Annotated in this window: 208 protein-coding genes (2 of these 208 running past the window's edge); 95 read left to right on the top strand and 113 right to left on the bottom strand. The window is 62.8% G+C overall.

Annotated features, from left to right (window positions below):
- The 17 genes from narH to araD all read right to left on the bottom strand — a co-directional run.
- Window positions 1-1483, bottom strand: partial view of a nitrate reductase subunit beta gene (gene narH, locus CUJ91_RS20740; protein ID WP_114157002.1) — the 5' portion only. Its footprint begins 41 nt before the window's first position; the window shows 1483 of its 1524 coding nt (coding positions 1-1483); its start codon is at window positions 1481-1483; its stop codon lies off the left edge, out of view.
- Window positions 1480-5262: a nitrate reductase subunit alpha gene (locus CUJ91_RS20735; RefSeq protein WP_114157001.1), complete on the bottom strand. Its 3783-nt coding sequence runs from the start codon at window positions 5260-5262 to the stop codon at window positions 1480-1482. Before CUJ91_RS20735 ends, narH begins: the two co-directional genes overlap by 4 nt.
- Window positions 5263-5281: 19 nt before the next feature.
- Window positions 5282-6721 carry a NarK family nitrate/nitrite MFS transporter gene (locus tag CUJ91_RS20730; protein ID WP_114157000.1) on the bottom strand — a complete coding sequence of 480 codons (1440 nt, stop codon included), beginning with the start codon at window positions 6719-6721 and terminating at the stop codon, window positions 5282-5284.
- Window positions 6718-8040 carry an MFS transporter gene (locus CUJ91_RS20725; RefSeq protein ID WP_114158013.1) on the bottom strand — a complete coding sequence of 441 codons (1323 nt, stop codon included), beginning with the start codon at window positions 8038-8040 and terminating at the stop codon, window positions 6718-6720. The genes CUJ91_RS20730 and CUJ91_RS20725 overlap by 4 nt, the downstream gene beginning before the upstream one ends.
- Window positions 8041-8210: 170 nt before the next feature.
- Window positions 8211-8933 carry a response regulator gene (locus CUJ91_RS20720; protein WP_114156999.1) on the bottom strand — a complete coding sequence of 241 codons (723 nt, stop codon included), beginning with the start codon at window positions 8931-8933 and terminating at the stop codon, window positions 8211-8213.
- Window positions 8930-10864, bottom strand: a complete 1935-nt coding sequence (locus CUJ91_RS20715; protein ID WP_114156998.1) for a type IV pili methyl-accepting chemotaxis transducer N-terminal domain-containing protein — start codon at window positions 10862-10864, stop codon at window positions 8930-8932. Before CUJ91_RS20715 ends, CUJ91_RS20720 begins: the two co-directional genes overlap by 4 nt.
- A 19-nt stretch (window positions 10865-10883) precedes the next feature.
- A complete protein-coding gene (cyoD, locus tag CUJ91_RS20710) occupies window positions 10884-11216 on the bottom strand; it encodes a cytochrome o ubiquinol oxidase subunit IV (RefSeq protein ID WP_053859429.1) in 333 nt (110 codons plus the stop codon).
- Window positions 11217-11825, bottom strand: a complete 609-nt coding sequence (gene cyoC / locus CUJ91_RS20705; protein ID WP_114156997.1) for a cytochrome o ubiquinol oxidase subunit III — start codon at window positions 11823-11825, stop codon at window positions 11217-11219.
- A 3-nt stretch (window positions 11826-11828) separates the two neighbouring features.
- Window positions 11829-13835, bottom strand: coding sequence for a cytochrome o ubiquinol oxidase subunit I (gene cyoB, locus CUJ91_RS20700; protein WP_114156996.1), 2007 nt, complete (start codon window positions 13833-13835; stop codon window positions 11829-11831).
- 3 nt (window positions 13836-13838) lie between these two features.
- Window positions 13839-14732: a ubiquinol oxidase subunit II gene (cyoA, locus tag CUJ91_RS20695; protein WP_053859432.1), complete on the bottom strand. Its 894-nt coding sequence runs from the start codon at window positions 14730-14732 to the stop codon at window positions 13839-13841.
- Window positions 14733-15029: 297 nt separating this feature from the next.
- Window positions 15030-15515, bottom strand: coding sequence for a hypothetical protein (locus CUJ91_RS20690; protein WP_244231066.1), 486 nt, complete (start codon window positions 15513-15515; stop codon window positions 15030-15032).
- Window positions 15516-15587: 72 nt separating this feature from the next.
- On the bottom strand, window positions 15588-16073 hold the full coding sequence (locus tag CUJ91_RS20685; protein WP_114158011.1) for a hypothetical protein: 486 nt from the start codon (window positions 16071-16073) through the stop codon (window positions 15588-15590).
- A gap of 5 nt (window positions 16074-16078) precedes the next feature.
- Entirely contained in the window at window positions 16079-16927 is an 849-nt protein-coding gene (locus CUJ91_RS20680; protein WP_114156995.1) for a hypothetical protein, read from the bottom strand.
- Between the two features lie 144 nt (window positions 16928-17071).
- Window positions 17072-18139, bottom strand: coding sequence for a LacI family DNA-binding transcriptional regulator (locus CUJ91_RS20675; protein ID WP_114156994.1), 1068 nt, complete (start codon window positions 18137-18139; stop codon window positions 17072-17074).
- A gap of 105 nt (window positions 18140-18244) precedes the next feature.
- The gene (locus tag CUJ91_RS20670) at window positions 18245-19573 is read right to left on the bottom strand and encodes an MFS transporter (protein WP_114156993.1); all 1329 of its coding nucleotides are present in this window, start codon (window positions 19571-19573) and stop codon (window positions 18245-18247) included.
- 106 nt (window positions 19574-19679) lie between these two features.
- Window positions 19680-20414, bottom strand: coding sequence for a ribonuclease activity regulator RraA (locus CUJ91_RS20665; protein WP_029966172.1), 735 nt, complete (start codon window positions 20412-20414; stop codon window positions 19680-19682).
- A 17-nt stretch (window positions 20415-20431) separates the two neighbouring features.
- On the bottom strand, window positions 20432-22216 hold the full coding sequence (gene araD / locus CUJ91_RS20660; protein WP_114156992.1) for an L-arabinonate dehydratase: 1785 nt from the start codon (window positions 22214-22216) through the stop codon (window positions 20432-20434).
- A gap of 210 nt (window positions 22217-22426) precedes the next feature.
- On the opposite strand from araD, the gene CUJ91_RS20655 reads away from it, so the two are divergent.
- The 3 genes from CUJ91_RS20655 to ligK are packed head-to-tail and all read left to right on the top strand — an operon-like array spanning window position 22427 to window position 24946.
- Window positions 22427-23197: an IclR family transcriptional regulator gene (locus CUJ91_RS20655; RefSeq protein WP_114156991.1), complete on the top strand. Its 771-nt coding sequence runs from the start codon at window positions 22427-22429 to the stop codon at window positions 23195-23197.
- 37 nt (window positions 23198-23234) lie between these two features.
- Window positions 23235-24260: an amidohydrolase family protein gene (locus tag CUJ91_RS20650; RefSeq protein ID WP_053859437.1), complete on the top strand. Its 1026-nt coding sequence runs from the start codon at window positions 23235-23237 to the stop codon at window positions 24258-24260.
- A 2-nt stretch (window positions 24261-24262) separates the two neighbouring features.
- Complete coding sequence (ligK, locus tag CUJ91_RS20645) at window positions 24263-24946, top strand: 4-carboxy-4-hydroxy-2-oxoadipate aldolase/oxaloacetate decarboxylase (RefSeq protein ID WP_029966178.1); 684 nt, start codon at window positions 24263-24265, stop codon at window positions 24944-24946.
- A gap of 46 nt (window positions 24947-24992) precedes the next feature.
- Here ligK and CUJ91_RS20640 read toward each other — a convergent pair whose 3' ends face one another.
- The 7 genes from CUJ91_RS20640 to CUJ91_RS20610 all read right to left on the bottom strand — a co-directional run bounded on the left by CUJ91_RS20640 (window position 24993) and on the right by CUJ91_RS20610 (window position 31869).
- Window positions 24993-26723: a hypothetical protein gene (locus CUJ91_RS20640; protein WP_114156990.1), complete on the bottom strand. Its 1731-nt coding sequence runs from the start codon at window positions 26721-26723 to the stop codon at window positions 24993-24995.
- Window positions 26724-27075: 352 nt separating this feature from the next.
- The gene (locus CUJ91_RS20635) at window positions 27076-28224 is read right to left on the bottom strand and encodes a DUF1501 domain-containing protein (protein WP_114158010.1); all 1149 of its coding nucleotides are present in this window, start codon (window positions 28222-28224) and stop codon (window positions 27076-27078) included.
- Between the two features lie 5 nt (window positions 28225-28229).
- Window positions 28230-29738, bottom strand: a complete 1509-nt coding sequence (locus CUJ91_RS20630; RefSeq protein WP_114156989.1) for a DUF1800 domain-containing protein — start codon at window positions 29736-29738, stop codon at window positions 28230-28232.
- Between the two features lie 73 nt (window positions 29739-29811).
- A complete protein-coding gene (locus CUJ91_RS20625; RefSeq protein ID WP_107708800.1) occupies window positions 29812-30333 on the bottom strand; it encodes a periplasmic heavy metal sensor in 522 nt (173 codons plus the stop codon).
- Window positions 30330-30755 (bottom strand): hypothetical protein, encoded by a 426-nt coding sequence (locus CUJ91_RS20620; protein WP_114156988.1) that lies wholly within the window; start codon window positions 30753-30755, stop codon window positions 30330-30332. Before CUJ91_RS20620 ends, CUJ91_RS20625 begins: the two co-directional genes overlap by 4 nt.
- Complete coding sequence (locus tag CUJ91_RS20615) at window positions 30752-31345, bottom strand: RNA polymerase sigma factor (RefSeq protein WP_279635440.1); 594 nt, start codon at window positions 31343-31345, stop codon at window positions 30752-30754. The genes CUJ91_RS20620 and CUJ91_RS20615 overlap by 4 nt, the downstream gene beginning before the upstream one ends.
- A gap of 209 nt (window positions 31346-31554) precedes the next feature.
- Window positions 31555-31869 carry a YXWGXW repeat-containing protein gene (locus CUJ91_RS20610; RefSeq protein ID WP_006049409.1) on the bottom strand — a complete coding sequence of 105 codons (315 nt, stop codon included), beginning with the start codon at window positions 31867-31869 and terminating at the stop codon, window positions 31555-31557.
- 384 nt (window positions 31870-32253) lie between these two features.
- On the opposite strand from CUJ91_RS20610, the gene CUJ91_RS20605 reads away from it, so the two are divergent.
- Window positions 32254-34725, top strand: a complete 2472-nt coding sequence (locus CUJ91_RS20605) for a two-partner secretion domain-containing protein (RefSeq protein WP_114156986.1) — start codon at window positions 32254-32256, stop codon at window positions 34723-34725.
- 20 nt (window positions 34726-34745) lie between these two features.
- Here CUJ91_RS20605 and CUJ91_RS20600 read toward each other — a convergent pair whose 3' ends face one another.
- The 4 genes from CUJ91_RS20600 to CUJ91_RS20585 form a co-directional block, all read right to left on the bottom strand.
- Window positions 34746-36014: an alpha-hydroxy acid oxidase gene (locus CUJ91_RS20600; RefSeq protein WP_244231065.1), complete on the bottom strand. Its 1269-nt coding sequence runs from the start codon at window positions 36012-36014 to the stop codon at window positions 34746-34748.
- Window positions 36015-36092: 78 nt separating this feature from the next.
- The gene (locus CUJ91_RS20595) at window positions 36093-37640 is read right to left on the bottom strand and encodes a UxaA family hydrolase (RefSeq protein ID WP_006049404.1); all 1548 of its coding nucleotides are present in this window, start codon (window positions 37638-37640) and stop codon (window positions 36093-36095) included.
- A 33-nt stretch (window positions 37641-37673) separates the two neighbouring features.
- Window positions 37674-38957, bottom strand: coding sequence for an MFS transporter (locus tag CUJ91_RS20590; protein ID WP_114156985.1), 1284 nt, complete (start codon window positions 38955-38957; stop codon window positions 37674-37676).
- 26 nt (window positions 38958-38983) lie between these two features.
- Window positions 38984-40123, bottom strand: a complete 1140-nt coding sequence (locus CUJ91_RS20585; protein ID WP_114156984.1) for a mannitol dehydrogenase family protein — start codon at window positions 40121-40123, stop codon at window positions 38984-38986.
- Between the two features lie 311 nt (window positions 40124-40434).
- Between CUJ91_RS20585 and CUJ91_RS20580 the strand changes: the two genes are divergently transcribed.
- The 3 genes from CUJ91_RS20580 to CUJ91_RS20570 all read left to right on the top strand — a co-directional run bounded on the left by CUJ91_RS20580 (window position 40435) and on the right by CUJ91_RS20570 (window position 42108).
- Window positions 40435-41145: a FadR/GntR family transcriptional regulator gene (locus tag CUJ91_RS20580; protein WP_006049401.1), complete on the top strand. Its 711-nt coding sequence runs from the start codon at window positions 40435-40437 to the stop codon at window positions 41143-41145.
- A gap of 95 nt (window positions 41146-41240) precedes the next feature.
- Window positions 41241-41480, top strand: coding sequence for a hypothetical protein (locus CUJ91_RS34465; RefSeq protein WP_107708814.1), 240 nt, complete (start codon window positions 41241-41243; stop codon window positions 41478-41480).
- A gap of 58 nt (window positions 41481-41538) precedes the next feature.
- The gene (locus tag CUJ91_RS20570) at window positions 41539-42108 is read left to right on the top strand and encodes a YdeI/OmpD-associated family protein (RefSeq protein WP_114156983.1); all 570 of its coding nucleotides are present in this window, start codon (window positions 41539-41541) and stop codon (window positions 42106-42108) included.
- Between the two features lie 50 nt (window positions 42109-42158).
- On the opposite strand, the gene CUJ91_RS20565 is transcribed toward CUJ91_RS20570, so the two are convergent.
- The 5 genes from CUJ91_RS20565 to CUJ91_RS20545 all read right to left on the bottom strand — a co-directional run bounded on the left by CUJ91_RS20565 (window position 42159) and on the right by CUJ91_RS20545 (window position 48448).
- Window positions 42159-43550 carry a four-carbon acid sugar kinase family protein gene (locus CUJ91_RS20565; RefSeq protein WP_114156982.1) on the bottom strand — a complete coding sequence of 464 codons (1392 nt, stop codon included), beginning with the start codon at window positions 43548-43550 and terminating at the stop codon, window positions 42159-42161.
- Window positions 43547-44845: a ribulose-bisphosphate carboxylase large subunit family protein gene (locus tag CUJ91_RS20560; RefSeq protein WP_114156981.1), complete on the bottom strand. Its 1299-nt coding sequence runs from the start codon at window positions 44843-44845 to the stop codon at window positions 43547-43549. Before CUJ91_RS20560 ends, CUJ91_RS20565 begins: the two co-directional genes overlap by 4 nt.
- A complete protein-coding gene (locus CUJ91_RS20555) occupies window positions 44842-45381 on the bottom strand; it encodes a VOC family protein (protein ID WP_029966205.1) in 540 nt (179 codons plus the stop codon). The genes CUJ91_RS20560 and CUJ91_RS20555 overlap by 4 nt, the downstream gene beginning before the upstream one ends.
- A 92-nt stretch (window positions 45382-45473) precedes the next feature.
- Window positions 45474-47360, bottom strand: a complete 1887-nt coding sequence (locus CUJ91_RS20550; protein WP_114158009.1) for a TRAP transporter large permease — start codon at window positions 47358-47360, stop codon at window positions 45474-45476.
- Between the two features lie 62 nt (window positions 47361-47422).
- Window positions 47423-48448 carry a TRAP transporter substrate-binding protein gene (locus CUJ91_RS20545; protein WP_006049393.1) on the bottom strand — a complete coding sequence of 342 codons (1026 nt, stop codon included), beginning with the start codon at window positions 48446-48448 and terminating at the stop codon, window positions 47423-47425.
- 198 nt (window positions 48449-48646) lie between these two features.
- Between CUJ91_RS20545 and CUJ91_RS20540 the strand changes: the two genes are divergently transcribed.
- The 3 genes from CUJ91_RS20540 (at window position 48647) to CUJ91_RS20530 (ending at window position 51333) form a co-directional block, all read left to right on the top strand.
- Window positions 48647-49702, top strand: a complete 1056-nt coding sequence (locus CUJ91_RS20540; RefSeq protein WP_053859449.1) for a LacI family DNA-binding transcriptional regulator — start codon at window positions 48647-48649, stop codon at window positions 49700-49702.
- 160 nt (window positions 49703-49862) lie between these two features.
- The gene (locus tag CUJ91_RS20535; RefSeq protein WP_053859450.1) at window positions 49863-50180 is read left to right on the top strand and encodes an ArsR/SmtB family transcription factor; all 318 of its coding nucleotides are present in this window, start codon (window positions 49863-49865) and stop codon (window positions 50178-50180) included.
- Between the two features lie 91 nt (window positions 50181-50271).
- Complete coding sequence (locus CUJ91_RS20530; RefSeq protein ID WP_114156980.1) at window positions 50272-51333, top strand: alkene reductase; 1062 nt, start codon at window positions 50272-50274, stop codon at window positions 51331-51333.
- A 150-nt stretch (window positions 51334-51483) separates the two neighbouring features.
- On the opposite strand, the gene CUJ91_RS20525 is transcribed toward CUJ91_RS20530, so the two are convergent.
- The 3 genes from CUJ91_RS20525 to CUJ91_RS20515 all read right to left on the bottom strand — a co-directional run bounded on the left by CUJ91_RS20525 (window position 51484) and on the right by CUJ91_RS20515 (window position 52851).
- Window positions 51484-52011, bottom strand: coding sequence for a GNAT family N-acetyltransferase (locus CUJ91_RS20525; protein ID WP_114158008.1), 528 nt, complete (start codon window positions 52009-52011; stop codon window positions 51484-51486).
- Between the two features lie 54 nt (window positions 52012-52065).
- The gene (locus CUJ91_RS20520) at window positions 52066-52527 is read right to left on the bottom strand and encodes a VOC family protein (protein ID WP_006049388.1); all 462 of its coding nucleotides are present in this window, start codon (window positions 52525-52527) and stop codon (window positions 52066-52068) included.
- 66 nt (window positions 52528-52593) lie between these two features.
- Entirely contained in the window at window positions 52594-52851 is a 258-nt protein-coding gene (locus CUJ91_RS20515) for a hypothetical protein (RefSeq protein ID WP_006049387.1), read from the bottom strand.
- 182 nt (window positions 52852-53033) lie between these two features.
- Here CUJ91_RS20515 and CUJ91_RS20510 point away from each other — a divergent pair, with 182 nt between their 5' ends.
- Window positions 53034-53447 (top strand): hypothetical protein, encoded by a 414-nt coding sequence (locus CUJ91_RS20510; protein WP_006049386.1) that lies wholly within the window; start codon window positions 53034-53036, stop codon window positions 53445-53447.
- An 89-nt stretch (window positions 53448-53536) separates the two neighbouring features.
- Here the strand turns inward: CUJ91_RS20510 and CUJ91_RS20505 are convergent, their stop codons facing one another.
- Window positions 53537-53764, bottom strand: a complete 228-nt coding sequence (locus tag CUJ91_RS20505) for a DUF2795 domain-containing protein (protein ID WP_006049385.1) — start codon at window positions 53762-53764, stop codon at window positions 53537-53539.
- 208 nt (window positions 53765-53972) lie between these two features.
- Between CUJ91_RS20505 and CUJ91_RS20500 the strand changes: the two genes are divergently transcribed.
- From CUJ91_RS20500 to CUJ91_RS20490, 3 genes are all read left to right on the top strand, one after another.
- Window positions 53973-56138, top strand: coding sequence for a response regulator (locus tag CUJ91_RS20500; RefSeq protein WP_029966218.1), 2166 nt, complete (start codon window positions 53973-53975; stop codon window positions 56136-56138).
- A gap of 62 nt (window positions 56139-56200) precedes the next feature.
- Window positions 56201-56416 (top strand): FmdB family zinc ribbon protein, encoded by a 216-nt coding sequence (locus CUJ91_RS20495; RefSeq protein ID WP_114156979.1) that lies wholly within the window; start codon window positions 56201-56203, stop codon window positions 56414-56416.
- 89 nt (window positions 56417-56505) lie between these two features.
- Window positions 56506-57081: a low affinity iron permease family protein gene (locus CUJ91_RS20490; protein ID WP_006049382.1), complete on the top strand. Its 576-nt coding sequence runs from the start codon at window positions 56506-56508 to the stop codon at window positions 57079-57081.
- A gap of 69 nt (window positions 57082-57150) precedes the next feature.
- On the opposite strand, the gene CUJ91_RS20485 is transcribed toward CUJ91_RS20490, so the two are convergent.
- The 5 genes from CUJ91_RS20485 to CUJ91_RS20475 form a co-directional block, all read right to left on the bottom strand.
- The gene (locus CUJ91_RS20485) at window positions 57151-57444 is read right to left on the bottom strand and encodes a DUF6723 family protein (RefSeq protein ID WP_029966222.1); all 294 of its coding nucleotides are present in this window, start codon (window positions 57442-57444) and stop codon (window positions 57151-57153) included.
- Between the two features lie 166 nt (window positions 57445-57610).
- On the bottom strand, window positions 57611-57736 hold the full coding sequence (locus CUJ91_RS35130; RefSeq protein WP_006049380.1) for a hypothetical protein: 126 nt from the start codon (window positions 57734-57736) through the stop codon (window positions 57611-57613).
- Window positions 57737-57804: 68 nt separating this feature from the next.
- Complete coding sequence (locus tag CUJ91_RS20480) at window positions 57805-58233, bottom strand: GFA family protein (RefSeq protein ID WP_114158007.1); 429 nt, start codon at window positions 58231-58233, stop codon at window positions 57805-57807.
- 67 nt (window positions 58234-58300) lie between these two features.
- Window positions 58301-58453 (bottom strand): DUF6496 domain-containing protein, encoded by a 153-nt coding sequence (locus tag CUJ91_RS34460; RefSeq protein ID WP_006049378.1) that lies wholly within the window; start codon window positions 58451-58453, stop codon window positions 58301-58303.
- Between the two features lie 195 nt (window positions 58454-58648).
- Window positions 58649-59194: a DUF4142 domain-containing protein gene (locus CUJ91_RS20475; RefSeq protein WP_029966227.1), complete on the bottom strand. Its 546-nt coding sequence runs from the start codon at window positions 59192-59194 to the stop codon at window positions 58649-58651.
- Window positions 59195-59400: 206 nt separating this feature from the next.
- On the opposite strand from CUJ91_RS20475, the gene CUJ91_RS34455 reads away from it, so the two are divergent.
- Window positions 59401-59571, top strand: a complete 171-nt coding sequence (locus CUJ91_RS34455) for a hypothetical protein (protein WP_167450662.1) — start codon at window positions 59401-59403, stop codon at window positions 59569-59571.
- 72 nt (window positions 59572-59643) lie between these two features.
- On the top strand, window positions 59644-60732 hold the full coding sequence (locus CUJ91_RS20470) for a glycosyltransferase family 4 protein (RefSeq protein ID WP_053860752.1): 1089 nt from the start codon (window positions 59644-59646) through the stop codon (window positions 60730-60732).
- A 52-nt stretch (window positions 60733-60784) separates the two neighbouring features.
- Here CUJ91_RS20470 and CUJ91_RS20465 read toward each other — a convergent pair whose 3' ends face one another.
- Together CUJ91_RS20465 and CUJ91_RS20460 are read right to left on the bottom strand one after the other, a co-directional pair.
- Window positions 60785-61192, bottom strand: a complete 408-nt coding sequence (locus CUJ91_RS20465; protein ID WP_053859453.1) for an Hsp20/alpha crystallin family protein — start codon at window positions 61190-61192, stop codon at window positions 60785-60787.
- Between the two features lie 29 nt (window positions 61193-61221).
- Window positions 61222-61662 carry an Hsp20/alpha crystallin family protein gene (locus CUJ91_RS20460; RefSeq protein WP_006049373.1) on the bottom strand — a complete coding sequence of 147 codons (441 nt, stop codon included), beginning with the start codon at window positions 61660-61662 and terminating at the stop codon, window positions 61222-61224.
- A 263-nt stretch (window positions 61663-61925) separates the two neighbouring features.
- Here CUJ91_RS20460 and CUJ91_RS20455 point away from each other — a divergent pair, with 263 nt between their 5' ends.
- Both CUJ91_RS20455 and CUJ91_RS20450 read left to right on the top strand, forming a co-directional pair.
- The gene (locus CUJ91_RS20455; protein WP_051153846.1) at window positions 61926-62381 is read left to right on the top strand and encodes a hypothetical protein; all 456 of its coding nucleotides are present in this window, start codon (window positions 61926-61928) and stop codon (window positions 62379-62381) included.
- 145 nt (window positions 62382-62526) lie between these two features.
- Window positions 62527-62808 carry a hypothetical protein gene (locus tag CUJ91_RS20450; RefSeq protein WP_053859455.1) on the top strand — a complete coding sequence of 94 codons (282 nt, stop codon included), beginning with the start codon at window positions 62527-62529 and terminating at the stop codon, window positions 62806-62808.
- A 19-nt stretch (window positions 62809-62827) separates the two neighbouring features.
- Here CUJ91_RS20450 and CUJ91_RS20445 read toward each other — a convergent pair whose 3' ends face one another.
- Window positions 62828-65239 carry a hybrid sensor histidine kinase/response regulator gene (locus CUJ91_RS20445; protein WP_114156978.1) on the bottom strand — a complete coding sequence of 804 codons (2412 nt, stop codon included), beginning with the start codon at window positions 65237-65239 and terminating at the stop codon, window positions 62828-62830.
- Window positions 65240-65555: 316 nt separating this feature from the next.
- Between CUJ91_RS20445 and coxB the strand changes: the two genes are divergently transcribed.
- The 6 genes from coxB to CUJ91_RS20415 are packed head-to-tail and all read left to right on the top strand — an operon-like array spanning window position 65556 to window position 71829.
- Entirely contained in the window at window positions 65556-66641 is a 1086-nt protein-coding gene (coxB, locus tag CUJ91_RS20440; protein WP_114156977.1) for a cytochrome c oxidase subunit II, read from the top strand.
- Entirely contained in the window at window positions 66638-68587 is a 1950-nt protein-coding gene (ctaD, locus tag CUJ91_RS20435) for a cytochrome c oxidase subunit I (protein WP_114156976.1), read from the top strand. The genes coxB and ctaD overlap by 4 nt, the downstream gene beginning before the upstream one ends.
- Window positions 68584-69234, top strand: coding sequence for a cytochrome c oxidase subunit 3 (locus CUJ91_RS20430; RefSeq protein WP_114156975.1), 651 nt, complete (start codon window positions 68584-68586; stop codon window positions 69232-69234). Before ctaD ends, CUJ91_RS20430 begins: the two co-directional genes overlap by 4 nt.
- A gap of 11 nt (window positions 69235-69245) precedes the next feature.
- Window positions 69246-69578 carry a hypothetical protein gene (locus CUJ91_RS20425; RefSeq protein ID WP_114156974.1) on the top strand — a complete coding sequence of 111 codons (333 nt, stop codon included), beginning with the start codon at window positions 69246-69248 and terminating at the stop codon, window positions 69576-69578.
- The gene (locus CUJ91_RS20420; protein WP_114156973.1) at window positions 69551-70519 is read left to right on the top strand and encodes a cytochrome c oxidase assembly protein; all 969 of its coding nucleotides are present in this window, start codon (window positions 69551-69553) and stop codon (window positions 70517-70519) included. The genes CUJ91_RS20425 and CUJ91_RS20420 overlap by 28 nt, the downstream gene beginning before the upstream one ends.
- Window positions 70516-71829: a c-type cytochrome gene (locus CUJ91_RS20415; RefSeq protein ID WP_114156972.1), complete on the top strand. Its 1314-nt coding sequence runs from the start codon at window positions 70516-70518 to the stop codon at window positions 71827-71829. The genes CUJ91_RS20420 and CUJ91_RS20415 overlap by 4 nt, the downstream gene beginning before the upstream one ends.
- A 45-nt stretch (window positions 71830-71874) precedes the next feature.
- On the opposite strand, the gene CUJ91_RS20410 is transcribed toward CUJ91_RS20415, so the two are convergent.
- Window positions 71875-72384, bottom strand: coding sequence for a GNAT family N-acetyltransferase (locus tag CUJ91_RS20410; RefSeq protein WP_006049363.1), 510 nt, complete (start codon window positions 72382-72384; stop codon window positions 71875-71877).
- A gap of 279 nt (window positions 72385-72663) precedes the next feature.
- Here CUJ91_RS20410 and CUJ91_RS20405 point away from each other — a divergent pair, with 279 nt between their 5' ends.
- From CUJ91_RS20405 to CUJ91_RS20395, 3 genes are all read left to right on the top strand, one after another.
- Window positions 72664-73179, top strand: coding sequence for a CinA family protein (locus CUJ91_RS20405; RefSeq protein WP_107708847.1), 516 nt, complete (start codon window positions 72664-72666; stop codon window positions 73177-73179).
- Window positions 73176-75224, top strand: a complete 2049-nt coding sequence (locus tag CUJ91_RS20400; RefSeq protein ID WP_114156971.1) for an NAD(+) synthase — start codon at window positions 73176-73178, stop codon at window positions 75222-75224. The genes CUJ91_RS20405 and CUJ91_RS20400 overlap by 4 nt, the downstream gene beginning before the upstream one ends.
- A gap of 142 nt (window positions 75225-75366) precedes the next feature.
- Complete coding sequence (locus tag CUJ91_RS20395) at window positions 75367-75954, top strand: hemerythrin domain-containing protein (protein ID WP_006049360.1); 588 nt, start codon at window positions 75367-75369, stop codon at window positions 75952-75954.
- Window positions 75955-76018: 64 nt separating this feature from the next.
- On the opposite strand, the gene CUJ91_RS20390 is transcribed toward CUJ91_RS20395, so the two are convergent.
- On the bottom strand, window positions 76019-78325 hold the full coding sequence (locus CUJ91_RS20390; RefSeq protein WP_029966249.1) for an FdhF/YdeP family oxidoreductase: 2307 nt from the start codon (window positions 78323-78325) through the stop codon (window positions 76019-76021).
- Window positions 78326-78615: 290 nt separating this feature from the next.
- On the opposite strand from CUJ91_RS20390, the gene CUJ91_RS20385 reads away from it, so the two are divergent.
- Together CUJ91_RS20385 and cydB are read left to right on the top strand one after the other, a co-directional pair.
- Window positions 78616-80067 carry a cytochrome ubiquinol oxidase subunit I gene (locus CUJ91_RS20385; RefSeq protein ID WP_114156970.1) on the top strand — a complete coding sequence of 484 codons (1452 nt, stop codon included), beginning with the start codon at window positions 78616-78618 and terminating at the stop codon, window positions 80065-80067.
- Window positions 80048-81064 (top strand): cytochrome d ubiquinol oxidase subunit II, encoded by a 1017-nt coding sequence (cydB, locus tag CUJ91_RS20380; protein ID WP_029966253.1) that lies wholly within the window; start codon window positions 80048-80050, stop codon window positions 81062-81064. The genes CUJ91_RS20385 and cydB overlap by 20 nt, the downstream gene beginning before the upstream one ends.
- A 291-nt stretch (window positions 81065-81355) precedes the next feature.
- Here the strand turns inward: cydB and CUJ91_RS20375 are convergent, their stop codons facing one another.
- Window positions 81356-84043: a glucose/quinate/shikimate family membrane-bound PQQ-dependent dehydrogenase gene (locus CUJ91_RS20375; protein WP_114156969.1), complete on the bottom strand. Its 2688-nt coding sequence runs from the start codon at window positions 84041-84043 to the stop codon at window positions 81356-81358.
- 164 nt (window positions 84044-84207) lie between these two features.
- Here CUJ91_RS20375 and CUJ91_RS20370 point away from each other — a divergent pair, with 164 nt between their 5' ends.
- The 4 genes from CUJ91_RS20370 (at window position 84208) to CUJ91_RS20355 (ending at window position 86101) form a co-directional block, all read left to right on the top strand.
- Window positions 84208-84615 (top strand): NUDIX hydrolase, encoded by a 408-nt coding sequence (locus CUJ91_RS20370; RefSeq protein ID WP_114156968.1) that lies wholly within the window; start codon window positions 84208-84210, stop codon window positions 84613-84615.
- Window positions 84616-84688: 73 nt separating this feature from the next.
- Window positions 84689-84916, top strand: a complete 228-nt coding sequence (locus tag CUJ91_RS20365; protein ID WP_107708859.1) for a hypothetical protein — start codon at window positions 84689-84691, stop codon at window positions 84914-84916.
- Between the two features lie 53 nt (window positions 84917-84969).
- Entirely contained in the window at window positions 84970-85494 is a 525-nt protein-coding gene (locus tag CUJ91_RS20360; protein WP_114156967.1) for a hypothetical protein, read from the top strand.
- A 94-nt stretch (window positions 85495-85588) separates the two neighbouring features.
- A complete protein-coding gene (locus CUJ91_RS20355) occupies window positions 85589-86101 on the top strand; it encodes a hemerythrin domain-containing protein (protein WP_006049353.1) in 513 nt (170 codons plus the stop codon).
- Between the two features lie 107 nt (window positions 86102-86208).
- Here CUJ91_RS20355 and CUJ91_RS20350 read toward each other — a convergent pair whose 3' ends face one another.
- Window positions 86209-86709 (bottom strand): YciE/YciF ferroxidase family protein, encoded by a 501-nt coding sequence (locus tag CUJ91_RS20350; RefSeq protein WP_006049352.1) that lies wholly within the window; start codon window positions 86707-86709, stop codon window positions 86209-86211.
- A 170-nt stretch (window positions 86710-86879) separates the two neighbouring features.
- Here CUJ91_RS20350 and CUJ91_RS20345 point away from each other — a divergent pair, with 170 nt between their 5' ends.
- Window positions 86880-87755 (top strand): manganese catalase family protein, encoded by an 876-nt coding sequence (locus CUJ91_RS20345; RefSeq protein ID WP_006049351.1) that lies wholly within the window; start codon window positions 86880-86882, stop codon window positions 87753-87755.
- Window positions 87756-87860: 105 nt separating this feature from the next.
- Here the strand turns inward: CUJ91_RS20345 and CUJ91_RS20340 are convergent, their stop codons facing one another.
- Together CUJ91_RS20340 and CUJ91_RS20335 are read right to left on the bottom strand one after the other, a co-directional pair.
- Window positions 87861-89099, bottom strand: a complete 1239-nt coding sequence (locus CUJ91_RS20340) for a phosphatidylserine decarboxylase family protein (RefSeq protein WP_006049350.1) — start codon at window positions 89097-89099, stop codon at window positions 87861-87863.
- A 54-nt stretch (window positions 89100-89153) separates the two neighbouring features.
- Window positions 89154-90185: a flavodoxin family protein gene (locus tag CUJ91_RS20335; RefSeq protein ID WP_029966266.1), complete on the bottom strand. Its 1032-nt coding sequence runs from the start codon at window positions 90183-90185 to the stop codon at window positions 89154-89156.
- A gap of 213 nt (window positions 90186-90398) precedes the next feature.
- Here CUJ91_RS20335 and CUJ91_RS20330 point away from each other — a divergent pair, with 213 nt between their 5' ends.
- Window positions 90399-91088, top strand: coding sequence for a PIG-L deacetylase family protein (locus CUJ91_RS20330; RefSeq protein ID WP_114156966.1), 690 nt, complete (start codon window positions 90399-90401; stop codon window positions 91086-91088).
- A 94-nt stretch (window positions 91089-91182) separates the two neighbouring features.
- Window positions 91183-92127, top strand: coding sequence for a glycosyltransferase family 2 protein (locus tag CUJ91_RS20325; protein ID WP_114156965.1), 945 nt, complete (start codon window positions 91183-91185; stop codon window positions 92125-92127).
- 39 nt (window positions 92128-92166) lie between these two features.
- Here the strand turns inward: CUJ91_RS20325 and CUJ91_RS20320 are convergent, their stop codons facing one another.
- Window positions 92167-94848, bottom strand: coding sequence for an ATP-binding cassette domain-containing protein (locus CUJ91_RS20320; RefSeq protein WP_114156964.1), 2682 nt, complete (start codon window positions 94846-94848; stop codon window positions 92167-92169).
- A 484-nt stretch (window positions 94849-95332) separates the two neighbouring features.
- Here CUJ91_RS20320 and CUJ91_RS20315 point away from each other — a divergent pair, with 484 nt between their 5' ends.
- The 8 genes from CUJ91_RS20315 (at window position 95333) to CUJ91_RS20280 (ending at window position 104641) form a co-directional block, all read left to right on the top strand.
- On the top strand, window positions 95333-96631 hold the full coding sequence (locus CUJ91_RS20315) for a glycosyltransferase family 4 protein (protein WP_114156963.1): 1299 nt from the start codon (window positions 95333-95335) through the stop codon (window positions 96629-96631).
- A 109-nt stretch (window positions 96632-96740) separates the two neighbouring features.
- Complete coding sequence (locus tag CUJ91_RS20310; RefSeq protein WP_053859471.1) at window positions 96741-97346, top strand: D-glycero-alpha-D-manno-heptose-1,7-bisphosphate 7-phosphatase; 606 nt, start codon at window positions 96741-96743, stop codon at window positions 97344-97346.
- Window positions 97343-98632: a lipopolysaccharide heptosyltransferase II gene (waaF, locus tag CUJ91_RS20305; RefSeq protein WP_114156962.1), complete on the top strand. Its 1290-nt coding sequence runs from the start codon at window positions 97343-97345 to the stop codon at window positions 98630-98632. The genes CUJ91_RS20310 and waaF overlap by 4 nt, the downstream gene beginning before the upstream one ends.
- A 25-nt stretch (window positions 98633-98657) precedes the next feature.
- Window positions 98658-100403: a carbamoyltransferase family protein gene (locus CUJ91_RS20300; RefSeq protein WP_029966275.1), complete on the top strand. Its 1746-nt coding sequence runs from the start codon at window positions 98658-98660 to the stop codon at window positions 100401-100403.
- Window positions 100400-101479, top strand: coding sequence for a glycosyltransferase family 2 protein (locus tag CUJ91_RS20295; protein ID WP_114156961.1), 1080 nt, complete (start codon window positions 100400-100402; stop codon window positions 101477-101479). The genes CUJ91_RS20300 and CUJ91_RS20295 overlap by 4 nt, the downstream gene beginning before the upstream one ends.
- Window positions 101476-102615, top strand: coding sequence for a glycosyltransferase family 9 protein (locus tag CUJ91_RS20290; RefSeq protein WP_114156960.1), 1140 nt, complete (start codon window positions 101476-101478; stop codon window positions 102613-102615). The genes CUJ91_RS20295 and CUJ91_RS20290 overlap by 4 nt, the downstream gene beginning before the upstream one ends.
- A complete protein-coding gene (locus tag CUJ91_RS20285; protein ID WP_114156959.1) occupies window positions 102605-103561 on the top strand; it encodes a glycosyltransferase family 4 protein in 957 nt (318 codons plus the stop codon). The genes CUJ91_RS20290 and CUJ91_RS20285 overlap by 11 nt, the downstream gene beginning before the upstream one ends.
- Before the next feature lie 48 nt (window positions 103562-103609).
- Window positions 103610-104641: a UDP-glucuronic acid decarboxylase family protein gene (locus CUJ91_RS20280; protein ID WP_114156958.1), complete on the top strand. Its 1032-nt coding sequence runs from the start codon at window positions 103610-103612 to the stop codon at window positions 104639-104641.
- Here the strand turns inward: CUJ91_RS20280 and CUJ91_RS20275 are convergent.
- A complete protein-coding gene (locus CUJ91_RS20275) occupies window positions 104620-106380 on the bottom strand; it encodes a RecQ family ATP-dependent DNA helicase (RefSeq protein ID WP_114156957.1) in 1761 nt (586 codons plus the stop codon). The genes CUJ91_RS20280 and CUJ91_RS20275 overlap by 22 nt on opposite strands.
- A 233-nt stretch (window positions 106381-106613) precedes the next feature.
- Between CUJ91_RS20275 and CUJ91_RS20270 the strand changes: the two genes are divergently transcribed.
- On the top strand, window positions 106614-106871 hold the full coding sequence (locus CUJ91_RS20270; RefSeq protein ID WP_114156956.1) for a hypothetical protein: 258 nt from the start codon (window positions 106614-106616) through the stop codon (window positions 106869-106871).
- A gap of 168 nt (window positions 106872-107039) precedes the next feature.
- Here CUJ91_RS20270 and CUJ91_RS20265 read toward each other — a convergent pair whose 3' ends face one another.
- The 6 genes from CUJ91_RS20265 to CUJ91_RS20240 form a co-directional block, all read right to left on the bottom strand.
- On the bottom strand, window positions 107040-107651 hold the full coding sequence (locus CUJ91_RS20265) for a hypothetical protein (RefSeq protein WP_114156955.1): 612 nt from the start codon (window positions 107649-107651) through the stop codon (window positions 107040-107042).
- Between the two features lie 103 nt (window positions 107652-107754).
- Complete coding sequence (locus CUJ91_RS20260; RefSeq protein WP_006049334.1) at window positions 107755-108924, bottom strand: zinc-dependent alcohol dehydrogenase; 1170 nt, start codon at window positions 108922-108924, stop codon at window positions 107755-107757.
- 170 nt (window positions 108925-109094) lie between these two features.
- Window positions 109095-109400: a hypothetical protein gene (locus CUJ91_RS20255; protein ID WP_006049333.1), complete on the bottom strand. Its 306-nt coding sequence runs from the start codon at window positions 109398-109400 to the stop codon at window positions 109095-109097.
- Window positions 109397-109771 carry a phage holin family protein gene (locus CUJ91_RS20250; protein ID WP_006049332.1) on the bottom strand — a complete coding sequence of 125 codons (375 nt, stop codon included), beginning with the start codon at window positions 109769-109771 and terminating at the stop codon, window positions 109397-109399. Before CUJ91_RS20250 ends, CUJ91_RS20255 begins: the two co-directional genes overlap by 4 nt.
- 116 nt (window positions 109772-109887) lie before the next feature.
- Window positions 109888-110172 (bottom strand): CsbD family protein, encoded by a 285-nt coding sequence (locus CUJ91_RS20245; protein ID WP_006049331.1) that lies wholly within the window; start codon window positions 110170-110172, stop codon window positions 109888-109890.
- A gap of 449 nt (window positions 110173-110621) precedes the next feature.
- Entirely contained in the window at window positions 110622-110834 is a 213-nt protein-coding gene (locus CUJ91_RS20240) for a hypothetical protein (protein WP_114156954.1), read from the bottom strand.
- A gap of 370 nt (window positions 110835-111204) precedes the next feature.
- Between CUJ91_RS20240 and CUJ91_RS20235 the strand changes: the two genes are divergently transcribed.
- The 6 genes from CUJ91_RS20235 (at window position 111205) to CUJ91_RS20210 (ending at window position 118266) form a co-directional block, all read left to right on the top strand.
- Entirely contained in the window at window positions 111205-113259 is a 2055-nt protein-coding gene (locus CUJ91_RS20235) for a TonB-dependent receptor plug domain-containing protein (protein WP_114156953.1), read from the top strand.
- Between the two features lies 1 nt (window position 113260).
- Complete coding sequence (locus tag CUJ91_RS20230; RefSeq protein ID WP_107708881.1) at window positions 113261-113791, top strand: YfiR family protein; 531 nt, start codon at window positions 113261-113263, stop codon at window positions 113789-113791.
- A complete protein-coding gene (locus CUJ91_RS20225; protein ID WP_053859481.1) occupies window positions 113788-115731 on the top strand; it encodes a putative bifunctional diguanylate cyclase/phosphodiesterase in 1944 nt (647 codons plus the stop codon). The genes CUJ91_RS20230 and CUJ91_RS20225 overlap by 4 nt, the downstream gene beginning before the upstream one ends.
- Before the next feature lie 83 nt (window positions 115732-115814).
- A complete protein-coding gene (locus tag CUJ91_RS20220) occupies window positions 115815-116267 on the top strand; it encodes a MarR family winged helix-turn-helix transcriptional regulator (RefSeq protein ID WP_006049326.1) in 453 nt (150 codons plus the stop codon).
- 30 nt (window positions 116268-116297) lie between these two features.
- On the top strand, window positions 116298-116861 hold the full coding sequence (locus tag CUJ91_RS20215; RefSeq protein ID WP_006049325.1) for an isochorismatase family protein: 564 nt from the start codon (window positions 116298-116300) through the stop codon (window positions 116859-116861).
- 64 nt (window positions 116862-116925) lie between these two features.
- On the top strand, window positions 116926-118266 hold the full coding sequence (locus tag CUJ91_RS20210) for an MFS transporter (RefSeq protein ID WP_029966291.1): 1341 nt from the start codon (window positions 116926-116928) through the stop codon (window positions 118264-118266).
- Window positions 118267-118402: 136 nt separating this feature from the next.
- On the opposite strand, the gene CUJ91_RS20205 is transcribed toward CUJ91_RS20210, so the two are convergent.
- Window positions 118403-119926 carry a CoA-acylating methylmalonate-semialdehyde dehydrogenase gene (locus CUJ91_RS20205; RefSeq protein WP_114156952.1) on the bottom strand — a complete coding sequence of 508 codons (1524 nt, stop codon included), beginning with the start codon at window positions 119924-119926 and terminating at the stop codon, window positions 118403-118405.
- Between the two features lie 322 nt (window positions 119927-120248).
- Here CUJ91_RS20205 and CUJ91_RS20200 point away from each other — a divergent pair, with 322 nt between their 5' ends.
- Window positions 120249-121658, top strand: coding sequence for an MFS transporter (locus CUJ91_RS20200; RefSeq protein WP_006049322.1), 1410 nt, complete (start codon window positions 120249-120251; stop codon window positions 121656-121658).
- Between the two features lie 27 nt (window positions 121659-121685).
- On the opposite strand, the gene CUJ91_RS20195 is transcribed toward CUJ91_RS20200, so the two are convergent.
- Together CUJ91_RS20195 and hpaR are read right to left on the bottom strand one after the other, a co-directional pair.
- Window positions 121686-122711, bottom strand: coding sequence for a hypothetical protein (locus CUJ91_RS20195; protein ID WP_114156951.1), 1026 nt, complete (start codon window positions 122709-122711; stop codon window positions 121686-121688).
- Window positions 122708-123115 carry a homoprotocatechuate degradation operon regulator HpaR gene (hpaR, locus tag CUJ91_RS20190; protein WP_006049320.1) on the bottom strand — a complete coding sequence of 136 codons (408 nt, stop codon included), beginning with the start codon at window positions 123113-123115 and terminating at the stop codon, window positions 122708-122710. Before hpaR ends, CUJ91_RS20195 begins: the two co-directional genes overlap by 4 nt.
- 192 nt (window positions 123116-123307) lie before the next feature.
- Here hpaR and CUJ91_RS20185 point away from each other — a divergent pair, with 192 nt between their 5' ends.
- The 7 genes from CUJ91_RS20185 to hpaI are packed head-to-tail and all read left to right on the top strand — an operon-like array spanning window position 123308 to window position 129334.
- Window positions 123308-124093 (top strand): fumarylacetoacetate hydrolase family protein, encoded by a 786-nt coding sequence (locus tag CUJ91_RS20185; RefSeq protein ID WP_114156950.1) that lies wholly within the window; start codon window positions 123308-123310, stop codon window positions 124091-124093.
- Complete coding sequence (locus CUJ91_RS20180; protein WP_114156949.1) at window positions 124090-124848, top strand: fumarylacetoacetate hydrolase family protein; 759 nt, start codon at window positions 124090-124092, stop codon at window positions 124846-124848. Before CUJ91_RS20185 ends, CUJ91_RS20180 begins: the two co-directional genes overlap by 4 nt.
- A gap of 28 nt (window positions 124849-124876) precedes the next feature.
- Window positions 124877-126334: a 5-carboxymethyl-2-hydroxymuconate semialdehyde dehydrogenase gene (hpaE, locus tag CUJ91_RS20175; protein ID WP_053859487.1), complete on the top strand. Its 1458-nt coding sequence runs from the start codon at window positions 124877-124879 to the stop codon at window positions 126332-126334.
- 60 nt (window positions 126335-126394) lie between these two features.
- Window positions 126395-127258, top strand: coding sequence for a 3,4-dihydroxyphenylacetate 2,3-dioxygenase (hpaD, locus tag CUJ91_RS20170; protein ID WP_114156948.1), 864 nt, complete (start codon window positions 126395-126397; stop codon window positions 127256-127258).
- Between the two features lie 20 nt (window positions 127259-127278).
- Window positions 127279-127680: a 5-carboxymethyl-2-hydroxymuconate Delta-isomerase gene (locus CUJ91_RS20165; RefSeq protein ID WP_107708897.1), complete on the top strand. Its 402-nt coding sequence runs from the start codon at window positions 127279-127281 to the stop codon at window positions 127678-127680.
- A 41-nt stretch (window positions 127681-127721) separates the two neighbouring features.
- Entirely contained in the window at window positions 127722-128525 is an 804-nt protein-coding gene (hpaH, locus tag CUJ91_RS20160; protein ID WP_107708899.1) for a 2-oxo-hept-4-ene-1,7-dioate hydratase, read from the top strand.
- Between the two features lie 8 nt (window positions 128526-128533).
- Entirely contained in the window at window positions 128534-129334 is an 801-nt protein-coding gene (gene hpaI, locus CUJ91_RS20155; RefSeq protein ID WP_114156947.1) for a 4-hydroxy-2-oxoheptanedioate aldolase, read from the top strand.
- A 33-nt stretch (window positions 129335-129367) separates the two neighbouring features.
- Here the strand turns inward: hpaI and CUJ91_RS20150 are convergent, their stop codons facing one another.
- Together CUJ91_RS20150 and CUJ91_RS20145 are read right to left on the bottom strand one after the other, a co-directional pair.
- Window positions 129368-131701, bottom strand: coding sequence for a bifunctional diguanylate cyclase/phosphodiesterase (locus tag CUJ91_RS20150; RefSeq protein WP_114156946.1), 2334 nt, complete (start codon window positions 131699-131701; stop codon window positions 129368-129370).
- Between the two features lie 92 nt (window positions 131702-131793).
- Window positions 131794-133062: a DUF2252 domain-containing protein gene (locus CUJ91_RS20145; RefSeq protein ID WP_114156945.1), complete on the bottom strand. Its 1269-nt coding sequence runs from the start codon at window positions 133060-133062 to the stop codon at window positions 131794-131796.
- A gap of 394 nt (window positions 133063-133456) precedes the next feature.
- On the opposite strand from CUJ91_RS20145, the gene CUJ91_RS20140 reads away from it, so the two are divergent.
- From CUJ91_RS20140 to CUJ91_RS20125, 4 genes are all read left to right on the top strand, one after another.
- The gene (locus tag CUJ91_RS20140; RefSeq protein WP_114156944.1) at window positions 133457-136174 is read left to right on the top strand and encodes a response regulator; all 2718 of its coding nucleotides are present in this window, start codon (window positions 133457-133459) and stop codon (window positions 136172-136174) included.
- 209 nt (window positions 136175-136383) lie between these two features.
- Window positions 136384-136644: a hypothetical protein gene (locus CUJ91_RS20135; protein WP_029966318.1), complete on the top strand. Its 261-nt coding sequence runs from the start codon at window positions 136384-136386 to the stop codon at window positions 136642-136644.
- Window positions 136645-136937: 293 nt separating this feature from the next.
- Window positions 136938-137180, top strand: a complete 243-nt coding sequence (locus CUJ91_RS20130; protein WP_006049308.1) for a hypothetical protein — start codon at window positions 136938-136940, stop codon at window positions 137178-137180.
- Window positions 137180-138097 (top strand): formate/nitrite transporter family protein, encoded by a 918-nt coding sequence (locus CUJ91_RS20125; RefSeq protein WP_114156943.1) that lies wholly within the window; start codon window positions 137180-137182, stop codon window positions 138095-138097. Before CUJ91_RS20130 ends, CUJ91_RS20125 begins: the two co-directional genes overlap by 1 nt.
- A gap of 35 nt (window positions 138098-138132) precedes the next feature.
- Here the strand turns inward: CUJ91_RS20125 and CUJ91_RS20120 are convergent, their stop codons facing one another.
- Window positions 138133-139383: an arsenic transporter gene (locus CUJ91_RS20120; protein ID WP_053859494.1), complete on the bottom strand. Its 1251-nt coding sequence runs from the start codon at window positions 139381-139383 to the stop codon at window positions 138133-138135.
- Window positions 139384-139681: 298 nt separating this feature from the next.
- Between CUJ91_RS20120 and CUJ91_RS20115 the strand changes: the two genes are divergently transcribed.
- The 4 genes from CUJ91_RS20115 to dinB all read left to right on the top strand — a co-directional run bounded on the left by CUJ91_RS20115 (window position 139682) and on the right by dinB (window position 142986).
- The gene (locus CUJ91_RS20115) at window positions 139682-140245 is read left to right on the top strand and encodes a YceI family protein (RefSeq protein ID WP_107709079.1); all 564 of its coding nucleotides are present in this window, start codon (window positions 139682-139684) and stop codon (window positions 140243-140245) included.
- A 60-nt stretch (window positions 140246-140305) separates the two neighbouring features.
- The gene (locus tag CUJ91_RS20110; RefSeq protein WP_114156942.1) at window positions 140306-140884 is read left to right on the top strand and encodes a YceI family protein; all 579 of its coding nucleotides are present in this window, start codon (window positions 140306-140308) and stop codon (window positions 140882-140884) included.
- 159 nt (window positions 140885-141043) lie between these two features.
- On the top strand, window positions 141044-141751 hold the full coding sequence (locus tag CUJ91_RS20105) for a hypothetical protein (RefSeq protein ID WP_408279754.1): 708 nt from the start codon (window positions 141044-141046) through the stop codon (window positions 141749-141751).
- A gap of 68 nt (window positions 141752-141819) precedes the next feature.
- On the top strand, window positions 141820-142986 hold the full coding sequence (dinB, locus tag CUJ91_RS20100; RefSeq protein WP_044021003.1) for a DNA polymerase IV: 1167 nt from the start codon (window positions 141820-141822) through the stop codon (window positions 142984-142986).
- Here dinB and CUJ91_RS20095 read toward each other — a convergent pair.
- The 6 genes from CUJ91_RS20095 to CUJ91_RS20070 all read right to left on the bottom strand — a co-directional run bounded on the left by CUJ91_RS20095 (window position 142953) and on the right by CUJ91_RS20070 (window position 151961).
- On the bottom strand, window positions 142953-144443 hold the full coding sequence (locus CUJ91_RS20095; RefSeq protein ID WP_029966329.1) for a heavy metal sensor histidine kinase: 1491 nt from the start codon (window positions 144441-144443) through the stop codon (window positions 142953-142955). The two genes, dinB and CUJ91_RS20095, sit on opposite strands and share 34 nt — an antisense overlap.
- Complete coding sequence (locus CUJ91_RS20090) at window positions 144440-145144, bottom strand: heavy metal response regulator transcription factor (RefSeq protein ID WP_006049300.1); 705 nt, start codon at window positions 145142-145144, stop codon at window positions 144440-144442. The genes CUJ91_RS20095 and CUJ91_RS20090 overlap by 4 nt, the downstream gene beginning before the upstream one ends.
- A 90-nt stretch (window positions 145145-145234) precedes the next feature.
- Window positions 145235-146725 (bottom strand): efflux transporter outer membrane subunit, encoded by a 1491-nt coding sequence (locus CUJ91_RS20085; RefSeq protein WP_114158005.1) that lies wholly within the window; start codon window positions 146723-146725, stop codon window positions 145235-145237.
- Window positions 146726-146775: 50 nt separating this feature from the next.
- Window positions 146776-147999 (bottom strand): efflux RND transporter periplasmic adaptor subunit, encoded by a 1224-nt coding sequence (locus tag CUJ91_RS20080; RefSeq protein ID WP_006049298.1) that lies wholly within the window; start codon window positions 147997-147999, stop codon window positions 146776-146778.
- Between the two features lie 88 nt (window positions 148000-148087).
- Window positions 148088-151291 (bottom strand): efflux RND transporter permease subunit, encoded by a 3204-nt coding sequence (locus CUJ91_RS20075; RefSeq protein WP_006049297.1) that lies wholly within the window; start codon window positions 151289-151291, stop codon window positions 148088-148090.
- 235 nt (window positions 151292-151526) lie between these two features.
- The gene (locus CUJ91_RS20070) at window positions 151527-151961 is read right to left on the bottom strand and encodes a VOC family protein (RefSeq protein WP_029966336.1); all 435 of its coding nucleotides are present in this window, start codon (window positions 151959-151961) and stop codon (window positions 151527-151529) included.
- A 128-nt stretch (window positions 151962-152089) separates the two neighbouring features.
- Between CUJ91_RS20070 and CUJ91_RS20065 the strand changes: the two genes are divergently transcribed.
- Together CUJ91_RS20065 and CUJ91_RS20060 are read left to right on the top strand one after the other, a co-directional pair.
- Window positions 152090-152965: a LysR family transcriptional regulator gene (locus tag CUJ91_RS20065; RefSeq protein WP_114156941.1), complete on the top strand. Its 876-nt coding sequence runs from the start codon at window positions 152090-152092 to the stop codon at window positions 152963-152965.
- Window positions 152966-153083: 118 nt separating this feature from the next.
- Window positions 153084-153719 (top strand): LysE family translocator, encoded by a 636-nt coding sequence (locus CUJ91_RS20060; RefSeq protein ID WP_053859498.1) that lies wholly within the window; start codon window positions 153084-153086, stop codon window positions 153717-153719.
- A gap of 6 nt (window positions 153720-153725) precedes the next feature.
- Here the strand turns inward: CUJ91_RS20060 and CUJ91_RS20055 are convergent, their stop codons facing one another.
- The 4 genes from CUJ91_RS20055 to CUJ91_RS20040 form a co-directional block, all read right to left on the bottom strand.
- Entirely contained in the window at window positions 153726-155423 is a 1698-nt protein-coding gene (locus CUJ91_RS20055; RefSeq protein WP_114156940.1) for a SulP family inorganic anion transporter, read from the bottom strand.
- A gap of 495 nt (window positions 155424-155918) precedes the next feature.
- Entirely contained in the window at window positions 155919-157121 is a 1203-nt protein-coding gene (locus tag CUJ91_RS20050; RefSeq protein WP_114156939.1) for a DUF2252 domain-containing protein, read from the bottom strand.
- A 42-nt stretch (window positions 157122-157163) separates the two neighbouring features.
- On the bottom strand, window positions 157164-158126 hold the full coding sequence (gene ftrA / locus CUJ91_RS20045; RefSeq protein ID WP_006049291.1) for a transcriptional regulator FtrA: 963 nt from the start codon (window positions 158124-158126) through the stop codon (window positions 157164-157166).
- A 51-nt stretch (window positions 158127-158177) separates the two neighbouring features.
- The gene (locus CUJ91_RS20040) at window positions 158178-158585 is read right to left on the bottom strand and encodes a rhodanese-like domain-containing protein (protein WP_114156938.1); all 408 of its coding nucleotides are present in this window, start codon (window positions 158583-158585) and stop codon (window positions 158178-158180) included.
- 356 nt (window positions 158586-158941) lie between these two features.
- Here CUJ91_RS20040 and ald point away from each other — a divergent pair, with 356 nt between their 5' ends.
- Window positions 158942-160060, top strand: coding sequence for an alanine dehydrogenase (ald, locus tag CUJ91_RS20035; protein WP_114156937.1), 1119 nt, complete (start codon window positions 158942-158944; stop codon window positions 160058-160060).
- Window positions 160061-160255: 195 nt separating this feature from the next.
- On the opposite strand, the gene CUJ91_RS20030 is transcribed toward ald, so the two are convergent.
- Entirely contained in the window at window positions 160256-161566 is a 1311-nt protein-coding gene (locus CUJ91_RS20030; RefSeq protein WP_044020996.1) for an MFS transporter, read from the bottom strand.
- Window positions 161567-161806: 240 nt separating this feature from the next.
- Between CUJ91_RS20030 and CUJ91_RS20025 the strand changes: the two genes are divergently transcribed.
- Window positions 161807-163885, top strand: coding sequence for a putative bifunctional diguanylate cyclase/phosphodiesterase (locus CUJ91_RS20025; RefSeq protein ID WP_114156936.1), 2079 nt, complete (start codon window positions 161807-161809; stop codon window positions 163883-163885).
- A 102-nt stretch (window positions 163886-163987) separates the two neighbouring features.
- A complete protein-coding gene (locus CUJ91_RS20020) occupies window positions 163988-164794 on the top strand; it encodes a hypothetical protein (RefSeq protein ID WP_114156935.1) in 807 nt (268 codons plus the stop codon).
- A 27-nt stretch (window positions 164795-164821) separates the two neighbouring features.
- Here CUJ91_RS20020 and CUJ91_RS20015 read toward each other — a convergent pair whose 3' ends face one another.
- The 5 genes from CUJ91_RS20015 to CUJ91_RS19995 form a co-directional block, all read right to left on the bottom strand.
- A complete protein-coding gene (locus CUJ91_RS20015; RefSeq protein ID WP_006049285.1) occupies window positions 164822-165265 on the bottom strand; it encodes a bactofilin family protein in 444 nt (147 codons plus the stop codon).
- A gap of 49 nt (window positions 165266-165314) precedes the next feature.
- Window positions 165315-165692 carry a hypothetical protein gene (locus CUJ91_RS20010; RefSeq protein ID WP_006049284.1) on the bottom strand — a complete coding sequence of 126 codons (378 nt, stop codon included), beginning with the start codon at window positions 165690-165692 and terminating at the stop codon, window positions 165315-165317.
- Window positions 165685-166695, bottom strand: a complete 1011-nt coding sequence (locus CUJ91_RS20005; protein WP_114158004.1) for a M23 family metallopeptidase — start codon at window positions 166693-166695, stop codon at window positions 165685-165687. The genes CUJ91_RS20010 and CUJ91_RS20005 overlap by 8 nt, the downstream gene beginning before the upstream one ends.
- A 248-nt stretch (window positions 166696-166943) precedes the next feature.
- Window positions 166944-167807, bottom strand: a complete 864-nt coding sequence (gene dapA, locus CUJ91_RS20000) for a 4-hydroxy-tetrahydrodipicolinate synthase (RefSeq protein WP_114156934.1) — start codon at window positions 167805-167807, stop codon at window positions 166944-166946.
- Between the two features lie 126 nt (window positions 167808-167933).
- Complete coding sequence (locus tag CUJ91_RS19995) at window positions 167934-168212, bottom strand: hypothetical protein (protein ID WP_053859507.1); 279 nt, start codon at window positions 168210-168212, stop codon at window positions 167934-167936.
- Window positions 168213-168232: 20 nt separating this feature from the next.
- On the opposite strand from CUJ91_RS19995, the gene CUJ91_RS19990 reads away from it, so the two are divergent.
- On the top strand, window positions 168233-169525 hold the full coding sequence (locus tag CUJ91_RS19990; RefSeq protein ID WP_006049281.1) for an aspartate carbamoyltransferase: 1293 nt from the start codon (window positions 168233-168235) through the stop codon (window positions 169523-169525).
- A 62-nt stretch (window positions 169526-169587) separates the two neighbouring features.
- On the opposite strand, the gene CUJ91_RS19985 is transcribed toward CUJ91_RS19990, so the two are convergent.
- Both CUJ91_RS19985 and CUJ91_RS19980 read right to left on the bottom strand, forming a co-directional pair.
- A complete protein-coding gene (locus CUJ91_RS19985; protein ID WP_114156933.1) occupies window positions 169588-170430 on the bottom strand; it encodes an alpha/beta hydrolase in 843 nt (280 codons plus the stop codon).
- A 186-nt stretch (window positions 170431-170616) separates the two neighbouring features.
- A complete protein-coding gene (locus CUJ91_RS19980) occupies window positions 170617-171393 on the bottom strand; it encodes an NAD(P)H-dependent oxidoreductase (RefSeq protein ID WP_114156932.1) in 777 nt (258 codons plus the stop codon).
- A gap of 75 nt (window positions 171394-171468) precedes the next feature.
- Between CUJ91_RS19980 and CUJ91_RS19975 the strand changes: the two genes are divergently transcribed.
- A complete protein-coding gene (locus CUJ91_RS19975; protein ID WP_114156931.1) occupies window positions 171469-172377 on the top strand; it encodes a LysR family transcriptional regulator in 909 nt (302 codons plus the stop codon).
- 18 nt (window positions 172378-172395) lie between these two features.
- Here CUJ91_RS19975 and CUJ91_RS19970 read toward each other — a convergent pair whose 3' ends face one another.
- Window positions 172396-173289 (bottom strand): aldo/keto reductase family oxidoreductase, encoded by an 894-nt coding sequence (locus tag CUJ91_RS19970; RefSeq protein ID WP_114156930.1) that lies wholly within the window; start codon window positions 173287-173289, stop codon window positions 172396-172398.
- Window positions 173290-173406: 117 nt separating this feature from the next.
- On the opposite strand from CUJ91_RS19970, the gene CUJ91_RS19965 reads away from it, so the two are divergent.
- From CUJ91_RS19965 to CUJ91_RS19955, 3 genes are all read left to right on the top strand, one after another.
- Window positions 173407-174303: a LysR family transcriptional regulator gene (locus tag CUJ91_RS19965; protein WP_029966363.1), complete on the top strand. Its 897-nt coding sequence runs from the start codon at window positions 173407-173409 to the stop codon at window positions 174301-174303.
- Window positions 174304-174407: 104 nt separating this feature from the next.
- Window positions 174408-175634 carry a sensor histidine kinase gene (locus CUJ91_RS19960; RefSeq protein ID WP_006049275.1) on the top strand — a complete coding sequence of 409 codons (1227 nt, stop codon included), beginning with the start codon at window positions 174408-174410 and terminating at the stop codon, window positions 175632-175634.
- 270 nt (window positions 175635-175904) lie between these two features.
- The gene (locus CUJ91_RS19955; RefSeq protein ID WP_053859512.1) at window positions 175905-176282 is read left to right on the top strand and encodes a DUF2917 domain-containing protein; all 378 of its coding nucleotides are present in this window, start codon (window positions 175905-175907) and stop codon (window positions 176280-176282) included.
- Window positions 176283-176386: 104 nt separating this feature from the next.
- On the opposite strand, the gene CUJ91_RS19950 is transcribed toward CUJ91_RS19955, so the two are convergent.
- The 9 genes from CUJ91_RS19950 to CUJ91_RS19910 all read right to left on the bottom strand — a co-directional run bounded on the left by CUJ91_RS19950 (window position 176387) and on the right by CUJ91_RS19910 (window position 185766).
- Entirely contained in the window at window positions 176387-176968 is a 582-nt protein-coding gene (locus CUJ91_RS19950; RefSeq protein WP_029966366.1) for a hypothetical protein, read from the bottom strand.
- A gap of 232 nt (window positions 176969-177200) precedes the next feature.
- Window positions 177201-178403, bottom strand: coding sequence for a 3-oxoadipyl-CoA thiolase (gene pcaF / locus CUJ91_RS19945; RefSeq protein WP_053859514.1), 1203 nt, complete (start codon window positions 178401-178403; stop codon window positions 177201-177203).
- Between the two features lie 371 nt (window positions 178404-178774).
- The gene (gene denD / locus CUJ91_RS19940) at window positions 178775-179755 is read right to left on the bottom strand and encodes a D-erythronate dehydrogenase (protein ID WP_114156929.1); all 981 of its coding nucleotides are present in this window, start codon (window positions 179753-179755) and stop codon (window positions 178775-178777) included.
- 50 nt (window positions 179756-179805) lie between these two features.
- Window positions 179806-180591 carry a 2-oxo-tetronate isomerase gene (otnI, locus tag CUJ91_RS19935; protein ID WP_006049270.1) on the bottom strand — a complete coding sequence of 262 codons (786 nt, stop codon included), beginning with the start codon at window positions 180589-180591 and terminating at the stop codon, window positions 179806-179808.
- Between the two features lie 76 nt (window positions 180592-180667).
- The gene (locus CUJ91_RS19930; RefSeq protein ID WP_107708939.1) at window positions 180668-182002 is read right to left on the bottom strand and encodes an MFS transporter; all 1335 of its coding nucleotides are present in this window, start codon (window positions 182000-182002) and stop codon (window positions 180668-180670) included.
- Between the two features lie 73 nt (window positions 182003-182075).
- Window positions 182076-182774 (bottom strand): 3-oxo-tetronate 4-phosphate decarboxylase, encoded by a 699-nt coding sequence (gene otnC / locus CUJ91_RS19925; RefSeq protein ID WP_114156928.1) that lies wholly within the window; start codon window positions 182772-182774, stop codon window positions 182076-182078.
- Window positions 182774-184081 (bottom strand): 3-oxo-tetronate kinase, encoded by a 1308-nt coding sequence (gene otnK, locus CUJ91_RS19920; RefSeq protein WP_114156927.1) that lies wholly within the window; start codon window positions 184079-184081, stop codon window positions 182774-182776. The genes otnC and otnK overlap by 1 nt, the downstream gene beginning before the upstream one ends.
- 15 nt (window positions 184082-184096) lie before the next feature.
- Window positions 184097-184987, bottom strand: a complete 891-nt coding sequence (gene ltnD, locus CUJ91_RS19915) for an L-threonate dehydrogenase (protein WP_107708945.1) — start codon at window positions 184985-184987, stop codon at window positions 184097-184099.
- Window positions 184988-185061: 74 nt separating this feature from the next.
- Window positions 185062-185766 (bottom strand): FadR/GntR family transcriptional regulator, encoded by a 705-nt coding sequence (locus CUJ91_RS19910; RefSeq protein WP_107708947.1) that lies wholly within the window; start codon window positions 185764-185766, stop codon window positions 185062-185064.
- 236 nt (window positions 185767-186002) lie between these two features.
- Between CUJ91_RS19910 and CUJ91_RS19905 the strand changes: the two genes are divergently transcribed.
- The gene (locus CUJ91_RS19905; protein WP_006049264.1) at window positions 186003-186827 is read left to right on the top strand and encodes an IclR family transcriptional regulator; all 825 of its coding nucleotides are present in this window, start codon (window positions 186003-186005) and stop codon (window positions 186825-186827) included.
- A 75-nt stretch (window positions 186828-186902) separates the two neighbouring features.
- Here CUJ91_RS19905 and CUJ91_RS19900 read toward each other — a convergent pair whose 3' ends face one another.
- The 6 genes from CUJ91_RS19900 to manD form a co-directional block, all read right to left on the bottom strand.
- The gene (locus CUJ91_RS19900) at window positions 186903-188093 is read right to left on the bottom strand and encodes a M20 aminoacylase family protein (RefSeq protein WP_114156926.1); all 1191 of its coding nucleotides are present in this window, start codon (window positions 188091-188093) and stop codon (window positions 186903-186905) included.
- 95 nt (window positions 188094-188188) lie between these two features.
- Window positions 188189-188740 (bottom strand): phosphonate metabolism protein/1,5-bisphosphokinase (PRPP-forming) PhnN, encoded by a 552-nt coding sequence (gene phnN / locus CUJ91_RS19895; protein WP_006049262.1) that lies wholly within the window; start codon window positions 188738-188740, stop codon window positions 188189-188191.
- An 80-nt stretch (window positions 188741-188820) separates the two neighbouring features.
- Window positions 188821-189654 carry a GntR family transcriptional regulator gene (locus tag CUJ91_RS19890; protein WP_114156925.1) on the bottom strand — a complete coding sequence of 278 codons (834 nt, stop codon included), beginning with the start codon at window positions 189652-189654 and terminating at the stop codon, window positions 188821-188823.
- A gap of 66 nt (window positions 189655-189720) precedes the next feature.
- Entirely contained in the window at window positions 189721-191013 is a 1293-nt protein-coding gene (locus CUJ91_RS19885; protein ID WP_114156924.1) for an MFS transporter, read from the bottom strand.
- An 84-nt stretch (window positions 191014-191097) separates the two neighbouring features.
- On the bottom strand, window positions 191098-192144 hold the full coding sequence (locus tag CUJ91_RS19880; RefSeq protein WP_006049259.1) for an L-idonate 5-dehydrogenase: 1047 nt from the start codon (window positions 192142-192144) through the stop codon (window positions 191098-191100).
- Window positions 192145-192198: 54 nt separating this feature from the next.
- Complete coding sequence (gene manD / locus CUJ91_RS19875) at window positions 192199-193407, bottom strand: D-mannonate dehydratase ManD (protein ID WP_114156923.1); 1209 nt, start codon at window positions 193405-193407, stop codon at window positions 192199-192201.
- Window positions 193408-193618: 211 nt separating this feature from the next.
- Here manD and CUJ91_RS19870 point away from each other — a divergent pair, with 211 nt between their 5' ends.
- Window positions 193619-195112, top strand: a complete 1494-nt coding sequence (locus tag CUJ91_RS19870; protein WP_114156922.1) for a mannitol dehydrogenase family protein — start codon at window positions 193619-193621, stop codon at window positions 195110-195112.
- Window positions 195113-195136: 24 nt separating this feature from the next.
- On the opposite strand, the gene CUJ91_RS19865 is transcribed toward CUJ91_RS19870, so the two are convergent.
- Window positions 195137-196960 carry a diguanylate cyclase domain-containing protein gene (locus tag CUJ91_RS19865; RefSeq protein WP_114156921.1) on the bottom strand — a complete coding sequence of 608 codons (1824 nt, stop codon included), beginning with the start codon at window positions 196958-196960 and terminating at the stop codon, window positions 195137-195139.
- Window positions 196960-198108: an extracellular solute-binding protein gene (locus tag CUJ91_RS19860; RefSeq protein ID WP_053859527.1), complete on the bottom strand. Its 1149-nt coding sequence runs from the start codon at window positions 198106-198108 to the stop codon at window positions 196960-196962. Before CUJ91_RS19860 ends, CUJ91_RS19865 begins: the two co-directional genes overlap by 1 nt.
- A gap of 627 nt (window positions 198109-198735) precedes the next feature.
- Here CUJ91_RS19860 and CUJ91_RS19855 point away from each other — a divergent pair.
- Both CUJ91_RS19855 and CUJ91_RS19850 read left to right on the top strand, forming a co-directional pair.
- Window positions 198736-199518, top strand: coding sequence for an ABC transporter substrate-binding protein (locus tag CUJ91_RS19855; RefSeq protein WP_006049253.1), 783 nt, complete (start codon window positions 198736-198738; stop codon window positions 199516-199518).
- Window positions 199519-199796: 278 nt separating this feature from the next.
- Window positions 199797-200912, top strand: coding sequence for a succinylglutamate desuccinylase/aspartoacylase family protein (locus CUJ91_RS19850; protein ID WP_053859528.1), 1116 nt, complete (start codon window positions 199797-199799; stop codon window positions 200910-200912).
- An 83-nt stretch (window positions 200913-200995) separates the two neighbouring features.
- On the opposite strand, the gene CUJ91_RS19845 is transcribed toward CUJ91_RS19850, so the two are convergent.
- Window positions 200996-201811 (bottom strand): MetQ/NlpA family ABC transporter substrate-binding protein, encoded by an 816-nt coding sequence (locus CUJ91_RS19845; protein ID WP_006049251.1) that lies wholly within the window; start codon window positions 201809-201811, stop codon window positions 200996-200998.
- Window positions 201812-202114: 303 nt separating this feature from the next.
- On the opposite strand from CUJ91_RS19845, the gene CUJ91_RS19840 reads away from it, so the two are divergent.
- Window positions 202115-203278: a porin gene (locus CUJ91_RS19840; RefSeq protein WP_006049250.1), complete on the top strand. Its 1164-nt coding sequence runs from the start codon at window positions 202115-202117 to the stop codon at window positions 203276-203278.
- Between the two features lie 115 nt (window positions 203279-203393).
- Here the strand turns inward: CUJ91_RS19840 and CUJ91_RS19835 are convergent, their stop codons facing one another.
- Window positions 203394-204182 (bottom strand): COG4705 family protein, encoded by a 789-nt coding sequence (locus tag CUJ91_RS19835; protein ID WP_006049249.1) that lies wholly within the window; start codon window positions 204180-204182, stop codon window positions 203394-203396.
- Window positions 204183-204291: 109 nt separating this feature from the next.
- On the bottom strand, window positions 204292-204906 hold the full coding sequence (locus CUJ91_RS19830) for a pyridoxamine 5'-phosphate oxidase family protein (RefSeq protein WP_053859529.1): 615 nt from the start codon (window positions 204904-204906) through the stop codon (window positions 204292-204294).
- 200 nt (window positions 204907-205106) lie between these two features.
- Here CUJ91_RS19830 and CUJ91_RS19825 point away from each other — a divergent pair, with 200 nt between their 5' ends.
- The gene (locus CUJ91_RS19825; RefSeq protein ID WP_114156920.1) at window positions 205107-205424 is read left to right on the top strand and encodes a DUF4148 domain-containing protein; all 318 of its coding nucleotides are present in this window, start codon (window positions 205107-205109) and stop codon (window positions 205422-205424) included.
- Window positions 205425-205472: 48 nt separating this feature from the next.
- Here CUJ91_RS19825 and CUJ91_RS19820 read toward each other — a convergent pair whose 3' ends face one another.
- Entirely contained in the window at window positions 205473-206381 is a 909-nt protein-coding gene (locus tag CUJ91_RS19820; RefSeq protein WP_006049246.1) for a LysR substrate-binding domain-containing protein, read from the bottom strand.
- A 117-nt stretch (window positions 206382-206498) separates the two neighbouring features.
- On the opposite strand from CUJ91_RS19820, the gene CUJ91_RS19815 reads away from it, so the two are divergent.
- The 7 genes from CUJ91_RS19815 to CUJ91_RS19785 all read left to right on the top strand — a co-directional run bounded on the left by CUJ91_RS19815 (window position 206499) and on the right by CUJ91_RS19785 (window position 213867).
- A complete protein-coding gene (locus CUJ91_RS19815; protein ID WP_053859531.1) occupies window positions 206499-207593 on the top strand; it encodes a tartrate dehydrogenase in 1095 nt (364 codons plus the stop codon).
- Window positions 207594-207744: 151 nt separating this feature from the next.
- Window positions 207745-209055 (top strand): MFS transporter, encoded by a 1311-nt coding sequence (locus tag CUJ91_RS19810; RefSeq protein WP_006049244.1) that lies wholly within the window; start codon window positions 207745-207747, stop codon window positions 209053-209055.
- Between the two features lie 95 nt (window positions 209056-209150).
- Complete coding sequence (locus CUJ91_RS19805; protein ID WP_006049243.1) at window positions 209151-209684, top strand: DUF4142 domain-containing protein; 534 nt, start codon at window positions 209151-209153, stop codon at window positions 209682-209684.
- Complete coding sequence (locus tag CUJ91_RS19800; protein WP_006049242.1) at window positions 209677-210036, top strand: cupredoxin domain-containing protein; 360 nt, start codon at window positions 209677-209679, stop codon at window positions 210034-210036. Before CUJ91_RS19805 ends, CUJ91_RS19800 begins: the two co-directional genes overlap by 8 nt.
- A 13-nt stretch (window positions 210037-210049) precedes the next feature.
- Window positions 210050-210778 (top strand): RNA polymerase sigma factor, encoded by a 729-nt coding sequence (locus CUJ91_RS19795; RefSeq protein ID WP_114156919.1) that lies wholly within the window; start codon window positions 210050-210052, stop codon window positions 210776-210778.
- A 256-nt stretch (window positions 210779-211034) separates the two neighbouring features.
- Window positions 211035-212045 (top strand): ABC transporter substrate-binding protein, encoded by a 1011-nt coding sequence (locus CUJ91_RS19790; RefSeq protein ID WP_044021052.1) that lies wholly within the window; start codon window positions 211035-211037, stop codon window positions 212043-212045.
- A 124-nt stretch (window positions 212046-212169) separates the two neighbouring features.
- Entirely contained in the window at window positions 212170-213867 is a 1698-nt protein-coding gene (locus tag CUJ91_RS19785; protein WP_114158002.1) for a GMC family oxidoreductase, read from the top strand.
- A gap of 18 nt (window positions 213868-213885) precedes the next feature.
- On the opposite strand, the gene CUJ91_RS19780 is transcribed toward CUJ91_RS19785, so the two are convergent.
- The 6 genes from CUJ91_RS19780 to CUJ91_RS19755 all read right to left on the bottom strand — a co-directional run bounded on the left by CUJ91_RS19780 (window position 213886) and on the right by CUJ91_RS19755 (window position 220255).
- Window positions 213886-215313 (bottom strand): aldehyde dehydrogenase family protein, encoded by a 1428-nt coding sequence (locus CUJ91_RS19780; RefSeq protein ID WP_114156918.1) that lies wholly within the window; start codon window positions 215311-215313, stop codon window positions 213886-213888.
- A 31-nt stretch (window positions 215314-215344) separates the two neighbouring features.
- Window positions 215345-216139: an ABC transporter permease gene (locus CUJ91_RS19775; RefSeq protein WP_006049237.1), complete on the bottom strand. Its 795-nt coding sequence runs from the start codon at window positions 216137-216139 to the stop codon at window positions 215345-215347.
- On the bottom strand, window positions 216136-217047 hold the full coding sequence (locus CUJ91_RS19770; protein WP_035569473.1) for an ABC transporter permease: 912 nt from the start codon (window positions 217045-217047) through the stop codon (window positions 216136-216138). The genes CUJ91_RS19775 and CUJ91_RS19770 overlap by 4 nt, the downstream gene beginning before the upstream one ends.
- Window positions 217044-218393: an NAD(P)/FAD-dependent oxidoreductase gene (locus CUJ91_RS19765; RefSeq protein ID WP_029966424.1), complete on the bottom strand. Its 1350-nt coding sequence runs from the start codon at window positions 218391-218393 to the stop codon at window positions 217044-217046. Before CUJ91_RS19765 ends, CUJ91_RS19770 begins: the two co-directional genes overlap by 4 nt.
- Window positions 218394-218397: 4 nt before the next feature.
- A complete protein-coding gene (locus CUJ91_RS19760) occupies window positions 218398-219108 on the bottom strand; it encodes an HAD-IA family hydrolase (RefSeq protein WP_114156917.1) in 711 nt (236 codons plus the stop codon).
- Window positions 219109-219181: 73 nt separating this feature from the next.
- Window positions 219182-220255, bottom strand: a complete 1074-nt coding sequence (locus CUJ91_RS19755; protein WP_029966427.1) for an ABC transporter ATP-binding protein — start codon at window positions 220253-220255, stop codon at window positions 219182-219184.
- Between the two features lie 100 nt (window positions 220256-220355).
- Here CUJ91_RS19755 and CUJ91_RS19750 point away from each other — a divergent pair, with 100 nt between their 5' ends.
- Window positions 220356-221327: a LysR family transcriptional regulator gene (locus CUJ91_RS19750; protein ID WP_029966428.1), complete on the top strand. Its 972-nt coding sequence runs from the start codon at window positions 220356-220358 to the stop codon at window positions 221325-221327.
- Window positions 221328-221338: 11 nt separating this feature from the next.
- Here the strand turns inward: CUJ91_RS19750 and CUJ91_RS19745 are convergent, their stop codons facing one another.
- Window positions 221339-221653, bottom strand: coding sequence for a hypothetical protein (locus CUJ91_RS19745; protein WP_114156916.1), 315 nt, complete (start codon window positions 221651-221653; stop codon window positions 221339-221341).
- Between the two features lie 173 nt (window positions 221654-221826).
- Here CUJ91_RS19745 and CUJ91_RS19740 point away from each other — a divergent pair, with 173 nt between their 5' ends.
- The 4 genes from CUJ91_RS19740 to CUJ91_RS19725 all read left to right on the top strand — a co-directional run bounded on the left by CUJ91_RS19740 (window position 221827) and on the right by CUJ91_RS19725 (window position 225247).
- Window positions 221827-222228, top strand: coding sequence for a DUF6232 family protein (locus CUJ91_RS19740; protein ID WP_006049230.1), 402 nt, complete (start codon window positions 221827-221829; stop codon window positions 222226-222228).
- Window positions 222229-222502: 274 nt separating this feature from the next.
- The gene (locus tag CUJ91_RS19735) at window positions 222503-223618 is read left to right on the top strand and encodes a hypothetical protein (protein WP_114156915.1); all 1116 of its coding nucleotides are present in this window, start codon (window positions 222503-222505) and stop codon (window positions 223616-223618) included.
- A 125-nt stretch (window positions 223619-223743) separates the two neighbouring features.
- Entirely contained in the window at window positions 223744-224448 is a 705-nt protein-coding gene (locus tag CUJ91_RS19730) for a M35 family metalloendopeptidase (RefSeq protein WP_114158001.1), read from the top strand.
- A 10-nt stretch (window positions 224449-224458) separates the two neighbouring features.
- The gene (locus tag CUJ91_RS19725; RefSeq protein WP_114156914.1) at window positions 224459-225247 is read left to right on the top strand and encodes a hypothetical protein; all 789 of its coding nucleotides are present in this window, start codon (window positions 224459-224461) and stop codon (window positions 225245-225247) included.
- Window positions 225248-225536: 289 nt separating this feature from the next.
- Here the strand turns inward: CUJ91_RS19725 and CUJ91_RS19720 are convergent, their stop codons facing one another.
- On the bottom strand, window positions 225537-227250 hold the 3' portion of the coding sequence (locus CUJ91_RS19720; protein WP_029966441.1) for a glycogen/starch/alpha-glucan phosphorylase. It continues 740 nt past the right edge of the window; the window shows 1714 of its 2454 coding nt (coding positions 741-2454); its start codon lies off the right edge, out of view; it ends in the stop codon at window positions 225537-225539.

The following is a 227250-nucleotide window of genomic DNA, read 5'->3' as shown; positions in this document are numbered from 1 at the left end:
CGCCGAACAGGCTTGTCTCGCCAACGCCATCCGAACATCCGTTGCCGAATGAGAAGCCGCAACTACCCTTCAGGTCATAAAGGTTCTCCGCGTATTCACGATGCGTGCCCGGCACCATAAAGCGGTCCTCATAACTTGCGAGCGCCATGACGCGGTACATGTCTTCCACTTCGTCGCGGCTCAAGCCGACCTGCTCGAGCACGGCCAGATTCTCGCAGCCGTCGACATGCTTGCCGCGCTGATACGTGCGCATTGCCAGCATTCGTTCGAGTGCGCGGATCACCGGCGCTTCGTCTCCGGCAGTCAGCAGATTGGCAAGGTACTTGACCGGAATACGCAGTTGCGTGACGTCGGGTATTTCGCCGTTCGCGCTTATATGTCCTTCGCTTGCCGCGGTGGTGATCGGCGACAGAGGCGGCACGTACCAGACCATCGGCAGCGTGCGGTACTCCGGGTGCAAGGGTAATGCGACTTTCCACTCCATCGCCATCTTGTAGACGGGGCTTTTCTTCGCCGCTTCGAGCCACGCGTCCGGAATGCTATCGGCGCGCGCCTGAGCAATTACGCGCGGATCGTGTGGATCGAGAAACACGTCGAGTTGCGCCTGATACAGGTCAGTCTCATGTTCTACCGACGCCGCCTTTTCAATTTCGTCCGCGTCGTATAACAGCACGCCGAGATAACGAATGCGCCCGACGCAGGTTTCCGAACACACCGTTGGCTGACCGCTTTCAATTCGCGGATAGCAGAAGATGCACTTCTCCGCCTTGCCGGACTTCCAGTTGTAATAGATCTTCTTATACGGACATCCCGACACGCACATGCGCCATCCGCGGCATTTGTCCTGGTCGATCAATACAATGCCGTCTTCTTCGCGCTTATAAATTGAACCCGAAGGACAACTCGCGACGCACGCCGGATTCAGGCAATGCTCGCACAAGCGCGGCAAGTACATCATGAAGGTGTTCTCGAACTGACCGTAGATGTCCTTCTGCACGTCGTCAAAGTTCTTGTCCTTACTGCGCTTCTCGAACTCGCCGCCGAGAATCTCCTCCCAGTTCGGCCCCCACTCGATCTTCTGCATCCGCTTGCCTGTGAGCAGGCTGCGCGCTCGCGCAACAGGCGGCGCCTTGCTTTCCGGCGCGGCCTGCAAGTGCTCGTAGTCGAACGTGAACGGCTCGTAATAGTCGTCGATTTGCGGCAGATTCGGATTCGCAAAGAGCCGCGACAGCACCTTGAGCCGGCTCCCTTGGCGCGGTTCAATCGAACCGTCCGCATTGCGTTTCCAGCCGCCGTTCCATTTGTCCTGGTTCTCCCACTGCTTCGGATAGCCAATGCCCGGCTTCGTCTCCACATTATTGAACCACGCGTATTCGACGCCCTCGCGGCTCGTCCAGACGTTCTTGCACGTCACCGAACACGTATGGCAGCCGATGCACTTGTCGAGGTTGAGCACCATGCCGATCTGTGCGCGAATTTTCATGTGCGATCTCCGTGTGTCGCGATAACCGGTTCGTCGTCGAGCCAGTCGACTTTCGCCATCTTGCGCACGACAACGAATTCGTCGCGATTCGTGCCGATGGTCCCGTAGTAGTTAAAGCCGTAGCTAAGCTGCGCATAGCCGCCGATCATATGCGTGGGCTTAAGCACAATGCGCGTGACCGAGTTGTGAATGCCGCCGCGTGTTCCGGTTATTTCAGAACCGGGTACATTCACGATCTTCTCCTGCGCGTGATACATCATCACCATGCCGGGATTCACGCGTTGACTCACTACCGCACGCGCGGCAATCGCGCCATTGATGTTGAACAGTTCAACCCAGTCGTTATCTTCGATGCCGGCCCTTTTAGCGTCGTCTTCGCTGAGCCAGATCACCGGGCCGCCGCGATTGAGCGTGAGCATGAGAAGGTTGTCGGCATACGTGCTGTGAATGCCCCATTTCTGATGCGGTGTAATGAAATTGAGCGCGATCTCCGTGTGCCCATTCGGCTTGCGGCCACGCATCGGCGATGCGGCTTTCAGATCCACCGGCGGACGATAACTCACGAAGCTCTCGCCAAATTCGCGCATCCACGAATGATCCTGATAGAACTGCTGGCGGCCCGTCAGCGTGCGCCACGGAATCAATTCATGCACGTTGGTATAGCCGGCCGTGTACGACACTTTCTCGCTTTCCACACCGCTCCAGGTCGGCGAAGAAATGATCTTGCGCGGCTGCGCCTGAACATCGCGATAACGAATCTTCTCGTCCTCGCGATGCAGCGCGAGATGCGCGTGATGGCGGCCCGTGATTTTCGAAAGCGCGTCCCACGCTTTTACCGCGACATGGCCGTTCGTTTCGGGCGCGAGCATCAGCACGACTTCGCATGCGTCAATATCGCTGTCGATCTTCACGAGTCCGCGCGTCGCGCCTTCTTCATTGACGATGCCGTTCAGTTCGGCGAGTTGCGCGGTCTCCGTACCGGTCTGCCACGCAATGCCCTTGCCGCCGTTGCCGAGCTTGTCCATCAGCGGGCCAAGAGCCGTGAAGCGGCGGTATACGTTCGGATAATCGCGTTCGACCACGCTCACCTGCGGCGCGGTCTTGCCGGGTACGAGTTCACACTCGCCGCGTTTCCAGTCGCGCACATCGTACGGTTGCGCGAGTTCGGCGGGCGTGTCGTGCATTAGCGGCGTGAGCACGACTTCTTTCTCGACGCCGAGATGACCGATGCAGACTTCGCTAAAAGCCTTCGCAAAGCCTTTATAGATCTCCCAGTCGCTGCGCGCCTGCCATGCCGGATCGACTGCGCTCGACAGCGGATGAATGAACGGATGCATGTCGCTCGTATTCAAATCGTTCTTTTCGTACCACGTCGCGGTCGGCAGCACGATGTCCGAATAGAGACACGTCGTGCTCATCCGGAAGTCGAGCGTGACGAGCAGATCGAGTTTGCCTTCCGGCGCCGTGTCGTGCCATGTGACTTCGCGCGGCTTTGCGTCGTCGTCGCCGAGATCTCGGCCTTGCACGCCGTGAGTCGTGCCGAGCAGATGCTTGAGGAAGTACTCGTGCCCCTTGCCCGACGAGCCAAGCAAATTGGAACGCCAGACGAACATGTTGCGTGGCCAGTTGTCCGGATGATCCGGATCCTCGCAACTCATCTTCAGCGTGCCGTCTTTCAGCCTTCGCGCGACATAGGCTTTTGCATCGATGCCCGCTGCCTGTGCGTCGCGCGCCACCTGCAATGGATTGGTCTGCAATTGCGGCGCCGACGGCAACCAGCCCATGCGTTCGGCGCGCACGTTATAGTCGATTAACGAGCCGCCGTCGTGCGCGCGATCCGCGAGGGGCGAACGAATTTCTTCTACGCGGAGTTTTTCATAGCGCCATTGATCCGTATGCGCGTAGAAGAAGCTGGTGGAATTCATCTGCCGCGGCGGCCGAATCCAGTCGAGTGCAAAAGCGAGCGGCGTCCAGCCCGTTTGTGGACGCAGCTTCTCCTGACCGACGTAGTGCGCCCAGCCGCCGCCGCTTTGACCGATGCAGCCGCACAGCATCAGCATGTTGATCACGCCGCGATAATTCATATCGCTGTGATACCAGTGATTCATTGCGGCGCCGATAATCACCATCGACTTACCCTGCGTCCGGTCCGCATTGTCCGCAAATTCGCGCGCCACTAAAATGGCCTGCTCGCGCGGCACGCCGGTTATGCGCTCCTGCCACGCAGGCGTATACGGCACGTCGTCGTTGTAATCGCGCGCGCCGCCGAAGCCGCGATTCACGCCGTAGTTAGCGGCCAACAGATCGAACACGGTGGCGACGAGTACTTCGCGGCGCTCGCCGTTCTTGCCGAGTGCAATGCGCGCGACCGGCACCTCGCGCACGAGTACATCGGCGTGTTTGCTTGCGGTGAAATGCGGCGTGTCGATGCCGCCGAAGTACGGAAAGCCGACCGTGACAACCTCATGCGCTTGCGCGCCGTCTTCCGCGACGGAGAGCTTCAGCTTCACTTCTGCGCCATGCCGCGCTTCTTTTGCTTGGAGATTCCAGCGCCCTGCGTCGCCGCGGCCTTCCGCGCCCCAGCGAAAGCCGATCGAACCATTCGGCAACACGAGCTTGCCGTCGACGTTGAACGCGACCGTCTTCCACTCGGGGTTATTGTCCTGGCCGAGCACGCCGTTGAAATCGTCGGCGCGGAGATAGCGGTCCGGCACCATGATGCGGCGGCCGTCGGCCAGCGTCTGCTCTTTTAGTTGCACGAGCAACGGTAGATCGGTATAGCGGCGCGCATAGTCGTCGAAGTACGCGCTGCGCCGCTCGAAATAGAACTCGCGCAGAATTACGTGGCCCATCGCCATCGCGAGCGCGGCGTCGGTGCCCTGGCGCGGGTGCATCCACAGGTCCGCCAGTTTGCTGACTTCCGCATAGTCGGGCGTGACCGCGACGGTCTTCGTGCCGCGATAGCGAACCTCGGTGAAGAAATGCGCGTCGGGCGTGCGCGTCTGCGGCACATTCGAGCCCCACGCAATGATGTAACTCGAGTTGTACCAGTCAGCCGATTCCGGCACATCGGTCTGCTCGCCCCACGTTTGCGGACTCGAAGGCGGCAGATCGCAATACCAGTCGTAGAAACTCATGCAGACGCCGCCGATCAGACTCAAATAGCGGCTGCCCGCTGCATAGCTGACCATCGACATCGCCGGAATCGGCGAGAAGCCGATAATGCGATCCGCCCCATGCTTCCTGATCGTATAGACGTTGGCCGCGGCGACGATCTCATTGACTTCGTCCCAGCTCGCACGCACAAACCCACCGAGGCCGCGCTGACGCTGATAGTCGCGACGTTGCGCGTCGTTCTCCACCACCGCCGCCCATGCATCGACGGCACTCATCGCCACCGCACGCGCGGCGCGCCAATGCTTGAGCAGCCGCGCTCGCACGAGCGGATACTTGACGCGGTTCGCGCTATACAGATACCAGCTATAGCTCGCACCACGCGCGCAGCCGCGCGGCTCGTGATTCGGCAGCTCGGCGCGCGTACGCGGATAATCGGTCTGCTGCGTTTCCCACGCGACGATGCCGCCTTTCACGTGAATCTTCCACGAGCATGAGCCTGTGCAATTCACGCCATGTGTCGAGCGCACCACCTTATCGTGCTGCCAGCGTGCGCGGTACGCGTCTTCCCAAGTGCGGTCCTCTCCGGTCGTCACGCCGTGGCCTTGCGCGAAGCGTTGCTTGCGCTGCGAGAAGTATTTAAGTCTGTCGAGAAAGTGGCTCATTGTGTAGGTCCGTTTTCGATTAACACGACATGCCCGCATTGCGGCGCGCGTAGAACCACCACGTGAGCCCAATGCACAGCAAATAGAAAACAATGAAGCAGTACAACGCGAGTTCCGGGCCGCCGGTCATCAGAATGGAACTGCCATAACTCTTCGGAATAAAGAACCCGCCGTACGCGCCGATTGCGCCTGCAAAACCAATTGCGGCCGCGCCTTCGGTACTGCCTTCACGTGTCGCATCGGCGAGCGCATTCGCATCGCCCGCGGGCACGCCACACAGGCGCAGATTCGAAAAGATCACCGGAATCATGCGGAACGTCGAACCGTTGCCGATGCCGGTCGTGAAAAAGAGCAGCAGGAACATCGCAAAGAAGCCTGTGAAGCTGCCATCGCGCGGACCCCAGGCGAGCGAGAACGACGAGCCGCCCGTCTTTGGCAGAAAGTACAGAACGCCGACGACCGCGAGCGCCATCACGACGAAATTCCACAGCGTCACGCGCGCGCCGCCGAGCCGGTCCGCGAGCCATCCGCCGAACGGCCTGATGAGTGCACCGACGAACGGCCCAAGCCATGCATACGTCAGCGGATTCACGCCGGGAAACTGGCTCTTGATAAGCAATGGAAAGCCGGCTGCATAGCCGATAAACGAGCCGAAGGTGCCGAGATACAGCGTGCACATCAGCCAGTTATGACGGCTCCTAAAGATGGTTGCCTGCGCAGCGAACGACGCCTTCACATCGGCGAGATCGTTCATTCCGAACCATGCTGCAAGCGTTGAAATGGCGATACACGGCACCCAGATAAACGCCGCGTTCTGCATCCACACTTGCGACGTGTGCCCGGCCTTGACGAGCGTCTGCGGCTCGCCGCCGAAGATGCCGAGCATGCCCGCCGTTACCACGAGCGGCGACAGAAATTGCACCGCCGACACGCCGAGATTGCCAAGCCCGCCATTCACGCCGAGCGCAGAACCTTTGCGTTCCTTCGGGAAAAAGAAACTGATGTTGGCCATGCTCGAACTGAAGTTGGCGCCGCCGAGGCCGCATAACAGCGCAAGCAGCAGCATCGTCGGATAGCTCGTCGTGTTGTCCTGCACGGCGAAGCCGATACCGATTGCGGGAATCAACAGCGACGCGGTGGAGATCGTGGTCCAGCGTCGCCCGCCGAATATCGGCACCATGAACGAATAGAAGATGCGCAACGTCGCGCCGGACAATGCGGGCGCGGCAGCCAGCCAGAACAGTTGATTGGTCGAATAATTAAATCCAAGCGACGGCAAGCTCACCGCCACCACGCTCCACATTTGCCAGATGACGAAGGCGAAAAAGAGCGCCGGCACCGATATCCATAGATTGAGCTTCGCGACGGCCTCGCCTTCGCGCCGCCAGAATGCTTTATCTTCGGGTGTCCAGATCTTCAGCGTGCGGCCGGCCCGCGCGCGTGCTGTCGAGATATTCATGATTCCGTTTCCGCAGGTTGAGAGCCGACAGTTCGCACAGGCTGTTCCGACGAGACGGGCGGAATTGCCGCGAGTACGTCTTTCGTGCGAACTTCGGTGAAGTACATCCAGATGAGCGAGACCCACACCACGCCGTAAAGCAGCATGAAGGCGCTCGAACGAATGCCGGTGAAGTCGACCAGCAGGCCGAAGAGAATCGGCAGCAGAAAGCCGCCCAGGCCGCCCGCGAGCCCGACGATGCCGGAAATCGTGCCGATGTTGTCCGGGTACTCGTCGCCGATGTACTTGAAGACGCTGGCCTTGCCGAAAGCGAATGCGATGCCGAGTACGAACATCAGCACCGTGAAACCGATCACGTTGAGGCCGATGTCGAAGCCTTTAGCGCCGGTCACCGTGGTAATGATCAAATGCGTGCGCGGATAGCTGAGCAGGAACAGGCACACCCAGCTCACCCACATCACCCACCACGTCACGCGGTGCGCGCCATAACGGTCGGAGAGCCAGCCGCCCACCGCGCGCAGCACGCCGCCCGGCAGCGAGAAGCACGCGGCGAGCAGCGCCGCGACGCGCAGGTCGAGACCATATTCGCCGACGTAGTACTGCACCATCCACAGAGACAGCGCGACGTAACCGCCGAATACGATGCTGTAGTACTGGCAGTACTTGAGCACCGTCGGGTCTTTCAACGCGCGCAACTGGTCGACGAAACGCACGTTCTGCGAGACCAGATGCGACGGGTCGCTGCTGCTGAGAATCCAGAACACCACAGCCGTAACCAGCATGATTACCGCGTAGACCTGAGGGACCATCGCCCAGCCGAATGCGACGACGATTGCGGGCGCAACGAACTTGTTCACCGCCGCGCCGGAATTGCCCGCGCCGAAAACACCCATCGCGAGGCCGCGCTTTTCTGGCGGAAACCAGCGCGCCACGTAGGGCGTGCCGACCGAAAACGAGCCGCCTGCAAGGCCGACGAAGAGACCGATCACGAGTAGCTGCCAATAGGCGGTGGCATAGCTCATCAGCCAGATCGCGGGCGCCGTGGCGAGCATCAACGCGGTCATGACAATGCGGCCGCCATAGCGGTCGGTCCAGATGCCGAGCGGCACGCGCACCAGCGAACCGGTGAGCACCGGCAATGCGGCGAGCACGCCGAACTCGGTCTCGTTCAGATGCAGCGAACGGCGCAGCGGAATGCCCCCGACGGCGAACATCATCCACACCATGAAGCACACCGTGAATGCGAGCGTGCTGGCGATCAGCACGGACAAGGCGCGCCGGCGAGATGGGCCGTCGGTTGCTGTCGATGTCTGTGTCATGAAACGAACTCCGCTTTTCATGACATCGACTTTGGACTCTCACCGCATTCGCGAACATCCTTCGAATGGAGGGTCTCAGCGCGGCAAAAGAACTACCGCGGACTAACTACTTTTAGGCAAGACGTAGTTCTTTCGAACTATGGGTGGAAGTTGATAGCGTTGAGTTGATGCTATGCAGCCGTAGGCCGACCGATTGCATTGACCGTTGCATACACCGCGGCCTGCACTCGCGAAGTCAGCTTCAGTTTGCGCAGAATGTGCTGGACGTGGATCTTGACCGTCGTTTCCGAAATGGCAAGCGCGCGAGCAATTTCCTTATTGCTCGCGCCGCGCGCGATGTAGGTGAGGATTTCCTGCTCGCGTATCGACAGCGCGGGCTCAGGCTCGGAGCCATGTTGCGCTTCGGGCTTGAGCGTTGCAGGATCATCATCGGTGATTGAACTGGCGTCGCCCTCGCCTGCGTTCGCCATCGCGCGATAGGCTTGCACCAGCTTGCCCGTCATCTCCGGGCTCACGACGGACTCGTCGCGCATGGTACGCACGATCGAATCCGCGAGCGCCTCGGCATCGACCGTTTTCAGCAGATAGCCGCGCGCGCCCGCGCGCAGCGCGGCGCCCAAGTCGCGCTCGTCCTCGCTAACAGTGAGCATCAGAATACGCGCGTGAGGCGCTGCTTCGCGCAGATCGTTCAGTGCGTCCACGCCGTTCACGCCCGGCAGATGATTGTCGAGCAGGATCACGTCGGGTTGCAATTCGCTCGCGCGGCGTTGCGCTTCGCCTGCGTCGGCAGCTTCGCCGGCCACGCTAAAACGCGCGTCGTGGGCGAGCAGCGCGATCAGGCCACGCCGGAACAACGTGTGATCGTCGACGACGAGCAAGCGGATTGCAGTCATATCGTTCTGCCCTTGTAAACCGGTTGGTTAGTCCGCGTACACGTGTCTCCGCGATGCTGCGGCAACGTCAACGTCACACAAGTGCCCTCGCCCGGCACCGATTCGACCACCACCCGCGCGCCGATACGCGCGGCCCGCTCGCGCATGATGCGCATACCGACATGCGTCTCGCCGAGCGTATCGCGTGCGGCATCGAAGCCCTGACCGTCGTCGCGCACCTCGAAGCTCCACGCCGGAGTCTGCTGCACCTCAAGCCACACTTCACGCGCGCGAGCATGTTTGCGCACGTTCGACAGCGCTTCCTGCAGCACATGCAGGACTTGCACCTTGACATCGGCGTCGAGCGGCAAGCCATGACCTTGCATCGATAAATGCGTGGTCAGCCCCGTTTGATGTTCGAACTTGCGCAGCGTCGTTCGTAATGCGGGCTCCATGTCCTCTGCATTTCCGCGAGTGCGAAAGTGAACCAGCAGTTCGCGCACGTCGCCGGTACTTTCGCGCACGCCTGCATCGAGTTCTTCGACGATCCGTGCAACCGACGCATCCGTATGCGCGGGCAACGCATCGCGCAGCAATTGCACCTGGATTTTTAGGAACGCGAGCGACTGCGCGATCGAGTCGTGCAGTTCGCTCGCGAGCAACGCACGTTCGCCGGAAACCGCCGCTTCGCGCTCGAGCGCCGTGACGCGCAGGTTTTCCATTTCGGTTGCAAGGTGACTCGAGAGCGCGTCGAACAGATCGCGGTCTTGCGCGGACAACGCTATTTCGTCGCTGAAGAAGAGATCGATTTCGCCGAGCGGACGCTGATGCAAGATCACGGGCACCGACACGAGCGTCGCGTAACCGGCGCGCGCGCAGTGGCCGAGAATCGCCGCACCTTCGGCGAGAACCGGAATCACGCGCGCGCCAGGTTCGGTGCGCGGCTCGCCGCATAGACAGCTACGCGAGGTCAGGCACTGCTCGTCTTCGATCATGAAGCGCGGCAAGCCGTCGCTTCCCAATAGCAGATACCGTTCGTTGCCCTCGTCGGACCAGCGGATCGCGACCGAATCGGCTCCGGCAATGCCCCGCATGCGTCGCGCGAAACCGTGCGCCAATACGTCGAGCGTGCTGGCCTCAGCCGCGAACGCGCTGATTTCGTAGAGCGCCGCAAGCCGCGCGCGCTCGGTTTCGAGGCTTGCAGTCTTCTCGCTGACTTTTTGTTCAAGCTCCGCATAAAACTGCTGAAGATTGCGGGCCATGCGGTTAAAGCCGGCCGACAACTGACCGAACTCGTCGTGTGACGCGACTTGCACGCGCATCGAGAAATCGCCCTCCTCGATGCGAGCGAGGCCGCCGGTCAAACGCGACACGGGCTCGAGTACAAGCAGATGGCCGATGTACAGCAGCGCCCATGCACTGCCGATAGCCAGCACGAGCAGCGCAATCTGCACAACGTTGAGAATCGACGTCCAGCGCGCGAGTTGCGCTTCTATCGACGTGTCGAACGCGTCGATCATCTCGACGAAGGTGTTCGCTTCGCGCAGTATGTCGGTGGATGCGGACGATGGCGCGTCGCGCGCCTTCGCCGCATCGATCCAGATGGGCCGCAATGCCTGCCACTGCCGTTGCACGTTAGCAAAACGCGCGCGAGCTTCGTCGTTCCAAGGCACCGACAGCGGACGCGCCGGATCGCCGACGCGTAGTAGTTCAAGGCTCTTATCGAATTGCGTAGCCAATGCGTCGACGCGCTCGGGCGCTTCGCGCAACATCAGCGCCGCGCGATAAGTCTGCATGCGCATGCGGCCCGCTTCGTTGATGGCGGCCGCGCCGCCGTCCAGTTGCAACGTGATCCACAACGTCACGCCGATGGATGCCAGCGCAAGCGCAAGCAAGGTCGCGACGACGACCGCAAGCTTGGTGGTGAGCGGCCACGAAGAGACGGGGCGCACAAGGCTTCCGACGTCTACCCTATCGGGACATCATATTCATACTGACGTTATGCATGACCCACACCGTCCCGCCGATCAGGAACAACGCAGCCAATGCCGTATAGGCCAATGCCATGACATTCCAGCGCTGCCCGGCTGACATGTCGATATGCAGAAAGAACACGAGATGCACGACAATCTGCACGAAGGCGAGAACGGAGAGCGCGATCATCGCGGTCTGCGCCGGGAAAGCGCCGTGCATGACAAGCCAGAAAGCAGCCGCGGTCAACACAACCGACAGTACGAAGCCGGCGAGATAACCGCGCAGACTGCCGTGACCCTGGTCGCCCGAAAGTGATTGCATGTGAGCCATTTACAGCACGCTCCCCAGATAGACGAACGAAAAGACGCAGATCCACACAATGTCGAGGAAGTGCCAGAAGAGACTTAAACACGCGAGACGTGTGAGCTGGCGCTCCGACAATCCAGGGCCGCGTACGATCTGTACCGCGAGCACCGCCATCCATACGAGACCCACGGTGACGTGCAAGCCGTGCGTGCCCACCAGTGTGAAGAACGCCGACAGGAACGCACTGCGGGTCGGCCCGGCGCCCTCGGCGATCAGATGCGAGAACTCGCGCATTTCCAGAGCGAGAAACGCGAGACCGAGCATGAACGTCACCGCGAGCCAGGCGAGTACCGCAGCGGATTTGCCGCGCCGCGCGGCAAGCATCGCGAAGCCGTATGTGATGCTGCTCAACAGCAGCGCGGCGGTCTCGACCGCGACGCCGCCGATGTCGAACAGATCCTTGCCCGATGGGCCGCCCGCGAACTGATTCGACATCACGGCGAATACCGCGAAGAGCGACGCGAACAGCACGCAATCGGTCATCAGATACAGCCAGAAGCCGAAGACCGTGTCCGATGAACCGTGATTGCCGTGTCCGCCATCGAGCGAAACGGAGAGTGTATTGTTCGACATGAATCAGGCCTCCACAGCTTCCAGTTCGCGGTTATTCACCGCTGCGGCCGCGGGGCCACGCTTGCTTTCTATTTCCCGCACTTTTTCCGCGGGAATGTAATAGCCGTCGTTATCGCCGAAGCTGCGCACGATCAGCGTCGCGACGATTGCGAGCAGCGCGGCGACCGCCAGCCACGTGATATGCCAGACGCCGGCAAACCCGAGCACGAGGCTGAACATACCGATCAACAAACCGGCACTCGTATTCGACGGCATATGGATGTCGCGATACACCGGCGCTTTCGCGTGGCCGCTCGCGGTTTCCTTCATGTGTGTATAAGCGTCGAGCTCGTGCACCGTCGGAATGATCGCGAAGTTATAGACCGGCGGCGGCGATGATGTCGCCCATTCGAGCGTGCGGCCGTCCCACGGATCGCCCGTCATGTCGCGATACTCGGGCTTGTTGCGGTTCGCCACACTGACCCACACTTGCGCCACCTGAAACACGACGCCGATAGCGATCAACACGACGCCGCACGCGGCGGCAATCAGCCACGGATGCCACGCCGGATTGTCATAGTGATTCAGGCGCCGCGTCATGCCCATGAAACCGAGTACATAGAGCGGCATGAACGAAGCGTAGAACCCCACGAACCAGAACCAGAACGCGCACTTGCCGAGCTTTTCATTGAGCTTGAAACCGAACGCTTTCGGGAACCAGTAGTGGAAACCGGCCAGGTACCCGAACACCACGCCGCCGATGATCGCGTTATGAAAGTGCGCAATCAGAAAGAGGCTGTTATGCAATACGAAGTCCACGCCGGGAATCGCCATCATGACGCCGGTCATGCCGCCGATCGTGAATGTAATCATGAAGCCGATCGTCCACAGAACCGGCGCGGAGAACTCCAGCCGTCCACGATAAATCGTGAACAGCCAGTTGAATATTTTCACGCCAGTTGGAATGGCAATCACCATTGTCATGATGCCGAAAAACGCATTGACGTCCGCGCCGGAACCCATCGTGAAGAAGTGATGCAGCCACACGAGGAATGCGAGCACCATGATCGCGCAGGTTGCATAGACCATCGTCCGGTAACCGAATAGCGGCTTCTTGGAGAACGTCGCAATCACTTCCGAATAGATGCCGAATGCCGGCAGCACGAGGATATAGACCTCGGGATGTCCCCATGCCCAGATCAGATTCAGGTAGAGCATGGCGTTGCCGCCCGCTTCATTCGTGAAGAAGTGCATGCCCATGTAACGGTCGAGGCCGAGTAGCGCGAGCGCCACCGTCAAGATCGGGAACGTGGCCATGATCAGCACATTCGAGCAGAGCGCCGTCCACGTGAACACCGGCATTTTCATCAGCGTCATGCCGGGCGCGCGCATCCGCACGATCGTCACGAAGAAGTTGATTGCGGTAATCAACGTGCCGACGCCGGACAGTTGCAGACTCCATATGTAGTAGTCGACGCCCACGCCCGGACTGAACTGCAACTCCGAGAGCGGCGGATACGCGAGCCAACCCACCTGCGCGAATTCGCCGACCACGAGCGACAGATTCATCAGAATCGCGCTGATCGCAGTCATCCAGAAACTGAGCGAATTGAGGAACGGGAACGCGACGTCGCGCGCGCCGATTTGCAACGGCACGACGAGATTGAACAGGCCGACCATTAACGCCATCGCCATGAAGAAGATCATGATGACGCCGTGCGCGGTGAAGATCTGATCGTAGTGATGCGGCGGCAGGTAGCCTGGCGAATGATAGGCGAGTGCAAGCTGCAGGCGCATCATGACTGCATCGACGAAACCGCGCACGAGCATCAGCACGGCAACGACGATGTACATCACGCCGATCTTCTTATGGTCGACGCTGGTCAGCCACTCGTGCCAGAGCCATTTCCATTTGTGAAGGCGGGTCAGTGTCGCGACTACCGCAAGCACCATGACGAGCATCAGTGCGCCCGCCCCCATGATGATGGGCTGATCGAACGGGATCGCGGAGAGTGTCAGATTTCCGAGCATGTGCTAACCCTTTGTGCGGCAATTGCTGTTTTGCGGATCAAGAACATTACCGTTGTTGTACTTCGCAATGATGTTGTTGAAGAGTCTCGAATCGACCGACGAGAAATAGCCGACCGGCTCCTTCTCGCTGGGTTTCGACACCGAGTTGTACTCGTTCATATCGAGCCGGCGCGGCGACGCTTTCACTTTGTCGACCCATGCGTCGAACTGCGCGGGCGTGACAGCAAGCGTGCGGAACTTCATATCCGAAAAGCCCTTGCCGCTGAAATTGGCGGAAATGCCGGCGTAGTCGCCCGCGTGGTCGGCGATCAGATGCAGTCGCGTTTGCATGCCCGCCATTGCGTAAATCTGGCTTCCGAGTTGCGGAATGAAGAATGAATTCATCACCGAATCGGACGTGATTCTAAAATCGATCGGCGTACCCACGGGTACTGCAAGCTGATTGACCGACGCAACGCCGAGTTCGGGATAGATGAAGAGCCACTTCCAGTCGAGCGCGACGACTTCGACTTTGATCGGCTTGACCGCCGATTCGATCGGCCGGTAAGGGTCCAGTTCGTGCGTCGTGTTCCAGGTCAGAATGCCGAGGAACAGAATGATGAGCGTGGGTACGGTCCACACCACTGTTTCGATCGCGGTGGAGTGCGCCCACTTCGGTGCGTACGTCGCGTTGTGATTGCTCGCGCGATAACGCCAGGCAAACACGATGATCATGACGATCACCGGCACGACGACTAGCAGCATGGCCATTGTCGCCGTACTGATCAGCGACTTCTCCGCCATGCCGATACTGCCTTTCGGATCGAGCAGCTCGAGATTGCTGCACCCCGAAAGGCACGCGGAGAGCCCAGCCCCCAAGGGTATCAATACCCGTTCAAAGGTCTTTTTATTCACCATATCTGCTGATTTCCGTGGACCGATCTGAAACGCTACACAATGTTCTCGCCATGAAGACCAGACCACTACTTCATGCGCTGTGGAATTCTAAGAGTGCGGCGGGATCGGGAACATGATCCTGGACAAGCTACGTGCAGAGGTGGGGTGGGCGGGCGAGTTGGGCGGTGCTGGGGAGGGGGAAGGGAGTGGCCGCGACGATTTCAATGCGGTCGTGGTAGGGACGAGGTGGAGTCTGCGAGAAGGCCGGATGCCTTCTTTATTGTCGAACTGATGCCGTCGAGTGGCGCAGCCGCGAAATCAAGAAAATGAATATGGATCGATCTTGCCGCCTTCGATCACAAAGTGCTGTGCATCAAACGCGGGCGCGAAGAATCGCCAGTCTTCCTCTTCCGGGGTACAGGCCGGCGTAATGGTGACGCGCAGCCCTTCAGGCATTGAAAGAATTACTCCGCCCGATTTGTTGGCCAAAACGTCTTCGACAATCGTCAGCCCATGCTTCACCAGCAACTCGTCAAGTTGCTTCGCCGCGCGGTGGGCTTCCTCGTCAGTCCCTGAAAGAGCGTTCTGTGTGGCTATGATTTCGCCCGTCCGCTCAACCTGCCAGTTGCATTGGATGTGAAGCGCCCATTCACCAACCTGTTTAACCGCGCCTTTGAAATTCGTGACCTGTCTCAGCGAACCAAACTGCATTGTCAGCATGTTTGCGGCGTGGCTTATACCGCTCACGTTTAGCCCTCGGAGCGCAGACAGGTGACGTTCAATCTCTTTTCGCGTATCGATCATAAGGGAATCGGTTTATATTCCGGCCTCGCTACCGGAAATCGAACATGTCTTTAGCGCGCTCCATTATCCCAGTCACGATAGGGACCAAGGATCCACCTTCCCACCTGTAATCACAAAGTGCTTGGCATCCGATCCCGAAGCAAAGAACCGCCAGTCCTCCTCGTCCGATATTCCGTCAGTGGTGATCGAAATCCGGACATCTCCGGACAAGCCGATGCGCACCATGCCGTTATCCCCGACCTCAATCGTTTGAACTTCGGTCGGCCCCTTGTCTACAACCAGGTCGCGGATGCGGTGCGTCATCTCCCGCATGCTCGTTTCAGAAGCCGCAAAATCACGATAGGCTGCCAGGACTGTCGCTCCTTGTTCGATTGTCCAGTCGCATTGAATATGTAGTGACCATGCGCCGACACGTTTTATAGTTTGGCGCTTTGTCGTTATTTCCCGGATCGGCCCGAACTGCAGGGTAAGCATGTCCGCTGCGTGTCCCACGCCGCTGACGTTCAACCCGACGAGGACCAAAAGGCGCTGTTTGATCTGTTCACGCGTATCAATCATTTCAGTCATCCTCCAAACAGGTCTCTAGCGTGATCCATTAATCCGTGATAGTTCATTTCGTCGTCGTCCTGTATGTCATCGTGAAGTTGTCGAGCCTGGTCCTGGTTCAAGCCAAGAGCCTTCACGACCGCTTTGAACTGCTTGTTTTGCGCCTGATTGTTTCCCGGACGGCCATCGCCCGCCGCCAGTTCCTCAACGTCGCCATCCTGTACATCGGGCTGATAGTCAAACGGCTGCGCGTCGCCGAGTGGCGTCGATCCGTCGAGGCCAGTGTCATCCGGCCCGACCACCCCCGCAGTGTCATCGCCGTTGTCTATCGCCCCGGCCACCGGTTCGACCTCACAAACCAGGTAACCAGCACCGCTACTTACCGCAGCACGCGCGGCTCGGGCCGCATTAATCCGATCAACGGAGGCGTTATACCTTTCGATGTAAGCCGTCGCGGCAGCGTAGGACATTCCGCAATCGTTCATTAACGAGCTGCGGAAGCTGGGAAGCCCCTGGGGCTTAGGTGGTGGATTGCCACCCGCGCCTGTCCGCGATTGTTCGCCAATCAGAACAACACTCTCGCCGCGAATCATGGACTGCAATGTCTCTATGACCTCAACGTCAGCGCCATTCTTTGCCAGCCGCTCGTGCCAATAGAAATTCGTCCCGAGAAAGGACCGGACCCGCCCAACGAGCGCGGCGTCTTTAGCCCACACATCGGCGTATGCGCGTTGGGAGAACTTCTTGCCTTCTTCAACCGCCTGTTTCTGCTCGGTCGAAAGAAAGATGCGACCGTTTCCGTAGGCATCCTTACTGTACATCACCCAGCGTTGAAACGAATCCGTCTTCAGTTCAGTCCCAGCCATCGCCCGCCCCGTCGCTTATGACGGCGTAACGCTAGCAGATTGCCGAACACCCATGTTTTTGGGATATTCCTTTTTTGTTGGAATGTTGCCCTGCGGACACACGTGCATCAACGAAAACGCCGCCCCCTCATAGAAAAACCCACTTCAACTACTACCACGCCGCACGACCTCAAACCCCACATCGGTCACCTTGCCCTGCCCCGACCCACTAAGCCGATCGAGCAGACACCGCGCGGCCGTGACTCCAATGCGCGTGCCATCGACATGCACCGAAGTAAGTTGCGGCGTCGTCTCCGTCGCGAACTCGAGATCGCCGAATCCGCAGATCGCCAATCGCGACGGCACGCTCAACCCCATTTGCCTCGCCGCGCTCAACGTGCCGATCGCGAGCAGATCCGAGCCGCAAAACACGGCGTCGATATCCGGCGCCTGCTCGATCAAACGAGGCAGCGCCGCCTTGCCGAGCGCCACCGAACTCGGCGGCGCGACGAGTACTTCGGCAATCCCGGATATGCCCGCCTGCGCGAGCCGCTCACGAAAACCGCGGCGACGGGCGAGCGCGCGTTCGTCGTTAGCGGACACGAGCCCTGGCTTGCGCACATTCCTTTGCAGAAAATGCTCGGCGACCGCGACGCCGATCTGGTAATGCGAAAAGCCGACCAGCATGTCGATCGGTCGATCGGTCATGTCCCACGTCTCGACAATCGGAATGCCGACGTTCGCAAGCCGCTCGCGCAGCGAATCGGTATGCGCGACGCCCGTCAGCAGCACGCCTTCGGGACGACGGCTCAGCACTGCGTCGAGCAAAACCTCTTCGCTCGAATCGTCGTAGCCGCTCAGCGCGAGCAGCACCTGGTAGCCGGCGCGTGACATGGTTTCGCTGAACACCTGAATGGTTTCGGAAAACAGCGAGTGCGCGATGGTCGGCACGATCGCCGCGATGAGCCGCGAGCGCGACGACGACAAGCCGCCCGCGAGCCGGTTCGGCACATAACCGAGTTTTTGCACGACCTGCCGCACGCGTTCCAGCGTCTCCGGCGCGACCGTCTCGGGGCTGTTGAACACGCGCGACACCGTGATCGGTGCGACGCCCGCTTGCGCGGCGACATCGGTGATGCGCAAGCCCTTGGGACCGCCGCGCATGCGCCGGACGGGCGCCGCCGCGTCGGGCAACTCGGCGCCGGCGGCAGCGGGCGGTTCTTTATTCGGCATGGTGGCTGACAGGAGAAGATGGATCGCGCGCGTATTCTAAACCGCGCCATATCGCGCACGGCTCGGGCACTCGCGCGACATGCATCGAGCGCTGCGCGTCGTGGCTTACTCAGTCACCGCGACCCCGCTTTGCGCGACACGGGCGCCTCGGTCGCGGCGCAAGATGAAAACCGTGACGATAGCGAATACGAGCAGACAGGTCGCGGGAATCATCATCGGCGCCTTCACGCTGCCCGTCGTCTGACGAACCCACGGCACGAGGTTCTGCGCGATGAAGCCGCCGATGTTGCCGAGCGAATTGATCGCGGCAATGCCGGCCGCGGCACGCGCGCCGAACAGGAATTTCGGCGGCAAGGTCCAGAAGCACGGAATCAGCAGATACATGCACGGCGCGCCGAAACACAGCGCGATAAAGCGCAGCGTGTTGGTCGGCAGAAACACGGCGCTCGCGAAACACATCACGCCGAGCAGTGCCGAAACCAGCATTGCGATCAGCGCGCGATTACCGGTGCCGCGCAGTTTCGAAGGCAACCATGCGAGTACGATCGTCGCCATCAGCCACGGAATGATGTTGAGCAAACCGTTGGTCGTGTTGCTCACGCCGAAGCCCTTCACGAGCGTCGGCAACCAGTAGCTCACGCCGTAGACTGAAATGGACAGCATCATGTAGTAGAGCGCCATGCCGATCACGCGCGGCTCGGTCAACACGCTCAGCAGCGAACCGTGCGTCGCAACGCTCGCCTTGATCTGCGCGCGCTCGGCATCGAGCGTGTTCGTGAGCCACTGCTTCTCGTCGGCGGAAAGAAACTTGGCCTCTTTCGGCGACGACGGCAACAGGAACAGCACCACCACGGTCAACAGCACCGACGGCAGTCCGGTGACGATGAACACGAGTTGCCAGCCGTCCAGCCCCGCGAGCCCGCCCTTGTCGAGCAGCCAGCCGCAAATCGGCGCCCCGACCATATTGCCGAGACTGCTGCCCACCGTGAAATAGCCGAGCATGCGCACGCGATGCCGCGACGGGAACCACAGCGTCAGATAATAGATCACGCCAGGATATAAACCGGCTTCCGATGCGCCGAGCAGAAAACGCAGCACGTAAAACATCGTCGCGTTCTGCGTGAAGGCGAGCAATATCGTCACCACGCCCCACGTCAACATGATGCGCGCCATCCAGCGCGGCGCGCCGTACTTGTGCAGCATCACATTGCTCGGCACTTCGAAAATCAGATAGCCGATGAAGAACAGCGACGCGCCCAGACCATACGCGACCTCGGAAAGTCCGAGGCTGCCGAGCATTTGCAGCTTCGCAAAGCTGATATTGGAGCGGTCGATATAGGCAACCAGATAAAGCAGCCCCAGCAGCGGCATCAAACGCAGGGCAAGGCGGTTGATCAGGCGCGATTCGGCGATGGCCGGTGTCATGGTGCTCACAACGTCTCCTACGGCCGCGTGTTTTGCGCGAGCCTGTTTCCTGCGATGGATCAATCAAGCGTCGTTCGATTCGGCGATGCAGATGCAGATGCAGATGCCACGCCGCTTATGGCCGTTGCGCACGCCATTGCGCGTATGCGGCCAGCGTTTCCTCGTTCGGCGGATAAGTGCCGCGCAATGGCCGCCCTTCTTCGATCCGCGCGGCGATGAATACTTCGAGCTGCTCCTGCTCGGCGGCATCGCGCGCGACATCGGCGGCCATTTCACGCGGCACGATCACCACGCCGTCCACGTCCGCGACGACGATGTCGCCCGGATACACCGCCACGCCGCCGCACGCGATCGGCACGTTCATATCGACCGCATGATGTTTCGCGAGATTGAGCGGCGCGCTCGCGCCCGCGCACCAGATCGGCAAGCCCAGCGCCGCGATGGTGCCGCTGTCGCGCACGGGTCCGTCCGACACCATGCCCGCGACGCCGCGCTTCGCAAGACGCAGCGCGAGAATCGAACCGACCGATGCCACCGATCGCTCGCCGCGGCAGTCCTGCACGAGCACGCTGCCGGCAGGCGCCGTTTCGACGGCCTTGCGCTGAGGATGATCCGGGTCCTGAAACACGCCGACGTGATCGAGGTCTTCGCGCGCCGGGATATTGCGCAGCGTGAACGCGGGACCCACGACATTCGGCGCGCCGGGCGCGGGCTTCACGAGCGGCGCGACGCCTTGCAAGAACACGTTGCGCAAGCCGCGCTTGAAGAGCTGCGTGGTCAAGGTGGCCGTGCTGACGTGCCTCAACTGTTCGAGCGTCGCTTCGCTCACGACGATTTCGGATGCGGTCATGAAGGACTCCGTTTGAATTAGTGGATCTCGGGTTCGCCGCGTTTCGCGTCCGGCGCGCTTTGTGCCGTGTCGTGCGAAGCCGCCGCCTTCAGCGGCTCTTCGAGAAAGTCGAAGTCGCAGCCTTTATTCGCCTGCAACACATGCAACTGATGCATCACGCCGAAGCCGCGCTCGAATGGCAGTTTCGGCGGCTGCCACGCTGCTTCGCGCGCGGCGAGTTCTTCGTCGGTGACGTCGAGATGCAAACGCCGCGCGGCCACGTCGAGCTCGATCATGTCGCCGTCCTTCACGAGCGCAAGCGGGCCGCCGACGAACGACTCGGGCGCCACATGCAGCACGCACGCGCCGTAGCTCGTGCCGCTCATGCGCGCGTCCGAAATGCGCACCATGTCGCGCACGCCCTGCTTCAGGAGTTTTTGCGGAATCGGCAGTTGGCCCCATTCGGGCATGCCCGGCGCGCCGACCGGCCCCGCGTGCTGAAGGACGATCACCGAATCGGCGCTCACGTCGAGCTCTTCCATGTCGATGCGCGCCGCCATGTCCGTATAGTCCTTGAACACCACGGCGGGACCGCGATGCTTGAGCAGATGCACTTCCATCGCGGCCGGTTTGATCACCGCTCCGTCGGGGGCGAGATTGCCGGTCAGCACGGCGAGGCCGTCGCTTGCCACGACGGGATTGCTGCGTCGGCGGATCACGTCGTCGTTGAATATTTCGGCACCCGAAATGTTTTCTCCGAGCGTCGCGCCGTTGACCGTCAGTTGCGAGCCGTCTATCAGATCGCCCAGTTCCACCAGCAGCGCGCGCAAGCCGCCCGCGTAAAAGAAGTCTTCCATCAGGTACTGACCCGACGGCCGCAGATTGCCGATCACAGGCGTGATACGCGACAGTTCGTCGAAGCGCGCGGTCGTCAGGTCGATGCCGGCGCGACGCGCCACGGCCACCAGATGCACAATCGCATTGGTCGACCCCGACATCGCGAGCACGGTGGTGACGGCGTTATCGAATGATTTCGCGGTGAGAATGTCCGACGGCTTGAGGTCGGTCCACACCATCTCGACGATGCGCTGCCCGGTCAGCGACGCGAACTGCGCATGCCGCGAGTCGACGGCGGGAATCGACGAAAAGCCCGGCAGCGTGAGGCCGAGCGCTTCGGCCGCGCTCGTCATCGTCGAAGCAGTGCCCATCGTCATGCAATGGCCAGGCGAGCGCGCGATGCCGCTCTCGATGCCCTTCCACTCGTCCTCGGTGATGTTGCCCGCGCGCAGTTCGGCCCAGTATTTCCAGGTGTCCGAACCGCTGCCGAGCGTGCGGCCGTTCCAGTTGCCGCGCAGCATCGGACCGGCCGGCAGAAAGATCGCCGGCAGGTTCATGCTGATCGCGCCCATCAGCAGGCCAGGCGTGGTCTTGTCGCAGCCGCCCATCAGCACGCAGCCGTCGAACGGATACGACTTCAGGATTTCCTCCGTCTCCATCGCGAGGAAATTGCGGTACAGCATCGTGGTCGGCTTCTGGAACGGCTCGGCCAAAGTCATTACCGGCATCTCGACCGGAAAGCCGCCGGCTTGCCAGATGCCGCGCTTCACTTCCTCGACGCGCTGCTTGAAATGCGTATGGCACGAGTTGATCTCGCTCCACGTATTGACGACGGCGATCACCGGCTTGCCCATGTAATCGGACGCGTGATAGCCCATTTGCGCCGTGCGCGACCGATGACCGAACGAGCGAAGGTCGTTCACGCCATACCAGCGATAACTGCGCAACTGCTCGGATGTTTTGCGGTTCGCCACTGATGTCTCCATGGTATCGCTACCATCCCGTCACAAGGCTTTATCGCGGGACGGCGCTGTCGTGATAGACGCGATGGTAGCGATACCATCCGGCGCTGTCGCTCAGGGATATTACCGACGAGGCTCCTGCGTCCGCGATTGACGGCACGAGGCGATCGGACTAGCATTGTTCCATCCAACGATTATTGGTTCTATCCAATAGAACAAACACCGGAGCGAATCATGGCCCGCAGTAGCGAGACGGCGCGCACGCCGCAAGGCGTCACCTCGAGCGGCATCGACGTGCTGGACCGCGCGGCGTCGATCCTTTTCGCGTTTCGCCGCAATGACGAACCGCTCACGCTGACGCAGCTTTCCGAGCGCACGGGGCTTTACAAGAGCACGCTGTCGCGGCTCGCGCAGGCGCTGTGTCATCACCAGCTTCTGATTCGCCGCGACGACGGGCGCTACTGGATCGGCTCGGCCGCGATGCACCTGAGCGCGGTCTATGAAGCCGGCTTCGATCTGCGCGACATCCTGCTGCCCGCGATGAAGGAATTGAGCGAGGAAACCGGCGAGGCCGTTTCGTTTCATGTGCGCGAGCGCGATCACCGCGTGTGCCTGTATCGCATCGCGTCGCGCCACTCGATCCGCGCCGAAGTGCAGCAAGGCGACACGCAACCGCTCGAACGTGGCGCGGGCGGCCGCGTGCTACTGGCGTTCGCGGGCGAACCCGGCGAGCCGTACGAGACCGTGCGCTCGCGCTACGTGTATCTGTCGATGGGCGAACGCGACCGCGAAACCTCGGGAATTTCAGCGCCGGTGTTCCGCGTCGGCCAGGAACTCGTCGGCGCGCTCGGCATCGTCGGACCCTCCGCGCGCATGGGCATGGAGGAGATGGAGCGCTATCGCCCGCGCCTGCTGGAATTCGCCGCGCGCGTGACGAAGGCGTTGGGCGGCGACGCGGAGCCTTTGTTCGCGGCGGCGTCGGCTACAGAAACCGCGTCGCGCTGACGCCACATCACACCGCATTTCAATTCGGACTACTTGCATGATCATCGACATTCACGGTCACTACACGACCGCACCGAAAGCGCTTGAAACATGGCGCAATCGCCAGATCGCCGCGCTCGGCAATCCCACTGACGCGCCCAGGCCGTCCGAACTGCAAATCAGCGACGACGAACTGCGCGAGTCAATCGAAACCAACCAGTTGCGTCTGATGCGCGAACGCGGCCTCGACCTCACAGTATTCAGCCCGCGCGCGAGCTTCATGGCGCATCACATCGGCGACTTCAACGTGTCGAGCACATGGGCCGCGATCTGCAACGAACTGTGTTATCGCGTGAGCCAGTTGTTTCCCGAGAACTTCGTTCCGGCTGCGATGCTGCCGCAAAGCCCCGGCGTGGACGTCGCCACCTGCATTCCCGAACTCGTGAAGTGCGTCGAGCAGTACGGCAATGTCGCGATCAATCTGAACCCCGATCCATCGGGCGGACACTGGACGAGTCCGCCGCTCTCCGACCGCTACTGGTATCCGATCTACGAGAAGATGGTCGAGTACGACATTCCCGCGATGGTCCATGTCAGCACGAGTTGCAACGCGTGCTTTCACACCACCGGCGCACATTACCTGAACGCGGACACGACTGCGTTCATGCAGTGCCTCACGTCCGATCTGTTCCGCGACTTCCCCACGCTCAGGTTCGTGATTCCTCACGGCGGCGGCGCAGTGCCCTATCACTGGGGACGCTTCCGCGGCCTTGCACAGGAAATGAAAAAGCCGCTGCTCGAAGAGCATTTGTTGAAGAACATTTTCTTCGACACCTGCGTCTATCACCAGCCGGGCATCGACCTGCTGACGAAAGTGATTCCCGTCGACAACATTCTCTTTGCCAGCGAAATGATCGGCGCGGTGCGCGGCATCGATCCGCAAACCGGCCACTACTTTGACGATACGAAGCGCTATGTCGAAGCAGCGGAGATGAATCCGCAACAGCGCGACAAGATCTATGAAGGCAACGCGCGGCGCGTCTATCCGCGCCTCGATGCCGCACTCAAAGCACAAGGACGTTGAACATGTTTGAACTCGGCGTGGTTTATCGCAACATCGCGCGCGCGGATAGCCGCGTCGCGGAAGGACTCGGCGCGCTCGGCAGCGCAACCGTTCACGAAGCCATGGGGCGCGTCGGCCTGATGAAGCCGTACATGCGGCCGATCTACACCGGCGCGCACGCATCGGGGACCGCGGTCACGGTGCTGCTGCATCCCGGCGACAACTGGATGCTGCACGTCGCGGCCGAACAGATTCAACCGGGCGATGTGGTCGTGGCCGCCGTCACCGCCGACTGCACCGACGGCTATTTCGGCGACCTGCTCGCAACGAGTTTCCAGGCGCGCGGCGCGCGGGCGCTCATCATCGATGCAGGCGTGCGCGACGTGACCGTGCTCACCGACATGGGCTTCCCTGTCTGGAGCAAGGCGATCTCGGCGAAGGGCACGATCAAGGCGACGCTCGGCTCGGTGAATATTCCGGTGGTCTGCGCGGGCGCACTGGTGACGCCGGGCGATGTGATCGTCGCCGATCACGACGGCGTGGCCGTGGTGCCGTCGGCGCAAGCGCAAGAGACGCTCGACAAGGCCAGCGCGCGCGAAGCAAACGAAGCGCAAAAGCGCGCGAAGCTCGCCTCCGGCGTGCTGGGCCTCGACATGTATCAGATGCGCGAGCCGTTGCGGCAACTGGGGCTGCGCTACATCGACTGAGTGTGAAGCGTGATGCCGATCGGTCAGGCATCGTTCGGCATCGCGCTCAATTGTCCGGATGGCTCGCGACGGCGCTCACGAACGCGCTATACGTCTGATTGACCACCACGCCGTCGATCATCACGCCATACGTGGTGTTGCCGCTATCGAGCTCGTAGTACATCGTCGACTGGATGTTCTTTGTCTTTCTCGCCTGATAGTAGCTCGCGTAGCGTGCGCTGATGTAATCCGCGCGATAGGCCACCGTCTTTTCGGGTCCGGTATTCCACTCGGTCAGCAAAAACGGCTTGCCGTAACGCGCTTTGCAGTAAGTCGGCAGATCGAAGCCGGGACCCGAACCGTCCGAACCGATGTCGAAGATGTCGCCGTAGATCTCGTAGTTGTGCCACGTCGTCATGTCCCAGCGCACGGTCGGGTAGCCGCTCGTGCCGTCCGGTTGCGTGCCGTCCCACAATGCGTCGGCGGCGCCGACGTCCGCGACGCAGAAGTTGATCCCGCATTTCGCCGCGGGCTGCGCGGACTTCACGCCATCCATCATGCCGCGCATCAGGCCGCGCATGACCGGCCAGTTCGCGTTGCTGAAGTCGACGGCCTTCGTCCCGGCATTGGTGGAGTCGAGAATGATCGCGGGATCGCGAGTCAGTTCGTTGCCGCACTCGTACATGACCACGCCGTATGGCGCGAGCGCGCCGGCGACTGTCACGCCGCACGAATGCCCCCGCGCATACGCCGCCGATTCGCTCGCGAGCAGCGCGCCGTTGGCGTCGCGCATGCCGATCTGGATCACCACGAACAGCGTGAGCCCCGCCGCCTGGAAAGCCTGCGCGAGTCTGACGACGGCCGTGAGTTCGGTGGGGTCGTCGGTGACGCCGACGCGATATGTCGAGCAGCCCATGTTCTGCATGATCGACACGACCTGCGCGGGCGTGTAGCGATAGTCGTAGTGTCCGTTGATGCCATGGAACATGCCGCTAGCGGCCGCCACCGGAATACGCGGATCGGCGCACGGCAGCCATTGGTCGATGTCGTTGCACACGTAGAACTGCGCGCCCGCCGCGCGGCACCACAGCTTGCCGCCGTACCACAGCAGCAGCGACACGTTGGAGCTCACGCCGACCGCGGCGTTGTTGCGCAGAACGACGCCGTTCGCGACGGTCCAGATTGCGCCTACTCTATCGATGATGCGCGACGCGCCAGGAATCGTCGTGCCGTCGAGCGACGTGCCGCCGAGGCGCGGATCGGCGCACGCGTACCACGCCGAGCCGCTCCAGCCGTAGAACTGCCCGCCCGTGCCCTGGTGATAGATCACGCCGCCGGACCACAGCAGCAAGGACACGCTGAACGTGTTGCCGGCCTTCGCGCCGTTGCGGTAGACCGATCCGCCGACGACGGTCCACACCGCCGCCTGATTGTCGATGACCGATGCCGCGGGCGGAATCGCCGTGCCATCCGCCGACGCGAGCGCGGACCCGGATGCGTCGTTATTCGACGTATTCGACGCTCCGTTGTTGCCCTTCGATCCGCTCGACGTTGCGTTGCTCTGCGTGGCCCCGGTGCTGCCAGTCGCCGAGGTCGTGCCTGTGGTCCCTGTGGTCCCTGTAGTGCCTGTAGTGCTTGTGGTTCCCGACGCCGCGCTCGTTGAACTGGACGTCGCGCTGGTCGTCACGCCCGCGCTCGTCCCCTTGCCGTCGCCGCCGCCACCGCCGCCGCATGCGCTCAGCACATAACTGCCGCTGACAGCCGTCAGCAAGCCGAGAAACTCACGTCGTTTAACCATGGCAAGACAATCCAACGCCGGGGAGGCCCGGACAAAAATCGGTGAAATCAGAGGTGGTTGCGGATGGGGAAAGCAGCGCTGCCTTTATTCGTTCGCCATCCTGATCAATCGGCGTTGGGCGCCGACGAGGCGATCGTCACGAATAATGGGGCGCGGTCAATTTTCCCGCCGGCTGCTCACTGCAACCCATGCCTGGATGTCGGCAGGAAACGGCCGCTTGCGTAGGGCTCACGCGAAAAAAATTTGAATCTCGCGTGAGCGCCCGCTGCGTGGGAACGATCTGCTTGCCGCAGATGTGAGGAGGAAGGAGAGAGGGAGGCGCTCCGGCTGGCACGCAGCCGGAGCGTATCGACTACGCGCGAACGATACCGCTGAACGGCTTCACCGCAGCCGCGCGGCCGAACAGCACGCGCGCCGTGTGCTTCGGATCGAGACCGAGTGCTTCGCTCGCGGCACCGGCGATCAGCGCATCGAGCGAAGCGGTCGGCTTGAGGTCGCGAGCCTCATAGAGATCGCGAGGCGCGAGGCCGGGCCAGTCCGCGACGACACGGCCGCCCGCCACCGCGCCGCCCAGCACCATCGCCACCGAGCCCGTGCCGTGGTCGGTGCCTTCGGTGCCGTTCGCGGCCGCGGTCCTGCCGAACTCGGTCGCCACCAGCACGGTGGTTTTGCTCCACGCAGGACCCATGCCGTCGCGCAATGCCGCGAGCATCGTGTCGAGCGCTTTCAACTGATTGCCAAGACGCGCGTTCTGCGCGCTATGCGTGTCCCAGCCGCCGGTCTCGATCATCGCGATGCGCGGACCGTCGTCGCGTGCGAGAAATCCGGCCGCCAGTTTGCCGAGGCTCGCGGGGTCCTGGCGCGCGCCGGCGTCGCCAGCGAGACCGCGTGCCGTCATCGCGGATTCCCACAAGGGGCGCAACTGCGCGTCGTCGTCGTAGAGTTGCGAGACGCGCATCAGCAGATCGTCGGGCGCTGGCGGCAACGCGGACGGCGCGTACGATGTGACGGCCGCCGTGCCACGCAGCGCCATTGGCACGGTGGGCGCAAAGGCGATTGCCGTCTCGCGCGCGGCGGGCAGCAGCGCGGCGAGCCGGTTCAGCCAGCCGTCCTTCACCTGATACGGCGACGCGCTGCCGGTTTCGAGCACGTTCTGTCCGTCGAAATGCGAGCGATCGCGATACGGCGACGCCACCGCGTGCACGAACAGCGCCTGACGGTCCGCGTACATCGTGGCCATCTGCGTGAGCGCGGGATGCAGCGCAAAGCTGCCGTCGAGCCGGTGAGCGCTCGACGGATCGATTGCGAGCGCGCCGCGCAACTTCGCATAGGCAGGTTCCGCGTACGGCACGACGATGTTCAGGCCATCGGCCGCGCCGCGCTGAATCACGAACACGAAACGGCGCTCGCTGACCACATTCGCAAACGCGATGCGCGGCGACACGAGAATCGCGCCCGCGCCCGCAGCGGCGACTCGCAGAAATTGACGGCGTGAGGACATGGCGTTCATCTCCGTTGAAAGTCCGGTGAGACCAGCAAAAGCGCAATTGCCGTGGATGCGCTTTCGGCGCGCGCGATCGCCACCGCGCTCGGCGCGCCCAGCGATCCGGCGAGCAGCACCTGGCCGAGCGAGCGAGCGTCGAGACGGTCGCCGACGCGCGCCGCGAAGCGCTGTGCGACCTCGACGCGGCGCACGAGCGCATCGGGCGCGGCCCAGCTTGCGGCGACGTCGTCGTAACCGGCGGGCGAACCGGGACGCCATACGGGTTGACCAAGCTGCGTCAACAGAGGCGCGGCCTGCAGATTGCCGAGGTCTTGCCAGCCGAGCCCGCGCATCGACGAAATCGCCCATTCCCACGGCGTCTTGAACTTCACCGCGACGGGCGACCAGGCTTCGTGCATGTCGATCAATGTGCGGTACAGCGTCGGCAGATCGCCGCCGCTCGTCATGAACGCGCTCGCCAGCTTGCCGCTCGCAGCCGCGGGCGGAGTATCGGCGATGAAATGACGGGCCAGCTTGGCGCCGATGTGTTGCGCGGTCGCAGGCGCAGTCGCGAGGTCATGCAGGATCGCGAGCGCCTGGTCCTCGCCGCGCTGATCGTAGCGGCGCCCCATGACGGTTCGCGCGCCGGGCTCATGCAGCGCTTCGCGAAACACGAAGGTGCCGGGCGCGGCGGCAGTCGGCATGGACTGCGCGGGCGGTTTGCCCTGCATGCCGGCGTTGGCAGGATCGGTCGCCACGCTCCAACCCGTCAACGCGCGAGCAAATTCAGTAACGTCGTCCTGGCTATAGCCGCTGCGCGCGCCGAGCGTATGCAACTCCATGATTTCGCGCGCAAGGTTTTCATTGAGGCCACGCTTGCGCTCGGGATTGCGCGCCGCCGCACGCAGCGCCGCCGTGCTGTCGGGCCCGACCGAACGCGTCTGGTCGAGGAACACCTGCATCGCCGGATGACGCTCCACCGCCACCAGCATGTCCTCGAAACGGCCCAATACGTGCGGGCGAATCGCCTCCGCTTCGAACGAACCGGCGAGCGCGGCCACAGCGGGTTTTTCCGTCGATACCGCGAAATGGTTCGCCCAGAAATTAACCAGCCGCTCGATGAAAGGCGTCTGCGTGGTCAATGCGCTAAGCACGCGCGCATTCACCGAAGCGCGATACGTGTCCCGTATTTCGACATGCATCGCTTTCCGTTCGGCTTCCTTATCTTTCTTCACCGAGCTTTCCGATGCCGCTTGCTGGCCGCCTTGCGCGTTGCTTTGTTGCGGCGTGTTCGCATCGCCGGGCTTGCGCTGCCGTTGCTGACGCAACTGCATGCGCTGCTGTTCCAGTTCGCTCGACAAGTCAATCGAATCCGGCTGATCGGCCCAGGCAGCACGCCTCGGCTCATAGTGCTCGAATTGCGCAAGCAGCCACGCCTTCGGGTCGGCGGGCGCTGGGTCGTCGGGGCGCGCGCCGAGGCCGAAACGGTTCAGCGCGATCGCAGCAGTCGTCAGGTTGGAAGAGGCAGTCATACCGCCCTCTCAGGCATTGGATAGTGCTTGAACGTTGCCGACGCACACAATCCGTCGCCGCTCGCAAACATTTTTATTCGCTCGACGCGGCAGCCGACGATGCAGCGCTCGCCGGACCGGCGCCCTTCGCGCTTGTTTGCGGCTCGCGCCACTGTCCGCGCAAGCGCAGGCTGTCGGCGAACTCGACGCGCTCTTGCGGCGACAACGTCGCGGCGAAATCCGCGACACTGCTTTCCACTTTCGCGCGCAGGCCGCTGTCGGCCTCGCGCGTGCGAGCCAACGCGGCGTCGAGCGCCGCACGATCCAGTTGCGGCGCGGCGAGCAGACGCAATACCTCGCGACGCGCTTCGCGCGCCTCGCGCGCAAGCTGCCGGCCGTCGCGGCGTCCATTCCTCAGGCTCTCGGCGAACGCCTTCTGCCGCTCCGCCGACAGCGTCTGTGCGGCAAAACGCAACGCCCGCTGCTGCGCGGCGAGCGGCGCCGCGGCATCGCGCGCCGCATACCATCGATAAGCGCCGCCCGCGATCGCGCCAAGCAAAAACACATTGAGGACGAGCGACACTACGAGGACGACTTTCCATGACCGGCTGTTCATTCGCCGCTCCAGTCGGCGGACGATCCACCGAAACTCGACGTGAGATAAGAGGATTCATGCACAGGCGGCACCGCTTCCGTCAGCACGAAAAACGACACCGCCAACGCGCCGGCCACGCCACCGAGCAGGCCGACACCGACCGCAGCGCCCGACCACCACCACGCGCGCCGCTGTGGTGTCGCCCGCCGCGCGGGCCGCGCGGGCGCGCTTGCAACGATGCGCTGCTGCAATGAAGTGTCCGGCGGCGCGAGCCGATCCGTCGCGAGCCACGCATCAAGCCCGGCGGCTTCGTCAAGCCATGCTTGCGCCTGCTGACGATGCACACTCGCCCACGCCTGCGCCGCGGCGCGCTCCTGCGGCGGCCAACGCTGTGGATCGGCGCCATAGGCTTGGACGATCTGATGAAATCTTTCGGGCGTCATGACTTGTCCTTGCTAAGGCCGCTGCCGGCCAGTTGAGCGCGCAAATTGCGGCGTGCGCGAGCGAGCAGGCTTTCCAGCGCATCGACGGTGATGCCCATCAACGCGGCCGCGTCGATGTTCGACATCTCCTGGTAATAGCAGAGCACCAGCGCCTCGCGTTGCCGCACCGGCAGTGCGGCGAGTGCTTCGCGCACGCGCTCGTCGCGAGCCCGCGCTTCGAGCCGCACGTCGGGCAGCGCGGCGGGATCGATGTCGTCGGGCAGTTCGTCGCGTACTTCTTCGCGCCGGCCGCGCAGCCGGTCATAGCAAAGGTTCAGCGCCACGCGATGAATCCACGTGTCGAATTTCGCCTCGCCTTCGCGCCAACGCGTCGCGTGTTTCCAGATTCGCACGAACACTTCCTGCGCGACGTCTTCCGCTTCCATGCGGTCGCCCAGCATGCGCATGGCCAACGCGAGCAGACGCGGCAGCTTGCGTGCGACGAGCGTGCGCACGGCGGCCGCATCGTGGCGGCCGACCTGCTCGAGCAACTCCGCGTCGGGGTCGCGTTCACTCAAGACGCGGCGCTCCCGGCATACATGCGATGCAATTCACGTCGGCTTCAACTCTCATGTTCGTTGCGCGTGCAACGGTGATCGATACGCACGGCAGCCGGGACCGCCACTGTTAATACACGACGACTGCCGGACGATAGTAGACCGGCCGCGCCGGATACACCACGCAGCCGGCCAGCGACGCGGCCAGCAGTATTATCACAAGCGTTTTCATGGCGATTGCCTCACTGGTTACGCGAAGCCGTTCAGGCCCAATGACCTTCGACCCAGCGCCAGTTCGGCCCGCGCTGCACCCAATGTCCCGGCACCCAGTGATAGCCGACGCGCACCGCCTGCCAGTGACCGGGCACCCACACGTAGCGGCCGTGATGCCAACGCCAGCGGCCCTGATCCCACACGTAGCCCGCACGAGGCGCCGGCACGACCTCGACGCGCGGAGGCGGCGGCGCGACCGGCGCGATGATCACGGCCTGCGCGAACGCGGGCGCGGAGCCGACGAAGGCGCCACCGGCCAAAGCGGCGGCAAGCATGAAAGTCCCAAGGCTTTTTCTCGATGTCATGCTGGTTTCTCCCGTTCGATGTCGAAACATGCCGAAGCATGTCGAAGCATGTCGAAGCACAATGCGGCTTCGTTTCTTCTTGAACGCACCAGCACCGAAAAATCCGTCGCTGCGCTCGCACAAAAAAACGCGTCAGCGAAATGACAGATGACGTCAAGAAAACGTAGGGATTTAGCGCGCGGCAAACGCCTGCGCTCCGTTGCGTTCAGGCCCAATGATCTGCAAAAAGCGACACCATCACGGCACAAAGTGCTGTGATTATTACAGCGTGTCATCAAAGCGCACTGCTAAGCTGATTCAGCAGACTTCATCCGACGACGCGGATCGTGCAACGGCATCCGCGTTCCGCCGCGCGCGTATCGGACTGACACCGAGGAGGCACACATGTCATTTCGGTTAATACCCCGACCGGTTCAAGGCACTCTTCGGACAGGCATCGCCGCGCGGCATCGTTCAATTGCGCTCGCACTGTCGCTCGCCGGATTGATTCCGGCTTCCGTGGCGATAGCGGCGGGCGTGTTGCCGCAAGGCGGTCAGTATGTCGGCGGCCAGGGTTCGATCAACACCAGCGGCAACAACCTGATCGTCACCCAACCGGGCTCGACGCGCGGCGTGATCGACTGGAACAGCTTCTCGATCGGCAAGGGCAATGCCGTGATGTTTCAGAACGGCTCGGGCGCGACGCTCAATCGCGTGACTGGCGGTTCGCTCTCCGCGATCCTCGGCAAGCTGAGTGCAACGGGCGACGTTTATCTGATCAACCCGCAAGGTATCGTCGTCGGGCCGTCGGGTGTCGTCAGCACCGGCGGACGTTTCCTGGCCTCCACACTCGACGTCTGCAATTGCGCGTTCATGAACGGCGGCGCATTAACGTTCACAGGCGATTCGAATGCGAGCGTCGTGAATTTCGGCAAGATCAGCTCGACGGGCGGCGACGTATTTCTCATTGCGCGCAACGCAGTAGTCAACGCGGGCACCGTCGAAGCGCCCAACGGAACCGCCGAACTCGGCGTCGGCGCGAACGTGTTGTTGCAGGATTCGTCGAGTGGCAAGCAGCTTTTCGTGCAAACCGGCAGCAAGGGTACGGTTGCGAACGCCGGGGCCTTGCGCGCCGCGCAGATTAATTTGCAAGCCGCGGACGGCAACATCTACGCGCTCGCGGGCGGCGGCACGCGCGTACGCGCAACGGGCACGGCGACGCGCGACGGCCACGTGTGGCTCGTCGCCGATACGGGCAGCGTCGCGCAGCGCGGCACGATCGCCGCGTCCAACGCAGACGGCAGCGGCGGCACGGTCGACACGCACGCGCTCAATCTCTCGTTCGGCCGCGACGCACGCGTGCTCGCATCGCAGTGGAACGTGACGTCCCCCGTATTCACGATCGACACCGCCGCCGCGGGAGCGCTTCGCCGCAGTCTCGACGCGGGCACTTCGGTCAACGTGACGACAACGGGCGCAAACGGCGTATCCGGCGATCTGAGCGTCGCCTCGGGTCTAAACTGGAACGGGCCCGCCGCGCTATCGCTTGCGGCCTATCACGATGTCTCGATCGCATCGGGCGTCGCGCTGAAGAACTCGGGCTCCGGCAATCTGACGTTGCGCGCGGACGCGTCGGGTATCGACAACGGCGGCAGCATCGCGAACCACGGCACGCTCGACTGGTCCGCGAGCACCGGCATCGTCAGCGCGCTTTACGACATGACGGGCACCTACAGCCCCGGCACGGTGCTCACCAACAGCGCGTGGACCGCCGCGCCGTTCAGCGGACTGCTGACGCAGGCGACGGCCTACAAGCTCGTCAATTCGCTGAACGACTTGCAGCAGGTATCGGCGGATCTCGCCGCCAACTACGCGCTAGGCAAGGACATTGACGCGAGCGCCACGTCGGGCTTTCCGCCGGCGTTCGCCTTCACTTCCATCGGCGACGGCGCCACGCCGTTCTCCGGTCAGTTCGACGGCATGGGTCACGCCATCAGCGGCCTGACCTTGTCGCGCACGGTGCTCGTTACGCCGGGTTCGATCACCGGCGGTCCTGACCAGCGCGCAGCAGGACTCTTCGGCGTGATCGGCACGACGGGTGTCGTGCGCAATGTCAACGTGAACGGAAACATTAGCGATCCGAACGATTATGGATCGTACGGGATACTGGCGGGATTCAACTACGGACTCGTCACCTACGTTCGCACGAGCGGATCGGCATCCGACTTTGGAGGCTACAGCTACGCGTCGAGTACCGGTGGCCTCGTCGGCTATAACTACGGCACGATCACGCGCTCGGGCAGCAGCGTCAATGTATTGGCCGAAGGCACACCGGGCGGTCTCGTGGGCATCAACGCGGGGACGATCAGGCAATCGTATGCGACCGGCGCGGTGACGGCGGAGGCGCATACCGGCGGCGGAGGCGGACTCGCAGGAAGCAACTCGGGCCTCATCTCGCAGTCGTATGCGACGGGTCAGGTATCGTTTCAGCCGAACTATTGCGGCGGCGGCAACGGCACGGCCTGCACAGACGGCAGCGCCGCCCTGGTTCAACGAAACGACGGCACGATCGAGCAGTCGTTTGCGACCGGCCAGGTCATCCAGAGCATTCAGCCCGCGCTAGGTCCGCCCGCGCTCGGCGTCGCGAGCACCAACAACGGCACGATTGCGAGCGACGTCTACTGGGATACGCAGACCACTCACGCGACGCGCGACGTGTATAGCGGCACTGGCACATCGGCGGCGAAGGGATTGACCACTGCGGAAATGAGCGTGCCGTCGAGCTTCGGTCCCACTTACGACTTCAGCTCAACGGGCGTGTGGGCGATGCCGGCAGGCGCCAGGCATCCGGTATTGCGCTGGCAGCTTGCGCAGTGAACAGAGCGCGGCCTTGCATCTCACGCCTGCAGGTAAGGCTCGCCTGTCACCGGAGCGTCATGATCGATGAGGGGCACGCGTCGTTCCTGCAGCGGCCGCGATAGCGCCTCGTCGTGCCCCACACGGCGCAGATAGCTTCGGTCGAGTTCCGCGATATCGCGGCAACCGAGTAGTCCGAGCGCACGATCGATCTCCGTTTTGAGAATATCGATGGCGCGTTCGACGCCCGGCTGACCGCCCGCGCTCAAGCCATAAGTCGTCGCGCGTCCGAGCAGCACCGCGTCGGCACCCAACGCGACCGCTTTCAGAATGTCGGTGCCGCGACGGAATCCGCCGTCGAGCATCACGCACAGCCTGCCGCCTGCCTGCTCGACGACCTCGGGCAATACATCCATCGCCGAGACCGCTCCGTCGAGTTGCCGGCCGCCGTGATTCGACAGCACGATACCGTCGACACCCGCCTTCACCGCTTCGAGTGCATCGGCCGCGCCGAGCACGCCTTTCACGATCAGCCGATGCGGCCACAAATCGCGCAACCAGCGGATGTCGTCCCACGACAGCGACGGGTCCAGTTGCTGACCAAGCGTGATCGTCGCGCCCTTCACGCTGTTTTGCCCAGGCGGCAACAAGTCGCCGAGATTCGCGAAGCGCGGCATGCCGCTCGGCCACAATACGTTCGCCATCCAGCGCGGATGCCGCAGCACATCGAACTTGTTGCGCCAGTCGAGCTTCAGCGGCTCGACGTAATTGCGCAGATCCCATTCGCGTTTGCCGAACACCGCGCTGTCGGTCGTCACGACGAGCGCTTCGATGCCGGCGGCCTCCGAACGCTGCGCGAGCTTCGCAAGCGATTCGCGCGTGCGGTACATATAGACCTGCATCCATATGCGGCCGCCCGCACGCCGCACGACGTCTTCGAGCGCGACGGTCGACACGTTGCTCAGCACGAACGGAATGCCGGCCGCCGCCGCCGCGCTCGCCATCTTGACGTCGCCTTCGCGATACATCAGTCCGCTATAGCCGGTTGGGCCGATCATGAACGGCGCGGCGCTGCGCTCGCCGAACAGCGTCACGCTCTGATTGCGCTTTTCGACGTTCACGAGCGTGCGCGGCAGAAAAGCGAGTTCGCGGAACACATCGCGATTGCGGCGCAGCGTCGCCTCGTCTTCGGAACCGCCCTCCACATACTCGAAACAGAAATTCGGCAAGCGCCGGCGCGCCATCGCGCGCAGATCGTCGATGCCATGCGCACGCTTCACGTCGCGGCCTGCATAAAGGCGGCGTTCCAATTCAGTGTCTCCTATCAGCGATTCATGCGGCTATCGCGTTTCAATCGGGTTTGAGTTTGCGTAACGTGCGGGTTCGCGTCACGTCACCACGCCGACTTGCCACGGCACGAATTCACTTTGCCCGTAGCCATGCAATTCGCTTTTCGTGCGCGTGCCGGACGCGCAATCGAGCATCATCTGGAAGATCGCTTCACCCAGTTCGTCGATGCTCGCGCTGCCGTCGATCACGCCGCCGCAGTTGAGGTCGATGTCGTCCGCCTGACGCTCCCACAGCGTGTTATTCGTCGCGAACTTCAGCGACGGCGACGGCGCGCAGCCATACGCGGAGCCGCGCCCCGTCGTGAAGCAGATCACGTTCGCACCTGAGGCAACCTGGCCCGTCGCGGACACCGGGTCGTAGCCCGGCGAATCCATGAACACGAGGCCTTTTGCGGCGACCGGCTGCGCGTATTCGTAGACGTCGACGAGATTCGTCGTGCCGCCCTTCGCGACCGCGCCGAGCGATTTTTCGAGGATCGTCGTGAGGCCGCCCGCCTTGTTGCCGGCCGACGGATTGTTGTCGAGCGCGCCGCCGTTGCGCGCGCAGTAGTCCTGCCACCATGCGATTCGCGCGAGCAGTTTCTCGCCCACAGCGGGGCTCACCGCGCGGCGCGTGAGCAGATGCTCGGCGCCATAAATCTCCGGCGTCTCCGAGAGAATCGCGGTGCCGCCATGCCGCACGACGCGATCGACCGCGGCGCCCAGCGCGGGATTCGCGGAGATGCCCGAGTAACCGTCCGAGCCGCCGCACTGCAAGCCGATGCTGAGATGCGAAGCCGGCACGGGCACACGCTGGATGCGGTTCGCGTCGGCGAGCATTTCCTGCACCATCGCGATGCCGCGCTCGATCGTCTTGCGCGTGCCGCCGCTGTCCTGGATCGTAAAGCTGCGCAGCTTGAGGTCGCTGCTGCCGAGACCGCCGGCCTCGAGCACGCCGTCGATCTGGTTCGTTTCGCAGCCGAGCCCGACGAACAGCACCGACGCGAAGTTCGGATGCACCGCATAGCCCGCGAGCGTGCGGCGCAGAATGCGGATGCCTTCGCCCTGCGTGTCGATGCCGCAGCCGAGGCCGTGCGTCAGCGCGATCACGCCGTCGACGTTCGGATAATCGGCGAGTGCGTCGGGATGCACGTCGCGGCGGAAGTGATCGGCGATCGCGCGCGCGACCGTCGCCGAGCAATTCACACTCGTCAGGATGCCGATGTAATTCCGCGTCGCAATGCGCCCGTCGCCGCGACGGATGCCCATGAAGTGCGCGGGTTCTTTCACATAAGCGGTCGGTTGTGCATCGACGCCGAACACATGCTCGCGCGCGAACTCGGACATGCCGAGGTTCTGCACATGAACGTGCTGGCCGCGCGCAATCGCTTCGCGCGCGACGCCGATGATCTGGTTATAGCGCTTGACCGGCTCGCCTTTCGCGATGTCGCGCGTCGCGATCTTGTGGCCGGGTGGTATCAAACCGGTGACCACCAGTTGCTCCGCGTCGATGCGCGTGCCCGGCAGTAGCTGGCGAGTCGCGATGATGACGTCGTCGCCCGGATGCAGACGGATGATCGCGGATGCGACGCTGGCTTGAGTCGACATGAGAAGCCTCGAAAGCAGAATGAATCGGATGGGTCAGACAGTGGAGCTCACGCGCTCGCGCTCGTCGTCGCGAGCCGGTTCGATCGACAACGGCTCGATGCGGCCCACGATGACGAGATAGCTGAACGCACCGAGAAAACAGAAACCGCCTGCCACCACGAGCGGAATCGTGAACGAGCCCTTGGTGAGCGCGACCATCGCGCCGGTGAACGTGGTGATGACGATGCCCGCCAGGTTCGACGCGAAGTTCTGAATGCCGCCGATCGACGCGACATGGCCCGGCGTCGGCGCAACGTCGCCTGGCAGCGACCAGATGCTCGCCGCGGCGAACGCGAGGCTGCCGTACGCGATGCCGAAGAACGCGAGCATCAGATACACGTTCTCCGTGAACGCCGACAGCGTGATCACCGACGACAACAGCATGCCGCCGACCATGCACGTCTTGCGCGCCGCGGTCAGGCTCCAGCCGCGCCGGAACAGCGCGTCGGACACATAGCCGCCGAGCCAGCCGCCGGGAATCGCGATCAACGCCGGAATCATGCCGAGCGTGCCGAGCGATTTCAGCGAAAAGCCGCGCGTCTGCACGAGATAGCTCGGAAACCACGTGATGAAAAAATAGATCACGAAGTTCAGGCAGAAGAAGCCGAGCATCATGCCCCACAGCGTGCGGTGGCGAAACAGCGACGCCCACGTGACCTTTTGCTGGTTGCTTGTTTGCGCTGCGCGCGTGGCGTCGTGCGCGCCGTCCAGATCGTCTTGCGACGGATTGCGATAAATCACGAACCAGCCGGCGATCCACACCGCGCCGAGCAGGCCGGTTAGCACGAAGGCCGCTTTCCAGCCGAGCGCGCTGATGATGAGCGCGACGACCGGTATCGACAGCGCGGAGCCGACGCGCGAACCGCTGTCGAAGATGCTCGTCGCGATGGCGCGCTCACGCGGATGAAACCATTGGCTGACGAGCTTCGCGCACGACGGATACGCACCCGCCTCGCCCACGCCGAGCAGCAGCCGGCAGCCGAACATGCCCGCGACGCTGGTGGTCACCGCGGTCGCGGCGGTAAACAACGACCACCAGCCGACTGCGAGCGGCAACGCAATGCGCGCGCCGACGCGATCGACGAACCAGCCGAACGGCATCTGCATCAATGCATAGGTCCAGAAAAAGCCGCTCAGAATGAAGCCCATTTCGGCGGGGCCGATGCCCAGCGCCTTTTCGATTTGCGGCGCGGCGACCGCGAGATTCGCACGGTCGATGTAGTTAACCGCAATCGCGAGAAAGCATAGAAAGATCACAACCCAACGCATTTTTTTCATGAAACTGTCTCCTCCTGGGCTGATAGTCAGGTGTTCAGATGATCGGGCGACGTTGCGAGCGCCGCGCGCAGACGCGGCTGCTTCAACTGCAAACGCAGTTCATGCGCCAGATCGATCACCGGTTGAAAGCGGCGTTGCTTCTTCTGCTCGTGATTGCGGGCGATGTCCGCGAGACGATGATCGAGGAACGGATTTTCGAAGCGCTCGCGCACGTCGTCGAGATATGCGCGTGCGTCGTCGCCCTGGCCGAGCGCGTCGAAAACGGGCAGCACCTCGTCACGCCATAGCGATTCGAGGTCCGCACGCAGCGCCGGATCGCGCATCGCGTGCAATGTGTTTTCCTGCGGATCGCGCGCGTCGACTTTCCAGCGTTCCGCGAGCCACGTGTGGCCGAGATTGAGCAGCAACAGCTTCAGACGCTCGTAGTGCGGCAGATCGTCGGTGACGATCATCGCTTCGTGCTCGCACGGCAGCACCATGCCGTCCTGGCGCTCGATCGCCCACAGTGCGTACGGCTCGGCATAGGCGCCGACCGGCCGGATCGGCTCCGACACGATGCGGTCCACCAGCGAGTTCACCCACACGCAAGTCTCTTCGATATAGCGGATGAATTCGGGCTCGGCATTCCAGCTACGCGCGATGTCGGCGACGAGCGCACGCAGCGTCTCGCCGTTGCGCGATACGAGTTCGCAAGGCAGCAGCGTCAGCGGCGCGGCGCCTGCGTTGAAGCGCGCGTGCAGCAGCACCACGAGCTTCGCCGCGAAGCCGCGCGGCACGCTGGCGTCGCGGCGCAGCAGCTCGGCGGTATCGTCGGCGAAACACTCGTAGCCGCGGTCGCCGGTGTTCGAGATCACGACGCGCGCATCGCGCGCGAAGCGCTCCACCACCGTCGGCCAATCCGTCTTGGCGTTCAAGGCTTCGCTGATCGCACGGCAACGCGTCGTCGTATCGATCACTGCTTCGCGGCGCACGCCGCGGATACGCACGTCGTACTCGCCCTGCGCGCGCAATGCGTCGATACGCGCGAGGCTTTCCGGATTCGCCGTGGTCTGCACGACGGTCACATGGCCGAGCGCGCGCCCTGCGTCGAACGCTTCGGACACGAACAGATCCGCATGCGCCTGCAAAAATCGGCTTGTGCCGAATTGAAGAATCGGGTTGGCCATTGTTGGTTACTCCAGGCTCGGCACGCGAGCAGCACGTTAATGACGCGCGCGTCCGGTTTGAGTTTTTAGTGAGTGTGGAAATTCTTCGGCAAAGAGCGCGGCGCAGCGACGCCCGCTGGTTGCATCGCTTCCGGCCTTACCACTTTGCGAAAAATAACGGTAAACTGGCTCACTGGTCAAGCCAATTTGCCGGCTCCCTGGGAAAACCCCGAGCTTCGTCCCGAGCCGCGATTTGCGCCGCTGGCGCTTCGCTCTACAATCGGCGTTCGCCTTACCGGGCTTGATGAAGCTCCACCGCCAGGAAACGTTTTGTGACCACCAGAGCTGCCGACACTCGCCGTCTCTATCTCCAGATCGCGGAAAAGCTGCGCGACCTGATCGCCCAGCCGGACTTCGCGCCGAATGGCCGCTTGCCGCCCGAACGCGCGCTGGCCGAGACGCTCGGCGTGTCGCGGCCGTCGGTGCGCGAAGCGCTCGTCGCGCTGGAACTCGAAGGGCTCGTCGAAATTCGCATGGGCTCCGGCGTCTATCTGTGCGCTGCGCCGCCCGCGAAAAAAGGCGCGGCGCTTTCACAGGCCGAACTCGGCGACAGCCTGCTCGACATCATGGGGGCGCGCTGCGTGATCGAAGGCGCGATCGTCGCGAGCGTCGCGCCGTTGTGCAAACCGAAGGACCTCAAGGCGCTGCGTGCGATCTACAAGGAGATGGAGCACGAAGTGGAGGCCGGCAGAATCCCCGTGACGGCCGACCGCGCCTTCCATCTCGCCATCGCGCAGATGTCGGGCAACGAAGTGCTCGTGCGCACCGTCAGTTCGCTATTCGACGCGCGGCATAGTCCGCTGTCGGAAAAGCTGCGCGGCCACTTCGAAAACGAAACGACGTGGCGCGCGGTGCCCGATGAACATCGCGCGATTCTCGAAGCGCTTGAAGCGCGCGATGCGATCCAGGCGCAAGCGGCGATGTTGCGGCATTTGAAGCTGTCGTTGGAGCGGGTGATTGCGGGTGGGCAGCGCAATAGCTAGCGTGTGAAACGGGGGCGCTGGGTTGAGCGTATCGGTAGTGCTGGCGCATGGCTTGCTCGCGATGAACGCACTAATGCAACCCATAGGAGCACACGATGACGAACACACCATCGAACGACGACGATGATCGGGGCAACCCTTCGAAATCTACCGGGGCTTCAGGCGGCGGCTCATTCGGCAATCAGCGCGGCGCGCCGGTGACCGGCGGCTCGCCCGACAATGGCGAGCGAGGCGATGGCGATGTTCATCCGTCGCGTAATGATGTCGGGCCAGACGGGCGTAAAAGCGAGAGCCGGTCACAACGCGATACCGGGGACGATACTGAACGCAGGTAATGCAAGCCTTCGGTGAACGAAAGCGCCCTCGGCCTGAATGCAACCATTCGGACCCACCATGACTGAGCCTCGTCTGACATGCCTTGACCAGAATGAATGGGAAAACTGGTTGACGCAAAACGGCGACACGTCGACCGGAATATGGCTGCGCCTTGCCAAAAAGGGAGCCGGGCAGCCAACCTTGACTTACGAAGAGGCGCTGGAGAGCGCCCTTTGTCATGGCTGGATCGACGGTCAAAAACAGGCTGAAAGTGAAGAGTACTGGCTGCAACGCTTCACTCGACGATCGGCAAAAAGTATCTGGTCGAAGCTCAACAAAGAGCGGGCCGAAGCGCTGATCGCCGCAGGCCGAATGCTTCCTTCAGGCATGCGGGAAGTCGAGAAAGCCAAAGAGGATGGCCGCTGGGAAGCTGCGTATACGTCGGCCAGCAACTCAGTCGTACCGGACGACCTGCAGGCCGCACTCGCTGCGAATCCCAAGGCCAGCGCCTTCTTTGCGTCGCTGAATGGACGGAACCGCTACGCCATCCTGTTTCGGATACAGAACGCCAAAAAGCCTGCAACACGGGTGCGCAAGATCGAGGAGTTCATCGGCATGCTGAATCGCGGCGAAACCATTCATCCGTAGTCGCGAAGATCGGGACGCGGCGGACACCTGCCAATCAACGATCAACGCAGTTAAACGTTGCTGCGTTCGTCGTCGCCATACCCTTCGAGCATTTGCTGGAACACGTCTGCGTCGCCCATCTGGCCACCCTTGAGCATCAGCTCGACGCCGTCCAGTTCGGCACTGTCGGCATGCACGCGGCACACGGTCACGCCGGCCGGCAGCGGAGCAAGGTACGACAGGCCCCATGCGCCCAAGGTCCGCACAGCGATGCTCGAGGTGTCTCCGCCGGCAATGCCGACACGCTGCAGTTTCACTGCGCCAAGCACCTGGTGCAGCAATGACGCACACGCGTGCGCAAGTTGCGGCAGCGCGCCGGGCGTTTCGTACGCGTTCGACCGGCGCCGCGCCGTGAAGGCCAGCACATTGCTTCCATCGCGCAACGCATCGGCGATTGCCACCACTTGCGCCATTAGATAGCCGTGTGCCGATTCGCCCGTCATCTGCAGCGGGTCCAGTTCAATGTGGCGATAGGAATGCGCGGCGCGGATCTGCACCTCGGTCAACGGCGACAGACTGCCGGCCAGCACGAATACCGGACCGCGTGCACGAGCCAACCGCTCGCGCTGTGGCACTGCTTCACTGGCCGCCGATTGGCCGAGCGCCGACGCATACGCCTGCGCCACGCTGCTCGCGCCTACCGCAAGCAGCGGCGCGGCACTTCTCGCCTGATGCATCAGCAAGCGCCCAATCGCGTGAAGATGCGAATCGTCGAGCACGTCGAACAGCACGGCATCGGGCCGCAAAGCGAGCCGGCCTTGCAGTTCGGTTTGCAGCGCGGTGTCGCCTGCCGCGTAGCAGCGCCAGTCGATGAACTGCACGTTATCCACGCCCTGCCGCTGCAGATGCACGCGCAAATCCGCCTCGTTCATCGGCGTAACGGGATGCCGGCTCATGGTCGGGTGACGATCGATCCGATAGATGGACGACTTGTCATCATCAGCACCCGCCGCTGCATACAACTCACCAAACACGCAATAGCGCCGCAGATTGGGCTGTCCGCCAATCACTGCAACAAGCGGATTCGCGCAATAGTCGCGCAACGTGCGGATCGCCACGCCGATGCTGCCCGTTTGCGGCGCGCTATCGAAAGTCGAGCACACCTTGTAGTGCATCACGCGCACGCCGAGTTCGGCAAACGCCTCACCGACATGTGCGAGTTCGACCCGCTGCTCATCCGGCGACATCGTACGCGCGGCTCCCGCCACGCCAATCGCATCGAGCGGGCCGAGCTTTCGCAGACGCGCTGCGTCCGGTGGCGCTAACAGCAGCATCGTGCGCAAGCCGGCGCGTGCGAGATGCGCGAGCGTATCGGTCGCGCCGGTGAAATCGTCGCCGTAAAACGCGTATTGCGGGCCGCCGCCGGTCGCGCCGCTGCGGCTGTGGTCGTCGTGTGAACTCACTTGCGGCCGCCGAAAAACTCGAGCGCGCGCCGCAGTTCCGGCATGCGCTCCGCGTAGACCGGCACGGGCGTGCCCGCCTCTACCGCGGCCCATGCCTGCCGCACACTCATCACACCGGCTGCGGGGCCATCGGGATGCGCGAGAATGCCGCCGCCCGACATGAACAACAGGTCGGTGGATCGCACTGCATCGAACGTCGCTTGCGCAGTGCCTGCCCACTGTCCCGAAGAAAACGCCGGCAATACCGTGTCGTCGCAGCCTGCGGCGAGCGGCGTCGCGCAGTCGCGTGCGGACTCGATGACTTCGTCGTCGCTTTGCGCGAATTTGCCGACGAGGCCGTGTACATGCATATGATCGACGCCGGCCAGACGCCACAGCGTCTGATAAGCCTGAAACGATATGCCGAGCGACGGATCGCGCGACATCATGCCGTAGCCGTTGCGATGCGCGTGCAGCACCAATGGCGTGGCGCGACGCAGCGTCTGAATAGCGGAAAAGCCGCACCAGTTGATGCTTGCCATCACACACGTGCCGCCCTCGCGCTCCACCAGTTCCGCGTGACGACGCATCGCGTCGAGTTCGTCGGTGATATTGAAGGCGACCATGACCGGGCGGCCGCTGCGCTCGCGGTAGCGACGCACTTCGGACATGACCGCGCGCACGCGTTCCGCGAGCGGCGCATGCGCGGGGTTCGCGCTTACTTCGTCATCCTTTATAAAATCGACGCCTGCGTCGCACAGATCGCGTACCAGTGCCGCGGTTTCTTCAGCACTCAGGCCCACGTTCGGTTTGATGATGGTGCCGATCAGCGGCCCGCCGGTTACCTGCGTCAGCGCACGCGTACCCTGCACGCCATGACGCGGAGTTTCAAAGCGCGCACGATAAGACGCCGGCAAACGCAGCGACAATAGGCGCATGCCAGTGACTTCGCCGAGGTCGTACAAATTGCCTGCGACGGTCGCGGCAAGCGTCGGCAAGTTAGCGCCAATATTGGCAAGTGGAAAAGACAGCGTGACGCGCGCGCGCCGCCACGGCCCTCGCGCGCCCTGCCGGGCGAGCCATGAGCTATGAAGACTCGGCTGCGCCGCGGGTTCCAGCTCGTCGATGCGCAGCACGCTCGCGCGGCTTCGCGCGCGCAGTGCGTCGGTTTCGTTGGCCACGCGCACGAACGTGCCACTCGACTGCTCGCCCGCCATGATCTCGGCGACGCGCGTGGGATCGAGCGGCGTCTCGATCAGATAATCGGCTTCGAGCGAATCGCGATCGCCGCCATGCGGCTGCTGTGCGTCGGTCATAGCGCGTTCAGATCCGGAAAGCGGCGCACCGGCTCACGGCCGTCCCAATCGCGTGAGGCTGCGTAGATCATGTCGAAGAGCTTGCCCTTTGGACCCGCAATCTCCGAGAGCTCAATCACCGTTCCCGGATGATTCTCCGTGTCGAAGTAAACAAAGCGGCCATTGCGGCCGACTTCGCCGCTCATCGCAACCTTGAAGCCTTGCTGCTGCAAACGCGCGAGGTCGGCGTCGAACGAAGTGGTCCAGTAAGCGTTGTGCTGAAGCCCTGTATTGCCGGCGATGAGAAAATCGCGGTACATGGAGGGCGCGTCGTTCCTTGTCTGAATCAGTTCGACCTGAAGCGGTCCCGAGTTCGCCAGCGCAACGGAGTTATGGACTTCGTATGATTGCCCGCGATAAGTGTAGTTTTCAATCGGCACACGTTCGTTGTAAAACCACGGTCCCACACCGAGCACGCGGCTCCAGTAATCCATCGCGGCTTCGATATCGCGCACCACGTACCCCGCTTGACGAATCTCGCCAAAGAAACGACTCATGAAAATCTCCCCACGCAGCAGATATTGATAGACGAGCGACTCCCCGGCGCGGCAAAAATGCAGCGCCCGAAGGTCGAACGGAAAGACAGCAGTTAGAGAAAGCCGGTTGAAATCCAGGGTATCGCGGCAACGACAATCAGCCCTACGATCAACGCCCCCATATAGCTGACGATAGGACGGATGCCCGCATCGGGACTGACCTTGCTGATCGCACACGCGGAGTAGTAGCCGACACCGAACGGCGGCGAGAAGAGGCCCACACCCATCGAGAGAATCACCACGATCGCGTAGTGAACTTCATGCACGCCCGCAAGCCGCGCGATTGGAAACAGCAACGGTCCGAACAGGACGATCGCCGGAATGCCTTCGAGCACGCTGCCGAGCATCACGAACACGACGATCGACACGGCCAGAAAACCGTATGCGCCGCCGGGCATTGCACCCATCCATTGCGCCAGGTCCTGCGAGAAACCCGATTGCGTGAGGGCCCATGCCATTGCAGTGGCGCAGCCGATAATGAACAGAATCGCGCCCGACAAAGTGGCTGCATCGACAAGCATGCGGGGAAGCCGCCGCCACTCGAAACGGCGATAGATAAGGAGGCCGATCAGCATCGAGTAGGCGATGCCGATGGTCGACACTTCCGTAGCGGTCGCGATGCCCTCGACCACCGCGGCCCGGATCACGAACGGCAACGCCAGCGCGGGCAGCGACACAATAAAGAGCCGGCCTATCTGCCGCTTGCTGAAGCGCTGCGTGCCGCTCAAATCCTCCTTCCGATAGCGCCACCACACGACGACGCACAGAACGAGCGCGAGCACGGCGCCCGGCAACATCCCCGCAGTAAAGAGCGCGGAAATGGAAAGCCCGGTGACGGAGCCAATCGTAATCAGCACGATGCTCGGCGGAATGGTTTCGCTTTGCGCGCCGGTGGTGGCAAGCAGGGCGACGAGGTCGCCCTCGGACGCGCCGCGCTTTTTCATCTCGGGAAACAACACGGGCGCGATGGCGGCCATATCGGCCACTTTGGAACCGGAGATGCCGGACACGAGATACATCGCACCGATCAGCACAAACGACAGCCCGCCGCGCACATGACCGACAAGGCTCGCGAGGAACTGGATCATCGCGCGCGCCATGCCTGTCATCTCGATCAGCAGGCCGAGAAAGACGAACAGCGGCACCGCCAGCAGCACGAGATGCGACATGCCTTCGTCCATGCGCCCCACGACCACTTCCAGCGGAGTGTAGGTCGACAGGCCTAGATAGCCGAACGTGGCGAGTGCGAACGAAAAGCCGATTGGCACGCCGGAGAAGATGCCGATTGCGACCACGCCCACAAAGAAGATGATCAGATTCGCCTTGCCGAGCGTCTGGAACCACGGTCCTGCCCACATCGCCGCTGCGCCGAAAAGCGCCGCGATCACCAGAGCGATAGCGACGTCGCGCATGCGGCAAGTCTGTGCAAGCCGCATCACGCCGACGACCAGCATCAGCGCGGCGCCAATCGGCAATGCAAACGCACGCCACGCATTGCTGATCTGCAAAGCAGGCGTGACGATGGCCGCTTCCCCGGATGCGTAGTTATAGGCGGGCGCAACGAGCAGCGCGAGCAATGCGACCGACGCGGCAACGGCAAGCGTGTCGACAAATGCGCGGCGCTCCGCCGATAACCGGCTGACGAGCGCGGTCATACGCATGTGTTCGCCGCGTCGCAATGCGAGTACGGCGCCTAGCATCGCGAGCCAAAGGAACAGGATGCCGGCCAGTTCATCCGACCACACCAGAGGTTGATGCAACGCGTAGCGCGATACCACGCCCGCGAGCATCACCACGATTTCCACAGCAAGCAGCAGCGCCGCGCACACTTCGACGACCGAAATCAGGCCGCGGTCGAGCGCCTTCAGCCAGCGGCGCGGCGTGCTCACCGTCGGCAACGGCACAGCGGCCTGCGCCGCGTTCAATACGTGATTCGACATGCTGCCATCTCCTCGCGGCCGTGCGCCGCGCGTCGTCCGATGCTTGCCCGCGCGGTGTTGCATCAGGCCAGTTTGCCGACCGATTGCTCGAGCAGGTCCCACGCCTCATTGCCGAACTTGCCTTTCCATTGCGCGTAGAAACCCGCTTGACGCAGCGCCGCGCGAAACGAATCAGGCGCGGGCCGGTTGATCGCAAGGCCCTTGCTTTGCAGATCGGCGACCGCCGCGTCGTTGAGCTTGCGCACATCGTCGCGCTGCTTCAGCGCGCACTGATTGAACGCGTCGCTCGCAATGCCTTGAAGGTCTTTCGGCAGACGCTGCCATGCGCGCGGATTCAGTACGAACCAGTAGCCGTCCCACATGTGATTCGTCAGTGAGCAGTACTTCTGCACTTCGTAGAGCTTTGCGACCTGCACGATAGGCAGCGGATTTTCCTGCGCATCGACAATATGTGTTTGCAGCGACGAATACACTTCGCTGAATTGCAAACTGGTCGGTGCGGCGCCGAGCCCCTTGAACATGTCGATGCTGAGCGGGCTCACCGGCACACGAATCTTCAGTCCGCGCATGGTCTGCGCGCTCGTGATCGGTCCGTTGCTGGTGGTCGTCTGACGAAAGCCGTTGTCCCACATCTTTTCAAACGACTCCAGTCCGGCCTTTTGCATCGCCGCGCGCACATAAGCGCCGAGCTTGCCGTCCATCGCGGCCCACACCTGGTTGTAGTCGTTGAACGCAAAGCCAACGGCGTTGATCGCAACCGACGGCGCGAGCGTCGATACGACGAGTGCGGAGGGCGTGAACATCTCAATGCCGCCGCTGCGCACCTGCGCGAGCATGTCCGTATCGCCGCCGAGCTGGTTGTTCGGGAATATACGGATCTCCATGCGCCCCTTCGACGCCTCGCGGATCTGATTGGCCGCCTCCTGCGCCCGAACGTTCAGTGGATGCGTAAGCGGCAGGTTATTGCCGTACTTGAACACGAACTCCGGGCCGGATGCAGCACGCACGATCGCCGGAAAGCCGAGCGCGCCGGCCATCGGCGCGGCGGCTGCGGCACGCAGCAATGCGCGTCTCGCGAGGTTGGTCATTTGAGTGTCTCCTTGCTTATAATTGATGTGACTGACGAATCCATCAAAAAACATCATCACCTGCTGGCAACGCTCCGACTTCCGATCGGCTGCGTTGATCTGTCGTGCGATAGCTGCAAGACTAGGCGTGCGCGGCAATCGCTGTCAAACCGCGAACCTGATGGTTTTTGATGGACTTCCAATCTGCGAAGGACGGTTATGGCCGATCCGGTTAACCTCATCACCGCCGCACGCGCCCGCATTCCGGATATCGCGCGCGCTGCGGGCGTCTCCACTGCCACGGTGGATCGTGTGCTCAACAGGCGCGAAGGCGTGCGCGCCGTCACCGCACGGCGTGTGCTGGAGGCGGCCGCGCAACTCGGCTATCTGCTCACACAGGAAGCGCCTGCTGCGGCCGCTTCCAGACCCATGCGCATCGCGTTTCTGCTGCCCGCCGGCACGAATCGCTATTTGCACATGCTGGGCGACTATATCGACTTCGCGCACGATCAATGGAACGCGCTCGACATGAAGTGCCGCGTGCATTACGTCGAAAGTTTCAACCCTAAAGAACTGGCCGACCGTCTGCTGCATTACGGACAACGCGCGGATGGCGTCGTGTTCATGGCGCTCGAGCATCCTGTGGTGCGCGATGCAGTCAATGCGCTGGCCGACCAGGGCGTGCCCGCGATCACGCTCATTTCGGATCTGTCGAATGCGCGGCGTCTCGCTTACGTGGGCATCGACAATCGTTCGGCGGGACGCACCGCGGCACTGTTGCTCGGTCGTTTCATGGGTCCTCGGCCGAGCGGAAAGATCGCAATGCTAGCGGGCAGCCTCAACTATCGCGGACATGAAGAACGCGAGATCGGCTTTCTTCATCTGATCGAATCCACCTTTCCGCAAGTGCGCGTCATCGGACTGCGCGAAGGACAGGACGATAGCGAGCGCAACTATATGCAGACGCGCAGGCTGCTCGAGCAGCATCCGGACCTCGCCGGCATTTACAACAGTGGCGGCGGATCGGATGGCGTGGCGCGCGCAATCGTCGAAGCGCGCTCGGAACAGAAGATTCTTTTCGTCGGGCATGGGCTGACGCCGGACACGCGAGCCTTGCTAATCGACGGGACCATGGACGCATTGATCACGCAGACTCCGCAGGCCATGGTGGGAAACTGTCTGCGTATTTTCCGCAACGTGCGCGACAAGCGCGATGCAATGAGCGACGTGAAGCCCGTGCAGTTCAGCATCGTGCTGCGCGAGAATCTGCCCTGATAGGCGGCCCTCATCCATTCCCCCACCCCCAGTAGTGCCTCAACACATATCGTTAAAATCCGATATATACTTCGTCCAGTAGCGATGCAGACGTAAGGCAACGCGACGCATCAACGCGCCGCGCGCCTGCTCATTGAAACCGCATGACGGTAGTTGACGAATGAAACGAACCCCCATCGCGCCGGACATGGACGCGATACACAAGGCGCTCGCCAATCCGGTGCGTCGCGAGATTCTTGGCTGGCTGCGCGAGCCGCATGCGCACTTCGCCGATCAGGAACTCCCGCTCGACCACGGCGTATGCGCAGGCAAGATCGACGCGCGCTGCGGGCTCTCGCAGTCCACCGTGTCGGCCCATCTCGCCGCGTTACAGCGCGCGGGACTGGTCACGTCGAAACGTGTGGGGCAATGGGTGTTCTTCAAACGCAACGAGGCCGTTATTCAGGCGTTTCTCGAGCATATGAACTCGAAGCTCTGAGTCGTCCGGCATCGCCGCTTTCCGTCACTTTCTTGTTGTCACGCAACTCTTTTCGGCAAGGCGTCCGCGCCTCCGCCAAAGGTGAATATTTATGCCGACTCTTTTCGATCCGCTGCAAATTGGCGACCTCACGCTGTCGAACCGCATCATCATGGCGCCGCTCACGCGTCAGCGCGCGGAGGAAATCCGCGTGCCGAACGCGCTGATGGCGAAGTACTACGCCGAGCGCGCAACGGCAGGGCTCATCATCAGCGAAGCCACTTCCGTCACGCCGCAGGGCGTGGGTTATGCAGACACGCCGGGCATCTGGTCGCAGGAACAGGTAGAAGGCTGGAAGCTCGTCACGCAGGCCGTGCACGCTGCCGGCGGCAAGATCTTCCTGCAACTGTGGCACGTGGGCCGCATTTCCGATCCGCTGTTTCTGAACGGCGAGTTGCCGGTCGCGCCGAGCGCGATTGCCGCGAAAGGCCACGTGAGCCTCGTGCGCCCCGAGCGTCCGTATGTGACGCCGCGCGCACTCGAACTCGATGAAATCGCGGGCATCGTTCAGGCCTTCCGCAAAGGCGCGGAAAACGCGAAAGCCGCGGGCTTCGACGGCGTTGAAGTGCACGGCGCGAACGGCTATCTGCTCGACCAGTTCCTGCAGGACAGCACCAATCAGCGTACCGACGCCTACGGCGGCCCGATCGAAAATCGCGCGCGTCTGCTGCTCGAAGTCACCGACGCCTGCATCGACGTGTGGGGCGCACAGCGCGTGGGCGTGCATCTGGCGCCGCGCCGCGACTCGCACGACATGGGCGATTCGAATGCCGCGGCAACCTTCGGCTATGTGGCCCGCGAACTCGGCAAGCGCAAGATCGCGTTCATCGCCGCACGCGAAGCGTTGGGCGAAGATCGCCTTGGCCCGCAGTTGAAGAAGGCATTCGGCGGCCCGTACATCGCGAACGAAAAGTTCACGAAGGAAACCGCGCAGCAAGTACTCGACGCAGGCGAAGCCGACGCGGTGGCCTGGGGCCAGTTGTTCATCGCGAATCCCGACCTCGTGCGCCGCTTTGCGACGAACGCGCCGTTGAACAAGCCGGACCCGGCTACGTATTACGCTCGTGGCGAGACGGGTTATGTGGATTATCCGGCGCTGGAGACGGTGGAATAAGCGGTGGAATAAGCAGTAAAGCAAGAAGATTCGCTGCTGCAAACATGTAGTGAAAAGCGGCGGGTGTCATCGGAGCATGTGCAAAACTCCGGCGACGCCCGCCGCTTTTTTTGCTCTGCGTCGCGCAAAGCGTGCACGTCAAAAACCGCATCAACCGAGATCGCGTCGCATGAAAACGCGCTTCGATTCATCAAGCCCTCGCGCAATATGCGCATCGCGCCGCGCAATCAGCGCGTCATCAAGCTCGGCTTGTTCGATATCGCGGAAGCCGAGTCGCCGGTAATACGGCGCATTCCACGGCACGTCGCGATACGTCGACAAAACAAGCTGCATGAGCCCGCGCGAACGCGCCAGTTGCACGATTTCTTCGATCAACGCCGCGCCGATGCGCCGCCCGGCGTGCGAGGTCAATACATCGAGTTCCTGAATGTAGATGCGCGCCGGTTGCGGCTCGAACATCAGGAATCCGGCGCGCGTTCCATCGCTATCCACCGCGACGATAATCTCCTGCGCCGCAATCTTGCGCTCGACCACGGCAAGGCTCATCGGCGGCGCATCCGCGATGCCGGTCATGCCGACGCTCGCGAAGCGCGCGCCCGCTTCGAATTCGATCGCGCGAATGGTTTCTGCATCGTCCGCTTTTGCAAAACGGAAACTGACGCCGGCCGGTTGTTGCATGTGAATCGGAACAAAACCGGCGCGGTTAATCTCAGGCTCGTTACGCATATCCCGCTATATCCAGCCTTCGATTTTCAAGCCGCTCACGCGCTCCGCTTCTTCGCGCGAAACGGCGCGCACGGTCTGCCCGAAACTCCAGATATGTCCTTCGGGATCGCGCGCCGCATAAACACGGTCGCCATAAAACTGATCCGCCGGTTCGCGCGTGATGACAGCGCCCTCGGCCCGCGCGCGGGCGCAATGTTCGTCGATGCCTTCGCTTAGTTGCACGTGCACCGACTGCGTATTCTTCCCGCCGACCGATACAGGACTCACGGAGTCTTCCGACCATTCGCGGCTAATCATCACGTAGCTATCGCCGAAACGCATTTCCGAATGAGCGAGTTGCCCGGCGTCGTCGGTAATCACCATTTGCCGCTTGAAGCCGAAAGCCCGCTCGAGCCATTCGAGCGCGGCGAACGGGTCCTGGTAATAGACGGCCGCGCCCAATGACGGCCGATGCGTCGATTCACTCATGACAAGTCCCTTGCAAACCGGAGCCCGAGCGCGGCGCTCCTGCAATTTAACTGACACGACGACGCGTTATTGACTCCCGGAGGCCGCGGACGCCGCGCTGCCCGATTGGCCCGAAGCACCGGCCGCCGCCGTATCGCTCGCGCGTTTCGCGGCGTCGCTCTCACCGCTCGTTCCATTCGCGCCCGCCGAATTGCTCATCACACCGCTGCTGGCGGAACTCGTAGTGTCCTTGTTCGCGTCGTCGACCTTCTTGCAGCCGGACGCGCCCATTGCCAACGCGGCAATCGATACGGCCAGCAACGCGCCTTTCAGATTCGAATGCATGGTAGCACCGTTCGGTTCGCCGTCGCGCGAGGCACGGCTTGGGTTAGTCGATGTCAGCCACGCGCAGCATCGCTCATGCCCGCACGTATGCGCGACAGGTCGTACGCTACCGCGGCAAGCGGCTTGCTGGGAAGCTAGTCTCGCCCGCAAATCTGGCGATGCCACTAAAAGGAGAACCGATCATGCTGCTCAGCGACGAAGAACTTGCGCGCCTCGAAGGCGTTGCGCCTTTTCTCGAGAGCGAGGCAAAGACGTCGCTCAACTTTGCGCCTGACTACGAAGTGACGGCTGAATTCGCGGCGCATCTGCAGCCGGGCCTGCGCATTCGCGCGGCCAATCAGGACTCAGGCGATGCCGACGCGCCGCCTTATCCGCTGAACCTGTTCGTCGGCTTGCCGCTCGACGAATTGCGCGAACTCATCGAAGCCAAAGACAGCGCACGCGATGCAATGATCGCGCGCTTCGGCGCGTCGTTCACGCCGCGTCTGTTGCGTGCAATCGAAACCGAGACGCCGGGCGCGATCAATCTCGATGCGGGCGTGCAGAACGAGGCGGGCACGCTGTCGGTGATGCTTGCGGAGCTTTCGCAAACATGACGCAACGCGAACCGTTGCTGCTTGTAGTTCGTTCCGTCGCTTGCAGATTTGACAGCGGCCGCGGCCTTGCACGCCGCGGCCGCGCGAGGTCACTCGTTGCCCACGCCCTTCGAGACTTCCGCCGGACTGCCGTACTCCTGTTCCGGCAAACGTTCGAGCGCGTCGAGCACTTCGTCGTCGGCGCCGTTGCCTTTTGCGGTGTCCAGCAGACTCGCCTTGTCGGCGGGATACGAGGCGCCTTTCAGCGCCTTCTGGACATCGATGAATTTGCGAATCGGACCGCCGTTGGAACTGGTCGAATTGCTATTGGACGCCATATGCATCTCCTTGAGGTTCGTCATCGGGTGGCAGACGGTGCAGCATCGCGCGTTCCTCGCGCGCGTTCACACGTCGCGTGGCAGCGTCGCATGCAAACGCACTCTTTCGCCGTGTCAGGAATGAATCTGGCTGCAGCCATCTATAGGGCCGCCGCGGTACGGGCGGCCCGGTTTCTTCTTCTCAAGCAAGCAAGCAAAGGATCTTGCCGTGAGCACTGCGGACCGCGAAGCCATTCTTGTCAACCAGCAAGCGATTCTGGCGCGATTCGGCGAGCTTGCGTTGCGTTCCGACGATCTCGACGAGATCCTCACCGAGGCCTGCCGGCTCGTGGCCGAAGCGCTGCAAACCGACATGGCGAAGGTGATGGAACTACAGAAGGACCGCGTCACGCTCGTCGTGCGCGCGGGAGTCGGCTGGCCGCCGGGCGTCGTCGGCGAGGCCAGGGCGCGCGCCGAGCGCGGCTCGTCCGAAGGCTATGCGCTGCAAACCGGCAAGCCCGCGATCTCGCCCGACATCGCCAATGAAAAGCGCTTCCGCTACTCGCAGTTCATCGTCGATGCGGGCGTGAAGGCGCTGATCAATGTCGTGATTCTTGGCGGAAAAGACCGGCCCGCGTATGGCGTGCTGCAGGTGGACAGCCGCAAGCCGCGCGACTTTAGCGACGTGGACACCGAGTTCCTGCGCTCGTACGCGAACCTGCTTGCCGCCGCCGTCGAACGGCTTCGCATCGCCGCCGAAACGCGCAAGCACGCGACCTCGCTGCGCGAAAGCGAAGAGCGTTACCGCATGCTGGCGACGCAGATTCCGCAACTGGTCTTCACCTGCACGAGCACGGGCGAGCGCACGTGGGACAGCCCGCAATGGACCGAATACAGCGGACTGCCGGAGAAGAACAGCCGCGGTCTCGGATGGCTCGATGCGATTCATCCCGAGGACCGCGACGCGACCATGGCGGCATGGACTTCGAGTGAGGCGCAAGGCGAATATGCGGTCGCGCATCGCATCCGTCGCGCGGACGGCGCGTACCGCTGGTTTCAGACGCACGCGAGGCCGGTGCGCCCCGAAGGACGCACGGTGACGTGGCTCGGCACATCGACGGATATCGAGGACCAGGCTCGCATACGCGAAGCGCTGGAACGCAGCGGCGAGGAACTCGAAAGACGCGTGTACGAGCGCACGGCCGAATTGCAGCAGGCACTCGACACGCTGCATGTGGAAGCGCGCGAACGTTCGCGTGCGGAAGAACGTCTGCGTCACAGCGAAAAGCTGAAGGCGATCGGCCAGCTCACAGGCGGCATCGCGCACGACTTCAACAACATGCTGCAAGCGATCATGAGTTGTCTCGGCCTGATTCGCGTGCGCATGCAACAAGGCCGCCCAAGCGACGTCGTCACGCTTGTCGAGCGCGCGGAAAAAGGCGCGGTGCGCGCCGCGACTCTCACGCACCGTCTGCTCGCGTTCGCTCGCCAGCAAACGCTCGAGCCGCGGCTCGTCAGCCTCGACGCGATCGCGCACGACATGGAGGACATGATCCGCCGCGTGGTCGGCGCGAGCATCAACGTCGAGCTGAAACTCGGCGACGGCGTGTGGCTCGTGCAATGCGACCCGAACCAGATGGAAAGCGCGCTCGTGAACCTCTGCGTGAATGCGCGCGACGCGATGCCGGACGGCGGCTGGCTCACCATCAGCACGAGCGAAGTGATCCTGAACGAAGCCGAGGTGGCCGACTTCGAGGACGCGCTGCCCGGACGCTACTGCTGCATCGCGGTATCCGACACGGGCACCGGCATGTCGCAAAAGATCATGGAGCACGCGTTCGAGCCGTTCTTCACGACGAAGCCTTCGGGCCAGGGCGTCGGTCTCGGCCTGAGCCAGATATACGGCTTCGTCAGACAGTCCGGCGGAATCGTGCAGATGCAGACTGCGGTCGGCAAAGGGACGACGGTGCGCCTCTACATGCCGGCCTCGGTGCAACGCGAGGATGTCGAAGAGCACAGCACTGGCCCCGGCAAAACCATCATGCTCGTCGAGGACGAAGAGATCGTCCGCGAAGTTACCGCCGAGCAATTGAGGGAACAGGGCTATCGCGTACTCGAGGCCGACAGCGGAGCCGCGGCGCTGCGGCTGCTGCATGCGGGCGCGCGTTTCGATCTGCTGATCAGCGACGTCGCCCTGCCCGGCGCGCTGAACGGCCGCCAGGTCGCCGAGTCGGTGAGACAGCGCTATTCGCGGATGCCCGTGATACTCGTCACAGGCTATGCGCCGGGCGATACACCGTCCGATATGGAAGTGATCAGAAAGCCCTTCTCTCCCGAAGTACTCGCCGCGCGCGTGCGCGCTAAACTGGAGCAATCGCAAGCCGGCGTCGACTAAACGACGCAGTCGCCCCGCGCGGCGATCGGCACTTAAATTTTTCGTCTCGCAGATCGACACCCATGCCAGTTTATGACTACCAGTGCGCCGAATGCGGCAACTTCGAAACGGCGCGCCGCATTGCCGAGCGCGATGAACCCGCGCCCTGCCCGCAGTGCGGAAACGCTGCCGCGCGCGTGGTGATCGGCGCACCGTCGCTCGGCGGCGGCTCAGCCGATTCGAGCGACGACGCGGGCAGTTACGGCATGCGCCATCGCGGCGGCTGCTCGTGCTGCTGAAGCATTTTTTCGTATTACCGGAAGCTGCTTGCGCGAACCCGGCACGAACTGTGCTGCGCGTTCGATAGAATCATTCCGGGAGAAATAACATGAGACCAGCAGAAGCGCGCTCCAGCTCGGACAGCATCAACACTATTCCGCCGACCTCGAGCCCCGCGTACGCATCGCGCAATCCGGTCACGCGCGCATTCGACGTGTTCGCCAGTTCAGTCACGCGGATCGCGGGTTCGCCCATCGCATTCGGCCTCGCGCTCATCACGATAGTCGTTTGGGCCGTCACGGGACCGGTCTTTCATTTTTCCGACGCGTGGCAACTGGTCATTAACACGGGCACCACGATCATCACGTTCCTGATGGTCTTTCTGATCCAGCAAAGCCAGAACAAGGACAGCGTCGCGATGCATCTCAAACTTAACGAATTGCTCGCGTCGCATCGGGCGGCGAACAACCAGTTGATCGGTATCGAAGACGCTTCCGAAGACGATCTGCGGCGGCTCGCGGCCGCGTACCTGCGGCTGGCAAGCCGCGTCGGCGCGCATGGCAGGGAGAGCGTCGATGTGGATGCGTGTGTGGAGAAAACCGCGGCGGAGAAGGCTCGGAACGAGGGGAACAACGAAGCGAAAAGCGAAGCAAAAACCGAAGCCAAGGAAAGCGAACGCGCCTGATCCCGCGCCTCACGCCTGCAATCTCATGCGCGGCCTCGCACGCCGCGCGCCCCGCTTCGCTTCACGCATTCACGGCTCCGGGTTCAGCAAATCCGCCGCGACCAGTTCCGCGCCCTTGCGCGCGGCAGCCTCGCGCGCTTCCAGCGCGGTCTCGAATGGACCGATCATCGGCGCGCCGTCGTAAGGGAAAATCACGCGGTCATCCGTCGTCCTCACGACCTTCAGGTCGCCGGTGAACGTGCCGGTCGCCGTGCGTCGATACGTCGGGTAGATCCTGTAATCGCTCGCGGTGGTGGGCGCACCGTCGGGCGATGCGAAGTCCCGCAGCGAGCTATTGCGAAAGTGCAGCTTCCTTCTCACCATCTCAATCCCTGCAATTGCTATCGTCGACTGGTTAGGGGCCTTGTAAAAAATCACATGGCGATGGCGCATACGCGGACACGGCGCGCATCCAATGCGCGCCGCGCTCTGTCGTCACACGGGCTGCCGGCGTGTCAAAAGCGAACGCCGGCAAGCCTGCTACAGCGAATCAGGGCTGACGTTGTCCGCCCTGGTGCTGCGGCGTCTTCTGCTGGTTCTGCTGTTGCTGGCCGCTCTGCTTGCCCGCATTCTTCGGATTACCAGGTTGTGTATTGGATTGCTTCGGATCGCTCATCTCTGCTCCTTGGTTTGCGAAAGTAGTGGCCGGAGGCACCGGCGTTCTGCACTGCATGCTTTACGCGACTATTCAGGGCTTTCCTCCTCATACTCGGTACGCACGCCCTTAGGCAGCCACGGTTCCTTGCGGCGGCACCACAGTTCGTAAGTAGGTTCGTAAAGCCCGACGTTATCGAACGCGCCGAGCGGCACGTCCAGTTCATCGCTTCCCAGATATTCCATGAAGGCCACCGACCCGCACGTCGGGCAAAAGTATCGGCGTCCTTCCGCCGAACTTTGCCAGGCCTGCACGTGACCGGTGAACTCGACAGCGTCGCGGGCGAACATCGCATAAGCGCCGAATGCGCTGCCGTGAACGCGGCGGCACGTCATGCAGTGACACAGCGATACGCGCCGCGGTCGAGCCGTGACGCGAAACCGCACCGCTCCGCATGCGCATCCGCCTGTCTGTTCAGCTTGTCCGCTTTGTGTGGGTTCACTGTCTTGCGTGCCCATGCTGTCGCCTCCGGTCCGAGGTTGCGGTGTCGTCGTGTCGAGCGCCATTCGTGCGCCATTCGGCGCGTTACTTGTCGCTCTTCTTCGGAATCTTTGCGCCCGATTTACGGGCCTGGTTCAACGCAATGGCGACCGCCTGCTTACGCGGCTTGCCATGTTTCGTTTCGGTCTTGATGTTGTGCGACACCGTTTCCTTGGATGTTCCTCTTTTCAGCGGCATGATCTTCTCCCGTCAGTTGACGCGTTGATCGGAACGCAGCGGGCCGGCTGGCCGGCCTCGGCTGCCATTACCGCTACGACTCAAACTACCATTCAAACGCAGCACGCCACGTGCCACATGGCGTGCTGCGCGAGGCCGGCGTCGACGGAGCGCGGGCTTGCCGCTTCGCGCGGCTCCATCGGCGGGAAGCAGGCGTTACTGCTCCGAGACGCCCTTCTTCGACGCGAGTTGCTGGGCGCGCTGGTAGTGCTCCTTGATGGTCGGCAGCGCCTTTTGCGCGGCCTGCTTGAGCTTCGCGTTCTGCCCGTCGGCAATTTCCTTTTCGAAAGCCGCGATCGTCTTCTTGTGGCCTTCAAGACCGAGCTTCTGGATATAAGCCTGATCGAATTCCTTGCCCTTGAGCGGCTTGAGCGCGTCGAGCACGCTCGTGTCGGAATTGTCCTTCGGCACTTCGACGCCGTGCGGTGCGGCCATCTTCAGTTGGACCGTCAACTTCGTGTGGTCGAGCATCATGTGATGCGCGAACGACTTCACGTCCTTGTCGCTGGAGTTGCTGGTCGCGAGTTTTGAAGCGTCGATTTCCGTCGACGAAGACATCGAGGCGGCCTGAACGAAGTCTTTGTCCACCTGCGAGAGCGGATTCGCGGCGGTGGTGGAAGCGGCTTCCGTCTGCGCGTTAGCAGCGACCGGAACCAGGCTGAAACAACCGCACGCTAGTGCAATTACTGTCATCTTCTTCATGCGTTTCCTCACTTGTTCGAACGGGGTAGCCAGGGTGGCGCAATGTTCGTTGCGACACCGGTAGGCCAGCAACCCGCATGCCGCGGCGCGTCAAGCAGACGAATTTTTCGCGGCCTGCCACGCGAACGCCGGACCAACGCATCGCACCGCTCGGGACCGTGCCTTGCTGATTGCACTTGCCTTCCAACCAACCGAGGGAGAACGCAATGGCAACCAAACCGAACGACCCGAACAAGTCCAACGAGTCCACGCAAAACGATTCCGGCGAAGGAACATTTGAAACCGATGTGTCGGAAACCGGCGAAGACGGCACCACTGTCCGGCAAGCGGAAGTGAAGGAAAGTGACTTGTCGGAAGTGAAAAAAGACCAGTCGTAAAGCGTGTCGCGATGGCCGCGTGCGCGCTTATCGCGGACGCGGCCACAACCCAACCTGATGACAAGATTGCCTGTGAGAATCGCTCAAGTCGCACCTCTCTACGAAAGCGTTCCGCCTTTCGCCTACGGCGCCACCGAGCGCGTGGTGTCCTACCTGACTGAAGAACTCGTTCGACGAGGCCACGAACTCACGCTATTCGCCACGGCGGATTCGCGCACCGCCGCGCGGCTCGTGCCGATCTGCGAGCGGGGACTATGGCGCGATAGCGCGGTGTGGGACACGCTCACGCATCATGTGCGGCAGCTCGCGCGCGTCGCGGATCTCGCGCATGAATTCGACGTCGTGCATTTTCACGGCGATCCGCTGCACTTTCCGCTCGCGCGGTCGCTGCCATGCAAGTCGCTCACCACATTGCACGGGCAATTACTGCCGGTGGATCACGGACCGCTGTTTCGCGAATTTGCGTCGGCGCCGCTGGTGTCGATCTCCGACGACCAGCGCAAGCCCGTGCCCTTCGCGAACTGGCAAGCGACCATCCATCACGGCCTGCCGCGCGACGAATTCGAATTCGAGCCGCGTGCGGGCTCGTATCTGCTCTTTCTTGGCCGCATCATGCCCGGCAAGCGGCCCGATCTCGCCGTCGAAATTGCAAGGCGCGCGGGGCTGCCGTTGAAGATGGCCGGCAAGGTTCACCCCGGCGAGCGCGAGTACTTCACGGAGCAAATCGAGCCGCTGCTCGAACGTTCGCGCGACTTCACCGACTATCTCGGCGAAGTGGGCGGAACATTGCGCAAGGAACTGATCGCGAATGCACGCGCGCTGATCTTTCCGGTCGAATGGGCCGAGCCGTTCGGCATGGTGATGATCGAGGCGATGGCATGCGGCACGCCGGTCATTGCATTCGGACGCGGCGCCGTGCCCGAGGTGCTGGAGCACGGCGTCAGCGGCTTTATCGTCGATAACGTGGAAGAGGCTGTGCAGGCAGTCGCGCGCATCGGCGAACTGGATCGCGCGCAATGCCGCCGCGCTTTCGACGCGCGCTTCACGGCCGCGCGCATGGCCGACGACTATCTGCGCGTGTACGAGCGCATCGTCGCGGGCACGCGCGCGGCCGTGCCGGCGTCGGACAGCGATGCCGACGCACAGCAGGTATGCGGCTAAACATCCAACGGACACAAACCGCGGCCCTAACGCACGGGCCGCGGCATTGCCATTAGCCGACGTTCACCTCAATCCGCCGTGGCCGCGCTTCTTCGCGCCGCGGAATGACGAGCTTCAGCACGCCATCCTGCAGGTTCGCTTCGATCTTCGACGTGTCGAATTCCGCACTCAGCGTGAACGAGCGCGAGAAATGCGGCGCGCGGATTTCCGCGTGTTGCAGGCGCAAGCCGGCGCGCGTCGGCACGCTCGCTTCCGCTTCGATATGCAGATTGCCGTCGTGCACGCGCACTTCCAGCTTCTCTTTCGACACACCCGGCAGATCCGCCCACAGCGTCACGCCATGCGCGTTCTCGATCACGTCGACGGGCGGCGTGAGCGTCGTGCGCGGCTCGGCCGGTTCGCGCTCGCCGCGCGCGACGGGCTGCTGCTCCTTCTGAACTACATCGGTCGTATCGTTCATGATTCCCTCCATCATCGGTATCGGTGAGATCACTGAATGGCGATTGCGCGAGGCTTGGACGATTCGCGCTTGCCGACGCTAATCGACAGGCAGCCGTTCGTATAGCGGGCTTCCACCTTGTCGGGATCGGCCTGCTGCGGCAATTCGATCACGCGGCGAAATGACCCGGTGAAACGCTCCTGCGCGTATTGACGGGTCGACTCGTCCGCCTCCGGCGCGATGGATTTGCGCTCGCCGGCAATCGTCAGCAAGCCCTTGTCGATCGACACGTCGAGTTGCGACGGATCGATGCCCGGCGCGAACGCGACGATCTCAATGGAATCGTCGGTGGTGCCGATATTGATTTGCGGAAAAGCCGCGAGGCGGCTCGAGCGGATGCTCGAAGGAAAACCGCCGAACAGCGCCGACATCTGCTGCTGCAGACGGTCGAACTGGCTGAACAGGTCGGTCGCGAAGTAAAGGTCGCTCATGATCGTTTCCTCCTCGGTAGTACCGGGGCGAGGAGAGGACGGCACTGCACACTGCACTCCGCCTGCCCGCAGCCCCTGACAGACAAATCGAACACGCAGCGCATTGCAGAAACGGCGCGTCTGCATGATCGCAACTCACTGAACGACTTCTAAAATAAATCCGCGCGCAACGATTTCAAGACCCTTCACGCAAATTTCCGGACTTGAAAAATAGCGGCGCAGCCACATAGTTGTGCGAGATCAAAAAGTGTCGGAGAAAAGGCATGGAATTCGATTCAGACTGGCTCACTCTTGGTCGTCACCGTGTGTCCCTGCGCTCGCCAAGAGGATTTCCCACCGAGGGAATGCGAACCGCCGTCGACGTGATACGGATTGCGATAGAGAACAACATGAGCGCCCGCGCGCGCCTCGTCGATGTTGCGGTGCGAGAAGAGAAAACCTACGACGTCTCCGTCGGAACGACCTTCGCGGAAGACCGGCTGTGCGCTCCGCAACTGGAAGCCGCGATTGCCACCGTGCTCGGCTTGCTGCCCTCGCAAGTGCGCATCTTCGTGACCGTCGTGACGCAAGAAGAAGTGGACCTGCACTTCGGCGTGTACGAGCGGATGCTGGCCGAAAAAATCAGCGGATTGCCGCCGATCCGGCGCGGCACAGAAGACGCTCTACGCGATATGCGCAGCCAGTCGCGCGTCGACGCGTCGCCGGTAGACAGAAGCTAGGTCCGGTGGCCGCTAGAGACCAGCCTTAAGATTTCCTTCAGCATCGCGCGATAAATTCAAACGATAGATTCAAAGCAACGTCTGTCACCACGCGATACCGGCGAGCCAGCCTCGCCGTACATCAATAAAAATAGTGAGAGAACCCATGCCGAAGGCGAAAACAGCCGGCGCCGCCGCGGCGAATGCACGTCTTGCGTACGTGCTCGAACTCGCGCGCGGGTCTTCGCATATCAGCAGCACATTGAGTCGCGAAAGCGAACGGCGCGCGATTGCGGAAACGCTGACCGAGTTCTGCCAACTGTACGGCGAAAAGGAAGCGGCCGTCTTCCAGAAGCTCCTCGCAGACGAACTGCGGCAACGCGGCAAACGCGACGCCGCCGCCGCGGTCGCTCAGTTCAGATTCACGTGCAATACCTTTGGACGCTGACAGGTCGCGTGCGGTCCCGCTAGTCGTCGAAGCCGCGCAGCATCGCGCTCAATTCGTCGATGCTATACGGCTTGCGAAGCGCTCCCCAGCGAAAGGGCAAGGTGTCGACCGCGGGCATCTCGTGGCCGGACGCAAAGATAACCCGTAGCGTGGGCCGCAATTGCGTGGCGCGTTGCGCCAACTCGAGCCCCGGCATGACAGGCATCGACAGATCGGTGATGAGCACGTCGAATGGTTGCGCTTCAAGCAGGCGCAACGCCTCTTGCGGCGAACCGGTGACAACCGGATCGTGGCCGACGAGCTTCAGCAATTCGCCGATTGCCTCGGACGTGTCGATGTCGTCGTCGACCAGCAGCAGGCGCAGACTCGTCTCGCCGCCGGCCGGCTGCTGCGTTTCGTGGCCGCGGCTGCTGCTATTGCTGTTGCTATTGCTGTTCATGTGCGCATTGCTAACGCTGTGGGTATTGGTGTTGGTAGTGCGCACGAGCGGCGCAACGCCGAGTATCTGCCGGATCTTGTACGCCAGTTGTTCGCGGCTATACGGCTTGCTCAGCAACTCGACGCCGGGGTCGAGCCGCCCGCCGTGCACAATCGCGTTTTGCGTATAGCCCGATGTAAAAAGCACCTTCAGACGCGGCAACATCTGCACTGCCTGCGCGACCATCGCCGGACTGCGCAGCGGGCCGGGCATCACCACGTCGGTAAACAGCAGGTCGATATGCACGCCGCTGCGCACGACGGCGAGAGCCTGCTCGGCGTCGTTCGCCTTCAGCACGCTGTAGCCCAGACCGGAGAGCGTATCGACCACAGTGGATTGCACGTCCTTGTCGTCTTCCACGACGAGGATCGTCTCCGTTCCGCCGAGCAGCGTGACCGGCTGCGAAACCGGCGCCTCGACCGCTTCTTCCATCGAACGCGGCAGATAGATCTTGACCGTCGTGCCGTGTCCGACCTCGCTGTAAATCCGGATGTGACCGCCGCTCTGCTTCACGAAGCCGTAGGCCATGCTCAGACCCAGGCCCGTGCCCTCGCCTTCCGGCTTGGTCGTGAAGAACGGATCGAACGCGCGCTGCACGACTTCGGGCGGCATGCCCGTGCCGCTATCGGTCACGGCGAGCATCACGTACTGGCCTGCGGGCACGTCGGGAAAACCCGCGACGTAATGGTCGTCGAGCATCGCGTTCGACACTTCCATGGTCAGCTTGCCGCCCTCCTTCATCGCGTCGCGCGCATTGATCGCGAGATTGAGGATCACGTTCTCCATTTGATGCACGTCGACGAGCGTATTCCACAGGCCGCCCGCCACCACGGTTTCGATCTCGACGGTCTCGCCGAGCGCGCGGCGCAGCAGGTCGTCCATGCCGCGAATCGCGGAAGCGAGATTGATCACGATCGGCCGCAACGGCTGCTGACGCCCGAACGCGAGCAGTTGCGACGCGAGCTTCGCGCCGCGCTCCACGGCGTCGATCGCCTTGTCGAGACGCTCACGGGTCCAGCCGTCGCGCTTATGGCGGCTTTCCAGCAGTTCGAGGTTGCCGCGCAAAATCTGCATGACGTTGTTGAAGTCGTGCGCGACGCCGCCCGTCAGCTTGCCGATCGCTTCCATCTTCTGCGACTGCACGAGTGCGACGCGGGTCTCTTCGAGCAAGCGCGTCGCTTCCATTCGCTCGGTGATGTCGCGCGTAATCTTCGCGAAGCCGACCAGCGTGCCGTTGTGGCGGATCGCGTCGATCACCACATGCGCCCAGAAACGCGAGCCGTTCTTGCGCACGCGCCAGCCTTCCGATTCGAAGCGGCCGTCGCGGGCGGCGGCTTCCAGGCCGCGCTGCGGCAGTCCGCGCGCGGCATCTTCCGGTGTATAGAAGCGCGAAAAATGCGAGCCGATGATCTCATTCGCCGCATAGCCCTTGATGCGGTGCGCGCCCGAATTCCAGTTCGTCACGCGGCCTTCCGGCGACAGCATGAAGATCGCGTAGTCCGTCACGCCGTCGACGAGCAGCCGGAAACGCCGCTCGCTTTCGAGCACCGCGTCATGCACCGCTTTCTTGTCGGTCATATCGCGCACGATCTCGCCGAAGCCGAGCAGCGCGCCGTCGGACGAACGCAGCGCGGTCAGAACGACGCTCGCCCAGAACGCCTTGCCGTCCTTGCGTAGCCGCCAGCTTTCACCCTCGAAGCGGCCTTCGCGGCGCGCCGTGGCGAGCGCCGTTTGCGGCAGACCTTTGGCGCGCTGCTCGGCGCTATAGAAGATGTCGAGCGGCTGACCGATCACTTCTTCTTCGCTATAGCCGTGAATGGCTTCTCCGCCCGGATTCCACGAGCGAATGCGGCCGTCTTCCGACAAGCCGATCACCGCATAGTCGCGCAAAGACTGAAGCCATATATTCGCCCAGTTCTGAACGATGTCATCCGGCTCGTATGCATGCGCCATCAAGCTGCTCCTGGACAATAGGCCGAGGACCTGGCCTGCGATTCAATGCGCCGGAGACGGCGCACCCCGTGTTCTTGTACTGGTTTTCTGTTCTTTCGCACATAAAGCAGCGGCAAGCCGGGCTCTGCGGCCTCATGCGCATCGCAACATTTTATTAGCGAACGCCGGCGATATGAAGCGCTCTCGCCGCTCATTAAAGTAAGACGGGCGCGACTTCTGTAAGCGTTTGAAAGCGCCGCCGGCGCGGCCTCGCGCGAGGTACAGCGATTGCTAGCCAGTCGCAAACGTCCCCACCATCACGCCACCTCGCGCAAGCATGCACACAGGCCAAGCATCTCGACGCCGGCTGGACAACCCTGCTGGAAAGCGGCGGCATGCCTCGTGGCTGCTGCGGATCGCCGCGCTTTGCTGCTGCAGCGCAACGCTGAATGCACGGGCCGCACCCGCCCATGATGCGCTCAGCCCGGCAGGCGTGCAGGCGTCGCACATCTTCACGCTCTGGACGCTGACGCTCACGGTCTGCTCGCTCGTTTTCGCGGCCGTGCTGATCGCGCTGCTCGTCGCAATGGCGCGCGCGCCGCGCGTGAGCCGCGATGCCAGCCCCGACCTGGGCCCGCTCGAGCGTCCGGAGAAACGCGTGCGCCGCGTGGTCGGCGCGGCGTCGATTGCGTCGGTCGTACTGCTGTTTGGTCTGCTGGTCGCCGACATCGCGACCGATCGCGCGCTGTCGCGATTGCCCGTCGCGGACGCCGTCCATCTGGAGATGACCGGGCACCAGTGGTGGTGGGAAGCGCGCTACGCGGACGACACGCGCGGCGGCGGATTCGCCGTCGCCAACGAATTGCACATTCCGGTGGGACGGCCGGTGGTGATCTCGCTGAAGGCCGACGACGTGATCCATACCTTCTGGGTGCCGAACCTGCACGGCAAGAAGGACATGATACCGGGCCGCGAATCGACGATCGAATTCCGGGCGGACCGCGCCGGCACCTACCGCGGACAATGCGCCGAATTCTGCGGCCTCGAACATGCGTTGATGGCGTTCACCGTGGTCGCCGAGCCGCCGGCCCAGTACGACGCGTGGCTCGCGCGTCAGCGGGCGCCCGCGCCGCAGCCGGCCAACGCATTGCAGGCACAGGGCGAGCGCCTCTTCACGACCGGCAACTGCGCGGGCTGCCACACCGTGCGCGGCACCTCCGCCCACGGCGTGCTCGGCCCCGATCTCACGCACGTCATGAGCCGCCCGATGCTCGGCGCCGGCACGTTCGAAAACACGCCGGCCAACCTGGCGTCGTGGATCAGGGCGCCCGGCAGCATGAAGCCCGGCACGACGATGCCGGCGAGCCAGTTATCCGCGCAGGATCTCGATGCGCTTGTAGCATGGATGAGAACCCTTCAATGAGCGAACGTCATTCCACTTCCGCGCGCCCGATCGAGCATCTGGTGGACGGCCCCGCTGCCGGACCGCAGATCACCGAGGCACTCGCGCGCACCTGGAGCGATCCGCCCGGCTGGCTCGGCCGGCTATCGGCGATCAATCACAAGACCGTGGCGCGGCGCTTTGTCATCACCACGTTCGTGTTCTTCCTGCTTGCCGGCCTGCTCGCGCTTGCGATGCGCCTGCAACTCGCGCGGCCCGGCAATCGCCTCGTCGGCCCGGAGCTGTACAACCAGCTCTTCACGATTCACGGCACGACGATGATGTTTCTGTTCGCCGTGCCGGTCATGCAGGCCGTCGCCGGCTGGCTCGTACCGTTGATGATCGGCGCGCGCAGCGTCGCCTTTCCGCGGATGAACGCCTACGCGTACTGGGTCTTCCTGTTCGGCGGCGCGACGCTGTATGTAGCGTTTCTGCTCGGCGCCGGCCCCGACGCCGGCTGGTTCAGTTACGTGCCGCTCGCCGGACCCGACTATTCGACCGGCAAAGGCGTCGACATCTGGGCGCAGATGATCACTTTCACCGAACTTTCCGGCCTGCTCGAAGCGGTGGTGCTCATCACCACCATCTTCAAGATGCGCGCGCCGGGCATGTCGCTCAACCGCATGCCGCTTTTCGTGTGGGCCACGCTGATCACGCAATTCATGGTGCTGTTCGCGATGCCGGCGGTGATGCTGAGCAGTACCGCGCTGATTCTGGACCGTCTCGTCGGCACGCATTTCTACAACGCGGCGCGCGGCGGCGACGTCTTGTTGTGGCAGCACCTGTTCTGGTTCTTCGGCCATCCCGAGGTGTACCTGATCTTTATTCCGCCGCTCGGCTTTCTATCGTCGATCATTCCGACGTTCGCGCGCCGCCCCATTTTCGGCTATCCGGCGATGGTGCTCGCACTCATCACCACCGCGTTTCTCGCGTTCGGGCTGTGGGTGCATCACATGTTCGCGACGAGCATTCCCGCGCTCGGCAAGAGCTTTTTTACCGCGGCGAGCCTGATGATCGCCATTCCCTCCGGCGTGCAGATCTTCTGCTGGATCGCGACGCTCTGGACAGGACGCGTCAATCTGAAGACGCCCCTGTGGTTCGCGCTCGGCTTCTTCTTCATTCTCGTGCTCGGCGGAATGACGGGCGTGATGCTTGGTTCGGTCTCGCTCGATCTGCAGGTGCACGACACGTACTTCGTCGTCGCGCATCTGCATTACGTGCTGCTTGGCGGCGCGGTGTTTCCGCTATTCGGCGCGTTCTATTACTGGTTTCCGAAAGCGACCGGCCGAATGCTGAACGAGACGCTCGGACGCCTGCAATTCTGGCTGTTCTTTATCGGCTTTAACGTCACGTTCTTTCCGATGCACATCCTCGGTCTGCACGGCATGCCGCGGCGCGTGTGGACGTATCCGCATGCAATGGGCTGGGACGGCCTGAACATGACGGCGACGATCGGCGCGATAACGATCGCAGTGAGCGTACTGATTTTTATCGTCAATGTGCTCCGTAGCTATCGGCATGGTGCAATTGCGGGCGCCGATCCGTGGGGCGCGGGCACGCTCGAGTGGAGCACCGCGAGCCCGCCGCCGCCGCATAATTTCGACGCGTTGCCGGTGGTTCACGGACGCGATCCGCTGTGGGAACCAGGCGCGCAGCCGACGCATGTCAGCGGGCTCGCGGCCGAGTCGCGCGAAGTGCTGTCCACCACTGCACTCGATGCATTGCCCGACCTGCGCTTGCTGTTTCCGTCGCCGTCGATCTGGCCGTTTGTCAGCGCGGTGGCGACCACGGTGCTCTTCATCGGCTCGATCTTTTCGCCGTGGGCCGTGGTGTGGGGCTCGGTGCCCGTGATCGTCGCGATGATCGGCTGGTTCTGGCCGAATCGCGGGCAAAACCGGCGCGCGCTTCAGTTGGAGCAACGGCCATGACGGAGTTGCGCAAAGTGCCCGGCAATGCGGCGTTGAACGAACAGGGCACCGCGCCTGCGTTGATGCTGGACGTGCGTCATTTGCCGAGCTTCGGCTTCGGACATCGCAGCCTGATGTGGTGGGGCACCGTATGCCTGATGCTGATAGAAGGCACCGTGTTCGCCATCGCGGCAATGGCGTACTTCTATCTGCGCAGCCTCACCGCGCACTGGCCGCTCGACTCGGCGCCGCCCGCGCTGCTGTGGGGCAGCGTGAACACGGCGGTACTGTTGCTGAGCATGTGGCCGAATCAACTCGCGAAGCGCGCCGCCGACTGCGAGCAGCGCGGCCGCGCGCGGCTGTGGCTCGCGGTGTGTCTGCTGTTCGCCGTCGTGTTCCTCGTGATTCGCGGCTTCGAATTCGCGGCGCTCAACGTGAGCTGGTATGCGAACGCGTATGGCTCCGTCGTGTGGCTGCTGCTCGGTCTGCACACCACTCACCTGATTACCGACGCCGTCGACACCGCGGTCCTCGCCGTGCTGCTGTTCCCCGGACCATTCGAAGGAAAGCGTTTCGTCGATGTCAGCGAGAACGCGCTGTACTGGTACTTCGTCGTACTGAGCTGGTTGCCGATCTATGCGGTGATCTATCTTGCTCCCCGGTTGTGATGGAGGTTGCCATGCGAACCTGGCTCGCGCTCCTTGGTGCGCCCTCCGCGGTACTCGCCGCGCTGAGCGCCGACTATGCGCTCGTCACGCCATCCTGCGCGTGGCGCACGCTCTTGCCTTTGGGCAGCGTGACCGGCACCGCGCTGCTGTTCTCGATCGTCGCCACGCTGCTTGCGTGGCATCGCTGGCGCGAGGCCGGCATGGTTGCGCCGGCGAGCGCGCCGGCCCTGCCCGCGCGGCCCGCGATGATGGCTTGCGCGGCCACATGGGTCGGCATGCTTTCGACGCTCGCGCTCGTCGCAATGTGGATACCGCAATGGCTTATTTCTCCGTGCGTGCAATGAACAATCCGCTCCGTTGTCTGCTTGCCTGCGCCGCGCTCTGCGCTTCTGCCGAGGTAAAAGCGCATGTGCTGAGCGCTGCCGAACGCAGTGCGCCGCCTGTGCTGCGCTGGACGTTCGAGCCTTGGGTCGTCGCCTTGCTGATCGTGAGTCTTGCTTTGTATGTGGCCGGCTATCGGCGCCTGCGCGCGCGCAGCAAACGCGGTCGCGAGATTCGCGCGCGTCAGCTAGGCGCATTCGTACTCGGATGGCTCATGCTCGTCGCCGCGCTCGATTCGCCGCTCGATGCGTTGAGCGCCGCGCTCTTCTCCGCGCACATGGTTCAGCACGAATTGATGATGATCGTCGCCGCGCCGCTGCTCGTGCTCAGCAGGCCGCTCGCGGTATGGCTATGGACCTTTCCTCCCGCCGCGCGTCACCGGATAGCGGCGGCGGTTCGCACGCCGCCGTTGCGCGCACTCTGGCGAACGCTGTGCGCGCCGGCCGTCGCGTGGATGCTGCATGCCGCCGCGTTGTGGGCCTGGCATATGCCGCGTCTGTTCGAAGCGGCGCTTGCGTCGTCCGCTATTCACACGCTTCAACATGCGAGTTTTCTGCTGAGCGCACTATTGTTCTGGTGGGTCGTTTTCGGCGAAGGCACGCGGCGCGATCAGAGCGGCTGTGCGATGCTGTCGCTCTTCACGACGATGGTTCACACCGGCGCGCTCGGCGCATTGCTCACGCTCGCGCCGGGACTCTGGTATCCCGCGTATATCGAGCCCACGTCGGCGCTCGGTTTCGATCCGTTGCAGGATCAACAACTCGGCGGGCTCGTGATGTGGGTGCCCGGCGGCCTCGCCTATCTGATCGCGGCGCTTGCGACCGGCGCGCGTTGGCTGATGCATCGCGCGCCCGCGACGCTGATGCCGAACGCGCTGTCCGCACACAGAGACAGCAATTCATGATGCGGCGCTTCAGCTATTGGGCGCTGGGCGCTCCCGCGATGCTGTGCGTGCTTGGCGTGCTGCATGTCTCGCCGCAACAGCGCGCATGCGCGCAGCAATCGCAAGCCGCGGATGCCGCGCTCGTCGCGCGCGGCGACTATCTCGCGAAAGCATCCGACTGCGCGGGATGCCATACCGCGGTCGGCGGACCAGCGTACGGCGGCGGCCTCGGATTGACCTCGCCCTTCGGCACGATCGTCAGCAGCAATATCTCGCCGGACAAGCGCTATGGGATCGGCGCATTCAGCTATGAAGACTTCGCGCGCTCCGTGCGAGAAGGCGTGTCGCCAGGCAATAAGCGCCTCTATCCCGCGATGCCGTATGCGTCGTTTTCCAAAATGTCCGACGACGACATGCGCGCGCTTTACGCGTATTTCATGCATGGCGTGAAGCCAGTCCCCGAACCCGCGCCGCCGACGAAAGTCCCGTTCCCCTTCAATCAGCGCTGGGTGCTGTACTTCTGGCAACAGCTTTTCGCTCCAAAAGAACCGTTTCGGCCGAAGCCGGGACGCGACGCGCAATGGAATCGCGGCGCGTTTCTCGTGCAAGGCCCCGGCCATTGCGGCGCATGTCACACGCCTCGCGGCCTGGGCTTCCAGGAGCGCGGCTACGACGAAACCTCGCCTGGCTATTTGACCGGTGGTATCAACGACAACTGGTTTGCGCCGAATCTCACTGGCGATCCCGGCTCGGGGCTCGGGCGCATCGGCGAAAAAGATCTCGCCGCGTTTCTGAAGACGGGCCACGGTGCGGGCCTCGCGGCATTCGGCTCGATGGTCGAGCAGGTCGAAGACAGCACGCAGTATCTGACGGACGACGACGCGCTCGCGATGGCGCACTATCTGAAATCGCTGCCCGCGCAAAAACCTTCCGGACGCTACGATCCGCATGCTCAGCCCGACTTGCCGACGCGCAACGGCAATCGCATCGATGCGCCGCAATCGGTCGGCGCACGCGTCTATGTTTCGTTCTGCGCACAATGTCACGGCGCGGAAGGCGCCGGCGTGCCGAATGTGTTTCCGCGCCTCGCGGGCAATCCGTCGGTGATCACCGAAGACACGACCTCGCTGATCCGCTTGATGGTGGAAGGCGGCAACAGTCCCGCGACGATCGGCGGGCCGCCGCGCCAGGCCATGCCCGGCTTCGCTCAAACGCTCACGAACGCACAAATGGCAAGCGTGCTTTCATGGATTCGCAGTTCATGGGGCAACGACGCGCGGCCCGTCACCGCGAACGACATTCAATCGCTACGCAAAAAATTGCATAAGTAGCGCGGCGTGTGTCGTGCCGCGCGATGCCGTCGAGTTTCTGACGCGTCACGCGTCGCGCATCGTTTCCTTGCGCTGATTGTCGGGCGCCTGCCCGCCGAGGCGCTTTTCGTAGCAGCATGCGTCGGCCTTGCCCACATACGGTCCATACGGCGCAATGCGCTGGAAACCATGCTTTTCATAGAAATCGATCGCGCGGCGATTGTTCAGGTGCGTGCCGAGCCACAGCGCCTGATAACCGAGTTGCGCCGCTTCTTTCTCGAGTCGCGCGAGGATTGCACTGCCCACGCCATCGGCGCCCGGACGCGCATACAGGCGCTTGATTTCGGCGATATGCTCGCCAAGCGGACGAAATGCGCCGCAGCCAAGCGGAGTCGCCGAATCGCTTCGCGCCACCAGAAAGCGCGAGCAATCGAGCGTGACGTCGCGAATGGAAAAGCGGTTTTGTCCGCTGTCGCCGGTGAACACGGCGAGCGTCGCACTCAGTTCGTCGAGCAGCGTCTGTGCGTCCATCGAGGCGGGGTCCTCGCGATTGATAACGATTGTGGGAAACATCATGGGCGTCGCCTCCTTTACCGTCGCGTGTGGTTGCGCTCAACAGAAACAGCAATCGCTGTACCGATCTGCGAAGCGACGCGCCGATGCTTCCGCGGCCTCGGCAAAAAAATGGCCCACCAACTGGCGGGCCGAACCGAACAAACAACCATGGCGTCCCGGTGAAGGGACCATCGTGTGAAGCAATCCACGTGCCGCTTCGAGTACCTGCACGCGCAACGGGTATCGCACTTGCTTGCACAGAGAGTGATCGGTCCATGCCCTGAATGAGAGAGGACAAAAATGAATATTCCCCGCAGCGTGGTTGGATTTCTGTCGTCGCGCGGTCTCGTGATCGCGACCGCCGAATCGTGTACCGGCGGTCTGATTGCATCGCTGATCGCAGACGTGCCGGGTAGCGGCGCGTGCCTCGACATGGGATTCGTCGTCTATTCGCCATCGGGCAAATGCGGTGTGCTCAACGTGCAGGCGCAGACGATCGAAGAGCACGGCCTGACCAGCGAGGAAGTCGCCCGCGAGATGGCCACCGGCGTGCTTGCGCTCGAAGCCTGCTCGGCGCATATTGCCGTTGCGAATACGGGAATTGCAGGCCCGCCGCCGAAAGGCACCGATCTCGCGCCGGGCACGCAATGCTTCGCGTGGCGCTACAAGCGCCGCGACGGCGAATACATGTTCAGCGAGACTCGCGTGTTCGACGGCGACCGTACGACCATCAGGCAGAACGCCGCGCTTTATGCACTGTCGCGGATCGAGCATTATTTCAATCAGTTGCCGAACGCGAGGCGCCGCGCACCATGACGCGATCATTTTTCAATCTCTACAGTCACGATTTCGCACGTGTCGCGGTCGCGGTTCCGGTGTGCCGCGTCGCCGATCCGCAATTCAACGCCCAGGAAACGCTGCGGCTCGCGCGGGAAGCCGCGCAAAAGGGTGCGTTGCTCGTGGTGTTTCCCGAATTGGGCATATCCGCTTATACATGCGACGACCTCTTCCATCAGCGCGCGTTGCTCGATGCATGCGAAGCGGCAATTGGCGACATCGTTGCGGCGTCCACCAACATTCCCGCGGTACTCGTGATCGGCGCACCGCTGAAGATCGAGCATAAGCTCTTTAATTGCGCACTGGTCATTTCAAACGGGAAGCTATGCGGCGTCGTGCCGAAGAGCTATTTGCCGAACTATGGCGAGTTTTACGAGGCCCGGCAATTCAGCGCGGCGGAGAATGCTTCATCTACCGAAGTAACGCTGTGCGGACAGCAGGCGCCGTTTAGCGCATCGCTGCTATTCGACGTTCCCGGCGCGCCGCTCTTTCGCTTTCACATTGAAATATGCGAGGACGTATGGGTTCCCGTGCCGCCTTCGTCGTTCGCCGCGCTGGCGGGCGCGACCGTGCTCGTGAACCTGTCTGCGTCGAACATCGTGATCGGCAAGTCGGGCTATCGTCATCAACTGGTTGGGCAGCAATCCGCGCGATGCCTGTCCGCGTATCTGTATTCGTCGGCGGGGCGCGGCGAATCCACCACCGACCTTGCATGGGACGGCCAGGCGCTGATCTACGAAAACGGCGAACTGCTGGCGGAGTCCGAGCGTTTTCTCGATACGTCGCACATCATTTTCGGCGACGTCGATCTCGAACGACTATCGCGCGAACGAATGCGGCAGACGACTTTCGGTCAATCGACGCGCCGCCATGCAGACGAAGTCCGCAAATTCCAGGTGGTCAGCGTGCCGGCTTCGCTGCCGGACGCAGAGCATCTTCCGCTCATGCGCGCGATCAACCGCTTCCCTTATGTGCCGTCCACTCCGGCGACGCGCGACGAACGCTGCGCCGAGGTCTACAACATTCAGGTGCAAGGGCTGCTTCAACGGCTCGGCGCGGCCAACATTTCGAAAGTCGTGATCGGCGTTTCGGGCGGGCTCGATTCTACTCAGGCACTGCTCGTCTGCGCAAAAGCAATGGACAGGTTGAAACTGCCGCGCTCGCATATCCTCGGCTATACGATGCCGGGCTTTGCGACCAGCAGCCGCACGCTCCAGCAGGCGAAAGATCTGATGCAGGCCGTGGGCTGCTCGATGCAGGAAATCGACATACGTCCAAGCTGCATGCAAATGCTGAAGGACCTGAATCATCCATTCGCGACCGGCGAAGAACAGTACGACGTCACATTCGAAAACGTTCAGGCCGGCGAGCGCACCAGCCATCTTTTCAGGCTCGCCAATTTTCATCACGCCATTGTGATCGGCACCGGCGATCTCAGCGAACTGGCGCTCGGATGGTGTACATATGGCGTCGGCGATCACATGTCGCACTACAGCGTGAATGCGAGCGTGCCGAAGACGCTCATCACACATCTGGTCCGTTGGGTCGCGGAATCGGGTCAGGTAGGCGACGCGGGTTCGCGCGTGCTCGAACAGATTCTCGCGACAGAGATCAGCCCGGAACTGGTGCCCGGCAAAGTCGAGAAAGTTATCGATCAGAAAACCGAAAGCATCATCGGGCCATATGAATTGCAGGACTTCAATCTGTACTACCTGTTGCGTTTCGGCTTTGCTCCGTCGAAAGTGGCGTTTCTCTCGCATAGCGCGTGGGCCGACCGGGAGCATGGCGTCTGGCCTGCGGGCCGGAATGTTGCGCGCAATCAGTACACGCTGGCCGACATTAAACGCAATCTGGCGATTTTCGCCGAGCGCTTTTTTCACACGAGTCAGTTCAAGCGCTCGTGCATTCCCAATGCACCCAAAGTCGGCTCCGGCGGTTCACTGTCGCCGCGCGGCGATTGGCGCGCGCCGAGCGATAGCGAAGCAACCGTCTGGCTGCGGGACATAGAAAAAATTCCGGACTGACGTAAGTAACGCGACTAATGCAGCGTCGCAGGTACGGAGAATGCGGTATGTCGCGCATCCGCGAGCGCCCGCATGCCGATGTTGCGCATGCCGACAATCCCCAATACCGACGCCTGGCGCCGCGTCATTCTGGAGAACTGCCATGCCCGATAGCAATTCGTCGATGTCGCCCACCATCACCTCAATGATCCGGCTGGATCATATGCATGTACTCACCGCGTTCCATCGCTATCATCCGGACACCGCGTGGTGGCGTAAGCGCGCAATTGTGAATTCAGTGTGTGCCGCGCTCGAAATTCACGCGCAGTTGGAAGAAGAGATCTTTTATCCGGCGCTGGGCGGCGTACTCAGCGAAGATCAGACGCTCGAAAAGAGCCGCCCCGAACACGACGAAATGCGCGCGACGATTGCGAAGCTGCGCGCGACCGGTCCCGAGGACGCAGCCTACGACGGCCTCTTTCAGCAACTGATGCGCGAAGTCATGCACCATGTGGCCGATGAGGAAACGGTACTGCTGCCCACCGCCGAACGCGCGTTGAAGGACGAGCTGCGTTCGCTTGGCGCGAAGATGACGCGCCGCAGACTCCAGCTTCTCGGCGAACGTCCGCGCGAAATCGCGGTGAATACGGCAGGCACTTTTCCGGTCGCCACGTTTCTGCTCGGCTCTCTGCTTGTGATCGGCGCGACGCATTGCCTGCCGAAATCGCGCAGAACTCGGTACGCCGATTAAGCGCCAATTAAGCGCTGATTACGCACTTACGATCAGCCGGGCTGTAGGAAGCCCGGCTGATTTGTCACGCCGAAACCTGCACGCCCGGCTTATCCACAATCCTCACCGGAATCGACTTCGCCCCTGGCACCTTGCTCTCTTCCGCGTAATGCCACAGCGGCAATAGCGGATTGCACTCGGGGTAATAGCCGGCGATACAGCCGCGCGGAATGTCATACGCCTTCACGGTAAAGCCGCTCACACGCCGGTCAAAGCCGTCGTCGGCGATGGTCTGCAAGCCGATTTTGTCGCCTTCGGAAAGACCGCTCGCCGCCATATCGTCCGGATTCATCAGCACAACCATGCGGCTGCCTTGCACGCCGCGAAAGCGGTCGTCGAGACCGTAGATCGTCGTATTGAACTGGCTGTCGGAGCGCAGCGTCATGAGCCGCAGCGCGTCCGGTTCACGCTCGGGCATGTCGGGATCTTCGCCTAGCGCCTTGGGCACGAGGAACTCCGCCTTGCCGCTCTTTGTTTTCCATTGCCGCTGGCTGGCTGGCAAAGGCTTGTGAAATCCGCCGGGCGTCCACATGCGCTGATTGAAATCGTGGAAAATCTCCGGGTACGTCTTCGCTATTTCGTCGCGCACCACCGAGTAATCGTCTCGCCACGCATCCCAATCGACGTTAAAGCGCGTGCCCAGCGTCGCTTTTGCAATGCCGGCGACAATGTACGGCTCCGAGCGAATGTTCTCACTCGCGGGTTCGGCCACGCCATGCGAGCCATGCATGCAGGCGGTGCTGTCTTCCATCGAAACAGCTTGCTCGCCGCTCGCCTGCCGGTCGATCTCAATGCGGCTCAGGCACGGCAGAATGTACGAAATCTCGCCGTGCACGAGATGGCTGCGGTTGAGCTTCGTCGCAACGTTCACGTTCAGACGCAAACCGCGCCATGCGGGTTCAATGCGCAAACGGTCGGGTACTGAACGCACGAGATTGCCGCCGAGATTGAACACGCCTTTAACCTCGCCTTTAAGCATTGCCTCGAATGCCTCGACGGTATTCAAGCCTTTTTTGCGCGGCGGTTCGAACGAGAACTGACTGGCCAGTTTGTCGAGCGGCGCGAGTTCCGGTTTCTCCGTGATGCCGACGGTGCGCTGCCCCTGCACGTTCGAATGCCCACGCACCGGAGAAGGCCCGGCTCCCGGCTTGCCGATATTGCCGCGCAGAAAGAGCAGGTTGCATACCATGCGCACGTTCTGCACACCGAGTCGGTGCTGCGTGAGTCCCATGCCGTAATGAATCATCACGGCGTTGGCTTTCATGTATTCGTTTGCCGCAGCTTCTATCGCCTCGCGCGGCAAGCCGCTCACTTTCTCGATGTCCGCCCACGACGCCTCGCGCGCATAGTTCGCGAATGCTTCATAGCCGGTTGTGTGCTCGCGAATGAAGTCGACGTCGATGACGCGCGGTCGCGCCTGTTCGATGGCGAGATCGTCGGCGGCAATCACCGCCTTGCAGATGCCGAGAATCGCCGCGGTATCGCCGCCCGTCTTAAGCTGATGATATTGCGTGCTGATCTGCGTGTTGTCGGGCGTCAGCATCTGCACCGGCGATTGCGGATTGGCAAAGCGCACGAGGCCCGGCTCTCGAAGCGGATTGAACGTGATGATAGGCACGCCGCGTTTGCGCGCGTCCTGCAACTGGTGAAGCATGCGCGGACTATTGGTGCCGACATTCTGGCCGAAGAAGAACATCAGATCGGTCTTCTCGAAGTCCTCGAGCGTAATCGTGCCGACGCCTACGCCGATCGCTTCCTTCAAGCCGACGCTGGTGCTCTCGTGACACATGTTCGAGCTGTCCGGCAGATTGTTAGTGCCATACATGCGCGCGAAAAGCTGGTACATGTATGAGGTTTCGAGCGATGCACGGCCCGACGCGTAAAAGACCACGCTGTCCGGATCGAGCTGATTCAGTTCGCGGCCAATTTCGTCGAATGCCTGTTGCCATTCGACCTGCACGTACTTGTCGGTGGCCGGATCGTAGCGCAACGGCGCGGTGAGCCGCCCGGCTTCCTCCAGATCATGATCGTGCCATGACAACAGTTCAGTTACGGTGTGAAGCTGAAAGAACTCGGGCGTCATCCGCTTCGATGTGAGGTCCCACGCCGTCGCCTTTGCACCGCTTTCGCAAAACTCGAACACGTGCGGGTCGGCCGGTTTCGCCCACGAACAGCTTACGCACATGAAGCCGTCCGGTTTGTTCTGCTTGCGCAGCGCTGCGCTGTCTTTGACGCTCACATGCTCCTGCGCCAGGATCGTCGTGACCGCTTTCAACGACCCCCAGCCGCCGGATGCATACGGGTAGTCTCGTGTGGTATCGCTCTCTTTCATCATCGTCTCCGCGCGATCGTCAATGTACAGGCGGTGAGCAAAGCATGTACCCGTGCCGCGCAATGAGCACTGCTGCTGACAATAGGGTTACAAGGCGGGTTACAAGGCGGGTTACAAGGCGGGTTACAAGGCGGGTTACACGGCGAGTTACAAGGCACTACCGCGTGCCCGTTCGCACTGCCGCATCCATTCAAGCAGTCGGGTCACGTATTTGCTACCCTGCATGAGCGCTTGCCGGGCGATTGCCCGTTCGTCGATGTCCGCTCACGTCCCTTACTCGAGGTTCCGCGATGCCACCCTCGGTTGACGCTCTCTTTCTCGCCCGCGCGCAATTCGGCTTCACCATCGCCTTTCACATCATTTTTCCGGCGATGTCGATTGGGCTCGCCAGCTATCTCGCGGTTCTCGAAGGGGCGTGGCTCGTCACCGGCAAGCCGGTCTATCTGGCCGTATTTCGCTACTGGCTGACGATTTTCGCCGTGGTGTTCGGCGTGGGTGTGGTGTCGGGCCTCGTCATGTCGTATGAGTTCGGCACCAATTGGGCGGGCTTTGCGTACCGTGCCGGTCCTGTAGTAGGCCCGCTGATGGGCTACGAAGTACTCACCGCATTCTTTCTCGAATCGGGCTTTCTCGGCGTGATGCTGTTCGGCATGAAGCGCGTCGGACCCAGACTGCATTTTCTCGCCACGGCGCTCGTGGCGATCGGCACGTTGATGAGCGCGTTCTGGATTCTGGCCGTCAATTCATGGATGCAAACGCCGCAGGGCTTCACGATAGTGGACGGCCGCTTTTTTCCCGCGGATTGGCTCAGCATCATCTTTAATCCGTCGTTCCCCTATCGGCTCGCGCATATGGTGCTTGCCGCGTATTTGAGCGTGGCGTTCATCGTGGGCGCGGTGGGTGCGTGGCACCTGCTGCGCGATTCGAGCAACGAGCCGGCGCGGCTGATGGCTTCGATGGCGTTATGGATGGCGTGTATCGTCGCGCCGATCCAGATCGTCGCCGGCGACCAGCACGGCGTCAATACGCTCAAGCATCAGCCCGCGAAGATCGCCGCACTCGAAGGCGACTGGGAATCGAAACCGGGCCAGCCGCTCATATTGTTCGGCATGCCAAACATGAAGACGGAAACAACCGATTACGCCGTCGAGATTCCGCACCTCGGCGCACTGATTCTCACGCATACATGGAACGGCTCGATTAAAGGTTTGAAGGAGTTTGCGCCGGCCGACCGTCCGTTTTCACCTCTTATTTTCTGGACCTTTCGCATCATGGTCGGACTCGGCGTGCTGATGGCGCTGACCGGCTTTGCGAGTCTCGCATTGCGGGCGCGGCATTCGCTTTATCGCGCGCGCTGGCTGCACCGGCTCATGGTCGCGATGGGACCTTCCGGCCTGATCGCGCTGTTGTGCGGCTGGACCGTGACCGAAGTCGGCCGTCAGCCTTACACCGTGTATGGCCACTTGCGTACCGTCGACAGCGTATCGCCCATCGCCGCGCCCGGCGTTGCAACATCGCTCGCGGCTTTCGGCGTGGTCTATCTGATCGTATTCGGCGCGGCAATGGTGTTCCTGTTGCGGCTCATGGCGAGGCCGCCGTCGCTCGCCACCGAAGGGCCCGCGAAGGACAAGCCGCATAGAAGCGCGGGCATCACGCCGGGCCCCGCGCAACGGCAACCAGCATCGGCCTCTAGCGATAACGCTCTTTCACAGGACCCACGCCATGACAGCCGCCACGATTGATCTGCCGCTCATATGGGCCGCGATTCTCGCGTTTGCCGTGCTTGCGTACGTGCTGCTCGACGGCTTCGATCTGGGCGTGGGCATTCTGTTCGCCGTCGAGCGCAATCGGGAAGACCGCGACCTGATGGTCAATTCCATTGCGCCGGTATGGGACGGCAACGAGACATGGCTCGTACTCGGCGGCGGCGGACTCTTTGCCGTTTTTCCGCTCGCCTATTCGATCATTCTGCCCGCGCTCTATCCGCCGATCATCGCAATGCTGCTCGCACTCGTCTTTCGCGGCGTGGCTTTCGAATTCCGTTTTCGCGCAACGGGCTCGGGGCGCATGTGGTGGGACGTCGCCTTCTTTTCCGGCTCCGTCATGGCTGCTTTATGCCAGGGCCTCGTACTCGGCGGATTGCTTCAGGGCATCCACGTCGAAGGGGTTTCGTATTCCGGCGGCTGGTGGGACTGGCTCACGGGCTTCACCGTGTTGTGCGGACTCGCGGTGATCGTCGGCTATACGTTGCTGGGTTCATGCTGGCTCATTTGGCGCACCGAAGGTCCACTGCATGAACGCTGCCGGCGCTACGCGCGCAGCATGGCCGTGGCGGTACTCGCGCTCATCGTGGTGGTCACGCTATGGACGCCGATGCTGCAAGGGTCGCTCGCCGAACGCTGGTTCCGCTGGCCGGCGATTGCATTCACGGCTCCAGTGCCGATCTTGCTGGTTCTTCTCGCGGCCGGCTTCTGGCGCAGTCTGTCGGCGCGCAGGCATGTACTGCCCTTGCTGTTTGCCTATGGCATTTTCATTCTTTGCTATGCGGGACTTCTCATCAGCCTCTATCCCAATCTTGTGCCGCCCGCCATTTCTTTCCGCGATGCCGCTGCGCCGCACTCTAGCCTGCTATTTCTTCTGGTAGGCGCTGCGATTACCGTACCGATGATTCTCGGCTACACCGTCTACGCGTATTCCGTCTTCAAAGGCAAAATGCGCCCCGGCGAGGGATACCACTGACATGTGGCGACGATTCGCATGGTTCGTCGGTTTATGGATGCTGGGCGTGGCCACGGTAGGTCTAATAGCAGGCGTATTGAAAGTTATATTACGCGCGGCTACGCATTAACTCTTTTGTGGAACGGGTTCTTCAATTGTGCCCGGTGAAATGTTTGCTCGCCGACGCGTAACGTTTTCAAATTTTTGTCGATAGTCGCGCGTTGCGAATGCGTACTGCGTATTGCGCCGGCGAATACAAGGGAGTTCTTCCTCGTACTCGCCGGCGCTCTGGTCTTCAATGCAAACCCTTGATTACGGCAGCGTGTACGCAATCACATAGTCGCCCTGCTTCGTGCCGAGCGAGCCGTGGCCGCCCGCGGTGACGAGTACATACTGCTTGCCATTGCTGTCCGCGTAGGTCATCGGCGTAGCCTGGCCGCCTGCGGGCAAGCGCGCCTCCCACAAGCGCTCGCCGTTACGCACGTCATAGGCGCGCAAATAGTAGTCGAGCGTACCGGAGAGGAATGCGACGCCGCCGGCGGTCGTCACCATGCCGCCGAGACTCGGCACGCCGAGCGGCATCGGAATCGGCAAAGGCGCGCTATCGCGGATCGTACCGTTCTTGTGCTCCCACACAATATTGTTGGTGCGCAGATCGACGCCCGCGACATAACCCCACGGCGGCGCCTGGCACGGAATGCCGAGCGGCGAAAGAAATGCGTTGATCTCGAATCCATACGGCGTGCCGCGAGCGAGCTTGATGCCGCTCGTTTCGCTGCCCTTCTTCTCGCCGTTATCCGACGGAATCTGCGAACGCGGTATCAGCTTCGAAGTAAAGGCCATGTAACTCGGATTCGCGATGAGTATTTGCCGCACCGGGTCCACCGCGACACCGCCCCAATCGAATACACCGAAATTGCCCGGAAATACGAGCGATCCCTGTTCCGAAGGCGGCGTAAACATGCCGTCGTAACGCAGCGATTTGAATTTGACGCGGCACCACAACTGATCGAAAGGATTAGTGCCCCACATGTCGCGTTCACGCACTTTCGGCGGCTTGAAGTTAAGTGCGGAGAACGGCTGCGTCGGCGATGTGTGGTCGCCCGACGCGGCGCCTTGCGGCACGGGTTCTTCTGTAATAGGCACGATAGGCTTGCCGGTCTCGCGGTTCAGCACATAAATGCTGCCCTGTTTCGTCGATGCAATTAGCGCAGGCTGCACGCCGCCTGCCGTCTGCAAATCGATTAGCGAAGGTTGGCCGCCGACGTCCATGTCCCACAGATCGTGGTGTGTGAATTGATAATTCCAGCGCATCTTGCCGGTTGCGAGGTCGAGTGCAACCACGCCTGCTGCCACTTTCTCGGAAGCCGGCGTGCGCAATCCGCCCCACTGGTCCGGCGTCTGATTGCCGAGCGGCAGATAGACCATGCCAAGCTTTTCGTCGACGCTGAACACCGACCACATATTCGGCGAATTGCGAACATATGTCTGGTTGGGGCCAACGGGCTGCGTCGCGTCCGGATTGCCCGCGTCCCAGTTCCACACGAGATGGCCGTCATGCACGTCGAATGCACGCGTGACGCCGGAGGGTTCGTTGGTCGATTCGTTATCGGTGACGTGACCGCTGATAATCACGAGATCGCGCGTGACCGCCGGCGGCGATGTCGAGTAATAACCGCCCGGTGTGAACGGGCCGATGTTCGTGCGCAGGTCGATCTGACCGTTATTGCCGAAGTGCGTGCACGGTTGTCCCGTGTCCGCATTGAGCGCGATGAGGCGCGCGTCGGCGGTCGGCAGGAAGATGCGGCGCGGGCATTCGGCGCTGGCTGCAGCGTTGGTGCTGGCGTTGGCTGTCTGCTGCGTGGCGGCGGCAGTATCGCTCGCAGTAGTCGCGGCCGATGCGGATTGCGTAGTGTCGGCCGCCGCGGAAGCCGCGTTCGCCGATTCGGCGCTTGCCGATGCGGCGTCGGCCGTAGGCGTCGATGCAGCCGCGCCGGAAGATGCATCCGCAGTCACGCTTGCAGTCGCGCCCGAAGCCGCAGCCGCATTCGAGGCCGCATTTGAAGCCACATTCTCACCAGTGCTCGTGCCCGGCGCCGAAGCCCCCGCTGCATTTCCCGCGGCCCCGGTCGTGGCATTCGCCGAATACATCGCGTCGTCGTGATACGACACGCCGCGGCATGTCATATGTTCCCAGTGCTTGAAACCGACGGGGCTCTGGATATGCGGATCGTAGCGCCACAGTTCTTTGCCCGACGCGGGATCGAGTGCAATCACGATACTGTGCGGCGTGCAGAGGAACAATTTGTTGCCCACCTTGATGGGTGTATTTTCATCGGTCGTTTCAGTCGGGTCGCCCGGACCCGGCTTGTCGCCGGTCTGGAATTGCCAGGCGACCTTCAATTGCCGCGCATTTTCAGGGGTGATCTGCGTAAGCGGCGAATAGCGCTGACCGAACGGCGAGCCGCCATAGTCGGTCCAGTCGCCCGCCTGCCGATTCGCATCGCCGGCAAGCGTCGCGCTCGGCGCCGCGGCGGTGGAGGCCAGCGTGCCGGGGCGATCGTACGGATGATTGAATGCGGTGCCGATGCCAAGCAGCACCGTCACGATCACGGCCGCAGCCAACGGCACCACGCCCTCGCGATGCGCGGCCGGCGGCCCGAACACCAGTTTGCCCGCGACGGGCGGCAACAGCAGCCACAACGCGAGCACCAGCCACACCCACAAACGCGGCAGCAATTGCCAGAAATCGAAGCGTGCTTCCGTGACCGCCCAAATGGTCGAACCGAATAGAACGAGCGCGAACAACCAGAGCGCCGAACGCCGGCGAATGAACAGCAGCACACCGGTCAGCGCGATCGCAATGCCCGTTATGACGTAATACCAGGAGCCGCCAAGCGTGACCAGCGGGACTCCGCCCGCGGCTAACGCCAAACCGATAATGATAAATACGATACCAGGGACCGCGAGCGCGGGGGGAAACCGATGCGGCTTCGACATGTTCGCCACCTCTACAGACAATGATTCAAATTGAATTGCAACAATAGCCCACCCATGCAGGCTCGGAAGACGCTGCCCTGCGAGTAGCATTTGTGGTTCCCGGACGCTTGCCGGGAAGGCATAGTGCATGCTTTGTAAGGTCGCCCTTTCTTGCCCGATATGTGATGAAGCAGCGAGCCACCATACTCTGTCTACGCGCCAATAGCATCCTCCTCGTCGCGAGATCGAATGGAAGATGGGCGCTGCCCGGCGGCCGATGCAAGCCTGGCGAAGCGGTCGCGGCAGCGGCCATTCGCGAACTTCTGGAAGAAACGCAATTGACCGATCTCGCGCTTCACTACATCTTCGAATTCTGGGGCGCGCGCACTCGCCACTATGTATTCGCCGCGCGTATTCCCGATGACATCGAGCCTATTCCGGGCCGAGAGATCACTCGATGCCGCTGGGTTCGCGCGAAAGACATCCACTCCGCATGGGTGAGCGTATCGACGCGCGGAATCGTTCAGGTACTGCTTGGCGAAGGCAGTCCTGTGGGCCCCGCGCGAAGGTCGAGCCCGTTGCGTGTTTTCTGAGCGCCGCATTTTACGCGCGTGGCACAAGCGTTGCATCGCAAAGCTTGTCGCCTATTCACTCACGGAGTTTCAAATGGCAGGAGATAACTCGTTCAAGCCCGGCGAAATCGTCAAGACGTCCGGCATCTATGCAGTCGTTCATGACGACGGCAAGGAAACATTCGAAGTGACCTGCGTAGAGGGAGAACATTTTCCGCCGACACGCAGCGGCAAAGGCGCACACTTCGAACTCAAATACGCAGCCACTCACGCGCATCGTCATGGCGAGCTGAAAGGCAGCGAAGCGCGACAGGCTGTTTAAAGAACTCAAGCCACTGAACTCGCGCGCGCTCTATCGGCCAGGAGGCGAGACCGGTGCCCAAAGCTTCCGCCACACCATTCGCTCTCGCCGAGCGCGCGATCATCAGTCTGTATGACGGCGGCGTACTGTCGCCCGCCGTCATCGAACGGCTTATCGCATCGTTCGCCACGGCGAATCCCGACTGGGACACTGAGCCGACAGAGCGCTCCGTGGATGGACGCTCGCTTCACGAAGTCGTCGCTCTGACCATGCTGCCGGGCGAATCGCTGCGGGCGGCGCGCAAGTCGTTCATGTCCATCATCGAACATATTGCGGGCGCGCCGAAAACGAAAAAGACAAGCCGTGCAGCGAGCAAAGTCAAAGAAGAAGTCGAGGAAGAAGGGCCGGCAGAAGAAGACGACGAAGACAGCGCCGAACTCGCGAGGCAATTATCCGGCGGCACACGCGGTACGTCGTCTAACGGGCGACGCGGCTCCGCGAAGAGCGAAGACGCCGACACGTCCGCACGCAAGCCTGCTGGAAGGGCCGCATTCAATCCGCTCGTGAATGCCGCGGCGCCGCGCAAGAGCAAAAGCTGACTGTTGGCAGAGAGCCGCCCGCCAACGGGCACAATGCTTGCGATGCTTCGCTCAGACATGCCGCCACGCGGCGGCGTCCAACATGGAGAGCGACATGCCGGAACAACAACCAACCCCCAACACCGACGACGCACTGGAATTACTGATCGCGGACCATCGCGCGGTCGAAAAGCTTTTCACCGCATTCAAGCAGGCCAAAGAGGACGATCTCGAAGCGAAAGCCACCCTCGCCCAACGCGCGTGTGAAGAACTGACCATTCACACCATCATCGAGGAAGAACTTCTTTATCCCGCCGCGGGTAAAGCGCTTCCGTCGAGCGATGTCGTCGATGTCGAGGAAGCCTACGTCGAGCACTTTCTCGTGAAGACGTTAATCAGCAAATTCGAAACGCTGAAGGCGGGCGATAAGGGCTTCGACGCGACTTTCAAGGTGATGAGCGAAATGGTGCAACATCACGTCGAGGAAGAAGAGAACGAGCTATTCCCCGAATTGCGCAAGGCCAATCTCGACGTCAAAGGGCTCGGCCAGAAGATCGTGAAGCGCAAAACCGAGTTGCAAGGCAAACTCGACCAGGTGGGAAGCCGCGCTGTGGGCGATAAAACCTGATACAGGTTCCGCGCCGCGCGGTGTGTTGCTGGACATAAAAAAATCCCGCCCTGAAACGGGCGGGTTTTCGCTCGTCATTCGACGGCAACCGCGCTGCTTACCGCTGCTTACTTCTGCTGCTTCGCCTTCTCGTTGCCGGCGCGCTCCGCGAATTCGGTGAGCTTCAGATCCGTAGCCTTTTCTTCTTCCAACGTTTCCTTCAGCAGATTAACCGCCTCGGTAAAGCCCAACTGCTTGCCGATCGCGCAGAGACTGCCGTACGACGCGATTTCGTAGTGCTCCACCTTCTGCGCGGCCGCGACGAGACCCGCGTCGAGCACCGGTCCTCTTTCGATTTCGTCGATGAGTTCCTGGCCTTCTTCAATCAACCCTTCCATCGCGACGCACTTCATTCTTTTCAACTTCACGCCACAACTTTCTACAACCTTGTCGATTCTTTCCACCTGTCCCTGCGTTTCCTCCAGGTGAACCTTGAATGCCTCGCTCAATTGCGGATCGGACGCAGCGCGCGAGAGCTTCGCCAGTGCTTTGGTCAATTGCTTCTCGGCGCTGTAGATATCCGACAGCATGTGAACGAACAGATCATCGACAGTCTTTCGCTGTGTCATATGCAACTCCCAAGGTAGTGGTTAGGAGCCCTGCATCGCGCAACGGGTGTGCCTGGCGAAGCGGACGGGCATGTGATTGACCGTAGCGCGTCGCATTCGCACCAGGTACGGCGCATGCGCAGGCAAGCGTGCAGTCCAACGTTTCCCAACCATACTCAACGGAGAAGCCAATGTTCGTTCACAACAAGCGACTTCAATACACCGTGCGTGTCGCCGCCCCTAATCCGGGCCTCGCCAATCTGATGCTCGAGCAATTCGGCGGGCCCCAGGGCGAGTTGGCAGCCGCGTGCCGGTACTTCACCCAGGCCGTCGCTGAAGACGATCCGGGCCGCAAGGATTTGCTGTTCGACATCGCCACGGAAGAGTTGAGCCACCTCGAAGTGATCGGCTCGATCGTCGCCATGTTGAACAAGGGTGCGAAAGGCCAACTGGCCGAAGGCGTCGAGCAGGAAGCGGAGTTGTATCGTTCGCTGACGGGCGGCGGCAACGACTCGCACACGACCGCGCTGCTGTACGGCGGCGGGCCTCCGCTGACGAACTCCGCGGGCGTGCCGTGGACGGCCGCGTATATCGACACGATCGGCGAGCCGACCGCCGATCTGCGCTCGAACATCGCCGCGGAAGCGCGCGCGAAGATCGTCTATGAGCGGCTGCTGAATATCACGGACGATCCGGGCATCAAGGACGCACTCGGCTTTCTGATGACGCGCGAAATCGCTCACCAGAAGTCGTTCGAAAAAGCGCTGCATTCTATCCAGCCGAACTTCCCGCAGGGCAAGCTGCCGGGCGTTCCAGAATTTACAAACGTGTACTACAACATGTCCTCGGGCGAAGGCGACGCACGCGGTCCATGGAACGAAGGGCCGGAATGGGAGTTCGTGGAAGCGCCGCAACCGGCGGTGGACGGCGGCGACGGTTTGCCGTCGGTGAACGTGACGCAAGCGGACGTCGAAGTACTCGGCGCGCTGGCTTCGCGAACCGCTTCGGACACTGCGACCGATCCGGTGACGGGAGCAGATCTTGGATCGGGTAAGCAGCCGGGTTGAGTTCCGATCCGCTATTTGAGAAGTCGCTTGTAATAAGAAAATGCCGCGGAGCGAGTCGCGCTTCGCGGCATTTGAACGTCACTAACGAACCAACGCTTCGTTTCGCTAGCGCGCCGTCGCAACGTGCGTTTTCACCTTGATTGACGATGCGTTGTCGAATGGCGGCTGCGGAACGAAACTGCTGATCACGTCCCGCTCGAATACGAGGCAGCACGTCGAACCGCCGTACTGGAAAAAGCCTATTTCGTCGCCCTTTGAAACCCGCTGACCCGGCAGTGCTTCGATGATGCACGACGATACATCGGCCATACCGACAAATACGCAGCCCACCTGGCCAATGGCTGGATCGTCGCTTTCGATCACGATGATTGCCCGTGCCGCCAGCGCGGTAATGTACCCCTGCGAGTCGTTAAGACCGCCGGGATCGCGGCCTTCCGCATCGGCGTCCGAGTAATAGGTGCCGTCCAGTGCATAAGCTTTTTTAATGACGCCCGCGATCGGCGCATGCCAGCGGTGGTAATCGAATGCACTGAGAAAGCACTGGTAAATGGAACCGCCGACAAAACGCTGCGCAAGCTCCCGCTGGCCGGCCGAAAAGATGTCCAGCAGTGAATAAGGCTGCGCCTTGATCCAGAAACTGTCGGTGAGTTTGACGTCTCTCTGGATGTTATACGGAGCCGCCTCGCAGGGACTGACAATGATCTTGTCGTTATCCGGCTGATCCACTGGCCGCTCGCCCTCGCGAAAGCGGCGCGTGAAGAAGTCGTTCCATGAAGAGAAGCCCCAATACGGCTTGTCCGGATCACACACGAACTGCGAAAGGTTGATCTTCTCGTCGGCCTCGGGCGAGAACCATCCGTTCGGGGGCGACGTATTCAGATGCTCGCGCGAATGCGGTCCGCTCAGGAATCCGCACCAGCAATCAAGCACATGCTTGATCTGCTGATTGAACGCAGGGTCGCGAAACAGCGCATAACCGGAGGGCATGCACATCGGCCAATCGAGTACCGCATTCAACGGGCAGTGAATCAGGCTCTTTTCGCTGAACGGCGGCGCATAAGTCATCAGATAGTCGATGATGACCATCAACTCTTCTATCGACGAATAGCCGAGTACATAGCCCTTATCGCGCGCCTGATTGATAGCCCGCGTCATATCCATGCGAAGAACCGGATCGCCGTCGAGGAGCGCGGCGAGCTGTTCGACCGCTGCCGTGCGCGGCGCATGCGCCGCACGGGCGCGAGCTTTTTCCGCGAGGTCGGTGCGGTATTGCGCGAGTTGCTCCTCATTGCTCGGCAGCCACCCACCGAGCCGGCGCCGTTCGTCCGCTTCCTTGTCTGTCATGCTTACCCTTCCCTATTGCGTTAAACGTTGATGAAACACTGCGACGACGGGCGCCTATTTCGCGCGCGGCGTTTGCAACGCGTCGTCGGGCTGCTTGTATCCGTTGCGTATTTGCTCGACGCGCTCGGCGACCGCCTGCGCCACATTCACGACTTCCTGCTGCATAGCCTCGTCATGATCGAGGGCCGCGTGGCTCGTCGCATAAGGCTCGTAATAGCCGATAAAGCGGTCGAGCCGCGACTTCGGACCGGCTTCTATCAGTCCCATCCAGTCGAGCCAATCGCTCAGCGCACGGCGCGATCCTTCGATACCGGCAACATCGCCATGTACTACGAGGCCATAAGCCCTGCCCGCCAGATGCTTCGGGTAATCCCAGCCGGCAAGCTCGATTTTCTTCGCCTCCTCGGGCGTCTTGCCGTGCGTCGAGGTGGGATCGGGATTGCCGCCGTCCGCGCAAACGAGGCGATCCATTAGCAGCTTGAGCGGGCTCGCGACCTGATACCAATAGACAGGCGTGACGAAAATCACACCATGCGCGGCCGCAAAGCGCTCGTAAATCTCGTTCATCCAGTCGTTCACGAGACCGAGCGAGTGATTCGGATAGCAACTGCATGGCCAGTGGCACAGCGGCATCGCCGTCGAGACACAGCCTTTGCAGGGATGAATATGCAGATCGCGATCGGAATTCAGGCGCGACAGATCGAGGAAGTCGACGTCGAACGCTCGCCGCTCGAGCGCGCCTTGCGCGATTTTCCCGAGGCGGAAGCTCTTCGACATTTCACTGGGGCACGTATAGTCGTTTCGCGACGAGGCATTCACGATGAGCACGCGCGAACGGCCAGCCGGATCGCGCTGCCGGACTTGCGCGGCCTTGATGCGCTCGCTCGCCGCGCGCCATTCGACGGACAGTTCGTAGTCGGGATCGGCATAGCCCGCGCCGGCCTTCGCCGTTATCGGCGATTTACGCGCGTGCGAATAGGCGTCCCACGCTATCGCTTCGAGCCGCGCGAGCGCCTCGTCTTCCGCGCGGAATGCGGGGTCGTAGAAGCGCGCCATGAAACGTTCGCGAAAGACTTCGCGCGGCAGCTTCTCCGTGATCTGCCCGCGGCGGACTTCGACGGGCACCACCGCTATCGACGGGTTCTTTGCTTCGCTCACGTGGTCTCATGCAAAAAACGGTACGACGACCAAGTGAGCAACTAGCATTCCCGGATGCGATCGCGGCCACAACGTCGGAAGCCAGGTCCGCGATTTGCTTCTAAAAGCGCTCCCCCGGCCCCATACAACTTACATCAAAGAATGATGCAATCACGCGCCCGCCTACTCGTCGTTTCTCCGCATCTGGACGATGCCGTATTGAGCTGTGGACTGCTGCTGACAGCGAGCCCGTCCGCCATTGTCTGCACCGTTTTCACTGCGCCGCCAGGCGAGAACATGTCGACCGACTGGGATCGGCAATCGGGATTCAAAGACGCGTTCGAAGCAATGCAAGCGCGCAAACAGGAAGACGCCCATGCTCTGGAAATGCTGGGCGCCCGGCCCGTCCATCTTCCGTTTTGCGACGCGCAATACCTTCACACTCCGTCGCGCGATGAATTGGCCGAAGCACTGCGGCACACGCTAGAGGCGTATCAACCCGAAAACGTCATGGTCCCGCTCGGCCTCTTTCACTCCGATCACACACTGGTATCGGATGCCTGTCTTTCGTTAATCGCCGGGATGGGCGACGCGGTACTCCACGCCTACGAAGAGATTCCGTATCGACGAATGGAACACGCGGTTCCCGATCGCATTGAAGAACTGACGAAGCGCGGTTACCTGCTGAGTCCCGCCGACGACCTCGCCGCGGCCGCGCGCCAATCCGTTTCGCATGAACAGATGAAGCGCGAAGCGATTGCTGCTTATGCGAGCCAACTACGCGCATTCGGCCCTGATGCCGAAACCACGCTCTGTTGCGAGGAAAAGTACTGGCGGCTACAACGAGCGTGAAGAAAAACCGCAGGCCAAACCTGAAGCCAGTTGAAAGCGAACGGCACATCGTTTGCTTGAAGCGGGAATCGCCCCGTCAAGAACAAAGAACAGCATGGATAAAAAACCGCTTTCCCGGCGCATTTCGGTAGTCGTTCTGACACACAACCGCGCCGCCGAGCTTGTGGCCACCCTCGAGCGCTTACTCGCCCTTCCAGAAAATCCGCCCATCTTTGTGGCGGATAACGGCTCGAATGACAATACCGTCGCGCTGGTGAGGACGCTCTTTCCGACCGTATGCATCATTGAATGCGGAGGAAATCTCGGCGCAGCCGGGCGTAATCGCGCCGCCGAGTGCGTCGGCACCGACTATGTCGCGTTCTGCGACGACGACACCTGGTGGGAGTCGGGCTCGCTCGAACGCGCGGTGCAACTGCTCGACGCGTGGCCCAACGTGGGTGTTTTGAGCGGGCGCGTCGTGGTGGGCGAAGACAGGATCACGGACCCCATGTGCTCGGTGATGCGCGCGAGTCCGCTCGGCAGCGAGGGACTGCCGGGGCCCGCGTTGATCGGCTACATGGCGGGCGCATGCGTATTTCGCACGTCGCTTTTCCGCGAGCTGGGCGGCTACGAGCCGCGTCTTTTCATCGGCGGAGAAGAAGAACTTGTCGCGCTCGATGTGCTCGCGTCCGGGCACGCGATTGTCTATTGCGATCAACTGACGGTGCATCATCATCCGTCGCCGGCGCGCGATAGCACTTTGCGGCGGCGCACACTCGCGCGCAATGCCGCGTGGGTCGCGTGGCTGCGGCTGCCGTGGCCAGAAGCATGCCGCGCAACAGCGCAGGCGCTCGCCACGTTCTCGCGCGAAGGCACGCTCGCGCGCGATGGCCTCGCACTGCTGCGCGGTCTCGCGTGGGCATTGAAAAACCGCAAGCCCTTACCGCCCCAAGTACTCAACCTGCGCGAACGGGTGCACATCGGCGAACGCCAGATGGCCGCGCCCGCGCCAAGCACTCGCGCGAAGGCTACGGTTGGCAAAGCCGACGCAAGCACGTGATCTGAATCGCTTGATCCAAGCGAGCGCGTCGAAAAGTTACTACGCGCCCGTGCGCGCGGTCGCCATCGCAAGGTTGCGAATCTCGCCGATCAACTTCTGCGGTGCGACGGGTTTCGTCAAATGTGCCTGAAAACCAGCCATTTTCGCGCGCATGCGGTCCTCGGCCTGCGCGTAGCCGGTCAGTGCGATGGCCGGCACGCGGTCCTGCAACGGCAACTGGCGATCCGCTTCCAGCCGCCGCAAACGGCGCAGCACGTCATAGCCGTCTTCATCGGCGAGCACGATGTCGCATAGCAACGCATGCGGCCATTGCGTGGTCGCGGTCTGCGCGAACCAGTCCAATGCCTCCTTGCCCGACGACGCCGTGCGCACACGCGCGCCGCTCGCCGTGAGCACCGCTTCGAGCGCGTCGAGCGCATCTTCCTGATCGTCGATCGCCATCACGAAGAGACCTTCGAGCGGCGCTGCGCCGTCGGCATCGGCAATGGGCGCCGCCGCTTGAGTGCCCCCACTCGCATCGGCCACGGGACGCAGCGGCAGCATCGCCACATACGCGAGCCGTCCGTTGAGCGGCATCAGCGTGAAGCTGCCGCCGGCAGCGGACAGCGCTTCTTCCATATGACGCGCCGCTGCCTGCGACAATTCGGCGGGCTTCTCGCTCATGCCGAGCACCGTCACCCAGACCTGATTGTTATGCCGCTCGACGCGCAATTCGATGCGCTGCCCGGGCCTCGCGTGCTCGATCTCGTTGCGGCACAAGTCGGCGATCAGCGGTTGCAGCACGCTCGGGTCGCCCGTCACGCGCAGATCGTTGTCGCTGATCTGCGGGTACAAGGTCACGCGCCGCGCCGCGATTTCGTCGTGCAGCGCGTCGATCACGCCGGCCATCAGCGCGGCGAGACTGACCGATTGCGCGGTGAGCTTGCGCTGCGCGTGCTCGAGTTCGCCCTGCTGCCATTGCAGCGACCACATCTTCGCGTAGACGCCGTCGCGCGCGAGCAGTTCGCGATGCGTGCCCTGCTCGACCACGCGGCCATGCTCCATCACGAGAATCCAGTCGGCGTCGACCACGGTCGAGAGCCGGTGCGCGATCACAATCGACGTGCGGCCTTGCGCGAGGCGCGTCAACTCGGTTTGTATCGCGCGCTCGGAACGCGTGTCGAGCGCTGACGTTGCTTCATCGAACACGATGATGCGCGGGTCCTTCAGAATCGCGCGCGCAATCGCAATGCGCTGCCGCTCGCCGCCGGAGAGCCGCACGCCGCGCTCGCCCACGCGCGTGTCGTAATGATCCGGCAATCGTTCGATGAATTCGTCAAGTTGCGCCGCGCGCGCCGCCCGCACCACGTCCGCACGCGTGGCGGAAGGCCGCCCATACGCGATGTTGTATGCGATCGTCTCGTTGAACAGCACCGTGTCCTGCGGCACGATGCCGATCGCTTCGCGCAAACTCTTCTGCGTGACCTGGCCGATGTCCTGTCCGTCGATGCGTATCGTGCCGCTCGTCGGCTGATAAAGGCGAAACAGCAGCTTCACGAGCGTCGATTTTCCGGAGCCGCTTCCGCCCACTATCGCGAGCGTCTTGCCAGGATACGCATGAAAGTCGACGTCGCGCAGAATCTGCCGCGCCGGGTCGTAGCCGAAGTCCACATGCTCGAACGAGATCTGCCCGGCGCTCACGATCAGCGGTTTCGCGGCCGGCTCGTCAATATCCTCGCCGACACGCCCGCGCGCGGCGAGTATCTCGAACATGCGCTCGACATTCACCATCGCGTCGTTGGTCTCGCGAAACACGAAGCCGAGCGTGTTGAGCGGCATGCAGATCTGGATGATGTACGCATTCACCAGAATCAGATCGCCGACGCTCATGCTCCCCGCCACCACATGCTGCGCCGCGAGCAGCATGATCGCGCCGATACCGAACGCGATCACCGCGCTCTGACCGACATGCAACGCGGTCAGCGCACGCTGATTCGCGGTTCTCGCGTGCACCCACTTGTCGAGCACGGCGGAAAGGCGCTGCGTTTCGGTGTCTTCGGTGGCGAAATATTTGACGGTGTCGTAATTGAGCAGACTGTCCACAAGCCGGCCATCGGACTGCGCCTCGAGCGCATTCACCGCGCGCTGGAACGCGACGCGCCGCCGCGTGAAGATGAATGTATAGACCGCATAGCAGACGAAGGTCGCGGCAATCGCGATCATGAACTCGCGCGCGTAGTTGTGAACCATGATCGCGACAATCGTGACGATTTCGAACGCGGTCGGCACGATCGTAAAGAGCGCTACGCCAAGCAGAAAACCGATGCCGTCAGCGCCCTTCTGCACATCGCGCACGATTGCGCCCGTCTCGCGCTTCGTGTGAAAACGCGCACTCATGCGGTGCAGATGCGCGAAGGTGCGCTCGGTGAATGCGGCGACCGTGCGCTGCGTCACGATGCTGAACACCACGTCGCGCGCTTCGTTCAACGCGTCGCCGAGAAAACGCAGCAACGCATACGTCAATACGAGAAACACCGGAAAGAACGCCTGCGCGACCGGGTGCCCCAATTCGTCGACGACATGCTTGAGCACGAGCGGTATCAGCACGGTCGCGAGCTTTGCCGAGATCATCAGCAGCAACGCGGCGAGCGTCTGGTTGCGGTAGCGCCAGACCGCGCGCGTCAGGTCGGCGGCAATGCGGCGGGTCAACTGGGAACGGGGCAGCGTGGCGGGGTTCGGCATGAGGTCCCTGAGAGAGCCGCCGCAGCAACGACGCTGCAACGGGCATTAGATTCCACTATGCGGATTCACAAGCGGCGCGACGAAAAACGCGGCATGTCGAGTCGCGCGCCGAGGCCAGTGACGAGCAATCGATGCGCCCGCCGTCGGACAAAACTTAGCACACGCGAGACCGCGACGACAGGCGCGATTCTTCTCGCATCGCAGAGAAAAAAACTCGCGCTTCTCCAGGAAGTACTACTCGAAATTACATGACGGGTTGTAGAAAAAGGGAACGCCACACCGCTTCTCTCCCGCGAAAAAGGGAACGCTACAGCGCTTCTCCGCACCCACTGTCGGATCAACGTTTCTTGCGCGCCTTGCTGCGCATAGGCACACCACATGCTGTGGCCGGGTAACAGCGTCGTATCGGCGGAAATTGCATAAGAGTGCTCAGCAAACCGCGCGATGCCCGCCCTGCTAATGCCTATCTCGCGAAGGAATGTCAATGAAGATCGCCCTCATCAGTGAACACGCCTCGCCCCTCGCCGTCGCCGGAGGCGTCGACAGCGGAGGACAAAACATTTACGTCGCGAACGTCGCGCGTGAACTCACGGAGATGGGCCATCAAGTGGATGTGTTCACGCGGCGCGACCGCGCGCTGCTGCCGCTCATCTCCGACATGGACGGCGTGCGCGTGATCCACGTGCCGGCAGGGCCGCCGATGCAGTTGCCGAAAGAACGGCTGCTGCCTTTCATGGACGAGTTCGCCGCGTTTCTGATCGAATTCTTCCGCGGCGAGAAGACGCCGTATGACGTGATGCACGCGAACTTCTTCATGTCGGGCCTCGCGGCATTGAAAGTGAAAGCGGCGCTCGGCGTGCCGCTCGTTACGACGTTCCATGCACTCGGCCGCGTGCGCCGGATACATCAGGGCGCGAACGACGGCTTTCCCGATGAGCGCTTCGCAATCGAAGACGACCTCGTCGCGCAATCCGACGTGGTGATCGCCGAATGCCCGCAAGACGAGGCCGATCTGATCGGGCATTACCGGGCCGACCCCGCGCGCATACAGACCGTGCCGTGCGGCTTCGACGCCGACGAGTTTCATCCGATGGACCGCGCCACTGCCCGCGAAGCACTCGGCTGGCAGCAGGATCAGTTCACCGTGCTGCAACTCGGACGCCTCGTGGAGCGCAAGGGCATCGACAACGTCGTGCGTGGCGTCGGCGTGCTGAAGCAAGCCTTCAGCGCGTCGGCCGAGCTGTACATCGTGGGCGGCAATTCGGATGCGCCGAATGAAAAGGCCTCGCCGGAAATCGCGCGCTTGCGCGGCATCGCGCGCGACTGCGGCGTCGCCGGCCAGACTCACTTCGTCGGGCGGCGCGGGCGCGCGCAATTGCGCTACTTCTATAGCGCCGCCGACGTCTTCGTGACGACGCCGTGGTACGAGCCGTTCGGCATCACGCCGGTTGAAGCAATGGCGTGCGGCACGCCGGTGATCGGCGCGGACGTCGGCGGAATCCGCTATTCGGTGGCGGACGGCATCACCGGCTTTCTGGTGCCGCCGCGCGATCCGGCTGCGCTGGCCGCGCGTCTCGACCAGTTGCGGCGCGACCCCGCGCTCGCTCGCCGGATGGGCGAAGCGGGCCTTGAACGCGCACGCAAGGAGTTCACGTGGCGCGGCGTGGGCGAAGCGCTCGCGCAAATCTATATGCGCACCGCGCGGCTCGTGCCGGCAAAGACCGCGGAAGAAGAACGCGTGGAGGTTCGCGTGCGCGCGGCGGCCGGCGCGTCGTTCCGCTAGAACACCGCGCGTCGTCGCAGCGCTATCAGCGCAGCCAGTTTCGTCGAGCCGGGGCGGACGCACTGTCCGCTTCCGGCGAATCGCTCACGTTTTCGGCACCGCCATCATCATGCTGCAACCCGCTGTGTTTCTCGACAAGGACGGCACGCTGCTCGACGACGTGCCGTACAACATCGACCCTTCGCTGATGCGCCTCGCACCCGGCGCTCGCGAAGCGTTGACGCTGCTCGCGAGCCAGCCGTTCGCGCTGTTCGTGATCAGCAATCAGTCGGGCGTCGCGCTCGGCAAGTTTCAGCGCGCCGCGTTAAAAGAGGTGGAAGCCGAACTCGCGCGCATGTTCAGCGAATGCGGCGCGACGCTCGCCGGCGCTTACTGGTGCCCGCATCATCCGGACGGCACGGTCGCGCCCTACGCGACCGCCTGCGATTGCCGCAAGCCTGCGCCCGGACTGCTGCTGCGCGCGGCGCGCGAGCATCGGCTGGATCTCGCGCGAAGCTGGTTCATCGGCGACATTCTCGACGACGTGGAAGCGGGCAATCGCGCCGGATGCCGCACGATTCTGCTCGACAACGGCCACGAGACCGAGTGGATAGAAGGACCGCAGCGCGTGCCCGGCGCGCGCGCCGCTGATTTGTATGAGGCTGCGCAGATCGTCGCGCGCAGTGTCGAAGCGGTATCGCGGCCCGCGCCCGCCGGCGAGGAAACCGCTCGATGAACGCGCCGCTTCTCATCGCCCAGCCGACACTCGCGCACGCTCGCGTGCCCGACAGTCCGCAGCTCGCGCATTGGGGCGAGGACATCAAGCGGATTCTGTGCGTGCGGCTCGACAACCTCGGCGATGTGCTGATGACCACGCCCGCGCTGCACGCGTTGCGCGAGTCGGGCCCCGGCCGTCATATCACGCTGCTCGGCTCGCGCAGCGGCGCCGCGCTCGCGCCGTATCTGGACGATGTCGACGACGTGATCGAATACGAAGCGCCGTGGGTCGCGAATCCGGCCGCGAGTGCGCGTTCGCTCGCCGACGATCAGCGGATGCAGGAGCGCTTGCGGCACGGCGGCTTTGACGCGGCCGTGATCTTCACCGTCTACAGTCAGAGCCCGTTGCCCGCTGCGATGCTGTGTTATCTCGCGGGCATTCCGCGGCGGCTCGCGCATTGCCGCGAGAATCCCTATGCGTTGCTCAGCGACTGGCTGCGCGAACCGGAGCCGCAGCAGGGCACGCGTCATGAGGTGGAGCGGCAACTCGATCTCGTGCGCCAGGTCGGCGCACAAGCGCCCGATACGCGCATGCGCTTCGCTGTGCGGGATTCGGATAGGCGCGCGCTTGCGAAGCAGCTTGCGGCACGCGGCGTGCATAGTGACGCGAAAAGCCGCGCAAATGGCAGCACCCAACACCGCGCCCCGTGGATCGTATTGCACCCAGGCGCAACGGCCGCATCGCGCCGCTATCCGCCGGAGCGCTTCGGCCAGGTGGCCACGCGCCTCGCCACGGAAACCGGCGCACCTATCCTGATCACCGGCAGCGCGAGCGAGCGTCCGTTGGTCGATGCAGTGATCGCGGCGGCCGCGCCTCGCGTTCGCGCGCAACTGCACGATATGAGCGGGGCGCTGTCGCTCGGCGAACTCGCGGCGCTGATCGAGCGCGCCAGCGTGCTGGTGTCGAATAACAGCGGACCGGTCCATCTTGCGTCCGCGCTTGCCACGCCCGTCGTCGATCTTTACGCGCTGACGAATCCGCAGCACACGCCGTGGCAGACGCCGCATCGCGTGCTGTTTCGCGATGTCGAATGCCGCTGGTGTTATCGCAGCGAGTGTCCGCAACATCATCACGCGTGTCTGCTCGGCGTGACGCCCGGCGAAGTCGTGACAGCCGCGCTGGAGTTGCGCGCCGAAGCGCAGTCACACGCGCCGTCTGCGCGCCGTGCTTCCGACAACCCACCCAATGCCCACCACGAAAGCGACGCGGCACAGCCGCTCGCCAAACAACCGGTGGCGCCCTGACAACCCACTTCTACTGCGAACGCCCATGTATACACTCGGAATCAATGCCGTCTATCACGACAGCGCCGCAGCCATCCTGCGTGACGGCGTGGTGCTCGCCGCCGCCGAAGACGAACGCTTCACGCACGTCAAACATGCGAAGCGTCCGGTGCCGTTCTCGACCTGGCAACTGCCCTTCGATGCCATCGACTACTGCCTGAAAGCCGCCGGCATCACGCTTGCCGACGTCGATCACGTTGCGTATTCGTACGACCCGAGCCTGTTCGGCGGCATGCCGAAGCAGCCGGGCGCGACCATCGAACTGCCGTTCGATCCGGCCAACACGCGCCTCACGGACCCGTCCGCATCGCCGTGGGACCCGCTCTTTCTCAGCTATATCGCGAACGCCAAGGGCCAGTTGCTCGACGGTGCGCCGCATCATCTGCGCAAGCGTTTTCAGGGCGTGGACCGCAACAACGGCTTCAAGTGGCATTTTGTCGAGCATCACCTCGCACACGAAGCGAGCGCGTTTCTCGCGGCGCCTTACGACGACACCGCCGTGCTCACGATGGACGGCCGCGGCGAAGGCGTGACGACCAGCATGGGCCAGTTCGTCGACGGCGAATATACGCGGTTGAAACAGGTCGAGTTGCCGCACTCGCTCGGCCTGCTCTATGAAGCCGTGACCGACTGGCTCGGCTTTCTGCATTCGTCGGACGAGTACAAGGTGATGGCGCTCGCGTCATACGGCAAGCCCGAATATGTCGATGTGTTCCGCGACATCGTGCGCTATCGCGGCGACGGCAGCTATACGGTCGACGCGCCGCGCCTCGTCAAGCGCTTTGGACCGGCGCGCGAACGCGGCGGCCCGCTCGAACAGCGCCACTTCGACATCGCGCATTCGTTGCAGCGCGTGCTCGAGGAAACCGTGCTGCAACTCGCCGGCTGGCTGCATGAGAAGACCGGCTTGCGCAAGCTCAGCATGGCGGGCGGCGTGGCGTTGAACTGCGTGATGAATTCGAAGCTGCGCGACGCGGGCCCGTTCGACGACGTATGGGTGCAACCCGCCGCGGGCGATGCGGGCACCGCCCTCGGCGCGGCGCTGTGGATCGACTATCGCGAACGCAGCGAGCGCGGCGACCGCAAGCGTCACTGGACGATGGACCATGCGTACCTCGGCCCCGAGTATCCCGAAGAGGAAATCGAGCAGTTCCTGAAATGGTCGAAGGTTCCCTATCGGCGGCTTGACGACATTGCCGGCGAAACCGCCGACCTGCTCGCGAGCGGCAAGGTCATCGGCTGGTATCAGGGCCGCACGGAATTCGGTCCGCGCGCGCTCGGCGCACGGTCGATTCTCGCGTCGCCCGTCGATCCGCACATGCAGGCGAAGCTCAACGAGATCAAGGACCGCGAGGACTTCCGGCCGGTCGCGCCGGTCGTCATGGAAGAGCATGCAAGCGAATGGTTCGTGAACGGCAAGGTCGCGCCGTTCATGCTGTTCGTGTTCGACGTGCACGCCGACAAGGCCGCGCGCATTCCGGCCGTGCGCCATGTCGACGGCACCGCGCGCGTGCAGACCGTGAACCGTTCGCAGCATCCGCTCTATTACGATCTGCTCGCCGCATTCAACCAACGCACCGGCGTGCCGATTCTCGTCAACACGTCGTTCAATACGCGCGGTGAGCCGATGGTGAATTCGCCGCGCGACGCGGTGGAGTCGTTCTGGACCTCGCCGCTCGACGCGCTCGTGATCGGCCCGTTTCTCGTCGAGAAAGCGAGGGATAGCGCATGAGTCCATCCGCTACGGGACCGATGGACGTAACAGGCGGCTTCAGTCGTTCGCATGACGAGGCGGAGCCGATCGCCGCGGGCTATCCGGGTGCGCTGCTCGCGCACCTCGATGTGTCCGTGGTGGTGCCGACTTACCGGCGGCCCGACATGCTGGCGGCGTGCCTTCGCGCGCTGACCGAGCAGGACTTCCCTGTCGACCGCTATGAAATCGTGGTCTGCGACGACGGCCCCGACGAAGCGACGCGCGCCTGCGTCGCTCACATTGCGGCCGAGCAGGCGAAGCGCGGGCTCACGGTGCGCTATGTGCCCGTCACCCGCACGCAAGGTCCGGCCGGCGCGCGCAATGCGGGCTGGCAGCAGGCGCGCTCGCCGGTGATCGCCTTCACCGACGACGACACGCTGCCCGATCCGCACTGGCTGCAAGAAGGGCTCGCGGCGATTCGCCAGGGCGCGGCGGCCGCCGCGGGCAGAATCGTCGTGCCGCTGCCCGCCGTGCCGACCGACTACGAAGCCGATGCAAGCGGACTCGAACGCGCCGAATTCGCAACCGCCAATGTATTCGTCGCCCGGAGCTTTCTGACGATGACGGGCGGCTTCGACGAACGGTTTACATCAGCGTGGCGCGAGGACTCCGACCTGCAGTTCGCGCTGCTGCAAGCGGGCGGCAAGATCGTGCGCGCGAACGAGGCGGTCGTCGTGCATCCCGTGCGGCCGGCGCGTTGGGGAGTCAGCATCTCGCAGCAAAAGAAAAGCCAGTTCGACGCGCTGCTGTACAAGAAGCACCCCGAACTGTTCAAGGCGCGGATTCGCTCGTCGCCTCCTTTTCTTTATTACCTGATTCTGTGCGCCGCATTGGCCGCGCTGATTGGCGTCGTGATCGGAGACACGACCACCATGACGCTCGGCTTTGTCGCATGGCTCGCGCTGACGGCCTACTTCTGCGCGATACGCCTGCGCGGACGGGACCGCGGTTTGCGGCACATCGCCGAAATGGCGTGGACGTCGATTCCGATTCCGTTCCTTTCGATCTACTGGCGGCTTTACGGCGCCGTACGTTACAAGGTGCTCTTTCTATGAATGCAGGCCCGTTCATCGCGTCACTCGCACCGCGGCGCATCGCCGTTTTTCGTGCGCTGCAACTCGGCGACATGCTCTGCGCGGTGCCGGCTTTGCGGGCGCTGCGCGCGGCTGCGCCGCACGCGCATATCGCGCTGATCGGTCTGCCGTGGGCGCAATCGTTTGTCGAACGTTACGCGGATCTGGTCGATGAGCTGATCGTTTTTCCGGGCGCCGAAGGCTTTCCCGAGCAGCGCGAATCGAACGACGGCCTGCCCGCGTTTTATGAACGGATGCGCGCGCAACGTTTCGATCTCGCGATCCAGTTGCACGGCAGCGGCGGCATTGCGAACGATCTGCTGCTTCAGTTCGGCGCGCGCGCTTATGCAGGCTTCGTGCAGCCGGACGAGCCGCCGCGCGATGGCGTGTTCATCGGCTGGCCCGACGATTTGCCGGAGCCCGAGCGCTATCTTGCGTTGATGAGCGCGCTAGGCGCCGACACCACCGAGCGGCACTTGTCGTTTCCGCTGAGCGATCGCGATGGCGATGAATACGCGTCGCTCGTCGCCGCGCACGGTATCGAAGCACAGCGTCTGGTGCTGGTTCATCCCGGTGCGCAATTGCCCTCGCGCCGCTGGCCCGCCGCGCGTTTCGCCGAAGTCGCGGACCGTCTCGCCGCCGACGGCTGGCAAATCGCGATCACGGGAACCGCGGCTGAAGCGTCGCTTACCGGCGAGGTGCTCGGCGCCATGACCGCGCCCGCGTTGCACCTGGCCGGCGCGACGTCGCTCGGCGGATTGGCGGCGCTCGTCGCGCATGCGCGGCTCGTGGTCTGCAACGACACGGGCATTTCGCATATCGCCGCGGCTGTGGCGACCGCGTCGGTGGTGATTGCATCGGGCAGCGACACACGGCGCTGGGCGCCGCTCGACCACGCGCGGCATCGCGTGCTCGCCGACTATCCGCCGTGCCGTCCGTGCATGTTCCGCGAGTGCCCGTACGGCCATCCTTGCGCGCTGAATATCGGCATCGAGCGCGTGGTCGAGACGGCCCGCGCGCAACTGGCCGAGGTTCACGGCGCCCGTCCCGCCGGTCCGTACGCGTTGCATACACAGACCGGAAGCGGGCCCTTCGAGGAGTTGCATCATGCTGCGTAACTGCCGCCGTCTGCGTGTGCTGACATGGCACGTCCACGGCAACTATCTGTATTACCTCACTCAGGCGCCGCACGACTTCTATCTGGTCACGAAGCCGGGCCATCCGTCCGGCTATGCAGGCAAGGTCGGCGTGCTGCCGTGGGGCGACAACGTCCACGAAATCAATGCGGACGACGTGCCCGATCAGGAATTCGACGTGATCCTGTATCAGCACAAAACGCACTGGGAATACGACCGCGAGCATGTGTTGAGCGAGGCGCAACGGCGCCTGCCGCGCGTCTATATCGAGCACGATCCGCCGCAGGAAAACCCGTTCCAGCAATGGCATTGGGTCGACGACCCGGACACGCTGCTGGTCCACGTCACTCACTTCAACCGGCTGATGTGGGATTGCGGCGTGACCCCGACGCGCGTGATCGAACATGGCGTGGTGGTGCCCGAAGGCGTGCGTTACAGCGGCGAACTCGAACGCGGCATTGTCGTCGTCAATCATCTGGCGCAGCGCGGAAGGCGGCTTGGCGCCGACGTGTTCGCCGACCTGCGCACGCGTGTTCCGCTCGATCTCGTCGGCATGGATGCGGAGCGGCTGGACGGTATCGGCGAAGTCGACAATCTGGATCTCGCCGCGTTCAGCGCGCGCTATCGCTTCTTCTTCAATCCGATTCGCTGGACGAGCCTCGGTCTCGCGATTGTCGAGGCAATGACGATCGGCATGCCGATCATCGGCCTCGCGACCACCGAACTCGCGACGGTGATTCGCAACGGCGAAAACGGCTTCGTGCATACGGATGTGAATGCGCTCGAAGACGCGATGCACGAGTTGCTGCGCGACCCGGCGGAAGCACGGCGTCTGGGCGAAGGCGCGCGGCGCACTGCGCTCGAGCGCTTCCACATAGACCGTTTCGCGCAGGACTGGCACGAAGCGTTGCTGCACGTTACCGCATGAGCGGCGCGTCTTGACACCTTCGCCGAATCATCATAAGGACGACGCAACATGAAAGAACTTACCCGCAAGCGGATTCTCGTCACAGGCGGCGCCGGCTTTCTCGGCTCGCACCTGTGCGAGCGGCTCGTGACGCAGGGCCATGACGTGCTGTGCGTGGACAACTTCTATACCGGCACGAAGGACAACATCGCGCATCTGCTGGACTGCCCGAACTTCGAGCTGATGCGTCACGACGTGACATTTCCGCTTTATGTCGAAGTCGACCAGATCTACAACCTCGCGTGTCCCGCATCGCCGATTCATTATCAGCACGATCCAGTGCAAACCACCAAGACGAGCGTGCACGGCGCGATCAACATGCTGGGCCTCGCAAAGCGCGTGAAGGCGAGGATTTTTCAGGCGTCGACGAGCGAAGTGTATGGCGATGCCCTCGTGCATCCGCAGAAAGAAGACTACTGGGGCCATGTAAATCCGATCGGCCCGCGCTCGTGCTACGACGAAGGCAAGCGCTGCGCCGAAACGCTTTTCATGGACTACCGGCGCCAGCATGGCCTGTCGATCCGCATCGCGCGAATCTTCAATACGTATGGGCCGCGCATGCATCCCGCCGATGGCCGTGTGGTGTCGAACTTCATGATGCAGGCGCTGCGCGGCGAGCCGATCACGCTCTATGGCGACGGCTCGCAAACGCGTTCGTTCTGTTACGTGGACGACATGATCGACGCGTTTATCCGCCTGATGAATTCCGCCGACGACCCAGGCGGTCCGGTCAATCTCGGCAATCCGCACGAAGTCAGCATGCGCGAGATCGCGCAGCGGATCGTCGCGATCACGGGATCGAATTCGCCGCTCGAATTGCATCCGTTGCCGACCGACGATCCGTGGCATCGGCAGCCGGATATTTCGCGCGCGCGCGAGTTGCTCGGCTGGCAACCGCAAACCTCGCTCGACGACGGTCTGCAGCACACCGCGCGTTACTTCCGCGCGCGAATTGAGGCGAGTTCGGAGGCGGGTTCAGAGGCGAGTTCGGAAGCGGGCGCGGCAAGCGCGCCCGCGGCTCAGCGTCCGGCCCTCACATAGCTCGCGAGAAAGGTGCGCGTGCTGCCGTCGGGGAATTGCACGGCCACCTGTTCGCCGCTCGCGAGCGCGACCTCGCCTGCGCCGTAACGCGGCACGCGTACTGCATCGCCCGGCGCCCAGACGCGCGGTTTGACTGGGTCGCTTCTCTTACGCGGCGCTTCCTTGTCCGCTGACGTTGCGCCTGCAACGATCGCATCCGGTGCGACGTCGATTTGCGGCGGACGCACGCAGTTATCGCACACGCCGCAGCGCTCGACGGCGGGCGTATCGCCGTAATAGTCGAGGATTGCGCGCCAGCGGCACTGGCCGGTTTGCGCATAGTCGATCATTGCCTGCAGCGTTTCCCTGTCATGCGCGCTCATCTGCTCGAATTGCGCCGCGGCTTTCGCGATGGTGTCCCGCGTGGATTCACGGGCCGATTCGCGCGCATCCTCATGCGTTCGCAGACGATAACGGCGCTGCCGGTCGCGGCCCGCCACGCGCGCGTCGACCAGCATGTTCAGCGCGACTTCGAGCTTGCCTGCGCCGACATCGGGCAACGCATCCTTCAGCGCCTTGAGCGTCACACCCTTCGGTTCTTCGCCGATAGGCGCCGCCAGCGTGTCATACACGCGTTGCGCCAGTTCGACGCTCGGGTAGCGTCCCGCAAGAAAGAACTGCTGGATGCGCTTGTCGTTCAGGTCGAATAGCAGCACGCAATCGGCAGGCTCTCCATCGCGGCCCGCGCGGCCTGTCTCCTGATAGTAGGCATCGAGGCTGCCAGGTATCTGGTAATGAATCACGAAGCGTATGTCCGCTTTGTCGATGCCCATGCCGAACGCGTTCGTCGCGATCATCAAGCGGGTCGCGCCCGACATGAACTGCTCCTGCGCTTCTTCGCGCGCGGCCGCCGACATTCGGCCGTGATAGCGCGACACCGATTCGCCGGCTTCCGTCAGCCAGCCGTAAATGCGGTCGACGTCGCGCACGGTGGCCGCATACACGATGCCGGCGCCGCCGAGCGATCCGATCAGCTTCGACAGTTGCTCGCGCTTCGCGGCCATCGCGCGTGCGGCGCCGTCCTTGCCGCCCGCCGTGCTCACCTGCACAACCCGATAACGCAAATTCTCGCGATACGTGCCCGTGCGAACCACAAGCGGGTCGCGCAGCGCGAGCGAATGCACGATGTCGTCGATCACGCGCTGCGTCGCCGTTGCGGTCAACGCGAGCACGGGCGGTTGCCCGAGCGCCTTCACCGCCGCGGCGATCTCCAGAAACGCGGGACGGAAATCGTGTCCCCAATGCGACACGCAATGCGCCTCGTCGACGACCACGAGGCCGACGCGATTTTCCGGGCGCGCGCGCAACGTCTCGATGAACGCCGGCTGCGCGAGACGCTCGGGCGTCACGAACACAATGCCGCTGTCACCCGCTGCAATGCGTTGCAGCGCCTCGCGCTCGGCGCGGCTTTTCAACGTGCTGTTCACCAGCGTGCAGTCGATGCCGGCCGCGAGCAGCTTGTCCGCCTGGTCCTTCATCAACGCGATCAGCGGCGACACGACGAGCGTCGTGCCTTCAAGATGCAGCGCGGGTAACTGGTAGCACAACGATTTGCCCGCGCCGGTGGGCATCGTCGCAAGCGTGTCGCGATGTTGCAATACGCTGCGGATGATGTCCTCCTGCCCCGTGCGCAAACGCGCGATGCCGAACATGTCGCGCATGGTCTTGCGCATGCTGCGAAGCCGTTGGTCGACTGTCATGGTTATGAAGAAGCGTCCTTGCAGGCGTTGCCGCCCGCGGTGAGGTGAAGGATGAATTGCCGCTCGTTTTCGGCGACCTGCGGTGCACGGTTGCAGTGCCTTTTAGCCGCCGAGCAATTAGCGTGCAGCACCCTTTCTCCTATGCGTTGCGGCGAGCGCGCCGCGGGTATCGCGTTTGCTCGATTCCCGATGTGCATCGACGAATGCGTGAACCCAACCGAAAGGAGAAAGCGATGAATCAGGAACCGTCCGATCCCGTCGAACGCGCGGACCAGCGGCGTGAAGAACTCGGCGATGGCGATGTGAAAGTGAATCCCGACGGCAAAGTCGAACAGCGTCCGCATGGAAGCATGGACGCCACGCTACTTGCGAAGGACAAGGATCATCCGTCGGAAGGGCCGTACACGCCCGAGCACGATCACGTCGAGCCGGATCTCGAACCCGGCGGCGCGAAAGGGCATCCGACCAGTAAGGATGATTTGTCCGCGTGAATTGGCGCGAGTTGCGTTGGGTTGCGTTGGGTTGCGGGCGAAAGTACGCCCGCAATTCGCGCGGCAGTAAGCAATAAATAGAGTCAGGCGGCCAGCATCACGCCGCCGGACAGCCGGCCGGGCGAAGCGTACCGCCGCACTGCCGGTACGCTTCCCGCACTCACTTACTCATGCGCCGTTCGTCGCGCTACCCGTGCGTCCAGCATTCGCCTGCGCCGCTGACTGACCGCTGCGCGTGTACGGCGCGAGCGCATCGGGCGCGCGCATATCGCGTGGCGTTTCGAAGTCCGCGAGCGCGGCGCCGCGCATTTCCTCCGCCGACTTCGCAAAGCCCGTGCGATCGCTGTAGTCGACCGACGGCAAACGCGGCGCGGCGGCCGCGCTTTTCGCCGCATACACATCGAGCGCGGTGACGCATGCGACGTTGACGGCCGCGACGGTCGCGCGTTGCCGGTCGCGCGCGCTCCACTTGTTCGACGACAGCGCCAGCGTGCCGAGATCGAGTGCATCGCCGCCGACACGCGCCCACAAGAACGGCCGCGGATTGCGCGACGCAAGAATGCCGACGCCGCACGCAAGCTCGCGCAATCCATAGAAACGCACTGCCCCCGGTCCCGCATTCACACCGGCAGCGCGCGCCATCATGCGCGGCGCAACCAGTTCCGCGACGCCCAGCGCAATGCTGAACCACGCCAGACCGCGCGCGACGGAATCCGGCTGCGGCAGCTTTTCCTTCAGCGCGCGAACGCCCTCCTGCTTCGACTCGTTACGTGAATCCATTTGCATCACCTTCGTGTGTTGGGCCGCGATCGATCGACGCGGCTCAGGTAGTCAAAAAGTGCAGCACGCTTTGCATGGTCAATGGAAAACAACGGCATGAACATCAAGGCTTCAGCACGACCTTGATGCAGCCGTCTTCCTTGTCGCGAAACGTCTTGTACATGCGCGGGCCTTCATCGAGCGAGACCGTATGCGTGATCACGAACGACGGATCGATCTGCCCTTGCTGGATTCGCCGCAACAGGTCGTCGGTCCAGCGGTTGACGTGCGTTTGTCCCATGCGCCACGTGAGGCCCTTGTTCATCGACGCACCGAACGGAATCTTGTCGAGCAGCCCGCCGTACACGCCGGGCACCGACAACGTGCCGGCAGGACGGCAAACGTAGATCATTTCGCGCAGCACATGCGGTCGATCGGTTTCGAGCATCACGGCCTGCTTCGCGCGGTCGTACATGGAGTCGAGCGAGCGCGTGGCGTGCGATTCCATGCCCACGGCGTCGATACATTTTTCCGGGCCCTTGCCGCCCGTCAGTTCCTTCAAACGCTCGAGCACGCTCTCGGCCTTGAAGTCGATCGTGACCGCGCCGCCCGCGCGCGCCATCGAAAGACGCTCGGGCACGCAGTCGATCGCGATCACCTGTTTGGCGCCAAGCAGCACGGCGCTGCGGATCGCCATTTGCCCGACCGGACCCGCGCCCCAGATCGCAACGGTGTCCGTCGGTTCAATATCGCATTGCACTGCCGCTTGCCAGCCGGTCGGAAAGATGTCGCCGAGAAAAAGCACCTGCTCGTCGGTGAGGCCGTCCGGAATCTTGACGTGCGTTTTGTCCGCGAAGGGCACGCGCACGAACTCCGCCTGGCCGCCGGGATAACCGCCCGTCAGATGCGTGTAGCCGAAGAGGCCCGCTGTGGTGTGGCCGAACATCTTGTCGGCGATGTCCTTGTTGCGGTTCGTGCGCTCGCACACCGAGAAGTTGCCGCGCCGGCACTGATCGCATTCGCCGCAAATGATCGTGAACGGTACGACGATGCGGTCGCCGACCTTCAGCGCCGTGTTTTCCTTGCCGACTTCGACGACCTCGCCCATGAATTCGTGGCCCATGATGTCGCCGGATTCCATGCCGGGCATGAAGCCGTCGTACAGATGCAGATCGGAGCCGCATATCGCGCAACTCGACACCTTGATGATCGCGTCGCGCGGATGTTCGATCTTCGGATCGGGCACGGTGTCGCACCGAATGTCTTTCTTGCCATGCCAGCTAAGCGCCTTCATAAAGTCCTCCACACTGTAGGGTTCATCGGCTCGCGGCTGCATTGCCCACATGGGCGCCTTGCGAACATTGCGACATTGCGCATGAAACGCGCCGCGCGCTGCGTCACGCGATAGTTGCTACATCGCGCGTGTAAATTCGCGGCGCGGACATCGCAGCGCCGCACCGTGCGCTAGTGTTGAAACACGCTTCGCGCAGACCTGGTGAGCCATGCCATCACGCTCGTTCGCGCGAGCGTTCCGATCGCCTTGCGCGGTCCGAGCAGCGCCGCGGCGACACCGGCCGCGAGCAGGAGCGCCACGTACGGCGTGTCGGCGAGCGAGCTCATGACGTTGACGGCCGGCAAGCCGCCCTTGATTGGATGACGCGACGGTGTGCGCAGCGCGAGATTCGCGGACAGCAACTGCGCGCGCGACATGGCCATGCGCTCGAGAATGATCACGCGATGTTGCTGATGCCGAAGCGGATCGTGTTTCATTTCAGGGCATCCTTCAGGGCTTCGAGGTCGCTCGACATTTCGTCGCGCAGAACGTGCAACGGCTCGGCGGGCTTTTGCGTCTTCATCATCGCGAAGGTCGCAATGGAGATGAGGAGCCACGCCGCCGCGACGCCCCACGCGACTGCAACCACGTACGGCGTATTCCACGCCGAGACGATGATGGCCACGCATAGAAACGAGAGGGTGAACATGGCGGCGACTGCCAGCACGACCATCGCGATGACCTCGCGTACTAGCCGCGCTTTGGCCTCGTCGAGTTCCAGCGCCAGAAGCTCGGCGTAGTCGACTGCCCGACTGGAACAGAAGCGCGCCACGTTGCGCCACTGGCTGACTCTGCTATGTATCGACATCGTGTATCTCCCGCCGCAATGCCGTCACGCGCGCTCGCCGCCGGATGTGCCGGGCGGCGAGCGCTTCATCGCAACGATGCAATCGACTCTGTGCCAACCGTGTCTTACGACCGTTTCTAACGGTAATCCCTGTCGTCGCGGTAATCGCGTGCGGTCGACGAGCGCAGCGCGCCGAGTATGAAGCCCGCCGCCACCGCAATCGCGAGTGCGGTGAACGGCCGCTCGGTAGTCGTCTCGCGCACGACGTCGGTGAGATCGGCCCATACCTGTTGAGCCTTGCCGCTCAACTCGCGCGCGGTGCCGGCCATTTGCGTGCCGGTGTCGCCGAGCATGTCGCCCGCCGTCTGCTCGAGCTTGCCGCCGATTTCCTTTACCGTGCCTTCCACTTTTCCTGTTTCCATGTCTGCTCTCCGTGGTTTGTGCGCACAAGCGCGCACTGCGCTGCCGCGCTGCCGGAGCTCCGGCATGCGTTGCCGTCACGCCGCAAGAAGCAGGCCGCGTGAACGGATCTTCGACACTCGACGGATAGCGGCGCGCTCGCGCGGCGAATCGCATCGGCGCGCGACGGAGAACAATGGAGAAGAGAGCGAGGAATGAAGAAGTAAAAAGCGGAGAAGCAGAAGCGAAGAAGTAGAAGCGGCGCAGTCAGCGCGAGCATGACAGACGCATTGAACGCGCGCCGTCACGCGAACGCGCTGGCGCATCGTGGAGAAATCGTGGACAAAAGCCTCACGAACTCGCGGCTACATTGACGTATGCACTCGCGCAACCAGGGCAGTTCACGAGGCGCGACTATGCATGCGAGCCGCGCGGGTTGAAACCGCGCGTGAATAAACCGCTAACGACAGGGTTAACCCGGCGGCAATGCGCCGTTGAGTATGCGCTGCAAGGTGTCGATCTTGCGAAGATGCACGCCCCATAGCTGGCCGGCGTCCTTGATACGGCGCAGCCGATCGTGCCAGTAGCTCACAGGGAACGCCGAGTTCTCGCGCGCACTCGCATGCGAGCGCAGCAGAACGTGTTCGATATGGGCGAGATCGCGTTCGATCATCGCCTGTCGCATGGAGCCGAGCGCTCCGTTGGAGAAGGTCTGTCGCATGGAAGTAGCAGGCGGCGGTAAAAGCACCCAACTAGCAAAGCCCGTGCCGCGGGACGGCGATTAGCCGGTCCAATCCCGCCGAAATCCATGCGGGGCGCGCTATTCCTCTTTAGCAAGCAGGCGCCGCGACATCGCTTTCTCGCGTCAACGAGTCGTAGAAAAACGCCTTCGTCCATGCCCTTTTTACAATCGACGCCTGCGCGAAAGAACACCGCGCGCGCCGCAATGCGCCCCGTCGCAAGCCGCCTTCTGATTCAAGCTTCCCCGCCGCGAGCCGATAACAAAAAGGTGACGATCCATTTTGAGGAGCGTTCTCCAGATCAATTCGGCTGTCATGGCTCCCATTACGCGCGCTTCCTATTCCGCTTGCTATTGCCTCACGCACCGCCTGGTCGTTTATTCGGTCGCCGGGCTGGCGACGCTTTGTTCGCCGGCCGCTTTCGCCGACAACGAGCCCGCCGCGAGCGGAACGTCGGTGTCGGACACGGCCGACCTGGCCGCGATGCCACTGGAGGCGCTGATGCAGGTCACGGTCAACACCGCGTCGCGTTTCGATCAGTCCGTCACCGACGCGCCGGCTGCGGTCGTCGTGCTCACCGCCGAGGACATCCGTGAGTTCGGCTGGCGCACGCTCGCCGATGCGCTCGCGTCGCTGCCAGGTCTCTATGTGACGAACGATCGCTCGTACCAATACCTCGGTGCGCGCGGCTTCCAGCGCCCCGGCGATTACAACAGCCGGTTCCTGCTGCTGATCGACGGCATTCGCACGAACGACGGCGTGTACGGTCAGGCGCCGATCGGCTCGGACTTTCCGCTCGACATGGATCTCGTCAAGCGCATCGAGTACGTGCCGGGTCCAGGTTCGTCGATGTACGGCGCGAACGCGCTGTTCGGCGTCATCAACGTCATCACGAAGAGCGGCAGCGATCTGGCCGGCGCGGAAGCCGCGGTCGCGGCGGGCAGCTTCGGCGAAAAGAAGGCGCGTGCATCATACGGCTGGCATGGCGCGCATGGGGCCGACATTCTGCTGTCAGCAACAGCGTATGGACGAAACGGAGAGGACTTGTATTACCCGGAATTCGACACGCCCGATCAGAACCACGGCGTTGCGCACCGGCTCGACTACGACCGCGCACAGGACTTTCTCGCGCGCGCCGCTTATGGCGATTTCCGGTTCAGCTTCATCTACGGAAATCGCACCAAGGGTATTCCCGACGCGCCATACGGCGCCGTGTTCAACGCGCCGTTCAGCGTGTCGGATACGCATAGCTATGCGGATCTCACGTATCAGCATGCGTTGTCCGATGGCGTGATGCTGGCATCGCAGCTTTACTGGGGCCGCTACGATTACCGGATGCCGGCGATCGACGGTCCCGCGCCGTACGTGGTGAACATCGATGGAAGCCATGCGTTGTGGTACGGCGCCGACGTGCACGCGACCATCTCGTCGCTTGCGAAACATCGCATCGTGGTCGGCGCCGACTTCGCGAGAGACGCGCGCCTTAACCAGTACAACTACAACGTCGACCCGTACTCGCAAATGCTCGACGACCATCACAGCGGCAATCGCGCCGGCGTCTATGTCGAAGACGAAATCACGCTGCCCTGGAACTTCACGCTGAACGCGGGCTTGCGTTACGACCAGCAGACGTCCGCGGGCGGCAACCTGAGCCCGCGTATCGGACTCATCTACAAGCTGACTCCACGCGATACGTTCAAGCTGCTATACGGTCAGGCCTATCGCGCGCCGAACGCGTATGAAATGTACTACGCGATAAGCGGCCCGGATGGCCAGTTGGGAAACCGGTCATTGAAGGCGGAGCACATCGCGACCACCGAACTCGTCTATGAAAGAGCGCTGTTTACGACGGCGCGCGCAACGCTTTCGCTATTCCAGTACGACGCGCGCGATCTGATCAGCCAGACGCTCGATGAATCATCCGGGCTCTTCATTTTTCGCAACGTAAGCCGCGCGAGCGCGCGCGGCGCCGAACTCGCCTATGAACAGCGCGTCGCGGGCGCGCGCGTGCGCGCGAGCTATTCCTACCAGATAGCTCACGACTCGAACACCGGCGCTTCGCTGCAAAACTCGCCGCGCCATCTCGGCAAGCTCAATCTCGCCGTGCCGTTCTTCGCCAATGCGTTGATGACCGGACTCGAGGTGCAATGCACGTCGTCCCGTCTCGCCGCGGCCGGCGACGCCGGCGGCTTCTGCCTTGCGAACCTGACGCTCAGTTCGCGCCGCCTGGTTCGCGGGGCCGATCTGTCGTTCTCCATTTATAACCTCACCGATAAACGATACGCCGACCCAGTGGGCCCCGGCTTTACACAGGAGACAGTTGCGCAGCAAGGCCGGACTTTCCTCTTCAAGGCCGTCTACGGGTTCTGACATGGATCGCGTTCGCATCCAGATCATTGCGGCGTCCCTGATATTTGCGTCGCCGGTCATCGTGCAGACCTCCGTCGACGCGCAAGTGGACTTGCCGGCGCTCGAGGCCGCCTACATCTTCAACTTCGCGCAGTTTACGGACTGGCCCGCGGGCCGTCCCGCCGACAACGTACTGTCGATCTGCGTGGACCCGGAGAGCCCGCTCGGCCAGGCGCTCGCGCGACTCGACGGCAAGCACGGCGGCAAACAGGCGTGGCGGGTTCGTCCGTTGCCGCGCGGGGAGAAGGTTGGCGATTGCCAGCTCGCGGTACTGACGGCGAGCACGGCATTGAGCGCGGCAGTCAAGGCGCTGCTCGCTTCGGACGCACCCGTGGTGATCGTCAGCGAAGCGGACACGGCCGACCAGGGATGGGTGATCCGCCTCGTGCGCGAAGGCGATCACCTGAAGTTCGACATCAACGTTACCGAGGCTTCACGCCGGCGCATCACGCTCAGTTCGAAACTCATGCGGCTTGCAAGGACAGTGCTATGAAAAGTTTCCCGGTCTTGCGCCGGTTTGCATGGCCTCGCGAACACGTCAACCTCGTCGGCGTGATGATTGCGCTGCTGATTTCCAGCGTCGTGCTGCTGGTCTATCAGGCGCTTTCGCTGCGCACGTCGTTGACCAACGACGTCAGCATGCAGGCGTCCGTGCTCGCGGAAAATCTGACTGCATCCGCGATGTTCGGCGACCGCGACGCCACCGCCGAAGTGCTCGGCTCGCTGCGCAAGGTGCCGCATGTGGAAAGCGCGACCGTCTATACGCCCGACGGCGAACTGTTCGTGCGCTATACGCGCCCCGGCCTGAGCCGCAGCGAATCGGAAGAAGGCACGCTCGCCAATGTCGGCAGTTCGCCGCGTCTTTCGCTGGAAGATATTTTCGTCGCGGCGCCGATTATTCATAACGGTCAACTGCTCGGCAGCATCGTGATCGTCGCGACCACCGAAGCGATAAAAATGCAGCTTGCGCAATACGGCTGCTTTCTCGTCGGCGCTTCGCTGTGTTCGGTGTGGATCGCCTCGCTCGTGATGCGGCGCATGCGCGAGCGCGTGTCGCGCGCGGAAAAGGACCTGGAATATCTTGCATCGACGGACCCGCTCACGGACCTGCCCAACCGCCGCGCGTTCTACGACGAACTGAAAGCGCGCCTGCATAAAGCGCACGCGGCCGACAAACGCGTCGCGCTGATGATGGTCGATCTCGACAACTTCAAGATCGTCAACGACACGCTGGGTCATGGCGCCGGCGACGAACTGCTCAAGCAGGTCGCCGACGCGTTGCGCAATGTCGTGCGGCCTAACGATCTCGTGAGCCGCATTGGCGGCGACGAATTCGCCGTGGTCATCGGACCGGACGCGAGCCGCGTTCGCGCACGCGCGACCGCGGGCCGCATCGCGCGCAACCTGTCGCGTCCGTTCATACTGCACGGCAGCGACTCGGTGGTGACGGCAAGCGTGGGCTTCAGCGTCTATCCCGAGGACACCGGCGAAATGGCGGAACTGGTGAGCAATGCCGACATCGCGCTTTATTCCGCGAAAAGCAGGGGCAAGAGCATTGCCGTCGAGTTTCAGAGCGAGATGACAGCGGAGGCGCAGCGGCGCGCGCGCATCGAGGCGGAACTGCGCAAGGCCGTCGATCAGGACGGCTTGCAGATCGTCTATCAGCCGCAGTTCGACTGCCTGTCGGGACGGCTGCTCGGTGCGGAAGCGCTGGTGCGTTGGACCCATCCTTCGGAAGGCCCTATTTCTCCGGCTGAATTCGTGCCGATCGCGGAGAACAGCGATCTGATCGTGTCGCTCGGCCGCTGGGTGTTGTGGCGCGCATGCCGCGACGCGGCGAACTGGAACGCCGGCCGCAATGCGGGCGTGCATGTGGCCGTGAACATTTCGGCGCGGCAATTGCGGGCCGAAGGCTTCACCAACGAAGTGTGCAACGCGCTCGAAAAAAGCGGCCTGCCCGCTTCGCTGCTCGAACTTGAACTCACCGAAAGTCAATTGATGTCCAATATGTCGGTGGGCATTCAGGCGATGCAGGAACTGCGCGCGGCCGGTGTGCGCCTCTCGCTCGACGATTTCGGCACCGGTTACTCGTCGCTGTCGTATCTGCAATCTTTTCCGGTGCACAGCATCAAGATCGACCGCAGCTTTATCTGCCCGTTGCCGAATGGCGGTCAGCCTATCGTCACCGCAATCATTTCGATGGCGCATAGTTTCGGGCTGCTGGTCGTCGCGGAAGGCGTCGAATATCCGGCGCAACTCGAATGGCTGTGCGATGCGCATTGCGATGTCGTTCAAGGCTTTTTGACCGGTCGCCCGATGTCGCTCGAACAACTGCTCGCCATCATTCGCATGGAAGAAGACAGAGGGGAACATAAGCGCGTCGGCCGCCGCTCGCCGCTGCGGCCGCGAGCGCAACGGGCGCCTACCGCCTGAAGGTCCGCTTCAAAGCCCGCTTGACCCTCGCGATATATGAAGGTAACCTGCACAGGTAACCTTCATATATTGTTCCGGCACGCATGGCCAAAAACGATCCGCCGCTCGACACCGACTCGCTTCACGTATTGGCCGAAGACCTGCGCGTGCTGACCGGCAAGCTGCGCCGCCGTCTGCGCGAAGAAGCACACCTCGGCGACTTCACGCCTTCGCAAATACAGGTACTCGGCTTGCTCGAACGCGAGGGCCCGGCAACGGTTACCGAACTCGCGCGCGCGCACGGCATGCGTCCGCAATCCATGGGCGAGACGCTTTCGGTTCTGAAAGCCGCGGGCCTCGTGAGCGGCGCGCCCGACCCGAACGACGGCCGGCAAACCGTGCTCACTCTCACGCCGGCCTTCCGCAAGAAGATCAAGGCGAGCCGCGCCGCGCGCGAAGACTGGCTTTTTCGCACGATCCAGACGCGCTTTTCAGCGGCCGAGCAAAAGCAGCTTGCCACCGGCGTCGAATTGCTCAAACGCCTGATCGACTCGTAATCCGTCAACCTCACCGCAAGAGGAATACGTATGGCACTGACTACACTCGATGCAAAAACCGCGCTCGTCGTGATCGATTTGCAGCAAGGCATCGTGGCGATGCCCACGGCTCATCCCGCCGCGCAAGTCGTCACGCACGCGGCCGCTTTGGCCGAAGCATTTCGCCGTCACGGCCTGCCCGTCGTGCTCGTCAACGTGGCGGGCGGCGCACCTGGACGCGCGGAGCAGGCACGCCCCACCGGCAACTTTCCGCCGGAATTCACCGACCTCATGCCCGAACTGAACCCGCAAGCGTCGGATCATCTCGTCACGAAACGGACGTGGGGGGCGTTTACGAATACAGACCTCGAAGCGTATCTGCGCGAGCAAGGTGTGACGCAGATCGTGCTGGCGGGCATCTCCACCAGCATCGGCATCGAATCCACCGCGCGGTTCGCACACGAGCTCGGCTTCAACATCGCCTTTGCCGTCGACGCGATGACCGACCTGCATCTCGACGCCCACACGAATAGCCTGACGCGAATCTTCCCGCGGCTCGGCGAAACCGGCACGACGCAGCAGGTACTCGCCATGCTGGAACAAACGCGCGCATGAGCATGAGCTTGATCATGCGCCGCAAGCCCAACCTCAGTCACGCGCCTGCGCGCAAGGAGCCGTAGTGAGCAGCACATTCCGTTCGCTGCGCAACTTCAATTACCGGATGTGGGCGAGCGGCGCGATCGTGTCGAACGTCGGCACATGGATGCAGCGCACGGCGCAGGACTGGCTCGTGCTCACGGAACTCACGCAGCACAATGCGACGTCCGTGGGTATCGTGATGTCGCTGCAGTTCGGGCCGCAAATGCTGCTGTTGCCGCTCACCGGCTACGCGGCGGATCACTTCGACCGCCGCAAGCTGCTGTTCTTCACGCAGGCAGCGATGGGCAGTCTCGCGCTCGGCCTCGGCCTGCTGACCATCACGGGCCTCGTGCAACTGTGGCAGGTCTACGTCTTCGCGGGACTGCTCGGCTGCGTGACCGCGTTCGATTCGCCCGCGCGTCAAACCTTCGTGTCGGATCTTGTCGGCGAAAGCGATCTGTCGAATGCGGTCGCGCTCAATTCGACCTCGTTCAATGCGGCGCGAATGATCGGGCCGGCAGTGGCCGGCTTGCTGATTGCATCGGTCGGAACGGGTTGGGTGTTTCTGATCAACTCGCTCTCTTTCATTGCCGTGCTCGGCGCATTGCGCATGCTGCGCGTACGCGAGCTGCATGCGAAGCCGCTCGCGGTTCGCTCGCGCGGCAGCTTCGTGGAAGGCTTTAAATATGTATGGAAGCGTCCCGATCTGAAGGCCGCGCTTTTAATGCAGTTCCTGATCGGCACGTTCGGACTCAACTTCCCGATCTTCATTTCAACGATGTCGGTCAGCGCATTTCATGCAGGCGCCGGCGAATACGGCGTGCTCAGTTCGACGATGGCGGTGGGTTCCGTCACCGGCGCGCTGCTGGCCGCGCGCCGCGCGCAACCGCGCATGGCGTTGCTGCTGGGCGCGGCGGCGATCTTCGGCGTGGGCTGCACGGTCGCTTCGTTGATGCCTAACTATGTGCTCTTCGGCATTGCGCTCGCGTTCATCGGCGTGTCGACGCAAACCTTCAATACGTCCACCAACAGCCTCGTGCAACTCTCCACGGAACCTGCGATGCGCGGCCGCGTGATCGCGATTCTGCTCGCTATCGCGCTGGGCGGCACGCCGCTTGGCGCGCCCGTCGTCGGCTGGGTCGCGGATCGTTTCGGCCCGCGCTGGGCGCTCGGCGTGGGCGCGGCGTCGGGCTTCGCGGCCGCGCTGGTGGGCCTCATGTATCTCTTCCGATACCGCAGTCTGCGCGTGTTTTTCGACGCGGGGCGCCTTCGCTACAGCATCGACGAGCCGCGCCAGGCGCCGCCTTATGTGAGTCCCGCCATCGCCGTGCAAAATGCGGTGCTCGATGAGGCGGAAGAAGAGTCGTCGTCGGGTGTGTGAAGTGTGAAGTGTGAAGTGTGAAGTGTGAAATGTGAAAAGGCCATGAAAAAAGCCGCGGCTCGAGTTTGAGCCGCGGCTTTGTTATTAGGCTTGTTGCGCTTGTTTCGCTTGTTGCGCTTGTCGCTTCTACCGCAAATTACTTCGCAACAGGCATCGTGAATTCCGCGCCCTTCGCGATGCTGTCGGGCCAGCGCTGCATGATGCTCTTGTAGCGCGTATAGAAGCGCACGCCCTCTTCGCCGTACGCATGGTGATCGCCGAACAGCGACCGCTTCCAGCCGCCAAACGAATGCCATGCCATCGGCACCGGAATGGGCACATTGATGCCGACCATGCCGACCTGAATCTGCCGGCCGAACGCGCGCGCGACGCCGCCGTCGGACGTGAAGAGCGATACGCCGTTGCCGAATTCGTGTGCGTTGATCAGTTCGACCGCACTCGCGAAATCGGGCACACGCACCACCGCCAGCACCGGGCCGAAGATCTCTTCCTTGTAGATCTTCATTTGCGTGCCGACGTTGTCGAACAACGTTCCGCCGATGAAGAAGCCCTCTTCTTTCGCGACCGCATGCGTGCGGCCATCGACGATCAGCGTAGCGCCCTCTTCCACGCCGGATGCGATATAGCCGGCCACTTTCGCCTTGTGCTCGGCGGTCACGAGCGGGCCCATTTCGGCGTCGAGGTTCTCACCGTTCTTGATGACGAGCGACTTCACGCGCGGCACGAGCTTTTCGATCAGCCTGTCGGCGACATTGCCCACGGCCACCGCCACTGAAATCGCCATGCAGCGCTCGCCGGCCGAGCCATAGGCCGCGCCGATGAGCGCATCCACGGCCTGATCGAGATCGGCGTCGGGCATCACGACGAGGTGATTCTTCGCGCCGCCGAGAGCCTGCACGCGCTTGCCGCGCTTCGATGCTTCGCCGTGAATGTATTCCGCGATCGGCGTCGAGCCCACAAAAGACAGCGCCGCCACATCGGGATGCTCGATCAATGCGTCGACGGCCACCTTGTCGCCGTTCACCACATTGAATACGCCATCGGGCAAGCCGGCTTCCTTCAACAACTCGGCAATGCGCAACGACGCCGACGGATCGCGCTCGGACGGCTTCAGCACGAATGTGTTGCCGCAAGCGAGCGCGACCGGGAACATCCACATCGGCACCATCACAGGAAAATTGAACGGCGTGATGCCGGCCACGACGCCGAGCGGCTGACGCAAATTCCAGTTGTCGATGCCGCCGCCGATCTGATCGGTGAAATCGGTCTTCAACAGGTTCGGAATGCCGCACGCGAATTCGACGACTTCGATGCCGCGCACCACTTCGCCTTGCGCGTCCGTGAACACCTTGCCGTGCTCGCGCGTGATGAGCATCGCGAGTTCGTCGTGATGTCTGTTGAGCAGTTCCTTGAACTTGAACAGAATGCGTGCGCGCTTGAGCGGCGCGGTTTCGCTCCATGCCGCAAACGCCGCCTTGGCCGATTTAACCGCGGCATCCACTTCCTCGACCGATGCAAGCGCGACCGAGCCCGTCACCTTGCCGGTCGCGGGATTGAATACGTTCTTGAAACGGCCGCTGCCGGGCGCAACCAGCGCGCCGCCGATGTAATGACCGATCTGCTGCACTGACAGCCGGTCTTGCTCGTTTACTGCGTTCATGTCGTACCTCACGTTCGGGAATGGGCCGCGGTGTGTGAACCGGGCAGGCAGGCGGATTCGAGACCCGCCAACTGTATCGACGTGAAGCGGGTAATTCCCTATACAGCAAAACAGAACCGCGCCTCACTGTATTGTTTTTTGCGCCGCAACTGTATTGGATAGACGGGACTATGCAGGGGATGTGCGGACGTGTGACGCGTTGCAGCATCCCGCTACATACGCGCTGCATCGCCGTGTAAGTCCTGGCTTGCATAGTTCGTGAGCCGGACGCCAAATCACAAAACCGCACGACAGGTCACGCATTTCGGTGAGGAGGCGCGACATGGCAACGAACGCATCGGCGAGTGGCCGCAAGCATCGCGGACAGGCTGGCAAGGCAACGGCCAGTGGCTGGATCGGCTCGGCACTCGAGTACTACGATTTCTTCATCTACGCGCAGGCAGCGGCGCTCATCTTCCCGCAGTTGTTCTTTCCATCCGGTAATCCAAAGATCGCGATCGTCGCGTCGCTCGCGACGTATGGCGTCGGTTACGTCGCGCGGCCAATCGGCGCATTCGTACTCGGCCATTGGGGCGACACGCACGGCCGCAAGAACGTGCTGCTGCTCTGCATGTTCCTGATGGGCTTTTCGACGATGGCAGTCGGCCTGCTGCCTACTTATCATCATGTCGGGCTGCTCGCGCCGACGCTGCTCGTCGTGCTTCGTTTGATTCAAGGCTTCGCGGTGGCCGGAGAAATCTCGGGCGCGAGTTCAATGATTCTCGAACATGCGCCATTCGGACGACGCGGCTATTACGCGAGCTTCACGCTGCAAGGCGTGCAGGCCGGACAGATTCTTGCGGCCGCCGTGTTCCTGCCGCTCGCCTATTACATGGAAGAAAGCTCGTTCAATTCGTGGGGCTGGCGCATTCCGTTTCTGCTTAGCGCACTCGTGCTGGTGGCCGGCTACATCATCCGTCGCGAGGTCGAAGAAACACCCGCATTCGCGAAAGAGGACGCGAGCGGTGGCGTGCCGAAGTCGCCGATTGCGGAAGCGTTCCGCTATAACTGGCAGGACATGCTGCGCGTGGTCGGCTGCTCGCTGATGAATGTGATTCCCGTAGTCGCGACGATCTTCGGCGCGGCGTATGCGGTGCAGGCCGCGTACGGCATTGGCTTTTCGAAAAGCGTGTACCTGTGGATACCCGTGATCGGCAACATTGTCGCCGTGCTCGTGATTCCATTTGTGGGCAATCTGTCGGACCGGATCGGCCGGCGTCTGCCGATCATCGTCGGCGCGCTCGGCGCGGGGCTGCTCTCGTTCGGCTACCTGTACGCGATCAGCATTCATAACGTCGCGCTCGCGATGGTGATGTCGATCCTCATGTGGGGCGTGGTCTACCAGGGCTATAACGCGACTTTCCCGAGCTTCTATCCCGAGCTTTTTCCGACGCGCTCGCGCGTCTCCGCGATGGCGATCGGACAGAACATCGGCACCACGATTACCGCATTGCTGCCCGCGTTGTTCGCTTATGTCGCGCCGCCGGGATCGCACAACGTTCCGGTCACGATCGGCGCGATCACCTTCGGCATAACGATCATCGCGGCAGTGACCGCGTGGAGCGCGCGCGAGAACTACCGCGTCAGATTGAGCGATCTCGGCCAACCCGGCGCAGTGCCGCTCGACAAGACGAGCTATGACCAGTTAAGAGCCGAAACGTTGGCCGAGTCGAAAAAGGCGGTTGCTTCATAGTGCTCCCGCAGCATCGCGTATTGCGGCTCAGCGCCACTGCGCAGTGAGTTCGTTCGCGAGGACCATCTTCTCGCGAACGCGTTCGATAAACGCCGCGTCGATGCCGCTTTGCGCCTTCAGGAATTTGAGCGCCGCCGAATGAACCACGCGCATCGCGCCGCCGTCTATTCCGCCGATACGCGCTGCGCTGCGGCGCGTTTCTTCCACGAGATCACGCACGCTGCTGAAGTCCGGTGACAGGCCGCTTTGCGCTTCAAAGCCGGCTTGCAAACCAGCCGCATGCTCGCGCGACTGCCCGAGAATATCCATGTCGACGAGCAGGTCGACGCCTTCTCCCATTCGGCACGCGCAAAGCACCCACAGCGCGACAAACGCGCGATACGCGTTATTGCCTTCCGCGCTGCGTGCATATTGTTCGCACGCGATTGCGTAGGCGTCGTCGGAAGCGGGCACAGCGGGCGGCAGTTTAACGTCGCACAAGTCGATGATCTGCTTGACCAACGGTTCCGCGCGATTCAATCCAAGCACGCGAAACGGCGCGGCCACAAAAAACGGATTGCGCCACTGCTGATTCAGCAGCCAGCCCGAAGCAAACTGCGACGCGGGATTGCGCAGCACGCCGACGTGCATCGCATCCGGAAACGCCTGTCTGAGCCACGGCAATCTTCCCGACGAGCGACAGAACTTGAACACCGGCACACTGCTCTGCTTTTGCGCGTACTCGCAAAGGCTGCGCAAATACGCCGCCAGCGCGGCGAATTCGGCGTCCGGAACATCGCCGAAACGGTCGATGCCGAATGTTCTCCGGTATCCGCTCACACCGCGCACGCCTTCCTGCAGGAACGGCCGGTATTCGTCGAAGTACGGCGCATCGAGCGGCGGATGTCCCGACGTCAGCGTCGGGCGGCTTGCGGACACGTCGACGAGACTCAGATCGGCGAGCACGTTGCTAAGCGGCTCGTAATATCCCGTCGCGCCGTTGAGCGCGCGAAGACGGGACCACACCCAGGTGCCGCCGCTGCGCCAGCCGGTATGCAGAAATATGGCCTTCATTCGTCTTCTTCCTCGAGACCGGCAAGCAGATCGTCGACGGCGCGATAGACCCGTTCGACGATCTCCGGTCCCACCTTGCGCTCCAACTCGCGGTATTGCGCCTCCAGTTCCTTCGAGATCACACGCACGAGTTCGACGCTCGTATCGGTGAGCGAAACCAGCACGCGCCGCTGATCTTCCGCGAAACGCTCTTTCGTTATCAGCTCCATGCTCTCCATACGCGCGAGCACGCCCGCCATGCTCGGACTCGAGATCGTGCAGATGTCGGAGATATGACGCGGCTCCATCGGGCCGTGCTCATTGAGCGCGCGAATCACGCGCCATTGCTGCTCGGTCAACCCGTGCGCCGTGATCAATGGACGAAAGCGCTCCATCATTTTTTCCCTGGCGCGCAGCAGCAGCATCGGCAGGTTGCGGTGCAAAACTCGTGTGGAAGCAGACGAAGACATAGTGGACGATGAATGAAAGCAGCCGTCGAAACTTAAGGGAAAACCCGCGATCAGCCGACTGGCTATTGACCCCGGATCATATCAAGCGCAATACTACTAACATGTTAGTGTTTATGTCGAGTCTCCATTCAGAGGCCTAGCCAGTTCATGTTTGCACTTGCCGATTATCTGTTGCACCCGGAAGGCGACGCGTTGCCTCGCGATGTCGATGCGCAAACCGCGGCGGCGCTGCTCGCGCGCGGCATGGCGTGCCGGCCGCCTGTGAGCGGCGCAGTCTACGGCACCTTGCTCAACGACCGTGCCGCGCTCGATGCGCTCGGCGATGCGATGCATGCCGCGCCGTACAAGGCGCCGCCGAAAGCGCCGGTTCTTTATCTGAAGCCGCGCAATACGCACGCGGGGCATCGGGCGAAAGTCATCGCGCCGGACGATGAGTTGGGCGTCGCGCTCGGCGTTGAGTTAGGCGCATCGCTTGGCATCGTGATCGGGCGCACTGCCACGCGCGTCAGCGCGGAGCGCGCGTTCGACTATATCGCGGGCTACACGCTCGTGGCCGATCTCAGCGTACCGCATGCGAGCGTATATCGGCCGTCGGTGCGATTCCGGGCGCGCGACGGTTTTTGCGTGATCGGACCGGCGCTCGTTGCAGCGCGGCACGTTGCGAATCCCGACGAACTCGCCATTACGGTTGCGCTCAACGGTGCGCATGTGTTCACGGCGAGCACGGCGTCGTCGGTGCGCAATGTCGCGCAATTACTCGCGGATGTCACCGACTTCATGACGCTCGCGCCAGGCGACGTCATCACGACAGGTGTGCGGCACGGCTCGCCCGTCGCGCATCGCGGCGACGAGGCGAGGCTGTCAATCGGCGCGTTGCCGCCGCTTCACGTCTCGTTTGTCGGCGCAACTCAACACGACGGAGAACAGTCATGATGCGCGGCCGCGTGGCCTATGCAGGCGCAATTCACGAAGCCTATCCGCACGCGAAAGGCGTGCAGCTTGCGGACGGACGTGTATGCGGCGAAGAGCAGGTCGTCTGGCTCGCGCCTGTCGAAGTCGGCACGCTCTTCGCACTCGGACTGAACTACGCCGAGCATGCGAAAGAATTGCAGTTCAACAAGCAGGAAGAGCCGCTGGTGTTCCTGAAGGGACCGGGTACGGTGCTCGGTCATCGCGGCTTCACTCGCCGCCCCGCCGACGTGGCCTTCATGCACTACGAGTGCGAACTCGCTGTGGTGATCGGGCAAACCGCGCGCAACGTGCAGCGCGAACATGCGATGCAGCACGTGGCCGGCTACATGATCGCCAACGACTACGCGATCCGCGACTACCTCGAAAACTATTACCGCCCGAACCTGCGCGTAAAGAATCGCGACGGCGCGACAGTGCTCGGCCCGTGGTTCGTGGACGCTGCCGATATCGACGACGTCACGCAACTGGAATTGCGCACGTTCGTCAACGGCACGCTGCAACAACGCGGCAACACGCGCGATCTCGTGACCGACATTCCCGCGCTGATCGAATACCTCAGCGGCTTCATGACGCTCGCGCCGGGCGACGTGATTCTGACCGGCACACCGGAAGGCATCGTCAATGTGAATGCCGGCGACGAAGTGGTGTGCGAGATCGACGGTCTGGGCCGCCTCGTCAACACGATTGCATCCGATGCCGATTTTGGCCGCGCGTGATCGGCGCATAAAGAAAAGGGACAACGCAATGCGAATCGAACATCTGATCGACGGCAAGACAGCCGGCGCGAAAGACTACTTTGAAACGGTCAACCCGGCGACGCAGGAAGTACTCGCCGAAGTGGCGCGCGGCGGCGAAGAAGAAGTGCATGCCGCCGTGCGAGCCGCAAAAGAAGCCTTTCCCGCATGGGCGAGCAAGCCCGCCGCCGAACGCGCGAAACTGATCCGCAAGCTCGGCGAGTTGATCGCGAAGAACGTACCGGATATTTCGGAAGCCGAAACAAACGATACAGGCCAGACGATTTCGCAAACGCGCAAGCAACTCGTGCCGCGCGCGGCGGACAACTTCAGCTATTTCGCCGAGATGTGCACGCGCGTCGACGGTCATACCTATCCGACCGACACGCATCTGAATTACACGCTGTTCCATCCAGTCGGTGTGTGCGCGCTGATTTCGCCGTGGAATGTGCCGTTCATGACAGCCACGTGGAAAGTCGCGCCGTGCCTTGCGTTCGGCAATACGGCGGTGCTCAAGATGAGCGAGTTGTCGCCGCTGACCGCGTCGATGCTCGGCAATCTCGCGCTGGAAGCCGGCATTCCGGCCGGCGTGCTGAACGTCGTGCACGGCTTCGGCAAGGAAACCGGCGAGCCGCTCGTCGCGCATCCGGACGTGCACGCAGTGTCGTTCACCGGATCGACCGCGACAGGTAACCGGATCGTGCAGACCGCGGGGCTCAAGAAGTTCTCGATGGAACTCGGCGGCAAATCGCCATTCGTTATTTTCGACGACGCCGATTTCGAACGCGCGCTCGACGCCGCTATTTTCATGATCTTCTCGAACAACGGCGAGCGCTGCACTGCGGGCTCGCGCATTCTCGTGCAGAAGTCGATTTACGCGAAATTTGCGGAGCGCTTTATCGAGCGCGCGAAGCGCCTCACGGTAGGCGATCCGCTTGCCGACAGCACGATCATTGGGCCGATGATCAGCCAGGGGCATCTGGCCAAAGTGCGCAGCTATATCGAACTCGGCCCGAAAGAAGGTGCGACGCTGGCGTGCGGCGGCCTCGATACGCCTGATTTGCCCGAGGCCATGCGCAAAGGCAACTTCGTAATGCCCACGGTTTTCGTCGATGTCGACAATCGCATGCGCATCGCGCAGGAAGAGATCTTCGGCCCGGTCGCGTGTCTGATTCCATTCGACGACGAAGCCGACGCGATCCGGCTCGCGAACGACATCTCGTACGGCCTCTCGAGCTATATCTGGACCGAGAACACCGGACGCGCGCATCGCGTCGCGGCTGCCGTCGAAGCCGGCATGTGCTTCGTCAACAGCCAGAACGTGCGCGATTTGCGGCAACCGTTCGGCGGCACCAAGGCGTCAGGTGTGGGACGCGAAGGCGGCACGTGGAGCTACGAAGTATTCCTCGAACCGAAGAACGTGTGCGTGTCGCTCGGCTCGCATCACATTCCGCGCTGGGGCGTCTGACACGCCGGACAATTTCACGCGAGGCCCGCAAGGTCTCGCGGCACAGAAGAGGAGACCGCGATGGGCAAGCTCGCGCTGGCAGCAAAAGTGACACACGTGCCGTCGTTATATCTGTCCGAACTCGACGGTCCGCATAAAGGTTGCCGTCAGCCCGCCATCGACGGCCATCATGAAATCGGCCGGCGTTGCCGCGAATTGGGCGTGGATACGATTGTCGTGTTCGACGTGCATTGGCTCGTCAATAGCGAGTACCACATCAATTGCGCGCCGAAATTCGAAGGCGTCTACACGAGCAACGAACTGCCGCATTTCATCAAGAACATGCCGTATGCGTATCCCGGCAATGTGGAACTCGGCAATCTGATCGCCGAAGCCGCGAATGAAATAGGCGTGAAAAGCCGCGCGCATAGCGAGACCACGCTTGAACTCGAATACGGCACGTTGGTGCCGATGCGCTACATGAACAGCGATCAGCATTTCAAAACCGTGTCGGTCGCCGGCTGGTGTATGTGGCATCAATTGGAAACGAGTGCGCGCTTCGGGCTCGCGGTACGCAAGGCAATTGAAGAGCGCTACGACGGCACGGTTGCGATTCTCGCGAGCGGGTCGCTGAGTCATCACTTTGCCGATAACGGCACCGCTGAGCAGTTCATGCACAAGGTGTGGAGTCCCTTTCTCGAACAGATGGACCGCCGGGTTGTCGAGCTCTGGCAAGCCGGTGACTGGAAAACCTTTTGCGACATGCTGCCGCTCTACAACGAAAAATGCTGGGGCGAAGGCGGCATGCACGACACGGCAATGCTGCTTGGCGCGCTAGGCTGGGACCGCTATGACGGCAAGGTGGAAGTGATTACGCCGTATTTCGGCAGTTCGGGAACCGGGCAGATCAATGCGATCTTTCCGGTTACGCCGCTGCCCGCCTGAATCGAAACGGAGGAGTTATCGTGCCGCATCTGACACTGGAATACAGCGCTAATCTCGCCGATGGAGAAAGTATCGGCCGCTTGTGCAATACGCTCGCTGAATGTCTCGCCGCGCAGCGCGATCAGGAGAAGAGCGTTTATCCAATCGGCGGCATTCGCGTGCGCGCGCTGCCTTGCGAGCACTATTGCATTGCCGATGGGCGCGCGGATGCAGCGTTTCTACACGCGAACCTGAAGATTGCCGCAGGCCGCTCCGACGCGATAAAGAAAGCAACCGGCGATGCGTTGTTCGAAACGATCAAGCAGCACTTCGCCAATGAGTTTGAAAAGAGCGGGCTTGCGTTGTCGCTGGAAATCAACGAATTCAGCGAAGCCGGCACGTGGAAACACAACAACCTGCATGCGCGGCTCAAAGCGCAGTAGCGAGCCGGCACACACTCATAGCGGCTCAATAGAGAACCATCATGCTAGACCAACAAACTATTCGCGAACTCGCGGCGCAGCTCGATCATGCGGAGAAGACGCGCACGCAATTGCGCCACTTTTCGGCGGCGTATCCGCAGATGACGGTCGAAGACGGTTACGCGATTCAGCGCGAATGGGTGAAGCTCAAGCTCGCCGAAGGCCATGTAATCAAAGGACGCAAGATCGGCCTCACGTCGCGCGCAATGCAGCGTTCATCGCAGATCGACGAACCCGATTACGCGCCGCTGCTCGACAGCATGTTTATCGAAAACGGCCAGGACATTCGCGCGGATCGCTTCATTGCGCCGCGCGTCGAAGTGGAACTGGCGTTCGTGTTGAGCAAGCCGCTCAAGGGCCCCGGCATCACGCTATTCGATGTACTCGACGCCACCGCGTACGTCACGCCCGCCGTTGAAATCATCGACGCGCGCATCGAGCAGTTCGACCGCGACACGCGCGCGCCGCGCAAGGTGTACGACACGATTTCCGACTTCGCGGCCAATGCGGGCATCGTGCTCGGCGGGCGTCCGGTGCGTCCGCTCGATGTCGATCTTCGCTGGGTCGGCGCACTGCTGTATAAAAACGGCGCTGTAGAAGAAAGCGGACTCGCGGCCGCAGTGCTCAATCATCCGGCGACGGGCGTCGCGTGGCTCGCGAACAAGATCGCTCCGTACGACGAAATGCTCAACGCAAACGACGTGATTCTGAGCGGCTCGTTCACGAGCCCGATCGCCGCGAAGGCGGGCGACACCTTTCACGTCGACTATGGTCCGCTCGGCGGAATTGGTTTGAATTTCATTTGAGTGCGCACATGTCCTTGCAAAACACATTCAAACGCGCGCTGCGCGAAGGCACGCCGCAATTCGGCTTATGGGCCGCGCTCGCCGATGCCTACGTGACCGAGTTGCTCGCCACCGCCGGGTTCGACTGGCTGCTGATCGACAACGAACACGCGCCGAACGACGTGCGCAGCACGCTCGCGCAATTGCAGGCGGTGGCCGCGTACGCATCGCATCCGGTCGTGCGGCCGGTGCGCAGCGACAGTGCGTTGATCAAGCAGTTGCTCGACATCGGCGCGCAGACTTTGCTTCTGCCGATGATCGACACCGCCGAACAGGCCGCCGATGCCGTCGCGGCCACGCGCTATCCGCCGCACGGCATTCGCGGCGTGGGCAGCGCATTGGCGCGCGCGTCGCGCTGGAACCGCGTGCCCGATTACCTGAACCGCGCCGCCGACGAACTGTGCGTGATCGTGCAAGTCGAGACCGTGCAAGGCATGGACAATCTGCCGGCGATTGCAGCGGTCGACGGCGTCGACGGCGTGTTTTTCGGTCCTTCGGATCTGAGCGCGTCGATGGGCCTGCTCGGCAAGCCGGCCGATAGAAGCGTGCGCGAAGCGATTCGCGGCGGCATAGAAACCGTGCGGAATGCGGGCAAGGCCGCGGGCGTGCTCGCGCCTGATCGCGCGATCGCCGACGAGTATCTTGCGGCAGGCGCTACGTTTGTCGCGGTTGGAACGGATACGGGGTTGTTGAGCCGCGCGGCGGCGGATCTGGCCGCGTCGTATAAAGGCCAAGCTCAGACGGATGCGGCCGTGAAAGGCGGGTACTAAAAGCGAGCGAGCGGCCGACGATCCAAACGCCCCTCACTCCCCCGCCGGCCAGGGCAACCCTTGCGCCGACCAGTCCAACTCCACCCCAATCACCGAGCGCTCATCCGCGAACTGCGCCGCAAGCGTTACTGCAATGCAAGGTCTTCCACTCGCGAGCGAAAGATAAGGATTACTGGCAATCGCCACGCCCGGCAGCAGCACGGCATTGCGATAATACGGCCGATGATCCCACCGCGCATCGCGCGGATTGGCCACCGGATGCAGCGACGCGCCTTCCATGCTCCACGCCGGCCCCGGCACTTCCGGGCCGACCTGCCGACCCGAATCGTCGAGAACAAAGCAGCTCACGCAACGCTCGAACGACGCAAGTGCAGCGAACGCGTGCTCCATCGCGGCCCCCGCGTGCAGCGCGTCCGCGGCCTCGCGCAGCGCGAGGCGATACGGCTCCACCACAGACTCGAACAACGCATGCTGATGTGCGCGGCCTTGCGCGATCACATCGAAAGCATCGTCGATTCGCAGATGCACCGAGCCTGGCGGCGCGATCTCCGGCGCGGGCCGCCCGAGCAGATAACCTTGCGCGAAGTCCACATTCGATTCGACCGCGAGTATCAGTTCCTCGGTCGTCTCCACGCCCTCCACCACGACTAGCATGCCCGCCTGATGCAGCAGCGACACGAGCTTCGGCAAGATCGGCTGCTCGGTGCCGTGCCCGGTCGCGCGTATCAGTTCGCCGTCGAGCTTGACGATGTCCGGACGGATGCGCAGCAGCCGGTCGAGGTTCGATTGACCGGCGCCGAAATCGTCGACGGCAATCAGGAAGCCGTGCTCGCGGTACAACGCCGCCGCGCGCGACATCTCGTCGACGCTGCCGCCGTGCGACTCCAGAATCTCGAGGATCACCTGCTCCGGCGCGAGCCCCACTCTGCGCACGATCCCGGTCAGTTCATCGGCATAGCCCTCGGCGACGAAAGTGGCCGGCAGAATGTTGAGGAAAAGCCAGCCGTCCGAGGGCAGCGACGCGCGCGCGTTCGCCAGATGCACGGCATGACTCGCGCGGTCGAGCACCCCTTCGTCGTTGGCGGGCTTGCGCGCGAACAGCACCGCGGGCGGCAGCAAGGTGCCGTCGTCGAGCTCGCCGCGCAACAGCGCCTCGAAACCGACCTGCTTCTGATGCGACAAACTGAAGAGCGGCTGAAAGTGCGAGGTCAGGTAATAGTCTTCCCATTTATGCCGCGAGCCGCCCGCGCCCGCTGTGCCGCAGGCGTCCTCGATCAGCAGTTGCAGCGGCGCGTCCGGCACCGGCCGCTCGGCGCACACGCGATTCCTGCCGGACTGCTTCGCGCGCAGCAACGCTTCGTCGGCGCGATCGAGCAGGACCATGATGTTTTCGTCGCCGCGATGCTCGGCCACGCCGAAGCTCGCGGTCAGATGACCGTCCGGGCGTTCGAGCGCGGCAATCGCGCCGCGCAGCCGCTCGGCTAGCCGCAGCGCGCCGGCAAGTCCATCGCACGACAGCACCGCGAATTCCTCGCCGCCGATCCGGCTCACACTGTCGCCGCGCGTGGTTTGCTCGAGCAGAACCTGGGCGACCTGGCGCAACGCAAGGTCGCCCACCGCATGACCGAACCTGTCGTTGAGCGACTTGAAATTGTCGATGTCGAGAAAAATCGCGCTGGCCTCGCCGCCGCGCGCGAGTTCGGCGAGGCGCCGCTCCGCCTGCGCGACAAACGCACGGCGGTTTTGCAGGCCGGTCAGCGGATCGGTCGCGGCCAGTTGCGCGAGCTGGTCCTCGAGCAGAAAGTGATTGCGCCGGAACCCGTAAAAACCGAAATGAAAGACGACGGCGGTAGGCATGCCGATCGCGGCGATCCACATCCACACGACCACGTCGACATCGGCCGTGTGCGGCGCGGCGGGCAGCAAGCCGATCGCCGCCGCATAGAAAAGCGCGCTGCCGACCACGAAATGCGTCGGCGTCAGCCACAGCGGCGCGGCGCAAACCGGGATCACGACCATCGCCGGCAAGGTCCATAGCAACGGCTGCTGCACGCCCGCCACGTTCAGCGCGAGACCGGCGACGAGCGTCAGCGAGAAGGCCACGCCGATCGCGCCGAACGTCCACGTCGATTTCGCGAGCGGAATGGCCAGCACCAGCAAAGCCAGCACGAGCGCGCAGCCGAGCCGGTACGCGAGCGGCTCGGCGGGCCCGGCGACGAGGCCGCGCGCCGCCACCAGACAGAGGAACGCGACGACTGTGAACGCCATCGTCACCGTCGAAAGCGGGCGCTGATGTTCAAGCGAGCGCTGGTGAAAGCGCTGGCGCAGGCCGGCATCGGCGGAGTGCTGCGGCGAGGTCAGGAGCATAGGAAGGGCTAGCAGGCGGGTCCGGTCACTCTACCGATGTATATCGGCAATCATCGGACGAATATTTAGCCCTTCGTGAAAAAAACCGCGCTTCAGCCCTCGCGGACGCCCGTTGCGTATTTGCGGCAATGCTCGAGATAGCCGGCCGCGTGAGTGCTGACCAGTTGGACGATGCTCTTCCAGAGCCAGCCGGGCGCATCCAGCGTTTTCGAGCGGTTCTTGCGCAACTCGGCCAGCCATGCCTTGCGTTCGGCGAGGTCCATCTGCCGCGCGTGCGCCTTGCCGACCACGAGCGCGAGAAAGCGCGCCGCCCTGGTCGCTTCGTCGCGGGTCAGTTGCTCGATGGTCAGCTTCATGTCCTGCGGCAGCAGTTCGCGCAACACGACGGGGCGGTCCGTGAGGCGCGCGGGCCTCATCCGTTCGCCGAGCGATGGCGACAGATGCCGCGCGCCTTCCACCACGCGCTCGGCGTGATCGCGCGGCATTCTCACCCCCGAGCAGCGCGGCGCCGCGGCCTGCGCGGCTTCCTTGATGTCGACGAGGCATAGGTCGTCGCCGTCGGCCGCGGCGCCGTCGATGTCGAGCAGCACCGCGTAGCGCAACCTTCCGAGCGAGCTGCAGCCCTTGACCCAGTACGCGGCGTCGAGCACCTGGACTTGCGCGTCGGCGCCCGCGCCGCGCAATGCGGTCGCGAGCGCTGCGATCGACCTCGTCCTGCACAGCTTGTCGATCTCGCGCCGCTCGGTTTTGTCGAGCGGCCAGAAACGCGAACCCAACGGAATATACGGCTCGGCGTCGTCGATACGCTCTTCGGCGAGATGACGCCACGTACGATGGATCGCCTCCTTCATCACGACGCGTACCGCCTCGGGTTTTTCCGCGTGAATGTCGGCCTCGCCCGCGGTTTCGTCGAAGGCGCGTTCATAGCCGTCGGCGAGCGCTTCCATCATGTGGACGATCGTCACGCCGGGCAGATCGGAGCCGCGCGCGGCCGTCGCAAGCGAGAGCCCGAGGCGAATCAGATCGTGCGCGGGATTGCCGATCACCGTCTGATCGAAGTCGCGCATCTGGATCTCGACGCGCCCGTAGGCATCCGCGACCGGCCCGATGTTGCCGGTATGGCAATCGCCGCAAATCCACACCGCCGGACCTTCGGGCAGCGCGTGGCCCTCGATGCCGTCGAGCCATTCATAGAAGCGGCTCGTGCTGCCGCGCACATACGCATGCGCGGAGCGCGCCATTCGCGCGTTGCGGCGCGCGGTCAGGAGCGGCTGCCGGCCGTCGGCGCGAGGCATTTTCCTGGAACGCTTGCTGGGAGATTTCTTCGCCAGCTTGCTGGTTGCGACGGGCTTCTTCGGCATCGTACGGTCCGCTCTTATCGATCTGCGAAGCCGGCGACATTCGCCGTCGCCAGCGCTCGCGGCGCGCATTCGTCGCGCGCGCGTGCACTCGACATCCAGCAGAAAACGAGCCTATCGCGTGAAGGATTCTGTAAGGACGCGCAGCGCAACAACGACCATCGCGCGAACGATGAACCGCCGCAAAAGCAAACACGCAAAGGCTCGCTTCGACAGAAATGCGCATGCGCTTATTGCCGCTTTCGAATGCGCGCGCGAGCGGCGCAGGTAAAACTTGCGAGCGTTTAAGGTGCGCGCGCAACTAAACGGCATACGCGGCGTATCGGCCCTTTACGCGGAGAATGTGAAACGGCAGACTGGACACCCACCTCATTAACGCGATCTCGTGGAGCGACGCATGCCCTTTCCGGCACAAGATCATGGCTGTACAGGCTGGAGCGGCGAAATGGCGCGGCGCATCAGTGAATTCGACTGGGCGGCGACTGGCGTCGGCGCGATCGCGGACTGGCCGCGCAGCCTCACCGCCACGGTGCAGTTGCTGCTCGCTTCGCCGGTGCCGCTCGTGCTGCTGTGGGGCCGCTCCGGCTACATGATCTACAACGACGCCTACGCGGTTTTCGCGGGCGGACGGCATCCGTATCTGCTGGGATGCCCAGTCGAAACAGGCTGGCCCGAAGTCGCCGAATTCAATCGCCACGTCATGACTACGTGCCTCGCGGGCGGCACGCTCTCGTATCGCGACAAGGAACTCGTGCTGCTGCGCGAAGGCAAGCCCGAGGACGTGTGGATGGATCTCTACTACAGCCCCGTCGCCGACGACAGCGGCGCGCCCGCGGGCGTGCTGGCGGTCGTCGTCGAAACGACTGGGCGCGTGCTGACCGAGCGCTGGCGGCAACGCGCCGAAGCGGAACTGCACGAGACCAACGAACGTCTGCAACTCGCGCTCAATACAGGCGCCGTGCTCGGCACTTGCGTCGTCGACATGCAGACCGGAAAGATCACCGGCGACGAGCGCTTCGCCCGCACCTTTTCGTTCTCCGTCGAAGAAGCTGCGCGAGGCGTCGACCACAGCGCCGCCGCCCGAATGATTCATCCGGACGATCAGTCGCTGCTCGAACGCCTGAGCGCGGATGCGCTGCAAGAAGGCAAGCCGTTTCGCGCCGAGTACCGGATTCGCCGCCCTGACGGCGACTATGTGTGGGTGCAGGCGAACGGCCAGTGCGAGTTCGACGAACACGGTCAGCCGACACGCTTGCCGGCTGTGCTGATCGATATTCACGAACGCAAGATCGCCGAACAGTCGCTGCGCCAGTTGACGGAGACGCTGGAACAGCGCGTGGCCGACGCGGTCGCGGCGCGCGCGCTCGCCGAAGAACAACTGCGCCAGGCGCAGAAAATGGAAGCGATCGGCAGTCTCACCGGCGGCGTCGCGCACGACTTCAACAACGTGCTGCAAGTGATCAACGGCAACCTGCAGATGATGGCCGCCGACGCGAGCGGCAATCCGGCCACGCTGCGCCGTTTGTCGGCAGCGACCGACGCGGTGAAGCGCGGCGCGAAACTCGCCGCGCATCTGCTTGCGTTCGCGCGGCGCCAGCCGCTCTCGCCCACTGTGCTGAACCCGCGCCGCCTGCTTGCCGGCATGAGCGAGATGCTGCATCGCGCGCTCGGCGAAACCATGCGGATCGAAACCGTATTGAGCGACCATTTGTGGCACGTACAGGTCGATCGCAACCAGTTGGAAAACGCGCTGCTCAATCTCGCCATCAATGCACGCGACGCGATGAAGGCCGACGGCACGCTCACCGTGCGCGCCGCGAACCGCGTGCTGGACGCAGCGTTTTGCAGCGACAAGCCGGAGCTTTCGCCGGGCGAATACGTGGTGTTTTCCGTCACCGATACCGGCGCGGGCATGCCGCCCGACGTGCTCGAGCATGCGTTCGAACCGTTCTTTACGACCAAGCCTCACGGTCATGGCACGGGCCTGGGTCTCAGCATGGTGTTCGGCTTCGTGAGGCAGAGCGGCGGGCATACGCTGATCGAAAGCGAGTTGGGGCGCGGCACGACGGTATCGCTGTTTTTCCCGCGCTGCTGCGAGCCCGAAACGGCCGAAGCCGCCGATGAAACCAGCGCGCCGGTGGGCGGCGGCGAAACGGTCCTCGTGGTCGAGGACGATGCCGACGTGCGCCTGACCGCCGTCGAAATGCTGGTGCAGCTCGGCTATAAGGTGCTGACGGCGTCGAGCGGCGACGCGGCGCTCGAATTCATCGACAGCGATGTGCCGATCGACCTGCTGTTCACCGACGTCGTCATGCCCGGCAAGATCAAAAGCGTCGAGCTGGCGCGGCGTGCCGCGGCCCGCTCGCCGTCGGTGCCGACGCTGTTCACGTCGGGCTACACGCGCGATGAGATCGTCCACCACGGCAAGCTCGACGCGGGCATCACGCTGCTCTCCAAGCCCTACCGCCGCGACGATCTCGCGCGCAAGGTGCGCGGCGTGCTGCGCGCCGCCGCCGGCGGAGCTGGCGGCACGGCGGCTGTCGGCAAGATGACGGATCGCGAAATCGCCGCTTGTGTGCCGAGCGTTGCGTATGATCCGGCGAGTGGCGATGCGTCGGGCGTCGCTACGTCGGGCGTCGATGCGTCGGGCGTCGATACGCCGGGCCTCGCCACGCCGTTGACTCCAACACCCAAGGCAGCCCCAAACGAGAGCGAGTCCGCATCCAGCGACGCGCCCGCGCGCTCGCCGGCTCATGTGCTGCTGGTCGAGGACGACGCCGATTCGCGCGAGGCGCTAAGCTGCCTGCTCGGCGCGCTCGGGCTCGATTGCACGTCGGTCGGCAGCGCCGAAGAAGCGCTGCCGCTGCTGCCGGCGCAGCGCTACGACATTCTGTTCACCGACATCACGCTGCCCGGCATGTCGGGCGACAACCTCGCGCGCGCCGTGTTGCGCGAGCAGCCGGACGTGCAGGTGCTGCTGGTGTCCGGCTATGGCGCACAGGCGCCGATCGGCGAGCGCATCCCCGGCGCGCGACTGCTCGGCAAGCCGTTCGACCTCGCGCAACTGCGGCGCGAACTGGCGCAATGGGTCAATCCAATCGAAGCGGCATCGTAACGCCGGCACGGCCACGCAAGCGATGAGCTTTTAGCCCCATGCCGCGGAATGCGGCATATATTGGTTTATATCGATGCAAGCACACACGGCGCGAAGTGCGCGACACCTGCGCGCCCTGGTATGATGCCGGGCACGCCTGTTCCGCTGTCGAATGGGCGCCTTGCGAATGGGCGCCTTGCCCTCCGCCGCTTTTTGTCACGAGAGTCATCATGCCCGCTCAACACGACCCCGCCGCCAGCCCGAGTCCCGCGAAGGCGACGCGCAAAGAGCTGTCCATTACGGTGCGCAATCTTCTGATGGTGGCCGTCGGCGTCATCGTGTTCGCGGCGGTCGCGGGCGTCGTGCTGTATGAGCCGATTGCTTACGGCGACGCCATTCCGAACTTCGGCATCATTCTGATGCTCACGGTCCCGGTGATTGCGGGCGTGGCGTTTCGCGTGGGGCTGGATGCGTGGCTGGATAGGCAGTAAGCGTCATCGCGACGTGAGTTAGCCACGCACTGCCAGTGGCAGTAGCCAATTCCTTCGGCAACATAAACCGCAACTTCTAATCGAGCTCCCTCGCGCGGTTAGATTCCGCGCGTTGCGTCACCTCGTTGCGTCACCTCGTTGCGCCATCTCAATGCGCCGTTCCTGCGCGCAGATCAGACTTCCCAATCCGACCTTCCGGCCGCACTGCCGTTGTCCTGAAGAATCGGGGAACGCCACTTGCTCGTACGTTATCGCCGTCCACCTTTTTTCTCGCCTCTTATCGGATACGTCAGATGAGCTACCAGAACCTGGACAACGAGATCGCCCATCTCGAGCGGGTGTTCGGGCGGATCTCGGTGAATGACGCGATCCCGCTTTCATACTGGGACAGTCGCTTGCGGATGCTGGCGAATGCGCCGCTCGTGCCCGCGCAACAGGCGCGGCTCGCGCGGCTCGAAGCCACGCTTGCCGCGCTGCGGGAGCCCGAGGAAGCGGTCTGCGAAGCGCCCGGCCCGCGCTCGAAGGATGCCCGCTGATGACCGATGCCACGCGCGAAGAGCAACGGCAGTCATCCGCCGAATCGACGGAATCCGCCGGCAACGACGTCCCGCGAGCCCAGGACGCCGGCGCCGATTCCCCGCATCTGAACGAGGGCGAGCAGGATCAGGCGGCGCATCACACCGCCCCGCACGCGCTCGTGCTGCATGAGATCGTCCGTGAAGAGGGCGAAGCCGCGCTCGAGCGGACGATTGGCGCGCTGATCTGGTCGTCGCTCGCGGCCGGGCTTTCAATGGGCTTTTCGTTTCTCACGCAAGCGGTGCTCGAAGCAGGACTGCCGGATACGTCATGGCGTCATCTGGTGTCGAGCTTTGGCTACTCGATGGGTTTCGTGCTGGTCATCATGGGACGGCAGCAGCTTTTCACCGAAAGCACGCTCACCGTCGTGCTGCCCGTCTTGACGCGGCGCGACCCGAAGACGCTGCTCAAAGCCATGCGCCTATGGGCCATCGTGCTCTTCTTCAATCTCGTGAGCACATGGATTTTCGCCGCGATGCTGCGCATTCCCGATGTGTTCGCGCCCGCCGTGGTGCAGGCATTCGGCGAGGTGTCGCGTGCCGCCGTCGGGTCCGAACAGATGCTGCCGACGATGGTGAAAGCGGTTTTCGCGGGCTGGCTGATTGCGTTGATGGTGTGGCTATTGCCGAGCGCGCGTTCGGGCCGCCTGCTGACGGTGCTGCTGATTACCTATGTGGTGGCCGTGAGTCATCTGTCGCATATCATCGCCGGATCGACGGAAGTGGCGTATGCGTTTTTCAGCGGCGACGCGAGTCTGCGCGATTATTTTCTGGGCTTCCTCGTGCCGACGCTCGTGGGTAATACCGTAGGCGGGATGTCGTTAGTGGCGCTACTGAATCACGCGGCGATCGCGCCGGAAATCAACGGTCATCGCTGACGTATGAAAGCGGCGGCGCCGTGATCCACGGCGCGTCAGCCGATCAGAATGCGTGCGCCGAGCGCGAGCACCAGCGCCGGCAGCATCACCACGACGCCCACCTTCAGGAACTTCATGAAGCTCACGTCCTCGCCTTCGCGACGAATCGCGTTGAGCCACAGGATGGTCGCGAGCGAGCCGGTGATCGACATGTTGGGCCCGAGATCGACGCCGATCAGCAGCGCGTCGATCACGCGCTCGGGACTATGCGCCTGCATCACCGTCGAACTCGCGATCAGGCCGGCCGGCAAATTGTTCATCAAGTTGCTGCCGATCGCGATGGCCATGCCGGCCCAGCCTGCCGTGCTCGCTTCGTTGTGCGCGGCGCCCTCCTGCGTCAACGCGGCCAGCATGCGGATCACGCCGGTATGGTCCAGCATTTCGACGAGCACGAAGAGCGCGGCCACGAGCGGCAGCACGCTCCACGATATTTCGCGGATCATCGGCAACGGCGATTTGCGCTCCTGGATCAACACGACGATTGCGGTCAACGCACCGAGTATCGCCGTGGGCAAGCCCAACGGAATATCGAACGCGGATACGGCCAGCAGCACGACGGCCGTCACCGCAATGCCGGCCAACGCAACGCGTCCACTCGACGAGAGCCGCAGCGGCTCGAGATTCGCCTCGCAGATGCCGGCAAGCGCGTCGCGCTGCGTCCAGCGCAGCAGCACGTAAGTCGCGCCGATCGACAGCAGCGACGGCAACGCGAAGCGCATCAGCCAGGGCCCGAGCGCGGGCGTGTGGTTGCCGTACAGCACAATGTTGGCCGGGTTCGAGATCGGCAGAACGAAGCTCGCTGCGTTGGCAATGAAAGCGCAGACGAAGAGCAGCGGCAACGGATCGGTCTTCGCTTTCTTCGCGGCGGCAAACACAGCCGGCGTGAGCACGACCGCGGTGGCGTCGTTCGAAAGAAAGGCCGTGATTACCACGCCGACCAGATAGACCAGCATAAAGAGCTTGCGCGGCGAGCCTTGCGCATGATTCACGGCGAGCACGGCGACCCAGTCGAACAGACCTTCACGGCGGCCGACTTCGGAGAGCAGCATCATGCCGAACAGAAACAGATAGACGTCGGTGCCCTTGCCGACGGCTTCCATCGCGAGATGAAGCGGCAGCAGCCCGAGCGAGACCAGCAGCACCGCGCCCGCCACCGCCCACACTGCCTCGGGCCATTTGAAAGGCCGCGTGATGACGCCGGCTGTAGCGAAGGCGGCGATGCCCCATGAAAGGAAAATCGAAGTCAAAACTAACGTCCTGAATGATGGTTGTACGTGGGCCGTGCCCGGTGCGCAGGATAACCCAACTCGGTTCGGCCTCCGCCGTTCGTCGGTGCGCGTTGCAACGCGCAGGCCCGGACGGCATTAACGTCATCCATGGAACGATGTGTTCTCTCGCATCCGGCTATTCGGTTCTTCTTGACATCCCTATCATTCGCAGTCAGCGCGGCAACGGCTTGCTCGCCGATTCGCTACGGACTGTTGGCAATCAAATTCCCCACTGTGTGCAATGAACGCGCATGGGTTCGATAGGATGCGTACCATCATGAAAACGATACTTCATCACTCCATCCTGGCCGGCGCCGCGGCGCTTTCGCTGTTCGGCGCGAGCCTCGCGCATGCCGACGTCGACACCAGCAAAAGCACCGTGATCGCGACGACGAAACAGATGAACGTGCCCGTCGACGGCAAGTTCAGGAAGTTTTCGGCGCAGCTATCGTTCGATCCGGCGAAGCCGACGGCGGGCAGCGCGAACGTGTCGATCGACACTGGCAGCTACGACCTCGGCGCCGACGACTACAACAAGCAGGCGCAAGGCAAGGAGTGGTTCGACAGCGCCGCTTACCCGGCCGCTACCTTTGTTTCCAGCGCGATCGCGCCGGCGGGCGGCAATCAGTACAAGATCACCGGCAAGCTGACCATCAAGGGCAAATCGCAGACGGTGGTCGTGCCGGTCACCATTGCAAGCCAGGGCTCGACGCAAACCTTCGACGGTTCATTGCCGATCAAGCGCTCGCAGTTCGACGTCGGCACTGGCGAATGGAAAGACACGTCCGTCGTCGCCGACGAAGTCGTCATCAAGTTCCATCTCGTCGCCTCCAAAAAGTAATTAGAAACCCGAAGCAAACCATCAAAGCGCCGTCGCGCTTTTCAAAACCTGGAGAACATCTTGAAGAAGCAATTCCTGCTCGCCGCCGGCGCTCTCGCCGCCGCCCTGTCGTTCAACGCAATGGCCGCCGACACGTATCAGCTCGATCCGACGCACACGGCCCCGAGCTTCGAAGCGGATCACTTCGGCGGCGTATCGATCTGGCGCGGCAAGTTCAAGAAAAGCACGGGCACCGTCGTGCTCGATCGCGCGGCGAAAACCGGCACGGTCGATGTGACCATCGACATGAGTTCGGTGGACATCGGCAACGACAAGCTCGACGCGGAACTGGTCGGCGAGAAGTTCTTCGACGTCGCGAAGTATCCGAGCGCGACCTACAAGGGCACGCAAATCCGCTTTGAAGGCGACAAGCCGGTGGAAGTGATCGGCACGCTGACGATGCACGGCGTGACCAAGCCCGTGAACCTGAAGATCGAGTCGTTCAAGTGCTTCGTGAACCCGATGCTCAAGCGCGAAGTGTGCGGCACGGAATCGACGGCGACGTTCAACCGCGACGATTTCGGCGTCGACTTCGGCAAGACGTACGGCTTCAAGATGCAGACCACGCTGCATATCCAGGCTGAAGGGATCAAGCAGTAAACCTCGTTATGGCGGGCGCCGCTGCGCGCCCGCTATAGTCGCTACTTACGCGGCACTATTTCCGCTTTCCCGACGACGCCGGACTTGAGCCGGAAGAGCCACCGAAATCGCCCGCTTTTCATGCATTTGAACTGCGCGCGCAAATCGTAAAGTCCCCGCATGCAATTGATTTTTGTCGGGAGACAAGCGGTGGTGCAGGTGAAAAGGCAGGTAAAAAATGCGGCTCTCGCCGCGGTTGCGGCGATGGCGGGGTTGGTCGCATTGACCAATACGGCGCACGCGCAGGAGATTTATGTGCACGGCGGCACGCTCGGCGCGGGGATCGGCGCTGCGTTGCCGCTCAATTCATGGACGGGCGTGCATGCGGAATTCGAAGGCCTCGGCTTCTCGCATTCGGTCAACGTCAATGAAAACGAGTACGACGGTCACCTGAAGCTGCTGCAAGGCGGCCTCTATCTCGACGTGTTCCCTTTCCGCTCGAGCGGTTTCCGCCTGACGGCCGGTGCGCTCATCAACGACGACGAACTCTCGGCGCACGCCGTGCCGAATGCGCAAGGCAACTACAAGATCGGCGACGACTATGTGCCGGCAGTCGGCCCCGCGCCGTCGGCCACGGTCACGCTGCCGCGCGTGATGCCTTATGTCGGCATCGGCTACGGTCACAAGCCGGTCTCGAAGGGCTTCGGTCTCACTTTCGATGTCGGCGTCGCGTATGGCCGTCCGCGCACGCACTACAACGTGCCCGCGATTTATTCGATGTTCACGACGCAAGCGAATATCGACGAGCAGGAACAGAAGATTAATGACAAGCTCGAGCGGTATAAGTTGTATCCGGTGGTGCAACTCGGTGTGAGTTATCGGTTCTAGACCGCACTCGCCGGCACTCCCAACGCCGACCAAGGTACTATTACGCGTACCTTCCGTTTCCGCCTTCCATGAGTTCAGCAAGCCGCCGTATCGCGCATCTCGACATGGACGCGTTCTACGCGTCCGTTGAGCTATTGCGCTATCCGGAATTGCGCGGCAAGGCGGTCGTGATAGGCGGCGGCCGCAACAGCGCGCCTGAAACGCTCGAAGACGGCAGCCGCCGTTTTGCGAAGCTGCGCGATTACGCGGGGCGCGGCGTGGTCACCACGTCCACTTACGAAGCGCGCGCGCTCGGCGTATTTTCCGCGATGGGCATGATGAAGGCGGCCGTGCTCGCGCCCGACGCGATCCTGCTGCCCACCGACTTCGACTCCTACCGTCATTACTCGCGGCTCTTCAAGGCCGCAGTAGCAACGTTCACGGATCGCATCGAAGATCGCGGCATCGACGAAATCTATATCGATCTCACGGAGTTGCCGGGCGAGCCGCGCGACATCGCCGCGCGCATCAAGCAGGCGGTCAATGAAGCCACCGGCCTCACGTGCTCGATCTGCGTGGCGCCGAACAAGCTGCTCGCGAAGATCGGCTCGGAGCTCGACAAGCCCGACGGCCTCACGATTCTCACGCCCGAAGACGTGCCGCTGCGCGTGTGGCCGCTGCCTGTGCGCAAGGTCAACGGCATTGGCCCGAAGGCGGCGGAAAAACTGACGGCGCTCGGCATCGCCACGGTAGGCGATCTGGCGGCGGCGGACGCGGGTCTGTTGCAGGATCACTTCGGGCACAGCTACTCGGCGTGGCTCACGCGCGTCGCGCGAGGCGAGGACGAGCGGCCGGTCGTGGTCGAATCGGAACCGAAGTCGATGAGCCGCGAAACCACCTTCGAGCGCGATCTGCATCCGCGTCACGACCGGCCCGCGCTGTCCAGTTCGTTCACCGGCTTGTGCGTGCGGGTCGCGGAAGACCTCGTGCGCAAGGGCTATGTCGGCAAAACGGTCGGCATCAAACTGCGCTACGACGATTTCCGCACGGTCACGCGCGACCTGACGCTCGAGACGCCCACCGCCGACGCCGCGGAAATACGCCGCGCGGCCACCGAATGTCTGCGCCGCGTCGAGTTGAACCGCAAGCTGCGCCTCCTCGGCGTGCGCGTGAGCGCACTGAGCCTCGCGAGCGCGCAGCCGCCGCAGCGGCGTCTACCGGTTCAGGCGGACTTGCCCTTCACGAGCGACGAATAGGAAGCCGGCGAGGAAGCCGGCGCCGATGTACCGCCCGCGTTCGCCGCGGCATTGGCCGCCACGTTCGCACGCGCGGGCGGCGTGACGCTTTCCACACGCGACGCCGCAATCGAAAACGCAAACGTGTTGACACCGTTCGCGCTCTGCACCGACACGCTGCCACGATGCATCTCCGCAATCGCCTTCACGATCGCGAGACCGAGGCCGTGATTCTCGCGGCTATTCGTCCGCGACGCTTCCACGCGATAAAAACGGTCGAACAGATGTTCGAGCACCGCGGGCTCGATCGGCTCGCCCGGATTCGCGACTTCGATCCGCACCTGCTCGCCTTCACGCACGATCCTGACGCCGATCGCGGCGCCCGGCTGGCAGTGTTGAATCGCGTTCATCAACAGATTCGTGCAGGCGCGGCCGAACAGCGAGCGGTTCACCTGAGCAACGGCATCGCCATCGAGGCGCGCATGCACGCGAGCCTCTTCCAGCGGAATCTCGAGAAACTCCAGCGTATGCGCGACTTCGGCCGCGAGCGACACTTCCATGAGACCGGTCGCGCGCTCGCCCTGATCGGCGCGCGCGAGAAACAGCATGTCGTTGATGATCGCGCGCATGCGTTCGAATTCCTCGAGGTTCGATTGCAGCGTGTGACGCAGATCGTCGACGGAACGATTGCGGGTTAATGCGACTTCGGTCTGGCCGATCAGAATGGTCACGGGCGTACGCAGTTCGTGCGCGACGTCCGCATTGAACGACTCGAGCCGGCAATACGCGCCGTCGAGCCGCTCCAGCGCGCCGTTAAACGAATTCGCGAGGTCGTTCAACTCGTGCGGTAACGACGCGGTGTTCAACCGTTGCGAGCGATTGTTCGGACTGACGGCGGACGCATCGCGCGTGAGACGCGTCAACGGCGCGAGGCCGATGCGTGTCACCGAGTAACTGAGTAGCAGCACCGCGAGACTGCCGAGCGCCGACAGCGCGGCGAGCGCGAAGCCGAACACGCGCATCGTGCGAATGTTCGGCAAGTAGCTCGATGCGACCTGCAACTGCATCGGCGGACGCGTCGAATAGCCGGGAATGGAGACGGTGGTGGTGAGCATGTCGTCGCCGCCGCCCGCCGGTTTGACGCGCGCGTAGCCGCCGGGCCAGCTCTTCACGATTGTCCCTTCAATCGGTTTGCCGTAGTTGTAGGACGGCTCGATACTCGTGACCGCGTACACGGTGCTGCGGTCATGCGGCGTCATGTCGGTGAGCTTTTCGCGCGACATGCGCCATTTGTCAGGCGTCATCCCGTGATTGCAGATCAGCCGCGCGATTTGCGCGCGGTCGTCGAGCGACTCGCGCAAATGGCTTTCGAGCTGCGAGCGCAACACCGCAAAAAGCCCCGCGCCAATGACCGTAAACACGAACAGCGCGACGAGCGCGAACATCAGGGCGAGGCGTCGCGCGATGGAACGGTTCATGACGGCTCCCCGTCTTCGTGCAGTTCGCGCGCTTCGCGCACTTCGAGTACATAGCCCATGCCGCGCACGGTATGCAGCAGCTTCGACGGAAACGGGCCGTCGAGCTTCGCGCGCAAGCGCTTGATCGCGGTCTCGACCACATTGGTATGACTGTCGAAGTTGACGTCCCACACAAGCTCGGTGATGGCCGTCTTCGACAGAATATCGCCTTGCCTGCGGGCTAAAACGCTCAGTAGCTGGAATTCCTTCGCGGTCAGATCGAGCCGTACGCCGTCACGCGTTGCGCGCCGCCCGATCAGATCGACAAACAGATCGCCGACGGAAATCAGCGTGGATTCCTGCGAACGCGTGCGGCGCGCCAACGCATGCAGACGCTCGACGAGTTCGAGAAAAGAGAATGGCTTGGTGAGGTAGTCGTCCGCGCCTTCGCGCAAACCGCGCACGCGGTCGTTCACGTGATCGCGCGCGGTCAGCATGATGACCGGCGTGGACTTGCGCATGCGCAGCGCCTTCAGCACGCTAAAACCGTCGCGCTTGGGCAGCATGACGTCGAGCACGATCACGTCGTAATCGAACTCGGTGGCCAGATACGTGCCCTCCTCGCCGTCGAGCGCGACGTCCACGACCCAGCCCTGCTCCGTCAAACCGGAGCGCAGATAGTCCACGACCTTGTGCTCGTCTTCAACGATCAGCAACTTCATGCGCGTCCCCTAGTGTCTGCATTATACGAAACGCCCTGCATTGCCTGTTCAGCGTGCTTGCTCGCTTGTTGCGCCACGCCACACCGCGCATTACTGCGCAGCGGCGCGCGTTTGCGCGTCATGTTGCGCGGCACCTTGGCCCGCGCCCGCGAGCGCTGGGTCCGCGCCCGCGAGCGCTGGGTCCGCGCCCCAGCCGCCGCCCAGCGCCTTCACGAGCGCGACGGACAACGTCATCTGCTGCCCGCGAATCTGCGCGTCCTGGCGCTTGCTGTTGAGCAGCGACTGCTGCGCGGTGATCACGTTCAGATACGCGACGAGGCCTCCGGAATAGCGGTCGTTGGCGAGTCCGAGCAGGCGCTCCGAGTCCGCGACCGCTTCTTCCGATTGCTTCGCCGCCCCGTCGAGCACTGCCAGACCCGTGATGCCGTCCTGCACCTGCTGGAATGCGTTGAGCACCGTCTGCCGATAGTTGGCCTCGGTCGCCTTGTAGCCTTCGCTCGCGAACTGCACGTTGGCCGCGCGCCGGCCGCCGTCGAACAGCACCTGGCCCGCAGCGGCGCCGAGCGTCCACATCAGCGTCGGCGCGCTGAGCAAACTCGCGAACTGCGTGCTTTCCCAACCGATGCCCGGCGTCAGCGTGAGGCTCGGAAAAAACGCGGCTTTAGCGACGCCGATCTGCGCATTGGCCGCCGCCATCGCGCGCTCGGCGGAGGCGATATCGGGCCGGCGTTGCAGCAGATCGCTCGGCACGCCGAGCGCGATGGCCGGCACCGGAAAGCTCAACACTTTCGGTTCGATCGCGAATTGCGGCGCGGGCACGCCGACGAGCGCCGCAATCGCGTGCTCGTATTGCGCGCGCTGGTTCAACAGCAGTTGCGCCTGCACACGCGTGGTGTCGAGCAGCGACTTCTGCTGCAATACGTCGAGGCCCGACACTGCGCCGAGGTCGTGTTCGGCGTTCACGTAGTCGAGCGCTTTCTGCTGAAGCTTCACCGATTGATTCAGTACGTCGATCTCGGTGTCGAGTTCGCGCAGCGAGAAGTAATCGGTCGCGACCTCGGTGGTCAGCACGAGCCGCGCGTTGGCGAGATCGTCCGCCGACTGTTCCGCGGATGCCGTCGCGCCTTCCACCTGACGACGTATGCGGCCGAACAGGTCCGTGTCGTAGTTGATCGTCGGGCCGATTTGCAGATTGTTTTGCACCGTCGACATGGTCGGCAGCGCGTAGTTGGTGCGCGGCCTGTCCGCCGAAATGCGAAAGCGCGACGCGGATGCCGCGAGGTCCACTTCGGGAACCTGCTGCGCGCGCGTATTGGCAAGCGTCGCTTTAGCCTGCTCATAGTGCGCGCTGGCGGCGACGAGCGTCTGGTTCTGCGCGAGCGCCTGCGTTTCGAGCGAGGCGAGCGTGGCGTCGCGATAGACGTTCCACCAGTCCGGGTCCACCGGCGCATGCGAAGGCGTCGCGACGCGCCAGTATGAATCCGTGTTCCATGCAGGCGGCACCTCGGCCTGCGGCCGCTTGTAGTCCGGTCCAACGGTACAGGCAGCAAGCATGACCGCGCTCGCCACAACAGCCGTCATCGCCCCCGCGGCTGCAAACCCGCTCACTGCGCGGCTCGCGCGTTGCGGCTTCACGACGCCTCCTTCCCGCTCTTTTGCGGCTGCGCGATTTCGACATGATCGCCGTCCGCAATCGAATCGCTCGGGTTGATGACGACTCTATCGTTGCCGTCGATGCCGCTTTCTATCTCGAGCGTCTGGCCGAGATCCTGCGCGATCACGATCTTGCGCAACTGCACGTTGCCCTTCGCATCGACCACGGCAAGCCGCGGACCTTCGGCGCGAAACAGCAATGCATTGCCGGGCACCATCCATTCGGCGCGCGCCACCGAAGGCAGCGCGACCTGCACATACGCGCCGGGACGCAGCGTGTTGTCCGGATTCGGTAACGTCACCTCGACTTGCAGCGAGCGAGTGGGCACGTCGATCGCGCCGGAAATGTGCGTGACGCTGCCATGAAACTGCTGGCCGGGCAGTTCGGCCTGCGTGACGACCACCTTCTGTCCGACCGATACGTTCTGCGCATACGCCTGCGGCAATTGCACATAGACGCGCAGCGGGTCCGACTGCGCAAGCGCGAACAACGCGCGGCTCGTGCCGCTGCCGGCGTCGATCAGATCGCCGACATCGACATTGCGCTGCGTGACCACGCCGGCAAACGGCGCGACGATCCGTTTGAACGATTCGAGCTGACGCAAGCGCTGCACGTTCGCATCGGCGGCGGCGAGGTTGGCGACGCTCTGCGCGTATGTGCTTTGCCGCTCGTCGAGTTCCTGCTGCGAGACCGCATCGCGTTGACGAAGCTGCTGCCAGCGTTCGAGCGAGCTCTTTGCAAGCGCAAGACTCGAACTGATCTGCTGACGCTGCGCCGAGGCCTGCGCAAGCTCCTGATCGATCTCGGGCGTATCGAGTTCCGCGAGCAATTGGCCCTGCTTCACGCGCGTGCCGATGTCCGCATACCAGCGCAGCAGATACCCGGTCGAGCGCGCATAGATCGGCGATTCGACGCTGCCGCGCAGCGTGCCCGGCAAGGTCGTCGCGCCGCCGCTTTCGGCCGGCGTCGGGCTCACTACGTTCACGTATTGCGTGGCGTTCTGTTTCGTCGTCTGCTCGACGGCGCGGTTTTGCATCAGGTTCGCGATCACCGTGCGCAACGCGCCGAGCGCAAGCAACGCGAGCACGATGAAGATGGCGATCTTCGCGCGCTTCCATTCGCGATTACGCGGCGGCAATGCGTGGCCGCTTTCCGTCTCGCGCGACGGAATCGCCAGCGATGCATGAGTTTTTTCGGTCATCTCAGTTGGCCATCTCGGTTAGCTAGCTCCGTGAGTTGAGTAGCCGGTTTCTTGACGTTTTCCACGATTCGCTGTTCACGCTCAGGCTTTAGGCCGGCTCGCCGGCACTACCGCTTTCGCCTGCGCTGTTGCCGTCGTCTTCATGATCGTTGCGATGACGACGCGCGAGGCGCGTATGTATGCCCGCGAACACGAGCGGCACGAAAAACAGCGTGGACACCGTTGCAAACAGCAATCCGCCGATCACCGCGCGGCCGAGCGGCGCGTTCTGCTCGGCGCCTTCGCCGAGACCGAGCGCCATCGGAATCATGCCGATGATCATCGCGAACGCCGTCATCAGCACCGGACGAATGCGGCTCGCTCCCGCTTCGAGCGCGGCGGTCAGCGGCGGCGCGCCGGCGGACAGGCGCTGACGCGCGAACGCGACCATCAGAATACTGTTGGCGGTGGCGACGCCCATCGTCATGATCGCACCGGTCAGCGCCGGCACACTCAGATGCGTGCCCGTCAGAAACAGCATCCATACGATGCCGGCCAGCGCCGCGGGCAAAGCGCTCACGATGATGAGCGGATCGACCCACGACTGGAAATTCACCACGATCAGCAGATAGACGAGCACGATCGCCATCGCCACGCCGAGGCCGAGACCCAGGTACGAAGTGCGCATCGTTTGTACCTGGCCGCGCACGGTGATCTGACTGCCGCGCGGCAGCGTCGCGCGCGCTTTCTCGACGAGCTTGTCGACCTGATTCGCGACGCTGCCCAGGTCGCGCTTGTCGACGCTCACATAGAGGTCGATCACGGGCCGGATGTTGTAATGCGTGACGACCGCGAACTGGTTTTGCGGCGATACGCGCACCAGATTGCCGAGCAGTTGCGTCGGCCCTGTCGACGATGCCGAGACCGGCGTGCGCAACAGATCGTCGATGGAAGAAATGCGGTACTGCGGCGTTTGCACCGCCACGTTGTACTCGACGCCGTTGCGGTCGTTGTACCAGAAGCCCGGCGACGTCTGCGAGCTTCCCGATAGCGAAACCAGCAGGTTTTGCGCGACATTGCTCGCGGTGAGATTGAGCTGCTGCAAACGCGTGCGGTCCATTTGCAGGTTGATCGCGGGTTCGTCGAGCTTTTGCTGAATGTGCGTGTCCACCGTGCCGGGAATCAGGCGCACTTCTTTCAACAGCTTGCGCGCGACGTCGAAATTGCCTTGCTGGTCCGCGCCGGCAATCTGCACGTCGACGGCCGCGGGCAAGCCGAAGTTGAGAATCTGCGTGACGATGTCGGCGGGCTGGAAGAAAAACTCGACGCCCGGAAAACGCTGCGGCAGCATCGCGCGCAGTTTGTCCACGTAGACCTGCGTCGGCTCGTGGCCTTCCTTCAACGCGATCTGGATTTCGCCGTCGAGCGTGCCGATCGTGCCTGCATTGCTGTATGAAAGATTGATGCCGCTATACGGCAGACCAAGATTATCGAGGATGGTGCCGAGTTCGTTCGCGGGCACCACTTCGCGGATCACCTTCTCGACTTCGTCGGCAAGACGCGCGGTTTCCTCGATGCGCGTGCCGGTCGGCGCGCGCATATGCAGGCGGATATTGCCCGCGTCGACGCTCGGGAAAAAGTCTTCGCCGAGCACGAATGCGAGTCCCATCGAGACCACGCAGAAGCCGAGAAATATGCTGCCGAAGCGGCGGCGGCGCACGAGCAGGCTGCTGAGAATCACAATGTACGCGGCGCGCATGCGCTCGAAGCCGTTGTCGAAACGCCGGTAAATGCGCTGAAAAAGACCGGGTTTTGCAGCGGCTTTCGGTTTGTGCGCGTGGCCCATCAGCAGCATCGCAAGCGTCGGCACCAGCGTGCGCGACAGAATGTACGACGCCAGCATCGCGAATACAACGGCTTCCGCGAGCGGCACGAACAGGTAGCGCGCCACGCCGGTGAGAAAGAACATCGGCACGAACACGATGCAGATGCACAGCGTCGAGACGAGCGCGGGAATCGCGATTTCGCCGGCGCCTTCGAGAATCGCATCGTGCAGATTGGTGCCCATATGCAGATGCCGTTCGATATTTTCGATCGTCACCGTCGCATCGTCGACGAGAATGCCCACCGCGAGCGCGAGGCCGCCAAGCGTCATGATGTTGATGGTCTGCCCGAGCGCATGCAGTGCGATCAGCGACGAGAGAATCGACAGAGGAATCGAAATCGCGATGATGCAGGTGCTGCGCCAGTTGCCGAGGAACAAGAGAATCATCGCGGCCGTGAGCGCGGCGGCCACCACCGCTTCGTGCACCACGCCCTGCACCGCCGCCTTCACGAATACCGACTGGTCGAACAGCGCCGTGATGTTCAGGTCCGGCGGCAATGCCGCGCGCGCCGCCGGCAGTAAACCGTGCAACGTATTGACGATCGACAGCGTCGACGCACTGCCGTTTTTCAGCACCGAAATCAGCACGCCGCGATGACCGTCTTGCCGCACGATATTCGTTTGCGGCGAGAAACCGTCGCGCACGTGAGCGACTTCTCGCAGATAAGTCGTCGCGCCGTTCACCGTGCGCACCGGAATGTCGTTGAGACCTTCCAGCGTCGACGGCGAGCCGTTCATGTTGATCGTGTATTCCTTCGGTCCGATCTTTGCCGTGCCTGTCGGCAGAATCAGGTTTTGCGCGTTGAACGCGCTGACCACATCGAGCGGCGTCAGACCTTTGGCGAGCAACGCGCGCGTATTGAGGTCGACGGAAATCAGCCGCGATTTGCCGCCATACGGATAAGGCACGGCCGCGCCGGGAATCGTCACGAGTTGCGGCCGCAGGAAGTTCAGCGCGGTATCGTTGAGTTGCTGCTCGGAGAGCTTCGTGCTCGACAGGCCGAGTTGAATCACCGGAATGCTGGACGCCGAGTAGCTGATCACGAGCGGCGGCGTCGCGCCCGGCGGCATCTGCTTGAGCTGCGCCTGCTCGACGGCCACGGTCTGCGCGATGGCGGTCTGGATGTTCGCATTCGGCTGCAGAAACACCTTGAGGATCGTGATGCCCGCGAGCGAATTCGACTCGATATGCTCGATGTCGTTGACGGTCGTCGTGAGACTGCGCTCGTTCACCGAGGCGATGCGGTGCGCCATGTCCTCCGCGGACAAGCCGTTGTATGTCCAGATGATGCTGACGACCGGGATGTTGATTTCCGGCAGCACGTCGACCGGCGTGGTGAACAGCACAAAAGGCGTCGCCAGCACAATCAGAATGGCCATCACGATGAACGTGTATGGCCGCTTAAGCGCAACGTTGACAATCCACATGAAACGCGCCTGAAGAAGTGCAGGTCACTGCGGCTGAGCAGCGGGAGGTGGGCGAACTGGCGCTTATGCTAGATCGCCTGGACCAACACCTGCATGGCGCCAAAATGGCGGAATTGTCAGGAAGCTTATCGTAAGGAAAAAGCGTTGACGGGCGGCCCTTTTGCAAAATCAGGCCGCACTTATATTTCAGTTTGCCTACGCGCTCTTCCTGTTTTTACTCGCGCGCTCTACTGCTCTACTTGGCGAACAGCGACGACATATCGGCGAACGCCTTGAATTCGAGCGCATTGCCCGACGGATCGAGGAAGAACATCGTGGCCTGTTCGCCGACTTCGCCCTTGAAGCGCACATGCGGCTCGATGATGAAGTCGATGCCCGCCGCTTGCAGCTTGTCCGCGGCGGCCTGCCATTGCTCCATCGAAAGCACGGCGCCGAAGTGACGCACCGGCACCGCGTCGCCGTCGACCTTGCTCGTCTGGCGATGTCCCGCTTCTTCCGGCGCGAGATGCGCGACGATCTGGTGCCCGTAGAAATTGAAATCGACCCATTGATCCGAGCTGCGGCCTTCGGGGCAACCCAGCAATTCGCCATAGAACTCGCGGGCGGCGGCGATGCTATGGACGGGAAACGCCAGATGGAACGGCGGCAAGGTGGTGTGCGTAACGCTCATGATGTGGAACTCGCTGTAGATGATGCGATGGACGATGGAGATTGACCCGTCAAGTTTAACCACAAGCAAAAGTGATCGGAAACGATATATATTTGAGCTGACCATCACCAGGATCGATCAGTCGAGACATGCTTGCTGAACTTAGAACCTTGATCGCCGTTAGCCAGTACGGCACGTTTTCCGCCGCGGGCGCGCGGATCGGGCTCACGCAGTCGGCTGTCAGCGCGCAGATGCAGCGGCTCGAAGAGGAACTCGGGTTTGCTCTGTTCGACCGCACGGGCCGCTCCGCGATACTCAACGACGCGGGCCGCGAAACGCTCACGCTCGCCGAGGAAATCATCGCGCTCTATGCGCGGCTTTCCGAACGCGGCGCGGTCGCGGCGGAGAGCGGCATGCTGCGCGTGGGCGCGATTGCATCGGCGCAAGTGTCGTTTCTCGCGGACGCGCTCGCGCGTTTTCGCGACGACCGTCCGGGCTGGCGCATTCGTGTCGTGCCCGGCGTATCGCTGAATCTGCTCGGCCAGGTGGACTCGGGCGAACTGGATCTCGCCGTCATCATCAAGCCGCCGTTTGCGCTGCCTTCGGAACTCGAATGGCGCACGCTCGTCACCGAGCCGTTTGTGCTGCTCGTGCCCAAAGCGCTCGCGCGCGGCAAGCGCGGGTGGCGCGAACTGCTCAAGAGCGAACCGTTTATCCGCTACGACCGCAGTTCGTTCGGCGGGCGGCTCGTCGACCGTTTTCTGCGGCGTTCGCGGCTGAACGTGCACGACGTGCTGGAACTGGACGAGTTGCAGGCGATCGCGCAGATGGTCGCGCGCGGCATCGGCATCGCGCTGATTCCCGACACGGCGGGCCTCGGCAAGTGGCCTGCGGGCGTCGCCGCGTTGTCGCTCGAGGACGCGACGTTTCATCGCGAGATCGGGCTCGTGCAGCGTCCGCGGCATAGCCGGCAAGCGGTGGCGGATGCACTCGCCGATTGCATCGGGACCGCGGCGCAGGGATAACAACGCTGCGCGGCTCGCGCGCAATTGTGCCGATCAGCGCTTCATCAACTGTATCTGTGCGGTCGATGCAGCAGCGCGCAAAATCGTGATTCCTCTGGCCGCCCGCGAGTCTTAACTGATGACGCCCACCGCTTTCCTCACCGCCGATGTCCTGATCGCCTACAGCGCGTACTTCGTCGGCACGGCAAGCCCCGGTCCGAGCAATCTCGCGATCATGTCGCTTGCGATGAGCGCGGGCCGCCGTTCGGCGCTCACGTTTGCGCTCGGCGTGGTGTCCGGATCGTTCTTCTGGGCGCTGCTGGCGTCGCTCGGTTTGTCGGCGTTGCTCGCCACCTATTCGGAATGCCTCGTCGCGATCAAGATTGCGGGCGGCGTCTATCTGCTTTGGCTCGGCTTCAAGTCGGCGCGCTCCGCGTTGGCGCCCGCTACGTTGCCCGCTGGCGACGCGCGACAGAACGAACCGCTCAAGCGGCTCTATCTGCGCGGCCTGTTGCTGCATCTCACCAATCCGAAAGCGATTCTCGTGTGGATGTCGATCGTTTCGCTCGCGATGTCGCCGACGGGCGGCGCGCATACCGCGCCGGTCGTGCTCGGCTGCATGGCTATCGGCGTGTCGGTGTTCAGCAGCTATGCGCTGCTGTTTTCGACGGCATCCGCGCGGCGCGTGTATCTGGCGATCCGGCGCTGGCTCGACGGCTCGCTCGCGATCATGTTCGGCATTGCAGGCTTCAAACTGCTGACGTCGAAAAGCTGAGGCGCGTTATTTGTCGGCGGGCTCTTCAACGCCTGCCGCGCGCAGCGCTTCATGCAAGGTGCCGAAAATGCAGCTTGCGTCGACGATCGGCGTGATGCCGTGCCGATCCATGTCGGAGCGCAAATAGCGGTTCACGCGCGCAAAAATCACGTGGATGCCGCTACGCTTTAACGCAGTGCATAGCTCGCCGACCGAGCGCGCCGCCGAATAATCGAGGTCGGTAATTGCGCTTGCATCGATCACGAACCAGCGCACCTTCGTCGGCGCATGGTCGATCAGGCGTCGCGTATCGTCGACGAAAAAGTGGTCGTTCGCATAGAACAGGTCGGCGCCGAAGCGATAAACGATCAGCCCCGGCGCGGTCTGTCTGCCGGGAACGGCGGGAACCGGCACCCACATGCCGTCGTCGCCGGGCTCGAGAATCATCGTATGCGGACGGTAGCTGTGGCGCACGTGCCGCAGCAGCGACACGGCGACCGCAATCAGAATGCCGTGCTCGACGCCGATCAGCACGACGGCCGCAGCCGTGAACACCGCGAGCGCGAATTCGCCCGGACTTTCGCGGCGAATCGCAAACAGCGTCTTGAGATCCACGAGTCCGACGGCGATCGTGAATACGATGCTGGCCAGAATGCAGCGCGGCAAATACTGCAAAAAGCGGCTGAAAAACAGCAGCACCACGACGACCACCGCCGCGAACACGATCTGCGCGAACTGGCTGCGCGTGCCGGCGCGATCGGCCATCGCCGTCTGCGTCGGGCTGCCGTTCACGACGAACGCGCCTGAAAATGCTGCGGCTGCGTTGGCCGCCGCGATGCCCAAAAGATCCGCGTTGGTGTCGGCCACCTGATGATGCCGCTCGGCAAATACGCGGCTCGCCGCCGCGCTTTGCGCGACGATCATCACGAAGCAGGAAGCGGCGACCGGCACGAGATCGAGCGTCTGTTGCCATGTCACAGACGGCATGCGAAGCGGCGGCAGCCCGCCCGCGACCGGACCGAGCACTGCAATGCCGTGCGCGGCGAAACCGTACACATCGCTCGCGACGATTCCCCCGACGACGGCGATCAACGGCATCGGCACGCGCGGCCGCACGCGTTTGAAAAACAGCACGGACGCGACGACCAGCACCGAAACGGCCAGCGTCGGCCTGTTCAGTTGCCCCCACTCGCGCACGACTAGAACCAGTTGATCCACGCTGCGCGACGCGTGACCGGGCAAGCCGAGCATATCGCCCAGCATCGCAATGCCGACTTGCACGCCGACGCCCGCCAGAAAGCCGACCAGCACCGTGCGCGACAGGAAATCGGCGAGAAAGCCGAGCCGGAAAATGCGCGCGACGAACAGGAGCGCGGCGGTCAGCAATGCGACCATCGCGGCGAGCGACGCGTATTCCGCGCTCGAAACAGGCGCCATGGTCGCGAGGCGGCTTGCGAAGATGGTGGCGGTAGCGGAATCGGCGGCGACGACGAGTTGCCGCGACGCGCCGAAGAACGCGAACGCGATAAGCGGCAGAAAGACGGTGTAAAGCCCGGTAACGGCAGGCATGCCGGCAATGCGCGCATAGCCGAGCACTTGAGGAATATCCATCGACGCAAGCTGGACGCCCGCGAGCGTGTCGCGCATCGCCGCCGCGCGGTTCAATGGAAGCACGCCCTTGAGCATGCCCGCGCGCGCCGTCCAATTCGCCAGAAAATCTCGCATACGCGATGCCGCCCCAGAGCCAGGTTATCGCGCATCGTGCCGCGACCCGGCACTGGAAAGCAAGGCCCGTGGACAAATTGCCAACGGCTAATGCTAATAGCTGGTAGAAAACAGCTAATGGCTAACCCGGCCGGCAACGGAACTCACTTGCCGGCTTTGCTCGAACCCGCGACGTTGAAAATCAACGCTTGAAGTGACCTGTCCGCGGATCGACATGCCGCGCGAAACCGAAAAGCGCCGCAATGCAGATTGGACAGGCGATGAAGAAAACGGCCAACATCTCGCACCCCGTAACCATTTTTTGTTAGTACAAGTCTACGCGATAAGCCGGTGAATTAAATGAGGGAAAACAGCAAATCACTGTTGCCGACTATTACACCATTGTCAGGTAGCGGCGCATTTTAGGCCCTGAAATAGGGCATAAAAAGCGACGAACATGGCATGGGCTGATGAGCGGGCAAGCGTTTGTTTGAAACCGCAAACGTTTCCGCCGCACTACCCTTTGAACGCGCCGCGATCGTAAGCCTCGCAATACGCTTTCCAGTCCGCCGCGACTTGCGCCGCGCATTGCGTCGCGAGTTCGATCACCGGCGCCTGCCAGTCGGTGCGATTGCCGAACGCGATCAACTCATCCGCGATTGACGACTTCTGCCGCCCGCCGCTGCGCAAATGCGCCCATGCGCTCAGTTCGGCCATGCTGACGACGACGCCCTCCAGCCTCGGCAGCTTGCCGTCCCAGTCCTTCAACGCGACGCGGTCTTCCGAAGGCTGCAAACTGCGCAGCACGTACGAGCGCCGATTGAAATCGACCGCGTGCAGAAACGCCTGCGATACCGCCTGATTGCGCCGCTGAATCTCGACGACGCGCTCCGCCTCGCTTCGCCATGCGGGCTGCGGCGTGCGCATATGCGGTACGACTGAAGAAGGCAGCGCTTCTTTCAGGTCGATCAGATAGTTGCCGTCCGGCGAGCCCTTGCCTTCGACGAGAATCACATAACGGTCCACGCCGAGGCTTCCTGTACCCGCGATCCGGCGTGCAACGTCGAGCACGCGATAAAAGCCCGGATCGGTCTCGCCCGCAGCGAACTGCAGCATGAACTGCGTGATTGCGGCACGTCGCTCATCGCTCACGGGCAGCGCTTTCTTGCCGTCCACCTTGAGCGTGCGCGTCTTGCCCTTGAGCGTCGTGCGGCGGTCCAGATGCGCGGCGCGCGTGCGGCTCGCCAATCCATCGAACAGATCGCGCACCATGCCGGACGATGTCTCGCGTTCGACCCAGCGCGCCTTGCCGAGCGCGAGCGCCGCGCCATATGCGTGCACGGCCGTATGACACAGCGCGAGCGCCTGCGCGCGGCTCAGCTTGAGGTCGGCCGCGCCGACCAGCACGCTCGTCAGCAAACGCACGAGTTCGTACAGATTCGGCGCGAGGCACGCTTCATCAAAGTCGTTGTTGTCGAAATAGACGAGGCGGTTATCCGCTTTGTAGCTGCCGAAATTTTCGAGGTGCATGTCGCCGCAAATCCAGACGGGCGGCGCATCGTCGAGTAACGCCTGTTGCGGCAGGCGCTCATAAAACAGATGACATGTACCGCGCAAAAACACGAAAGGCGACGCACACATCGCCTTGTATTTCATGGCCAGCCGTTCGGGATCGCGCCCGGCGTTAAAACGCGCGATAGTCTCTGCGATGTCGATCATCTGGTTTCCTTGCAAGCGGCGTGGCGCGTGGTCCTCATCAAGCTACGCCGTCGGCGCGCCGAACTTCTTACGATACGCTCCGGGACTCGTCAGCGCGATGCGCCTGAAGTGCCGGCGCAACGATTCCTCGGAGCCGAAGCCGGCGAGTTCGGCGACGCGCGCCATCGGCAGCGCGCCCTGCGCTTCGAGCAACTCACGCGCGATGGCCACGCGCTCGCGCACCAGCCATTCGTACGGCGCCATGCCCGTCGCGTCATGAAACTGGCGCTGCAGCGTGCGCGGACTCATCGCCGCGCGTTCGGCGAGCGAGCGCAGCGTGTGCGGCAACGCGGGATGACCGCGCACCCAGTCCATCAGCCGCGTGAGGCGCCCGCTTTCGTCGTGCGGCACCGGGCGCGGCACGAACTGCGCCTGGCCGCCCTCACGATGCGGCGCGACCACGAGCCGCTGCGCGACCCGGTTCGCGACCGCGCTGCCATGATCGCGCCGCACGAGATGCAGCAACATGTCGAGCCCCGCCGCCGATCCCGCCGACGTGATGATCTGCTTCTCGTCGACATAGAGCGCGTCCGGCTGCACGCGCAGATGCGGATAGCGCTCCTGCAATTTCGCGGCATAACGCCAGTGCGTCGTGACGGTCTTGCCGTCGAGCACGCCCGCGGCGGCCAGAACGAACACGCCAGAACAGATCGAACAGAGGCGCGCGCCGCGACGATGCGCGGCGCGGATTTTCTTGAGCAACGGCTCGGGCGGCAGTTCATCCACATGACGCCAGCCGGGTATCACGATGGTGTCGGCGCGATCCAATAGCCTCAGCGTGTACGGCGCGGCGATCGTGATGCCGCCCGCCGCGCGGATCGGACCGGGCTCCGCTGCGCAGACCGCGAAGCGATACCAGTCCACGCCGAGTTCCGGGCGTTCGAGCGCGAACAGTTCGGTCACGCAGCCGAATTCGAAGGTGCAAAGCCGGTCATAGGCCAGCGCGACGACAAGATGATTGTGCATGGCGTGATGTTACCGCTCCGCCCGCGAACGCGGCTGCTTCAATGCGCGCTTTCAGGCGGCCGCGGCCGCATTCAGGTCGAAGCCCTCGTCGAGCCAGCCGGTCACGCCGCCGATCATGACTTTGACCGGACGCCCGAGCTGCGCGAGCCGCATCGCACCACGCGTCGCGCCGTTGCAATGCGGGCCCGCGCAGTAGGTGACGAACAACGTCTCGGGCGGATAGCCGGCGAGCTTCGACGCCACGATCTTGCCGTGCGGCAAATTCACCGCGCCGGGCACATGGCCGCGCGCGAACAACGCGGGACTGCGGACGTCGAGCAACACGAAGTCGGCGGCGTTCGGGCCGTGTGCCATCGCCGAGTGCACATCGGCACAATCGGTTTCGAAGGCGAGCGACGCGCTGTAATGCGCGAACGCAGCGGCGCTGTCGGCGGCGGGTACGGCGGATACTTCGGACATGTCTGGCTCCTTCGCGTGTTTGAATGGAGACGATTATCCTGACGCGGCCGATCAGGCGACAGTGGCCATATCGACAACTTCCGGCAACATCACGCCACGGCCATTGCATCACGGTTCGTCGGTTGGACGTGCCGCGTCCGATCAGCTTGCAACCTCCGCTGTGATCGCTGGCGAACTGATCGCGGCTCCGGCTCTCGATCTAATTGCGTGCACGGCTCCTACAAAAACTCGGGGCAGCCACGCTTTGCGATCAAGCGTATGCTGGGTTCCACTTCTATATATAAGAGACCTACTCGTCCCGTGCCGCAGTGCACGAACGAGTCGTTCAGCGGGCTGTTCCGCAACTGGAGGATGACATGCTGGTTGGCGTACCCAAGGAAATAAAGAACCACGAATACCGGGTGGGACTGACGCCGTCGTCGGTCCGCGAAATGGTGGCGCACGGTCACACCGTCACGGTCGAGCAAGGCGCGGGAAGCGGCATCGGCGCGTCGGACGCCGTCTATGAAAAAGCCGGCGCGACGATCGTCCCGCGCGCGGAAGATGTATTCGCCGCGGCCGAGATGATCGTCAAGGTGAAGGAGCCGCAAGCCGGCGAGCGCGCCATGCTTCGCGAAGGCCAGATTCTTTTCACGTACCTGCACCTCGCGCCCGACCCGCAACAATGCGCCGATCTGATCAGGAGCAAGGCCGTCTGCATCGCCTATGAAACGGTCACGCAGGCCGCCGGCGGCTTGCCGCTCCTTGCGCCGATGTCGGAAGTCGCCGGCCGCATGTCGATCCAGGCGGGCGCGTATTGCCTCGAGCGCGCGCATGGCGGCAAGGGCATCCTGCTGGGCGGCGTCGCGGGCGTGCCGTCGGCGAAAATCGTGATTCTGGGCGCGGGCGTGGTCGGCTCGAATGCGGCGCAGATCGCGGTGGGAACGGGCGCGCAGGTCGTCGTGATCGACCGCAATCTCGACGCGCTGCGGCGCATCGACCGGCTGCTCGGCGCGCGCGTCATGACGGTGTTTTCGAATCAGGACAACGTCGAAAAGCATGTGCTCGAAGCCGATCTCGTGATCGGCGGCGTGCTGATCCCCGGCGCGGCCGCGCCGAAACTCGTGACCAAGGCGATGGTTGAAGCGATGCAGCCCGGCTCCGCAATCGTCGACGTGGCCATCGATCAAGGCGGCTGCTGCGAGACCGCGAGGCCGACCACGCACGCGGACCCGACATACATGGTCGGCGACGTGGTTCACTACTGCGTCGCCAACATGCCGGGCGGTGTGCCGCGCACTTCGACCTACGCGCTGAACAACGCGACGCTGCCTTTCGCGCTGCAGATCGCCGACAAGGGATGGCGCAAGGCGTTGCAGGACAACCCGCATCTGCGCAATGGCCTGAACGTCGCGCTTGGCAAGGTGACGTGCAAGGAAGTGGCCGAAGCACTCGACTACACGTGGGAAGCGCCGGAATCCGTCATGACGATGTGACGCGGCGGCTGAGGCCGCTGCCGGCGGCTTAGCATGACGCCGGCAGCGGTTCAAGTGCTCCGTGGCTCTCGTTGCCGATACCGCCGGCAACGGGAGCGGCTCGCTCGCCGCGGCGCGCGATGTCACGACGCCGCGTCAAACACGCGTGATCCAACATAAACACGCGGCTGCGCGCCCTCGCGCCCAATCTACCGCTTACTCGACATGCACCTTCACATGCTCCGGCCGTCCCGCTGCATAACCGAACCACGCCGCCACCACGCAAACGCCCGCGCACAACGCAGCCAGGCTGTACAGCGAGCCGGTTGCATGCAACAGCGATCCGGCGATGAACGGTCCGCATGACGCTATCAGATAGCCGATTCCCTGCGCCATGCTCGACAGTTGCGCGGCGACATGCGAGTCGTACGAACGCAATCCGATGACGGTCAGCGCAAGCGTGAACGACGCGCCCTGAGCGATGCCGAGCAGTAACGCGAACATCCACATGATCGGGAAAGGCCCGAAGAAGCAGCCCATCAGACCGAGGCCGGTCAACAGCAGCGCAGCCACGTTCACCACGCGCTGATCCCGCAGACGCACAAGCAGGAACGGCAGCAGCAACGACGCCACCGCCTGCGTGACGACGCTCAGCGAGAGCATGAACCCGGCATCGACGGCGCTCATGCCGCGCGTGCGAAGCACCGTCGGCAGCCAGCCGAACACGATATACGCCAGCGACGATTGCGAACCCATGAACAGCGTGACCTTCCACGCGAGCGGATCGCGCCACAAGCCGCGCACGACGTGCACGCGTCTTCCCGCATGCACGGCTTTGGCAGGCAGATTCACGCCCCACACGAGCGTAGCCAGTGCCACAGGCAACGACCACAGCGCCAATGCCCACGCCCACGCGTTGCCGCCCGCGCCGTCGAATAGATGCGCGATGGCGTTGGCCGCCGGCACCGTGGTAGCGGCTGCCGCAGCGGCGCCCGCGCACATCGCGGCGCTGTAGACTCCGGTCATCAGCGCGACGTGATGCGGGAAGTCGCGCTTGACCACGCCCGGTATCAGCACATTCATCAAACCGATCGCAAAGCAGGCCACGATCTGGCCGACATACAGCACCTGCCATGCGGGAACCACACGCAATGCGGTGCCGATAGTCAGCAGCATCAACAAAGCCAGCAACGCGCGTTCGCTGCCGAGGCGCCGCACGAGCATCGGTGCAAGCGGGCCGAATAGACCGAAGCATAACGACGGCAACGTGGTCAGCACGCTTGCGCCGGTGCGCGACAGGTTCGTCGCCCGCACTGCTTCGAGCAGTATCGGACCGACGCTCGTGATCGGCGTGCGCAGCGAAAAAGCGATCAGCGCGAGGCTCGCGGCGAGCGCGATGCTGCGAGCGCGCGAATCGTGCGGAGCGGCGTCGGCGACCGGCCGCGCGGTGCCACGGCGTTCAGTCGATGCAGTTGCAGCGTCTGCCGCCGCACGCTGGGAATGATCGGAAGGGTTGGGGGCGGTCATCAATGAGGCGGTTGTGGGGTTGCCTGCCATTGTATTCGGCAAAGCGCTGGGCAGCGGGCATCCGGCATCCGGCATCCGCCATACCGCAGATAAGGCATAGGTATCGACGCGCGACGGCGCCCGGCAGCGCACGCGCAAGGCCAGGCGCGGCAATCGCTAACATATTGAAAATTAATTAAATAAACGCGCCGAATGGTCGATAACTAGTTCAGCCGCTTTTCCATCGCGGTTGGACTTCACATGCAGAGCTCATACAATCCCTGGCTGGTGGCAATGTCGTTTGTCGTGGCGACGCTTTCGTCGTACACGGCACTCGATCTGACCGCCCGCATCTTCGTGCTGGCGTCGCCGCGGCTGCGGCACGTCTGGCGTATGGGCGGCGCGGCGGCGCTCGGCGTCGGCATCTGGTCGATGCACTTCGTGGCCATGCTCGCGTTTTCCCTACCGATTCCGCTCGGCTACGATTTCGCGGAGACCGCTTATTCGCTCGCGCTCGCCATCGGCGCGTCATATCTGGCGCTCTGTCTGACCACGCGCGCGCGGCTGACGGTCGCGCGCCTGATGGGAGGCGGCGCGTTCATGGGCCTCGGCATCGCCGGCATGCACTATAGCGGCATGGCCGCGTTGCGCATGTCGCCCGCCATTAGCTATCGGCCCGTGTGGTTCGCCGCCTCGCTCGCGATAGCGATCGGCGCGTCCACGGCGGCGCTGTGGATGGCGCGCGCCCTCAGCAACGACGACGAACAGTATGTACTGCGCAAACGCTGCGGCGCGGCGCTCGTGATGGCGATTGCGATCAGCGGCATGCACTACGCCGCGATGGCCGCCGCCGACTTCGCGCCGGGCGCGATCTGCGGCGCGGCGGCCGGGGTGAATGCCGCGTGGCTCGCGACGTCGGTGATTCTTTTCACGTTCGCGATTCTCGTCGTGACGTTGCTGCTGTCGCGCTTCGACGCGCGCACGAGTTTCCTCGTCGGCGCGTTGTCGAAGCTCAACGGACAGATCGTGCGCCTCGCCACGCTCGACACGCTGACGGGCCTGCCGAACCGCGCCACGCTGACCGAGCGCATCGAGCGGGCGATTCATGCGGCGCGCCGTCAACGGTCGCTGTTCGCGATCCTCTTCATGGATCTCGACGGCTTCAAGACGATCAACGATTCGCTCGGCCACTCAGCCGGCGATCAGGTGCTGTCCGCGTTCGCGCAGCGTCTGCTCGTTTGCGTGCGCGCGGGCGATACGGTCGCGCGCCTAGGCGGCGACGAATTCGTCGTGCTGTCCGAGAACCTGGCGTCGCGCGACGACGCCGCCACGCTCGCGGAAGGCGTGCTCGAACGCATGCGGCACGATACGTGGGCCGATTCGCAGCCGCTGCAGGTGATGCCGAGCATCGGCATCGCGTTGTTTCCCGAGGACGGCGATACCGTCGACACGCTGCTCAAGCACGCGGACGCCGCGATGTACGAAGCGAAGCGCGCCGGGCGCAGCACGTATCGGTTCTTCGAACGAAGCATGAACGAAGCGGCGATGCGCACGCTGCAGATTCAAAACGCGTTGCGCGATGCGCTTGCCGAACATCATTTCACGCTGCATTTCCAGCCCAAATTCGACGGCAGCAGCGAGTCGCTCGCGGGCGCCGAAGCGCTGATCCGGTTGCACGATCCGCAACTCGGCACGCTTGCGCCGCTCGAATTTATTCCGATCGCCGAACGTTCGGGGCAGATCGTGCAGATCGGCTACTGGGTATTGCGCGAGGCATGCCGGCAAATCAGGCGCTGGATCGCGCAAGGGCTGCCGCCGATCAAGGTGGCCATTAATCTGTCGCCGCGCCAGCTATTGCAGGCCGATCTCGTGCCGACCATGCTCGAGATCGTGAAGACGGAAGGCGTGAAGTGCGATCAGATCATGTTCGAGATCACCGAAACGGTCGCGATGCAGGACGCGCCCCGCACCATCGACATGCTTCGCGAGTTCCAGGCAAGCGGCTTTGAAATCGCCATCGACGATTTCGGCACCGGTTATTCGAGCCTCGCGTATCTGCAGCGTTTTCGCGTGAAGCAACTGAAGATCGACCGCTTCTTCACGAACGGTCTCGACGCGCACGGCCCGGAAGGCAGCGCGATCGTTTCGGCGATCATCGCGCTTGCGCATTCGCTGGAAATGGATGTGGTCGCGGAAGGCGTCGAAACCGAGTCGCAAATGCACATGCTAAAGGCGATGCGCTGCGATGAAATGCAAGGCTTCCTGCTCGGCAAGCCGTTGACCGGCGAAGCCTTCGGCGATCTGCTGCGAGGACGGACAATGACCGCCGACGCCTGCTGATTCGACACGCGCCAAATGTGAGTGAAATGCGCGAGAAAAGTTATTCCGCCGTAGCCCGACCCGACGATAAACAATAAAAGCTGCACAGGTGCTGGAGACTTCATGAGATTCGATGTAGCGACGTTTACCGCGTTGTGGCTAATCACGTTTCTGTGCTGCGCACTGATCGCTACCGTGCTTGCGCGGATGTTCGCGCAAGTGAGCGCGTTCCGCTTCTGGGCCGCCGCTTTTTATCTGCTCGCGACCGCTTCCGCATGCTTCGCGTTGCATCTGACATGGCGTACCGATCTGCTGCTCTTTGCAACCGCGGCGCTCGCGCTGCAAAGCCGCATCCTGCTCTGGGCCGGCACGCGCAAACTGTTCGGTGTCCCGGTTTCGTGGCGCACCGCGATTGTCGTGATCGGCGCATTCTGCGTGTTGTATGGCGGGGCGTTGTTGCTCAAGCTGCCCATGCTGCCGCGCGCCGTTCTGCTCGCGCTGTTCTTTGCGCCGTATCGCGCCGCCACGCTCTATGAGGTGTGCCGCCGACGCCGTCCGCAACTCGGTCTTGCGCGGACCATCGTCGCGATCGGCGCTGCCATCGCGACGCTCAGTGCGATCGTGCCGCTCATGCTGGTGCTGCTCGACCGCGCGAATCTCGCGTTGCTGCTCGGTAATCCGCAGACCACGTCGGCGGTCTACGCGGTCGTGTTCGCGGGCGACGTGCTGCTCGCGAGCGGGCTCATGGTGCTGGCGTTCAAGCTGCTGATTCTCGAACGCGACATGCTCGCGACGCTCGATCGCAGCGCCAGTCAACGGCTCGCCGTCGTGCGAAATATGCGGGGCATGACGGGCTCGAATGCCGCTCACGATTATCTGCCGGGCGCCGACGAACCCACGCAACGCTGCCCGCTGCCAGGCGCGGTGTGAATTTCAGCGCCTCATTGCACCACGTCATTACGCCTCGTTGAGCGCCATCGAGTTCGATTCGCGTCCGGCGTCGAGCATCGACGTGAGCGGTGTCGGCGCATTGCCTCCGTCGCGCCGCGTGAGCTTGCCGTCCACCGACGCGCCGCAATCCATGCGCAATTGCTGATAGTAAATGTTGCCTGTCACATGCGCGTTGGCCTGCAACTCGACGAAGTGATCCGCTATCACGTCGCCGACAATCTTGCCGTTGACCACCACGTCGTAGCCATGCACGTTGCCTTCGATCGAACCGCGGTCGCTCAGCACGAGCAGCGTCTGGCCACCGGGCTCGCCGCTGACATTGCCCTTCACGTGGCCGTCGAGACGCAGGCCGTTGGTGAACTGAAGATCGCCGACGATGCGCACGTCGTGTGCAATCAAGGTGGCAAGCTTGGTTTGCTGAATGCCTGCGGCTTTTTTCTTGCTGAACATACGGACTCCGGAAAAAAATGGATGACGCGAATCACGCGCGGCGGCGCGCCTAGCGTCGCGGCGCTGCCCTGCTCTGGCCGCGCAGGAACTGCAACTGGTCGTTGAGCCGCGCGACTTCCGCAGCGGCGCTGTCCGCCGTTTTCTGCACCGACGCGCGCGCGGCCGACTCCTGCGCCAACGCGAGGCGCGCACGAGCCAGTTCGGTCTCCTCGGCGCTTTTATCGACGGGAACCGGCAGGCATTGCCTGAGCGGCAGACCGGCGCGCCACGCGTCGGCGGCGATCACCGCGGCCGCGCCGGCCAGCGCGCTCAGCGCGCAGACAAGCGTCCACACGACGATGCGAACGCGCAGCGGGCGTACGGGCGCGAGTGCATAAGCGCCATGCGCCACACGGCTTGCGTCGCGGGAAAGAAAGCGGTCAGCCATGAGAAGGAGGCGCGAAAAGCGCGAGGTAAGCGGCGGGATCGACGGGCGCGCCGTTGACCAGCACTTCGAAATGCAGATGCGGGCCGGTCGAGCGTCCGGTCGAGCCGACATCGGCAATGTATTGGCGCGGCAGCACGAGGTCGCCGACATGCACGACGATCCGCGACGCGTGGCCGTAACGGGTCATCAATCCGTTGCCGTGATCGATCTCGATCGCATTGCCATAACCCGACTTCTCGCCTGCGAAGACCACCCGGCCACCCGCCGCAGCGAGAATCGGCGTGCCTGTTTTCGCGACCAGATCGAGGCCCGGATGAAAACTCAGCCGATGTGTGAAGGGATCGGTGCGGTTGCCGAACGGCGAACCGAAACGCGCGCCGTCGGCGGGCATGCGGCCGGGGAACGCGGCGTACGCGACCGCGTGTGCCGCCGTCTGCTGCTCGAGCGCGCCGAGCGTCGCGGCGATGCAATTGAGTTGCTCGCCGGTGCGCTCGGCGTCGAGGCGCGCGCCGAGGTATCGCGGCGCGTCGATGCAGCGTCGTGGCGGCAACGAAGGGCCGCCCTCGCCTTCGCTGTCGGTGGCCGATGAATCGCCGCTCGACGCGGGCAGCGTGGGAGAAGCGCCAGGCGAGGCGCCAGGCGAAGCGGCCGGCGAGGCAACGGGCGCGAGCGGCGCTGGGCGCGGCGTATTCAGACGGGTTTCGAAGTCACGCAACGCACCCACTTGCGCAGTGAGGCGCGCAATGCGCGGCTCGATCTGCGCGACCGACGCGTTGAGCTTGCCGAGCTGGTCGATTGCGTAATCGCGCTCGATGCGGTTCGCGCTTTGCATGCCGGAGACGCCGCGCGCGGACCAGTACTTGCCGATCGCAATGCCGGCCGCGAGTGCGAGCACCGCAGCGGCAAGCGCGGCGCCGAGCGCGAGCGCCGTCGCCGAACGGCGCGTGATCAGTCCCACGGAACCGCTGGAGAGCCGGTCGCACGCGCGAAACACGAACGCCATCAGCACGCTCCCCGGCGCGAGCGGCATGCAGCTCGCCGCGCACGGCGCGTGAGCGGCACATTCAGGACAAACACGAATCGGACGAACTCGACTGACTGCATGCGGCATCCGCCGGACGGATGCCGGCGGCGATAATCGATAGAGGGCGCCGATTATCGCCTCATCGCCGAAAGCAGCATCTCAAATATTAGGGGCGCATCTCGCCGCGCAGTTCGCCGCGTGGTTTGCCGCGTGGTTCGCCGCTCCGCTCACGCGCGCTCTAACGCGGCGAGACGCTGCGCCAGGATTTCGCTCGCGCGCGTCATCGGCAGGCGAACTTCGTCGCGGATCAGCCCTTGCAGCGCGAGCGATGCCTTCACCGGCGCAGGATTCGGTTCGGCGAACAACGCGTGAATCAACGGCACGAGTGTGTGAAAAATGCGCCGCGCTTCGTCGAGCGCGCCAGCCGCGAGCGCGCGATACAGCGCGACGAAGCGTTCCGTGCGCACATGCGCCGACGCCGCAATCGCGCCGCTGCCGCCCATGCACAGCGTGTTGAACATCTGCAAATCCTCGCCCGCGAGCACCTGCAAGCGGCCGTCGCGAATCAGCGCGAGCGTGGTGTCGAGGGAACCGGCGCAATCCTTCACCGCCTTGATCCGCGGATGCCCGGCGAGCGTCAGCAACGTGTCGAGTTCAAGCCGCACGCCGGTGCGCTGGGGAATGTCGTACAGCACGACCGGCTTGTCGCTGGCATCGGCAAGCGCCATGAAATGACTGACGATGCCCGCCTGCGACGGCCTCACGTAATACGGCGCGGCCATCAGCACGCCGGCGATCGGCAGCGAATTTAGCTCTTGAATGCGCTCGCGCATGCTCGCGGTGTTGTTGCCCGAGACGCCGACGACCACCGGCAACGGCGCATCGTGCGCCGCTTCCAGAATGGTCGCCAGCACCGCGTCCTGTTCCGCAGCGTCGAGCGCGGCTGGCTCGCCCGTCGTGCCGAGCGCCACAATCCCCGCGACATCCGCGTCGGCATAGCGGCGCACGAGCGCACGCAACGCGGCGTGATCGACCGCGCCGTCGGCGAAAGGCGTGATAAGCGGAATCCAGATACCCGAAAAAATAGACATGTCTTTCCTCTTGCGTCGATGAGCGACCGTATCGATTCCGGCAGCGTGCGAAGGAGAAAGACAGGAAGGACCGCCGAAGCGCGTGGTCCGCTGTTCCGTCGCATCTGACGGAACAGCGTGCTCCGGTCAGATGAGCGGCTGTTTTTTGGCTTTGGCGCTGAACTCCAGGCTGCATTGCTCGACGCGCGGCGCGTTCGAGAGCGAGCGGCGCGCGCGGCGTGCGGCCGCCGCGTCTGCGAAGGCAGAACGAAGCGCGGTCGACGGGCAGAGTCGGAGAAGTTGGCCGGAGAGCATGAAGCGCAGTGTAACCGCGCCGCGCGCAGCTTGGCAAAGCGCATCTTGAAATTGCTTGACTTCTATCGCGGGCAAATTAATATACGCATCGCGTATATCCGGCGCAGCCACTCCGACAGACAGGTGCCTTCATGAGCGTCCCGCAACAAGCCTTCCTCCGCGACGCCATGCGGCGTCTGAACATGACGCGCGAGACCTTCGCGGGCCGCATCGGCGTGTCGCGAAGAGCGCTGGATACGTGGCTTCTGCCGGACGACTCGCAGGAATCGCGTGCCATGCCGGAGATTGTCGAGCGATTCGTGTCCGAGATCGTCCTGCATGGCGAGCCGGGCGAAAAGTATACGCAGAGCGTAGATTCGCAATCGCTCGCGAGCCAGATGCTGTGGGAAGGCAAGCCGCAGTTGCTGTCGGTCGATCAGTTCTCGCGCGACTCGGTGGAAGCGCTGTTTCGCGTCGCCGACATCATGCAGCCCATCGCGCGGCGCCGAAAAATCTCGCGCGTGCTCGAAGGCGCGGTGCTCGGCAATCTGTTCTTCGAGGCCAGCACGCGAACCCGCGTGAGCTTCGGCGCGGCCTTCTGCCGGCTCGGCGGTTCCGTCTGCGACACGACCGGCTTCACGTTTTCGTCGATGGCCAAGGGCGAGTCGATCTACGACACGAGCCGCGTGATGAGCGGCTACGTCGACGCGCTGGTGATCCGCCATCCCGAGCAAGGCTCGGTGGCGGAATTCGCGCGCGCGACCAACGTGCCGGTGATCAACGGCGGCGACGGCCCCGGCGAACATCCGAGCCAGGCGCTGCTCGACCTCTACACCATTCAGCGCGAATTCTCGCGGCTCGGCAAGATTGTCGACGGCGCGCATATCGCACTTGTCGGCGACCTCAAATATGGGCGCACCGTGCACTCGCTCGTCAAGCTGCTGGCGCTCTATCGCGGCATCAAGTTCACGCTGATCTCGCCGCCCATGCTGGAAATGCCGGGCTATATCATCGAGCAGATTTCGCGCAACGGGCATGTGATCGAACAGACTCACGATCTGCCGAGCGGGCTGCGCGGCGCCGACGTGGTGTACGCGACGCGCATTCAGAAAGAACGCTTTACCGACGAATCGTTCGAAGGCTACACGCCCGACTTCCAGATCAATCAGGCGCTGGTGGACAGCGTGTGCGGCACCGATACGCTGATCATGCACCCGCTGCCGCGCGATAGCCGGCCGGGCGCGAACGACCTGAGCGTGGACCTGAATCACGATTCGCGGCTTGCGATTTTCCGGCAAACCGATAACGGCATCCCGGTGCGGATGGCGATATTCGCGGTGCTGCTCGGCGTGGAAAAACTGGTTCAGCATTCGATGCGCGACGCGGCCTGGCGCCCGCCCGCGTATCTCGGCCCGGACGATGCGGTGTTTCATGGCATCGACTGAAGCTGCCTCGGTAATTTAGTTCGGTTACCGAAATAAAACCCGGCAGTGGTAGTGACAGTGCATCAAGCTACCGCGCTGCTGCCGTTGCGTCTGAAACCGGCCGCGAAGAACTGCACCTGGTACTGCACCGCATTCGCCCAGTACTTCCACGTATGGCCGCCGGGCCGCTCGGCATACCGATGCGGCACGCCAAGTTCGACGAGTCGCGCATGCAGCATCCGGTTCGAGTGCACGAGCGAATCGTTCGTGCCGCAGTCGATCATCAGCGCCATGTGCGCGCTCGCAAAGCTGCGCGCGTGTTCGACAATCGCCTCGCTGTTCCAGAAGTCCGCGTGCCGCGCCGGATCGCCGAACACCTGATCGATGCCCGGCTCGTCCTCGCAACCGCGCGGATCGACTGCGCCGCTCATGCTGCCGGCCGCGCCGAATTCGTCCGGACGGTCGAGCGCGATATGCAGCGCGCCGAATCCACCCATGCTCAAGCCGGTGATCGCGCGCGCGTCTTTGGTTGCAATCGTGCGGAAATGCATGTCGATGTAGGCAACGACTTCGGTGCCGACATAAGTGGCGTAGCGGCTATCCGCATCGACGGGACTGTCGATGTACCAGCTTTCGCGCCCGCCGTCCGGCATCACGAGGATCACGCCGTAGCGGTCGGCGAGTCTGCCGATAGGCGAATTGGCGGTCCAGTCGGTGTAGTCGCCGCCCGAGCCGTGCAACAGATAGACGACCGGGAAGCGGTCGGCCGCGTTGCTGCGCGCATAGCGGTCGGGCAACACGACTGTCGCGTCGAGAGACTTGTGCATGGCCGCGCTCGGGATCGTCACGACACGGGACTGGAACGCCCATGCGGGAGCGGCGGCAAGCAGCATCGCGATCAGCCAGACAAGACGTGCTGTACTCATATTCGTCGCTCTCCCTTCTACATGTGCGGACAACACAGTCGATGCAGCAGGCGGCTCTGCATGCGGGGCGGCAAATTCCAGCGACGACTCTAGCAACGGCGACTTACAGCCAAATTTCAACGAACCCTACGATTCGCCTCACTCCATGCGCGACGCATGCGTGGCGAACATGCGCGCGCGATCCCGCTATTTGACATGCAAGCTCAGGCCCTCGCGGCCCGGCGCGATGTCGTCCTTCAGCGTCAACTCGGGAATCAGATAATCGCCGCCGTTCTGCGGACGGAACGGTATCGGCGCGGTATTCCAGAGATTGTCCAGACGCTTGCCGAGCGCATCGCGTACTTCAAGATATTTTTCTTCGTCGATGCGGCTCGTGCGATACACGACGAACGGCGGCAACACGTCGAAGCCGGGGTAATAGAGAATGCCGTGCTGGATCGGGAACAACACATCGTCGATGGGACCATTGATGCCGCGCGGACTGTAATGCGATTCCCAGCCGCCCGTGGTGACGACGAGCATCGCGCGCTTGCCGGCTAACATGCCTTCGCCGTAGCGGTCGCCCCAGCGCGCATCGGAATGCTCGCCCACGCCGTACGCGAAACCATAGGCGTAGACGCGCTCCACCCAGCCCTTCATGATCGCGGGCATCGAGAACCACCACAGCGGGAATTGAAAAATGACCGCATCGGCCCATTTCAGCTTCGCCTGTTCCGCGGCGATGTCCGGGCTTTGCAGCCCATTCTCGAATGCATGCTTCGACGCGCGCGACGGGTCGAAGCGTTCGCCTGTTGCAGGCGCGAGGCTATCGGCTGCATCGAGTGGCGCCTTCCAGTTCATCGCATACAGATCGGAGACCTGAACCGCGTGCCCTGCTTCCTGCAGGCGCTTGACGGAGAAGTCCTTCAGCGACCCATTCAACGACCGCGGTTCAGGATGAGCATAAACAATCAGAACGTTCATTTGCGTTGCCTTGATTCATGTGGGAATGCACCCACGATAGTGGCCGGCGCGGTATATTGGAAATGAATTGCTGATATGACAGGTATAGCCGTGAATAATCTGCGCAAGCTCGACTTGAATCTGCTCGTCACGCTCGACGTACTGCTCGCGGAACTCAACGTGACGCGCGCGGCGGAGCGGCTGAATTTCTCGCAGCCGTCAGTAAGCGTGCATCTCGCGAAACTGCGCGACGTGCTCGGCGATCCGCTGCTGCTGCCGGGGCCGCGAGGCATGCGCGCCACCGCGCGCGCCGAGGCGCTGCGCGAGCCGTTGCGGCAGGCGCTCGAAGCATTGGAGCAAGCGGTCGCGCCCGCGCGTCCTTTCGACCCGGCGCAGGCGACGCAAACCTGGCGCATTGCCGCGACGGACTACGCCGAGTCGACGATCGTTCTCCCGGCGTTGCAAGGGCTGCGCAAAGCAGCGCCCGGCACGCGGCTCGCGGTCGTCGAAGCGGTGCCGCCGCGTATTGCGAAGCAGGCGGAACAAGGCGAGATCGACCTCGGCTTTCATACCAGCGAAGACGCGCCCGCCGGCTTGCGGCGGCGCGTGCTGTTTGCCGAGCGTTATGTGCTTGCCGGACGCGCGGATCATCCGCGTCTCAAACGGCGGCCCACGTTGGCGCAGTTTTCGAAGCTCGAGCACGTGATCGTGTCGCCGGACGGCGGCGGCTTTGCCGGCGTCACGGACCAGGTTCTGGCCCGCGCCGGTCTCACACGCAAAGTCGTGCTTTCCGTTCCGCACTTTCTGTTCATGATCTCCGCGCTCGCGAACAGCGACCTCGTGGCGATGGTGCCCGCGCGGCTCGTCCGCGATAACGCTGCGTTACGCGTGGTCGAGTCGCCCGTCGAAGTCCCCGGCTATGAAATGGCGATGCTGTGGCATGAGCGCTCGCATCGCGATCCGGCGCATCAGTGGTTGCGCGCGCATATTGCCGGTTCGGTTTGATGAGGCGTCATGCGCTGGCTAACTCTGGCCGTCAACGTGACCATCGCCGCGGCCGATCACATCCAGCTTCGCGAGAATCTCGCCGCTCAGTGTCAGCCTGGCCGCCGCCAGGTTCTCGCGTAGATGCGCGACCGACGACGTGCCCGGAATCAACAGAATGTTGGGCGCGCGCTGCAGCAGCCAGGCGAGCGCCACTTGCATCGGCGTCGCGCCGATGGTTTGCGCGATCTCCGTCAAAGCCGACGACTGGATCGGCGTAAAGCCGCCCAGCGGGAAAAACGGCACATACGCGATGCCTTGGCCGGCCAGTTGATCGATCAGCGCGTCGTCGGTGCGGTGCACGAGGTTGTAGTGGTTCTGCACGCAGACAATCTTCGCGATGCGCTGCGCCTCGGCCACTTGCGCCGGCGTCGCGTTGCTCAGGCCGATGTGGCGAATCAGGCCGCGCTGCTGAAACTCGGCGAGCGCGGTGATCTGCTTTTCGATTGACCCTTCGCTCGGCGCGTGCACGTCGCCCATCAGCCGCATGTTGACTACCTCGAGCGCGTCGAGCCCGAGGTTGCGCAAATTGTCGTGCACGCCGCGCTCCAGATCCTGCGGCTCCTGCGCCGCCAGCCACGCGCCGTCGCTGCCGCGCACCGCGCCCAGCTTCGTGACGATCACGAGATCGGCGGGATACGGATGCAGCGCCTCGCGAATGAGCTGGTTGGTGATATGCGGGCCATAAAAATCGCTGGTATCGATGTGATTCACGCCTTGCTCCACCGCTTCGCGCAGCACGGCAAGCGCGGCGTCGCGATCCTTCGGCGGGCCGAACACGCCCGGTCCCGCGAGTTGCATTGCGCCATAGCCCATGCGCCGGATCTGGCGGCCGGCGAACGGGAAGGTGTCGGTGATTTCGAGGTTCGGCATCAGGCTCTCCTTGCTGGTAGTTGAAGCGCAGTATGGCCGGGATTGCACCGTTTAATAAAGCGGGCTAACGTGCACGGGTCGTGCAAAAAAACGAACAATCAAAAACGAACCATCGCCATGGAATTAAACGACCTGACCGCGTTCATCTCGGTCGCACGCGCGGGCGGCTTTCGCGACGCGGCGCGCAGCAGCGGCGTTTCCGCTTCGAGCCTGAGCGTCGCCGTGCGCCGGCTCGAAACAAAGCTCGGCTTGCGTCTGCTGAACCGTACGACGCGCAGCGTCGCGCCGACCGAAGCAGGCGTGCGTCTGCTGGAAAAGCTGACGCCGCTTTTCAGCGAAATGGAAGCGGCACTCGACGTGCTCAACGGCTTCCGCGAGCAGCCAAGCGGCACGCTCAAACTGAACGTGCCCGCGAGCGCCGCGCGCATCGTGCTGCCCGATATCATCGCGCCGTTTCTGAAAGCGTATCCGGACATACGCGTCGAAGTGTTCGTCGAGGACGGCTTTGTCGACGTGCTCTCGATCGGCTGCGATGCCGGCATCCGTTACGACGAACGGCTCGAGCAGGACATGATCGCCGTGCCCATCGGTCCACGCGTGCAGCGCTTTGCGACGGCTGCCGCGCCGGACTACCTCGCGCTTCGCGGACGCCCGCAACATCCGCGCGAGCTGCTTTCGCACGCTTGCCTGCGCGGTCAGTTTGCCGGCGGCGCCATGCCGACCTGGTACTTCGAGCGCGACGGCGAAGTGGTGCAACTGAATCCGTCCGGGCCCCTGCTCGTGCGGCCGGGAGCAGCAATGGACCTGCTGATCAACTCGGCCGTCGCGGGCGTCGGCGTGATCCATCTGTTCGAACCCATGCTTCGGCCGCATCTCGACAGCGGCGCGCTCGAACCGATTCTCGAACCGTGGTGGCAGCGCTTTTCCGGACCTTTTCTGTATTATCCCGGCCACCGTCATGTGCCGGCGCCGCTGCGCGCATTCGTCGATTTTCTGAGGGACCGCAACGCATGACGTGACCGGCCCGCAATTTCGACGCCACGCCGCCGATTTGCGGTGATAATGGGCTGCCGCCATTGCAGCGACGCACTTCCCAAAACCTGATCGACTGCGCCATCATGAACGACAAACGCGTTAGCCCGCTGCGCAACTTCGCCGGTTTCATTCGCGCCGAGCGGCTCCGACTAACAGAGCAATGGATGAACGCGGTTTTCGGCGACGCCGACCTCGTGGAAGCCGACAAGCTCACGTATCAGCAACTCGCCGACCATCTGCCGGAAATTCTCGAAGGCTTGTGCGCGGCGCTCGATATTGAAGACCTGGAAAGCGTCGAACCGGCCATCGAACGCGATGCCCGAAAGCACGGCCTGGTGCGCTGGCGCCAGGGCTATCGCATCGAAGAACTCGTGCGGGAACTCGACCTTTTCCACCAGGTTCTCGCCGATGCACTCGAAGACTACGCGTCGCGCGACGGCACATTCACGCGCCGGCATGAGCGGCGCGCGCGCCGCATGATCGCCGAAACGCTGAGCGTGGTCACGCTCACGTCGATCAGGGAAGTGGTCAGCGAACGCGACCGCAAGATCGACGAATACACCGGGCGGCTCGAGCGCGCCAATCACGAACTGACGCTGAAGCAACGGCTCGTCGGCGAATTGTACGAGTCGCGCATGCACATCACGCGCAGCGTGGTTCACGATCTGCGCAACTTCCTGAACGCGTTTTCGATGGCGCTGCAACTGATCGCCCGCGCGCCCGCGAAAGCCGACACCGCGCTGACTCTGGCGAACCGGCAGGCCGAAGACATGAAGGCGCTGGTCGAGCAGATGGTCGAGTACTCGGTGATACTCGGCGACGGCGCGCCGTTGACGCCCGAACAGGTCGATCTGCATGAACTCTTCGAGGAACTGGTTGCGTCGTCGCGGCCGTCCATCGAGGCGAAGGGGCTGACGCTGCGCTCGGCGTTCGATCCGGCGCTGCCCGCCGTGACGTCGAACCGTTTGAAGCTCAAGCAGATCGCCGTGAATCTGCTTACCAACGCAATCAAGTACACGCAATCAGGACAGGTCGAGTTGCACTTCGCGATGGCCGGTCCGGAGCATTGGTCGATTCGCGTGTCCGATACCGGCGTGGGCATCGCGCCCGCCGATGCGGATCGCGTCTTCCATGAATTCGAGCGCGCGGCGGACGACGACATTCCCGGCACCGGGCTCGGACTCGCCATCGTGAAGGAACTGTGCCGCGTGCTGGGCGGACACATCGAGTTCGTGTCGCGCGAGGGCGTGGGCACGACGTTCACGATCCGCTTTCCGTTGACGCTCGAGGAGGAGCGGTTGCAGAACTAACAGCACCCGCCACCGCGGCTACGGAAAATAGCGGCCGAATTCCGTTGACAGAGCGTGCGGCAAAACGGCACACTCAATTCATGTTCACGCACACCTCCATCGCCGTCGCGATTAATCACCCGAAGCGAGCCGTCATCGGCTGGCCTTTGGGAGCATGTGCGCGTTAGCAGTCTGAATCTGTAAAACAAGCCCCCAAGGCCCCGCCGGTAACGGAAGGGGCCTTTTGTTTTGTGGGCGCCTCCGTCAGCCGGCTCTATAACGGAGAGCAAGATGGATCAGGCAAGCCCGCAGTGCATGGACGACGACGCACGTGTTCTGGCGTATCAGCAGAACGAGCGTCTGCCGAGGGTGGTGGTGCATTTCCCCGTCGCGCCTGGCGCGACGCTGACATGGCGCGTCGAAGCCGACAGCACGCTCGCGGTGAACGGTGCGCGTCTTTGGCTGACGCGCGTTAGTTCGCCTTACGATCACTGGCTGGTGCCGGGTCAAACGTTCAGCCTGCAGCGCGGCGAACGCATATGGCTCAGCATCGACGGCGAGCGCACGGCGCATGTCTCGCTGACTTATCTGTTGCCCGCACAGGGCTTGTTCAGGCGTTGTCTAAGCCGGCTCGCCCGCCTGGGCCTGGGACCGCCGACACCGCGTTGACATGCTTCCCGCGTGCGAAACACGCTCGCGAAAAGTGCAACGGCGCGATGGTCTCTTGCAGGCCATCGCGCCGCGCAAATACTCATGCTTTACCGAGCTGTGTCTTACTGCGTATCTTGCGGCGTGACCTCGACGGCCGCAGCGGAGACGAACACCGCATGGATCGTATCGCCCACTTTCACACCGGTCAGATCGACTTGCGGACCGGCTTCTAGCGTCTGCGTCTGATAGGCGCCGCGCAGCGTGACGAGGCGCCGTTTGCGGTCGATCTTCTGCACGGTGGCAAGCACTTCAACCTGGCGCGCCGATTCGAAGCCGCCCGAAGCCGGTGCATAAACCTGCGTATCGACACGTTCGCGAATGCCCTTGCCTTTGCCGTCGACCCGATCCGCCTTCACGAGCAGCGCATTCTTGTAGAGTGCATCGACACGATCGCCGACTCTGAGCTTTTCGAAGCCGGCAACTTGCTGACCCACGAGCACGACCACCACGTTACCGCCTGCGCCCTTCAGCGTCAGCGCGCGGCTGCCGGGATCGATACCCACGATCGTGGCCTTCAGATGCACCGGCTGTACCGCGCTCACAATGTCTTGCGCGGCGCTCGCCATCGCGTCTTGCGCCCATGCCGGTTGAGCCGCCGCGAGCATCGCTGCTGCCAATGCCGCTGCAATCGTCGCTGACTTCATTTACGCTCTCCTCGATGAATCGCCCTTTATTCAATGCGCATTTCGCATCGCTCAATACGCATATATTCAGGACGCTTGATTAAAGGTGCAGCGCAAAGATTGTACATGCCTTACAGAAAGCTTCAATCGCGCGAAGGGCCGCAGGCATCGATGCAAAAAAACAGCCTCTTCGCTGTTGGGCGAAGAGGCTGTTGTGCGCGGAGCGTTATCTAACGCAGACGCGTTCAGAACATCACACGCGTTCGATGGCGATTGCAATTCCCTGTCCGACGCCGATACACATCGTGCACAACGCGAAGCGCCCTTGCGTGCGCTGCAACTGGTACATCGCCGTGGTGACGAGACGCGCGCCGCTCATGCCGAGCGGATGACCCAACGCGATCGCGCCGCCATTCGGGTTCACGCGTGCGTCGTCGTCGGCCACGCCGAGCGTGCGCAGCACCGCAATGCCTTGCGACGCGAACGCTTCGTTCAGCTCGATCACGTCGAACTGATCGATCGTCATGTTCAAACGCGCCAGCAGTTTTTGCGTGGCGGGCGCCGGGCCGATGCCCATCACACGCGGCGCGACGCCGGCCGTCGCGATGCCGAGCACGCGCGCGCGCGGCGTGAGGCCGAAGCGCTTCGCGGTTTCTTCGTTGGCGAGCAGCAGAGCCGCAGCGCCGTCGTTGACGCCCGACGCGTTGCCCGCGGTCACGGTGCCGTCCGGGCGCACGACGCCCTTCAGTTTCGCGAGCGTCTCGAGGCTCGTTTCGCGCGGATGTTCGTCTTGCGATACGGTGATCGGATCGCCCTTCTTCTGCGCGATCGTCACACCGACGATTTCCTGCGCGAGCGTGCCGTCCTTCTGCGCGCGCGCGGCTTTTTGCTGGCTGCGCAGCGCGAACGCATCCTGATCGGCGCGGCTGATGTTGTAGTCGGTCGCGACGTTTTCGCCGGTCTCGGGCATCGAGTCGACGCCGTACATCTGCTTCATCAACGGATTGACGAAACGCCAGCCGATGGTCGTATCGTAGATGTCCGCCTGGCGCGAAAACGCGCTGGTCGCCTTGCCCATCACGAACGGCGCACGGCTCATGCTTTCGACGCCGCCCGCCACCATCAACGCGGCCTCGCCCGATTTGATCGCGCGCGCCGCGATGCCGACCGCGTCCATGCCCGAACCGCACAGGCGGTTCACGGTCGAGCCGGGCACCGCCTGCGGCAAGCCCGCGAGCAGCAGCGACATGCGCGCGACGTTGCGGTTGTCTTCGCCGGCCTGATTGGCACAGCCGTAGATCACGTCGTCGATGGCGTTCCAGTCGACGTTCGGGTTGCGCTCCATCAGCGCCTTGAGCGGCACCGCGCCCAGATCGTCAGCGCGAACCGACGACAGCGAACCCGCATAGCGGCCGATGGGTGTGCGAATCGCGTCGCACAGGAATGCTTCGGACATGTGATGTCTCCAGTGATGTACTGCGCGCGGCGCCGGCAGAAGCGCACGGATGAGTCGGGCATCGGCCGGACAGGCTGCCGGGCGGTACTCGCGGGAATTCAGCTTAGCGCAGGATAGTGAACGATGCGTTCGAGTCGCTGGCCGTTTTGTTCTTTATGCGAACAGACGGTCATATATCGAACAACAAGACTCGATGATAGGCGCGCGGCGGAAACGCTGTCAAGCGAACGCCGGCTTGCACCAGGGAATACGTGAGAAGCCGGAACGCGCACGGCAAAGTGTCTGACGATTGAGGCGCTCGCACCGCGGCCCGTGTTTGCAAGGCCGCGGCGCGAGGCTGGAGGGACGTTTGAAGGGACGCTAAAGGGACGTCAGCGGAGCGAGATGCCTTCGTCGGCGATATAGCCGCGGATCACATCGGCGAAACTTTGATCGCCGCGCAAGCCGAGCTGCTCGGCGCGCGACGTATCCCATCGTCCGGGCCAACTGCCGACAATCTTTTCCACGCGCGCATCCGCCTGCCACACGATCCGTTTCGCGACTTCGTCGCCGGCCACTTCGCGCAACGCCGCGACCATCTCGTCGACGCTGACTGAAATGCCGGGCAGATTCAGCACGCGCTGGTTGCCGAGCGCGGCGGCATTCAGCTCGAGGCCGGCGATCAGGCATTCAATCGCCTTGCGCGGCGACAGCAGCCACAGGCGCGTCGAGCCGTTGACCGGACACACGGCCTCTTCGCCGTTCAGCGGCTCGCGGATAATGCCGCTCGCGAACGACGACGCCGCTGCGTTCGGCTTGCCCGGCCGCACGCTGATGGTCGGCAGGCGCAGAACGCGTCCGTCGACGAAACCGCGCCGCGAGTAATCGTTGAGCAGCAACTCGGCGATCGCTTTCTGCGCGCCGTACGACGACTGCGGATTGAGCGCCGTATCGTTCTTCACGACCTCGGGCAACTCGCCGCCGTACACCGCGACCGAACTCGTGAACAGCACGCGCGGCCGGTGTCCGCGTTGCCGGCAGACATCCAGCAGCAGACGCGACGCATCCAGATTGATGCGCATGCCGAGATCGAAATCCGCTTCGGCCTGCCCGCTGACGATCGCGGCAAGATGAAAAATCGCCGCTGTCTGGCCGTCGATCGCGCGCTCGAGCACGCTGCGCTCGGCGATATCGCCGACTTCGGTGCGCACGCGGCTGTCGCCGAAATCGTTGGCCTGCACGACGTCGAGCAGCACGAGTTCCGTGAGTGCTTGCGGCGCGCCCTGCGCGTCTTTCAACGAACCGCGCGCGAGCAGTTCACGCGCGAGGCGCTGACCGAGAAAACCTGCACCGCCGGTAATGAGTACTTTCATGATTCGCTTGAGTCCTCGTGTTGGGTTATCAGGCCGCGCTCAGGCCGCCTTCACGCTGCGTTCAGATAAGGCTTTAACCAGCCGAGTCCCGCGGACGTCGCGGCGCGCGGCCGGTATTCGCAGCCGATATAGCCGTCGTAACCGAGCGCGTCGATCACCTCGAACAGATATGGATAGTTGATCTCGCCCGTGTCCGGCTCGTGCCGCTCGGGCACGCCCGCGACCTGAATGTGGCCGATGCCCGCGAAATCGCGCCTTAGTTTCATCGCGAGATCGCCTTCGACGATCTGGCAGTGATAACAGTCGAACTGCACCTTGAGATTCGGCGCGCCGACTTCCGCGCAAATGGCTTGCGCTTCATCTTGCCGGTTGAGAAAAAAGCCCGGCATGTCGCGTGTATTGATCGGCTCGATCACGATCGTGATGCCCTCCGCTTGCGCGGCCTTCGCGGCATGCGCAAGGTTTTGCAGATACACCTCGCGATGCCGCTCGCGCGGCTGATCGGCGGCGATCAGGCCGGCCATCACATGCAGCTTGCGATTGCCAATCACCCGCGCGTAGTCGAGCGCGGTGTCGATGCTGCGGCGAAACTCGTCTTCACGTCCCGGCAGCGTCGCGATGCCGCGCTCGCCGCTTGCCCAGTCGCCCGGCGGCGCATTGAAGAGCGCTTGCGTGAGGCCGTTCGCATCGAGACGCGCCTTGATTTCTTCCGCGCGGAAATCGTAGGGGAACAGAAACTCGACCGCTTTGAAGCCGTCTTTCGCCGCGGCGGCGAAGCGGTCCAGGAAAGCGTGCTCGTTGTACATCATCGACAGATTCGCGGCGAAGCGAGGCATGGCGGCAACTCCTTTGAAGCGATGTTCGGCGCGCGGCAAACAACACCAGGCAATGCGTAAGCCGCGCGCAGGACGATTAACGGTTGACCAGTCTCGCGGGCGTGAGCCACGTGGCAATCGCGCCGATCACCAGCATGCCGGCCAGCACATACATGCCGGACTGCGTACTGTGCGTCAGGTCCTTCAGATACCCGATCATATAAGGGCTCGCGAAGCCCGCGAGATTCCCGATCGAATTGATGATCGCGATGCCTGCCGCCGCGGTCGCGCCCGACATGAACGCCGTCGGCAGCGACCAGAAAAGCGGCGCGCAGGTCAGCACGCCGGCTGCGGCGAGCGATAGAAACGCAATCGACACAACCGTGTTGCTCGCGAACGAAGCCGCCACCGTGAAGCCCACCGCGCCGAACAGCGCCGGCACGATCAGATGCCAGCGGCGTTCGCGGCGCTTGTCGGCGCTATGGCCCATCAGATTCATCACGACGATCGCGCAGAGAAACGGAATAGCGCTCAGCAAGCCGATATTGAACGCACCGCTAACGCCTGTCGATTTGATGAGCGTCGGCATCCAGAACGTCAAACCATATTGGCCGGTGACGAACGCGAAATAGATCAGCGACATCCACCATGTGCGCGGATCGCGGAACACGGCGCGCAGCGAATGCGCGTTGGCTTTTTCCTTCGGCTGCGATGCGGCGATTTCATCGCTGAGCAAGCGCTTTTCGGGTTCGCTCAGCCACTTCGCGCTCGCGATGCCGTTGTCGAGATACAGGATCGTCGCAATGCCGATTGCAACCGCGGGAACCGCTTCGATCAGGAACATCCACTGCCAGCCCGCGAGACCCGAGCTGTTATGAAACGACTGCATGATCCAGCCGGACAGCGGATTGCCGAAAATGCCCGACACCGGAATCGCCGACATGAACACCGCAATGATCTTCGCGCGCCGATGCGACGGGAACCAGTACGTCAGATAAAGGATCACGCCAGGATAGAAACCGGCTTCGGCGAGACCGAGCAGAAAGCGCAAGATATAGAACTGCGCGGGCGTCTTGACGAACACGAACAGCGCCGACATCACGCCCCAGGTAATCATGATTCGCGCTATCCAGATACGCGCGCCGAGCTTGTGCATCAGAATATTGCTCGGCAACTCGAACAGAAAATAGCCGATGAAGAACACGCCCGCGCCGAGGCCGAACACGGTTTCGCTAAACGCGAGATCCTGCGACATTTGCAGCTTGGCAAAGCCCACGTTCACACGGTCGAGATAAGCGACCACGTAGCACAGCATCAGGAACGGCACGATGCGCCAGAACACTTTCTTGTAGGTACGCTCGATTTCCGCGGCGCCGGGTTGTCCCAGGGCCGCCGCAATCGGCTGGCCCGATACGGCCTGATACGAACTCATGCAATGTCTCCTTGGATGGATGTGTGATGCGTCGCCTTGGGCGATCTAGCTTTGAATGGTCCGTTGCAACCGGCTACCAGCGCGCGCCGAACACGCTGCGCAGTTCTTCGAGCGCGGCTTCGGTAAGCGGCGCGGGCCGCGGATTCGTCATGAGCCACAAACGTGCGGTTTCCTCGAGTTCTTCCAGTGCATACGACGCCTGCGCGACCGAGCGCTCCCACACCACCGGACCGAGCCGCTCGAGCAACACCGCGCGAACGCTGCCGGCCAGCGCGGCGATTTGCGCGGCGACTTGCGGGTCGCCTGGCCTGCTGTAACGAATCAGCGGGACGTGGCCCACTTTCATCACGTAGTACGGGGTGATCGGCGGCAGTACGTCGCTCTCGCTCCATACGCCCGCAAGCGTGAGCGCGACGAGATGCGTCGAATGCGTATGCACGATGCCGCGCGCCTCGCCGTTGCGCGCATAGATGCCGCGATGCAGCGCGAGCGTTTTCGACGGCTTGCCGCCCGACACCGCGTTGCCGTCGAGATCGACTTTGGCGATGTCGGCGGGATCGAGGCGGCCGAGGCACGCATCCGTCGGCGTGATGAGCCAGCCGTCGTCGAGACGCGCGCTGATGTTGCCGGCGCTGCCCACGGTATAGCCGCGCTGATAAAGACTCGCGCCTGTTATGCAGATTTCTTCGCGCACGCGCGCTTCGTTCGTTGCGTGGATGGCGGGTGCGCCGGTCGTTGCGCCGGTCGTTGCGCTAGTCAGTTCACTAGTCATCAAGCGGCTCCGTTCAGATGGCGCAGCGCTTTTTCGAAGAAATCCGTTGCGCCGAAATTGCCGGACTTCAGCGCGAGCGCGAGCGGTTGAGAACCGGTCGTCGCAGTCGCGGGCACGCCCGGGTCGATCTGCGCGCCGATGCGCAAACTGTGCACGTCGAGCGCCTGCACCACTGCGCCCGATGTCTCGCCGCCGGCCACGACGAACTTGCGCACGCCGCGCTCATAAAGACCGCGCGCAATCGACGCCAACGTGGCTTCGACCAGATGCCCCGCCTTATCGACGCCGAGTTCGCGTTGCACCGCTTTGACTTCGTCGGGCGTGGCGGTTGCATAGATCAGCATCGGCTCGCCTTTGTCGAGGTGCGTCTGCGCGAATGCGAGCGCCTGTTCGACGACGGCCTCGCCGCGCGCGGCCGCGAGCGGATCGATGCGAAACGCGGGACGCGTGTCGCGCCACGCCGCGACTTGCGCGTTGGTCGCTTTCGACGCGCTGCCCGCGAGCACCGCCGACAAACCTTCGACGGCCGGCAGTTGCGCCGCATCGTCTTGCGGCTGAAGCAAGCCCGCGCGGCGAAAGTTGGCCGGCAAACCGAGCGCGATGCCCGAGCCGCCCGTGATCAGCTTGAGATCGGCGCAGGCTTCGCCGAGCACGTACAGATCGGCGTCGGAGACCGCATCGGCGATTGCCATGCGTGCGCCCTGCTTACGCAACGCGTCGAACGATTCGCGCACTGCCGCGGCGCCCTTCGCCACCGCGTCATAGCGCACGAGCCCGACTTGCGATTGCGTCTGACGTTGCAGCACGCGCACGAGGTTCGCGTCGCGCATCGGCGTGAGCGGATGATTCTCCATGCCGGACTCGCTGAGCAATGCATCGCCGACAAACAGATGCCCGCGAAAAATCGTGCGTCCGTTCTCGGGAAACGCCGGGCATGCAATCGTGAAAGCGCTTGCCTTGTCGTCGGCGCAAAGCGCGTCGAGCAACGCATCCGTCACCGGGCCGATGTTGCCCGCATCGGTCGAATCGAACGTCGAGCAATATTTGAAAACGAACTGGCGGCACCCTTGCGCGCGCAACCAGTCGAGCGCGGCGAGCGATTGCGCGACCGCATCGGCGGCCGGAATCGTGCGCGACTTCAGCGCGACGACGATTGCATCCGCCGTGATCGTTTCGCCATCCTGAGGAACGCCGATGGTCTGCACGGTGCGCATGCCGCCGCGCACCAGCATATTCGCGAGGTCGGTCGCGCCCGTGAAATCGTCGGCGATGCAGCCGAGCAGCGCGCGTTGTGTCGTAGCCGTCATGGCAGGCGCTCCCGCTTACTTGGCCGCCGGCACGTCGATGCCGGGGAAAATCTTGATGACCGCGGAATCGTCCTCGCCGCCGTGGCCGGCCGTGGACGCCATCATGAACATCTGATGCGCCGCCGCCGAAAGCGGCAACGGGAATTTCGAGCGGCGCGCGGTATCGAGCACGAGACCGAGATCCTTGACGAAAATATCGACGGCCGACAGCGGCGTGTAATCGCCATTGAGTATGTGCGGCACGCGGTTTTCGAACATCCACGAATTGCCCGCGCTGTGCGTGATGACGTCGTACAGCGCGTCGGGATCGACGCCTTCGCGCAAGCCGAGCGCCATCGCCTCCGCCGCCACCGCGATATGCACGCCCGCGAGCAACTGGTTGATGATCTTCACCTTCGATCCCGCGCCATGCGCCGAGCCGAGGCGATAGACCTTGCCGGCCATCTTCGCCAGCACGTCCTCGCAGGCCGCATAAGCCGCGGCGGGGCCGGACGTCATCATCGTCATCTCGCCGGATGCCGCGCGCGCCGCGCCACCCGAGACCGGTGCATCGAGCATCTGCAAGCCGGCTGCTTCAACACGCTTGCCGAGTTCGATCGCGAAATCGGGCGCGACCGTCGCGCTTGCGATCACGACGCCGCCCGGCTTCATCGCCGAAACCGCGCCTTGTGCGCCGAACAGCACGGCTTCGGTTTGCGCAGCGTTGACGACCAGCGTGACGACCACCTCGCATTGCGCGCCGAGTTCGGCGGGCGATGCGCAACCCACGCCGCCCTCCTTCACGAAGGCTTGCAGCACTTCACTGCGCAGGTCGCACGCGTGAACGCGAAAGCCCGCGCGCAGCAACGAGCGCGCGACGCCGAGGCCCATTGCGCCAAGACCGATGACACCAACATTTCTGGACATGCTCGAACCTCTCTGAAGTCTGTTAAGTGCTCACGCGAATCGGCGCGGGAATGCGCCGGGCACAGGGCCTTGCATCAGCGAATGCCCGCTTCCGCGAGCCGCCGTGCGGCGTTGTACATATGCGTTCGCGCCGCATTGCGCGCGGCCATCGGATCGCCCGCGCGAATCGCGGCGGCAATGGCCGCATGCTCTTCGCGCACCTGACGCGAAAAGTCCTCGCGCAACGCTTCATTGCGACGCGTGACGACCGTGCCGGCCTCGAGATACTGGTTCAGGAACGTGAGCGTTTTGAGGAAATACGGATTGCCGGTAGCCGCCGCGATCGCGCGATGAAACGCGACGTCTTCGGTCACGCCGTCTTCGCCCTCGGCGACAGCCTCGTCGATCTTCGCGAGCGCGGCATCAATGGCCATCATGTCGGCGTCGGTGCGGCGCATCGCGGCCTCGGACGCGACTTCGGCTTCGATCGCCCGCCGCAGCGCGAGAATCTGCACGACGGAGCCAGGCTCGACCGCTTCCGCGTAGTCGATACGCAGCGGCCGCACCGTCCCATGCGCCGCGACGAACACGCCGCTGCCCTGACGCGGCTCGACCACGCCTTCATTCTTCAGCCGCGAGATCGCCTCGCGAATCACCGTGCGGCTCACGCCGAACTGTTGCGCGAGCACGGCCTCGGTCGGCAGCTTGCCGCCGCGCGTGAACGTGCCCTTGTCGATCTGCTTGAGAAGCTGCTGCGCGACCGTGTCGCTCAATGCGCGCGCTGGAATCTTGTCGAACATGCACTGCCTCGTTGTCATGTTATCGGGTCATCATACAAATTTTCGATGCGGGCGGCATCCTCGGATACCCTGGGTTTTTCAAGCGCAGGGTGCTTAAGTTGGCGAAACAGAAGGCTTAAGCTATCGTCACGCCTTTGCGCATCCGCATGTTGATCAAGCGTCGATCACGGTCGATCGAGGTCGATTCACTCGACGCCAGCGGTGCCCGAGCCCTTCGAACGCATTCTCCCAGGTCCATGAGCAAAGCCTTGCCGCCGTCCTCCGACGTTTCCGCCAGCGCCGAACCGGCCCCGGACAAACCGGGCGACTCCTACGTGCAGTCGTTCGCGCGCGGCCTCGCGGTGATTCGCGCGTTCGACGCGAAGCGCCCCGAACAGACGCTCACCGACGTCGCCGCCGCGACCGGCCTCACGCGCGCCGGCGCGCGCCGCATTCTGCTGACCTTGCAGACGCTCGGTTATGTCGAAGCCGAAGGGCGCCTGTTCCGTCTCACGCCGAAGATTCTGGACCTCGGCTTCGCGTATCTGACGTCGATGCCGTTCTGGAATCTCGCCGAGCCGGTGATGGAGGAATTGTCCGCGCAGGTTCACGAGAGCTGCTCGGCGGCCGTGCTCGACCGTACCGAGATCGTGTATGTGCTGCGCGTGCCGACGCACAAGATCATGACGATCAATCTGTCGATCGGCAGCCGCTTGCCGGCGTATTGCACGTCGATGGGCCGCGTGCTGCTGTCCGCGCTCGACGACGAAACGCTCGACGCAACGCTGAATTCGTCGCCGCTTTACGCGCACACGCCGCGCACGGTGACGGACAAGGAAGAACTGAAGAAGCTGATCGCGCAGGTGCGCCGCCAGGGCTGGGCCATCGTCGATCAGGAACTCGAAGGCGGTCTGATTTCGCTGTCCGCGCCGATCCGCAATCGGCAGGGACGCGTGATCGCCGCGATGAACATCAGCGGCAATGCGCAGCGCAATTCCGCGAAGCAGATGGTGAAGGCGTTTCTCGAGCCGCTGCAACACGCGGCGCAAAGCGTGTCGGAGATGGTGGCGCGGCGCGGGTGATGGCGCTGGCGCTTGTGCTTGCGCTTCTGCGTGAATAACGTTGAAGCACAAGCGCCGCTGCCTGCGTCCAGGCGTCTAGCGGCTCAGATACCGTTCCACAAGACGCGTCCAGAACGCGGCGCCCACCGGCAGATTGCGGTCGTTGAAGTCGTAGTGCGGGTTGTGCACCATGCAGCCGTCCTCGCCGACTCCGTTGCCGATACGCAGGAACGTGCCTGGCCGCTGTTGCAGCATGAACGCAAAGTCTTCGCTGCCCATGAGCATGTCCGTGTGCGCGACTACCTTGTCGTCGCCCACCAGTTCGCGCGCGACTTCGATTGCGAAATCTGTTTCGTGATCCGAATTAATCACGACCGGATAGCCTTCGATATATTCGACGATGGCCTTGCCGCCATAACTCGCGGCCTGCGTTTCGGCGAGTTCGGTAATGCGTTTTTTCAGCAGCGCGCGCACTTCGGCGCTGAACGAACGCACGCTCAGTTCCAGCTTCGCCGTGCTTGCGATCACGTTGTTCGCCGTGCCCGCATGCATGGAGCCGACCGTCACCACCGCCGGTTGCGACGGATCGACGTTGCGCGCGACGATCGTCTGCAACGCCATTACGATGCTCGCGGCGATCACGACCGGATCCACCGTCAGATGCGGACGCGCCGCATGACCGCCCACGCCTTCGATCGTGATGATCGCCTTGTCGCCGGCCGACATGAACGGCCCCTTGCGAAACAGCAGCACGCCCGGCTCCGCGCCCGGATGATTGTGCACACCGAACACGGCGTCGCACGGAAAGCGCTCGAACAGGCCGTCTTCGATCATTTTCTTCGCGCCGCTGTCGATGCCGCTTTCTTCGGCCGGCTGAAAGTACAGGTGCACCGTGCCCGAAAAATTGCGCGTGACCGCGAGGCGTTGGGCCGCGCCGAGCAGCATCGTGGTGTGACCGTCGTGGCCGCACGCGTGCATCTTGCCGTGCGTGCCGCTCGCATAAGGCAAACCGGTTTCCTCGACGATCGGCAACGCGTCCATGTCCGCGCGAATGCCGATGCTGCGTGTGCCCTCGCCCGCTTTCAACGTACCGACCACGCCGGTTTCACCGACACCGCGCGTCACCTGCCAGTCCCATTCTTCGAGTTTGCCGGCGACGAGCGCGCCCGTCTGCAATTCCTCGTAAGCCAGTTCGGGATGGCGATGGATGTGATGGCGAATATCACGCAGGCTTTCGGCGGCGGGAATCAGATCGGCTAGTTCGGTCAAACGCGCGGTTTCGCTCATTTTTCAAGGGACTCCGTGATGGGTGAAGCTGAATGAAGGCAGATGCAAAGGCGGCCGTAAGCGTGACGCACGCTCACGCGGCTCGATGTCCAGCACTATAGCCGGGCATGGCCCTTGAGGAAGGCGATCAATGCATGACCCGCGTCTTCGAGTTCGCCTGAGTTGTCGATCGACTCGCAGCGCACGCCGTCGGGCAAGCTGAAAGGCGCGTGACGTGCGAGCCGCGCGGCCACCTGTTCCGCGGATTCGCGCGCGCGTGCGCCGAGACGCGCTTCGAGAATATGCGGCGCCGCGTCCACATGCACGACTTCTGTCCGCGGATAGCGCGCGAGCGCATGATTCAGATACTGACGCGAACCGTTGACGACCACCGTGCAACCACGCGCGAGCCACGCATCGAGTTCGATGCCGATGCCATAGTGCAGCGAATGACTCGACCACTCGAGCGCGAAGAGACCGAGCAACGAACGCGCGGCGAACTCCTCGACACTGAGCGCGACATGTTCCTCGCCATTGCCGCTTGGCCGCGTAATGTAACGATGCGCGAAAAGAATCGGCTCGCCCGCGAGATGCTTGCGCGCAAAGCCCAGCAACGCGTCTTTACCCGCGCCGGACGGCCCCATCACATAGACCAGGCGACCTGTCATTGGCCCCTCACCTCATGGCTTTTAAACGGCACACTTTGCCATAAGACGGCGCGTTTCGGGACCTGTCCAGCGCGACGTATTTACGTGGACAGCGGCACGCGCTCGGGTTCGTCCGCTTCGAACCACGCGGGATTGCGCGCGGCGATGGGACCGAGCGACACGAGAATTTCGCGCAGATGACTGCGCATCGCGGCTTCGGCGGCGGCCGGATCGCGGGCGCGCAAGCCGGCCAGAATTTTCGCGTGCTGTTTGATTAGCAGATCGAGTGGCGACACGTCGGGCAGACTCAAGTAACGCACGCGGTCCATCTGCGCCTTGATGTCCTGGATGGTTTCCCACGCGGCCGTGCAATCTATTGCTTGGGCGATCGCGTAATGAAACGCCTCGTCGAGTGCGAGAAACGCGGCCGTGTCGTTCGATTTCGCCGCGAGCTTCTGGTCACGGATGTTGTCGGTAAGCGCCTGCAATTGCTCGTCGGTAATCGACACAGCCGCTTTGCGCACGACGGCTGCTTCGATCGCTTCGCGAATGAAGCGCCCTTCGCGCACCTGACGCGGCGAAATGCGCTTCACGAAAGTGCCGCGTTGCGGCAAGACCTGCAATACGCCCGCCTCGACCAGTTTGATGAACGCCTCGCGCACGGGCTGCCGCGACACCTGAAACATGTCGGAGACGTCCTTCTCCGAAAGCGGTGTGCCGGGCGCCATCTGTCCGATAAAAATGGCCTGCCGCAACGCCCGGAAAATCTGCTTGCCGATGGGTTCGTGCGAATCGAACGACACGCTCGCGGTCAGGTCGGGCAGCGCGACATGCTCGCCTTGCTGCGCACTCGCGCGACGCCGGGCGCGCGGCACGGCGAGCGTTGCATCGGCGGAAATCGAAGGCTTGCTGGCGGAGAAATTCCTGGTCGGCATTTTTGCAAACTACGGAGAGCATCGGGTGGGGAGCCTCAGCGATACGTCGCGAGGCTTCGCACCATACTACCATGCACGTTTGATGGTCAGCGTGCCTGCACGCGGCTCGCGAATCCATACGACCGAGCACACCGCGCCAAGCACCGCAATCCCGCCCGCGAGCACGAATGCGCTGCCGTATGCGCCATGCGTCGCCTGCACGATGAAGCCGGTAACCGCGGGTCCAATCACGCCGGCCAGATTCGCCAGCAGATGCACGAAGCCGCCGACGCCGCCCACATGTTCGCGCGGCACCGTGTCCTGAATCACGGCCCAATACACGGCGCCCGTCACATAGAGGAAGAAGATCGAGACCGACATCAACGCGACCGCGCTTTGCGTGCTGGCCACGCGGCCGGCCAGCGCGACGCACACCGCCGCCGCGCCGAGGCAGGTGCCGAGCACGATCTTGCGCGACAGCAGCGGCCTGCCCGTCAACCGCAGAATCAGGTCGGAGATGAAGCCGCCCGCTGCGAGCCCGATGCTGCCGAGTACCCACGGGATCACCGTGGCGATACTCATGTCATGCAAGCTCAGGTGATGCGCTTCCGTCAGATACGTCGGGAACCACGAGAGAAAGAAGAACAGCACGTAGTTATACGAGAAGAATGCGAAGGCCGTCGCGAGAATGATCGGCTTGCGCAGGAAGTGGCCAAGGCCGAGCTTCTCGCCATCGGCCGAATGGGTGATGGCATGTTCATCCGCCTGACCGGCCAGAATGATCTCCATCTCCGCCTGCGAGACACGCGCGTTCTGCTGCGGATGTTCAGTCGTGGTCGCGGCCCATGCGATCAGCCAAAGCAGCCCCAGCAGCATGATCGCGACGAAGGCCCAGCGCCAGCCGAACTGCACCGCCATGAAGCCCACCACCGGACCCGCAAGCGCGCCGCCAAGCGGCGTGCCGGAACTGATCACGCCGATCGCGCTCGCGACTTCCTTGCGCGGAAACCAGTTGTTGACCATCTTGCTGTTGGACGAGCTGAACGGGCCTTCGCCCATGCCGAACAGCACGCGCAAGACGATGAGCGAACCAATGCCCGTCGCAAGCGCCGTTGCTCCGCAAAACACGGACCATACGCCCATTGCCGTGCCGAACACGCGTTTTGCGCCGACCTTATCCGACAGCACGCCGCCCACGAAATTGAACAACGCGTAGCCGACGAAGAAGCTGCTGAACACCACGCCCATCTGCGCATGCGAAAAGTTAAGGTCTTTCTGGATCAGCGGCGCGGCGATAGACAGCGCGGAGCGGTCCAGATAATTGATGACGCCTGCGAGAAACAGCAGCGCCACGACAAACCAGCGTTGACTTTTAATCATGCGATGTCTCCTTCGGTTCTCGCCTCTTGACGGGCGTTAATACCGCTTGTGAATGGGATGCGCGCGCCTCTCGGACGTGCGGCTTCAATCGAAATTCAGGTGCACCTTCATCGATTGCGAGCGATCGAGCGCGACCTCGAACGCCTTATTGGCGTCGTTCATCGCAAATGCGTGCGTCATGAGCGGGCGCAGGTCCAGCTTGCCGGAGGCGATTTCATCGGCGGCGGTCGCGTATTCGTCGGCGAAGCGAAATGAGCCCTGATAGCGCAGCTCTTTCGACATGACGAGGTTGGCGGCAACAGGCGATTGACCCGCCGGCAAATTGCCGACCTGGATCACCGTGCCGCCCGCGCGCGCCGAGCGCAACGCAGTGTCGAGCCCCGCGGGGCTACCCGATGCTTCTATCACGACATCGAACGTGCCGCGTTGCGCGGACCATTGTTCGATGGTCGCGGTATCGGCGGCATTCACGGTCTGGTCCGCGCCGAGCTGTTCCGCGACGCTCAACGCGCGGCTCGACAGATCCACCGCGACGACCCGATGCGCGCCGGCGCGCCGCGCGACGGACAGCAGAATGCAGCCGATCGGTCCGCAACCGATCAGCAGCACGCTCGCGCCGATGAGCGAGCCGGCCTGCTTCACCGCGTGCAACGCAACGGCGAGCGGCTCGGCCATCGACGCCTGCGCGAAATCGACGCCGTCCGCCACGGGGAAACATTGCCGCGCCGCCACGACAATGTATTGCCGGAACATGCCCTGCGTGTGCGGGAAGGTCGACGCGCTCCCCATGAAGCGCATGTTCAGACAATGATTAGGCATCCCTATCGTGCAGTACTTGCAGGTGCCGCATGCGAGGCCCGGATTCACGGCGACGCGCTGGCCGGGCGCGAGACGCGTTTCCGTACTCACGCCCGCGCCGAGCGAATCGATTTCGCCGGCCACTTCGTGTCCGAGCACAAAGGGCTCGCGCACCGCAAAATCGCCGCTTTTTCCCTTGAAGTAGTACGACAGATCCGAGCCGCAAATGCCGCCCGCGCGCACGCGCACTCGCACCTGACCGGGGCCGGGCTCCGGCGGTTCCATTTCGTCGATGCGGATCAGCTTGGGTTCGTGAAGGACGGCTGCAAACATGGTGGACTCCGGTATTTCAATTCGAAAAGAAGAATGCTCGGCGATAGCGCGGCGTCACCAGTTCCATAGCGTGCCGTCCTCGAGACGCGCAACGGGCAGATAAGCCGGGTCGTACGGGAAACGCGCGGCGGCGGCTTCGTCGATGTCGACGCCGTGACCCGGCGCATCGCCGGGATGCATCATGCCTTTGTCGAAACGCCATGCATGCGGGAATACATCGAGCGCGTCTTGCGGAAAGCCCATGTATTCCTGCACGCCGAAATTCGGCACCCACAGGTCGAAATGCAACGCCGCGCCCATGCAGACCGGCGACAGGTCCGACGGTCCGTGGCAGCCGGTGCGTACCTGATACAGCGAAGCAAAATCCGCAATCCGCCGAAGATGCGTGATGCCGCCCGCGTGAGTCAACGTCGCGCGGATATAGTCGATCAGTTGCTCCTCGATCAACTGCTTGCAGTCCCAGATGCTGTTGAACACCTCGCCGACCGCAATCGGCGTGACCGTATGCTCGCGTATCAGGCGGAAGCCGGCCTGGTTTTCGGCGGGCGTCGGGTCTTCCATCCAGAAGAGACGGTACGGTTCGACAGATTTGCCGAGGCGCGCGGCTTCGATAGGCGTCAGCCGATGGTGCACGTCGTGCAGCAGATGCGTGTCGAAACCGAACTTGTCGCGCACGGCTTCGAACAGCTTCGGCACGAAGTCGAGATATTTCTCCGACGACCAGCTTTGCTCTTCCACCGCGCCCTTCGTTGCGGGCTCATACATGCCGCTGCCCTTCGACACGCCATAGACAGAGCGCATGTTCGGCACGCCGCATTGAATGCGGATGGCCTGATAGCCCGCTTCGATGTGTTCGGCGTACCGCTCGAGCGCTTCGGGAATGTCGCGGCCGGTAGCGTGTCCGTAGACCATCACGCCTTCGCGCGACGCGCCGCCGAGCAGTTTGTACAGGGGCATGCCGGTCACTTTGCCGAGTATGTCCCACAGCGCCATGTCGACAGCCGCGATTGCCGTCATCGTGACAGGACCGCGGCGCCAGTACGCGCCTTTGTACAGATACTGCCAAGTGTCTTCGATACGGCCAGGATCGCGGCCGATCAGAAGCGGACACACGTGGTCCTTCAGATACGATGCAACGGCCAGTTCACGGCCATTGAGCGTCGCATCGCCGATGCCGTGCACGCCTTCGTCGGTGACGATTTTCAGCGTGACGAAGTTGCGGCCGGGACACGTGACGATGACGTCGGCACGAACGATCTTCATGGTTTCTTCCTTGCAAAGACTGGCCTTGGGGCGGCAACCGCAGCGGCAACGTGTTGCGGAAATCGCGTTTTTCGCAGTGCCCGAAGCGTTGGAACGATGCTACCATACAAGTATATTGAAGCGTCAAATCAGGGTTTTCCCGCTGATTCACTGCGATTCACCGTAATTCACAGCCCGTGACGCAACCCGTGACCTCGTCTGGATTTCAAACATGAGCACGCCAGCATCGTTGCCTCGACTCAATCGTCAAGCGTTGTCCGCATTGCATGAACATGTGTTATCGCCGCAGGCCGCATGGCGCGAGCCCGGCATCGGCATCGTTCATCTCGGCATCGGCAATTTTCATCGCGCGCATCAGGCGCTTTATACGGAAGAAGCCATGCTCGCCGAAGGTGGCGACTGGGGCATTTGCGGCGTCACGCTGCAAGGCGACGTGGCCAAGCGCGATGCGCTGATGGAACAGCAAGGCTTATATAGCGTCGTGGAACGCGGTCCTGACGGCGCGAAGGTGACGGTCGTGCGCGCACTGCGCGAGGTGCTCGCAATGCCGCACGATAGCGATGCACTGTTTGCCCGCCTCGCCGATCCCGCAGTGCGGATCGTGTCGCTGACCGTCACGGAAAAAGGCTACTACCGCGATGCAAAAACAGGCGACGTCGCGCTCGACGATCCCGCCGTACAACACGATCTTTCGCATCCACACGCGCCGCGCACCGTGCCCGGCATTCTGGTCGCCGCACTGCGCGCACGCCGCGACGCTGCAATAAAGCCGTTCACCGTTCTCTCGTGCGACAACCTAGCGCACAACGGCGCCGCATTACGTCAGGTGGTGTGTTCGTTTGCAAGGCAGTCCGATACGGCACTCGCCGACTGGATTGCCGCGGAAGTGGCCTTCCCGTCGACGATGGTCGACCGTATCGTCCCTGCCACGACCGACGCGGAACACGCGAGCGCAGCCGCGGCGCTCGGCTATCGCGACGCCGCGCCCGTGCCTTGCGAGCCTTTCCGGCAATGGGTTATCGAAGACTATTTTCCAGCGGGACGTCCCGCATGGCATGCGGTGGGCGCGCAACTCGTCGACGACGTCACGCCCTACGAACTGGCGAAGCTGCGCATGCTCAACGGCACGCATTCCACGCTTGCCTATCTGTCGATCCTCGGCGGCTTCGCCACGATCGACGAGGCCATCGCCGAGCCCGCCGTGCGCAATCTCATTCACGCGATGATGACGCACGAAATCGCGCCGACGCTCGACATGCCCGCTTCGTTCGACGTAGCCGCCTATCGTGACGCACTGCTCGAACGCTATGCGAACCCCGCGCTCAAACACCGCTGCGCGCAGATCGCGATGGACGGCAGTCAAAAGATTCCGCCGCGCCTGCTCGGCACGATCGCCGCGAGAATCGCCGCGAATCAGCCATTCACGCGCCTTGCACTGGCCGTCGCTGCATGGATGACGTTCCTGCGCGGTCATGCGGATGACGGCTCGCGTTACGACATCAGCGATCCGCTTGCCGGCAGATTGAAGACGCTCGCGGCATCGGCCAATGGCGAGCCGCAAGCGTTAATGGACGCGCTGCTATCGGTGCGCGAAATCTTCCCCGTGGAATTGGCGGGACAGCCTGCGTTCAGGGCCGCGCTTCATCATGCGTTGCAGTTGCTGCAAACGCGGGGTGCACGCGCCGCGATAGCCGCGTCGCAATAGCGCGCGCAAAAAGCAACGTGCGAACTACGCGGTCGGCTCGGCATCGTCCCCTTCGGCTGCGCCGTCGCCTGCCGTTGCCTGCACGACTTCGATCGGCTCCGTCTGCTGACGCCGACGCGCTTCGAGCACGTCGTGATAGCGCAAATATGCGCACCGTCCCCCCGATTTCGCCGCATACATCGCCGCGTCCGCATTGAGCAGCAGTTCTTCGGCGGTGCCGCTGTCGTCGGGAAACTGGCTGATGCCGATGCTCGCGCCCACCGTCATGCCCTGGCCGTCCATCACGATTTCTTCGTTCAGCGTGTTCATGATGCGCGACGCGATGCCCGGCGCCGCCTCAGCCGAGCGCGGCCCTTCGATCAGCACGATGAATTCGTCGCCGCCCAGACGCGCGACGACATCGGCGGAATGCAGCACCTGTTTGAGCCGCAGCGCCACCGCCACGAGCACCTTGTCGCCGACCGCATGGCCGAACTGATCGTTGATCTGCTTGAAGCGGTCGAGGTCGACGAACAGCACGGCGAGTCCTTCGCGGCGGCGCGTCGCGTCCTGAATCGCGCGCTCGAGTTTCTCCATGAACAGCATGCGATTCGGCAAACCGGTCAGCACGTCGTGCGTGGCGAGATGCACGAGCTCGCGCTGCTTGACGTGCAGCGCATCCATCTGCGATCTGATCTCGCGGCGCAAGCGGTCGAAGCAGCGCGCGAGTACACCGATCTCGTCGGTGCGCTTGAGCGGCAACGTGCCCATTGCGTGTTCGGCGAACAGATGCGTCGCCGCATACGCGAGGATGTGCAGCGGCTTGGTGAGCGCGCGTGCGAACAGAATGGCGAGCAGCACGGCCAGTGCGCTGAAGACCAACACCATGCGGATGATGCTGCCGCCCAGCAGATGCGCGCCGGACAGCACGTCCTCAAGCGGCTTGCCGAGTCCGAGCACGATAAAGCGATTGCCCTCCGACGCGCCGAACGGTCTGCGCACGAAAGCGAGCACCTGTCCGTCCGCCTCGTGCGGACGCGCAAGACCGTTCGCGAGTACTTCGCTTTCCTTCTGTTCGAAGAGCGGCTTCGTCACGGCGAAGCTGTCCTGCATCAGCACGCGGCGGCCCACGTCGAAGCCGAACGTTTTGGCCGCATCGGGATGAACGAGAAAGTCGCCCCATTCGTTCGCGAGATAAACCTGATAATCGCTCGGCAAATCGCTTTGCAAACGCTTGAGCAGATTCGAGAGATTCACGTCGATCACCACGACGCCGACCACCGCGCCCTGCGCGTTCGCTACCGGCGTGCCGACCCGCAGCGTCGGCTTGCCCTGCGCCGCGTGCGCACCGTATTCATGATTGACGGAAATCGGCGACGTATAGAGGCGTCCCGGCGAAAAGGCGAGCGGCTCGAACACATACGGAAACTGGCCTTTTTCCTGCAGACTTCCGCCTTGCACGCGTATCAGTCCGTCGGCGTCGCGGTCGAAACGAATGATTTCCAGCCCATGATTCGCGCGGCTGATCAGGCGGATCTGCAGATATTCGGCATGGTGAATCATGAAGCTCGAGTACACCTGCGCGAGCCGTTCGCGCGGCAAGCTCGAGCTTAAACCGTCGTCGGCCGCGACGACTTCCGCCGACGAAGGCAAGCTCGCGAGCACGAGCGCGTCGGCGCCGACGTCGTCGATGGAGGCGGAAAAGCGCTCGCCGAGCAACTCAGTCGACGTCAGCAAGCTGCGCCCCGCTTCCTTCACCAGCATCGTGCGGTTCGAGTGATACGCGTAATAGCCGGTCGCGCCCGAAGCCAGCACGCCGATGCACGCGAGCAGCACGGAGAGTTTGAACGTGAGGCCTGGGCGGATCATCAGAAGCGCTCCGAGCGATCGCCGGACGCGATTCGGGCCCACAGGTCCTCGCGCTTTTGAATGTTCTCGACCGGCCCGATCCACAGAATGCGGGCGTTGTCGCTATTCGCCGCGGGCGCGGTCAATGTATTCGCAAGCCCCTGACGTTGCGTCAGCAGGCGGCTCACGTCCGGCTCGAGCATGTAATTGATCCAGGCGAGCGCGAGCTGCGGCTCGGCGGCCACGCGCGTCATGGACCAGCAATCGAGCCACGCGAGCACGCCTTCATCGGGAATCACGTAACCGACGTCGGCGCCCGCGCGGCGCAGCAATTCCACTTGCTGCGTGCCGTAGTTGCCGAACATCAACGCGACGTTATGCTGGACAAAAAATGCGGTGGCCTCTTCGGGCAACGTGTAATAGGTCAGTAAATTGCGGCGCAGTTCGACGAGCTTGTGAGCGATCGCGCGCATCTGCGTGTCGTTCAGATTGAACGGATCGCGATAACCCAATGCAAGCGCGGTAAACGAAAAGTTGTGCTGCGCGCTGTTGAAGTCGAGCACCTTGCCGCGGTATCGCGGGTTCCAGAGTTCGCGCATCGAGCGCGGTGCAACCGGAATCTGCTTGCGATCGTAAATGAGGCCCATCGACGAATAGGTAAACGGAATTCCGTAGACCTTGCCGTCTGAGACGATTCCTTCAATGGACGCGCGCGCCTGGAAACGCGGCAATTGTCGCGCGGTGTTGGGCAGGCTTTGCAGATCGAGTGGCGCGAGCAGATGGGCGCGCGAATAGCGCTGTATCTCCGCGGTGTTGGCGGCGAGCACGTCGAAAGGCGGCGCATTTTTCGCGTGCATTTGCGCCCACAACGCTTCGTCGGAATCGACGAGCGTCACTTCCACCTTTACGTCGTAGCGCAATTCGAAAGTCTTCACGACGTCGGCATCGGCGTAACCGGGCCACGCGAGCACATGCAGGACTTTTTTCGCGGCCTCGGCCGATGCACCCGACAGCATCCCGACGCACAGAAACACGCTCAGCGCGACGCGCAGCAAGACGCCGCAATAGCCGCGCGCAGCTAACCGCGCGCGTGGCAAAGCCGCTGAAATTCGCCGCTGGCCACGCCGCTCGTCATGGCGCTTTTCATCTGCCGTCGAAATCATGTGCATACAACACCGTTAAGCAGAAGGCAGTTCCGGCGAGCCTATGCCCGCGTAATCAATCGCGAATTAAACCGGAGAACATTTCCTCAGACAGGACTGCTCTTTTGGCGCTACATGGCGAGCGAGAGGAGCAACGATGATAGCGCCAAGCAATATCTTTTTGGTTTCCTTACTGCGTAAATGCCGAGAAATAACTCACACTCGGCGGGACACGACGGGCAATCATCCCGTGATAACGGCATATGGCTGACTTTCTTTAATCCTGCGACGAATTAAATTGCCGTGCGATTGACAAATGTCAATTAACGATTCGCATTACCACCGCATTACAGCGACACTACGGCGGTACTACTTCGGCACTCCGCATTCGGGCGCAGCGCGGAAATTCCGATGCGACATGCATCGTTTTATGATGCAGCGCGGTCCGCAGCGCTTTTATTTTCGGGGCATGCGCGATGCGCTATCCGGTGTTTCACTAACTACCCAATATTTTTGAACTGATAAGCTTGGCGCGCGCTGCTGGCCGCCCCGGCCGGCGGCTTCAACCCAGGCCCGGTCGTAAGTCGCGCCGGGTTTCCCGCGAGCGGCACAACCGCATGCGGGAGTATTTGAACTACACCGAGGAGTTAAACAGTGAAAAAACTGCTAGCGGCATTGACGGTTGCTCTGCTTGCCACCGTCTCGATCGGCGCACACGCTAAAGATTGGACCACCATCCGTTTCGGCGTCGATGCCAGCTATCCCCCGTTCGAGTCCAAGGGCTCCGACGGCAAGCTCGTCGGCTTCGACATCGACCTCGGCAATGAAATCTGCGCGCGCCTGAAGGCCAAGTGCGTGTGGGTCGAAAACGACTTCGACGGCATGATTCCGGCGCTGAAAGCGAAGAAGTTCGACGGCGTGCTGTCGTCGATGTCCATGACGCCGCAACGCGCCGAACAGGTGGCGTTCTCGTCGAAGCTGTTCAACACGCCGACGCGCCTCGTCGCGAAGAAGGGTTCGGGCATCCTGCCGACGGCTGAATCGCTGAAGGGCAAGACGGTCGGCGTCGAACAGGGCACGATCCAGGAAACCTACGCAAAGACGTACTGGGAAGCGAAGGGCACGAAGGTCGTGCCGTATCAGAACCAGGACCAGGTGTACGCCGACTTGCTGTCGGGCCGTCTCGACGCAGCGCTGCAAGATGCCGTGCAAGCTGAAATCGGCTTCCTGAAGACGCCGCGTGGCGCAGGCTTCGACTTCGTCGGCAAGAACCTCGACGATCCGAAGATTCTGGGCAACGGCGCGGGCATCGGCATGCGTAAGGAAGATACGGATCTGAAGGCGAAGGTCGACAAGGCGATTGCCGACATCATCAAGGACGGCACGTACAAGAAGCTCGAGAAGAAGTACTTCGACTTCGACGTGTACGGCAGCTAATACGCGGACTTCCGCGCCGAGGAGCCGCGCCGTGCGCGTTTAGCGGCGCACTCCACGGCTCCGTGAAAACGGGCTCCGCCACACGCGGAGCCCGTTGCGTTTTATGGCGGCAAAACACGCGCGTCGCCGTATCGGCTAAGATCGTGCGATCCGATGCCACCGTGCTGGTGCGGCGCTCTTGCCGGATTTGCCGCCAGCAACTGGCCTCATGCAGGCTTCCCCCCTTGTAATCAACGAGATAGCGGTGCGCCGCACTTTCCCCCGCGAATTCGACAACCATGCAAACCCAATCCCATCCGCTGATTGCGCCGACGCTCGGCACCGCCCGCAACCTGACGAGTTTTCATTACGGTCCGAGCGGCGGACAGAAGATTTATATCCAGTCGTCCCTGCATGCCGACGAACTGCCGGGCATGCTCGTCTCCTGGGAATTGCGCCGCAAGCTCGCCGCGCTCGAAGCAGCCGGCAAGCTGCGCGGCGAAGTGGTAATCGTGCCGGTGGCCAATCCCATCGGTCTGAACCAGCACTTCCTCGGCCATCTCACGGGACGCTTCGAAACCAATACCGCGCAGAACTTCAACCGCAATTTCCACGATCTTTCGGCACTCGTGCTGCCGGTCATCGAGGGTCGTCTCAGCGATGACATCGACGCGAATCGCTCCGCCATTCGCAGCGCGATGCGCGAGGCGCTCGACGCGCAACAGCCCGCAACCGAACTCGAATCGCAACGTCTCGCGCTGCAAAAGCTCTCTTACGACGCGGACGTGGTGCTCGATCTGCATTGCGACTGGGAAGCCGCGATGCATCTGTACACGAACCCGGACCTGTGGCCCGACGTCGAGCCGCTGGCGCGTTATCTCGGCGCGAAGGCGTCGCTGCTCGCGCTGAACTCGGTCGGCAATCCGTTCGACGAAATTCACAGCTTCTGCTGGTCCGATCTGCGCGGCCGTTTCGGCGAGCGCTTTCCGATTCCGAACGGCTCCATTTCGGTCACGATCGAATTGCGCGGCCAGCGCGAGGTGTCTTACGAGTACGCGGAGCACGACGCGCAGGCGATCATCGAATATCTGACCGCGCGCGGCGTGATCGCAGGCACGGCGGCCGCGCTGCCGCCGCTCGAATTCGCGGCCACGCCGCTCGCGGGTGCGGAGCCGATCGTGGCGCCGATCAGCGGCGTGCTGGTGTATCGCTGTGAAGTCGGCACGTGGGTCGACGTGGGCCGTGAAATCGCGGACATCGTCGATCCGTTGACGGACCGCGTCGTCACGCTGAAGAGCGGCGTCGCAGGCGTTCTGTATGCGCGGCATTCGACGCGCTTTGCCACCGCGGGCCTGGAATTCGCGCGCATTGCCGGCGCGACTGCGTTTCGAAGCGGCTCGCTGTTGAGTAACTGATTCGCGCGAGCAAAGGCTGGGCGGAAGGCAAACAAAAAGGCGCCGTGAAGGCGCCTTCGCTCCTGGCTTTCCGCTAGAGAACTTTAGAACGCGGGAATAATCGCGCCTTTGAACTGGGTGTCGATGTACTTGCGCACTTCATCGGACTCATACGCCGCAACCAGTTTCTTCACCCAGGGCTGGTTGCGATCCTGCTCGCGCACGGCAATCAGATTCGCGTAAGGGCCTTTCAGATCTTCGATTGCGATGGCGTCTTTAGTCGGCTGCAGGCCGGCCTTCACGGCATAGTCGGTATTGATCGATGCCGCGTCGAGATCGCCCAGTGCGCGCGGCAATTGCGCGGCGTCCAGTTCCACCAGTTTGATCTTCTTCGGATTCTCGGCGACGTCGAGCGGCGTTGCATTCACGCCGTTCGTGCCGACGCCCGGCTTCAGTTTGATCACGCCATACTTTTGCAACAGCAGCAACGCGCGATTGCCATTGGACGGATCGTTCTGAATCCCGACCTTCGCACCTTCCGGCAGATCCTTCAGCGATTTGAGCTTGTTCGAATAGAAGCCCATGGGCGACACATACGTCAGCCCCACGTTGACGATCTTATAGCCGCGCTGCTTGATCTGGCTGTCGAGAAACGGCTGATGCTGAAAACCATTGGCGTCGAGATCGCCGGCATCCAATGCGGCATTCGGCTGCACGTAGTCGTTGAATTCGATCACTTTCACATTCAGCCCCTCGCGCGCCGCTACTTTCGTGACCACCGTCCAGATTTGCGCGTCAGGGCCGCTCATCGTGCCGACCTTGAGTTGCTTGCCGTCGGCGTGCGCAAACGTTGCCGTGAACGAAAGAGCCGCGGCGCTCGCCACAGCAAGCAGATTTTTGATGACGATGCGGCGTTGCATGCAGTTCCCCATAAGCGGTTTGATTGGTAGGCGCGCATCGTCGCATGCGACGGCGGCGGCCTGAAACCAATCGTTTTTCACACGCTTATATCGGCGAACTGGAAAATGCTTATGCCCGCGACGCGTTCCGCCATGCGTCGCTTAATGCTCGACTCTGTCGACTGTGGCGTATGCGCGACAAATTTCAAAATCAATGCACCTGTCACATACCTTACTCAGCGTTCCCTTAAATTTCGGGCCATCGCACGACCTTACCCAAGAAGCAGGGCGTCGCGATCGCTCAATTTTTAATCGGAGAACGTTTTGAACAAAAAACTATTGACCGCCGCTACCCTCGCCGTTTTCGCCAGCGCAGCACACGCACAAAGCAGCGTCACGCTGTATGGCGTGATCGATGCCGGCATCAGCTATGTGAACAACTCGAAGACCGCCACCGGTCACGACAATCTCTTCAAGTACGACGACGGCGTTGCTCAAGGCAGCCGTTGGGGCCTGCGCGGCACCGAAGATCTGGGCAACGGCCTGAAGGCGATCTTCGTGCTCGAAAACGGCTTTAACAGCGGCAACGGCACGCTCGGCCAGGGCGGCGCGATGTTCGGCCGTCAGGCGTATGTGGGCCTGTCGCAGAACAATGTCGGCTCGCTGACGTTCGGCCGCCAGTACTCGTTCTCGACCGATTACCTCGGCGGCAATTACTCGACCGGCGGACAAACGGTTGCAGGCAACTACGCGTATCACATCAACGACGTGGACCAGCTTACGTCGAGCCGTATCAACAACGCGGTCAAGTTCAGCAGCGCGAATTTCGCGGGCCTCACGTTCGGCGCAATGTATGGCTTCTCGAACCAGGCGGGCGCATTCGCAGGCGCGCCGGCAACCGGCACGGCCGCAGCGCCGGTCGCGGGTTCGTCGCGTGCTTACAGCTTCGGCGTGAACTACGCGAACGGTCCGTTCGGCATCGGTGCGGCTTACACGGACATCCGTTATCCGGGCCAGTCGACGCCGTCGTTCTCGACGACGATTGCCAACGTCGCGACCGGCAACGTCCGCGATCTGCGCACGTTCGGCGTGGGCGGCCGTTATTCGATCGGCGCAGCCACGCTGTGGGCGTTGTACACGAACACACGCTTCGAGCCGATTTCGGGCGGCACGACGACGTTCGCCGCGTATGAGGCAGGCGCGAAGTACGCGTTCACGCCGGCATTGACGGCAGGCGCGGGCTACACGTACATGCACCTGAGCAACGCGAATCGCGGTCACTGGAATCAGGTCGATCTGAGCGTCGACTACGCGTTGAGCAAGCGTACCGACGTGTATGCGCTCGGTATCTATCAGATCGCGGCGGGCCGCAACGGCACGCAGGATCTGCAAGCGCAGATCGGTTCGAGCACGAGCTACTTCAACACGTCGGGCACGGGCGCGGACAATCAGTTGGCGTTCCGCGTGGGCGTTCGCCACAAGTTCTAAAGCGATTTGTACCGTGCGACGGGTTGTTGCTTCGCCGGTGGGAATGTGAAGAAACGCCCCTGTTTTCAGGGGCGTTTCTGTTTGCGACGTGTTTTTCAGCGCACTGAGCGCAGCGTCACACAGCCGGCTCGCGTCTTGCCGAGCGCTGCGGCAACAACACGATACACGCGATGATAAACGCAAGCAGAATGCCCGAGGCGTATAAGCGGCTGATGTGCAATCCGCCTTCCGCAACCGGCTTGTCGAGCAGATCGCCGAGCGTCGCGCCGAGCGGACGCGTGAGGATGAACGCGGCCCAGAAGAGCGCCGTGTGCGATACGCGCGACCAGAAATACAAGGCGGCCACGACGAGCAAGCCCGCGCCGAAGATCATCGCGCCATATTCGTAGCCAACACCGAGACCGCCGCGATCCTCGCCCGCGACCCAGTCGCCGAGAGCCGTGCCGAGTGTCTGCGAGAACAGGATCGTGATCCAGTAGAACCATTCCGCTTTTGCAGTGACGATGCTCTGCACGGAGACGGTTCCTTCCGAGCGATACCAGATTGCGAGGCTCGCGGCCAGCAATGCAACGACCAGCGCAACACCGCCTGGATAGCCGATGCCGAGCGACCTGTCCGCGAAATCGGCCATCGTGGTGCCAAGCGTCGTAGTCGCGATGATGGTCGCCCAATAGAGGAACGGACGAAAGTTGCGCGCCTTGATTTGCGCTGAAACGAGCGCGATAAAGAACACCAGAAAAATCGCCGAACCGATCAGGTAGCCGAGCTTCAGCGACATGGACACCCAGTCGCCACCCGTTTCGCCGAGCGTGGTCGCCGCGACCTTGATGATCCAGAAACCCAAGGTCACTTGCGGTACTTTGCTGACAGCCTCTTCGGTAAAGCTGGCGGCGTCGTCTTTCATAACTTGCTCCTTCCTGAGTAGCCTGAACGACCCGCCAATTTAACCTTCGGAGGTTAACGCTTGCTTAAGCGTCGAATAGTGCGTTGCATACATGCCGCATCGGCGCGCTTCAATAAAGCCCCGCGATCACCTTCTCCGGCATTTCCTTGTCGTATTGCGCGCCGTCGAAAGTACCGCCGCTCAAACGCCTATGCATATCTCCCGCGCTCGGCAAACTTGCGCGGTCCACCTGCTTTGCCGGGTCCCAAAGACTCGAGCGCACCAGCGCTTTCGAGCAATGAAAATACGCCGCCTCGACGTGCACGATGATCACCGTGCGCGGCAGTTTCCCGCGAACCTCGAAGCGCGCGAGCAAGTCGGGATCGACTGAAATCTCGGCGCGCCCGTTCACCCGCAACGTTTCGCCGACGCCCGGCACGAGAAACAGCAACGACACGCGCGGGTCGGCCACAATGTTTCTTAGGCTGTCGATGCGGTTATTGCCCGGCCTGTCCGGCAACGCCAATGTGCGCTCGTCGAGTATCTGGACGAATCCGGCAGCGTCCCCTTTCGGCGAGCAATCCGCTCCGCCCTCACCGACAGAAGACAACACCGCGAACGGAGAAGCGCGTACGAACGCCTGATAGTCGCTATTCAGGCAATCAAGTTCTTTCCACAATGCGCGCTCGTGCGGCGCGCCGTAAATCTGTTCGAGCTGCTCGACGCTTTTAACGGTATGTGTCATGGCGGACGCTCTGCAAGAGAACAATCGGTAGAAATCGGAACATGCAGTATAGGCATTCGGCGCATGTCCGGTAAATCGCTTGCTGCTGTTCCGACGTCGCGGGAATAAGAAAGCCACTTCGCCGGTTTAACGATGCAGAGCGCGTCATATCGAACGCAAACCGCTTTCGGACGATCCGCTCGCACATCGAGGAGCAAGCCATGAAAGACAGCCATGCACATCGCGCGACAGCCCGCGCGCTATTCGCCATTCTTTCCGCCACTGCGCTGGTGGTCACGTCGACATGGGCACGCGCGCAGGCATCGCCCGACGCCGGCCATCCTCTCACGCGCGCCGAAGTCATGCATGAACTCGAAGAACTCGAGGCCGCCGGCTACACGCCGTCGCTCGGCGACGACAGTCAGTATCCATCCGACATTCAGGAAGCCGAAAGAAAAGTGGCCGCGATGCACGCGGCTCAAAAAAGCGCGCAGATGGATCAAGATCCGGCAATGCAAGCCATGCCGATGCAAAAGTAACCACTCACGCTCGGCTCATACGCTACGGGAAATTCAATAACCGACGCCTCATTCCCCCAACTCGCGCGCGATGAAATCCACGAACGCGCGAATGCGGTTCGACATCTGATGCCGCTGCGAATACACGGCGAAGATGTCGGCGTTCGGCGTGTCGTAACCGGGCAGCACGACCACGAGCGAGCCATCGGCCAGATACTGCTTGATGTCCCACTCCGCGCGCATCAGAATGCCGTGCCCCTCGAGCGCCCACTTCACCGCGATCTCGCCGTCGTTCGTGGTCAGCGTGCCCTTGATGCGGACGGCTTCCGTCTTGAGCGACGCGCCCTTGCCCGAACTCAAGCGCCACACGCCATAGGCTTCGTCGCCCTGACGAATGCCGATGCAGTTATGCCGCGTTAGATCATGCGGCGTCATCGGCATGCCGTGCGACGCGATATACGAGGGCGCCGCGCACAGCAGGCGCCGGTTCGCCGCGAGGCGCCGCGCGATCACGCGCGTATCGGGCGGCTCGCCAAAGCGGATGCAGACGTCGAACGTATCGTCGGTTAGCGGCGGCGGCGTGACCGACAACTGAAGCTGCACCGACACTTGCGGATACTTTGCGACAAAGTGCGAAATTGCGGGCGCGACATGGCTGCGGCCAAACCCAAGCGTCGCATTGACACGCAACAGTCCCTTCGGGCTCTTCTTCGCTGAACCGAGCAACTCGGCGAGTTCGTCGATTTCGTCGAGAATCCTGCGCGCATGCTCCAAGTACAGCTCGCCTTCGGGCGTGAGCATCATCCGGCGCGTGGTGCGGTTGACGAGCGCGACGCCCGCGCGGCTCTCCATCTGCGTGAGCCGCTTGCTGACGGCCGCCGCCGTCAATCCCAGCTCTCGCGCCGCCGCACTCAGGCTGCCCGACGCCGCGAGCGTCGAGAAAAAGCTCAGATCGGCCGGCTGAACGGTATCGCGCATCGCTTCCACTTGTGAATTGAAGTTAAAGATGCTTTGAGTTTAGCACCGGTTTTTTCGTGCAGATGTCGATAGAGTCACTGCAACCAACCCAATCAATCAATCATTCGGAGACGCAGCATGAAGACCTATCGCATCGCGACCATTCCCGGCGACGGCATCGGCAAGGAGGTCGTACCGGCCGGCGCCGAGGTGCTCGAAGCGCTCGCCAGAACCACGCAGTCGTTTGCATTCGAGTTCGAAAATTTCGACTGGGGCGGCGACTATCACCGCAAGCATGGCGTGATGATGCCGGCGGACGGACTCGATGCGATCCGCGACAAGGACGCGATTCTGTTCGGTTCCGCAGGCGACCCGGACATTCCCGACCACATCACGCTGTGGGGTCTGCGTCTGAAAATCTGCCAGGGCTTCGACCAGTACGCGAACGTTCGCCCCACGCGCATCCTGCCCGGCATCGACGCACCGTTGAAGCGCTGCAAGCCCGAGGACCTCAACTGGGTGATCGTGCGCGAAAACTCGGAAGGCGAATACTCCGGCGTGGGCGGCCGCGTTCACCAGGGTCATCCGATCGAAGCCGCGACGGACGTGTCGATCATGACCCGCGCCGGCGTTGAGCGCATCATGCGCTTCGCGTTCCGCCTCGCGCAGTCGCGTCCGCGCAAGCTGCTGACCGTCATCACGAAGAGCAACGCGCAACGTCACGCGATGGTGATGTGGGACGAAATCGCGCTGCAGGTCTCGAAGGAATTCCCCGATGTGACGTGGGACAAGGAACTGGTCGACGCGTCGACCGCGCGCATGATCAATCGTCCGGCGAGCCTCGACACGATTGTCGCGACGAACCTGCACGCCGACATTCTCAGCGACCTGGCCGCCGCGCTTGCCGGCAGCCTGGGCATTGCGCCGACCGGCAACATCGACCCCGAACGGCGCTTTCCGTCGATGTTCGAACCGATCCACGGTTCCGCGTTCGACATCATGGGCAAGGGTCTCGCGAATCCTGTCGGCACCTTCTGGTCGGTCGTGATGCTGCTCGAACATCTCGGCGAACTCGACGCGGCAAAGCGCGTGATGCAGGCCGTGGAAGCCGTGACCGCGGACAAGTCACTGCACACGGGCGACCTCGGCGGCACGGCGACGACTGCACAGGTGACGGCCGCGGTGTGCGCGTTCATCGAGCGAGCCGCAAGGCCGGCGGCGAACGCCGCATAAGCCGTGTCAGCCACATAAACCCCCATCGTGCGACAGTGCGCGCCTCGCGACGCGCACCCACGGACAACAGCCGCATTCGACGGCTGCCGCGCGCCTCGCACCCTGCTGCCTTCGCAGCAGGACACCGCTCAAGCCTCCAAAGGAGGAGACAATGACGACCGACCTCGAAAGCCGGGTGTCCCGCAAGCTGATGCTGCGGATCATCCCGTTCGTAATGCTGCTGTATTTCGTGAGTTTTCTCGACCGCGTCAACGTAGGCTTCGCCGCGCTGACGATGAACAAGGCCATTGGCCTGTCGCCGACCGCGTTCGGATTCGGCGGCGGCCTGTTCTTTATCGGCTATTTTCTGTTCGAAGTTCCGTCGAACCTGATTCTTCACAAGGTCGGCGCGCGCCGCTGGATTGCCCGCGTGATGGTCTCGTGGGGCATCGTCTCGCTGGCCTCCGCGTTCGTCGTCGGGCCGAACAGTTTCTACGCGTTGCGCTTTCTGCTCGGCGTCGCGGAAGCGGGCTTCTTTCCCGGCATCATCCTGTATCTGAGCTTGTGGTTTCCGACCCGTCAGCGCGCCGTGGCCGCCGCGTGGTTCATGGCGGCCGCGCCGATTTCCACGGCGATCGGCTCGCCGATTTCCGGCGCCATCATGAAGCTGCCGCCGATCGCCGGTCTCGCCGACTGGCAAATGCTCTACATTCTCGAAGCGCTGCCCGCGGTCGTACTCGGCTTCTTCGTCCTGAAGTATCTGACCGACACACCGTCGAAAGCGCACTGGCTCGCGCCCGAAGAGCGCGAATGGCTGATCGCGAAACTGAAGACGGAAGCCGACGCGCGGCAGTCGCATGCGGGCCACACGGCCGGCGCGTTGAGCGCCCTGCGCGATCCGCGCGTTCTCGCACTGGCGCTGATTTACTTCGGCACGTCCGCGGGCTTGTACACGCTCGGCCTGTGGGCGCCGCTCATCATCAGGCAATACGGCTTCGGCTCGTTTGAGACGGGTCTGCTCGCGGGCATACCGAGCATCGTCGCGGTGATCGCGATGATTCTGTGGGCGAGGCATTCGGATCGCACCGAAGAACGCACGTGGCACGTCGTCATTCCGTGCGCGCTGGCCTGTCTCGGCTTCGTGTTCGCGGGCAACGCGGCGACCGCGCTCATGATCGTGCTGGCGCTCGTGGTCGTGAACGTCGGCATCAGCGCGGCCAAGGCGCCGTTGTGGGCGATGCCGAGCATGTTCCTGTCGGGCGCGGGCGCGGCCGCGGGCATCGCGATGATCAACTCCATCGGCAACCTCGGCGGCTTCGTCGGTCCGTTCGCGATCGGCTGGCTCAAGAACGTGACGGGCGGCTATTCGGCGGGGCTGTATGTGGTCGGCGCGACGCTGGCCGTGTCGGCGGTCGTCACGCTGATGCTCAGCCGGCAATCCAGGCAGACGCCGGTCGCAGCGGGCGAGCGGCACGGTCACTGAAGCAACGCGCGTCGCGCATCAACTGGGAACAGGATTCTCCGTCGTGACATCCAACGCCGTATGCAACGCAACGTTGGCTAAACGGGAGAATCCGTATGAAACTGATCCGTCCACAATGGTTAGGCGCGCTCGCGCTCGTGAGTCTCGCTAGCTGGGCGCAAAGCGCCGGGCCGAGCGATCCGCAGATCGCGGCTATCGTCGTCACGGCGAACCAGGTCGACATCGACGCGGGCAAACTCGCCGAGTCGCGCTCGAAGTCGGGCGACGTCAAGGCGTTCGCGAAGCAGATGGTCACCGACCACAGCGCCGTCAATCAATCGGCGAGCGACCTCGTGCACAAACTCAACGTCACGCCCGAGGACAACGCGACAAGCCAAAGCCTCAAGCAAGGCGGCGATGCAAACCTCGCGGCGCTCAAGAAACTGAACGGCGCAGCATTCGACCGTGCGTATATCGATCACGAAGTGACCTACCATGAGAATGTGCTCGACGCGCTCGATAAAACGCTGATTCCGTCAGCGAAGAACGATGAGCTGAAAGCGCTGCTCGTGAAGGTCCGGCCGGCTTTCGTCGCGCATCTCGAACATGCGAAGCATGTGCAGGCGTCGCTGGAGAAAAGCAGTGGTTAAGCGGCGGCATGCGTCGGGGAAGAGCACGCGTGCGTGCGCCGCGCTGGTCTGTGCGATGCTCGCGGCAACGTTGAGCGCAGTACCGGCAAGCGCGGCGGCGCCGACAAGCCATGTCGTCACGATCGAGAACATGCAATTCAATCCGCCTACCTTGACGGTGAAGCGAGGAGACCGCATCGTATGGATCAACAAGGATCTCTTTCCTCATACGGTGACCGGCAACACGCATGCATTCGATTCGCGCAGCATTGCCGCCAACGCGTCATGGTCTTACGCGCCCGCGAAGGCCGGCAGTTATCCGTACGGCTGCACTTTTCATCCGACGATGCACGGCGCGCTAACCGTTCAATGAGAGCCCGCACGCGATGACCGAGACAGCGAAACTGCCGTCCATGTCTGCCGCCGACAACGCCGACAACGCCGCCGACGATCTTGCGATCGTCCGGCGCATCGTCGCGGGCGATCGCTCAGCGTTCGAGGTGCTGATGCGCCGCCACAACCGGCGCCTCTACCGGCTCGCGCGCGCGACGCTGCGTGACGACGCCGAAGCCGAAGACGCGCTTCAGGACGCGTATCTCCGCGCCTATCGTTCGCTCAGCCAGTTTCGCGGCGACGCCGCTTTGTCGACGTGGCTCTCGCGGCTCGTGCTGAACGAATGCTATGGCCGGCTGCGCCGCCATGCCCGCCGCGAGAACGTTGTGCCGATAGTCAGTTCCAACACCGCCGACATCGATATCGAAGCCATGCACCCGTCCGACTCCGAGCCGCCCGACAGCGCAGTAGCGCGCGCGGAAATGCGCGCGCTGATCGAGCGCAAGCTCGACGAATTGCCGGCATCGTTCCGCACGGTGTTCATTCTGCGATCGGTCGAAGAACTCAGTGTCGAGGAAACGGCGCAATGCCTGGAGATTGCCGAAGCCACCGTGCGCAGCCGGCATTTCCGCGCAAAGAGTCTGTTGCGCGAGTCGCTCGCGCGAGAGATCGACGTCGCCGGAAGCGAACTGTTCGGATTCGCCGGTGCGCGCTGCGACCGCATCGTCGCGAACGTGATGTCGCGAATCGGCAAACGCGACGGGACGGATCGAAGCGATTGAAGCCGTCAAAGCACTGCGCGCAACGACGACAACCAAGGCTACAACAGTCTGACATAACATCATGTCATGGCCGCTCCAACAATTGCGGCGTTGCTCCGGTCAAATTGGCTCACTATATTTCCATTCAAGCCTGTGCTGTTTGCCGCTTCGGCTCCGAGCCGCAGCGGCACATAGCGCCGACCTGGATGATGTCTTTTCGCTTCAACCGTATCGAGGAGAAGTCGTGATCAGCATGCCAAGGTTGCGCCCGTTTGCCATGACTCTGCTGTTGAGCGCCGTGAGCATGGCGCCCGCTCTCGCCGCGGGAAAAATCACGTTCGTGTCGCAAGGCGGCACGTATCAGGAGGCTCAGACCAAAGCCATCCTCGACCCGGCGGCGAAGGAGCTGGGCATCACCATCAATCAGGACAGCATTCCCGATGCGTGGCCGCAGATCAAGGCGCAGGCCGCGACCGGCAAGCCGATCTGGGACGTGGTGGACACGCCGACCTCGAACTGTCTGCGAGGCGGCCGCGAAGGGCTGCTCGAAAAGCTAGACTTCGCGAAGCTTCCGAACGCCGCGGCGATGCCGGAAAAGTACCGCACGCCCTACTCGGTCGCGTACGAGTTCTATTCGACCGTGATCGGCTACAACAAGAAGACGCTGAAGAAGACGCCGCAAAGCTGGGCCGACTTCTGGAACGTGAAAGCCTTCCCCGGCACGCGTGCATTGCGCAACGATCCGCAAACGGTATTGGAAGCCGCGCTGCTCGCCGACGGCGTGTCGCGCGACAAGCTCTATCCGCTCGACGTCGATCGCGCCTTCAAGAAGTTGCAGCAGATCAAGCCCGACATCACGGTGTGGTGGACTTCCGGTGGCCAGTCCGCGCAATTGCTGCATGACGGCGAAGTCGACATGACGATGATCTGGAACGGCCGCGCAAGCGCCGTGCGCAAGGACAACCCCGACGTCGATTTCACCTTCAACGACGGCATTCTGCAAAACACGCAGCTATGCGTGCTGAAGAACGCGCCGAATCTGAACGACGCGATGCGCTTCCTGAACACCGCGGTCTCGCCCGAGTTGCAAGCGAATCTGCCGCTTTACATCGACTACGGTCCGGGCAATCCGGCTGCGTTCAAGACCGGCAAGATCGCGGCGAAGCGCGCAAGCGAGTTGCCGAGTTCGCCCGAGAATGCCGCGAAGCAGGCATTGATGTCCGAAGACTGGTGGGCATCCGATGCAGGCATTCAGGCGAAAGCGCGCTGGCTCAAGTTCATGCAATAACGGGCGGCGTTCGCACTGCCATTCACGCGCCCGCGGGACCACGGTTCATCGCGGGCGTTCTGTTTTCTGGTTTGCGTTGTGCCGCGCGCAGGGCGATGCGGCGCGCGGTCTTCATCCATCCAACGTGATCGACTATCTGATTCTTGGCGGCGGATCGGCCGGCTGCGTACTCGCCGCGCGGCTCTCCGAAGATGCGAGCAACAACGTGTGTCTCGTCGAGGCGGGCCGCGACATCTCGCAAGCGACCATGCCTGCCGACATCCGCAGCCGCTATCCTGGCCGCGCGTATCTCGACACGGCGAACCTCTGGCGGCAACTGAAAGCGCGCATGAGCGCGCCCGCCGCGCTGCGCCGCTATGAACAGGCGCGGCTTCTCGGCGGCGGCTCCGCGATCAATGCGCTAATGGCCAATCGCGGCTCGCCCGCCGATTACGACGAATGGCAAACACTCGGCGCACAAGGCTGGAATTGGCAAGCGTGTCTGCCCTACTTCCGCAAGCTCGAAACCGATTGCGACTTCAACGGCCCGGACGATAGCGGCCTGCATGGCGCGCATGGCACGCTGCGTATCCAGCGAACCGGACCGCAACGCATCTCCCCATTCGTAAAGGCCGTGCTCAATACGTTGAAGCACGACTATCCGCTGCACGCGGATCAGAATGGCCTCTGGCAGGACGGCACTTTCATCGGCGCGATTGCGGTGAGCGCGCAGGGCGAGCGCATTCCCACATCCGTTTGTTATCTCGACGACGCGGTGCGGGCGCGGCCCAACCTCACGATTCGCACGAACGAGATCGCAGAGCGCGTTCTATTCGACGCAAAGCGCGCAATCGGCGCGCGCGTGATGCGGCCCGACGGCACGCACGATGACTTGCGGGCGCGCTGCGTGATCGTCTGCTCAGGGGCGATCCACTCGCCCGCGCTGCTGCTGAGAAGCGGCATCGGCCCCGCGAATGAACTTGCCGCGCTCGGCATCGACGTGCTCGCGGATCGCCAGGGCGTAGGCCGCAATCTGATGGAGCATCCGTCTATCGCGGTGTCCGCGTTTTTGCCTCGCGCCGCGCGCACGCCGTTTCCCGACGAGCATCACGAGCAGGCCATCGTGCGCTTTTCGTCGGGCCTGGCCGGCACGGTGCCGGGCGACATGCACGGCGCGATACTGTCGCGCTCGGGCTGGCATTCGGTCGGCTATCGTCTCGGCACGATGTTCTTCTGGGTCAACAAATCGTATTCGCGCGGACGTCTCACACTCAAATCCGCTAGCGCATTGGATGAACCCAACGTCGATTTTGCAATGCTCTCCGACGCGCGCGATCTCGAACGGCTGAAGCTCGCGCTGCGCTTCGGCGCGCAGACACTCGCCGCACCGGCGATGGCCGCGCATCGCGGCACGGTGTTTCCGTCGAGCTATTCGCCGCGCGTCGCGGCCGTCGCGGTGCCTGGCGCATGGAACGCGCTGCAGCGCGGTGCGCTCGCCGCGCTGCTGGACATCGCGGGGCCGTTGCGGGCAGCACTGGTGCGCCGCGTCATCACGCAAGGCGCGACACTCGACGAACTGCTCGCCGACGATGCCGCGCTCACGCAGTTCGTCACACGTTCGGTGGGCGGTACGTGGCACCCGTCGGGCACCTGCCGCATGGGCGCCGCCGACGACCCGCTCGCGGTCACCGATGCGCGCGGCGCCGTGTATGGCGTCGAAGGGCTGCATGTGTGCGATGCGTCGTTGATGCCGTCGATTCCATGCGCGAATACGAATGTGCCGACCATCATGATCGCGGAGCGCATTGCGGATCTGCTGCGTGGGCGTTCGAGCACGGCTTAATCGTGCCCTGATCGCAGCCTACTCGCCGTACCCAACAATACCCTTCACTTCGAGAAACGCTTCGAGTCCCCACTCGCCGTATTCGCGTCCGTTGCCTGACTGCTTGTAGCCGCCGAACGGCGAGCCCGCGTCCCAGGCCGGATAGTTCAGATACACGCTGCCCGCGCGCAAGCGCAATGCAACCCGCCTCGCGCGCGCCTGATCCGCGGATTGAACATACGCTGCGAGTCCAAACGGTGTGTCGTTGGCAATGGCGATCGCGTCTTCTTCGTCGCGATACGGCATGATCGCGAGCACCGGGCCGAAGATTTCTTCGCGCGCGATCGTCATCGACGGAGCGACGTTTGCGAATACCGTGGGCCGCACGTAATAGCCGCGCGTCAAACCGTCGGGACGTCCTGGCCCGCCCGCCGCGAGCAGCGCGCCTTCCTCGATGCCCATTTCGATCAGCCGTTGCACGCGTGCGTATTGCACGTCGCTAACGACCGGGCCCATCGTCGTTTCGTCGTCGTCCGCGGGACCGATGCGGTGCGCGGCCGCCGCGCGCTGTGCAATCGCGACCGCCTCGTCGTGCCGCGCTGCCGGCACCAGCATGCGCGTCGGCGCATTGCACGACTGCCCGCTGTTGCTGAAGCACGAGTTCACGCCCGACGTGACCGCGGCTTCCAGGTCCACGTCGTCGAGAAGAATGTTGGCCGACTTGCCGCCCAGTTCCTGATGCACGCGCTTGACGGTCGGCGCGGCCAGCTTTGCGATTTCCACGCCCGCGCGCGTCGATCCGGTGAACGACACCATGTCGACATCCGGATGACTGCATAGCGCGGCGCCGACAGTCGGGCCGTCGCCGTTCAACAGATTGAACACGCCTGGCGGCACGCCCGCCGCGTCGAGAATTTCAGCGAACAGCACAGCGTTCAGCGGAGACACCTCGCTCGGCTTGAGCACCATCGTGCAGCCGGCGGCAATCGCGGGCGCGACCTTGCAGACAATCTGATTGATCGGCCAGTTCCACGGCGTAATCAGCGCGACCACGCCGACGGGCTCATGATTGACGAGCGTCGTGCCCTTCTTGCGCTGCCACGCGAAGCTCTCGCAGGTACGCAGCAGTTCTTCCAGATGACGCTTGCCGAGCGCGGCCTGCCACGCATGCGAGAGCTTTTTCGGCGCGCCGATCTCACGCGAGATCACAGCGGCCATCTCGTCGTAGCGCGCGATGTAGGCGTCGAGTATGCGGCGGATCAGCGCGATGCGTTCAGCCGGCTGCGTCAGCGAGAACGACGCGAACGCGCGTCTCGCCGCGGCGACCGCGCGCTCGACATCTTCGGCATTGCCCAGCGCGATCTCGGCGAACGCTTCTTCGGTGCAGGGATCGACCACGGCAAGGCGCGTGTTGCCGGACGGCGCAACCCATGCGCCGTCGATATAAAACTTCAGTGCATTCGACATCCGCTTCCCAGTCAGAGGAAATGAAAAGGCATCACGCCCGCGCGCCGGCCGAACGCCGGCTCACGACGACGATCATCACGAGACACAAGGTCAACGCAGTGAGCATGGTGCTGATCGCGGCGATGGTCGGATCGATCTCGTCGCGCAGCGTGACGAACATGCGGCGCGTGAGTGTCTGATTCGCGCCGCCCGATATGAAGAGCGCGACCACGGTTTCATCGAGCGCCTGAATGAACACGAACACCGCGCCGGAAATCACGCTCGCCTTGATCTGCGGCAGCGTCACCGTGAGAAAGCTGCGCAGCCGATTCATGCCGAGACTGCGCGCGACCATTTCTTGCGTGCGGTCGAACGTGCGCAAATCCGCGCCGACGGAAATCAGCACGTACGGCAGCCCAAGCATCGTATCCGCGACGATCAGTCCGCCGAGCGTATTCACGTAACCCGCCTGCGTGAAGACGAAGAACACGCCCACCGCGACGATGATGATCGGCACCATCAGCGGCAACATCAGCAGCGTGCGCAGATAGCGCATCGACCAATGCGTGCCGTGCTGGATCGCGTAGGCCGCGGCAACGCCGAGCGGCGTCGCGACGAGCGCGGCGCAAACGGATGCCGTCAGCGTCACGCGAGCGGCGTCGATCCACGCGGGGTTGTCGAAGAACGCGTGATACCAGCGCAACGAGTACGCGGGCGGCGGGAACGTCATGAAGCGCGTGTCGGAGAACGATAGCGGCACGACGATCAGCACCGGCAGCATCAGGAACACGAGGATCAGCACGACGAACGCGCCGAGCACCACTCTGCCTAACGGAATCCTGTTCATTTCGCGCCCAGGGTCTTTTCAAGTGGAATCACGCGGCTCGCGGCATAGAAGATCGCGAACACGCAAACCAGCAGCACGACGCTGACCGCGCTCGCCGCTCCCCAACTGTTGTAGATCTCCACGTTGCGGCTCACCACCATCGACACCATGATCGACTTGCCGCCGCCCATCAGTTCGGGCGTGATGTAAAAACCGAGGCACAGCACGAAGACGAGCGTGACGCCCGCGACGACGCCGCTCATCGACAGCGGCAGAAACACGCGCCAGAAAACATGCAGCGGCGAGCCGCCGAGGCTCGCGCCGGCCTGCGAGAGGTTCGCTGGAATCTTCTGCATGGCCGAATAAAGCGGCAGCACCATGAACGGCAACAGAATATGCACCATCGCGAGGATCGTGCCGAACTGGTTGTAGGCGAGTTGTATCGGCCGATCCACGAGGCCCATTTCGAGCAGCGCCTTGTTGATGAGCCCGGTGCGCTGCAACAGCACGAGCCATGCGTAAGTGCGCACGAGCACACTGGTCCAGAACGGCAATATGACCATGCCGAGTATCAGCGCGCTCCATCGCGGCGACACGGAGGCCGCGAAATATGCAACGGGATAACCGAGCAGAAGCGTCACGCCGGTCACGATCGCGCTGAGCCTGAACGTGAGCAGGAACGTATCCAGATAGGTGCCCGTGAAGATGCGCCGATAGTTGACGAGCGTGAAGCCGCCGTCATGCCAGATGGACTGCCACGAGAGCCACGCGAGCGGCACCACCAGCAGCACAACGACGACCAAAAGCGCGGGCGCGAGCAACAGCAGCATCGCGCGGTCCTCGCGTTGCCGATGGCGCTCCGACGGGTCCATCGCGGTCGTCTGCATCAAGCTGGGTCCCTGAAAAATCCGTTTGGCTGTCGTCATCATGCACCCACGGCGTCAAGAAACTGATACCACGCGGCGACGACGCGAACGCCCGGCGCGCGCAGCGAATGAAACGGCACGGGCCGCAAGCCTTGCTGGCCTAGCAATGCGAGCTCAGGCGTTTCGCCGAGCGCGAGCGCCGCGGCATGCTGGCCGAGCAGGCTCGCCATCGCGACACCTGCTCCGTTATACCCGAGACAAAACGTCGTGACGTCGTCGCTTCGGCCAACATGCGGCAGCGAGTTGAAGGTCATGCCGACATAGCCCGACCATTGGTACTCGATCTGCACGTCCGCGAGATCGGGAAACAGCGCGACCATCGCTCGGCGCAGCGCGTCGAAACCGGTGGACTGCCCTTCCTTGCCGAACGCGTCGCGTCCGCCGAACAGCATGCGGCCGTCAACCTTGCGAAACCACTTCATCATGCGACGCGTTTCCGTATAGCTGCGGCGCTGCACCATCAGGCGCGCATCGAGTTCCGCGGGCAGACGCTCGGTTGCGATCATCGCGCTGCGAAACGGCACGAGCTCGCGTTGATAGGCGGCGGTCGCAGCCGTGAGGTCGGAATAGGCATTCGTCGCGACGATCACCTGCTTCGCGCGCACCGTGCCGTGAGGCGTGCGCAGCACGGCGCCACCCGAGCCGCGCTCGGCACGCGTCATCTCGACGATCGGCGTTGCTTCGTAAATCGGCACGCCGCGCGCGGTCAGTCCGCGCGCGATACCGTACACATATTCGAGCGGCAGAATCGTGCCGGCGTCCGCGCTCAATACGCCGCCGACAAACTCCGCCGATCCCGTCTCGCGAGTTATTTCCGCGGCCGATTGCACGGTCATCGACGTATCGCCCAGTTGCGTGCGCACCCAGTCCGCTTCCGCGCGAATCGCTTCGAACGCTCGCTCGGTGTGCGCGCAACGCAGGCTGCCCGTATGCTCGAAACGCGCGCGCTCGAGCCTGAATTCGTCGACGAACGATTCGACCACGCGCACGCCTTCGTGCGCGAGCCGGTGCATGCGCTTGGCGGTATCGAGTCCATGCAGCTTGTCGATCTGCGGAAACGACAAGCGGAATTTCGACGACACCACGCCGCCATTGCGCCCACTCGCGCCCCAACCCACCGGGTTCGCATCGAACACCGCGCAGTCGACGCCGCGTTTTTGCAGCGCATACGCGGCGGCGAGGCCCGAGTAGCCCGCGCCGATCACGGCCACATCGACGATGAGATCGCGAGCGAGCGGCGCGCCCGTGCTGACGGGCGCCTGCTTTTCGGCAGTGCGCGCCGCCATCGCGCGCCATAACGAATCGGGCTGCGGGCGTTGCGAGGCGTTGTGAATCGCGGGCGCGAGCATGACTTTAAGCGGCGCGCGCTTCGGCTTCGACCGCGTCGGCGAGCGCGCCGAGCGTCGCGAATTTGAAGGTCGGCGTCGTGACGGCTTCCGGAACCGGCGTCGCGCCGAAACCCTTCATGCCCTGACGGCGCTCGATCCAGCAGGTCGCGTAACCGAGCTTCGTCGCGATGCCGATGTCGTGATACTGGCTCTGCGCGGTGTGCAGGATTTCATCGAACTTGAAGCCGAACGCGGCCTGACGTCCGCGGTTATAGGCGAAGAATTGCGGGTCCGGCTTCGCGACGCCGGTTTCGTCGCAGCACACGGTGTCGTCGAACGGATCGCCGAGGGTGTGCGCGTACGCCGACAACGCGACGCGGTCCGCGTTCGTCATCGCGACGAGCCGGTAGTGTTTGCGCAGGCGCTTCAAGGCTTCCACCGAATCTTCGAACGCGGGCCATTCGAGCACGTCGCGCTGGAATGCGGCGGCGGATTGCGCGTCGTCGGGCAGGCCGAGTTCCTTCGCGAGATACAGATAGACGTTCGCCATCTCGTGACTCGAGCGCCCCGGATATTTCGCGCGTCCGCGCATATACGGCTCGAAGATCGGATCGTCGGTGAGGTCTTTCGCCGCCGCGCCGCCCAGGCGCCGCACGGACGCGAGCACGCCCTGTTCGAAGTTGATCAGCGTGCCGACGACATCGAACGTCAGGACCTTGAAATCGGTGAGCTTCATTGCATCATCCTTTGCGGGTTGTGAGGGTTGCGTGAATTGCGCAAGAGGTAAGCCCGGGCGGGCGCGAGAAGAATCAGGCGGGCACGACGATGGTGTCCTGCGGATCGAGCAACACCGTCATAGGCTCGCCCGGCGATGGAATGCGGCGTCGCGCGTCGTGATTGCCGGGTTGGCGCAAGCTGATCGACGTGCCGTCGGCGAGCGCGGCGAACACGCGCAAACTCTCGCCCTGATACAGCACTTCGGTCACGCGGCACGACAGCCGGTTGGCGCCTTCGGCAGAACCGCCGTCGATCACGAGCTTTTCGGTTTGCACGGCAAGCAGCAGACGCTCGCCGCGCGGCAACGGATGCGCGGTGCGCAGCAGCGCGTCGCCGAGCCGCACGGCGTCGTCGCCGGCGCGGCTCACGTCGAGCAGCGTCGCCTCGCCGATGAAGCTCGCGACGAACGCATCGCAAGGCCGGTCGTACAGACGCTCCGGCGTATCGATCTGCACGAGCTTGCCGTTCTTCAGCACCGCGACGCGGTCGCTCATGGTGAGCGCCTCGCGCTGATCGTGCGTCACGTAGACGATCGTCGCGCCGAGCTTGCGGTGCAAACGCCGCAGCTCGATCTGCATCGTCTCGCGCAATTGCTTGTCGAGCGCGGACAGCGGTTCGTCCATCAGGATGAGTTGCGGCTCGAACACCATCGCTCTGGCGAGCGCGACGCGCTGACGCTGGCCGCCCGAAAGCTGGCTGATGTTGCGCGCCTCGAAGCCGCTCAGTTCGACCATCGCGAGTGCGTCGGCTACTTTTTTCGCCCAGCCCGCTTTCGGCTCACGGCGCGCGCGCAGCGGGAATGCCACGTTCTCGCCGACCGTCATGTGCGGAAACAGCGCGTAGTTCTGGAACACGATGCCGATATTGCGTTTATGCGGCGGCGCAAATGTAATGTCATTCTCGCCGACCCAGACCGCGCCCGAACTCGGCTGAACAAAGCCGCCGAGGATGCCGAGCAGCGTCGTCTTGCCGGAGCCCGACGGCCCTAGCAGCGACACGAACTCGCCGGGCGCGATGTCGAGCGAAACGTCGTCCAGCGCGACCACCGGACCATAGCGCTTGCCTGCCGACCGGATCGAGACTCCTGTTTTCGCTCGTGCGTCCATTGCGTTTTTTCTCGCTAAAGGGGCTGCGTTAGGGAAAATATAGGTGGCAAACTTTTTGGCGGCAATTCCCAAATTGTTGGATCGGGCATAACATGAAGTCATGCCGAATCTACGCAAAAAATTGCCGAGCGCGAATGCGCTGTTCGTCTTCGAAGCCGCCGCGCGCTGCGGCAACTTCACGCGCGCCGCGCAGGAACTCTATGTGAGCCAACCCGCCGTGAGCCGCATGCTCGCGCGCATGGAAGACCACATCGGAGTGCGCCTTTTCGAGCGCGTACGCGGCGGCATCGAGTTGACGGAGAACGGGCGCATTCTCTATCGCAAGATCTCCGAAGGATTCAACGGCATAGAGAGCGCGATACGCGAGATCGAGGCGCGCGCCACGGGCGTCGAGTCGGTCACGCTGTCGGTGTCGACCGGCTTTACGACGCATTGGCTGATGCCGCGCATGAGTCGCCTGAACCAGGCGTTTCCGTCGATTGATCTGAGGTTTCAGCTCATTTCGGGGCGCATCGGCGGGCCGCTGGTCGACGTCGATCTCGGCATGCGCTTTCTGCACGCCGACGAAATCGACGACAACAGCGTGCTCGTCATGCCCGAAACGCTGATGCCCGTTTGCAACCCGCGCTACCAGGAAACGGCGCAAACGGAGGCGGGCCGCGAGCATGGCGATACGGTCATCGTGATGGACGACGAGGAGCGCGGCTGGCATCACCGCTTTGGCGCGTTCGAGCAGCATGGGCGGCGCGTTGCGGGCATGCTCAGCTTCAACGACTACGCGATCGTCGTGCAGGCCGCGCTGCTCGGCCAGGGCATCGCGCTTGGCTGGTTGAACGTGGTGTCGCACTGGCTATCGCAGCGCGCGCTGGTCCCCGCCGAGGAGCAGATCATCGTGACGAGTCGGCGCTGCTGCCTGGTGTCGCCGGCGAACCGGCCATTGCGGCCGATTGTTGCGGATGTCCGCGACTGGATCGTCGAGGAGATGCGTGCCGATTTGCGCACGTTGGAGAGTGCGTATCCGCAGTTGGGGTTGCGTGGGGCGTTGAAGGAGTGCGGCGTGACTATCGGCTGAGGGCCGCTCGTTCAAAGTCCCTGTTTCATCGTATTGAGCGTGGAGCCGAAAGACTGATGCGTGTTGACCGCATTGATGATATCCGCGAGGAACCACGGGAGAATCAATTGAGTATTGGGATCGGTCACGCCGACGCTTAGTACGGGCGGCTTCGGTTTGGACTTAGACGCGTGCTGATCGGTGCGCGCGGTGGGCGTGGTGGAGGTTGCGGCAGTGGGTGGAACCTGTCGCGCGTCTCGTTCAGCGGACGGCGGCCATGTCGATGAACAGCCGGCCGCGAAGATCGCAGTGATAGCCACAGTAGCGCTGACGTAAAACAGCTTCATGATGTGAACTCCCGCTATATTGCTTCGACAGAAACGGCAGGCGCGAAGTTCGTCGGAAGGCGTTGCAGCGCTCCGGGCCGGGCCTTTTCCGAACCAAGCCAGCATCTCGCGCAAGCCCTGCGCACGCGAACTCTGGTACGCTGCGCCCTTTGCAACAGCTTGCATTCGACTCGATGGAAACTCCTTTCAACGATCGCGGCGTGTCGGTCACCCGCAATGCGCTTTCATCCGCCGGCCAGGTTTTCCCGCTGCGCGACATCGTCAGCGTGAAGGTCGTCACCGTGCAGAAGAACAAGGTATTGCCCATTACGATTTCGGTCGTGGGGCTCGTCGGCGCAATTGTCGGCGGCGTGCTTCGCGCGCCGGTGGGAATCGTGTGCGGCGTGATGCTGGCGGTGGTCGGCTGGCTCACGTGGGCGACGCAGGATGTCACGCACCGTCTGATGGTGCAAACGGCCAATGGCGAACGCGAGGCGCTGTCGAGCGTCGATCGCGACTTCGTCGAGCGCGTCGGCGCGGCCGTGAACGAAGCCAAGGGCGCAGCCGCTTCGGCTTCCGCCACGCAGAAAGTTTGAGTAAGCCGATGTTGAGCCCGCGCTCGCGGGCTTGTTAAAGCGGCCGACAGCATAGGTAGATGTGCGCGTCGGCGTCACGCTAAACGCAAATCGCCGCGGCATCGAGCCGCGCTTCCCTTCACACATCTTTGCAAGTGCTCGCCGGTGCCCGGTTAGAGTCGCCGCTCCTGTTATCGCGCGTTCACTTTCGCAGGCCTCGCGATGCGTCGCTCTCTGTGCGTAGCAGCCGCATGCATCGCCTTCGCAAGGGACCGCCTTTTTGCGAGCGTGTCTAATGTCCCTGCTTACTGTCACTGGTTATGCCGCGCGCCGGCATCCGCATTTGCATCTTCGTCTGCATCGTCATTGGCGCCGCTTGACGGCCGCCGCGCTGTTCGCGACCGGCGCGCTCACCGCGCTCAGCGGCTGCTCGACCACTTTCCCGACGCCCACGCCGCCCGCTTCCAGCGTTTCGCTGATCAACGGCGGCAAGGACGGCGTGCTGATTCCGCTGCACGTCGAACGTGCCGATGAAGACCACGCGCGTCTCGGCCTGCCCGTTCAACTCGACGGCAAGCCGGTCTACGTCGCACTCGATACGGGCACGCAAGGCGTGCGTGTGCTGAAGTCGGTGCTGCCCGGTTCGGACTATCCGAGCGCCGCGCCGGCGAGCACACTGCTGCTCGCGAACGGCGCGCAAATTTCGGGCGCCACGGTGAAAGTGCCGATGAGCGTCGCGGGATCGAACGCGGTAAAGGTCGACGCACAGGCCGTGGACGCCGTCAGTTGCCAGGCCAACGCCAAACGCTGCGTCGCGATGGACGGCTACACCGGCGAGTTCGGCTGGGCCTTCTCCGGACTGTTCGGCGTGGGCGCCGCGCAACCGGACGACACCTGCTGCACGCAACCGCTGCGCGCGCTCGTCGGCCACATCGGCGAACGCTATGTGGTGCATGCCAGTTTCGCGAAACCATACTTGCTGCTGAGCCCGTCGAGCGCGATCACGAAGGACTACACGATGGTGCCGATGACGGTATCGAAGGACGGCGCGTTGCAGTGGCCGCGAGGCTGCGTCAATGTCGGCGACAAGACGACGTTTTGCGCGCCGCTGGTGTTTGCCACGGCAACCACTGGCATGATCCGCGTCGAAACCGATACGGCGCCGAACTGGACCGGCGACGACAGCCCTGGCAAGGTGCTCATTCAAGGCAACTACAACGCGGCGATTGGTTCGGGCAAGTGGGTGCATCGCTACGACGACGCGCAAGTCACCATCGTCAAGGCGCAACCGGGGGCAAACCGCATCGTGATCGGTCTGATGGGTATGCAGAACATCGACGTGCTGTTCGATTTTCCGCACGCTCAGTTGGGGCTTTATGCGCGGGAGACGGTTGAGAAGTTGACGCCTTGAGGGTGGTGTTTTAAGTAAAAAAAGGCCGTGCGTCGGTGGATGTGGTGGGTTGTTATTCACCGACGTGGTGCCAAGAGCTCATTCCCATGCGCCGGCAACGTAGCGCCGTACAGGAGCAACCTGCGGTGAATGATTTAGGTAAAAGCAATGAACACGGTTTCAAGACGAGCGAAAACGAAGAGTGGTTCGAGGTGCATTCGAGCGCTGTGACGAATACGAATCCCGGTTCGATGGTGTATGTGAATATCGATACAACTCCGATTTGCCCGAACATGACAGATAGAGAATTCCGTCAAACGATTCTCTCTCTAAGAGATGATGCCCTGGAAGCGATTCAACAACGGCGAAACGAGCTTGCCGTATGGAGCCCTTCCGCACAGGAGCGAGTACGAGCATGGTTTGGCTCGGCCGATGACGCCATACGCCAAAAGCTGATTACTGGATTGACTGCCCTTGCACGAGTGATGACCGGGCTGACTGCAACGAATTTCGTACGTCCAGATCCAGACAGAGACCGAGCGGTCGGTTGCACGCCCAATACAAAAAATCTCGGGGAGGTTGCGCACGTTTGCCGTCCGGATACGGCCACTCACACAATCGCTATCGATACGAACTTCTGCCAATTACCGCAGAAATCGGCCGGCAAGCTTTCGTCGATGCAACTGACACTAGTACACGAATGCACCCATTTCGTAGATACCTTCGGCACGCTTGATTATCCTAACGCTTATGGACGCACGGCTTGCACCTGGTTCGCCCGCGATCACTCCAATCTTGCGATAAACAACGCGGACAGTATTGCGTGGTACGTGTTGGCACACGACGAATAACGGTACACATATGAAATCCATCTTATATGCAGCAGGCTTCGCACTAGCGGTAGTGTCGTTGCAAGCGCAAGCTTGCAAGATCTTTCTCCAGGACAACATAGAATTTCCGCGCAACTCCGCCGCTGTCAGTAATATTGATCGTCTGGCATTGACTCGCCATTATTTAACCGCGAGGGAGTGGACGACAGAAGGCACGTCGGTGGAAGTCGAGGCGACAGCGTTTGACTCGGAAACGAATCCAAGAGAGCTTGCCGCGTCCAGGCGGAAAAACATCACAGCATTCCTGATGCAGTTGGGACTCAGCAAGGACGATATGTTCGTTAGCGAGCGAGTCATAAAACTCAATAAGGGAAGAATTGATCCAGACGATAAATGGCAGATTGGGGTTAATTTTGTTCCCAAGTGCCCACCGTCGGGCTGCGAGAACCTCTGCAACACCCCGAAACTTAAAGGCGTCGCAAGCTATGCGATTACGGCTAATACACCGGGACCAGCGCCGGGCAGCCTTAGCTTTACGTGTGGGGACAAACGCGAGCCTGCGAACGGCCGTATTCTCCGAAGCGAGTCGTGGATACCGCACACAGAAGAAAAGGAGCTTACGTTAGTAGGAGACGTTGGATTCGGCAAACGCGGGCCACTTGCGGGGATATGTTACCGCGTCACGACCAGCGCACGCGAATACATCGGAATGACGGACGAGCAAGGCCGCACCGCGCGTATGCAGTTACTGGGCCCGGAGTACACCACGATCGAAATGAAGGTTGACCCGGATCGGTATGGCGTGTCGGGCGGCTATTGATCCGCTAGCCCCGCTTCCGCGGGGCTTTAACAGCCGAACATGAATGTACTACATCCAGCCTTCGCTGCGATTGTGGTAGGTGCTCTGTGCATCGCCCAATCTTGTGCTTGCCATCAAGCGGGAGAAAGGGCCAGGTTTCACCGTTCGATCTAGCGATGCACCCGAAAAATCTCAATGACAACGCTAGCTCCGGCCATAGAATCGCTGACGCACCGTATAAGCCGCCCTTCGCCCGGCCTCCTTCTCTGCCGCACGCGCAACCCACAACCCGCGCCCAACCAACCCCCCCTCACCCCAAACTAAGCGGATTCACCCGCCATATCTCCCGAGCATACTCAGCGATCGTCCGATCCGACGAAAACTGCCCCATGCCCGCGACATTCTCAATCGCGCTTTCGGTCCACGCGCGCTTGTCGACGAAACGCGCGTCCACTTCGTTTTGCGCCTTCGCGAACGCCGCGAAATCGGCGAGCACCATGTAGTGATCGCCCCAATCCACCAGCGTGTGGAAAATATCCGAGAAGCGCAGCGGGTCATCGGGTGAGAAGTAGCCGCCGCGAATCTGGTCGAGCGCCATGCGCAATTCGGCGTTCTGCTCGTACACTTCGCGCGGACGGTAGCCGCTCGCGCGCAGATCGTCCACCTCGTCCGCGGTATGGCCGAAGATGAAAATATTCTCGCGGCCCACCGCGTCGCAGATTTCGATGTTCGCGCCGTCCATCGTGCCGATCGTCAATGCCCCGTTGAGCGCGAGCTTCATGTTGCCGGTGCCCGATGCTTCCGTGCCGGCCATCGAAATCTGCTCGGACAAATCGGCGGCCGGAATGATCAGTTCCGCCACGCTCACGCCGTAGTTCGGCACGAACACCACCTTGAGACGGTCGCCAATCAGCGGATCGTGATTGACCTTCTGACTCACATCGCCGATCAGTTTGATGATCGTCTTCGCCATCCGGTAAGCGGACGCAGCCTTGCCCGCGAACATCACCACGCGCGGCACCCAGTCGCGCTCCGGATTCGCGCGAATCTGGTTGTAGCGCACGATCACATGCAGCACGTTCAGCAATTGCCGCTTGTATTCGTGGATGCGCTTCACCTGCAAATCGAACAGCGCATCGGGATTGAAATGCAGCTTCGTATGATGCGCGAGCCGCTGCACGAGCCGCAACTTGTTCTGCCGCTTGGCCTCGCGAAATGCTTCGATGAACTCACTATCGCTACGCAGTTCGCGCAATTGCGCGAGTTCGAACAGATTGCCGCGCCAATGCGTGCCGATCTTCTGATCGATCAGCGACGACAGCGACGGACTCGCCTGCGATAACCAGCGCCGCGGCGTAATGCCGTTCGTCACATTCGTGAAGCGGTCCGGATAAATGCGCGCGAAGTCGGCGAAGATGTCGCGCGTCATCAGTTGCGAATGCAGCTTCGACACGCCATTCACCTTGTGGCTCGCGACAATCGCCAGATACGCCATGCGCACGCGCCGCTGTCCGTATTCATCGACAAGAGAAATGCGGCGGATCATCTCCGCGTCGTGACCCGACTGCTCGCTCACATGCTTGAGAAAACCGGCATTGATCTCGAAGATGATCTCGAGATGCCGCGGCAACAAACGCGACAGCATTTCGACGTCCCACGTTTCGAGCGCCTCGGGCATCAACGTGTGATTCGTGTACGAGAAAATTTGCGTGACGTGTTTCCACGCCTTGTCCCACGGCAGATGATGCACGTCCACGAGCAAGCGCATCAGTTCGGGAATCGCCAGCACCGGGTGCGTATCGTTCAGATGCACCGCGACCTTTTCGGAAAAGCGCCCGAACGTGCTGTGCGTGCGCTGATAGCGGCGGATCAGATCCTGCATGGTCGCCGAAACGAAGAAGTACTCCTGCCGCAAACGCAGTTCGCGGCCGGCCGGCGTGGAGTCGTCCGGATACAGCAGCCGCGATACGTTCTCCGACATGTTCTTCGTGTCCACCGCATTGCGATAGTCGCCGCGGTTGAAC

The organism is Paraburkholderia graminis (genome assembly GCF_003330785.1).
GTDB lineage: Bacteria > Pseudomonadota > Gammaproteobacteria > Burkholderiales > Burkholderiaceae > Paraburkholderia > Paraburkholderia graminis.
Note: the sequence above shows the minus strand (reverse complement) of the source record. Positions and strands in the feature narration are given on the sequence as shown.

What these genes read in the sequence shown, in the direction of transcription:
- CUJ91_RS20495 (WP_114156979.1), top strand. Translation starts at nt 56,201, where the DNA reads ATGCCAGTTTATGACTACCAGTGCGCCGAATGCGGCAACTTCGAAACG.
- CUJ91_RS19745 (WP_114156916.1), bottom strand. Translation starts at nt 221,653, where the DNA reads ATGAAGCTGTTTTACGTCAGCGCTACTGTGGCTATCACTGCGATCTTC.
- CUJ91_RS20320 (WP_114156964.1), bottom strand. Translation starts at nt 94,848, where the DNA reads ATGCCGAACCCCGCCACGCTGCCCCGTTCCCAGTTGACCCGCCGCATT.
- CUJ91_RS19790 (WP_044021052.1), top strand. Translation starts at nt 211,035, where the DNA reads ATGACTCTGCTGTTGAGCGCCGTGAGCATGGCGCCCGCTCTCGCCGCG.
- CUJ91_RS20260 (WP_006049334.1), bottom strand. Translation starts at nt 108,924, where the DNA reads ATGAAGGCGCTTAGCTGGCATGGCAAGAAAGACATTCGGTGCGACACC.
- CUJ91_RS20060 (WP_053859498.1), top strand. Translation starts at nt 153,084, where the DNA reads ATGACGCCCACCGCTTTCCTCACCGCCGATGTCCTGATCGCCTACAGC.
- CUJ91_RS20020 (WP_114156935.1), top strand. Translation starts at nt 163,988, where the DNA reads ATGAGATTCGATGTAGCGACGTTTACCGCGTTGTGGCTAATCACGTTT.
- CUJ91_RS20415 (WP_114156972.1), top strand. Translation starts at nt 70,516, where the DNA reads ATGATGCGGCGCTTCAGCTATTGGGCGCTGGGCGCTCCCGCGATGCTG.
- CUJ91_RS20685 (WP_114158011.1), bottom strand. Translation starts at nt 16,073, where the DNA reads ATGATTGATACGCGTGAACAGATCAAACAGCGCCTTTTGGTCCTCGTC.
- CUJ91_RS20425 (WP_114156974.1), top strand. Translation starts at nt 69,246, where the DNA reads ATGCGAACCTGGCTCGCGCTCCTTGGTGCGCCCTCCGCGGTACTCGCC.
- CUJ91_RS19740 (WP_006049230.1), top strand. Translation starts at nt 221,827, where the DNA reads ATGGAAACTCCTTTCAACGATCGCGGCGTGTCGGTCACCCGCAATGCG.
- CUJ91_RS20130 (WP_006049308.1), top strand. Translation starts at nt 136,938, where the DNA reads ATGAGCTACCAGAACCTGGACAACGAGATCGCCCATCTCGAGCGGGTG.
- CUJ91_RS20675 (WP_114156994.1), bottom strand. Translation starts at nt 18,139, where the DNA reads ATGCCGAATAAAGAACCGCCCGCTGCCGCCGGCGCCGAGTTGCCCGAC.
- CUJ91_RS20550 (WP_114158009.1), bottom strand. Translation starts at nt 47,360, where the DNA reads ATGTCGAATCACGTATTGAACGCGGCGCAGGCCGCTGTGCCGTTGCCG.
- CUJ91_RS20080 (WP_006049298.1), bottom strand. Translation starts at nt 147,999, where the DNA reads ATGACCGAAAAAACTCATGCATCGCTGGCGATTCCGTCGCGCGAGACG.
- CUJ91_RS19870 (WP_114156922.1), top strand. Translation starts at nt 193,619, where the DNA reads ATGAGCACGCCAGCATCGTTGCCTCGACTCAATCGTCAAGCGTTGTCC.
- CUJ91_RS19880 (WP_006049259.1), bottom strand. Translation starts at nt 192,144, where the DNA reads ATGTTTGCAGCCGTCCTTCACGAACCCAAGCTGATCCGCATCGACGAA.
- CUJ91_RS20410 (WP_006049363.1), bottom strand. Translation starts at nt 72,384, where the DNA reads ATGATGTTTCCCACAATCGTTATCAATCGCGAGGACCCCGCCTCGATG.
- CUJ91_RS20520 (WP_006049388.1), bottom strand. Translation starts at nt 52,527, where the DNA reads ATGAGTGAATCGACGCATCGGCCGTCATTGGGCGCGGCCGTCTATTAC.
- CUJ91_RS20150 (WP_114156946.1), bottom strand. Translation starts at nt 131,701, where the DNA reads ATGCTCCTGACCTCGCCGCAGCACTCCGCCGATGCCGGCCTGCGCCAG.
- CUJ91_RS20460 (WP_006049373.1), bottom strand. Translation starts at nt 61,662, where the DNA reads ATGAGCGACCTTTACTTCGCGACCGACCTGTTCAGCCAGTTCGACCGT.
- CUJ91_RS20125 (WP_114156943.1), top strand. Translation starts at nt 137,180, where the DNA reads ATGACCGATGCCACGCGCGAAGAGCAACGGCAGTCATCCGCCGAATCG.
- CUJ91_RS20285 (WP_114156959.1), top strand. Translation starts at nt 102,605, where the DNA reads ATGCTGCGTAACTGCCGCCGTCTGCGTGTGCTGACATGGCACGTCCAC.
- ctaD (WP_114156976.1), top strand. Translation starts at nt 66,638, where the DNA reads ATGAGCGAACGTCATTCCACTTCCGCGCGCCCGATCGAGCATCTGGTG.
- CUJ91_RS19910 (WP_107708947.1), bottom strand. Translation starts at nt 185,766, where the DNA reads ATGTTCGACAAGATTCCAGCGCGCGCATTGAGCGACACGGTCGCGCAG.
- CUJ91_RS20655 (WP_114156991.1), top strand. Translation starts at nt 22,427, where the DNA reads ATGGCCCGCAGTAGCGAGACGGCGCGCACGCCGCAAGGCGTCACCTCG.
- CUJ91_RS19795 (WP_114156919.1), top strand. Translation starts at nt 210,050, where the DNA reads ATGACCGAGACAGCGAAACTGCCGTCCATGTCTGCCGCCGACAACGCC.
- CUJ91_RS20220 (WP_006049326.1), top strand. Translation starts at nt 115,815, where the DNA reads ATGGCCAAAAACGATCCGCCGCTCGACACCGACTCGCTTCACGTATTG.
- CUJ91_RS19890 (WP_114156925.1), bottom strand. Translation starts at nt 189,654, where the DNA reads ATGCCGACCAGGAATTTCTCCGCCAGCAAGCCTTCGATTTCCGCCGAT.
- CUJ91_RS20265 (WP_114156955.1), bottom strand. Translation starts at nt 107,651, where the DNA reads ATGGATTCACGTAACGAGTCGAAGCAGGAGGGCGTTCGCGCGCTGAAG.
- CUJ91_RS20240 (WP_114156954.1), bottom strand. Translation starts at nt 110,834, where the DNA reads ATGCGACAGGCGATGATCGAACGCGATCTCGCCCATATCGAACACGTT.
- CUJ91_RS20330 (WP_114156966.1), top strand. Translation starts at nt 90,399, where the DNA reads ATGATGCAATCACGCGCCCGCCTACTCGTCGTTTCTCCGCATCTGGAC.
- CUJ91_RS19765 (WP_029966424.1), bottom strand. Translation starts at nt 218,393, where the DNA reads ATGCTCGCGCCCGCGATTCACAACGCCTCGCAACGCCCGCAGCCCGAT.
- araD (WP_114156992.1), bottom strand. Translation starts at nt 22,216, where the DNA reads ATGGAGACATCAGTGGCGAACCGCAAAACATCCGAGCAGTTGCGCAGT.
- CUJ91_RS20455 (WP_051153846.1), top strand. Translation starts at nt 61,926, where the DNA reads ATGGAATTCGATTCAGACTGGCTCACTCTTGGTCGTCACCGTGTGTCC.
- CUJ91_RS20215 (WP_006049325.1), top strand. Translation starts at nt 116,298, where the DNA reads ATGGCACTGACTACACTCGATGCAAAAACCGCGCTCGTCGTGATCGAT.
- CUJ91_RS34455 (WP_167450662.1), top strand. Translation starts at nt 59,401, where the DNA reads ATGGCAACCAAACCGAACGACCCGAACAAGTCCAACGAGTCCACGCAA.
- CUJ91_RS20560 (WP_114156981.1), bottom strand. Translation starts at nt 44,845, where the DNA reads ATGACCGACGCACAGCAGCCGCATGGCGGCGATCGCGATTCGCTCGAA.
- CUJ91_RS19850 (WP_053859528.1), top strand. Translation starts at nt 199,797, where the DNA reads ATGCAAACCCAATCCCATCCGCTGATTGCGCCGACGCTCGGCACCGCC.
- CUJ91_RS19980 (WP_114156932.1), bottom strand. Translation starts at nt 171,393, where the DNA reads ATGAACGTTCTGATTGTTTATGCTCATCCTGAACCGCGGTCGTTGAAT.
- CUJ91_RS20315 (WP_114156963.1), top strand. Translation starts at nt 95,333, where the DNA reads ATGAAGATCGCCCTCATCAGTGAACACGCCTCGCCCCTCGCCGTCGCC.
- CUJ91_RS19825 (WP_114156920.1), top strand. Translation starts at nt 205,107, where the DNA reads ATGAAAGACAGCCATGCACATCGCGCGACAGCCCGCGCGCTATTCGCC.
- CUJ91_RS20075 (WP_006049297.1), bottom strand. Translation starts at nt 151,291, where the DNA reads ATGTGGATTGTCAACGTTGCGCTTAAGCGGCCATACACGTTCATCGTG.
- CUJ91_RS20535 (WP_053859450.1), top strand. Translation starts at nt 49,863, where the DNA reads ATGAAACGAACCCCCATCGCGCCGGACATGGACGCGATACACAAGGCG.
- CUJ91_RS19960 (WP_006049275.1), top strand. Translation starts at nt 174,408, where the DNA reads ATGAACGACAAACGCGTTAGCCCGCTGCGCAACTTCGCCGGTTTCATT.
- CUJ91_RS20140 (WP_114156944.1), top strand. Translation starts at nt 133,457, where the DNA reads ATGCCCTTTCCGGCACAAGATCATGGCTGTACAGGCTGGAGCGGCGAA.
- CUJ91_RS19970 (WP_114156930.1), bottom strand. Translation starts at nt 173,289, where the DNA reads ATGCCGAACCTCGAAATCACCGACACCTTCCCGTTCGCCGGCCGCCAG.
- coxB (WP_114156977.1), top strand. Translation starts at nt 65,556, where the DNA reads ATGCACACAGGCCAAGCATCTCGACGCCGGCTGGACAACCCTGCTGGA.
- denD (WP_114156929.1), bottom strand. Translation starts at nt 179,755, where the DNA reads ATGAAAGTACTCATTACCGGCGGTGCAGGTTTTCTCGGTCAGCGCCTC.
- CUJ91_RS35130 (WP_006049380.1), bottom strand. Translation starts at nt 57,736, where the DNA reads ATGAGCGATCCGAAGCAATCCAATACACAACCTGGTAATCCGAAGAAT.
- CUJ91_RS20545 (WP_006049393.1), bottom strand. Translation starts at nt 48,448, where the DNA reads ATGACCAACCTCGCGAGACGCGCATTGCTGCGTGCCGCAGCCGCCGCG.
- CUJ91_RS20395 (WP_006049360.1), top strand. Translation starts at nt 75,367, where the DNA reads ATGCCCGATAGCAATTCGTCGATGTCGCCCACCATCACCTCAATGATC.
- CUJ91_RS20370 (WP_114156968.1), top strand. Translation starts at nt 84,208, where the DNA reads ATGAAGCAGCGAGCCACCATACTCTGTCTACGCGCCAATAGCATCCTC.
- CUJ91_RS20230 (WP_107708881.1), top strand. Translation starts at nt 113,261, where the DNA reads ATGGATCGCGTTCGCATCCAGATCATTGCGGCGTCCCTGATATTTGCG.
- CUJ91_RS20465 (WP_053859453.1), bottom strand. Translation starts at nt 61,192, where the DNA reads ATGAACGATACGACCGATGTAGTTCAGAAGGAGCAGCAGCCCGTCGCG.
- CUJ91_RS20405 (WP_107708847.1), top strand. Translation starts at nt 72,664, where the DNA reads ATGAATATTCCCCGCAGCGTGGTTGGATTTCTGTCGTCGCGCGGTCTC.
- CUJ91_RS20095 (WP_029966329.1), bottom strand. Translation starts at nt 144,443, where the DNA reads ATGAACCGTTCCATCGCGCGACGCCTCGCCCTGATGTTCGCGCTCGTC.
- CUJ91_RS19905 (WP_006049264.1), top strand. Translation starts at nt 186,003, where the DNA reads ATGAGCAAAGCCTTGCCGCCGTCCTCCGACGTTTCCGCCAGCGCCGAA.
- hpaR (WP_006049320.1), bottom strand. Translation starts at nt 123,115, where the DNA reads ATGCTGCTGCTGCGCGCCAGGGAAAAAATGATGGAGCGCTTTCGTCCA.
- CUJ91_RS19990 (WP_006049281.1), top strand. Translation starts at nt 168,233, where the DNA reads ATGAGCGTCCCGCAACAAGCCTTCCTCCGCGACGCCATGCGGCGTCTG.
- otnI (WP_006049270.1), bottom strand. Translation starts at nt 180,591, where the DNA reads ATGCCTCGCTTCGCCGCGAATCTGTCGATGATGTACAACGAGCACGCT.
- CUJ91_RS20090 (WP_006049300.1), bottom strand. Translation starts at nt 145,144, where the DNA reads ATGAAGTTGCTGATCGTTGAAGACGAGCACAAGGTCGTGGACTATCTG.
- CUJ91_RS19810 (WP_006049244.1), top strand. Translation starts at nt 207,745, where the DNA reads ATGACGACCGACCTCGAAAGCCGGGTGTCCCGCAAGCTGATGCTGCGG.
- CUJ91_RS20205 (WP_114156952.1), bottom strand. Translation starts at nt 119,926, where the DNA reads ATGAACGCAGTAAACGAGCAAGACCGGCTGTCAGTGCAGCAGATCGGT.
- CUJ91_RS20145 (WP_114156945.1), bottom strand. Translation starts at nt 133,062, where the DNA reads ATGCCGAAGAAGCCCGTCGCAACCAGCAAGCTGGCGAAGAAATCTCCC.
- CUJ91_RS20420 (WP_114156973.1), top strand. Translation starts at nt 69,551, where the DNA reads ATGGCTTATTTCTCCGTGCGTGCAATGAACAATCCGCTCCGTTGTCTG.
- CUJ91_RS20640 (WP_114156990.1), bottom strand. Translation starts at nt 26,723, where the DNA reads ATGGTTAAACGACGTGAGTTTCTCGGCTTGCTGACGGCTGTCAGCGGC.
- CUJ91_RS20010 (WP_006049284.1), bottom strand. Translation starts at nt 165,692, where the DNA reads ATGGCTGACCGCTTTCTTTCCCGCGACGCAAGCCGTGTGGCGCATGGC.
- CUJ91_RS20720 (WP_114156999.1), bottom strand. Translation starts at nt 8,933, where the DNA reads ATGACTGCAATCCGCTTGCTCGTCGTCGACGATCACACGTTGTTCCGG.
- CUJ91_RS20375 (WP_114156969.1), bottom strand. Translation starts at nt 84,043, where the DNA reads ATGTCGAAGCCGCATCGGTTTCCCCCCGCGCTCGCGGTCCCTGGTATC.
- CUJ91_RS19985 (WP_114156933.1), bottom strand. Translation starts at nt 170,430, where the DNA reads ATGAGTACAGCACGTCTTGTCTGGCTGATCGCGATGCTGCTTGCCGCC.
- CUJ91_RS20250 (WP_006049332.1), bottom strand. Translation starts at nt 109,771, where the DNA reads ATGTCGATACATAGCAGAGTCAGCCAGTGGCGCAACGTGGCGCGCTTC.
- CUJ91_RS20605 (WP_114156986.1), top strand. Translation starts at nt 32,254, where the DNA reads ATGTCATTTCGGTTAATACCCCGACCGGTTCAAGGCACTCTTCGGACA.
- manD (WP_114156923.1), bottom strand. Translation starts at nt 193,407, where the DNA reads ATGAAGATCGTTCGTGCCGACGTCATCGTCACGTGTCCCGGCCGCAAC.
- CUJ91_RS20310 (WP_053859471.1), top strand. Translation starts at nt 96,741, where the DNA reads ATGCTGCAACCCGCTGTGTTTCTCGACAAGGACGGCACGCTGCTCGAC.
- ltnD (WP_107708945.1), bottom strand. Translation starts at nt 184,987, where the DNA reads ATGTCCAGAAATGTTGGTGTCATCGGTCTTGGCGCAATGGGCCTCGGC.
- CUJ91_RS19865 (WP_114156921.1), bottom strand. Translation starts at nt 196,960, where the DNA reads ATGATCCGCCCAGGCCTCACGTTCAAACTCTCCGTGCTGCTCGCGTGC.
- CUJ91_RS19760 (WP_114156917.1), bottom strand. Translation starts at nt 219,108, where the DNA reads ATGAAGCTCACCGATTTCAAGGTCCTGACGTTCGATGTCGTCGGCACG.
- CUJ91_RS20365 (WP_107708859.1), top strand. Translation starts at nt 84,689, where the DNA reads ATGGCAGGAGATAACTCGTTCAAGCCCGGCGAAATCGTCAAGACGTCC.
- CUJ91_RS20025 (WP_114156936.1), top strand. Translation starts at nt 161,807, where the DNA reads ATGCAGAGCTCATACAATCCCTGGCTGGTGGCAATGTCGTTTGTCGTG.
- dinB (WP_044021003.1), top strand. Translation starts at nt 141,820, where the DNA reads ATGAGTTCAGCAAGCCGCCGTATCGCGCATCTCGACATGGACGCGTTC.
- CUJ91_RS19815 (WP_053859531.1), top strand. Translation starts at nt 206,499, where the DNA reads ATGAAGACCTATCGCATCGCGACCATTCCCGGCGACGGCATCGGCAAG.
- CUJ91_RS19950 (WP_029966366.1), bottom strand. Translation starts at nt 176,968, where the DNA reads ATGAAGTCAGCGACGATTGCAGCGGCATTGGCAGCAGCGATGCTCGCG.
- CUJ91_RS20555 (WP_029966205.1), bottom strand. Translation starts at nt 45,381, where the DNA reads ATGAGTCGTTTCTTTGGCGAGATTCGTCAAGCGGGGTACGTGGTGCGC.
- CUJ91_RS20015 (WP_006049285.1), bottom strand. Translation starts at nt 165,265, where the DNA reads ATGTTCAGCAAGAAAAAAGCCGCAGGCATTCAGCAAACCAAGCTTGCC.
- CUJ91_RS20620 (WP_114156988.1), bottom strand. Translation starts at nt 30,755, where the DNA reads ATGACGCCCGAAAGATTTCATCAGATCGTCCAAGCCTATGGCGCCGAT.
- CUJ91_RS20295 (WP_114156961.1), top strand. Translation starts at nt 100,400, where the DNA reads ATGAGTCCATCCGCTACGGGACCGATGGACGTAACAGGCGGCTTCAGT.
- CUJ91_RS20635 (WP_114158010.1), bottom strand. Translation starts at nt 28,224, where the DNA reads ATGTCCTCACGCCGTCAATTTCTGCGAGTCGCCGCTGCGGGCGCGGGC.
- CUJ91_RS19930 (WP_107708939.1), bottom strand. Translation starts at nt 182,002, where the DNA reads ATGAGTTCGTATCAGGCCGTATCGGGCCAGCCGATTGCGGCGGCCCTG.
- CUJ91_RS20400 (WP_114156971.1), top strand. Translation starts at nt 73,176, where the DNA reads ATGACGCGATCATTTTTCAATCTCTACAGTCACGATTTCGCACGTGTC.
- CUJ91_RS20590 (WP_114156985.1), bottom strand. Translation starts at nt 38,957, where the DNA reads ATGAAAAAAATGCGTTGGGTTGTGATCTTTCTATGCTTTCTCGCGATT.
- CUJ91_RS19830 (WP_053859529.1), bottom strand. Translation starts at nt 204,906, where the DNA reads ATGACACATACCGTTAAAAGCGTCGAGCAGCTCGAACAGATTTACGGC.
- CUJ91_RS20005 (WP_114158004.1), bottom strand. Translation starts at nt 166,695, where the DNA reads ATGGCGTTCGTGTTTCGCGCGTGCGACCGGCTCTCCAGCGGTTCCGTG.
- hpaE (WP_053859487.1), top strand. Translation starts at nt 124,877, where the DNA reads ATGCGAATCGAACATCTGATCGACGGCAAGACAGCCGGCGCGAAAGAC.
- CUJ91_RS20200 (WP_006049322.1), top strand. Translation starts at nt 120,249, where the DNA reads ATGGCAACGAACGCATCGGCGAGTGGCCGCAAGCATCGCGGACAGGCT.
- CUJ91_RS20350 (WP_006049352.1), bottom strand. Translation starts at nt 86,709, where the DNA reads ATGACACAGCGAAAGACTGTCGATGATCTGTTCGTTCACATGCTGTCG.
- CUJ91_RS19725 (WP_114156914.1), top strand. Translation starts at nt 224,459, where the DNA reads ATGAAATCCATCTTATATGCAGCAGGCTTCGCACTAGCGGTAGTGTCG.
- phnN (WP_006049262.1), bottom strand. Translation starts at nt 188,740, where the DNA reads ATGACAGGTCGCCTGGTCTATGTGATGGGGCCGTCCGGCGCGGGTAAA.
- CUJ91_RS20445 (WP_114156978.1), bottom strand. Translation starts at nt 65,239, where the DNA reads ATGGCGCATGCATACGAGCCGGATGACATCGTTCAGAACTGGGCGAAT.
- CUJ91_RS20195 (WP_114156951.1), bottom strand. Translation starts at nt 122,711, where the DNA reads ATGAAGGCCATATTTCTGCATACCGGCTGGCGCAGCGGCGGCACCTGG.
- CUJ91_RS19955 (WP_053859512.1), top strand. Translation starts at nt 175,905, where the DNA reads ATGGATCAGGCAAGCCCGCAGTGCATGGACGACGACGCACGTGTTCTG.
- CUJ91_RS20225 (WP_053859481.1), top strand. Translation starts at nt 113,788, where the DNA reads ATGAAAAGTTTCCCGGTCTTGCGCCGGTTTGCATGGCCTCGCGAACAC.
- CUJ91_RS20510 (WP_006049386.1), top strand. Translation starts at nt 53,034, where the DNA reads ATGCTGCTCAGCGACGAAGAACTTGCGCGCCTCGAAGGCGTTGCGCCT.
- CUJ91_RS20505 (WP_006049385.1), bottom strand. Translation starts at nt 53,764, where the DNA reads ATGGCGTCCAATAGCAATTCGACCAGTTCCAACGGCGGTCCGATTCGC.
- CUJ91_RS20050 (WP_114156939.1), bottom strand. Translation starts at nt 157,121, where the DNA reads ATGATCGACATCGCAGAGACTATCGCGCGTTTTAACGCCGGGCGCGAT.
- CUJ91_RS20630 (WP_114156989.1), bottom strand. Translation starts at nt 29,738, where the DNA reads ATGACTGCCTCTTCCAACCTGACGACTGCTGCGATCGCGCTGAACCGT.
- CUJ91_RS20070 (WP_029966336.1), bottom strand. Translation starts at nt 151,961, where the DNA reads ATGAGCGTTACGCACACCACCTTGCCGCCGTTCCATCTGGCGTTTCCC.
- CUJ91_RS20385 (WP_114156970.1), top strand. Translation starts at nt 78,616, where the DNA reads ATGCCACCCTCGGTTGACGCTCTCTTTCTCGCCCGCGCGCAATTCGGC.
- CUJ91_RS20280 (WP_114156958.1), top strand. Translation starts at nt 103,610, where the DNA reads ATGAAAGAACTTACCCGCAAGCGGATTCTCGTCACAGGCGGCGCCGGC.
- CUJ91_RS20430 (WP_114156975.1), top strand. Translation starts at nt 68,584, where the DNA reads ATGACGGAGTTGCGCAAAGTGCCCGGCAATGCGGCGTTGAACGAACAG.
- otnC (WP_114156928.1), bottom strand. Translation starts at nt 182,774, where the DNA reads ATGACTAGTGAACTGACTAGCGCAACGACCGGCGCAACGACCGGCGCA.
- CUJ91_RS20490 (WP_006049382.1), top strand. Translation starts at nt 56,506, where the DNA reads ATGAGACCAGCAGAAGCGCGCTCCAGCTCGGACAGCATCAACACTATT.
- waaF (WP_114156962.1), top strand. Translation starts at nt 97,343, where the DNA reads ATGAACGCGCCGCTTCTCATCGCCCAGCCGACACTCGCGCACGCTCGC.
- CUJ91_RS19845 (WP_006049251.1), bottom strand. Translation starts at nt 201,811, where the DNA reads ATGCAACGCCGCATCGTCATCAAAAATCTGCTTGCTGTGGCGAGCGCC.
- CUJ91_RS20290 (WP_114156960.1), top strand. Translation starts at nt 101,476, where the DNA reads ATGAATGCAGGCCCGTTCATCGCGTCACTCGCACCGCGGCGCATCGCC.
- CUJ91_RS20275 (WP_114156957.1), bottom strand. Translation starts at nt 106,380, where the DNA reads ATGACAGTCGACCAACGGCTTCGCAGCATGCGCAAGACCATGCGCGAC.
- CUJ91_RS20450 (WP_053859455.1), top strand. Translation starts at nt 62,527, where the DNA reads ATGCCGAAGGCGAAAACAGCCGGCGCCGCCGCGGCGAATGCACGTCTT.
- CUJ91_RS20480 (WP_114158007.1), bottom strand. Translation starts at nt 58,233, where the DNA reads ATGGGCACGCAAGACAGTGAACCCACACAAAGCGGACAAGCTGAACAG.
- CUJ91_RS19780 (WP_114156918.1), bottom strand. Translation starts at nt 215,313, where the DNA reads ATGTCGAATGCACTGAAGTTTTATATCGACGGCGCATGGGTTGCGCCG.
- CUJ91_RS20185 (WP_114156950.1), top strand. Translation starts at nt 123,308, where the DNA reads ATGTTTGCACTTGCCGATTATCTGTTGCACCCGGAAGGCGACGCGTTG.
- CUJ91_RS20245 (WP_006049331.1), bottom strand. Translation starts at nt 110,172, where the DNA reads ATGGAAACAGGAAAAGTGGAAGGCACGGTAAAGGAAATCGGCGGCAAG.
- CUJ91_RS20585 (WP_114156984.1), bottom strand. Translation starts at nt 40,123, where the DNA reads ATGGCCAACCCGATTCTTCAATTCGGCACAAGCCGATTTTTGCAGGCG.
- CUJ91_RS19750 (WP_029966428.1), top strand. Translation starts at nt 220,356, where the DNA reads ATGCCGAATCTACGCAAAAAATTGCCGAGCGCGAATGCGCTGTTCGTC.
- CUJ91_RS20030 (WP_044020996.1), bottom strand. Translation starts at nt 161,566, where the DNA reads ATGACCGCCCCCAACCCTTCCGATCATTCCCAGCGTGCGGCGGCAGAC.
- ftrA (WP_006049291.1), bottom strand. Translation starts at nt 158,126, where the DNA reads ATGCACAATCATCTTGTCGTCGCGCTGGCCTATGACCGGCTTTGCACC.
- CUJ91_RS20270 (WP_114156956.1), top strand. Translation starts at nt 106,614, where the DNA reads ATGAATCAGGAACCGTCCGATCCCGTCGAACGCGCGGACCAGCGGCGT.
- cyoC (WP_114156997.1), bottom strand. Translation starts at nt 11,825, where the DNA reads ATGTCGAACAATACACTCTCCGTTTCGCTCGATGGCGGACACGGCAAT.
- CUJ91_RS19900 (WP_114156926.1), bottom strand. Translation starts at nt 188,093, where the DNA reads ATGAGCGAAACCGCGCGTTTGACCGAACTAGCCGATCTGATTCCCGCC.
- ald (WP_114156937.1), top strand. Translation starts at nt 158,942, where the DNA reads ATGCTGGTTGGCGTACCCAAGGAAATAAAGAACCACGAATACCGGGTG.
- CUJ91_RS20325 (WP_114156965.1), top strand. Translation starts at nt 91,183, where the DNA reads ATGGATAAAAAACCGCTTTCCCGGCGCATTTCGGTAGTCGTTCTGACA.
- CUJ91_RS20650 (WP_053859437.1), top strand. Translation starts at nt 23,235, where the DNA reads ATGATCATCGACATTCACGGTCACTACACGACCGCACCGAAAGCGCTT.
- CUJ91_RS20570 (WP_114156983.1), top strand. Translation starts at nt 41,539, where the DNA reads ATGACTGAGCCTCGTCTGACATGCCTTGACCAGAATGAATGGGAAAAC.
- hpaD (WP_114156948.1), top strand. Translation starts at nt 126,395, where the DNA reads ATGGGCAAGCTCGCGCTGGCAGCAAAAGTGACACACGTGCCGTCGTTA.
- hpaH (WP_107708899.1), top strand. Translation starts at nt 127,722, where the DNA reads ATGCTAGACCAACAAACTATTCGCGAACTCGCGGCGCAGCTCGATCAT.
- CUJ91_RS20390 (WP_029966249.1), bottom strand. Translation starts at nt 78,325, where the DNA reads ATGAAAGAGAGCGATACCACACGAGACTACCCGTATGCATCCGGCGGC.
- CUJ91_RS20040 (WP_114156938.1), bottom strand. Translation starts at nt 158,585, where the DNA reads ATGTCCGAAGTATCCGCCGTACCCGCCGCCGACAGCGCCGCTGCGTTC.
- CUJ91_RS20105 (WP_408279754.1), top strand. Translation starts at nt 141,044, where the DNA reads ATGCAATTGATTTTTGTCGGGAGACAAGCGGTGGTGCAGGTGAAAAGG.
- CUJ91_RS19775 (WP_006049237.1), bottom strand. Translation starts at nt 216,139, where the DNA reads ATGAACAGGATTCCGTTAGGCAGAGTGGTGCTCGGCGCGTTCGTCGTG.
- CUJ91_RS20680 (WP_114156995.1), bottom strand. Translation starts at nt 16,927, where the DNA reads ATGGCTGGGACTGAACTGAAGACGGATTCGTTTCAACGCTGGGTGATG.
- CUJ91_RS20055 (WP_114156940.1), bottom strand. Translation starts at nt 155,423, where the DNA reads ATGCGAGATTTTCTGGCGAATTGGACGGCGCGCGCGGGCATGCTCAAG.
- CUJ91_RS20300 (WP_029966275.1), top strand. Translation starts at nt 98,658, where the DNA reads ATGTATACACTCGGAATCAATGCCGTCTATCACGACAGCGCCGCAGCC.
- CUJ91_RS34465 (WP_107708814.1), top strand. Translation starts at nt 41,241, where the DNA reads ATGACGAACACACCATCGAACGACGACGATGATCGGGGCAACCCTTCG.
- CUJ91_RS20255 (WP_006049333.1), bottom strand. Translation starts at nt 109,400, where the DNA reads ATGAAACACGATCCGCTTCGGCATCAGCAACATCGCGTGATCATTCTC.
- CUJ91_RS20735 (WP_114157001.1), bottom strand. Translation starts at nt 5,262, where the DNA reads ATGAGCCACTTTCTCGACAGACTTAAATACTTCTCGCAGCGCAAGCAA.
- CUJ91_RS19820 (WP_006049246.1), bottom strand. Translation starts at nt 206,381, where the DNA reads ATGCGCGATACCGTTCAGCCGGCCGATCTGAGCTTTTTCTCGACGCTC.
- CUJ91_RS20690 (WP_244231066.1), bottom strand. Translation starts at nt 15,515, where the DNA reads ATGATCGATACGCGAAAAGAGATTGAACGTCACCTGTCTGCGCTCCGA.
- CUJ91_RS20135 (WP_029966318.1), top strand. Translation starts at nt 136,384, where the DNA reads ATGCCCGCTCAACACGACCCCGCCGCCAGCCCGAGTCCCGCGAAGGCG.
- CUJ91_RS20485 (WP_029966222.1), bottom strand. Translation starts at nt 57,444, where the DNA reads ATGGTGAGAAGGAAGCTGCACTTTCGCAATAGCTCGCTGCGGGACTTC.
- otnK (WP_114156927.1), bottom strand. Translation starts at nt 184,081, where the DNA reads ATGACGGCTACGACACAACGCGCGCTGCTCGGCTGCATCGCCGACGAT.
- cyoA (WP_053859432.1), bottom strand. Translation starts at nt 14,732, where the DNA reads ATGGTGAATAAAAAGACCTTTGAACGGGTATTGATACCCTTGGGGGCT.
- CUJ91_RS19805 (WP_006049243.1), top strand. Translation starts at nt 209,151, where the DNA reads ATGAAACTGATCCGTCCACAATGGTTAGGCGCGCTCGCGCTCGTGAGT.
- CUJ91_RS20340 (WP_006049350.1), bottom strand. Translation starts at nt 89,099, where the DNA reads ATGACAGACAAGGAAGCGGACGAACGGCGCCGGCTCGGTGGGTGGCTG.
- CUJ91_RS20355 (WP_006049353.1), top strand. Translation starts at nt 85,589, where the DNA reads ATGCCGGAACAACAACCAACCCCCAACACCGACGACGCACTGGAATTA.
- CUJ91_RS19975 (WP_114156931.1), top strand. Translation starts at nt 171,469, where the DNA reads ATGACAGGTATAGCCGTGAATAATCTGCGCAAGCTCGACTTGAATCTG.
- CUJ91_RS19965 (WP_029966363.1), top strand. Translation starts at nt 173,407, where the DNA reads ATGGAATTAAACGACCTGACCGCGTTCATCTCGGTCGCACGCGCGGGC.
- CUJ91_RS19770 (WP_035569473.1), bottom strand. Translation starts at nt 217,047, where the DNA reads ATGATGACGACAGCCAAACGGATTTTTCAGGGACCCAGCTTGATGCAG.
- CUJ91_RS20180 (WP_114156949.1), top strand. Translation starts at nt 124,090, where the DNA reads ATGATGCGCGGCCGCGTGGCCTATGCAGGCGCAATTCACGAAGCCTAT.
- CUJ91_RS20730 (WP_114157000.1), bottom strand. Translation starts at nt 6,721, where the DNA reads ATGAATATCTCGACAGCACGCGCGCGGGCCGGCCGCACGCTGAAGATC.
- CUJ91_RS20475 (WP_029966227.1), bottom strand. Translation starts at nt 59,194, where the DNA reads ATGAAGAAGATGACAGTAATTGCACTAGCGTGCGGTTGTTTCAGCCTG.
- CUJ91_RS20595 (WP_006049404.1), bottom strand. Translation starts at nt 37,640, where the DNA reads ATGTCGACTCAAGCCAGCGTCGCATCCGCGATCATCCGTCTGCATCCG.
- CUJ91_RS20235 (WP_114156953.1), top strand. Translation starts at nt 111,205, where the DNA reads ATGGCTCCCATTACGCGCGCTTCCTATTCCGCTTGCTATTGCCTCACG.
- CUJ91_RS20515 (WP_006049387.1), bottom strand. Translation starts at nt 52,851, where the DNA reads ATGCATTCGAATCTGAAAGGCGCGTTGCTGGCCGTATCGATTGCCGCG.
- CUJ91_RS19885 (WP_114156924.1), bottom strand. Translation starts at nt 191,013, where the DNA reads ATGATTAAAAGTCAACGCTGGTTTGTCGTGGCGCTGCTGTTTCTCGCA.
- CUJ91_RS34460 (WP_006049378.1), bottom strand. Translation starts at nt 58,453, where the DNA reads ATGCCGCTGAAAAGAGGAACATCCAAGGAAACGGTGTCGCACAACATC.
- CUJ91_RS19860 (WP_053859527.1), bottom strand. Translation starts at nt 198,108, where the DNA reads ATGCACATGATTTCGACGGCAGATGAAAAGCGCCATGACGAGCGGCGT.
- dapA (WP_114156934.1), bottom strand. Translation starts at nt 167,807, where the DNA reads ATGTCTATTTTTTCGGGTATCTGGATTCCGCTTATCACGCCTTTCGCC.
- CUJ91_RS19755 (WP_029966427.1), bottom strand. Translation starts at nt 220,255, where the DNA reads ATGGACGCACGAGCGAAAACAGGAGTCTCGATCCGGTCGGCAGGCAAG.
- CUJ91_RS20665 (WP_029966172.1), bottom strand. Translation starts at nt 20,414, where the DNA reads ATGACCGCATCCGAAATCGTCGTGAGCGAAGCGACGCTCGAACAGTTG.
- CUJ91_RS20345 (WP_006049351.1), top strand. Translation starts at nt 86,880, where the DNA reads ATGTTCGTTCACAACAAGCGACTTCAATACACCGTGCGTGTCGCCGCC.
- CUJ91_RS20625 (WP_107708800.1), bottom strand. Translation starts at nt 30,333, where the DNA reads ATGAACAGCCGGTCATGGAAAGTCGTCCTCGTAGTGTCGCTCGTCCTC.
- hpaI (WP_114156947.1), top strand. Translation starts at nt 128,534, where the DNA reads ATGTCCTTGCAAAACACATTCAAACGCGCGCTGCGCGAAGGCACGCCG.
- CUJ91_RS20115 (WP_107709079.1), top strand. Translation starts at nt 139,682, where the DNA reads ATGAAAACGATACTTCATCACTCCATCCTGGCCGGCGCCGCGGCGCTT.
- CUJ91_RS20725 (WP_114158013.1), bottom strand. Translation starts at nt 8,040, where the DNA reads ATGACACAGACATCGACAGCAACCGACGGCCCATCTCGCCGGCGCGCC.
- CUJ91_RS19835 (WP_006049249.1), bottom strand. Translation starts at nt 204,182, where the DNA reads ATGAAAGACGACGCCGCCAGCTTTACCGAAGAGGCTGTCAGCAAAGTA.
- CUJ91_RS20610 (WP_006049409.1), bottom strand. Translation starts at nt 31,869, where the DNA reads ATGACATCGAGAAAAAGCCTTGGGACTTTCATGCTTGCCGCCGCTTTG.
- CUJ91_RS19735 (WP_114156915.1), top strand. Translation starts at nt 222,503, where the DNA reads ATGTCCCTGCTTACTGTCACTGGTTATGCCGCGCGCCGGCATCCGCAT.
- CUJ91_RS20065 (WP_114156941.1), top strand. Translation starts at nt 152,090, where the DNA reads ATGCTTGCTGAACTTAGAACCTTGATCGCCGTTAGCCAGTACGGCACG.
- CUJ91_RS20530 (WP_114156980.1), top strand. Translation starts at nt 50,272, where the DNA reads ATGCCGACTCTTTTCGATCCGCTGCAAATTGGCGACCTCACGCTGTCG.
- pcaF (WP_053859514.1), bottom strand. Translation starts at nt 178,403, where the DNA reads ATGTCCGAAGCATTCCTGTGCGACGCGATTCGCACACCCATCGGCCGC.
- cydB (WP_029966253.1), top strand. Translation starts at nt 80,048, where the DNA reads ATGACAGCCGCCACGATTGATCTGCCGCTCATATGGGCCGCGATTCTC.
- cyoD (WP_053859429.1), bottom strand. Translation starts at nt 11,216, where the DNA reads ATGGCTCACATGCAATCACTTTCGGGCGACCAGGGTCACGGCAGTCTG.
- ligK (WP_029966178.1), top strand. Translation starts at nt 24,263, where the DNA reads ATGTTTGAACTCGGCGTGGTTTATCGCAACATCGCGCGCGCGGATAGC.
- CUJ91_RS20525 (WP_114158008.1), bottom strand. Translation starts at nt 52,011, where the DNA reads ATGCAACAACCGGCCGGCGTCAGTTTCCGTTTTGCAAAAGCGGACGAT.
- CUJ91_RS20085 (WP_114158005.1), bottom strand. Translation starts at nt 146,725, where the DNA reads ATGACGGCTGTTGTGGCGAGCGCGGTCATGCTTGCTGCCTGTACCGTT.
- cyoB (WP_114156996.1), bottom strand. Translation starts at nt 13,835, where the DNA reads ATGCTCGGAAATCTGACACTCTCCGCGATCCCGTTCGATCAGCCCATC.
- CUJ91_RS20540 (WP_053859449.1), top strand. Translation starts at nt 48,647, where the DNA reads ATGGCCGATCCGGTTAACCTCATCACCGCCGCACGCGCCCGCATTCCG.